This is a genomic window from Alkalihalobacillus sp. R86527, assembly GCF_042466185.1.
Classification (GTDB): domain Bacteria; phylum Bacillota; class Bacilli; order Bacillales; family Guptibacillaceae; genus Guptibacillus.
Genome location: NZ_JAXHBW010000001.1, coordinates 1438937 through 1669622 on the forward strand (window position 1 = coordinate 1438937; position 230686 = coordinate 1669622).

The 230686-nt window shown below is 39.5% G+C and carries 246 protein-coding genes, 8 tRNA genes, 5 riboswitches and 3 other annotated features (2 of these 262 cut by a window edge); of the genes, 210 read left to right on the top strand and 44 right to left on the bottom strand.

Annotated elements, in window-relative coordinates:
* The 11 genes from recO to SJY16_RS07330 all read left to right on the top strand — a co-directional run.
* Positions 1–665, top strand: partial view of a DNA repair protein RecO gene (gene recO, locus SJY16_RS07280; protein WP_377888444.1) — the 3' portion only. It extends 85 nt beyond the left edge of the window; only the last 665 of its 750 coding nucleotides appear in the window; the start codon falls outside the window, past its left edge; the stop codon is at positions 663–665.
* Between the two features lie 141 nt (positions 666–806).
* Positions 807–1448 (top strand): transcriptional regulator CcpN, encoded by a 642-nt coding sequence (gene ccpN / locus SJY16_RS07285; protein ID WP_377892106.1) that lies wholly within the window; start codon positions 807–809, stop codon positions 1446–1448.
* A 14-nt stretch (positions 1449–1462) separates the two neighbouring features.
* Positions 1463–2287, top strand: a complete 825-nt coding sequence (locus tag SJY16_RS07290) for a pyruvate, water dikinase regulatory protein (protein ID WP_377888446.1) — start codon at positions 1463–1465, stop codon at positions 2285–2287.
* A 236-nt stretch (positions 2288–2523) separates the two neighbouring features.
* Positions 2524–3015 carry a YaiI/YqxD family protein gene (locus SJY16_RS07295; protein WP_377888448.1) on the top strand — a complete coding sequence of 164 codons (492 nt, stop codon included), beginning with the start codon at positions 2524–2526 and terminating at the stop codon, positions 3013–3015.
* A 20-nt stretch (positions 3016–3035) separates the two neighbouring features.
* Positions 3036–4856, top strand: coding sequence for a DNA primase (dnaG, locus tag SJY16_RS07300; RefSeq protein ID WP_377888449.1), 1821 nt, complete (start codon positions 3036–3038; stop codon positions 4854–4856).
* 50 nt (positions 4857–4906) lie between these two features.
* A complete protein-coding gene (gene rpoD, locus SJY16_RS07305; RefSeq protein WP_377888450.1) occupies positions 4907–6022 on the top strand; it encodes an RNA polymerase sigma factor RpoD in 1116 nt (371 codons plus the stop codon).
* Positions 6023–6337: 315 nt separating this feature from the next.
* On the top strand, positions 6338–7477 hold the full coding sequence (locus tag SJY16_RS07310; protein WP_377888451.1) for an acyl-CoA dehydrogenase family protein: 1140 nt from the start codon (positions 6338–6340) through the stop codon (positions 7475–7477).
* A gap of 43 nt (positions 7478–7520) precedes the next feature.
* The gene (locus SJY16_RS07315; RefSeq protein WP_377888453.1) at positions 7521–9170 is read left to right on the top strand and encodes an AMP-binding protein; all 1650 of its coding nucleotides are present in this window, start codon (positions 7521–7523) and stop codon (positions 9168–9170) included.
* A 215-nt stretch (positions 9171–9385) separates the two neighbouring features.
* Positions 9386–9745: a cytochrome c550 gene (gene cccA / locus SJY16_RS07320; RefSeq protein WP_377888454.1), complete on the top strand. Its 360-nt coding sequence runs from the start codon at positions 9386–9388 to the stop codon at positions 9743–9745.
* A gap of 154 nt (positions 9746–9899) precedes the next feature.
* Positions 9900–10610, top strand: a complete 711-nt coding sequence (locus tag SJY16_RS07325) for a tRNA (adenine(22)-N(1))-methyltransferase (RefSeq protein ID WP_377888455.1) — start codon at positions 9900–9902, stop codon at positions 10608–10610.
* Complete coding sequence (locus SJY16_RS07330; protein WP_377888456.1) at positions 10607–11728, top strand: Nif3-like dinuclear metal center hexameric protein; 1122 nt, start codon at positions 10607–10609, stop codon at positions 11726–11728. Before SJY16_RS07325 ends, SJY16_RS07330 begins: the two co-directional genes overlap by 4 nt.
* A gap of 32 nt (positions 11729–11760) precedes the next feature.
* Here the strand turns inward: SJY16_RS07330 and SJY16_RS07335 are convergent, their stop codons facing one another.
* Positions 11761–12705: a 4-hydroxy-3-methylbut-2-enyl diphosphate reductase gene (locus SJY16_RS07335; RefSeq protein WP_377888457.1), complete on the bottom strand. Its 945-nt coding sequence runs from the start codon at positions 12703–12705 to the stop codon at positions 11761–11763.
* Between the two features lie 89 nt (positions 12706–12794).
* Positions 12795–13388: a VrrA/YqfQ family protein gene (vrrA, locus tag SJY16_RS07340; RefSeq protein ID WP_377888459.1), complete on the bottom strand. Its 594-nt coding sequence runs from the start codon at positions 13386–13388 to the stop codon at positions 12795–12797.
* 198 nt (positions 13389–13586) lie between these two features.
* Between vrrA and SJY16_RS07345 the strand changes: the two genes are divergently transcribed.
* Together SJY16_RS07345 and SJY16_RS07350 are read left to right on the top strand one after the other, a co-directional pair.
* A complete protein-coding gene (locus tag SJY16_RS07345) occupies positions 13587–14867 on the top strand; it encodes a DEAD/DEAH box helicase (protein WP_377888460.1) in 1281 nt (426 codons plus the stop codon).
* Positions 14868–14967: 100 nt separating this feature from the next.
* Complete coding sequence (locus SJY16_RS07350; RefSeq protein WP_377888461.1) at positions 14968–15861, top strand: deoxyribonuclease IV; 894 nt, start codon at positions 14968–14970, stop codon at positions 15859–15861.
* Positions 15862–15894: 33 nt separating this feature from the next.
* Here SJY16_RS07350 and SJY16_RS07355 read toward each other — a convergent pair whose 3' ends face one another.
* Complete coding sequence (locus SJY16_RS07355) at positions 15895–16155, bottom strand: DUF2624 family protein (protein ID WP_377888462.1); 261 nt, start codon at positions 16153–16155, stop codon at positions 15895–15897.
* A gap of 147 nt (positions 16156–16302) precedes the next feature.
* On the opposite strand from SJY16_RS07355, the gene SJY16_RS07360 reads away from it, so the two are divergent.
* The 5 genes from SJY16_RS07360 to SJY16_RS07380 all read left to right on the top strand — a co-directional run bounded on the left by SJY16_RS07360 (position 16303) and on the right by SJY16_RS07380 (position 20534).
* Positions 16303–17169 carry a YitT family protein gene (locus SJY16_RS07360; RefSeq protein WP_377888463.1) on the top strand — a complete coding sequence of 289 codons (867 nt, stop codon included), beginning with the start codon at positions 16303–16305 and terminating at the stop codon, positions 17167–17169.
* 366 nt (positions 17170–17535) lie between these two features.
* Complete coding sequence (locus SJY16_RS07365; RefSeq protein WP_377888464.1) at positions 17536–18045, top strand: transglycosylase SLT domain-containing protein; 510 nt, start codon at positions 17536–17538, stop codon at positions 18043–18045.
* Between the two features lie 444 nt (positions 18046–18489).
* On the top strand, positions 18490–19266 hold the full coding sequence (locus SJY16_RS07370; RefSeq protein ID WP_377888465.1) for a metal ABC transporter ATP-binding protein: 777 nt from the start codon (positions 18490–18492) through the stop codon (positions 19264–19266).
* Positions 19267–20106, top strand: a complete 840-nt coding sequence (locus SJY16_RS07375; protein ID WP_377888466.1) for a metal ABC transporter permease — start codon at positions 19267–19269, stop codon at positions 20104–20106.
* Positions 20107–20123: 17 nt separating this feature from the next.
* Positions 20124–20534, top strand: a complete 411-nt coding sequence (locus SJY16_RS07380; protein WP_377888468.1) for a Fur family transcriptional regulator — start codon at positions 20124–20126, stop codon at positions 20532–20534.
* Between the two features lie 27 nt (positions 20535–20561).
* Here SJY16_RS07380 and SJY16_RS07385 read toward each other — a convergent pair whose 3' ends face one another.
* Positions 20562–21134 (bottom strand): 5' nucleotidase, NT5C type, encoded by a 573-nt coding sequence (locus SJY16_RS07385; RefSeq protein ID WP_377888469.1) that lies wholly within the window; start codon positions 21132–21134, stop codon positions 20562–20564.
* A gap of 155 nt (positions 21135–21289) precedes the next feature.
* Between SJY16_RS07385 and SJY16_RS07390 the strand changes: the two genes are divergently transcribed.
* A complete protein-coding gene (locus tag SJY16_RS07390; protein ID WP_377888470.1) occupies positions 21290–21700 on the top strand; it encodes a hypothetical protein in 411 nt (136 codons plus the stop codon).
* A 51-nt stretch (positions 21701–21751) separates the two neighbouring features.
* Here SJY16_RS07390 and ispG read toward each other — a convergent pair whose 3' ends face one another.
* Entirely contained in the window at positions 21752–22870 is a 1119-nt protein-coding gene (ispG, locus tag SJY16_RS07395) for a flavodoxin-dependent (E)-4-hydroxy-3-methylbut-2-enyl-diphosphate synthase (RefSeq protein WP_377888471.1), read from the bottom strand.
* A 136-nt stretch (positions 22871–23006) separates the two neighbouring features.
* On the bottom strand, positions 23007–23333 hold the full coding sequence (locus SJY16_RS07400) for a hypothetical protein (RefSeq protein ID WP_377888472.1): 327 nt from the start codon (positions 23331–23333) through the stop codon (positions 23007–23009).
* A gap of 169 nt (positions 23334–23502) precedes the next feature.
* On the opposite strand from SJY16_RS07400, the gene SJY16_RS07405 reads away from it, so the two are divergent.
* Together SJY16_RS07405 and SJY16_RS07410 are read left to right on the top strand one after the other, a co-directional pair.
* Positions 23503–24375 (top strand): DUF1002 domain-containing protein, encoded by an 873-nt coding sequence (locus SJY16_RS07405; protein WP_377888473.1) that lies wholly within the window; start codon positions 23503–23505, stop codon positions 24373–24375.
* 68 nt (positions 24376–24443) lie between these two features.
* On the top strand, positions 24444–25097 hold the full coding sequence (locus SJY16_RS07410; protein WP_377888474.1) for an NfeD family protein: 654 nt from the start codon (positions 24444–24446) through the stop codon (positions 25095–25097).
* Positions 25098–25154: 57 nt separating this feature from the next.
* Here SJY16_RS07410 and SJY16_RS07415 read toward each other — a convergent pair whose 3' ends face one another.
* Entirely contained in the window at positions 25155–25937 is a 783-nt protein-coding gene (locus SJY16_RS07415; RefSeq protein ID WP_377888475.1) for a DUF1189 domain-containing protein, read from the bottom strand.
* Positions 25938–26158: 221 nt separating this feature from the next.
* On the opposite strand from SJY16_RS07415, the gene SJY16_RS07420 reads away from it, so the two are divergent.
* The 10 genes from SJY16_RS07420 (at position 26159) to SJY16_RS07465 (ending at position 30291) form a co-directional block, all read left to right on the top strand.
* Entirely contained in the window at positions 26159–27787 is a 1629-nt protein-coding gene (locus SJY16_RS07420; protein WP_377892108.1) for a Na/Pi cotransporter family protein, read from the top strand.
* Positions 27788–27857: 70 nt separating this feature from the next.
* The gene (locus SJY16_RS07425) at positions 27858–28340 is read left to right on the top strand and encodes a DUF456 domain-containing protein (RefSeq protein WP_377888477.1); all 483 of its coding nucleotides are present in this window, start codon (positions 27858–27860) and stop codon (positions 28338–28340) included.
* A 137-nt stretch (positions 28341–28477) separates the two neighbouring features.
* A tRNA-Asn gene (locus SJY16_RS07430) sits at positions 28478–28552 on the top strand.
* A gap of 3 nt (positions 28553–28555) precedes the next feature.
* Positions 28556–28632, top strand: a tRNA-Met gene (locus SJY16_RS07435).
* A 23-nt stretch (positions 28633–28655) separates the two neighbouring features.
* Positions 28656–28731 (top strand) — tRNA-His (locus tag SJY16_RS07440).
* A gap of 13 nt (positions 28732–28744) precedes the next feature.
* Positions 28745–28821: transfer RNA gene (locus tag SJY16_RS07445), tRNA-Ile, on the top strand.
* Positions 28822–28828: 7 nt separating this feature from the next.
* Positions 28829–28921, top strand: a tRNA-Ser gene (locus SJY16_RS07450).
* An 89-nt stretch (positions 28922–29010) separates the two neighbouring features.
* A tRNA-Met gene (locus SJY16_RS07455) sits at positions 29011–29087 on the top strand.
* A 302-nt stretch (positions 29088–29389) separates the two neighbouring features.
* A tRNA-Phe gene (locus SJY16_RS07460) sits at positions 29390–29465 on the top strand.
* Between the two features lie 214 nt (positions 29466–29679).
* On the top strand, positions 29680–30291 hold the full coding sequence (locus tag SJY16_RS07465) for a superoxide dismutase (RefSeq protein ID WP_377888478.1): 612 nt from the start codon (positions 29680–29682) through the stop codon (positions 30289–30291).
* 36 nt (positions 30292–30327) lie between these two features.
* Here the strand turns inward: SJY16_RS07465 and SJY16_RS07470 are convergent, their stop codons facing one another.
* On the bottom strand, positions 30328–30606 hold the full coding sequence (locus SJY16_RS07470) for a hypothetical protein (protein WP_377888479.1): 279 nt from the start codon (positions 30604–30606) through the stop codon (positions 30328–30330).
* A gap of 100 nt (positions 30607–30706) precedes the next feature.
* Between SJY16_RS07470 and SJY16_RS07475 the strand changes: the two genes are divergently transcribed.
* The 16 genes from SJY16_RS07475 to SJY16_RS07550 all read left to right on the top strand — a co-directional run bounded on the left by SJY16_RS07475 (position 30707) and on the right by SJY16_RS07550 (position 46876).
* On the top strand, positions 30707–31957 hold the full coding sequence (locus SJY16_RS07475; protein WP_377888480.1) for an MFS transporter: 1251 nt from the start codon (positions 30707–30709) through the stop codon (positions 31955–31957).
* Positions 31958–32065: 108 nt separating this feature from the next.
* Positions 32066–34096, top strand: a complete 2031-nt coding sequence (locus SJY16_RS07480; RefSeq protein WP_377888482.1) for a peptidoglycan D,D-transpeptidase FtsI family protein — start codon at positions 32066–32068, stop codon at positions 34094–34096.
* A gap of 248 nt (positions 34097–34344) precedes the next feature.
* Positions 34345–35292, top strand: a complete 948-nt coding sequence (locus SJY16_RS07485; protein WP_377888483.1) for a PstS family phosphate ABC transporter substrate-binding protein — start codon at positions 34345–34347, stop codon at positions 35290–35292.
* Positions 35293–35377: 85 nt separating this feature from the next.
* Entirely contained in the window at positions 35378–36310 is a 933-nt protein-coding gene (gene pstC, locus SJY16_RS07490; RefSeq protein WP_377888484.1) for a phosphate ABC transporter permease subunit PstC, read from the top strand.
* Positions 36310–37188 (top strand): phosphate ABC transporter permease PstA, encoded by an 879-nt coding sequence (gene pstA / locus SJY16_RS07495; RefSeq protein WP_377888485.1) that lies wholly within the window; start codon positions 36310–36312, stop codon positions 37186–37188. The genes pstC and pstA overlap by 1 nt, the downstream gene beginning before the upstream one ends.
* Positions 37189–37233: 45 nt before the next feature.
* Positions 37234–38058 (top strand): phosphate ABC transporter ATP-binding protein PstB, encoded by an 825-nt coding sequence (gene pstB / locus SJY16_RS07500; protein WP_377888486.1) that lies wholly within the window; start codon positions 37234–37236, stop codon positions 38056–38058.
* Positions 38059–38079: 21 nt separating this feature from the next.
* Positions 38080–38739, top strand: coding sequence for a phosphate signaling complex protein PhoU (gene phoU / locus SJY16_RS07505; RefSeq protein WP_377888488.1), 660 nt, complete (start codon positions 38080–38082; stop codon positions 38737–38739).
* Between the two features lie 126 nt (positions 38740–38865).
* Entirely contained in the window at positions 38866–40833 is a 1968-nt protein-coding gene (locus SJY16_RS07510; protein ID WP_377888489.1) for a glycoside hydrolase family 15 protein, read from the top strand.
* A gap of 93 nt (positions 40834–40926) precedes the next feature.
* Positions 40927–41076, top strand: a complete 150-nt coding sequence (gene rpmG, locus SJY16_RS07515; RefSeq protein ID WP_136947542.1) for a 50S ribosomal protein L33 — start codon at positions 40927–40929, stop codon at positions 41074–41076.
* Positions 41077–41156: 80 nt separating this feature from the next.
* On the top strand, positions 41157–41723 hold the full coding sequence (locus SJY16_RS07520) for a 5-formyltetrahydrofolate cyclo-ligase (RefSeq protein ID WP_377888490.1): 567 nt from the start codon (positions 41157–41159) through the stop codon (positions 41721–41723).
* Complete coding sequence (locus SJY16_RS07525) at positions 41720–42493, top strand: DUF92 domain-containing protein (protein WP_377888491.1); 774 nt, start codon at positions 41720–41722, stop codon at positions 42491–42493. The genes SJY16_RS07520 and SJY16_RS07525 overlap by 4 nt, the downstream gene beginning before the upstream one ends.
* Positions 42490–43083, top strand: coding sequence for a molybdenum cofactor guanylyltransferase (gene mobA / locus SJY16_RS07530; RefSeq protein ID WP_377888493.1), 594 nt, complete (start codon positions 42490–42492; stop codon positions 43081–43083). Before SJY16_RS07525 ends, mobA begins: the two co-directional genes overlap by 4 nt.
* On the top strand, positions 43080–44099 hold the full coding sequence (locus tag SJY16_RS07535) for a ThiF family adenylyltransferase (protein ID WP_377888494.1): 1020 nt from the start codon (positions 43080–43082) through the stop codon (positions 44097–44099). The genes mobA and SJY16_RS07535 overlap by 4 nt, the downstream gene beginning before the upstream one ends.
* A gap of 121 nt (positions 44100–44220) precedes the next feature.
* Positions 44221–44425: a binding site (T-box leader), on the top strand.
* Between the two features lie 81 nt (positions 44426–44506).
* Entirely contained in the window at positions 44507–45892 is a 1386-nt protein-coding gene (nhaC, locus tag SJY16_RS07540; protein ID WP_377888495.1) for a Na+/H+ antiporter NhaC, read from the top strand.
* A gap of 57 nt (positions 45893–45949) precedes the next feature.
* Positions 45950–46123 carry a hypothetical protein gene (locus SJY16_RS07545; protein ID WP_377888496.1) on the top strand — a complete coding sequence of 58 codons (174 nt, stop codon included), beginning with the start codon at positions 45950–45952 and terminating at the stop codon, positions 46121–46123.
* 42 nt (positions 46124–46165) lie between these two features.
* Positions 46166–46876 (top strand): HAD family hydrolase, encoded by a 711-nt coding sequence (locus tag SJY16_RS07550; protein WP_377888498.1) that lies wholly within the window; start codon positions 46166–46168, stop codon positions 46874–46876.
* Here SJY16_RS07550 and SJY16_RS07555 read toward each other — a convergent pair.
* A complete protein-coding gene (locus SJY16_RS07555; RefSeq protein WP_377888500.1) occupies positions 46873–47775 on the bottom strand; it encodes a hypothetical protein in 903 nt (300 codons plus the stop codon). The two genes, SJY16_RS07550 and SJY16_RS07555, sit on opposite strands and share 4 nt — an antisense overlap.
* Positions 47776–47883: 108 nt before the next feature.
* On the opposite strand from SJY16_RS07555, the gene SJY16_RS07560 reads away from it, so the two are divergent.
* The 15 genes from SJY16_RS07560 to SJY16_RS07630 all read left to right on the top strand — a co-directional run bounded on the left by SJY16_RS07560 (position 47884) and on the right by SJY16_RS07630 (position 61719).
* The gene (locus SJY16_RS07560) at positions 47884–48936 is read left to right on the top strand and encodes a M42 family metallopeptidase (RefSeq protein ID WP_377888501.1); all 1053 of its coding nucleotides are present in this window, start codon (positions 47884–47886) and stop codon (positions 48934–48936) included.
* A gap of 99 nt (positions 48937–49035) precedes the next feature.
* A complete protein-coding gene (locus tag SJY16_RS07565) occupies positions 49036–50499 on the top strand; it encodes a spore germination protein (protein WP_377888502.1) in 1464 nt (487 codons plus the stop codon).
* Between the two features lie 119 nt (positions 50500–50618).
* Entirely contained in the window at positions 50619–50834 is a 216-nt protein-coding gene (locus SJY16_RS07570; protein WP_377888503.1) for a YqgQ family protein, read from the top strand.
* Positions 50818–51567 (top strand): oxygen-insensitive NADPH nitroreductase, encoded by a 750-nt coding sequence (gene nfsA, locus SJY16_RS07575; RefSeq protein ID WP_377888504.1) that lies wholly within the window; start codon positions 50818–50820, stop codon positions 51565–51567. The genes SJY16_RS07570 and nfsA overlap by 17 nt, the downstream gene beginning before the upstream one ends.
* Before the next feature lie 18 nt (positions 51568–51585).
* Positions 51586–52557 (top strand): ROK family glucokinase, encoded by a 972-nt coding sequence (locus SJY16_RS07580; RefSeq protein WP_377888506.1) that lies wholly within the window; start codon positions 51586–51588, stop codon positions 52555–52557.
* 290 nt (positions 52558–52847) lie between these two features.
* On the top strand, positions 52848–54734 hold the full coding sequence (locus tag SJY16_RS07585; protein ID WP_377888508.1) for an LTA synthase family protein: 1887 nt from the start codon (positions 52848–52850) through the stop codon (positions 54732–54734).
* Between the two features lie 123 nt (positions 54735–54857).
* Complete coding sequence (locus SJY16_RS07590; protein WP_377888510.1) at positions 54858–56045, top strand: M14 family metallopeptidase; 1188 nt, start codon at positions 54858–54860, stop codon at positions 56043–56045.
* A gap of 49 nt (positions 56046–56094) precedes the next feature.
* A riboswitch (TPP riboswitch) is annotated at positions 56095–56210 on the top strand.
* A 74-nt stretch (positions 56211–56284) separates the two neighbouring features.
* Positions 56285–56935: a thiamine phosphate synthase gene (thiE, locus tag SJY16_RS07595; protein ID WP_377888511.1), complete on the top strand. Its 651-nt coding sequence runs from the start codon at positions 56285–56287 to the stop codon at positions 56933–56935.
* Positions 56919–57116: a sulfur carrier protein ThiS gene (thiS, locus tag SJY16_RS07600; RefSeq protein ID WP_377888512.1), complete on the top strand. Its 198-nt coding sequence runs from the start codon at positions 56919–56921 to the stop codon at positions 57114–57116. The genes thiE and thiS overlap by 17 nt, the downstream gene beginning before the upstream one ends.
* Complete coding sequence (locus tag SJY16_RS07605) at positions 57113–57892, top strand: thiazole synthase (RefSeq protein WP_377888513.1); 780 nt, start codon at positions 57113–57115, stop codon at positions 57890–57892. Before thiS ends, SJY16_RS07605 begins: the two co-directional genes overlap by 4 nt.
* 15 nt (positions 57893–57907) lie before the next feature.
* Complete coding sequence (thiO, locus tag SJY16_RS07610; RefSeq protein ID WP_377888514.1) at positions 57908–59008, top strand: glycine oxidase ThiO; 1101 nt, start codon at positions 57908–57910, stop codon at positions 59006–59008.
* A 6-nt stretch (positions 59009–59014) separates the two neighbouring features.
* The gene (thiD, locus tag SJY16_RS07615; protein WP_377888515.1) at positions 59015–59824 is read left to right on the top strand and encodes a bifunctional hydroxymethylpyrimidine kinase/phosphomethylpyrimidine kinase; all 810 of its coding nucleotides are present in this window, start codon (positions 59015–59017) and stop codon (positions 59822–59824) included.
* A 118-nt stretch (positions 59825–59942) separates the two neighbouring features.
* On the top strand, positions 59943–60638 hold the full coding sequence (locus SJY16_RS07620; protein ID WP_377888516.1) for an ABC transporter ATP-binding protein: 696 nt from the start codon (positions 59943–59945) through the stop codon (positions 60636–60638).
* A 3-nt stretch (positions 60639–60641) separates the two neighbouring features.
* Positions 60642–61412: an ABC transporter permease gene (locus SJY16_RS07625; protein WP_377888518.1), complete on the top strand. Its 771-nt coding sequence runs from the start codon at positions 60642–60644 to the stop codon at positions 61410–61412.
* 1 nt (position 61413) lies between these two features.
* Positions 61414–61719, top strand: coding sequence for an MTH1187 family thiamine-binding protein (locus tag SJY16_RS07630; RefSeq protein WP_377888519.1), 306 nt, complete (start codon positions 61414–61416; stop codon positions 61717–61719).
* Between the two features lie 25 nt (positions 61720–61744).
* Here SJY16_RS07630 and SJY16_RS07635 read toward each other — a convergent pair whose 3' ends face one another.
* Both SJY16_RS07635 and SJY16_RS07640 read right to left on the bottom strand, forming a co-directional pair.
* Positions 61745–61930 (bottom strand): DUF2759 family protein, encoded by a 186-nt coding sequence (locus SJY16_RS07635; protein ID WP_377888520.1) that lies wholly within the window; start codon positions 61928–61930, stop codon positions 61745–61747.
* Between the two features lie 151 nt (positions 61931–62081).
* Positions 62082–62558, bottom strand: a complete 477-nt coding sequence (locus SJY16_RS07640) for a hypothetical protein (RefSeq protein WP_377888521.1) — start codon at positions 62556–62558, stop codon at positions 62082–62084.
* A gap of 76 nt (positions 62559–62634) precedes the next feature.
* Between SJY16_RS07640 and SJY16_RS07645 the strand changes: the two genes are divergently transcribed.
* Entirely contained in the window at positions 62635–63276 is a 642-nt protein-coding gene (locus SJY16_RS07645; RefSeq protein ID WP_377888522.1) for an MBL fold metallo-hydrolase, read from the top strand.
* Between the two features lie 3 nt (positions 63277–63279).
* Positions 63280–64353, top strand: coding sequence for an SAM-dependent methyltransferase (locus tag SJY16_RS07650; protein ID WP_377888523.1), 1074 nt, complete (start codon positions 63280–63282; stop codon positions 64351–64353).
* 44 nt (positions 64354–64397) lie between these two features.
* On the opposite strand, the gene SJY16_RS07655 is transcribed toward SJY16_RS07650, so the two are convergent.
* Positions 64398–64643, bottom strand: a complete 246-nt coding sequence (locus SJY16_RS07655) for a DUF2626 domain-containing protein (protein WP_224878383.1) — start codon at positions 64641–64643, stop codon at positions 64398–64400.
* Positions 64644–64888: 245 nt separating this feature from the next.
* Between SJY16_RS07655 and SJY16_RS07660 the strand changes: the two genes are divergently transcribed.
* Positions 64889–65272, top strand: coding sequence for a Spx/MgsR family RNA polymerase-binding regulatory protein (locus SJY16_RS07660; protein WP_377888524.1), 384 nt, complete (start codon positions 64889–64891; stop codon positions 65270–65272).
* A 6-nt stretch (positions 65273–65278) separates the two neighbouring features.
* On the opposite strand, the gene SJY16_RS07665 is transcribed toward SJY16_RS07660, so the two are convergent.
* Positions 65279–65353 (bottom strand) — tRNA-Gln (locus SJY16_RS07665).
* A gap of 276 nt (positions 65354–65629) precedes the next feature.
* Between SJY16_RS07665 and SJY16_RS07670 the strand changes: the two genes are divergently transcribed.
* The 10 genes from SJY16_RS07670 to SJY16_RS07715 all read left to right on the top strand — a co-directional run bounded on the left by SJY16_RS07670 (position 65630) and on the right by SJY16_RS07715 (position 71262).
* The gene (locus SJY16_RS07670; protein ID WP_377892111.1) at positions 65630–66463 is read left to right on the top strand and encodes an alpha/beta fold hydrolase; all 834 of its coding nucleotides are present in this window, start codon (positions 65630–65632) and stop codon (positions 66461–66463) included.
* A gap of 138 nt (positions 66464–66601) precedes the next feature.
* On the top strand, positions 66602–67651 hold the full coding sequence (gene comGA, locus SJY16_RS07675) for a competence type IV pilus ATPase ComGA (protein ID WP_377892112.1): 1050 nt from the start codon (positions 66602–66604) through the stop codon (positions 67649–67651).
* Positions 67569–68654, top strand: a complete 1086-nt coding sequence (gene comGB / locus SJY16_RS07680) for a competence type IV pilus assembly protein ComGB (RefSeq protein WP_377892113.1) — start codon at positions 67569–67571, stop codon at positions 68652–68654. The genes comGA and comGB overlap by 83 nt, the downstream gene beginning before the upstream one ends.
* A gap of 28 nt (positions 68655–68682) precedes the next feature.
* Positions 68683–69003, top strand: a complete 321-nt coding sequence (gene comGC, locus SJY16_RS07685; RefSeq protein ID WP_377888525.1) for a competence type IV pilus major pilin ComGC — start codon at positions 68683–68685, stop codon at positions 69001–69003.
* A complete protein-coding gene (gene comGD / locus SJY16_RS07690) occupies positions 68984–69439 on the top strand; it encodes a competence type IV pilus minor pilin ComGD (protein WP_377888526.1) in 456 nt (151 codons plus the stop codon). Before comGC ends, comGD begins: the two co-directional genes overlap by 20 nt.
* Entirely contained in the window at positions 69423–69743 is a 321-nt protein-coding gene (locus SJY16_RS07695) for a hypothetical protein (protein ID WP_377888527.1), read from the top strand. The genes comGD and SJY16_RS07695 overlap by 17 nt, the downstream gene beginning before the upstream one ends.
* Positions 69733–70158: a competence type IV pilus minor pilin ComGF gene (comGF, locus tag SJY16_RS07700; protein ID WP_377888528.1), complete on the top strand. Its 426-nt coding sequence runs from the start codon at positions 69733–69735 to the stop codon at positions 70156–70158. The genes SJY16_RS07695 and comGF overlap by 11 nt, the downstream gene beginning before the upstream one ends.
* A 13-nt stretch (positions 70159–70171) precedes the next feature.
* Entirely contained in the window at positions 70172–70534 is a 363-nt protein-coding gene (gene comGG / locus SJY16_RS07705; protein WP_377888529.1) for a competence type IV pilus minor pilin ComGG, read from the top strand.
* Positions 70531–71028, top strand: coding sequence for a shikimate kinase (locus SJY16_RS07710; protein ID WP_377888530.1), 498 nt, complete (start codon positions 70531–70533; stop codon positions 71026–71028). Before comGG ends, SJY16_RS07710 begins: the two co-directional genes overlap by 4 nt.
* Positions 71029–71082: 54 nt before the next feature.
* Positions 71083–71262 carry a YqzE family protein gene (locus SJY16_RS07715; RefSeq protein WP_377888531.1) on the top strand — a complete coding sequence of 60 codons (180 nt, stop codon included), beginning with the start codon at positions 71083–71085 and terminating at the stop codon, positions 71260–71262.
* Between the two features lie 30 nt (positions 71263–71292).
* On the opposite strand, the gene SJY16_RS07720 is transcribed toward SJY16_RS07715, so the two are convergent.
* Positions 71293–72069, bottom strand: coding sequence for a YqhG family protein (locus SJY16_RS07720; protein WP_377888532.1), 777 nt, complete (start codon positions 72067–72069; stop codon positions 71293–71295).
* Positions 72047–73717 (bottom strand): DEAD/DEAH box helicase, encoded by a 1671-nt coding sequence (locus SJY16_RS07725; RefSeq protein ID WP_377892116.1) that lies wholly within the window; start codon positions 73715–73717, stop codon positions 72047–72049. The genes SJY16_RS07720 and SJY16_RS07725 overlap by 23 nt, the downstream gene beginning before the upstream one ends.
* Positions 73718–73926: 209 nt before the next feature.
* Positions 73927–74016, top strand: a riboswitch (glycine riboswitch).
* Positions 74017–74189: 173 nt separating this feature from the next.
* On the opposite strand from SJY16_RS07725, the gene gcvT reads away from it, so the two are divergent.
* From gcvT to gcvPB, 3 genes are read left to right on the top strand one after another with little or no spacing between them, the layout of a single operon-like run.
* Positions 74190–75290, top strand: a complete 1101-nt coding sequence (gene gcvT, locus SJY16_RS07730; RefSeq protein ID WP_377888533.1) for a glycine cleavage system aminomethyltransferase GcvT — start codon at positions 74190–74192, stop codon at positions 75288–75290.
* A gap of 25 nt (positions 75291–75315) precedes the next feature.
* The gene (gene gcvPA / locus SJY16_RS07735; protein ID WP_377888535.1) at positions 75316–76659 is read left to right on the top strand and encodes an aminomethyl-transferring glycine dehydrogenase subunit GcvPA; all 1344 of its coding nucleotides are present in this window, start codon (positions 75316–75318) and stop codon (positions 76657–76659) included.
* On the top strand, positions 76656–78119 hold the full coding sequence (gene gcvPB, locus SJY16_RS07740; RefSeq protein ID WP_377888536.1) for an aminomethyl-transferring glycine dehydrogenase subunit GcvPB: 1464 nt from the start codon (positions 76656–76658) through the stop codon (positions 78117–78119). Before gcvPA ends, gcvPB begins: the two co-directional genes overlap by 4 nt.
* 28 nt (positions 78120–78147) lie before the next feature.
* Here the strand turns inward: gcvPB and SJY16_RS07745 are convergent, their stop codons facing one another.
* The gene (locus SJY16_RS07745; RefSeq protein WP_377888537.1) at positions 78148–78522 is read right to left on the bottom strand and encodes a rhodanese-like domain-containing protein; all 375 of its coding nucleotides are present in this window, start codon (positions 78520–78522) and stop codon (positions 78148–78150) included.
* A 173-nt stretch (positions 78523–78695) separates the two neighbouring features.
* Between SJY16_RS07745 and SJY16_RS07750 the strand changes: the two genes are divergently transcribed.
* From SJY16_RS07750 to SJY16_RS07765, 4 genes are all read left to right on the top strand, one after another.
* Positions 78696–79526: a lipoate--protein ligase family protein gene (locus SJY16_RS07750; protein ID WP_377888538.1), complete on the top strand. Its 831-nt coding sequence runs from the start codon at positions 78696–78698 to the stop codon at positions 79524–79526.
* Positions 79527–79972: 446 nt separating this feature from the next.
* Positions 79973–82471 carry a vitamin B12-dependent ribonucleotide reductase gene (locus SJY16_RS07755; protein WP_377892118.1) on the top strand — a complete coding sequence of 833 codons (2499 nt, stop codon included), beginning with the start codon at positions 79973–79975 and terminating at the stop codon, positions 82469–82471.
* A gap of 202 nt (positions 82472–82673) precedes the next feature.
* Positions 82674–83114, top strand: coding sequence for a transcriptional regulator MntR (gene mntR / locus SJY16_RS07760; protein WP_377888540.1), 441 nt, complete (start codon positions 82674–82676; stop codon positions 83112–83114).
* Positions 83115–83188: 74 nt separating this feature from the next.
* Complete coding sequence (locus SJY16_RS07765; protein WP_377888541.1) at positions 83189–84097, top strand: patatin-like phospholipase family protein; 909 nt, start codon at positions 83189–83191, stop codon at positions 84095–84097.
* Between the two features lie 61 nt (positions 84098–84158).
* On the opposite strand, the gene SJY16_RS07770 is transcribed toward SJY16_RS07765, so the two are convergent.
* On the bottom strand, positions 84159–84548 hold the full coding sequence (locus SJY16_RS07770; protein ID WP_377888543.1) for an SA1362 family protein: 390 nt from the start codon (positions 84546–84548) through the stop codon (positions 84159–84161).
* A gap of 22 nt (positions 84549–84570) precedes the next feature.
* Positions 84571–85518 (bottom strand): DUF1385 domain-containing protein, encoded by a 948-nt coding sequence (locus SJY16_RS07775; protein ID WP_377888544.1) that lies wholly within the window; start codon positions 85516–85518, stop codon positions 84571–84573.
* A 221-nt stretch (positions 85519–85739) separates the two neighbouring features.
* On the opposite strand from SJY16_RS07775, the gene SJY16_RS07780 reads away from it, so the two are divergent.
* From SJY16_RS07780 to spo0A, 29 genes are all read left to right on the top strand, one after another.
* Positions 85740–86261: a YqhR family membrane protein gene (locus SJY16_RS07780; protein WP_377888546.1), complete on the top strand. Its 522-nt coding sequence runs from the start codon at positions 85740–85742 to the stop codon at positions 86259–86261.
* 109 nt (positions 86262–86370) lie between these two features.
* The gene (gene aroQ, locus SJY16_RS07785; protein WP_377888547.1) at positions 86371–86790 is read left to right on the top strand and encodes a type II 3-dehydroquinate dehydratase; all 420 of its coding nucleotides are present in this window, start codon (positions 86371–86373) and stop codon (positions 86788–86790) included.
* Positions 86791–86810: 20 nt separating this feature from the next.
* Positions 86811–87878: a M24 family metallopeptidase gene (locus tag SJY16_RS07790; protein WP_377888549.1), complete on the top strand. Its 1068-nt coding sequence runs from the start codon at positions 86811–86813 to the stop codon at positions 87876–87878.
* Positions 87879–87897: 19 nt separating this feature from the next.
* Positions 87898–88455, top strand: a complete 558-nt coding sequence (gene efp / locus SJY16_RS07795) for an elongation factor P (protein WP_377888551.1) — start codon at positions 87898–87900, stop codon at positions 88453–88455.
* A gap of 125 nt (positions 88456–88580) precedes the next feature.
* The gene (locus tag SJY16_RS07800) at positions 88581–89294 is read left to right on the top strand and encodes an ABC transporter ATP-binding protein (protein WP_377888552.1); all 714 of its coding nucleotides are present in this window, start codon (positions 88581–88583) and stop codon (positions 89292–89294) included.
* Positions 89295–89299: 5 nt separating this feature from the next.
* Positions 89300–90319 (top strand): ABC transporter permease, encoded by a 1020-nt coding sequence (locus SJY16_RS07805; protein WP_377888553.1) that lies wholly within the window; start codon positions 89300–89302, stop codon positions 90317–90319.
* Between the two features lie 12 nt (positions 90320–90331).
* Entirely contained in the window at positions 90332–90994 is a 663-nt protein-coding gene (locus tag SJY16_RS07810) for a TetR/AcrR family transcriptional regulator (protein WP_377888554.1), read from the top strand.
* A gap of 186 nt (positions 90995–91180) precedes the next feature.
* On the top strand, positions 91181–92116 hold the full coding sequence (spoIIIAA, locus tag SJY16_RS07815) for a stage III sporulation protein AA (RefSeq protein WP_377888555.1): 936 nt from the start codon (positions 91181–91183) through the stop codon (positions 92114–92116).
* A gap of 1 nt (position 92117) precedes the next feature.
* On the top strand, positions 92118–92630 hold the full coding sequence (gene spoIIIAB, locus SJY16_RS07820; RefSeq protein ID WP_377888556.1) for a stage III sporulation protein SpoIIIAB: 513 nt from the start codon (positions 92118–92120) through the stop codon (positions 92628–92630).
* Positions 92631–92649: 19 nt separating this feature from the next.
* Positions 92650–92856 (top strand): stage III sporulation protein AC, encoded by a 207-nt coding sequence (gene spoIIIAC, locus SJY16_RS07825; protein WP_224878330.1) that lies wholly within the window; start codon positions 92650–92652, stop codon positions 92854–92856.
* A 12-nt stretch (positions 92857–92868) separates the two neighbouring features.
* Complete coding sequence (gene spoIIIAD / locus SJY16_RS07830) at positions 92869–93258, top strand: stage III sporulation protein AD (RefSeq protein ID WP_377892121.1); 390 nt, start codon at positions 92869–92871, stop codon at positions 93256–93258.
* Between the two features lie 19 nt (positions 93259–93277).
* A complete protein-coding gene (gene spoIIIAE, locus SJY16_RS07835; RefSeq protein WP_377888557.1) occupies positions 93278–94474 on the top strand; it encodes a stage III sporulation protein AE in 1197 nt (398 codons plus the stop codon).
* 13 nt (positions 94475–94487) lie between these two features.
* Positions 94488–95087: a stage III sporulation protein AF gene (spoIIIAF, locus tag SJY16_RS07840; RefSeq protein ID WP_377888558.1), complete on the top strand. Its 600-nt coding sequence runs from the start codon at positions 94488–94490 to the stop codon at positions 95085–95087.
* A 5-nt stretch (positions 95088–95092) separates the two neighbouring features.
* Entirely contained in the window at positions 95093–95728 is a 636-nt protein-coding gene (gene spoIIIAG / locus SJY16_RS07845; protein ID WP_377888559.1) for a stage III sporulation protein AG, read from the top strand.
* 1 nt (position 95729) lies between these two features.
* Entirely contained in the window at positions 95730–96287 is a 558-nt protein-coding gene (locus SJY16_RS07850; protein ID WP_377888561.1) for a SpoIIIAH-like family protein, read from the top strand.
* A gap of 353 nt (positions 96288–96640) precedes the next feature.
* On the top strand, positions 96641–97126 hold the full coding sequence (accB, locus tag SJY16_RS07855) for an acetyl-CoA carboxylase biotin carboxyl carrier protein (RefSeq protein ID WP_377888562.1): 486 nt from the start codon (positions 96641–96643) through the stop codon (positions 97124–97126).
* Between the two features lie 12 nt (positions 97127–97138).
* Positions 97139–98506: an acetyl-CoA carboxylase biotin carboxylase subunit gene (gene accC / locus SJY16_RS07860; RefSeq protein WP_377888564.1), complete on the top strand. Its 1368-nt coding sequence runs from the start codon at positions 97139–97141 to the stop codon at positions 98504–98506.
* 11 nt (positions 98507–98517) lie between these two features.
* Positions 98518–98913 carry an Asp23/Gls24 family envelope stress response protein gene (locus tag SJY16_RS07865; protein ID WP_377888566.1) on the top strand — a complete coding sequence of 132 codons (396 nt, stop codon included), beginning with the start codon at positions 98518–98520 and terminating at the stop codon, positions 98911–98913.
* A gap of 129 nt (positions 98914–99042) precedes the next feature.
* The gene (nusB, locus tag SJY16_RS07870) at positions 99043–99426 is read left to right on the top strand and encodes a transcription antitermination factor NusB (RefSeq protein WP_377888568.1); all 384 of its coding nucleotides are present in this window, start codon (positions 99043–99045) and stop codon (positions 99424–99426) included.
* 29 nt (positions 99427–99455) lie between these two features.
* Positions 99456–100814: an exodeoxyribonuclease VII large subunit gene (gene xseA / locus SJY16_RS07875; RefSeq protein WP_377888569.1), complete on the top strand. Its 1359-nt coding sequence runs from the start codon at positions 99456–99458 to the stop codon at positions 100812–100814.
* Positions 100801–101052, top strand: a complete 252-nt coding sequence (locus SJY16_RS07880) for an exodeoxyribonuclease VII small subunit (RefSeq protein WP_377888571.1) — start codon at positions 100801–100803, stop codon at positions 101050–101052. Before xseA ends, SJY16_RS07880 begins: the two co-directional genes overlap by 14 nt.
* Entirely contained in the window at positions 101049–101930 is an 882-nt protein-coding gene (locus SJY16_RS07885; protein ID WP_377888572.1) for a polyprenyl synthetase family protein, read from the top strand. The genes SJY16_RS07880 and SJY16_RS07885 overlap by 4 nt, the downstream gene beginning before the upstream one ends.
* Before the next feature lie 757 nt (positions 101931–102687).
* A complete protein-coding gene (locus SJY16_RS07890; protein ID WP_377888573.1) occupies positions 102688–103278 on the top strand; it encodes a CNNM metal transporter family protein in 591 nt (196 codons plus the stop codon).
* A gap of 38 nt (positions 103279–103316) precedes the next feature.
* Entirely contained in the window at positions 103317–105209 is a 1893-nt protein-coding gene (dxs, locus tag SJY16_RS07895; protein ID WP_377888574.1) for a 1-deoxy-D-xylulose-5-phosphate synthase, read from the top strand.
* Between the two features lie 6 nt (positions 105210–105215).
* A complete protein-coding gene (locus SJY16_RS07900; RefSeq protein WP_377888576.1) occupies positions 105216–106022 on the top strand; it encodes a TlyA family RNA methyltransferase in 807 nt (268 codons plus the stop codon).
* A 159-nt stretch (positions 106023–106181) separates the two neighbouring features.
* Entirely contained in the window at positions 106182–106631 is a 450-nt protein-coding gene (gene ahrC / locus SJY16_RS07905; protein WP_377888578.1) for a transcriptional regulator AhrC/ArgR, read from the top strand.
* Between the two features lie 27 nt (positions 106632–106658).
* Complete coding sequence (recN, locus tag SJY16_RS07910; RefSeq protein WP_377888580.1) at positions 106659–108353, top strand: DNA repair protein RecN; 1695 nt, start codon at positions 106659–106661, stop codon at positions 108351–108353.
* 124 nt (positions 108354–108477) lie between these two features.
* Positions 108478–109773, top strand: coding sequence for a SpoIVB peptidase (gene spoIVB / locus SJY16_RS07915; protein ID WP_377888581.1), 1296 nt, complete (start codon positions 108478–108480; stop codon positions 109771–109773).
* A 241-nt stretch (positions 109774–110014) separates the two neighbouring features.
* Complete coding sequence (gene spo0A, locus SJY16_RS07920; protein ID WP_377888582.1) at positions 110015–110815, top strand: sporulation transcription factor Spo0A; 801 nt, start codon at positions 110015–110017, stop codon at positions 110813–110815.
* Between the two features lie 21 nt (positions 110816–110836).
* Here the strand turns inward: spo0A and SJY16_RS07925 are convergent, their stop codons facing one another.
* Positions 110837–111091 (bottom strand): DUF2627 domain-containing protein, encoded by a 255-nt coding sequence (locus SJY16_RS07925; RefSeq protein WP_377888583.1) that lies wholly within the window; start codon positions 111089–111091, stop codon positions 110837–110839.
* 186 nt (positions 111092–111277) lie between these two features.
* Here SJY16_RS07925 and SJY16_RS07930 point away from each other — a divergent pair, with 186 nt between their 5' ends.
* From SJY16_RS07930 to SJY16_RS07980, 11 genes are all read left to right on the top strand, one after another.
* Entirely contained in the window at positions 111278–113329 is a 2052-nt protein-coding gene (locus tag SJY16_RS07930; RefSeq protein WP_377888585.1) for a sigma 54-interacting transcriptional regulator, read from the top strand.
* A 133-nt stretch (positions 113330–113462) separates the two neighbouring features.
* On the top strand, positions 113463–114362 hold the full coding sequence (gene yqiS, locus SJY16_RS07935) for a phosphate butyryltransferase (protein ID WP_377888586.1): 900 nt from the start codon (positions 113463–113465) through the stop codon (positions 114360–114362).
* 24 nt (positions 114363–114386) lie between these two features.
* A complete protein-coding gene (bcd, locus tag SJY16_RS07940) occupies positions 114387–115484 on the top strand; it encodes a branched-chain amino acid dehydrogenase (RefSeq protein WP_377888588.1) in 1098 nt (365 codons plus the stop codon).
* 14 nt (positions 115485–115498) lie between these two features.
* Complete coding sequence (gene buk / locus SJY16_RS07945; RefSeq protein ID WP_377888590.1) at positions 115499–116608, top strand: butyrate kinase; 1110 nt, start codon at positions 115499–115501, stop codon at positions 116606–116608.
* Positions 116609–116632: 24 nt separating this feature from the next.
* Positions 116633–118054, top strand: a complete 1422-nt coding sequence (lpdA, locus tag SJY16_RS07950) for a dihydrolipoyl dehydrogenase (protein ID WP_377888591.1) — start codon at positions 116633–116635, stop codon at positions 118052–118054.
* A gap of 27 nt (positions 118055–118081) precedes the next feature.
* Entirely contained in the window at positions 118082–119083 is a 1002-nt protein-coding gene (locus SJY16_RS07955; RefSeq protein ID WP_377888593.1) for a thiamine pyrophosphate-dependent dehydrogenase E1 component subunit alpha, read from the top strand.
* A 12-nt stretch (positions 119084–119095) separates the two neighbouring features.
* A complete protein-coding gene (locus tag SJY16_RS07960) occupies positions 119096–120079 on the top strand; it encodes an alpha-ketoacid dehydrogenase subunit beta (protein WP_377888595.1) in 984 nt (327 codons plus the stop codon).
* A 28-nt stretch (positions 120080–120107) separates the two neighbouring features.
* The gene (locus SJY16_RS07965) at positions 120108–121412 is read left to right on the top strand and encodes a dihydrolipoamide acetyltransferase family protein (RefSeq protein WP_377888596.1); all 1305 of its coding nucleotides are present in this window, start codon (positions 120108–120110) and stop codon (positions 121410–121412) included.
* Positions 121413–121540: 128 nt separating this feature from the next.
* Positions 121541–121969, top strand: coding sequence for a BrxA/BrxB family bacilliredoxin (locus SJY16_RS07970; RefSeq protein ID WP_377888597.1), 429 nt, complete (start codon positions 121541–121543; stop codon positions 121967–121969).
* A gap of 139 nt (positions 121970–122108) precedes the next feature.
* The gene (locus tag SJY16_RS07975; protein ID WP_377888599.1) at positions 122109–123077 is read left to right on the top strand and encodes an aromatic acid exporter family protein; all 969 of its coding nucleotides are present in this window, start codon (positions 122109–122111) and stop codon (positions 123075–123077) included.
* Between the two features lie 48 nt (positions 123078–123125).
* Positions 123126–123638, top strand: a complete 513-nt coding sequence (locus SJY16_RS07980) for a L,D-transpeptidase (protein WP_377888600.1) — start codon at positions 123126–123128, stop codon at positions 123636–123638.
* A gap of 42 nt (positions 123639–123680) precedes the next feature.
* Here SJY16_RS07980 and prli42 read toward each other — a convergent pair whose 3' ends face one another.
* The gene (gene prli42 / locus SJY16_RS07985) at positions 123681–123773 is read right to left on the bottom strand and encodes a stressosome-associated protein Prli42 (protein WP_136947454.1); all 93 of its coding nucleotides are present in this window, start codon (positions 123771–123773) and stop codon (positions 123681–123683) included.
* 207 nt (positions 123774–123980) lie between these two features.
* On the opposite strand from prli42, the gene SJY16_RS07990 reads away from it, so the two are divergent.
* From SJY16_RS07990 to SJY16_RS08030, 9 genes are all read left to right on the top strand, one after another.
* On the top strand, positions 123981–125639 hold the full coding sequence (locus SJY16_RS07990) for an acyl-CoA mutase large subunit family protein (protein WP_377888601.1): 1659 nt from the start codon (positions 123981–123983) through the stop codon (positions 125637–125639).
* A gap of 17 nt (positions 125640–125656) precedes the next feature.
* Positions 125657–126493: a methylmalonyl-CoA epimerase gene (gene mce, locus SJY16_RS07995; RefSeq protein ID WP_377888602.1), complete on the top strand. Its 837-nt coding sequence runs from the start codon at positions 125657–125659 to the stop codon at positions 126491–126493.
* Complete coding sequence (locus SJY16_RS08000) at positions 126490–128040, top strand: acyl-CoA carboxylase subunit beta (RefSeq protein WP_377888604.1); 1551 nt, start codon at positions 126490–126492, stop codon at positions 128038–128040. Before mce ends, SJY16_RS08000 begins: the two co-directional genes overlap by 4 nt.
* A gap of 24 nt (positions 128041–128064) precedes the next feature.
* Positions 128065–129183 carry a M20/M25/M40 family metallo-hydrolase gene (locus SJY16_RS08005; protein WP_377888605.1) on the top strand — a complete coding sequence of 373 codons (1119 nt, stop codon included), beginning with the start codon at positions 128065–128067 and terminating at the stop codon, positions 129181–129183.
* Positions 129184–129342: 159 nt separating this feature from the next.
* Entirely contained in the window at positions 129343–129831 is a 489-nt protein-coding gene (locus SJY16_RS08010; protein ID WP_377888606.1) for a MarR family winged helix-turn-helix transcriptional regulator, read from the top strand.
* Between the two features lie 91 nt (positions 129832–129922).
* Positions 129923–131203 (top strand): DNA polymerase IV, encoded by a 1281-nt coding sequence (locus tag SJY16_RS08015; RefSeq protein WP_377888608.1) that lies wholly within the window; start codon positions 129923–129925, stop codon positions 131201–131203.
* Positions 131204–131228: 25 nt separating this feature from the next.
* Positions 131229–132185, top strand: a complete 957-nt coding sequence (locus tag SJY16_RS08020; RefSeq protein WP_377888609.1) for an AAA family ATPase — start codon at positions 131229–131231, stop codon at positions 132183–132185.
* Entirely contained in the window at positions 132185–133399 is a 1215-nt protein-coding gene (locus tag SJY16_RS08025) for a DUF58 domain-containing protein (RefSeq protein WP_377888610.1), read from the top strand. Before SJY16_RS08020 ends, SJY16_RS08025 begins: the two co-directional genes overlap by 1 nt.
* Positions 133396–134622 carry a hypothetical protein gene (locus SJY16_RS08030; RefSeq protein ID WP_377888611.1) on the top strand — a complete coding sequence of 409 codons (1227 nt, stop codon included), beginning with the start codon at positions 133396–133398 and terminating at the stop codon, positions 134620–134622. Before SJY16_RS08025 ends, SJY16_RS08030 begins: the two co-directional genes overlap by 4 nt.
* Here SJY16_RS08030 and SJY16_RS08035 read toward each other — a convergent pair.
* Positions 134590–135186, bottom strand: coding sequence for a CPBP family intramembrane glutamic endopeptidase (locus SJY16_RS08035; protein WP_377888613.1), 597 nt, complete (start codon positions 135184–135186; stop codon positions 134590–134592). The two genes, SJY16_RS08030 and SJY16_RS08035, sit on opposite strands and share 33 nt — an antisense overlap.
* Before the next feature lie 90 nt (positions 135187–135276).
* On the opposite strand from SJY16_RS08035, the gene rnz reads away from it, so the two are divergent.
* Positions 135277–136197: a ribonuclease Z gene (rnz, locus tag SJY16_RS08040; RefSeq protein WP_377888614.1), complete on the top strand. Its 921-nt coding sequence runs from the start codon at positions 135277–135279 to the stop codon at positions 136195–136197.
* A gap of 93 nt (positions 136198–136290) precedes the next feature.
* On the opposite strand, the gene namA is transcribed toward rnz, so the two are convergent.
* Positions 136291–137310 (bottom strand): NADPH dehydrogenase NamA, encoded by a 1020-nt coding sequence (namA, locus tag SJY16_RS08045; protein ID WP_377892124.1) that lies wholly within the window; start codon positions 137308–137310, stop codon positions 136291–136293.
* Between the two features lie 75 nt (positions 137311–137385).
* Positions 137386–138171, bottom strand: a complete 786-nt coding sequence (locus SJY16_RS08050; protein ID WP_377888615.1) for a glycerophosphodiester phosphodiesterase — start codon at positions 138169–138171, stop codon at positions 137386–137388.
* A gap of 152 nt (positions 138172–138323) precedes the next feature.
* Between SJY16_RS08050 and SJY16_RS08055 the strand changes: the two genes are divergently transcribed.
* The 4 genes from SJY16_RS08055 to SJY16_RS08070 all read left to right on the top strand — a co-directional run bounded on the left by SJY16_RS08055 (position 138324) and on the right by SJY16_RS08070 (position 144105).
* The gene (locus SJY16_RS08055; RefSeq protein WP_377888617.1) at positions 138324–139940 is read left to right on the top strand and encodes a M20/M25/M40 family metallo-hydrolase; all 1617 of its coding nucleotides are present in this window, start codon (positions 138324–138326) and stop codon (positions 139938–139940) included.
* A 97-nt stretch (positions 139941–140037) separates the two neighbouring features.
* Positions 140038–140247 carry a heavy-metal-associated domain-containing protein gene (locus SJY16_RS08060; RefSeq protein ID WP_377888618.1) on the top strand — a complete coding sequence of 70 codons (210 nt, stop codon included), beginning with the start codon at positions 140038–140040 and terminating at the stop codon, positions 140245–140247.
* 204 nt (positions 140248–140451) lie between these two features.
* Positions 140452–141897, top strand: a complete 1446-nt coding sequence (gene cls, locus SJY16_RS08065) for a cardiolipin synthase (RefSeq protein ID WP_377888619.1) — start codon at positions 140452–140454, stop codon at positions 141895–141897.
* 171 nt (positions 141898–142068) lie between these two features.
* Positions 142069–144105, top strand: coding sequence for a peptidoglycan D,D-transpeptidase FtsI family protein (locus SJY16_RS08070; protein ID WP_377888620.1), 2037 nt, complete (start codon positions 142069–142071; stop codon positions 144103–144105).
* Positions 144106–144138: 33 nt separating this feature from the next.
* On the opposite strand, the gene SJY16_RS08075 is transcribed toward SJY16_RS08070, so the two are convergent.
* Together SJY16_RS08075 and SJY16_RS08080 are read right to left on the bottom strand one after the other, a co-directional pair.
* Positions 144139–145482 (bottom strand): sodium-dependent transporter, encoded by a 1344-nt coding sequence (locus SJY16_RS08075; protein WP_377888622.1) that lies wholly within the window; start codon positions 145480–145482, stop codon positions 144139–144141.
* Between the two features lie 71 nt (positions 145483–145553).
* Positions 145554–145759, bottom strand: a binding site (T-box leader).
* An 81-nt stretch (positions 145760–145840) separates the two neighbouring features.
* Positions 145841–147505, bottom strand: a complete 1665-nt coding sequence (locus tag SJY16_RS08080; RefSeq protein ID WP_377888623.1) for a BCCT family transporter — start codon at positions 147503–147505, stop codon at positions 145841–145843.
* Positions 147506–147650: 145 nt separating this feature from the next.
* Between SJY16_RS08080 and SJY16_RS08085 the strand changes: the two genes are divergently transcribed.
* Positions 147651–147974: an MGMT family protein gene (locus SJY16_RS08085; protein WP_377888625.1), complete on the top strand. Its 324-nt coding sequence runs from the start codon at positions 147651–147653 to the stop codon at positions 147972–147974.
* A gap of 56 nt (positions 147975–148030) precedes the next feature.
* Here SJY16_RS08085 and SJY16_RS08090 read toward each other — a convergent pair whose 3' ends face one another.
* Entirely contained in the window at positions 148031–148417 is a 387-nt protein-coding gene (locus tag SJY16_RS08090; RefSeq protein ID WP_377888627.1) for a DUF302 domain-containing protein, read from the bottom strand.
* A gap of 121 nt (positions 148418–148538) precedes the next feature.
* A complete protein-coding gene (locus tag SJY16_RS08095) occupies positions 148539–148847 on the bottom strand; it encodes a MerR family transcriptional regulator (protein WP_377888628.1) in 309 nt (102 codons plus the stop codon).
* A 321-nt stretch (positions 148848–149168) separates the two neighbouring features.
* Between SJY16_RS08095 and SJY16_RS08100 the strand changes: the two genes are divergently transcribed.
* Positions 149169–149378 carry an HPr family phosphocarrier protein gene (locus SJY16_RS08100; protein ID WP_377888629.1) on the top strand — a complete coding sequence of 70 codons (210 nt, stop codon included), beginning with the start codon at positions 149169–149171 and terminating at the stop codon, positions 149376–149378.
* A 77-nt stretch (positions 149379–149455) separates the two neighbouring features.
* Here the strand turns inward: SJY16_RS08100 and proC are convergent, their stop codons facing one another.
* Positions 149456–150292, bottom strand: coding sequence for a pyrroline-5-carboxylate reductase (proC, locus tag SJY16_RS08105; RefSeq protein ID WP_377888631.1), 837 nt, complete (start codon positions 150290–150292; stop codon positions 149456–149458).
* 48 nt (positions 150293–150340) lie between these two features.
* Positions 150341–150553 (bottom strand) — a binding site (T-box leader).
* Positions 150554–150708: 155 nt separating this feature from the next.
* On the opposite strand from proC, the gene SJY16_RS08110 reads away from it, so the two are divergent.
* The gene (locus SJY16_RS08110; RefSeq protein WP_377888633.1) at positions 150709–151677 is read left to right on the top strand and encodes an MBL fold metallo-hydrolase; all 969 of its coding nucleotides are present in this window, start codon (positions 150709–150711) and stop codon (positions 151675–151677) included.
* 16 nt (positions 151678–151693) lie between these two features.
* Positions 151694–152485 (top strand): SDR family NAD(P)-dependent oxidoreductase, encoded by a 792-nt coding sequence (locus SJY16_RS08115; protein WP_377888635.1) that lies wholly within the window; start codon positions 151694–151696, stop codon positions 152483–152485.
* Between the two features lie 143 nt (positions 152486–152628).
* On the opposite strand, the gene SJY16_RS08120 is transcribed toward SJY16_RS08115, so the two are convergent.
* Together SJY16_RS08120 and SJY16_RS08125 are read right to left on the bottom strand one after the other, a co-directional pair.
* Complete coding sequence (locus tag SJY16_RS08120; RefSeq protein WP_377888636.1) at positions 152629–153432, bottom strand: SDR family NAD(P)-dependent oxidoreductase; 804 nt, start codon at positions 153430–153432, stop codon at positions 152629–152631.
* A gap of 110 nt (positions 153433–153542) precedes the next feature.
* Positions 153543–155195: a M4 family metallopeptidase gene (locus SJY16_RS08125; protein ID WP_377888637.1), complete on the bottom strand. Its 1653-nt coding sequence runs from the start codon at positions 155193–155195 to the stop codon at positions 153543–153545.
* A gap of 344 nt (positions 155196–155539) precedes the next feature.
* On the opposite strand from SJY16_RS08125, the gene SJY16_RS08130 reads away from it, so the two are divergent.
* From SJY16_RS08130 to SJY16_RS08145, 4 genes are all read left to right on the top strand, one after another.
* On the top strand, positions 155540–156796 hold the full coding sequence (locus SJY16_RS08130; RefSeq protein ID WP_377888638.1) for a Y-family DNA polymerase: 1257 nt from the start codon (positions 155540–155542) through the stop codon (positions 156794–156796).
* Between the two features lie 17 nt (positions 156797–156813).
* On the top strand, positions 156814–157143 hold the full coding sequence (locus SJY16_RS08135; RefSeq protein ID WP_377888639.1) for a YolD-like family protein: 330 nt from the start codon (positions 156814–156816) through the stop codon (positions 157141–157143).
* Positions 157144–157237: 94 nt separating this feature from the next.
* On the top strand, positions 157238–158077 hold the full coding sequence (locus SJY16_RS08140; RefSeq protein ID WP_377888640.1) for an alpha/beta fold hydrolase: 840 nt from the start codon (positions 157238–157240) through the stop codon (positions 158075–158077).
* A gap of 97 nt (positions 158078–158174) precedes the next feature.
* Positions 158175–158278: riboswitch (SAM riboswitch) on the top strand.
* Positions 158279–158345: 67 nt separating this feature from the next.
* Positions 158346–159653, top strand: a complete 1308-nt coding sequence (locus SJY16_RS08145; protein ID WP_377888642.1) for a Na+/H+ antiporter NhaC family protein — start codon at positions 158346–158348, stop codon at positions 159651–159653.
* A 38-nt stretch (positions 159654–159691) separates the two neighbouring features.
* Here SJY16_RS08145 and SJY16_RS08150 read toward each other — a convergent pair whose 3' ends face one another.
* The gene (locus SJY16_RS08150) at positions 159692–160369 is read right to left on the bottom strand and encodes a hypothetical protein (RefSeq protein ID WP_377888644.1); all 678 of its coding nucleotides are present in this window, start codon (positions 160367–160369) and stop codon (positions 159692–159694) included.
* A gap of 300 nt (positions 160370–160669) precedes the next feature.
* Between SJY16_RS08150 and SJY16_RS08155 the strand changes: the two genes are divergently transcribed.
* Positions 160670–162292: an SLC13 family permease gene (locus SJY16_RS08155; protein WP_377888645.1), complete on the top strand. Its 1623-nt coding sequence runs from the start codon at positions 160670–160672 to the stop codon at positions 162290–162292.
* A gap of 54 nt (positions 162293–162346) precedes the next feature.
* Here SJY16_RS08155 and SJY16_RS08160 read toward each other — a convergent pair whose 3' ends face one another.
* Positions 162347–162808, bottom strand: a complete 462-nt coding sequence (locus SJY16_RS08160) for a hypothetical protein (protein ID WP_377888647.1) — start codon at positions 162806–162808, stop codon at positions 162347–162349.
* Positions 162809–163401: 593 nt separating this feature from the next.
* Between SJY16_RS08160 and SJY16_RS08165 the strand changes: the two genes are divergently transcribed.
* Positions 163402–163686 (top strand): AbrB/MazE/SpoVT family DNA-binding domain-containing protein, encoded by a 285-nt coding sequence (locus tag SJY16_RS08165; protein WP_377888649.1) that lies wholly within the window; start codon positions 163402–163404, stop codon positions 163684–163686.
* A gap of 63 nt (positions 163687–163749) precedes the next feature.
* Here SJY16_RS08165 and SJY16_RS08170 read toward each other — a convergent pair whose 3' ends face one another.
* The gene (locus SJY16_RS08170; protein ID WP_377888650.1) at positions 163750–164508 is read right to left on the bottom strand and encodes a TrmB family transcriptional regulator; all 759 of its coding nucleotides are present in this window, start codon (positions 164506–164508) and stop codon (positions 163750–163752) included.
* A 138-nt stretch (positions 164509–164646) separates the two neighbouring features.
* Between SJY16_RS08170 and SJY16_RS08175 the strand changes: the two genes are divergently transcribed.
* The 3 genes from SJY16_RS08175 (at position 164647) to SJY16_RS08185 (ending at position 167628) form a co-directional block, all read left to right on the top strand.
* The gene (locus tag SJY16_RS08175) at positions 164647–165822 is read left to right on the top strand and encodes an MFS transporter (protein WP_377888652.1); all 1176 of its coding nucleotides are present in this window, start codon (positions 164647–164649) and stop codon (positions 165820–165822) included.
* Positions 165823–165857: 35 nt separating this feature from the next.
* A complete protein-coding gene (locus tag SJY16_RS08180) occupies positions 165858–166526 on the top strand; it encodes an SDR family oxidoreductase (RefSeq protein ID WP_377892125.1) in 669 nt (222 codons plus the stop codon).
* Positions 166527–166698: 172 nt separating this feature from the next.
* On the top strand, positions 166699–167628 hold the full coding sequence (locus SJY16_RS08185) for a manganese-dependent inorganic pyrophosphatase (RefSeq protein WP_377888653.1): 930 nt from the start codon (positions 166699–166701) through the stop codon (positions 167626–167628).
* Positions 167629–167729: 101 nt separating this feature from the next.
* Here the strand turns inward: SJY16_RS08185 and SJY16_RS08190 are convergent, their stop codons facing one another.
* On the bottom strand, positions 167730–168284 hold the full coding sequence (locus tag SJY16_RS08190) for a hypothetical protein (protein WP_377888655.1): 555 nt from the start codon (positions 168282–168284) through the stop codon (positions 167730–167732).
* Between the two features lie 58 nt (positions 168285–168342).
* Between SJY16_RS08190 and SJY16_RS08195 the strand changes: the two genes are divergently transcribed.
* Entirely contained in the window at positions 168343–169257 is a 915-nt protein-coding gene (locus SJY16_RS08195; protein ID WP_377892128.1) for a phosphatidate cytidylyltransferase, read from the top strand.
* A gap of 81 nt (positions 169258–169338) precedes the next feature.
* Here SJY16_RS08195 and fabL read toward each other — a convergent pair whose 3' ends face one another.
* Positions 169339–170094, bottom strand: coding sequence for an enoyl-[acyl-carrier-protein] reductase FabL (gene fabL / locus SJY16_RS08200; RefSeq protein ID WP_377888656.1), 756 nt, complete (start codon positions 170092–170094; stop codon positions 169339–169341).
* Positions 170095–170439: 345 nt separating this feature from the next.
* Here fabL and SJY16_RS08205 point away from each other — a divergent pair, with 345 nt between their 5' ends.
* The 4 genes from SJY16_RS08205 to SJY16_RS08220 all read left to right on the top strand — a co-directional run bounded on the left by SJY16_RS08205 (position 170440) and on the right by SJY16_RS08220 (position 175811).
* Positions 170440–171006 (top strand): RNA polymerase sigma factor, encoded by a 567-nt coding sequence (locus tag SJY16_RS08205; protein ID WP_377888658.1) that lies wholly within the window; start codon positions 170440–170442, stop codon positions 171004–171006.
* Positions 170996–171748, top strand: coding sequence for an anti-sigma factor (locus tag SJY16_RS08210; RefSeq protein ID WP_377888659.1), 753 nt, complete (start codon positions 170996–170998; stop codon positions 171746–171748). Before SJY16_RS08205 ends, SJY16_RS08210 begins: the two co-directional genes overlap by 11 nt.
* A 220-nt stretch (positions 171749–171968) precedes the next feature.
* Positions 171969–173501 carry a glycine betaine uptake BCCT transporter gene (locus tag SJY16_RS08215; protein WP_377888661.1) on the top strand — a complete coding sequence of 511 codons (1533 nt, stop codon included), beginning with the start codon at positions 171969–171971 and terminating at the stop codon, positions 173499–173501.
* A gap of 225 nt (positions 173502–173726) precedes the next feature.
* Positions 173727–175811, top strand: a complete 2085-nt coding sequence (locus tag SJY16_RS08220) for an FUSC family protein (RefSeq protein ID WP_377888662.1) — start codon at positions 173727–173729, stop codon at positions 175809–175811.
* A 21-nt stretch (positions 175812–175832) separates the two neighbouring features.
* Here the strand turns inward: SJY16_RS08220 and SJY16_RS08225 are convergent, their stop codons facing one another.
* From SJY16_RS08225 to SJY16_RS08245, 5 genes are all read right to left on the bottom strand, one after another.
* A complete protein-coding gene (locus tag SJY16_RS08225; RefSeq protein WP_377888663.1) occupies positions 175833–176111 on the bottom strand; it encodes a cytochrome C oxidase subunit IV family protein in 279 nt (92 codons plus the stop codon).
* 5 nt (positions 176112–176116) lie between these two features.
* Positions 176117–176710, bottom strand: a complete 594-nt coding sequence (locus tag SJY16_RS08230; RefSeq protein ID WP_377888664.1) for a cytochrome c oxidase subunit 3 — start codon at positions 176708–176710, stop codon at positions 176117–176119.
* Positions 176710–178659: a cytochrome c oxidase subunit I gene (ctaD, locus tag SJY16_RS08235; protein ID WP_377888665.1), complete on the bottom strand. Its 1950-nt coding sequence runs from the start codon at positions 178657–178659 to the stop codon at positions 176710–176712. Before ctaD ends, SJY16_RS08230 begins: the two co-directional genes overlap by 1 nt.
* On the bottom strand, positions 178656–179366 hold the full coding sequence (gene coxB, locus SJY16_RS08240) for a cytochrome c oxidase subunit II (RefSeq protein WP_377888667.1): 711 nt from the start codon (positions 179364–179366) through the stop codon (positions 178656–178658). The genes ctaD and coxB overlap by 4 nt, the downstream gene beginning before the upstream one ends.
* A gap of 150 nt (positions 179367–179516) precedes the next feature.
* Positions 179517–180140, bottom strand: coding sequence for a LysE family translocator (locus tag SJY16_RS08245; protein WP_377888668.1), 624 nt, complete (start codon positions 180138–180140; stop codon positions 179517–179519).
* Positions 180141–180532: 392 nt separating this feature from the next.
* Between SJY16_RS08245 and SJY16_RS08250 the strand changes: the two genes are divergently transcribed.
* The 13 genes from SJY16_RS08250 (at position 180533) to SJY16_RS08310 (ending at position 191973) form a co-directional block, all read left to right on the top strand.
* Positions 180533–181096: a GNAT family N-acetyltransferase gene (locus SJY16_RS08250; RefSeq protein WP_377888669.1), complete on the top strand. Its 564-nt coding sequence runs from the start codon at positions 180533–180535 to the stop codon at positions 181094–181096.
* 88 nt (positions 181097–181184) lie between these two features.
* Positions 181185–181616, top strand: a complete 432-nt coding sequence (locus SJY16_RS08255; RefSeq protein ID WP_224878171.1) for a GNAT family N-acetyltransferase — start codon at positions 181185–181187, stop codon at positions 181614–181616.
* Between the two features lie 269 nt (positions 181617–181885).
* Positions 181886–183232, top strand: a complete 1347-nt coding sequence (locus SJY16_RS08260) for a copper amine oxidase (protein ID WP_377892130.1) — start codon at positions 181886–181888, stop codon at positions 183230–183232.
* A gap of 201 nt (positions 183233–183433) precedes the next feature.
* On the top strand, positions 183434–184672 hold the full coding sequence (locus SJY16_RS08265) for an ABC transporter substrate-binding protein (protein WP_377888671.1): 1239 nt from the start codon (positions 183434–183436) through the stop codon (positions 184670–184672).
* Between the two features lie 76 nt (positions 184673–184748).
* Positions 184749–185525, top strand: coding sequence for an ABC transporter permease (locus SJY16_RS08270; protein ID WP_377888673.1), 777 nt, complete (start codon positions 184749–184751; stop codon positions 185523–185525).
* Positions 185522–186343 (top strand): ABC transporter permease, encoded by an 822-nt coding sequence (locus SJY16_RS08275; protein WP_377888675.1) that lies wholly within the window; start codon positions 185522–185524, stop codon positions 186341–186343. Before SJY16_RS08270 ends, SJY16_RS08275 begins: the two co-directional genes overlap by 4 nt.
* Before the next feature lie 16 nt (positions 186344–186359).
* Positions 186360–187355 carry an ABC transporter ATP-binding protein gene (locus SJY16_RS08280; protein ID WP_377888677.1) on the top strand — a complete coding sequence of 332 codons (996 nt, stop codon included), beginning with the start codon at positions 186360–186362 and terminating at the stop codon, positions 187353–187355.
* Positions 187352–188005: a TVP38/TMEM64 family protein gene (locus tag SJY16_RS08285; protein ID WP_377888679.1), complete on the top strand. Its 654-nt coding sequence runs from the start codon at positions 187352–187354 to the stop codon at positions 188003–188005. Before SJY16_RS08280 ends, SJY16_RS08285 begins: the two co-directional genes overlap by 4 nt.
* 17 nt (positions 188006–188022) lie before the next feature.
* Complete coding sequence (locus tag SJY16_RS08290) at positions 188023–188604, top strand: CDP-alcohol phosphatidyltransferase family protein (protein ID WP_377888680.1); 582 nt, start codon at positions 188023–188025, stop codon at positions 188602–188604.
* Positions 188605–188617: 13 nt separating this feature from the next.
* Positions 188618–190045, top strand: coding sequence for a dihydrolipoyl dehydrogenase family protein (locus SJY16_RS08295; protein ID WP_377888682.1), 1428 nt, complete (start codon positions 188618–188620; stop codon positions 190043–190045).
* A gap of 18 nt (positions 190046–190063) precedes the next feature.
* A complete protein-coding gene (locus tag SJY16_RS08300; RefSeq protein WP_377888684.1) occupies positions 190064–191143 on the top strand; it encodes an FAD-dependent oxidoreductase in 1080 nt (359 codons plus the stop codon).
* Between the two features lie 332 nt (positions 191144–191475).
* Positions 191476–191793, top strand: coding sequence for an iron-sulfur cluster biosynthesis family protein (locus SJY16_RS08305; protein WP_377888686.1), 318 nt, complete (start codon positions 191476–191478; stop codon positions 191791–191793).
* Positions 191794–191811: 18 nt separating this feature from the next.
* Complete coding sequence (locus tag SJY16_RS08310; protein WP_377888688.1) at positions 191812–191973, top strand: hypothetical protein; 162 nt, start codon at positions 191812–191814, stop codon at positions 191971–191973.
* Positions 191974–192027: 54 nt separating this feature from the next.
* On the opposite strand, the gene SJY16_RS08315 is transcribed toward SJY16_RS08310, so the two are convergent.
* Complete coding sequence (locus SJY16_RS08315) at positions 192028–192945, bottom strand: hydroxymethylglutaryl-CoA lyase (RefSeq protein WP_377892132.1); 918 nt, start codon at positions 192943–192945, stop codon at positions 192028–192030.
* A 156-nt stretch (positions 192946–193101) separates the two neighbouring features.
* Here SJY16_RS08315 and SJY16_RS08320 point away from each other — a divergent pair, with 156 nt between their 5' ends.
* The 3 genes from SJY16_RS08320 to SJY16_RS08330 are packed head-to-tail and all read left to right on the top strand — an operon-like array spanning position 193102 to position 195675.
* Positions 193102–194286, top strand: coding sequence for an acetyl-CoA C-acetyltransferase (locus SJY16_RS08320; RefSeq protein WP_377888689.1), 1185 nt, complete (start codon positions 193102–193104; stop codon positions 194284–194286).
* Positions 194287–194308: 22 nt separating this feature from the next.
* Positions 194309–194995 (top strand): CoA transferase subunit A, encoded by a 687-nt coding sequence (locus SJY16_RS08325; RefSeq protein WP_377888691.1) that lies wholly within the window; start codon positions 194309–194311, stop codon positions 194993–194995.
* A gap of 11 nt (positions 194996–195006) precedes the next feature.
* Positions 195007–195675: a CoA transferase subunit B gene (locus SJY16_RS08330; RefSeq protein WP_377888693.1), complete on the top strand. Its 669-nt coding sequence runs from the start codon at positions 195007–195009 to the stop codon at positions 195673–195675.
* A 485-nt stretch (positions 195676–196160) separates the two neighbouring features.
* Here SJY16_RS08330 and SJY16_RS08335 read toward each other — a convergent pair whose 3' ends face one another.
* Positions 196161–197072, bottom strand: a complete 912-nt coding sequence (locus SJY16_RS08335) for an aldo/keto reductase (RefSeq protein WP_377888695.1) — start codon at positions 197070–197072, stop codon at positions 196161–196163.
* A gap of 129 nt (positions 197073–197201) precedes the next feature.
* Between SJY16_RS08335 and SJY16_RS08340 the strand changes: the two genes are divergently transcribed.
* The gene (locus SJY16_RS08340) at positions 197202–197741 is read left to right on the top strand and encodes a cysteine hydrolase family protein (RefSeq protein WP_377888697.1); all 540 of its coding nucleotides are present in this window, start codon (positions 197202–197204) and stop codon (positions 197739–197741) included.
* A 160-nt stretch (positions 197742–197901) separates the two neighbouring features.
* Here SJY16_RS08340 and mciZ read toward each other — a convergent pair whose 3' ends face one another.
* On the bottom strand, positions 197902–198060 hold the full coding sequence (gene mciZ, locus SJY16_RS08345; RefSeq protein WP_377888698.1) for a Z-ring formation inhibitor MciZ: 159 nt from the start codon (positions 198058–198060) through the stop codon (positions 197902–197904).
* Between the two features lie 116 nt (positions 198061–198176).
* Between mciZ and SJY16_RS08350 the strand changes: the two genes are divergently transcribed.
* The 27 genes from SJY16_RS08350 to SJY16_RS08480 all read left to right on the top strand — a co-directional run bounded on the left by SJY16_RS08350 (position 198177) and on the right by SJY16_RS08480 (position 220803).
* Entirely contained in the window at positions 198177–198716 is a 540-nt protein-coding gene (locus tag SJY16_RS08350; RefSeq protein WP_377888700.1) for an NUDIX domain-containing protein, read from the top strand.
* 4 nt (positions 198717–198720) lie between these two features.
* Positions 198721–199884, top strand: a complete 1164-nt coding sequence (locus SJY16_RS08355; RefSeq protein WP_377888702.1) for an endonuclease Q family protein — start codon at positions 198721–198723, stop codon at positions 199882–199884.
* 72 nt (positions 199885–199956) lie between these two features.
* Positions 199957–200598 carry a stage II sporulation protein M gene (spoIIM, locus tag SJY16_RS08360; RefSeq protein ID WP_377888703.1) on the top strand — a complete coding sequence of 214 codons (642 nt, stop codon included), beginning with the start codon at positions 199957–199959 and terminating at the stop codon, positions 200596–200598.
* 111 nt (positions 200599–200709) lie between these two features.
* On the top strand, positions 200710–201192 hold the full coding sequence (fur, locus tag SJY16_RS08365; protein ID WP_377888705.1) for a ferric iron uptake transcriptional regulator: 483 nt from the start codon (positions 200710–200712) through the stop codon (positions 201190–201192).
* A 101-nt stretch (positions 201193–201293) separates the two neighbouring features.
* Complete coding sequence (locus SJY16_RS08370) at positions 201294–201521, top strand: YqzK family protein (protein WP_224878127.1); 228 nt, start codon at positions 201294–201296, stop codon at positions 201519–201521.
* Positions 201522–201535: 14 nt separating this feature from the next.
* Positions 201536–202426 carry a site-specific tyrosine recombinase XerD gene (gene xerD / locus SJY16_RS08375; protein WP_377888708.1) on the top strand — a complete coding sequence of 297 codons (891 nt, stop codon included), beginning with the start codon at positions 201536–201538 and terminating at the stop codon, positions 202424–202426.
* 138 nt (positions 202427–202564) lie between these two features.
* Complete coding sequence (gene deoB, locus SJY16_RS08380; RefSeq protein ID WP_377888710.1) at positions 202565–203743, top strand: phosphopentomutase; 1179 nt, start codon at positions 202565–202567, stop codon at positions 203741–203743.
* A 21-nt stretch (positions 203744–203764) separates the two neighbouring features.
* Positions 203765–204592: a purine-nucleoside phosphorylase gene (locus SJY16_RS08385; RefSeq protein WP_377888711.1), complete on the top strand. Its 828-nt coding sequence runs from the start codon at positions 203765–203767 to the stop codon at positions 204590–204592.
* A 17-nt stretch (positions 204593–204609) separates the two neighbouring features.
* On the top strand, positions 204610–205911 hold the full coding sequence (locus SJY16_RS08390; RefSeq protein ID WP_377888713.1) for a pyrimidine-nucleoside phosphorylase: 1302 nt from the start codon (positions 204610–204612) through the stop codon (positions 205909–205911).
* 160 nt (positions 205912–206071) lie between these two features.
* Entirely contained in the window at positions 206072–207223 is a 1152-nt protein-coding gene (locus tag SJY16_RS08395; protein WP_483860837.1) for a D-alanyl-D-alanine carboxypeptidase family protein, read from the top strand.
* Between the two features lie 101 nt (positions 207224–207324).
* Entirely contained in the window at positions 207325–207675 is a 351-nt protein-coding gene (gene spoIIAA / locus SJY16_RS08400; protein ID WP_377888717.1) for an anti-sigma F factor antagonist, read from the top strand.
* Positions 207675–208115, top strand: coding sequence for an anti-sigma F factor (gene spoIIAB, locus SJY16_RS08405; RefSeq protein ID WP_377888718.1), 441 nt, complete (start codon positions 207675–207677; stop codon positions 208113–208115). The genes spoIIAA and spoIIAB overlap by 1 nt, the downstream gene beginning before the upstream one ends.
* 12 nt (positions 208116–208127) lie before the next feature.
* Positions 208128–208883 carry an RNA polymerase sporulation sigma factor SigF gene (sigF, locus tag SJY16_RS08410; RefSeq protein ID WP_377888720.1) on the top strand — a complete coding sequence of 252 codons (756 nt, stop codon included), beginning with the start codon at positions 208128–208130 and terminating at the stop codon, positions 208881–208883.
* Positions 208884–209339: 456 nt separating this feature from the next.
* Positions 209340–209939 carry a stage V sporulation protein AA gene (locus SJY16_RS08415; protein WP_377892134.1) on the top strand — a complete coding sequence of 200 codons (600 nt, stop codon included), beginning with the start codon at positions 209340–209342 and terminating at the stop codon, positions 209937–209939.
* Complete coding sequence (locus SJY16_RS08420; protein ID WP_377892137.1) at positions 209939–210367, top strand: stage V sporulation protein AB; 429 nt, start codon at positions 209939–209941, stop codon at positions 210365–210367. Before SJY16_RS08415 ends, SJY16_RS08420 begins: the two co-directional genes overlap by 1 nt.
* Positions 210368–210820 carry a stage V sporulation protein AC gene (spoVAC, locus tag SJY16_RS08425; protein WP_377888722.1) on the top strand — a complete coding sequence of 151 codons (453 nt, stop codon included), beginning with the start codon at positions 210368–210370 and terminating at the stop codon, positions 210818–210820.
* Positions 210821–210832: 12 nt separating this feature from the next.
* Positions 210833–211846 carry a stage V sporulation protein AD gene (spoVAD, locus tag SJY16_RS08430; RefSeq protein ID WP_377888724.1) on the top strand — a complete coding sequence of 338 codons (1014 nt, stop codon included), beginning with the start codon at positions 210833–210835 and terminating at the stop codon, positions 211844–211846.
* Positions 211846–212196: a stage V sporulation protein AE gene (spoVAE, locus tag SJY16_RS08435; RefSeq protein WP_377888725.1), complete on the top strand. Its 351-nt coding sequence runs from the start codon at positions 211846–211848 to the stop codon at positions 212194–212196. The genes spoVAD and spoVAE overlap by 1 nt, the downstream gene beginning before the upstream one ends.
* Positions 212197–212200: 4 nt before the next feature.
* Complete coding sequence (gene spoVAEA, locus SJY16_RS08440; RefSeq protein WP_377892139.1) at positions 212201–212785, top strand: stage V sporulation protein SpoVABEA; 585 nt, start codon at positions 212201–212203, stop codon at positions 212783–212785.
* Complete coding sequence (locus SJY16_RS08445; RefSeq protein ID WP_377888727.1) at positions 212763–214256, top strand: spore germination protein; 1494 nt, start codon at positions 212763–212765, stop codon at positions 214254–214256. The genes spoVAEA and SJY16_RS08445 overlap by 23 nt, the downstream gene beginning before the upstream one ends.
* A 46-nt stretch (positions 214257–214302) precedes the next feature.
* Positions 214303–214487: riboswitch (Lysine riboswitch) on the top strand.
* Between the two features lie 105 nt (positions 214488–214592).
* Positions 214593–215915: a diaminopimelate decarboxylase gene (gene lysA / locus SJY16_RS08450; RefSeq protein ID WP_377888729.1), complete on the top strand. Its 1323-nt coding sequence runs from the start codon at positions 214593–214595 to the stop codon at positions 215913–215915.
* A gap of 92 nt (positions 215916–216007) precedes the next feature.
* A complete protein-coding gene (locus tag SJY16_RS08455; RefSeq protein WP_377888731.1) occupies positions 216008–216445 on the top strand; it encodes a peptidylprolyl isomerase in 438 nt (145 codons plus the stop codon).
* Between the two features lie 20 nt (positions 216446–216465).
* Positions 216466–216614: riboswitch (FMN riboswitch) on the top strand.
* Between the two features lie 124 nt (positions 216615–216738).
* Positions 216739–217833, top strand: coding sequence for a bifunctional diaminohydroxyphosphoribosylaminopyrimidine deaminase/5-amino-6-(5-phosphoribosylamino)uracil reductase RibD (ribD, locus tag SJY16_RS08460; protein WP_377888733.1), 1095 nt, complete (start codon positions 216739–216741; stop codon positions 217831–217833).
* Positions 217833–218489 (top strand): riboflavin synthase, encoded by a 657-nt coding sequence (gene ribE, locus SJY16_RS08465; RefSeq protein ID WP_377888734.1) that lies wholly within the window; start codon positions 217833–217835, stop codon positions 218487–218489. The genes ribD and ribE overlap by 1 nt, the downstream gene beginning before the upstream one ends.
* Before the next feature lie 21 nt (positions 218490–218510).
* A complete protein-coding gene (locus tag SJY16_RS08470) occupies positions 218511–219704 on the top strand; it encodes a bifunctional 3,4-dihydroxy-2-butanone-4-phosphate synthase/GTP cyclohydrolase II (RefSeq protein WP_377888735.1) in 1194 nt (397 codons plus the stop codon).
* Positions 219705–219735: 31 nt separating this feature from the next.
* On the top strand, positions 219736–220206 hold the full coding sequence (gene ribH / locus SJY16_RS08475; protein WP_377888736.1) for a 6,7-dimethyl-8-ribityllumazine synthase: 471 nt from the start codon (positions 219736–219738) through the stop codon (positions 220204–220206).
* Positions 220207–220431: 225 nt separating this feature from the next.
* Positions 220432–220803, top strand: a complete 372-nt coding sequence (locus tag SJY16_RS08480; protein WP_377892141.1) for a GNAT family N-acetyltransferase — start codon at positions 220432–220434, stop codon at positions 220801–220803.
* A 253-nt stretch (positions 220804–221056) separates the two neighbouring features.
* Here SJY16_RS08480 and SJY16_RS08485 read toward each other — a convergent pair whose 3' ends face one another.
* On the bottom strand, positions 221057–221584 hold the full coding sequence (locus SJY16_RS08485) for a DUF309 domain-containing protein (RefSeq protein ID WP_377888737.1): 528 nt from the start codon (positions 221582–221584) through the stop codon (positions 221057–221059).
* A 133-nt stretch (positions 221585–221717) separates the two neighbouring features.
* Here SJY16_RS08485 and SJY16_RS08490 point away from each other — a divergent pair, with 133 nt between their 5' ends.
* The 12 genes from SJY16_RS08490 to resB form a co-directional block, all read left to right on the top strand.
* Complete coding sequence (locus tag SJY16_RS08490; RefSeq protein WP_377888738.1) at positions 221718–221870, top strand: hypothetical protein; 153 nt, start codon at positions 221718–221720, stop codon at positions 221868–221870.
* A 110-nt stretch (positions 221871–221980) separates the two neighbouring features.
* Positions 221981–222727: a segregation/condensation protein A gene (locus SJY16_RS08495; RefSeq protein WP_377892143.1), complete on the top strand. Its 747-nt coding sequence runs from the start codon at positions 221981–221983 to the stop codon at positions 222725–222727.
* Positions 222724–223302, top strand: coding sequence for an SMC-Scp complex subunit ScpB (gene scpB, locus SJY16_RS08500; RefSeq protein ID WP_377888739.1), 579 nt, complete (start codon positions 222724–222726; stop codon positions 223300–223302). The genes SJY16_RS08495 and scpB overlap by 4 nt, the downstream gene beginning before the upstream one ends.
* Positions 223303–223328: 26 nt before the next feature.
* Entirely contained in the window at positions 223329–223670 is a 342-nt protein-coding gene (locus SJY16_RS08505) for a hypothetical protein (protein ID WP_377888740.1), read from the top strand.
* A gap of 58 nt (positions 223671–223728) precedes the next feature.
* Positions 223729–224859 carry a type III polyketide synthase gene (locus tag SJY16_RS08510; RefSeq protein ID WP_377892146.1) on the top strand — a complete coding sequence of 377 codons (1131 nt, stop codon included), beginning with the start codon at positions 223729–223731 and terminating at the stop codon, positions 224857–224859.
* A gap of 2 nt (positions 224860–224861) precedes the next feature.
* Positions 224862–225410, top strand: coding sequence for an isoprenylcysteine carboxyl methyltransferase family protein (locus SJY16_RS08515; protein WP_377888741.1), 549 nt, complete (start codon positions 224862–224864; stop codon positions 225408–225410).
* 65 nt (positions 225411–225475) lie between these two features.
* Positions 225476–226639: a D-alanyl-D-alanine carboxypeptidase family protein gene (locus tag SJY16_RS08520; protein WP_377888742.1), complete on the top strand. Its 1164-nt coding sequence runs from the start codon at positions 225476–225478 to the stop codon at positions 226637–226639.
* Positions 226632–227204, top strand: a complete 573-nt coding sequence (locus tag SJY16_RS08525) for a nucleoside recognition domain-containing protein (protein WP_377888743.1) — start codon at positions 226632–226634, stop codon at positions 227202–227204. The genes SJY16_RS08520 and SJY16_RS08525 overlap by 8 nt, the downstream gene beginning before the upstream one ends.
* A 12-nt stretch (positions 227205–227216) precedes the next feature.
* Positions 227217–227735 (top strand): spore maturation protein, encoded by a 519-nt coding sequence (locus tag SJY16_RS08530; RefSeq protein ID WP_377892148.1) that lies wholly within the window; start codon positions 227217–227219, stop codon positions 227733–227735.
* A 139-nt stretch (positions 227736–227874) separates the two neighbouring features.
* Positions 227875–228609 carry a pseudouridine synthase gene (locus tag SJY16_RS08535; protein WP_377888744.1) on the top strand — a complete coding sequence of 245 codons (735 nt, stop codon included), beginning with the start codon at positions 227875–227877 and terminating at the stop codon, positions 228607–228609.
* A 68-nt stretch (positions 228610–228677) separates the two neighbouring features.
* Positions 228678–229205 carry a thiol-disulfide oxidoreductase ResA gene (gene resA, locus SJY16_RS08540; protein WP_377888745.1) on the top strand — a complete coding sequence of 176 codons (528 nt, stop codon included), beginning with the start codon at positions 228678–228680 and terminating at the stop codon, positions 229203–229205.
* Positions 229206–229217: 12 nt separating this feature from the next.
* Positions 229218–230686, top strand: partial view of a cytochrome c biogenesis protein ResB gene (gene resB, locus SJY16_RS08545; protein ID WP_377888746.1) — the 5' portion only. 154 nt of this gene lie beyond the right edge of the window; the window shows 1469 of its 1623 coding nt (coding positions 1–1469); the start codon lies at positions 229218–229220; its stop codon lies off the right edge, out of view.

Consider the following 230686-nt stretch of genomic DNA (forward strand, 5'->3'; position numbering starts at 1 on the left):
CGGGTAAGGTTGGCGTCATGGCAAGAGGCGCGAAAAAACCAAAAAGCCGTCTTTCTGCCGTTTCTCAACTTTTTGTTTATGGTCACTATTTATACCAACATACATCAGGACTGGGCGGTTTAAACCAAGGTGAAGCGATCGACTCCTTTCGCTCTATTCGCAATGATTTATTTTTAACTTCATATGCGGCCTATGCGGTAGAGCTTGTCGATAAATTAACTGAAGATAAGAAGCCTAATCCTTATCTATTTGAAACTCTTTATCAAGTTATGCATGCCCTCGATGAAGAAAAGGATCCTGAGGTAGTATTATTCATTTTCGAACTAAAAATGCTGAGTGTCGCAGGAATCAATCCTCAGCTAAGGTGCTGCGTAAATTGTGGTCAAGATAACGGAAAATTCGAATTTTCAATTCGAGAGGGTGGTTTTTTGTGCCACCGTTGCTTATCGATCGACCCATATCATATCCCATTGAAGAAAAAAACAGCAGAACTCCTTCATTTGTTTGCACAGATGGACCTTGCAAGACTTGGAAACATCTCATTGAAGACAGAAACCAAGAAAGAAATCAGAGAGGTTTTGAATCAATACTTCGATGCGTACTCCGGTCTCTTTCTGAAATCAAAGCGGTTTCTTGAACAGTTAGACCGATTTAAGCTTGAATAGCAAAAACCCTGGAAAGCTTCCAGGGTTTTTGCTATTTATTGCTAGATTGATCAAGAATAAGGCGTATAAGATCGTACACTTTTACGAAATGACGTTAATAGTATATAATAATGAAAATAAAGTATAACATTTTTGAGTAAGGTGGTGAGTCAAATCGAACTGAACAATCGTCAGGAAACAATCCTTCAAATTGTAAAGAATGAAGGCCCTATAACTGGTGAACATATTGCAGATAAACTTAGTTTAACAAGAGCTACACTTCGACCAGACCTTGCAATTTTAACGATGGCGGGTTATCTCGATGCAAGACCTAGGGTAGGGTATTTTTACACTGGTAAGACTGGTTCTCAGTTGCTTACCGAAAAAATAAAGAAAATTAAGGTTGATGATTATAAATCGATTCCGGTTGTTGTACAGGAAAATACTAGTGTTTATGATGCGATTTGCTCTATGTTTCTAGAAGATGTCGGCACATTATTCGTTGTTAATAAAAAGGCTCACCTAGTAGGTGTTCTTTCAAGAAAAGACTTGCTAAGAGCTGCTCTTGGAAAGCAAGATTTACAGAGTATTCCTGTTACGATTATAATGACTAGAATGCCTAATATCACAGTTTGTCTTCAAGATGATATGCTTATTGAAGTAGCGAATCGATTGATCGAAAAACAAATTGATGCGTTACCGATCGTAAAAGAGGATTCTGAGGGGATGGAGGTTATCGGCCGAATAACCAAAACCAATATCACTAAGGCACTTGTTGACCTAGCAAAGAATGAAATTATTTAGTGTAGGAGGTACATATGACGAATACAACAAACCGTGCAGTCGTATATGTGATTTCTGACTCAGTGGGTGAAACTGCTGAGTTAGTCGTGAAGGCTGCAACAAGCCAATTTGATCCTACTGACTTCGATGTCAGAAGGGTCCCATATGTAGAAGATTCTGCTACGATTCAAGAAGTAATGACACTTGCAAAAGAAATGAATGCAATTGTTGCTTTTACTCTTGTGGTACCAGAACTTCGGGAGTTCTTATTAAATGTGGCATCTAAAGAACAAGTTCAAGTCGTAGATATCATTGGACCAATGATCGACCACATCCAGAAAGCAATCGGGAAAGAGCCTCGTAATGAGCCAGGCCTTGTACATAAACTTGATGAAGACTACTTTAGAAGAGTTGAGGCTATCGAGTTCGCTGTTAAATATGATGACGGAAGAGATCCAAGAGGTATCGGGCTAGCTGATATCGTACTTGTTGGGGTATCTAGAACATCGAAGACTCCATTGTCTCAATACCTAGCTCATAAGAGACTGAAAGTTGCTAATGTACCGATCGTGCCGGAAGTTGAGCCGCCAGAAGAGTTATTCAAAGCCCTTGAAGGTAAGTGCTACGCGCTCAAAATCAGCCCTGAAAAATTAAACGATATCCGGAAAGAACGTTTAAAAGCGTTAGGGCTGGATGCTGAAGCAAGCTATGCGAATATGTCCCGTATTAATGAAGAGCTAGAGTATTTCGACAAGGTTATTCATAAAATGAACTGCCAGGTAATCGATGTATCGAATCGAGCAGTAGAGGAAACGGCAAATTTAATTTTAAGCCTTTATAGGGGAAAACATTCTTCCTAACACAATTTATTAAGCATACTACCAAAAAAATAGTCTTGGTAGTATGTTTTTTGTTGCAAATATCTGTTCAATTTAATTAATTTAGTATATAATCAAATATTGTCAATAAAATTTGTCTATAATCATAATAATAACTTTATCGATTACCTAATAAATGCAGTAGTAGTTAAAATTCTGAAAGTTAAAACATAAATGCTAAAAGAAGGATAACTCAGGGAGATGTAGAATAGAGAATTATGACGAAAAAGAAACTGACGCTTTTTGTCGATGCAGACGCCTGTCCGGTTCCGATAAAAGAAGAAATCATGTCTTTTCAAAGGGCATTGGTAAATACTGAAATTGTATTTGTAGCTTCATATGCTCATATGAGCTCGACGTTCCAAAGTGCTAAATGGGTTATGGTAGACTCTGAAAAGGAAGAGGCAGACCTTTATATTCATCGCCACGTGACTAAAGGAGATATTGCCATAACTCAGGACTATGGACTAGCAAGCCTTTTATTACCAAAAGGCGTTTTCATCTTATCTCCTAGAGGGAAAAAGTACACTGAAGAGAACATCTCCACTCTCCTACATACACGATACCTCGCGTCTAAAAGTAGACGAGCTGGCAAGCATACAAAAGGTCCTAAAAAGTTCACTAACCAGGATCGTGAACAATTTCGTAAAGAATTTATTGATATTTTGTCGAAATATGAAGGAGATTATTTTTGTTTATCGAATCTATAAAAACCTGTTGGTGATAAATGATGAGTGCTAGAATCCCGGAAGAAAAGATTGAAGCGATTCGCCGTTCCACAGATATTGTGGATGTAGTAAGTGATTATGTCCAACTCAAGAAACAGGGGAGAAGCTTTTTTGGTCTTTGCCCTTTTCATGGGGAAAGCACTCCTTCTTTTTCAGTAGCACCTGATAAACAAATCTATCATTGCTTTGGATGTGGAACTGGTGGCAATGCATTTTCATTTTTAATGGAAATTGAAGGATATAACTTTATAGAAGCTGTTCAAACACTTGGACAACGAGCTGGTATCGAGCTACCCGAAATCGATAATGATCAGCAATCGAGTTCGAAAGCTTCATCTGATAAAGATGTAATGCTTAAAGCCCACGGTTTTCTAGGTAAATTATATAATTATTGCATGGTTAAGACGCCTGAAGGGAAACAGGCTAAGGAATACCTTGAAAAGCGTGGCTTTACTGAGGAAATGATTGAAAAATTCCAGCTTGGTTTTGCCCCTGACTCATGGGACTACGCTACAAATTATTTAACTAAAAGAAATTACCCTCTATCTAAAGTTGCAGATGCAGGACTGCTTTCAAGACGAGAGTTTGACGGGAAGTATTTTGATCGTTTTCGAAATCGAATCATGTTTCCAATCTGGGATGCAAAGGGAAGAACAGTTGCTTTCGGTGGAAGAATTGTTGGAAGCGGTGAACCTAAGTATCTTAACAGTCCCGAAACTGCCCTTTTTCAAAAGGGAAAAATGCTCTATGGATTCCACCTGTCAAGGTCTTCTATTCGGATGAAAGATCAGGCAATCCTTCTTGAAGGATATGTGGATGTGATTAGTGCTTACGGTAATGGGGTAGAAAACGTTGTAGCGAGTTTAGGAACTTCCTTAACAAAAGACCAAGCACGTTTAATTCGTAGACAAACTGATTCAGCGATCGTTTGCTACGACTCAGATAAAGCTGGTATTAATGCAGCACTGCGAGCAGCCGAAGAGCTTCAGGAAGCGGGTTGTTATGTAAGGATTGCGAAGATGCCTAATGGGCTAGATCCCGATGACTATATCCAAAAATACGGTGCAGATCGTTTCGAAAAGGATGTAATAGGGGCAGCGCCAACTGTGATGGCTTTTAAAATGGAGTTTTTCAGAACAGGAAAAAACCTATCAGATGAAGGAGAACGAATCCGTTATATCGAAGAAGTACTCAGAGAAATAAGCGGACTGACGAAAGCTGTTGAACGTGATCATTATCTTAGACAGCTTTCACAGGAATTCTCCATTTCACTTGATGCATTGAAGCAGCAAGCATCCCAATTTTATAAGGAGAGGAAGAATAAGAAGGATAAAGCCCCTCCGAAAAGGGATAATAATGCTAGGAAAAATTTCTATGTGAAGAAAAGACTTCTGCCCGCGTTTCATAATGCTGAACGCATCCTTCTCGCTTACATGATGCGTGATCTTGATGTCGCGGAAAAAGTTCAGGAAGAAGTTGGCGGTTCGTTTAATATTGATGAGCATAGTGCGATTGCAGCGTATTTGTACAGCTTCTATGCTGCAGGCCATGAAGCAGATATTAGTCACTTTATGGAACAGCTTTCTGACTCAAACCTTGTTAAAATCGCTTCTGAGCTGGCTATGATGGATTTGAATAACGACGTGTCGGACAAAGAGCTACAAGATTATATCCGACAGGTGTTAATTTATCCAGAATGGATAAAGATAGAAGAGAAAGAAAAAGAGAAGAAAGAAGCTGAATCAAAACAAGACTTTGTACAGGCAGCAAAAATCGCTATGGAAATTCTTGAGATGAAAAAGAACCTTAAAAACTCATCTTAAGCTTACGAATAATACTTGATGTGTTGAGATATATGGAAGGAGGGGATCGAATGGCTGAGAAACCTACACGCCAACCGGCGGAAGGTGAATTAACCATCGATCAAGTAAAAGAGCAGTTAGTAGAGCTTGGAAAGAAAACAAGCTTGATTACTTACTCTACGATCGTTGAGCGGTTATCGCCGTTTGAGCAAGATTCAGACCAAATGGATGAATTTTTCGAGTATTTGGAGGAACAGGGTGTTGAAGTTATCGAAGATAATACAGATAACCCTTCTCCGCAAGAAGTTCAAAAAGAAGAAGAGTTTGATTTAAACGACCTGAGTGTACCACCGGGTGTGAAAATAAATGATCCCGTAAGAATGTACCTTAAGGAAATCGGTCGTGTAGATTTGCTATCTGCAGACGAGGAGATTAGTCTCGCTCAGCGCATAGAAGAAGGTGACGAAGAAGCAAAACGCCGTCTTGCTGAAGCAAACCTTAGACTCGTTGTAAGTATTGCCAAACGTTATGTTGGTAGAGGTATGCTTTTCCTTGATCTAATTCAAGAAGGAAACATGGGTCTAATCAAAGCCGTTGAAAAGTTCGATTATCGTAAAGGTTACAAGTTTAGTACGTATGCAACTTGGTGGATTCGTCAAGCCATTACTCGTGCAATTGCCGATCAGGCTAGAACAATTCGTATTCCAGTGCATATGGTTGAGACGATAAACAAACTAATTCGAGTACAACGTCAGCTTCTCCAAGATCTTGGTCGAGAGCCATCCCCTGAGGAAATTGGTAAAGAAATGGAACTTTCACCTGACAAAGTTCGTGAGATCTTAAAGATCGCACAAGAGCCAGTCTCTCTCGAAACGCCAATTGGTGAAGAAGACGATTCTCATCTAGGTGATTTCATCGAAGACCAGGATGCGTTAGCGCCATCAGATGCTGCAGCTTATGAGCTTTTAAAAGAACAGCTTGAAGATGTGCTAGATACCCTTACTGACCGTGAAGAGAATGTGCTTCGACTTCGCTTTGGACTAGATGACGGCCGAACTAGGACCCTTGAAGAAGTAGGACGCGTGTTCGGAGTTACACGAGAAAGAATTCGTCAAATTGAAGCGAAAGCTCTTCGTAAACTTCGTCACCCGAGCAGAAGTAAGCGTCTAAAGGATTTTCTAGAATAGAATAATATGCAAAACTCTCTGTCTGGTTGCATTCCGGCAGGGAGTTTTTTTGTATAGTAAGCAAAATTTCTAATCTCTTTTAATAAGATACATTTCTTGTCATTTATTTTACTGATTTTTCTTTCGATTTGCAAATCCACAATTGGCATTATTTGTAGAAGGATTCCTTCTACCATAGATAAACCAAAAGAATAAGCGAAAAATTAACACAATAAAATTATTTTTATTTTCTAAAATGTTGAAAAAATCAATCTTAAACGAGATAATAAAATGAAAGCGTATACAAAAAGCGCGTAAAACAGGAGGTTCTTGAAAATGCATTTCGACTTAACAGAAGAGCAAAAAATGATTCAAAAAATGATTCGTGAATTTGCGGATGAAGTAGTTGCCCCAGACGCAGAGAAACGAGACAAAGAAAAAAAGTTTCCAGTAGAGATCTTTAAGCAGCTTGGCGATTTAGGTATCATGGGTTTACCATTTCCCGAAGAGTACGGTGGTGGAGGAGCTGATACGATAAGTTTTGCTACCGTTGTAGAAGAATTAAGCCGTGCATGTGGCTCAACAGGTATTACTTATTCCGCTCATGTATCACTTGGTGGAGCGCCATTGAACCTATTTGGAACAGAAGAACAAAAGCAAAAGTATCTTGCCCCTATCTGTTCAGGTGAATCTCTAGGAGCGTTTGGACTAACGGAGCCTAACGCAGGGTCTGATGCGGGAGGTACAGAAACCGAAGCATACCTCGAAAACGGAGAATGGGTGATCAATGGCAGCAAATGCTATATCACAAACGCCACGTATGCTAAGCATCTTGCTTTGACAGCAATCACTGATCGTAAAGATGGTCAGAAAGAGATTAGTGCCATTATATCTCCAACAGATGCTAATGGGTTCAAAGTGATTGATAACTATGAAAAGTTGGGCCTTCATTCTTCAAATACAACAGAATTGGTTATGGAAGATGTAAGGGTCCCTGAAGAAAACCTTCTAGGAAAGCGTGGAGACGGCTTTAGACAGTTTTTAATCACATTAGATGGTGGACGTATCGGAATCGGCGCAATGGCTGTAGGGATAGCTCAAGCGGCTTATGAGAAGGCGTTGCAGTATGCAAACGAAAGAAAACAGTTTGGACGTTCAATCTCGAAGTTCCAGGCTATTCAATTCAAGCTTGCTGATATGGCGATGAAAATTGAACTCGCTAGAAACATGGTATATAAAGCTGCGTGGCTAAAAGATCAAGGCAAGCGATTTACGAAAGAAGCTTCTATTTGCAAGCTTTACGCATCTGAAATTTGTATGGAAGTATGCAACCAGGCTGTACAAATTCATGGTGGTAATGGTTATATGCGAGATTACCACGTAGAAAGATATTTCAGAGACGCTAAGCTACTAGAAATTGGTGAAGGCACATCTGAGATTCAGCGTACAATTATTGCACGCGAAATTGGCTGTTAAACTGAACGAGCGCTCGGTTAGAATAAACGATAGGAGTGAGCTTATGTCGGAATTGCTTCACGAAACTATTGGTTCCATGCTTGAACGGCAAGTTGAACGTTATTACAGTAGGGAAGCTGTGGTTTATTCGAAAGAGAAAATACGCTACACGTTTAGAGAATTTAATCAGGAAGTAAACCGTACTGCTAAAGCCCTTATGAATCTTGGAGTAGAAAAAGGTGAGCATGTGGCTGTTTGGGCAACAAACGTCCCTGAATGGCTTTTACTTCAATTTGCCACTGCCAAGATAGGAGCGGTACTCGTAACAGTCAATACAAATTACCAAAGCACTGAGTTAGAGTATGTGTTAATGCAATCCGATGCAACAAGATTATTCTTGATCAACGGTTTTAAAGGCACATCTTATCCTGAAGCATTCTTAAGCCTATTAAAGGACAATGACAAGGTAGTGAACGGTAGTTGTGCAGTTTCTGCGTTACCGTATTTGAAGGACGTTGTATTTATAGGTTCGGAAAATCGTGAAGAATTCAAATCATGGCAAACCTTTATGGATGGAAATGTAAATGTTCTGGATGATGAATTTATCCAGCGTAAAGGGAGTCTGGACCCCGATGATGTGATAAACATGCAGTACACTTCAGGTACAACAGGTTTTCCGAAAGGTGTTATGCTGACTCACGCGAATATCCTCAATAATGGATATCATATTGGACAATGTATGGAGCTTTCAGAAAAAGACCGCTTATGCATACCGGTTCCATTCTTTCATTGCTTTGGGTGCGTGCTTGGAACATTAGCAGCATTTTCTTCTGGAGCTTCAATCTTTCCTATAGTTGAATTTGACCCTGAACTCGTACTTCAAACCGTGGAGAAAGAACAGTGTACCGCTCTCCATGGGGTACCGACTATGTTTATTTCTGAATTAAACCATCCTTCCTTCGAGACATTTAATTTAGAAACGTTACGAACAGGAATTATGGCCGGGAGTCCATGTCCGATCGAAGTAATGAAGAAGGTCATGGACCAAATGAATATGACTGAGATCACCATTGCATATGGACAGACCGAATCATCACCGGTTATTACTCAGACAAGAACCAATGATCCAGTAGAGTACCGCGTGAATTCAGTTGGTAAAGCTCTTCCTGAAGTTGAGGTCAAAATTGTGAATCCGATTTCTGGTGATAATGCTGGCGCAAATGTTACTGGTGAATTGTGTACAAGGGGATACCATGTGATGAAAGGGTATTACAAGATGCCTGACGCCACGTGTGATGCAATTGATGACGAAGGCTGGTTACATACTGGGGATCTAGCTGAAATGGACGAAGAAGGCTATGTGAAAATTACAGGCCGCCTAAAAGATATGATTATCAGAGGGGGAGAAAACGTCTACCCTCGTGAAATTGAAGAATTTCTTTATACTCATCCAGCAATACTTGATGTTCAAGTAATTGGAATTCCAGACGAAAAATATGGAGAAAAGGTAGTTGCGTGCATTCAGAAAAAAGAAGGACAAGAAATAACTGAGACTGATATACTGGAGTACTGCCAGAATAAAATAGCGAGGTATAAGATACCTGCTCATATTTTCTTCATCGATCATTATCCGATGACAGCATCTGGTAAAATACAAAAATATCGCCTGCGAGAAACGGCTTTAAAATGGGCGCAACAAAATTCTGGAGTTTAATCGTATTGATGCACCGGCTCAAACGCTGGTGCATTTTGTTTTATGAAGAATATTTGCTATGATAGAACAAGGTTAAACAAAAGTTGACAAATATGTGATTTGCCTCGGTTTCCCTTTTCATTCATAGCGTTTTCAAGTAAAATATATAATGATTTGTTTACTCTTACATATTTGGGGAAAACTACATCAGCGAATCGGTACAAGGAGGAAAAAAAATGAAAAAGAATCCGCTTATTCCATTTGCATGGACAGCAGTCATCGGATTTATTCTCATTATTGGCGTTTCTTTTTGGGCAATGCAACAGGGTGGCGAAGAAGAAGCTTCTGGTGGAAAAGAAGAACAGAAAGCTGAAGCTGCTGCTCCTGAAGAGATTTATTCCCAGAACTGTGCATCTTGTCACGGAGGAGACCTTGGAGGTCAAGTTGGCCCTGCTTTAAATGCAGTTGGTGGCAAATATTCCAAGGATGAGATCCTAGGAATTATTAAAAACGGTAAAGGCTCTGGTATGCCAGCCGGTGTCATTCAAGGTGAACAAGCAGAAGCCGTTGCCAAGTGGCTTTCTGAGAAGAAATAAGATGAGATTAGAAGCTTTCTGTGTAAACAGAAGGCTTTTCTATTTGTAATTGCTTTCAAGCAAACGTGTTTGATACAAAGATCCAATCGCCTTTTAATCGATAACTTTTAAGGGTAATTTAATAAATGAAAATCTAATGAGTAGTGGTGACATCATGAACGATAAACTATTGTCAGACCGATTAAAAATGGTGGCTAGTTATGTACCTGCTAATAGTTCTGTTGCAGATATTGGCTCAGACCATGCGTATTTACCGTGTTATTTAATGAATCAACAAAGAATTTCATATGCAATCGCAGGGGAAGTGAATGAAGGGCCCTTTCAATCTGCTGTTAATCAAGTGAATCGAAGTGGCTTTTCAGAAAGTATTTCAGTCAGAAAAGGAAATGGTTTACAAGTTGTAGAGCCTGGGGAAGTAGACGTTATAACGATTGCTGGTATGGGTGGACAACTCATTCGTACTATTCTTCTTGAGGGGATAGAAAAGTTAAATGGTGTTTCACGCCTTATTCTGCAACCAAATGTCGCTGCTCATCTGTTAAGACAACGCCTGGCTGAACTAGACTGGGAATTAGTCGATGAGCGCATCCTTGAAGAAGATAAAAAAATATATGAAGTGCTCGTGTTTGATGTTGGGAATGGAGATAATCCTTATCGATCTTTAAGTGAGAGAGAACGAGCGAAAGCCATTTTAGTTGGTCCAAAGCTCGCTAAGGAGAAAAATGAAGCATTTATCAAGAAATGGAAGCACGAACTTGAGAAGAGGGAGCGTATCCTTCGTTCGATGGAAAATGCTGAAGTACCATCAGAGAAAGAAGCGAAAGTTAACTATGAAATTGATATAATTAAGGAGGTCATATCTTGAGTAAGCAAGCTTCAGGACAAGCGATCATTCAAGAATTCGAATCATGGTCAAAGAAGAAGTATGCAGAAGATGGTGATCCGATAGGTCTGCAGGTTGGGAGCCTCAACAAAAAAATAAACAAAGTAATGACGACGCTAGATGTCTTGCCAACAGTAGTTGAGGAAGCTATTCGTGAAGAGGTAGACTTGATTATTGCTCATCATCCAATTCTCTATAAACCTCTTAAGAAAATTAATCTAGATACAGAACAAGGCAAGATGATAGCGCAATTAATTAAACATGATATAACAGTGTACGCTGCACATACAAATTTGGATGTTGCGCCTGGCGGTGTAAACGATATGTTAGCAGAAGCGCTCGGCTTAACGAATACAGAAGTACTAGTGAAAACATTTAAAGAATCATATAAGAAAATCGCAGTATTTGTTCCATCCACGCATGAGTCTGAAGTGCGAGAAGCTCTTGGTCAAGCTGGCGCCGGATTTATAGGAGGCTATAGTAATTGTACATTTAGCTCTGGAGGTACTGGAAGATTCAAACCAACTGAAGGGACAAACCCTTATTTAGGTGAGCAGGGTAAGGTAGAGGCTGTGGATGAAGTGAAAATCGAAAGTATCTTTCCAGCTGATGAACAGACAAAGATTCTGAGAGCTGTGCTTAAAGCACATCCATATGAAGAAGTAGCTTATGATATTTACCCACTTGAAAATGAAGCGAAATCTTACGGTCTTGGGCGTATTGGATATCTAAAAAATGAGATGAGCCTTGAAGAGTTTGCAAACTTGACGAAAGAAAAGCTTGGATCAAAAGGTGTACGAATAGTAGGGGACCTGTCATCTACTGTGAAGAAGGTTGCGGTGCTAGGTGGAGATGGTAATAAATTCATCAGTGTGGCACGATTTAGTGGTGCGGATGTATTTGTGTCTGGAGATATCTATTACCATGTAGCGCATGACGCAATGATTGAAGGGTTGCAAATTATCGATGCTGGTCATAATATCGAGAAGATCATGATCGAAGGAGTAAGAAAGAAGTTACAAACGGTTATGACTGAGAAGAAGTATTCAACTGAAGTGATCGGTTCAAAAGTAGACACAGATCCATTTCAATTTAAGTAAAAAAAGATGCCGTCCTTCGACGGCATCTTTTTTTATTTCTTAACTTTAACTTTTGGAAGAATTTTTGAAGAAGGTACGTTCCGTTCTCTTTCCCAAGTTTCTGGATTATTATCATCATACTGGTCAAGGAAACGAATAACTTCTTTTGTAATTGGGGTCGGAGTAGAAGCGCCAGCGGTAACCCCTACAGTTTCAACTCCTTTGAGCCATTCCAACTCAATTTCGGTTACATCTGCAATTCGGTATGCTGGTGTTCCGGCAACTTCAATAGAAACCTGTGCCAAACGATTAGAATTATTACTTTTCGGATCGCCAACAACAAGTAATAAATCTGTCTCCCCGGCTTGCTCTGCTACAGCTTCCTGGCGAACTTGTGTTGCATTACATATTTCATTATGAATCACGGCATGAGGATATTTCTCTGTAGCTTTTTCGATAATTTCTTGAACATCCCACTGACTCATTGTTGTCTGATTCGTGATAATAATTCGTTCAGAATCAATGTTGAGTTGTGCGACTTCTTCTGGCTTCTCAACTAGGTGTACAATGTCAGGAGCGATTCCCATAGCACCCTCTGGCTCTGGATGTCCCTTTTTACCTATATAAATTACATGATAGCCTTCTTTTTTCTTCTCACGAATGAGGTCGTGCGTAACAGTTACGTCAGGACATGTAGCATCAAGAACAGTTAGTCCTTTTTCTTCAGCAAGCTCCCTGACTTGAGGAGAAACACCATGTGCTGTGAAAATGACGGTTCCTTGATCAACTTGCTCTAGAATTTCCATACGGTTAGGACCGTCGAGTGTGATGATGCCCTCATCTTCAAATGCGTCTGTAACGTGTTTATTATGAACAATCATGCCAAGAATGAAAATTGGCCTTGGTAACGTCTTATCCATTGCTGCGTTGCGGGCGATGACCATCGCATCGACTACACCATAGCAGTAGCCTCTAGGTGAAATTTTCTTTACGTTCATCGAGTACCTCCTCAATCCACACGGATTGTCGTATAACTTATCTTTGATTTATTATAAAGCAGATTGAGGTATATCTCAATGAAATGACGTTAAACGTAAAGTTTTGGTTTGGATTTACTTGTCTGGATTATAGTAGGTTCTGGTCTCTTCTTTTTCTTAGGTTTTTGTACAGGAACCTTTTTACCGTTTTCTTTCTTATCCTTGGTGGATTCAGTTTCTTCTTCGCTAACATCAGTTTCTGCATCTTCTGAACTAGAAGAGTTTTTGTATTCTTTGAATAGAGCAATCATCTCGGGCAATTGTTTTACCATCGGCCCGTACTGTTGGACCATTGGTTTAATGGTATCTGCAGCTTGCATAACTTTTTGAACATTTTGTACCATGCCCATCATGTCCATGCCGCCGCCCTGTGAACTTCCCTGTATTAAGTTAGAAAGCATACCTCCAGCACGTTGTGCTCCACCTAAACCACCAGTTTGCATTCCTTGAAATGAGCCTGGAGGCATTGGAAGCGATTGAGTTGAACCTCCGCCTCCGCCTAATAGTTTAGATAAGAGTCCGCCCATTCCTGAAGGAGTGGGTGGAGTAACTCCAGGACCGGGTGCTCCGCCGAATCCACCGGAGAATGGAAATCCCATCCCCGAACCTAAACCACCTGGAGGGGAGGGAGGGGATTGATTCATATGTTGTCCTCCTTTCCATAAGGTGACCATTGTATATTCTTGTTAATAATAAGATATGCTGTGAAAAATTGAATGTGTGGAAACAAGTGATAATGGGCATGACAGAATAAAAGGTTCCTTTTCCCTTCTTAGTATGTATGGCGTATTTGTGTAATCTGGTCTATAATACAAGGTGGATTAATGGATGGAGGAAAGAAAATGAAACAACATTTCAATAGATTAGAACTTAAACCTTTTTTAATAAAGTCTCTAGAAGAACAAAAATTCACAAGGCCAACTGAGATTCAAGAACGCCTTATCCCTGCGATTCGAAATGGAGATAGTGCTATAGGACAATCTCAAACCGGATCTGGAAAGACGCTTGCTTTCTTATTGCCTTTAATTCATAGGGTAGATCAAACAAAGAGTGAATGTCAGGCTGTAATCACTGCGCCGACTCGTGAACTCGCAAATCAAATTTACGACGAAGCAGTGAAGCTTGTAGCTCACCTTCCTGAAGATGAAGCCATCTCCATCAAACAAGCAGTAGGTGGTACAGATCGTAAACGAATGATCACAAAAATGAAGAATACCCCTCATGTTGTTATCGGAACACCAGGAAGAATTAAAGACCTAGTTGAAGAACAGGCATTGAATGTTTATACTGCATCGATGCTAGTGGTAGACGAAGCAGATCAAATGCTAGACATGGGCTTTATTGAAGACGTGGATTTTATTGCTGCTAGAATGGCTCAAAAGCTACAGATGCTTGTATTTTCAGCTACAGTTCCACAGAGCTTACAGCCTTTCTTGAAGAAATATATGAACAATCCAAAGTTTGTTCAAGTTAACGCTGAAAGAGTAACAGCTGACAAAGTTGAGAATATTTTCGTGCCAGCTAAATACCGTGAAAAGAACGATGTTCTTCTTAACGTAACGAAGGCAATCAATCCGTATCTTGCGCTTGTATTTACGAATACGAAACAAACGGCGGATGAGGTTGCTGATTTCCTCATCGAAAGCGGATATAATGTTGAACGACTTCATGGAGATGTACAACCGCGGGCACGTAAGCAAATCATGAAGAAAATTCAGCGTGCAGAGTGTCAGTACGTCGTTGCAACAGATCTAGCTTCAAGAGGAATTGATATTAAGGGTGTTTCTCATGTTATCAACTATGAACTCCCTAAAGATTTAGATTTCTATATTCACAGAGTGGGAAGAACAGCTAGAGCAGGCTTAGATGGAATCGCTTATACGTTAGCTGAACCTTCTGACCAACAAGCGATTCAAAAGCTAGTTGACAAAGGGATCAGCGTTACTTATAAGGAAGTTAAGAACGGTGAATGGATCGAATCGAAACCATTAACACCTAGAAAAAAACCGACGTCATCTAAACCTGACGTATTTGTTCCTAAACCTAAAAAGGTGAAGCCAGGTTACAAGAAAAAAATGGAGCGCGAACGCGAACGTCTTCAGCATAAGCGTGGAAGAAAATAGAACCAAAAGCCCTCTCATTAAGTAGAGGGCTTTTGGTTGCTTTACCTTATAAAAGTCGCTGTGCTATCATAAAAGTTGTGTTAAGAAAGGATGAAGACAAATGCTTAAGATTGGTTCACACGTCTCCATGAGTGGTGACAAAATGTTGTTAGCTGCTAGTGAAGAGGCAGCATCTTATGGAGCTACAACGTTCATGATTTATACCGGTGCTCCACAAAACACGAGAAGAAAAGCGATTGAAAGACTTAACATTGAAAAAGGAACTGAACATATGAAAGAGCACGGCATCGATAATATCGTTGTCCATGCCCCTTATATTATTAATATTGGAAACACAACAAAGCCTGAAACATTTCAATTAGGTGTGGATTTTCTTAGGTCAGAGATTGAGCGAACACACGCACTTGGAGCTCGTCAAATTGTCCTTCACCCTGGTGCGCATGTTGGTGCAGGAGCAGAAAAGGGAATTGAGAAAATTATTGAAGGTCTTAATGAAGTGCTTACTGCAGACCAGGAAGTTCAAATCGCTCTTGAAACGATGGCTGGAAAAGGTTCTGAATGCGGAAGAACCTTTGATGAGCTCGCAAAAATTATTGATGGTGTCACACATAACGATAAGCTCTCTGTATGTTTTGATACGTGTCACACTCATGATGCTGGTTATGACATCGTTAATAATTTTGATGAAGTACTCGATGAGTTTGATAAAAAAGTTGGTATTGACCGCTTGAAAGTACTTCATATCAATGATAGCAAAAATGAGAGAGGCTCTCATAAAGATAGACATGAAAACATCGGGTTTGGCCACATCGGATTTGATGCACTAAATAAGATCATTCATCATGATCAGCTTAAAGATGTGCCGAAAATTCTAGAAACACCATATGTGGGAGAAGATAAGAAAAGCAAAAAACCTCCATATAAACTAGAAATCGAAATGCTTCGTGCACAAAAATTCGATGATAATCTTAAAGAGAAGCTCTTGGGGAAATAACAATCAAAAAACCGCTGAAAAAGCGGTTTTTTCTTACTCATTGAGGAACGATTTAATCAGCTTATTCACTTGTGATGCAACCCTAGGATTCACTTCGCGACTAATTTTCATCAATATTCTTTTTCGTTGTGCTTTATTAGAAATATCGATGTTCTCTTGTTTTAATATTTGAACAATCTGTTCAGCATCTGTTCTTGAGAGCGTTAAATTATATTGACCTGAGAGCTGCAATAATTCATCAGTGGTGATTCTGTTTAGTTTGAAATTAACAAGTTGAAGCTGAATTGGATTCATCACGATTCCTCCTTTGACTATCACATACTATGCATTTAGTCGTTTGAGGTGTTAACAAAATACAAAGGTATTCGATTGAATGTTATAATAATTTGTGTACGATTTTATATATAAGTATCTACATATTTACTTGCCTAGGAGGGCACAATGCAAAAAAAACAACATCGGAAAGAAAGTAAAACGCACCTGATCTATCGTTTGTTGATGATTATGATAGGAGCTTTTCTTGCTGCTGCATCGATTGAATTATTCCTAGTTCCAAACCAATTGATCGATGGTGGGATTATTGGTGTTTCGCTAATTTTAGATCATCTCACACCATTCAACTTCGCTGTGCTAGTCATCATTCTTAACCTTCCATTTATGTATTATGGTTACAAACAAATCGGAAAGACCTTTGCTTTTTCTACTTTGTTCGGCATTATTGGCCTTGCAGCATTTGAAACAATCCTTCATCACACTGAGCCTTTTACAAGTGAGCCTATTTTAGGAACGGTTTTTGGAGGGCTTACACTAGGTGTCGGGGTCGGACTTGTCATTCGTCATGGTGGTTCAATGGATGGCACGGAGATATTAGGTATTTTACTAACTAAAAAACTCCCTTTTTCTATTGGAGAATTCGTAATGTTTGTGAATATCTTCATCTTCACTTGGGCTGGGTTTGTTTTCAGTTGGGAAAATGCGATGTATTCCGTTATGGCTTACTATATTGCTTTTAAAACGATTGATACTGTTATTCAGGGGTTAGATGAGACGAAAGCTGTTTTGATTGTATCGGACGATTATGAAGAGATTTCTAATGCTATTTTAGATCGATTAGGTAGAGGAACCACTAAGCTTATTGGAAAAGGCGGATACACGGATGAAGAAAAAGAGGTTATCTACGTAGTTATTACACGTCTTGAAGTAACCAAATTAAAAGGTGTCATCTATGATATCGATGATCATGCATTTATTACTATCATGAACACGCAAGAAACAAGAGGGGCGAAATTCAAGTCTCCAATTCATTAGACTTCCTTAGCAAAGGAAGTCTTTTTATATGTTCTTGATCTACAAGCACTATAGTAGAAATGTTTGAGAATAACGTGATAGGGTATAACCTTAACTGGTGCTCTCCAGAATCAAATACCAGTTGTAAAGGAGTGCAAGACTATCAATTTTTATCAACAAAATTCCAGAACCAAATTATCAGTAATCACTGCAATTGTTCTCACAGTCATATTAGCTCTAGTCCTTATTAATACTCATCTACTAAATGAACAAGTTGCTGACGCTGAAACAAAAGTCGGGGTTTTAAATAAGAAGTCAACATCCCAAAGTGAGTCAAAGAAAGCTCAGACGGAGCTTCTGAAGCTAGAGAAGGAAACAGGATATTCCTTGGACGCTAGCTCGATTAGTATTGAAGAATGGAAACAAGCAAAAGAATACTCCAAGAACTTCTATGAAGACAGTGATGGGAGATTTAAAGAAAAGTGGGGTATGTTCCTGTCTTTTCAATCAATGAAGTCTGATATTGATCCAGCTATTGCATATGAGTTATTAAAAGTAGAAACAGGAAATAAGTTTGATCCAGAATTAACCGGACCTCAAACGAAATATGGACGAGCTTATGGAATGGCACAATTCATGAAGAATACAGCTCCTTGGATAGCGGATATGGCAGGTATCGAATACTCAGAAGACAAACTGTTTGATCCTTATTATTCCATGACATTGTCGGTCACATATTTAGAATACCTTTATCAAAAGTATGATAATTGGGATGAAGCCCTGACGGCTTATAACCGTGGCATTGCTGGTTTGGAGACTTACGTTTTAGAAAAAGGAACACCCAAGAGCGGTTATTCAGAAGAGATACAAGAAAAAGCAAGTCTCCATGAAAGTTAATACCAACATGGAATAGCACCTGCGTTTCATTTTGCATTGAAACGTGAAAAAGGACTCGCCAGAGAATGGCGGGTCTTTTTGTATGGAGGAGAATTAGAAAAGGCTATGAATTAAGATTTGGATATCCTCGATATGGCTAGTAGGTTGTATAGAGTTCGTCTCCTTCTTCATTTATTTGTTCGTTCCATATTCATATGATAAAATACCTTTTTTATTGTCTCGCTTTACTATATTGAACTTTCTTGCTTGATAAATGGTTGCAAGAGAACTGTAAGTTTATTCATACTTGATTTCTCCGAGCATCATACTGTTATAACTTTTAGCACCAGATTTTTTATCAAATCATTTATGAATCGAACTTATAAAATTTACAAAACCATTCATTAAAGATATACTACTAATGTAAATCGTAATCATTCTTAAAAAGATGGCAGGTTTTAATTTATGACAACTAATACAAACATGATTGACGTGAATAATATTTCCTTCCATTATGGTGACCGTTATGTTTTAGAAGACGTTTCTTTCTCTGTTCCAAAAGGAGCTTTCGTTGGACTAGTGGGCCCTAATGGTTCAGGTAAATCAACATTAATTAAGATTGTACTTGGTTTGCTGAAACCACAAAAGGGTCAAATCCATTTACTTGGTAAACAAGTCAGCAAATTTCAACAATGGAGCAAGATTGGATATGTATCCCAGAAAGCGAATAGTTTTAATTCGGGTTTTCCTGCTTCTGTTTTTGAGGTAGTCTCAATGGGGCTTACTAGCAAACTTGGGTTGTTTCGGTTCATGAAATCGACCCATAAGCAGGCGGTGACTGATGCTCTAACCCTTGTCGGTATGGAGGAATACTCCGAAAGCAATATAGGAGAACTCTCAGGAGGGCAACAGCAAAGAATTTTTATTGCACGAGCATTAGTTAGTGATCCAGATTTTCTCATTCTTGATGAACCTACAGTAGGTGTGGACGCTGGATCAACGAGTGAATTCTACAACTTACTCGGAAAGCTGAATAAGGAAAACGGAATAACCTTGTTATTAGTCACGCATGACATCGGTACAATTACGGACAAGGTCACTCATGTGGCTTGCCTAAATAGAACATTACATTTTCATGGTGAAACAGAAGAATTTGAACAGTTTAATGATAGTGATCTATCTGACTTTTATGGACACCATGTACATGTTTTAAATCACGACCATGGTCACGGAGGAGTCTAGATGATTGAAGCAATATGGAAATTCGAATTTTTGCAAAATGCTTTCTTGGCGGGAGCATTAATTGGTGTGATCGCTCCACTTCTTGGAGTTTTTCTAGTTGTTAGAAGACAAGCATTGATTGCTGACGCCTTATCTCACATTACGCTTGCTGGTATTGCAGCTAGCCTTCTAATGGGGAAATACATCACAAGTTGGCAATTCGTAAACCCAGTCTATATGGGAATGGGTTTTTCTGCAGTTGGCTCACTTTTTATCGAACAGCTTCGAAAGGTATATAAACATTTTGAAGAACTTGCGATACCGATTACCCTATCTGGTGGAATAGGGTTAGGCGTCGTTTTTATTTCTCTTGCTGATGGTTTTAATTCGGATTTATTTAATTATTTGTTCGGAAGTGTTATTGCAATAAGTAGGGGAGATCTGTTGGCCGTATCAGTGATTACGTTTGTGGTACTTGTAGTGGTAATCATGTTATACAAAGAGTTGTTCTTCCTTTCGTTTGATGAAGAACACGCCGTTGTTTCAGGGATAAGAGGAAAGTGGATTCATACCGTATTTATTCTTATCGTAGCTTTTGTCATCGCAGTATCGATGCAAATCGTCGGAGTCCTTTTAGTATCAGCATTAATGACCCTTCCGGTTGCAGCAAGTATAAGGGTTGCAAAAGGATTCAAACAAACGATATTTCTTTCCATAATTATTGGGGAGTGTTCAGTGATTGGTGGATTGGTACTCGCGTACTATCTTGATATTGCTCCTGGCGGGACGATAGTGTTGTTATCTGCAGTCATATTAGTGCTTATTCTTATCTTTAAGCGCTGGCAACAAGGGAAATCTTAACGCAAAGAGGTGGAAAGATGAATGTATCTATTGCTTTAGAGATTCTGAAGAATGAGGGCTTTAAATATACTGAAAAGAGGGAGAACCTAGTAGCTTTCTTTGCTGAAGAAAGTAGGTACCTTCCAGCTAAAGAAGTCCTAACGTATATGCAAAAAAGTTATCCAGGGATGAGTGTGGATACAATTTACAGGAATCTTACTCTATTTAGGGATTTAGGTATCCTTGAGGAAACAGAATGGAATGGTGAAAAGCGTTACCGACTAAGTTGCGCGACTAATTCTCATCACCACCATCTCATTTGCCTTGATTGTGGGCGAACTCGACAAATAGAAGCATGTCCAATGGATAATATTCCAGTATATGATGCAGATTTTGAAGTTGTTGGACATAAATTTGAAATTTATGGTAAATGCGGAGCGTGTCAATAATAATAGTAATGACAAAAGCGGAAGGAGCTACCTTCCGCTTTCATAGTGATAAAGCCATTCTTTTGCATCAATCCAGTTGTTCATTCTTATAACACCAGAGGGCGTGGGACCCTGATTATACGGTGTGTTAAAGAGAATAACGGGAATATTACATTCTTCAGCAATTGCACATGCATTATCGTGTTTGTCTTCAAAAAAGACTTCCACCTGATGGTGTTTAATGGATTCGATTTTATTGTGTTTGCCAATTAAATCAATGTGATGGTACGGAACATCGTTAACTGTGAACCATTCCTTTGTTGTTTCAAACAGGTGATTGCCTCTAGCACTAATGTAAACGAGCTCGTACTCATTTTTCCAACGATGTAGAGTAGGGTGAGCGTGATCAGCTATATAAGCATTAGAGTAGATATGTTCTTCATTTTCTTTTAACCAATTCAGAAATTCAGCTTTTGAAACATTTAATAACCCGGCAAGATCATATTGAGTAATATCTTCAAGCACTAATTTCTTGTTAAACGATGAATTTAAATATGGTAAAAATGTTTTTGGGCTCGTTACTGTACCATCAATATCTAACCCGAGTCTTTGTAGTGGCATAAAAAAACTCCTTTTCTTTCGCTCTTTTTCAATCATATCATATCCAGCACTGAACTTATGAAATTGGAAGTAACTTACTTCATATATGCAAATAAGCGATTGAGTTATTGCGAATACTAATCATGCTCCACTACACATTAAAGTGAGGGATGTAAATGACAGAAGACAGACACGATGAGGAATTGGATCTTCTTGAAGAAAGAAGATCCGCTATCACATCAGAAGAGGATTTCCTTGAGGAGTCAGCTGCAGAAGTAGCTCCGTCAGGAGTTCTTGATCGTCCTTATTTACAGTCGCCTGAAAATGAACGTCCAAGATCTGAGGAGCGGGAAGAGCATTTTGAAGCTAAAAGTCACGAGCAAGAAACGACTGGTGTAGGTGTGGGTGTGGCTGCACTAGCACTATCGGTAATCTCTCTATTCATATTACCCGTCATTTTTGGAGCAGCGGGTATCGTGGTAGGATTTATTGCGAGAAGGAGAGGACTTACAACTCTCGGGAGCTGGGCTATCGGTGTTGGAGTTGCCTCAATGATCATTTCGCTATTCTTTGCCCCATTCTTTTAGTGAATAAGTGTAAAAAAGCCTGTTCTCCATTGTGGAGAACAGGCTTTCTTTCTATTTGTTTGCTTCAGCTTTTGCTTTTTCTTCTTCCATCTTCTTATAATGTTCTTCCGCAATCTTATCGACTTCTTTTTTCAGCTCATCGACCATAATTTCTTCAGGTACTTTTCGGATGATTTCGCCGTGTCGGAAAAGTAGTCCTTCTCCTCGTGCACCTGCAATACCGATATCAGCTTCTCGTGCTTCTCCGGGGCCGTTTACAGCACAGCCTAAGACAGCGACTTTGATTGGAGCTTTTATCGTCGAGATATACTCCTCAACTTCATTTGCAATACTGATAAGATCAATTTCAATTCTTCCGCAAGTAGGACAAGAAATCAATGTTGCAGCATTAGCAGCTAGGCCGAATGATTTAAGAAGTTCGCGTGCAACTTTTACTTCTTCCACAGGATCAGCGCTTAATGAGATACGAGCTGTATTTCCAATTCCTTTAGAAAGAATAACACCTAGACCTGCAGCGCTTTTTACAGTTCCTGCGAAGAGCGTTCCAGATTCGGTAATTCCAAGGTGAAGTGGATAATCAAAAGATTTCGCAGCTAGTTCATATGCTTCAGTTGCAAGGTTTACATCTGAAGCTTTCATAGACACGATAATGTCGTAGAAATCAAGGTCCTCGAGAATCTTAATATGATGAAGTGCGCTTTCTAACATTCCTTGTGCGGTTGGATAACCGTACTTTTCAAGGATCTTTCTTTCCAGTGAACCAGCGTTTACTCCGATTCTAATTGGAATCCCTTTAGCTTTCGCAGCTTTTACAACTGCTTCAACTTTCTCTCTTCTTCCGATGTTCCCAGGGTTGATGCGGATTTTGTCCGCGCCACCTTCAATAGCCTTAAGTGCGAGCTTATAGTCAAAGTGAATGTCAACAACAAGTGGAATGTTAATGCGTTTCTTTATTTCTGGAATCGCATCTGCAGCGCGCTCATCAGGACAAGCTACACGAACGATCTGACATCCAGCTTCTTCTAAACGTTCAATTTCAGCCACAGTGGCTTCAACGTCGTGTGTTTTTGTCGTTGTCATACTTTGAATAACAACCTCATTGTTTCCGCCTATTGTTAAAGGACCTACTTTTACAGGTCTTGTTTTGGTACGGTGAGTAATTTCATTCATGCGAAAATCGCTCCTTTTACATGTAGGATCATACCTCATGATTAGATAGCTTAATGTATTTCCCGAATAAGGATTTGGACTCATTTGTAATACTATCTCATTGTAGCAACTTATGAATACGATTGACAAGAAATAATCACTGACTATCGACATCCTTGTATGAAGGTACTTTATATTGTTCACCGATTTGGATGCGAGTAGGAGCGATACCATTTAGTTCTTTGAAATCTTCTACGACTGTATCGATGGAAACGGGAATCGTACCATTTGTCTTTTCTACAATAGAAAGTACTGTATCACCCGCATTTACTTCATAAGTGATATAGGACTGTTTTGGATCGTTTTGGTTCGAATTAACTGGGATAGAGGCTTGTCGGTGAGTAGCTAATGTCCCTGTGGTTAAATCGTAATAAGTTGTATGAAGCACTAAGATTATGATAAAAGCAGTTATAAGTTTACGCATTGCAAACCCCGCTTTCTTAAACTATTTTATTTCTACCCTATGCTTGTCCAATGAGAGGTATGACATTGTTTTTCGAATTTTCTTTTCTTTCCAATGGGACTGCAGTAAAATAGCATGGAGATAGATTTATTTTTGTGTAATTCATACTACGGTATAAAGGAGAACTATTATGAAGAAATTCTTACCTTACCTTTTATCATTTTGTTTGATTGTTTTGGCTTTCCCTATATATGCTTTTGCTGATGCAAGTGAAGGGGACATGATAGTAACGCTAGGTGAAGATTTAACAGAGGGCCAGAAGCAGGAGATATTGAAAGAAATGGACGCTCCAGAGGACGCAATGACTGTTTCTGTATCAAACGAAGAAGAGCATAAATACCTAGGAGATTATATAAGTAAAGCGTTGATTGGCACTCGTGCACTTTCATCGTCTTCAATAACAATCGGAAAGAAGGATCAGGGACTAAGTGTTGAAACGAATAATATTAATTGGGTGACAGACGAAATGTACACTAATGCTCTCATTACCGCTGGAGTAAAGGATGCTGAAGTGTATATTACTGCACCAGTTGAAGTTTCAGGAACTGCAGCCTTAACAGGCTTGATCAAGGCATATGAAGTCAGTACTGACAAAGTGATTCCTGAAGAGCAAAAACAAGTCGCGAATGAAGAACTTGTTAAAACCGCTAAGCTTAGTGAGAGTATTGGAGCGGATAAGGCTACAGAACTCATGACAAAAATTAAAGATGAAATTTCAACGAATCCACCTGAGACAGAAAAAGAGCTTAAAGATCTTATTCAACAGAAAGCTAATGATTCTGGAATTGAATTAACAAGCGAGGAGTTAGACGGGCTGGTTGCATTATTCGAGCGGATGAAAAATCTAGATATAGATTGGGATCAAGTGAGAAGTCAATTAGAAAATGCGAAAGAAGATCTTAATGAATTTTTAAATAAAGAAGAAACAAAAAATTTCATTAGTAAGTTTATCGATTTTGTAAAATCAATTATCGATAGTATTGCTGGAGCGTTTCAATCTTAAAAACTGAGAAACTTTTTTGGATTTCATTCGTATATAGGAAAGAGGAATAAATAGGGAGGCGAATTTGGGTGGATATATTAGCTATACCTACGATTGGATTCATCGTCGTCTTGTTAGGAATCGTATTCTTATTCGGCGAAATTCTCGTTAGAACAAAGGGGATTTTTGGCCTGATTGGAATTTTGATTTTAACGTTATATTTCAATTTCCATCTTACTTCTACAGTATCGATCCTTTGGATGGCACTTGTTTTTGCAGTAGGTTTAGGATTAGTAGTCCTTGACGGAAAATTATTAAATGATGGTACGTTTGGTATAATTGGTCTTCTAATCATGGTTACTGCGGTTGCGTTACCATCTCCTACTTTCTTATATGGACTTCTTGTTTCAAGTGGCTTTCTTTTAGGAGCAGCTGCGTCATTTCTGTTCTTGAAAGTATTTACGCCTAGAAAGATGTGGACGAAGATGACCTTAAGAGATCAACTGAGCAGTGAATTAGGCTATAACTCGATGAATAGTGAATACAAGAGTCTTGTGGGTCATACCGCAAAAGCGATTACACCTTTCAGACCTAGTGGAACGATTGAAGTGAATAATAAGAAATACAGTGCAGTTTCAGTTGGAAGATGGATAAATGAAGGTACATGGGTAACGATTACTGACGTAGATGGCACGAGAATTCTTGTAGAAGAAAAAATAAGCGATGAAACTCAACCAGTATAATAAATAATCCCCTCGGAATCATCCGAGGGGATTATTTATATTGTGAGGTAGGTTAAATTAATTAGTTTCCGTAGAGCGCTTTTTTGGAAGCGGAATTTCTTTGAGTACCATAAATAATAGCATGATGGCAACTAGCCAATATAGTAAAAAGCCAAAAGGTACTTGTGTTCTTAACAATCCCATAATCGCAAAAAACATTGTAGGAATTGTAACCGAATACGCTGAAAGCACCCATAGTTGTTTATAGGAAACTTTTCTCTTCGTAATGTTTTTCAATAGCAATCCAATCGTGGCAAGGACAGTAACACCTATGAACTTAAGTCCTGTTTGAAGGAGGTAAACAACAAAAATAACTAAAGGAATAAAAATAGGCAATAAATCGTCGAGGTTTTCCGAAAGCTCTATAACTTCCTGTTTTGTAAAACTCATCGTACTGAAATTACTATAATTGAACTCTTGAACCGTACCAGCGTCTTTAATCATCAATCGATCACCTAAAAAGGCAGTAACAGATTGATATTTGTCTACGTCATCTGGTTTAGTCGCACCAGTAGTATCAAAAAGAAACGTATCGCCGTTTTCACTTTTAATAAATGGCTTGTTTTGGTCAGCAGATAACTTCCCATCTACTAGCTCGAAATTAGGAACATCCTTTATATGTGATTTAAGTTCATCGTACGCATTTGTGAATGTGACTGTGGTAAGTATTCCCACTGGTACTGATGCGAGTAACATTAAAAGAAATACATAGAGAATGGGTTTACCGAGCTTTTGGAACCGGAAACGAGCCATCATCTTTGGAGAATACAAGCTATAAAATAGTTGCTTAAATATGTTCAAAATCAAATCTCCTTCCATAAATTACACAAACCTCTAAACTAGTTTATCTTATAAACCTCTTGGGGAACAATAAACTCATTCAAACTTTTTATTTCCCTTCCTAAATTATTAATTACAAAATCTATATTTAGTCTTTACAAAAGAAAGGGTGATGTAGATAATAGACAAGGGACTTTGTTGAGTATTGTCGAAAAAATAAAATGGTGCAAGGGGTTGAAATGATGGAACTCAACGTTCAGGAGATGATCTTTCAATTTGTGGGAGGTCTAGGTATTTTCCTGTTTGGACTTAAGTATATGGGTGATGGCCTTCAAAGATCAGCGGGCGATCGGTTAAGAGATATATTAGACCGCTTCACAACGAACCCTTTCATGGGTGTACTTGCAGGGATTATAGTTACAATTTTAATTCAGAGTAGTTCAGGAACAACTGTTTTGACCGTAGGGCTTGTAAATGCAGGTTTTATGACGTTAAAACAAGCTATCGGTGTTGTAATGGGCGCCAACATTGGTACGACTGTTACAGCATTCATTATCGGTTTTCCGATTAAAGATTACGCATTGCCTATTATTGCTGTAGGTTCAATTCTGATTTTCTTCTTTAAGAAAAAGAAAGTGAACTACGCGGGTCAAATCGTATTCGGATTTGGTGCTCTATTCTTTGGTCTCGAATTGATGAGCTCAGGAATGAAGCCTTTAAGATCACTTGAATCATTTCAAGAACTTACAGTTAGCATGAGTTCAAACCCAATCCTTGGTGTAGTAATCGGGACAGTATTTACAGTAATCGTGCAGAGCTCAAGCGCGACTATTGGTGTGCTTCAGGGACTGTTTTCCCAAAATGCGCTTGATTTACAAGCTGCGTTACCTGTTTTGTTTGGAGATAATATCGGTACAACGATTACAGCGGTGTTAGCGTCGATCGGTGCATCAGTTGCGGCGAGACGAACAGCTCTTACACACGTAATCTTTAACCTAATAGGAACAGCGGTTTTCTTAATTTTCCTATTTGCTTATACGCCGTTAATTGAATACCTTCAAGCAAAATTAAACCTAACTCCAGAGATGACGATTGCATTTGGACATGGGATATTTAATATAACAAATACAGTTGTACAATTCCCGTTTATTGCAGGACTTGCTTTTCTTGTTACGAAGATTATTCCAGGGGATGATACAACAATTGAGTATAAACCAAAACATCTTGACCCAGTCTTTATAGAACGTTCTCCATCTGTTGCTCTTGGTCAGGCAAAAGAAGAAGTTATCCGAATGAGCGAGTTTGCTTATAAAGGTGTAAAAGAAGCTTCTAAATATGTAACTTCAAAAGAACAGAAGAGCGCCGAAAAGACTGCTCAGTATGAAGAAGCTATCAATAATCTAGATACAAAAATCACGGATTACTTAATTCAGCTTTCGGCAACATCTCTTTCAGGTGAAGAATCAACTCGTCACGGTATGTTGATGGATTCTGTACGTGATATTGAACGTGTTGGAGATCATATGGAAAACATCGTTGAGCTTGTTGATTATCAAATTAGCAACAAAGTGAAAATGACAGACGGTGCAATGAAAGATCTTGATCAAATGTTTGAACTGACCCTTACAACTCTTCAAGAAGCATTCGATGCATTAGATAAATGGGATGTTGAGAAAGCTCAGGAAGTTGTGAAGTTAGAAGATAAGATAGATAAAATGGAAAGATCTCTTCGTAAACAGCATATTTTAAGGCTGAACGAAGGCGAATGCACGGGTAGTGCAGGAATCGTTTTTGTCGATATGATCAGTAATCTTGAACGTATCGGGGATCATGCTGTGAATATTGCAGAAGCAGTTATTGGTGAAGATTAATAATGGGTCAGGGCTAATGTAGCCCTGGCTTTTTTCATACTATATAATAGAAGGAAAAGGGGGAGAGCTCATGGATATTTTATATTGGGCCATCATAACAGCACTATTCATAGTTGCTTTTATTGGACTCATTTATCCGATTATTCCATCAGTGCTTTTTATATACATAGGTTTTATTGTCTATGGTTTATCGTTTGAGTTTAGTTCGATGACTATTTCTTTCTGGATTTTTGAGATAATGTTGACATCTCTATTGTTCCTTGCTGACTATGCCAGCAATTTATTTGGGGTTAAAAAGTATGGCGGATCAAAAGCTGCAATTTGGGGTAGTACAATTGGTTTGCTTCTGGGCCCATTTGTTATTCCGTTTCTTGGAATCATACTTGGGCCATTTATTGGAGCAGTTGGAGCAGAGTTAGTTTTGCATCGCAAACCTTTAAAGGAATCTTTTAAAGTAGGAGTAGGATCTTTACTTGGTTTTCTTGGAGGAGCTTTAATGAAAGGACTTATTCAAGCGGCTATGATTGCAATCTTTTTGGTGTATATTCTATAGAAATCTTGATGGAGAACAGAAACCATGCTATAGTAATTTCATCGCTGATTTTTCAGCCAAGAAAATTATATTGCAAAAGTTATTGACTTTCTTTCGTTTCTCATGATATAGTTATTCTTGTCGTTAAGAGATATTATTCCACAGTAGCTCAGTGGTAGAGCTATCGGCTGTTAACCGATCGGTCGTAGGTTCGAATCCTACCTGTGGAGCCATATGGCGGTGTAGCTCAGCTGGCTAGAGCGTACGGTTCATACCCGTGAGGTCGGGGGTTCGATCCCCTCCGCCGCTACCATATATTCTAAACGATACAACATGGCGGTTGTGGCGAAGTGGTTAACGCACCGGATTGTGATTCCGGCACTCGTGGGTTCAATTCCCATCAGCCGCCCCATTTAATTACATAAGGACCCTTAGCTCAGCTGGTTAGAGCTGACGGCTCATAACCGTCCGGTCGCAGGTTCGAGTCCTGCAGGGTCCACCAAGTGCTCGGAGGAATACCCAAGTCTGGCTGAAGGGATCGGTCTTGAAAACCGACAGGGGCTTAACGGCCCGCGGGGGTTCGAATCCCTCTTCCTCCGCCATTTTATTTCTTTCGTAGCCAGAGAGTTAGAAGAGGAAGAAACAGCCCTCTTAATAAAGAAGCAAGTAAAGCACAATTACATTTTATCGTCGCGGGATGGAGCAGTTCGGTAGCTCGTCGGGCTCATAATCCGAAGGTCGCAGGTTCAAATCCTGCTCCCGCAACCAATTTTAAAAAATAACTACGTCGATTTATCTTCCTTGTTAATTTTTAATCGGAGTCCCTTTAGGGGCAAACTAAACTCATAACTTTGTATTATTTCTTTCAATCGGAAATGATCAACACTTTCACAATACATATTGTTATAAACAAAATCTCTTGGCTCTGTAGCTCAGTCGGTAGAGCAACGAGCAAAACATCATTGAATATCCGACGAGTTGTCCCGACTCAGCAAGCTTCGAAGCATTGCTAGAAGAGGAAGGGACAGTGGTTTTACACATTACAAACTGATGGACAAATTAACAAACTCGGCTCTGTAGCTCAGTCGGTAGAGCAGTGGACTGAAAATCCACGTGTCGGCGGTTCGATTCCGTCCGGAGCCACCATTAATAATTCGATTCACCACCTATTGGGTGGTTTTTTTATGTTTATGATTCTTTATATGTGGAAATATAAAAAGTGGCTAGGATATTGGATGTTAATCATTTGAAAACAGTTGATAAATCTGCTACTGTAAAAATGTGATACATCGTAATCACGCCTTGTGACAATGAAAGCCTAGTTACGGGGAGTTACATATTTTAAAGGAGGAGATTTACAATGGCTAAATTTGAACTACCACAACTACCTTACGATTTTAACGCACTAGAACCACATATTGACGAAGAAACAATGAAGATCCATCATGGTAAACACCATAATGCTTATGTTACAAAGCTTAACGGTGCTCTTGAGGGTCACGAAAATCTAGCAGACAAAAGCCTTGAAGATCTTCTAGGCAACCTTGACGCAGTACCTGAAGGTATTCGTACTGCAGTAAGAAATAATGGTGGCGGACATGCTAACCATACTCTTTTCTGGCAAGTACTTAGTCCAAATGGTGGCGGTGAACCATCAGGTAACCTAAGCGAAGCAATCAAAAAGAAATTCGGAAGCTTTGAAAGCTTCAAAGACGAATTTGCAAGTGCTGCTGCAGGACGTTTCGGTTCTGGTTGGGCATGGCTAATCGTTAAAGGTGGAGAGCTTGAAATTACTAGTACTCCAAACCAAGATACTCCTGTAATGGAAGGCATTACTCCAATTCTTGGATTAGATGTTTGGGAGCACGCATATTATCTTAAATATCAAAACAAGCGTCCAGATTACATTAGTGCATTCTGGAATGTAGTTAATTGGGATGAAGTAGCTAAACGTTACGAAGCTGCAAAATAATTTATCAAAACCCTCTGGCAACATTGCCAGGGGGTTTTATGGTTCTATTACCGTATATAAACTTCCTAGATTTCTTAAAATATAGTGAATAACGGTATCTGTTATCACGCAACCATCACAATAATCATAGGGGCTAGAAACGAAAATCTGGTTCGTTCTAATTGAGATGAATACTGAAGAAATCGCTATCGAATTTTTATCTTCAGTATATGTATAGGTATGGCCGACTTTTGTAGCTTCTAAAAACAACTCTGTTATAAGTTTATTCATTAAATGCTCGGGAATAACATCCCCCGTATAGATGAAATAATACATAAAACTCTCCTTTCAAAAACATCTTGCCCTTTTGGAATCTTTCGCATAAGGAAGAAGAATTAATACAAAATAAGGGTGGAGGAAAAAAGGGGAGTTCGCTATGAAAGTTCTTAAACATGTGATGGGTGATATAGAAGTTACAAAAGACCTATTGTTGCTTTTAACGATAGGTGGATTATATGCCTTGAGCATCGCACTATCCAATACATTCGTAAACGTTTATGTATGGAAGCAAACCGGTGAATTTGCAGACATTGGGATATACAACCTCTCTGTAGTCATCAGCCAACCGCTCACTTTTATTTTAGCTGGTAGATGGGCTAAAAAGATGGATCGAGTAATCGTTCTAAGAATCGGAGTTATTTTCTTGGCGCTGTTTTATATTACTGTTCTGTTCTTAGGACAAAATGCAGGGCACTTGCTTATTTTACTAGGAGCGTTGTTAGGAATTGGATTTGGTTTTTACTGGTTAGCATTCAATGTCTTAACATTTGAAATAACTGAGCCAGATACAAGAGATTTTTTTAATGGCTTTCTTGGATTACTCACTTCATTTGCAGGAATGATTGGCCCAATATTTGCGGGAGTTGTCATATCCAGTCTTGAATCTTACACAGGATATAAGATTATATTCGGCGTCTCGCTGGTTCTATTCTTTGCAGCTGTGATATTGAGTTTTTTCTTGAAACGACGATCTGCCAAAGGAAACTTCTCATTTATGAGAGTATTTAATGAAAGGAAAGCTAACAGTGATTGGTTAAATGTTCTCCATGCGCATTTTTTTCAAGGGTTACGAGAAGGTACTTTTATTTTTATCATAGCTGTTTTAGTATTTATTACTACGGGAAGTGAACTTGCGATTGGCACGTTTGGTCTAGTTAACTCAGCGGTATCGTTTCTAGTGTATTATTTAGCCACACGGTTAATAAAACCACGATTCCGAATTAAGGCGATCTTATATTCAGGAATTATGTTATATGTCTCAGTGTTTATCTTAACACTCGACTTAACTTTTCCTCGATTGCTTATATATGGTGTGTGTATTTCGATTGCTTACCCAGTATTTTTTGTTCCTTATGTTTCTCTAACGTATGATGTCATCGGTAAGGCATGGAACGCAGCTGAAATGAGAATAGAGTACATCGTGGTGAGAGAAGTTTATTTAAATTTAGGCAGAATCGTATCAATCACAATATTTCTAATTGCGATTTCTATTGCAAATGACACACAAATTGTTCCTGTTTTATTGTTAATATTAGGTATAGGACACTCCATCATTTACCTTTTTTATAGGAAACTTAAGATTGTTAAGGCTTTTAATGAAAAGTCAGCTTCAGAGCCTGTTCAATAGCTCGTTAGGCCCTTTACAATCTGGCCTACACTCAGTATAGTAAATAAATATGGGATAGGGCACCTGTACTCTACAGGTGTCTAATTGTGTTTTGAAAGGAAGAATAGTGTGAACCGTAATACAAAGAAGAAAAATCATGTGCCTATGAGGTTGAATATATTATTTTTATCCGTTTTTGTTTTATTCTCCTTGCTCGTCTTACGTTTGGGCGTTATTCAAATCGTTGAGGGTGAGGAATATGAACGAGTATCTGAACAAACTGAAAATGTAACTGCAGAATCTAGTGCACCGAGAGGGAAAATGTATGACCGGTATGGAAGAGTTCTTGTTGACAATAACCCTCAATTTGCTCTTACTTACATAAGAACACAAAATACGAATCAAAAAGAAAGATTAGATCTTGCTAGAAAGCTCGCCGAATATATAGACAAGAATCCTGAAGACGTAACGGATCGAGAATTAAAGGATTATTGGATCGTTACTCGCCCGGACAAAGCGAAAGAAAAGCTTTCTGATAAAGAGTGGGATGAATTAGATTCGTCAGATGCTTATAAGCTTCAAATCGAACGGATTAATGAAAAAGATATTGCTGAAATAAAAAATGATGCAACAGAATTAGAAGTGGCTTCAATTAAAAAGGCGATGGACACTGGGTACGCACTATCTTCTCAAACGATAAAAATGGATTTATCTGAAGATGAAATCGCTCGAGTGAGTGAAAATCTTGGGGAGTTACCAGGGGTTGATATTCAGGCAGATGCAACGAGGGAATATCCATATGGTGAGACCCTACAAACAATCTTTGGGAATGTTGGCCATATTCCACGCGAAAGTTTAAGTTATTACCAAATGAGAGACTATGATAGAAATGAGCAGGTTGGTATCAGTTATCTTGAAAAACAATATGAAGAATTCCTTAAAGGTCAAAAGGAAAAACAAAAGTTTGTAACTGATAAAACTGGTGAACCCATTGGAGAACCAGAAGTGATTGAAGGGCAGCGTGGGAATGATCTTGTTCTGTCGGTTGATATCGATTTGCAACAAAGAGTAGAAGGAATTCTTGAAGAAGAATTACGTTCTGCGAGAAAGTACGGAGCAACTAGAGGATACGTTGTAATGATGGACCCTGACACAGGTGAAGTTCTATCGATAGCAGGGAAAGCTTACAATAACGGAAAGTTCACTGGAAGAACGTTCGGTGTAATCGGAGATTCTTATGCAATGGGCTCAACGATAAAGGGAGCTACAGTGTTAACTGGTTATCAATATGATGTGATCGAACCAAATAGTACTCTTGTAGATGAGGTGCTTCGTTTTTCTGATGGTAAAACTAAATCTTCGTATACATCAAGAGCTATGGGTAGAATATCGGATCTAGTTGCACTACAAAAATCATCAAACGTCTATATGTTTAAGATTGCAATGATGATGGCAGGTTACGATTATGAACCTAAGAAGCGAAGTAGTTATGATCCGGATGCTTATAACAAAATGAGGGAGTCATTCTCTCAATTTGGTTTGGGAGTACCAACTGAAATCGACCTTCCAGGTGAAAGCGCAGGACTGAACGGAGGAATCGGTCCATTTGGTAAACTGCTTGACTTTTCGATTGGGCAATATGATACGTATACACCAATGCAAATGGCTCAATATATTTCAACGATTGCAAATGGCGGCTATCGTATTAAACCACATCTGTTAAAAGAAGTACATGAACCTTCTGAAAGTGAATCTTTATCTAACACGGTTCTGTATCAAAATACACCAGATGTATTAAATAAAGTAAAGATGACTAAAGAAGAAGTGGAACACATCCAAAAAGGAATGTGGATGGTTATGAATACAAAACAAGGTACAGCAGGTACGAATTTTAACTATTTCCAGAGTGATGAATATGTTGCAGCTGGGAAAACAGGGACGGCTCAGATAGGGGATGACTACAACTTAACACTTGTAGGATTTGCTCCTTATAATAATCCTGAAGTTGCTTTCTCAGTTGTTATACCTGAAGTGAATGACTCGAGTTCAGGTTATGTTAATAAGAAAATTGGTGGAAGAGTCTTAGATGCTTACTTTGAACTAAAGAACCAGGCGAAAACTCCTAGTGGAAGTAATGATGAAAAAGAAAATAAGGAATGATATAAAACCGCAGAGATGCGGTTTTTATTTTTTGTATTGGGAAAAGTGAGGGTTAATCTAGTCATTTTCGACAAGGTTTCTTAAAAACATGCACAGAAAACAGCTTTTCTACACACATTTACACTTTCTTTACAATCGGTTTATATGTCATTAATAAACAAGCTGTATTCTTGTAATTGTGGTTGAGAGGTCAGTAGGAGTCCTAATGACCCATACAAAAAAACACATCCATTAGGGGGAAAAAGCACATGAAGTTTAAAGGAATTTCATTAATGCTAATAATGTCATTCGTATTGGTATTCGCAACAGCTTGTGGAAACAACAATTCAGGAAGTGAATCTGGGAGCGAAGAATTATCAGGAGAAGTTATGGTAGACGGCTCTTCAACTGTATTTCCGATTTTTGAGGCACTAGCTGAAGAATACGCTTCTGTTCAACCTAAAGTAAAAGTAAGTGTTGGTGTTTCAGGATCAGGCGGAGGATTTGAGAAGTTCTCTAACGGTGAGACTGACATGAGTAATGCCTCTCGTCCAATTAAAGAAGAAGAAGTTACGGCGCTAGAAGAAGCAGGAATTGAATTTACTGAATTTCAAGTTGCTAAAGATGGTCTTTCAATCGTTGTTAACTCTGAGAATGATTGGGTGGATCAGCTAACAATCGATGAGCTTAAGCAAATTTGGACTGGCAAAGCTACTATGTGGAGCGATGTTAATTCTGAATGGCCAGAAGAAAAGATCAAACTATACAGCCCTGGTACTGATTCTGGTACTTATGATTATTTCAACGAAGTTGTTCTAGAAGAAGAACAAATGAATAAAGAAGCTACACTTTCTGAAGATGATAACGTTCTTGTAAACGGCGTTACAGGTTCGAAAAATGGTATGGCATTCTTCGGATATGCTTACTATCTTGAAAATAAAGACAGTCTTAATGTTGTTCCAATTGTAAATGGAGATGGTGAAGCAATCGAACCAAATGCTGAAACAATTCAAGATGGAACTTACGAGCCACTTTCTCGTCCATTATTCACCTATGTTAAGCATTCTGCTGTAAAAGACGACACTGCAGTTTATAACTTCAGTAAGTACGCAATTGAAAATGCTGGTGAAATGGCTGAAGCTGTAGGTTATGTAGCTCTACCAGAAGAGAAGTATACTGAAGCTACTGAAAAGCTTGAAAAGATAGCTGGGAAATAACGGATTAAAGAAGAGGGTTCTGGTGAGGAGTGAATAGCTCCTCACTTTGACCTGTTTTGCTCTGGTGTGAGAGGGGAGTATTAGCATGGAAAAATCAATTCGTCAGATGATAAAAGATAAAAAAGAAAAGCAAAAAGCACGTTTGAATTTTATGGAAAAATTGGTGCCGGGTTTATTACTTTTTTGTGCCTTTCTTTCAGTGCTAACAACGTTAGGAATTGTATTTACATTGATTGTTGAGACATTTACGTTCTTTAATCGTGTTTCTATTATTGAATTCTTTACAAATAAAGATTGGTATCCATTCTTTGAAGGAGACCCTGACTATGGAATTTGGCCACTTATTTCCGGCACACTTATGATAACCGGCATTGCTATGTTGGTTGCTATTCCGTTCGGGTTAGCTGCTGCCATTTATTTGAGTGAATATGCAAGTGATCGCGTAAGACGATTTATTAAACCGATTTTGGAAGTATTAGCAGGAATTCCAACGATCGTATATGGATTCTTTGCTTTAACTTTTGTGACACCTGTATTGCAAAACGTTATTCCGAGTCTCCCGGTATTCAATGCACTAAGCCCTGGATTAGTAATAGGAATCATGATTATTCCAATGGTGGCTTCGCTTTCTGAAGATGCTATGAGTTCAGTACCAAATGCAATTAGAGAAGGTGCTCTAGGACTTGGTGCAACTCGTTTTGAAGTTGCAGTCAAGGTAGTTCTACCAGCAGCACTCTCTGGCATCATCGCATCATTCGTGTTAGCTATTTCACGAGCAATCGGTGAAACAATGATTGTTACGGTAGCTGGTGGTGCTACACCGAAACTGACAATGGATGTAACTGAGTCAATACAAACGATGACTTCGTATATCGTTCAAGTTAGCCTTGGTGATGCAGGATTTGGTACAACGATCTACTATAGTATCTATGCAGTAGGGATGACGCTGTTCTTATTCACCCTAATCATGAACCTCATCGCTCAATATATTTCTCGTAGATTTAGGGAGGAATACTAATGCAATTAATCGATCAGGCAAAAGTTAAAAGTAAAATGCAAACGAGGTTAGCGAAAAACAACATACTAAAGGGAGTCTTTTTGGGGGCAACGCTGTTTGCGCTTGTTGTTCTCGTTATCCTGTTATATCGGATATTCACTCAAGGAATTGGTTATTTAGATTTAGAATTCTTTCAAAATTTCGCTTCACGATTTCCTGAAAAAGCAGGAATAAAAGCTGCCTTTTTCGGTTCTTTATGGGTGATGGGAGTAATTGCCCCCGTTTCATTAATCATCGGTGTGGGGACAGCGATTTATCTTGAAGAGTACGCAAAGAAGAATCGGTTTACTACCTTTATTCAACTGAACATATCAAACCTTGCAGGTGTTCCTTCCATTGTGTTTGGTTTGCTCGGTCTTACTGTTTTTGTGCGCATGCTTGAGATGGGACGAAGTGTGCTAGCTGGTGGTTTAACGATGAGTTTATTGATTTTACCTATTATCGTGGTAGCAGCTCAGGAAGCAATTCGTTCTGTTCCTAATGAGTTAAGAGAGGCTTCTTTTGCTATGGGAGCAACGAAATGGCAAACGATTCGAAGAGTCGTATTGCCTGCATCGATTCCTGGAATCTTGACAGGTGGAATATTAGCGCTATCGAGAGCAATTGGTGAAACTGCACCATTGCTTATGATCGGTGCGCTCACGTTCGTTGCTTATCTACCTGAAGACCTATTATCTGGTTTTACTGTCATGCCAATTCAAATCTTTAACTGGACAAGTCGTCCACAAACGGAGTTTCACGATGTAGCAGCTGCAGGGATTATTGTCCTTCTTGCGATGCTATTGATCATGAATTCGATCGCTGTGTTAATTCGCAATAAATTTTCAAAGCGACTTTAAGTAAAATCGTACTCTAATCATCAACGTGAAAAGGGGAATAGTATCATGAAAACGATTATGGATGAAAAAAAGGTCCAAAAAGCTCCTCGTAAGGAAGAAGAACTGAAGAAAGATGCTCAATCTGTATATAGTATAGAGAACTTTAATCTTTGGTATGGAAAAGATCAGGCGTTAACGGATATTAATTTCGATATACCAGAACACCAAGTTACTGCTATCATCGGACCATCAGGGTGCGGTAAATCAACGTTCATCAAAGCACTTAACCGAATGGTAGAGATGGTTCCAATCGTGAAAATGTCTGGTGACATCAAATACCGAGACAACAATATTTTTGATAATAAATATAAAGTAGAAGATCTCCGTACAAAAGTGGGAATGGTATTTCAAAAGCCAAACCCATTTCCAAAGTCCATATATGAAAATGTTGTTTATGGGCCGAAGATTCACGGAATTAAGAATAAAAAAGTCCTTGATGAAATCGTAGAGAAAAGTCTAAAAGGTGCAGCACTGTGGGAAGAAGTAAAAGACCGATTGAATGAGAATGCATACGGTCTTTCGGGTGGACAGCAGCAGCGTCTGTGCATCGCACGTTGTCTCGCAATCGAACCAGACGTCATCTTGATGGATGAACCAACTTCAGCTCTCGATCCAATTTCAACTTTAAAAGTTGAGGAACTCGTTCAAGAATTAAAGAAAGAATTTAGTATTATTATCGTTACGCATAATATGCAACAGGCCGCTCGAATTTCTGACAAAACAGCTTTCTTCCTTAATGGTGAAGTAGTTGAATTTTCTGATACAAGCAAGCTGTTTTCTAATCCTACAGATAAACGCACAGAAGACTACATTACTGGTCGTTTTGGTTAATTATATCGGGGGGTGACTGTTATGGTAGTTAGAGGAAACTTTCAAGAACAATTAGATGGAATTAAAGCTCAGCTTTTGGAACTTGGTTCTCTTGCGCAACTTGCTGTTGACGATGCGATTCATGCACTGGAGAATCAGGATGTGGAAAAGGCTCTTGAAATAATTGACAATGATTATAAGATCAATCGACTTGAAGAAGAGATAAATGAGAGAGCAATCTGGCTTATTGCAAAGGAACAACCGCTTGCGTCAGATTTGCGTCGCTTGATTTCTGCTTTGAAAATTTCAACTGATGTTGAACGAGTAGGCGATCTCGCTGTAAATATTGCTAAGTCGATCATCCGAATCGGTGATAAACCTTTTGTAAAGCCTATTGAGGAGATACCTGCTCTTGCTCAAAAAGCGAACACTATGCTAAGGGAAGTGTTGTCTTCTTTCTATGAAGAAGATGTGAATCAAGCGAAAGACGTAGCGGATGCTGATGATGAAATCGATGATATGTACGGACGTCTAGTTAAAGAGCTATTGGAGCTGATGACAAAATACCCTGATAGTATCAGTCAAATTCAGCAATTAGCATTCATTTGTCGCTACATTGAGAGAATTGGCGACCATTGTACGAACATTTCAGAAAGCGTGATTTACGTTGTAAAAGGTAAACGATACGACTTGAACACTTAAAAGATAATATCCATCTTCCTTACACAAGGAGGGTGGATTTTTTTATAATCCTTTCTTTACGCCTCTAGTAATCTCTAGACAGTTTGTGAAATAAACTAAACTAGATGGTGGACGAGGAGGGACAAGATGCCAAGACACTTAGTGATTGGTAATGGACAGCTCTTAATCAATATGGACCAATTCTTGCAGATAAGAGATATTTTCTACCCTTATGTCGGTCAGCAGAATCATGTTCAAGGTCATGCAAACAGAATCGGAGTTTGGGTTGATGGGAATTTTTCTTGGCTCCATTCATCCGAATGGGAAATTAATCCTAACTATGATGAAGATACGTTGGTAACGTATAGTACAGCTTATCATCCTCATCTCGGCTTAAAGCTTATTTTCGAAGAAGGTGTACACCAACGAGAAATGTTGATGATACGAAAAATCACCATTCAAAACCTAGAAGAGAAAAACAAAGAAGTGCGTTTGTTTTTTCATCAAGATTTGAATATTTATGAAACTGAAGTGGGGGATACAGCGTATTACTGTCCGGATACAAAATCCATAATTCATTATAAGAGATATAGATATTTTCTTTTTAATGGAGAGGTGGACGGTGTCGGTATCAAACAATATACAACGGGGATAAAACGCTTCCAGGCTGCAGAAGGGACATGGCGGGATGCGGAGGATGGTCACCTTCATGTAAATCCAATTGCACAGGGGTCTATCGATAGCACATTCTCACTCGAAACCGAAATTGCTGGGAAATCGGAGACAACTGCATATTATTGGATGACTGTCGGAAGAACAAAAGAAGAAGTTAGCAATCTTCACGCCTACGTTAGTGAGATTGGAACGCGTTTAACCGTAGAGAAAATACGCATGTATTGGAACAGGTGGGTAAACAAATCGATTATTCCTGAATCCGACTTGAGTCCAGAATTATTATCACTCTATAAACGTAGCCTCCTTATTGTTCGTACTCAAACGAATCAGAATGGAACAATCATTGCAGCCAACGATTCTGATATCCTTCATTATAATCGAGATCACTATAGTTATATGTGGCCAAGGGACGGAGCCCTTATTGCTGCTTCATTATCCAAAGCTGGCTATCATGGTATGGTATCGAACTTCTACCGCTGTTGCGCGGAACTATTGTCAGTTGATGGATACCTTCATCATAAATATAATCCTGATGGATCGGTTGGTTCAAGTTGGCACCCCTATATCGATCGTTCTGGCTCTCCGCAACTTCCTATTCAAGAAGATGAGACAGCTTTAGTCTTATGGGCGTTCTGGGAACACTATCAGTCGACGGGTGATATTGAATTTGCACAATCACTTTATAAATACCTAATTCGCCCTGGGGCAAGGTTTCTCCTCGAATATATGGATGAGACCCTTAGTTTGCCTCTCCCTTCGTATGATTTATGGGAAGAGCGGCTTGGTGTGTTTAGTTTCACGGCTGCTGCAACATATGGGGGATTGATGGCGGCGCACTCGTTTGCAACCCTTTTCGGTGAGGATGATCGTGCAGAAAGCTATTTTGCAGGTGCAGAGAAAATTAAGAAGGGTATTGAACAACACTTTTATGATCAAGACCGTTCGTGTTTTATAAGAGGAATTTATACCAATAGTGAAACTGGAGAAATTACAAAGGATTACACGATTGAAAGTAGCGTTTTTGGTTTATTTGCCTTTGGTGTTCTACCACCTGATGATCCGAGAATTGTGAGAACGATGGAATTAATAGAAGAGCGTCTCTCTATAAAAACATCTATTGGCGGAATTGCACGGTACGTTAGCGATTATTACTTTCAACAGTCACAAAATGTTGAAGAAGTTCCAGGAAACCCGTGGGTTATTTGCACGTTATGGATGGCAAAATGGAAAATCGCTAAAGCGAAATCCATCGAGGAGTTAGCAAAAGCCAAGATTCACATTGAATGGGCTCAACGTCATTCCTTATCAAGTGGAATCTTACCTGAACAAGTGAACCCATATACGGGAAAGGCACTTTCTGTTGCTCCGCTTACTTGGTCACACTCTACTTATGTTGATGTGGTCAAGGATTATATTGAAAAATACAAAGCTCTTTCTTAAGAATAAAAACAACTTGATAGAACGAGAATTGTTTGTTATCATAATAAAGTATGTTGTTAAATGAACAGTTTGATAGGATTTGGAGGGATATTCATGCGCGTACAAATTACATTGGCTTGCACTGAAACTGGCGATCGTAACTACATTACTACTAAGAACAAACGTACAAACCCAGATCGTCTTGAACTTAAAAAATATAGCCCAAGACTAAAGAAACACACGTTACATCGCGAAACAAAGTAAGCAGTAGGTTATCCTACTGCTTTTTTATTTGTCTTTTTTCCCTTAAACTGATAGTAATAACGTATAAGGGAGAGGGACCAATGCAAACAAAACATAGATTACGTACGGAAATGAAAAATCGATTGAAAGAGCTTTCCGATGGAGAGAAAAGGAAACGTGACGATCAGCTTCTTGAACAATTATTTACATATGAGCCTTATAAGAGAGCGAATACAATCGGCTTAACGATTGCAATGAAAAAAGAAGTGGATACGAGGAAAATTATCGAACATGCTTGGTCGGCTGGTAAAAAAGTAGCTGTACCGAAGTGCGAGCCAAAAGATAAAACGATGACCTTTCGTTATTTAAGAAGTTGGGATGAGCTAGAAACTGTGTATTTCGGTTTGCAGGAACCAAAACCAGAACTTACAGAAGAGTGTACTCCTGAACAAATTCAGTTGTTGATCGTACCAGGCCTGTTATTTGATGAAAGAGGTTACCGTATTGGGTTTGGTGGAGGCTATTATGACAGATTTCTTCAGAAATATAGCAATAAGACAGTTTCTTTAGCGTATGGTTTCCAATTGGTGAAAGAAATACCTGTTGAGCCATTCGATCTCCCGGTAGGAGCACTTATTACTGATGAAACGATTATGTCCTTCTCATGATGGTTCTTTATTTTGTCATTTGTTTAGCAACCGGATTAGTTGGGCTCGCAATGGGCGCTTTAAATAAAAAAGGTACCTTAGCTTCGATTATGGTAGGAACAGCTGTAGCATATGGCTTTGGATGGAAGGGATTAATTCTACTCGGAGTGTTTTTTGTTACTTCGACCGTTTGGAGCAAATACAAGAGCGGTCGGAAAAACGCTATTAAACAAATTGTGGTAAAAGGGGCGGCAAGAGACGAGTATCAGGTTTTAGCTAACGGGGGTGCTGCTGCTTTTGCAGGAATTATGATGGGAATTTCCCATTCTATATTTTGGTTAGCCTTTTTTGTTGCTGCCTTAGCAACATCCAACGCCGATACGTGGGCTTCAGAATTAGGCGTGCTTTCTAAAAAAAATCCATTTCACGTCCTGAAGCTTAAAATTGTACCTCCAGGGACATCAGGAGCAGTCAGCATGCTAGGGTTTTTAGCATCAATCATAGCTGCCTCACTAATTGCGGGAGTCGGTTATCCTATCTATGGATTTTCTTTGGAGCTATTCATTGTATCTACAGCGGCAGGAATTCTTGGCTGCATAATAGACACGATCATCGGTGCATCTATTCAGGAAGAGTTCTATTGTAAGTACTGCTCGATGAAAACCGAACACCTTGAACATTGTGGACATAGAACGATTAAATCTCGGGGAATAGCCGGTATAAATAATGATGTTGTCAACTTGATTTCTTCTATATTTGGAGGTTTAGCAGGAGGTGTTTGGTTTTTATGAAAGCATGTGGTGTGTTATTAGCAGGAGGAGCATCACGTAGGTTTGGTACTGATAAAGCGTTTATTGACTATCATGGTGAACCTTTCTATACAAAAATATTGAATGAACTAGATAGTCATGTCAATGAAAGCATCGTCGTAACAAAGCCAGATCTTATAAATAAGTTTCAACTTCCTGAGAAAGTAGAAGTAGTAATGGATGAAGAGAAGTTCTCTGGAAAGGGTCCACTAGCAGGGCTAATGACGGCGATGAATTCAAAGGAAGCAATCTATTACGTTGTCGTTGCTTGCGATATGCCGCTTGTAACTGAAGACCTTATTTCTACCCTCTTGGATGAAGCGGAGCGAAATCCAGAAGCTGATGCAATTATTCCAGTAGCACATGGTCGGATTCATCCACTATGTGCTGTGTACAGATATGCATGTAAAGAGATGATCCATCGTCAGTTACAACTTGGTAACAAACGAGTCATAGATGTTCTAGAAGAGTTGAACACACGATATGTAACGTTCAGTGTAGCAACACATTTGTTTGCAAATGTTAACACCAAAGAAGACTATATGAAGATTCAGAAGGGGAGAAATCAATGAGTCAGTACCAGCGTTATTCACGTCAGATGTTATTCTCTCAAATTGGAGAAGAAGGTCAAAAGAAATTTGGTGACACAAGTATTTTGATTGTTGGAATGGGAGCACTTGGCACCGCGATAGCCAACCATATGGTAAGAGCAGGTTTTGGGAAAATAAGAATCGTTGACCGTGATTATGTTGAGAAAAGCAATTTGCAAAGACAAATGTTATTTGATGAGAAAGATGTCGAGGCTGCTTTACCCAAAGCAGTTGCTGCTAAAAATAAGCTTGAGAAAATGAATTCAGAGATAAAGATCGAGGCTATAACTACAGACGTGGACGCTTCAAACATTATCGAGTTAGTAGAAGGTATCGATATGGTGATGGATGGTACCGATAACTTCTCAACTCGTTTTTTATTGAATGATGCTGCTTTTAAGACAGGGGTACCTTATGTTTATGGAGGCGCTGTTAGTTCAAGGGGTATGACTGCACTCTTCATTCCTGGTGAAACACCTTGTTTACGGTGCTTCATACAGAGCGATGGTTCTACTACTGGCGAGACGTGCGATACAATAGGTGTCATATCGCCCATTGTTGATATTATCGCGTCTTATCAAGTGACGGAAGCAATGAAATACTTCGTAGGTGCCCACGATAAACTAAATCGTTGCTTACTCACAGTTGATATATGGAATAACCACACATATTCAATGAAGTACTCATCCCCTAAAGTAGACTGCCCAGCTTGTCAAAAACAGGAGTATCCTGCTTTACAACATGGTGCAACAAGCGATGTGGCTTCACTATGTGGGAGAGAAACGATCCAGATCAAAATCGAAAAGACGTTTGATCTGAAAGAATGGTCTAACAAGTTAGAGAATATAGCCAAAGTAAAGAAAACTCCGTTTTTACTTAAAGCAGAACTAGAAGAAGGAGAGCGGATCGTAATGTTTCCAGATGGGCGAGTGCTCGTTCAAGGTACGAGTGATAGTGGTCGTGCAAAAGCTCTTTATTCTAGGTATATAGGCATGTAACAGAGCACCAGTGTTTACTGGTGCTTTTTTTCATTTTTTGTAGGACGTAATTTTGTCTTGACAGACTAAAGTATCAGGTATAAAATATCAGTATTACTTAAACGCACAAAAGCATAAAAGCATAAAAGTTATGAATCAGCCGAGTAGCTTTTGAGGAGCAGCAACAGAGACCCGGTGGAAGGTGTGAATCGGGGCATTCAGAAAGTGAACTTACAGCTGAGGAACTAGGTATAAATACACCCGGCAATCCAGTCGTTATTCTGGAACTTAAGAGGACAGCATTTGCTGTTAATTAGGGTGGTACCGCGATCACATTCGTCCCTTCTTTTTAGAAGGGATTTTTTTATGGGAAAAATAGTGTTAGGACACACTGATTAATAGTTATTAAAAAAAGGGAGAGTTAAGTTGTGAAAAAATTATCTTTTTCATCCGCGCTCATCGTTATTTCGCTTCTCATGGGCTGGATGCTTTTCAGTATTATTATTATGGGGGTTGAACCACACATGCCACTCTTTGTTGGTATTGTAGGGGTTAGTCTATTTGGTCTAGTGAGAGGGATCAAGTGGGAGAACATCGAAAAAGGCTTACTTGAAAGTATTACAACTGGGTTAAAGCCTGTGTTGATTCTATTCATTGTTGGAATGATGATTGCGATATGGATGCAAAGTGGGACAGTTCCTGCACTTCTGTTCGGAGGATTGAAGTTTATTCAACCTGAATGGTTTCTAATTAGTGCTTTAATCATTACGATTATCGTATCAAGTTTCACTGGTAGCTCATTCACTACCATTGGTACAATTGGTATAGCTATGATGGGGATAGGAACTGCGATGGGGGTTAATCCAGCTTTAGCTGCTGGAGCTGTTATCTCTGGGGCATGTTTCGGAGATAAGATGTCTCCATTATCTGATACGACAAACTTTGCTCCAGCTGTATCAGGAGTTAATCTCTTTACGCATATACGGCACATGATGAACACAACTATTCCTGCGATCATTATTACGATTATTTTCTTTTTTATCATGAGCAATCAATTTTCTTCTTCAGTAAATCCTGATGAATTATCAAAAGCTCTTTTTGTTTTATCAAATGAGTTTAACTTATCGTTTTGGACGCTACTACCACCGTTGGTTGTACTTATACTTGCTCTTATTCGGGTGCCTGTATTACTAACGTTAGTTTCTGGCTTGATTGCGGGGATCTTAGTTTCAATTGGGGCTCAGGGTGTTTTCTCTGCGACGGCGATTATAAATACGATGCAGAATGGGTTTATACTTGAAACATCAAGTGAGCTAGTTAATGGAATTATTAATCGAGGTGGCTTACAATCAATGATGTGGAGCGTTTCCTTAATTTTACTAGCTCTTGCACTAGGAGGAGTTCTGCAGGTTCTAGGCATCATCGAAGCATTGATGACAGGTCTAACAAAATTATTGAATCGAAAAGGCCATTTGATTTCAGCAACCGCAGGCTCTTCTATCGGGGTGAACTTATTAACTGGTGAGCAATATTTATCGATATTACTTCCCGGGCAAACGTTTGAGCCATTCTTCGATAAAGCCGGAATCGATAGGAAGTACTTATCAAGAACCCTTGAAGATGCTGGTACACTCGTTAATCCACTTATCCCATGGGGAGTATCAGGAGCGTTCTTCGCAGAAACGTTAGGCGTTTCAGTTCTTAGTTATTTGCCGTTTGCTTTATTCTTATGGCTTTCTCCGATCTTCACAATTGTACTAGGATACGTGAACGATATACGCTTCAAGAAGTCGAATACGATTCAAAATGGATAAAACATGATCCTCCTGTAAACAGTAGTACTAACATAACGTTTCAGGAGGAATAAATTCATGAGAATTTCTAGATTGATATTACTGCTTTCGTTAGTGATCGTCATTTATGAGTACCGTTATAGAATTTCAAACAGCTTACTTGGCATTGCGATGGTGAGGCGCTTTGTAGTAGGAAATACATTGAAGATCCCAGGTGTTCGCAAAAAGCTGTTCTCTTCGTTTTTATCTTAAACCTCTGCCATCAGGCGGAGGTTTTTTTAGGTGGTGTAGAACATGTATTGGACACATATTTATTTTGATTTAGATAATACTCTTTATGACCATGAGAGGGCTTTCCGTAAAACAATGCTATATTTTGCAGATGAAATGCTTGTAAGAAAGAACTCTTCCGTATCACCAGAGAAATGGTTTGAGGTTTTCAAAAGATATTGCGACGAATATTGGGAGTATTACGAATCCGGAAAATGGTCAAGAGAAGCATATCAAATTAATCGATTTCAATCGGCGAATGAGAATTTTAATATCAAGAGTAAGGATGAAGAAGCTCTAGAGTTTCAATCAAAATATGAAACCAATGTAGCAGCTTTCGCCGAGCTATTTCCAGGTGCTGAAGAATTGTTAACAAAACTTTCAAATCAACAAGTATTATTAGGGATCATTACAAACGGTGCGGACGAAGTTCAACGTTCAAAAATTAAAGAGTTACGTTTAGATCGATGGTTTAGTTTTGAAACCATCCATATTTCTCAGCATGTAGGGTTGTCTAAGCCCGATCCTCAAATTTTCTTTAATGCAAAAGAAAGAGAAGGAACCTATCTTTATGTTGGGGATTCATGGAATCAGGATGTTGAGCCTGCGGTAGAAGCGGGATTCGATGCTATCTATTTTAATTCTAGGGAAGAAAATGCGAAACCAAATGATTCTATTATTCCCGAAGTATCTACCTTTCAGGAGCTCTCACATGTGATTCTTACAAACCTTTAACTTTTATCCGGTTTTCTAATGATTGGTTTATTTAGGTATTGAATGAGTTGAACATTCTTACCGCTTTTTGTTTGGTACAAAACTAACAAATAGGGTGACTCTTTATGAAGTAAAATATAGGGGATAGTACTTCCAATCGGAGATTCAATTTCTCCGTCTTCAGGTTGAATTCCTAAAAAATAATATTTGTATAATCCCTCCCATATACCACCTATTGCATCTACGGATTGCTCCTTTGTTAAGCCAGGTAATGGCGCGGCATTATAGTAGTGTAATTTGGTTAATGGAATAATGTAATAATCTTCGGGTTTAATTTGGAACTGGTCGATTAATGATTTTAAAACGATATGTGATTGCTGGGATACGGCATGGTCAAGGAGCCTTTTCCACTCCACTTCCTCCTGACTGGTTGGATTTGTGAACGATTCAAGCGGTGTCATAGGAGAATCAATTACATATAGTTGAGCGTAGCTCATTTCTTGGGCACTTTTAATAATATCATTTGGATAGTGAATCTCACCATAATGATAGGATACTGCTTCATAATGACCGCTATCTTCACTCTTTATTTTCTTTCGGTTGGTAAGTGTTTTTACATTTTCTTCCCACTTGGACATCGTTTCAAGCAAACGACCTTCTTCATAAAGCATCGTAATGTCTTGTCTTAGATAAGCAGTTTCACTTAAGTTAGATTCTGTTTTCAAGCTAAGCGTGTATTCATCTTCATCTTCCTGCGTTAAGATGGAAAGAGAGGTTTTTGCTGATTCAAACGTTGTGTCTGGATCAGGAGGAAAATATGTAAAGGATTCCCTCACAGGATTGCTGTTTGTGTTTATGAGGATGAGTGCAAAAAAACCTATCACACTAAGCATGATGATATAATGTATTTTTTTAATCATCCTAAACCTCCAAAATTAATAAGCTTGTCATCATACTATGATAGGAATTTGATTTTTAGTAGAGGTAAAACGCGTAACTGTTGTTGGGAGAGGAAAGGGAGGAAATTGATGAACAATCATTTTAAAGCAGATGAGTTATTACAAACGACTAAAGAATTAGTTAGCATTCCTAGCCCTTCAGGATATACAGATGAAGTAATCAGTTGGGTTGAAGGAAGACTACAAGAATTAGGGATGACGAGTAGAAGAAATAATAAAGGTGGGCTTATTACAACGATTGAAGGTGAGGATACGACTAAGCATCGTATGCTAACAGCTCACGTTGATACGCTAGGTGCAATGGTGAAAGAAATTAAGAGCGATGGTCGACTTAAGCTATCACTGATCGGAGGGTTTCGATGGAATGCAATCGAAGGAGAGTATTGCGAAATCATTACTTCCTCAGGTAAAAGGTACACGGGAACCATCTTACTTCATCAAACGTCTGTTCATGTGTATCAAAATAATGGTGAAATAAAAAGAGACGAGAAGAACATGGAAGTTAGGTTAGATGAGCAAGTTCATTCAAAAGAAGACGTTATGCAACTGGGAATCAACATAGGAGATTTCACTGCGTTCGATCCACGTGTCCAATTAACAGATAGTGGCTTTATTAAATCGAGACACCTCGATGACAAAGCGAGTGTGGCTTTACTTCTCGCAAATATCAAGAAAATAAAAGAAGCAAATGTGACGTTGCCCTATACGACGCACTTCCTTATATCGAATAATGAAGAAATTGGTTATGGTGGTAATTCAAACATTCCAAACGAGACGATTGAATATTTAGCAGTGGATATGGGTGCACTCGGAGATGGACAAGCTTCAGATGAATTTACTGTTTCTATATGTGCGAAAGATTCAAGCGGACCTTATCATTATCGACTGAGGAATCAGTTAGTTAATCTTGCTGAAGAATGTAACATTGACTACAAAGTAGATATCTACCCATACTATGGTTCTGACGCTTCGGCGGCGATAAGAGCTGGTGCTGATATTCGCCATGCTCTTATCGGCCCAGGAATTGATGCTTCACACGCATATGAGCGCACTCACGCATCATCGATGCTCCATACTGCAGAATTAATTTATCAGTATATCCAGTCTTCTATGATCGATTAATCAAAAATCAGCCATTACGGCTGATTTTTTTGTGCCCAATTATTCTCCATGTATGTACGTCATGGAATTGGTTAATGATGGATATGAGGAGGGGCATGCATGTCTGAAAATAGAATTGAACATCCAGTTACGAAATCTTTTGCAAATAACGTGAATTATTTACATAATGAGCTCGGTGTTGGCAAAAGTTTCGATGTTATTCAGCTTGACCTTCAATACGCTGGTAGAAGTATGGCGATGTTTTTAATAGATGGCTTTGTTAAAGATGACATATTGCATTATCTGATGAAGTTATTGTCGCAACTAGAACCAGACCAACTAGAGCCAGATCCATTAGAGAAGTTAATGCAAGTGCATTTACCATATGTAGAAATTGAAAAACAAAATGATCTCGATACTGTCATCGATCTTGTTTTATCAGGTCCAACAGCGCTTGTCGTTGAAGGAATTGATGAAATTATCATGATCGATGCTAGAACCTATCCAGTAAGGGGTCCGCAAGAACCTGATTTAGAAAGGGTTACGAGAGGAGCTCGGGATGGTTTTGTTGAAACAATCGTTTTTAATACTTCACTAACGAGAAGAAGAGTTCGAGACAAAACGCTTCGAATGGAATATACGCAAATTGGACGACGCTCTAAAACAGATGTCTGTATAAGTTATATAGAAGATATCGCTGACCCGTCAATCGTGAATAGAATTAAAGAGTCTTTGAAGAAGATCGATACAGATGGGATTCCCATGGCAGAAAAGACAGTTGAAGAGTTTATCTGTGGTCGCCCTTTAAATCCATATCCGCTCGTAAGGTATACAGAACGACCAGATACTGCAGCAGTTCATCTTTATGAAGGACACGTATTGATCTTCGTGGATGGCTCACCAAGTGTATTAATTACTCCAACGACGTTTTGGCATCACCTTCAGCATTCTGAAGAATACAGGCAAAAACCACTTGTTGGAGCATACCTAAGACTAATTCGTTTTATTGCTGTGTGGATTGGTATCTTCATTCTTCCATTATGGTATTTGTTTGCATCAAACCCTGAATTACTTGGTGGGAACATGAGGTTCATTGGAGCAGATGATACAGGTACAATTCCAATATTCCTACAGTTTTTGTTGATAGAAGTAGGGTTAGATATTCTAAGAATGGCTACCATTCATACCCCCTCGTCCCTCGCTACGGCGCTTGGACTAGTAGCAGCAGTCTTAATTGGACAAGTAGCGGTTGAGGTCGGGTTGTTTGTTAATGAAGTTATCTTATATTTGGCATTAGCAGCCATGGGTACCTTTGCCACCCCTTCTTATGAACTTAGTTTAGCAAACCGTATTGTTCGAATAGGATTATTAGTTATGACGGCAGCATTTGGAGTGATAGGCTTTTCGATTGGAGTCACGTTGTGGATTCTTTTACTTATTCGTACGAAATCATTTCATATCCCTTATTTATGGCCATTTATACCGTTTTCCTATCGTGCATTCCGTGATGTTATCTTACGGTCGCCTATGCCGGTGAAGAACAGAAGGCCGACCGTACTTCACCCGAAAGACCCAGATCGATAATAGTAAGACATTCTTGAAATAGTAAACTAAGGCATTCTCCAATAAAGAGGATGTCTTTTATTTGTGCTGAATCATTTTACTTAAGAGTATGGATTGCTATAATAAATGTGGTGAGGAAAATGAAAAAAACAGTCTTTGAAGTACAACAACTCCTAAAGAAGTTCGGAATGATTGTCTATACTGGAAGCCGGTTAGGTGATCTCGAATTGATGGAGGAAGAGCTACACGAATTATATGAAATGAAAATGATCGAACAAGAATTATATCTTGAAGGAAGAATGATTCTAAAAGCAGAAATGCAAAAAGAGAGGGACAAAAATGAATCAAACAATTGAAACACTTTTAGAACACCGCTCGATAAGGGATTTTGAAAATAAACCTTTAACTGAGGAGCAGATTTATACAATTGTAAGGTCGGCTCAAGCTGCTTCAACTTCAAGTTATATTCAGGCATACTCGATTATTGGTGTTAAAGATAAGTCCAAAAAGAAAAAACTTGCTGAACTAGCTGGAAATCAAAGTTACGTTGAAGAAAATGGACATTTCTTCGTGTTCTGTGCTGATTATAACCGACATCATGAAGCGGCTAGTTTACATGATATCGATATAACTGAAGCGACAGAATCAACTGAAAAATTCATGGTTGGTTTGATCGATGCTTCATTAGCTGCTCAAAATGCGGCGATTGCAGCCGAATCTATGGGGCTTGGCATTTGTTATATAGGAGGACTTCGAAATTCACTAGCGGAAGTTAGTGATCTCTTAAACCTTCCTTCCAAAGTGATACCATTATTCGGTTTATGCGTTGGCTATCCAATTCAGACTCCGGATAAAAAACCTCGATTGCCAATTCGTAATATTTACCATGTTGACGAATATGAGCCGAATAAAGAAGAGTTTATTAAAGGATTAAAGGAATATGATGCCACCATCTCATCTTATTATCATGATAGGACGAAAGGGCAGCGTAATGCTGGATGGACTTCTCTCATGGCAAATAAATTAGGAAAACCTGTACGAACATATATGAAGCAATTTCTGCAAAACAAAGGCTTCCCATTAAAATAATATAGAGAAAAAAGGTGGATGATGATGGTCGAGAAGAAATGGTTTATTGGTGTGGATTTGGGTGGCACAACAATAAAGCTAGCATTTATTGATTATTATGGGGAAATTCAAAATAAATGGGAGATACCAACCGACAAAAGTGAAGAGGGACGGCACATCACTACACATATCGCAAGAGCTCTCGATGATAAGATGACTGAGTTAGACTTAACGAATGAGCGTTTTGTTGGGATCGGTATGGGGGCTCCTGGCTTTATCGAAATGGACTCTGGATTTATTTATCAAGCAGTCAACATCGGATGGAAAGATTTCCCTTTGAAAGACAATCTAGAGATGGAAACAGGCTTACCAGTTGTTATTGATAATGATGCTAACATTGCTGCTCTAGGAGAAATGTGGAGAGGAGCTGGAGACGGCGCACGAGATCTTCTTTGCATTACTCTTGGTACAGGGGTTGGAGGTGGATTAATTTCCAGTGGTGCGATCATCCATGGAACTAATGGGATGGCTGGAGAGATTGGCCATATTACTTCTATATCTGAAGGTGGAGTGCAGTGTAACTGTGGTAAGACTGGCTGCTTGGAAACAATCGCATCTGCTACAGGTATAGTCAGAACAGCAAAGGATACGATTGATGCTTATTCTGAAGGCTTGCTACATAAAATAAAAGAGATAACAGCTCGAGATGTTTTTGATGCGTATCGATCTGGTGATGCTCATGCAACAGAAGTGGTTAACATAACGACATTTCATTTAGGTTTAGCTATCGGAAATCTTGCTAACGCGATGAATCCCTCCAAAATTGTTATTGGAGGTGGGGTTTCTAAAGCAGGAGATGCGTTGCTAACGCCGCTTAAGAAAGAATTTGAGAAATTTGCGCTTCCAAGAGTGAAAGAAGGTGCCGATTTTGCAATTGCAACCTTAGGAAATGATGCAGGTGTCATTGGTGGAGCGTGGCTAGTCAAATCAAAATTAATGCAAAAGTCCTGATGCCTAGTGTTTAACTTATAAAGATTGAGGGAAATAAAGAGGTCAGAAGAGTTTGACCTCTTCTTTTTTTATGTAAATTACCCCATATTGAAACTTTTTTGTAACATAAATCGTTATTATTAGTAGGGAAAAGACAAGGTTTTAAATGAAACCACACATTTTGGAAGAAAATAAGGATAAAAGGCAGTTGAAATATTTTCAAAAACGTACTATCATATCGTTTATGTATGGTTGATAACGAAACAGATGGTAGCTCTTTCCTTATAGCCAACTAAGGAGGTACTAAGTAAATGATGAAAAAGCTACAAAACAAATATTTATTCTTCTTTATTGTAGCAATAATGCTTTGGATTAAAACGTATTTTGTATATGAATTTGCTTTTAACATTGAAACAGAGAATAAAATGGAAGGGATTATCCTCTTTCTGAATCCAATAAGTTCCATTCTATTGTTCCTAGGATTTGCTTTATTCGCATCACCTAAATATAGAAATAGGGTGCTACTAGTAATCAATTTCATTGGTTCATTCATATTGTTCGCCAACGTTGTCTATTATCGTGAGTTTACAGACTTCATCACGATTCCACTGTTGTTCCAAACAAACAACATGGGAGAGCTAGGTAACAGTATTACTGAGCTTGTAAGTGGATATGATTTCTTGCTTTTCCTAGATATCATTGTATTAGCTGTCTATTTATTTGTTCGTAAGACGAAAGCATTTGAAGTGAAGAAGAAAGAAATCGCTATTGTCTTTGCAAGTGCGATTGCTCTTTTCGCTATTAATGTAGGTCTTGCAGAAACAGAACGTCCGCAACTTTTAACACGTACATTTGACCGTGAAATGCTTATTAAATATATCGGAACATACAACTACCATGTTTATGATGCTGTTCTTCAATCAAAAGCTAAAGCGCAGCGCGCATTTGCAGATGGTAGTGAGATCGTAGATATTGAGAACTATGTAAAAGCTAATCATGTTGAGCCAAACCCTGAGATGTTCGGTAAAGCAAAAGGGAAAAATGTTATTCTTGTTTCACTTGAATCAACACAAAGCTTCGTCGTAAATGAAGAAGTGGATGGGAAAGAAATTACGCCATTCCTAAATGATTTGATTGAAGATAGCTATTACTTCCCTAACTTTTATCATCAAACAGCACAGGGGAAAACATCGGACTCAGAATTTATAGTGGAGAATTCACTATACGGACTACCGAGTGGAGCAGTTTTCTTTACTCACTCAGGGAATGAATACAATGCAAGCCCAGAGGTTTTAAGTGAAGAAGGTTATTATAGTTCAGTGTTCCATGCAAATAACAAAAGTTTCTGGAACCGTGATGTGATGTATGATGCTCTAAAGTATGACAAGTTTTATGACATTAACGACTTTTCTGTCACTCCAGAAAACTCAATCGGTTGGGGATTGAAGGACGAATACTTTTTTGATCAGTCGATCAAATATTTGAAGACGATGCCTGAGCCTTACTATGCGAAATACATTACACTAACAAATCATTTTCCTTTCACATTAGAAAAAGAAGATGAGTTTATTCCGGAATGGACTTCTGAAGATGGTACCGTGAATCGTTTCTTCACAACAGTAAGATACCAGGATGAAGCTTTGAAGAAGTTCTTCGAACGTATGAAAGAAGAAGGCTTATATGAAGACTCGATCTTTGTCATGTACGGAGATCACTATGGTATTTCTCAGAATCATAATAAAGCAATGGGAGAATTCCTTGGCAAAGAGATTACGCCATTTGAATCTACTCAGCTACAACGAGTACCTCTTGTCGTTCATATTCCTGGTCAAGAAGGTAAAGTGATGGATCAGGTTAGTGGTCAAATTGACTTGAAACCTACTTTGATGCACCTTCTTGGAATCGAGACGAAAGATATGATTAAGTTTGGTAACGACTTATTTGCAGAAAAACAAGATAACTTTACAATTCTTCGTGATGGAAGCTTTATCACTGAAAACTACCTTTATACAAACAATGTTTGTTATGATAAAGAAACTGGAGAGGAAACAGATAAAGCTGCCTGTGAACCATACATGGAGAAGGCTAAAACCGACCTTGCCTATTCCGATAAGATCGTTTATGGCGATCTGCTTCGTTTCTTTGGAAAAAACAAAGATCAACAACCAGCTGACGAGAATGATCAGTCGGAAGAATAAATAAATAATAACCATGCCCTTACTTTGTAGGGCATGGTTATTTTGTTTTCATAATGTAAGCATACTGCAAGGATCCCTCCACATAGCATAGTATGAAGGCTTCTTGTGTGGAGGGGATCGAATATGAAAGTAAGGGTGAAGAGCGGAGATACAATGTGGAAGTATAGCAGAGTGTTTCAAATTCCACTCCGGCTAATCATTGATAGCAATGATTTAGAGGATCCAAACCAGTTAGTCGTTGGTGATATGATTAATATACCAGGATACGTAACCAAAAGGTATACAATAAAAAATGGGGACACCCTATGGAAAATTGCAGGTTGGTATGACGCACCTCTAGATGGAATCTTATTAATAAACGACACGAATCCTTTTGCATTACAAGTTGGAGAGAAAGTGAATATACCAATTCGAATGATATGGCCACTTGTTAATCCAGAACAGAACTATACGTATGAAATCATGGTAAAGGATATAAAAAAGTTGTTAGCTGTTTATCCCTTTTTAAAACGTGCTGTTGTTGGTGAATCTGTTATGGGAAAACCAATTCCAGAATTACAAGTAGGGATCGGTTCAAAAAAAGTCCATATGAATGGCTCTTTCCATGCCAACGAATGGTTAACAACGCCATTGTTGATGAAGTTATTAAATGATTATTTAATGGCTCTCACGAATACTCAGGTGTTAAGTAGTGTGTACTTGCCTCCACTTTACGATTCCACGTCCCTGTCAATTGTACCTATGGTAAATCCAGATGGTGTTAACCTTGTTATTAATGGTTTACCTGAAGAAGAACCTTATCGCACGTTAGCTAACGACATAAATAACGGAAGTGACAACTTTGATCGTTGGAAAGCCAACATTCGCGGTGTTGATTTGAATAATCAATATCCAGCAAAGTGGGAAATAGAAGCGGAGAGGAAACCGAAGAAACCATCTCCCCGTAACTTTCCAGGCTATGAACCTTTGAGTGAACCAGAGGCAATCGCATTAGCAGATCTTTCAAAACGAAGAAATTTTGACAGAGCTCTCGCCTTTCATTCTCAAGGGGAAGTCATCTTTTGGGGGTATGAAGGACTTGAGCCGCCAGAATCTGAAGTTTTAGTTAGGGAATATTCAAGACTTAGTGGATATCGGCCAATTCGTTATGTTGATAGTTTTGCAGGATATAAGGACTGGTTTATTAAAGAGTTTAGAAAGCCAGGATTTACTGTTGAAATAGGTAAGGGCGAAAGCCCGCTTCCTTTAAGTCAGTTTGACAAGATCTATAACGATACGATTGGAATCTTTCTCTCCTCTTTATATATGTAAATGACTTGTCATCATCGCGGTTGTTTGCCATAATAAAAGAGAACTTAATAATTTTGACTAGGGGTGCCTACGTTTCGGGTAGGCTGAGAATAGGAAACCGATACTTCCTTTACCCTTGAACCTGATCTGGTTGATACCAGCGTAGGGAAGTCGGTAGCGGTATTTAATATGATAACTGCCCTCATTCCATACGCGGAATGAGGGCTTTTTTATATTGTCAGGGAAATGGAGGAGAAAAAATGAAAGATTTTAAACTATACGTGATTACTGGTGAAGAATATCATCCTGGTAGCAGTTTGGTAGAGGTGATGGAAGAATCCATTTTAGGTGGTGCGAAGATTATTCAACTACGAGATAAGAAAAGTAGTAAGAAGGTTATTTTAGAAAAAGCTAAAGTGCTTCGAGAATTAACGATTAAACACAACGTTACCTTTATTGTAAACGATCATATCGATATTGCCCTTGCTGTAGATGCGGATGGTATTCATTTGGGACAGGATGATTTACCAATATCCGTAGCGCGAAAGATCATTGGCTCAGATAAAATTATTGGAATATCGACTCATAAAATAGAAGAAGCTCGTCAGGCACAAAAAGAAGGTGCAGATTATATCGGCGCAGGTCCTGTTTATGCAACAAATAGTAAAAGTGATGTGGTCGATCCTGTTACAACCTCATACATTCGAGAAGTTGCCTCTGAAATTTCCATTCCATTTGTAGCGATTGGAGGCATTAAGCTTCATAATGTTGACGAAGTGCTTGCTGCAGGCGCATCCCGAATCTGCGTGATAAGTGAAGTTGTAGGAAGTTCTAATGTTCGTGGCACTAGTGATGCATTTATTCAAAGGATCACGAATTCAAGGGAGGTTAATCATGAAGCTGCATATTAACGGTGAGACGTATAATCTTGATGTTACGACTATGGAAGATGTGATTGAACATTTCCAATTGCAGAGCGGCTTAGTTGCAACAGAAGTAGATGGAACGATTATTGATCGCTCAAAATGGAGCGAGACGTATCTAAATGATGGTGTAAAGATTGAACTTGTTCAGTTTGTTGGAGGTGGATGAACATGAATGACGTTTTAACAATAGGAGATAAACAGTTTCATTCAAGGCTATTTCTAGGGACAGGTAGATACCCAAACCCATTCGTACAAAACCAGGCTATCGAGGCTTCTGAATCTGAGGTATTGACGTTTGCCATCAGGAGAGTGAATTTAAGCTCACCTGGTGAAGATGCAATTCTTCAGCACTTAGGAGACAAAACGTTTCAGTATCTGCCGAACACGTCCGGTGCAAAGTCCGCTGAAGAAGCTGTAAGAATCGCTAACTTAGCTAGAGCTTCTGGGTTGAGTAATTGGATCAAGGTAGAAGTGAGTAGAGATGATAAAACCCTTTTGCCAGATCCGATTGAAACAGTAAAAGCAACAGAAATCTTAGCTGAAGATGGATTTGTAGTCTTACCATATACATCTGATGATCCAGCATTATGTTATAGACTACAGGAAGCTGGTGCTGCTGCCGTTATGCCAGGTGGTTCACCTATAGGGACGGGATTAGGGATATTAAATCCTTATAATATAGAACTTATTTCAGAACAATTAACTGTGCCTGTCATAGTAGATGCTGGACTTGGTAGCGCAGCAGATGTAACGAAAGCCATGGAGCTTGGAGCTGATGGGGTGTTGTTGAACACTGCAATCGCAAAAGCAAGAAATCCAGTGAAGATGGCTGAAGCAGTAAAACATGCAATTCAGGCAGGTAGACTGTCTTATTTATCGGGTAGAATTCCTAAAAAGAAGTATGCCACTGCTAGTAGTACAATCGATTATATTTCTAAATAGAGAGGTGTTGTTAGCGTGGCTAGCGTTCTAGTTGTAGGTGGAGGTGTGATAGGACTTTCGATTGCATATGAGTGCAGGAAACGTGGTTTTGAAGTAACCGTAATTGAATCTGGTCAGTGTGGTGGACAAGCATCTGGAGCTGCAGCGGGGATGCTTGCACCTTATTCCGAAATCACAGAAGATCCAGATGATTTTTTTAGATTGTGTCAAAAAAGTTTGGAGCTGTACCCTGACTGGGTGAAAGAAATTATGCAATCATCAAATGAAACCTTTGAGTATAGCCGGTGTGGGAGTCTTTATGCTATTTATCATGAAGCAGACTTGCTTTCGTTAGAGTCAAAGCAAAGGTGGCAACGTGAATATGGCATAGAATCCTATTTATTATCAGGGGATGAGGCGAGGGAAAGAGAGCCGTTATTATCTGAGGATATATACGCCGCGCTTTGGTGTCCTGAAGAAAGTCATATATATGCTCCGGGATATGTCTTAGCATTGATCAAAGCATGCAGAAATTCCGGGGTGAACATACTAGACAATGCAGGAGAAGCAGAATTAGTTAATGGTGAAAACCATCAAATAAAAACAGATAAGGGCATAATTAAAGGAGAACATATTGTACTTGCAACTGGAGCTTGGTCAAGGAATTGGGAAAAAGAGTTGAATTGCTCAATACCTGTTTTTCCAATAAGAGGGCAGATCTGTGCGTACAAAGGTCCTGAATTACGTCATATTGTTTTTACGAGCCAAGGTTATCTCGTAGGAAAAGAAAATGGGACGCTAATTGCTGGAGCTTCTGAGGACATTGCAGGTTTTGATACGAGTGTAACCTCTCATGGAATCAATCGATTAGAATCTTGGAGTCAACATGTGTTACCAGAATTACAACAAGAACGACCGTTCCATAAATGGGCTGGTTTAAGACCGGCTACCCAGGATGGCTTTCCTCTTATCGGAAAGGTGGCTCAAAAACCAACGATCCTCATAGCGGCTGGACATTACCGGAATGGTATATTACTAAGTCCGGTAACAGCAGTAATTATCGCAAACGAAATTGAACAATTACCACAGGAGGTTCCTATCGAAAGCTTTCGGCCAGAACGGTTTCAATTCGTATAGAGGGAGATGAATGATGTGAGAAAAGTGTTAACGATCGCAGGGTCTGACAGCGGTGGTGGAGCTGGAATACAGGCCGATTTAAAAACATTTCAAGAACGCAATGTGTATGGTATGAGCGCGATAACTGCGTTAACAGCTCAAAACACTATGGGAGTTCATGGTATCTTCCCTCAATCTTTAGAATCTATAAACCAACAGCTCGATGCAATTTTATCAGATTTAGGTGCAGATGCAGTGAAAACAGGAATGCTTTTTTCAGGGGATATAATAAATACGGTTGCGATAAAATTGAGAGATTACCACGTGACGAATTTAGTGATTGATCCTGTCATGATTGCAAAAGGAGGGTCTACCCTTCTTGAAGAAGAGGCGATCGAGTCGCTAAAAACAGAATTATTTCCGCTAGCATCCTTGATTACTCCAAATATTCCCGAAGCATCAGTTTTGTTACATGGAATGATAATAGAAAAGATTGAGGATATGGAAGAAGCTGCAATGAAACTATCTCGGTATGGATGTAATGGGGTGTTGATTAAGGGCGGTCATATGGATGGTCTGGATTCTGTTGATGTACTTTACGCCAACGAAAAGCTATATTACTTCGAATCAAGACGGATTGATACGAAGCATACCCATGGAACTGGATGTACATTTTCCGCGTGTATTGCAGCAGAACTTGCAAAAGGGCATCCCATTCCGCAAGCGGTATCTTTAGCGAAGGACTTTATTACCACTGCGATTAAATATTCCCTTAATATCGGTCATGGAATCGGTCCTACTAATCATTCTGCCTATCGAATGCATAGTAAAGTATGAAAGCAATAACTCATTTCTAATGGAATGAGTTATTTTTTTTGAACCCTTTAAACTGGTGAATAGAAACCGGATATGTTATAAACGATAAAGATAACTCTTTTGAAGAAAGGCAAAATAGATGAAACCAATTATCGCAGTAAACAATGTGAAAAATGAACGTGTTAAAAATGTTGATTTCGAAATAATGGAAGGAACGTTAACGACGGTTATCGGTCCATCAGGGTCCGGGAAAAGTAGCTTGATCATGTTATTGAATCGACTTACTGATCCTGAAGAAGGTGAGATCTTCTACAAAGGAAAACAAATTGTTGATTATCCGATTAATGAGTTAAGAAGAAAAATAGGTGTGGTTTTTCAACAAGCTAACTTATTTGATGGAACAGTGGAAGAGAATTTGAAGTTTGGTCCAAATTTAATAAAAGAATGGAACTCTAAACTAGGAGTTTCTTTATTAGAAAAGGTGCAGCTTCCGAAGGATTTTCTTACGAAAGAAGTTGATCATCTTTCGGGGGGAGAACAACAAAGAGTAGCGTTTGCAAGGACGCTTGCTAATAACCCAGATGTGCTGTTACTTGATGAAGCGACAAGTGCTTTGGATATGAGAACGGTAGATTTAATGGAGGAGTTGTTAGAATTCCTCGTTAACGAAGAAGGGAAGACGATTGTTATGATTACCCACGATTTAAAACAAGCCGAAAGACTTGGAACGTACACGTTATTTATGAATGAGGGAAGTCTTGAAGAGAAAGGGTACACGAAAGAACTATTCGATAATCCTACTACTGAAGCTCTTATGAGATTTATAGAGGGGTAATGTATGACTGAAATCTCAAACTTATCCCTCCTCACTATGATTATCTTCGTAATGATTCCTGTATCGATGTCGTATTATTTCTCCCTCGGAATAAGTAAATCAGCTATTTGGTCATCCCTCCGGGGTGTAGTGCAATTATTTTTCATCGGTTATATACTCACTCTGTTGTTTTCAATGGAAGACTGGCAAGGTGTGGGGTTATGGGTAACGATAATGCTGATAATCGCTGCATTACAGGCAGCAAAACGCGGTAAAGGAATACCATTTGCATTTTGGCTATCTTTTGCTTCCCTTTTAATTATTGAAGTTTTCGTATTATCAATTTGGATCGTATTTGATATTATCCCGTTTAAATCCGAACAGGTTATTCCAATGAGTGGTATGATTATTGGAAATAGTATGGTGGCTTCAGGGCTTGCATTTGAGAGAATGAAAAATGAATTTAGAGACAGTAGAGGCAAAATCCTTGCTGCTTTATCATTAGGTGCGAAGCCAGCAGAAGCCTCTAAGATGATCATTCGAAAAACAATAAAAGCATCAATGATTCCGAATGTGGATTCTTTGAAAACGATTGGCTTAGTACAACTTCCAGGAATGATGACGGGCCTCATTCTTGGCGGAGCCTCTCCTATCGATGCGATTCGGTATCAAATCGTTGTATCGATCAGTATCTTTTCTTGTGTTTCAATTTGTGCAATGATAATATCTCTTGTTACATATAGGTTTTTCTTTAATAAGGAGATGCAGTTACTAACTATTGAAGGAGGAGATTAATATGGCAATTGTAGATGTAACAGTAATACCTGTCGGAACAGAAACACCGAGCGTGAGTAAGTATGTAGCGGAAGTACAGGAGATCCTCGAATCGTTTACCGATAGAATTTCTTATCGGCTCACGCCTATGAGTACGTTGATTGAAGGAGATTTACCAGATCTATTAGAGGTAATTCAGGCAATCCATGAATCACCCTTCCAACATGGAATCGAGAGAGTGGCCACAAATATTCGAATAGATGACCGGAGAGACAAAAAAGTTAGAATGGAAGATAAACTGGCATCAGTAAAAAAGCATAGAAACTAAAAAAAACAGCCAAATGGCTGTTTTTTTAGTGGCCTCCGCCGCCTCCAGATCCGAAAAGAACATCGATCATTGTAGCAACAGTAAAGGCGCCAAAAACCAGAACAGTTAAACCTGCAAAGGCAAGGCCCATAAAGTTTTTTTCACGAAAGGAACGAAATAAGCCCCAAGCGGAAAATAACGTGACGAATGCAAAAATAATTGCTAAACCCATCCGGAATACCTCCTTATCCATGCAATCATTATCAGTATACCCTTAAAGTACTATGATATGGCATGTTTAAATCTGAACAATTTTTAACTTTAATGGATATGTACATAAGTCCTTTATTATTTTAACCGTTTTCTTATCATTTGTCGAGGCGTCAATAGTTCGAAAATGATAGTTCAATTTGATAAGCCCTTGCGATGCCCTCCATCAACTCTTTTTGCATCATGTCGACAAACATGATGTTCTTATCAGTGGCAATGAGATGTTCCTCGATTTGAAGTAACGCCATCTCAATCTGCTCATCATCGCCTTTTGAGATTGAAAATGGTGTGACCATGTTTTCATACAAATAATCTCGGTTGTTTTGAGAAGTGAATCCGTAGTCAGTTAGGAATGGTGTTGGTTTACTTTGCTGAGATAAAAGGGTGAGCGTATACCGTTCTCCCATAGCGTTCTTAGAGGTATAATAATCAACAAGTGAGTCAGCTTCGTCTTTGTCAGCTACAATAACAAGTTTTCCATCACGGTCAATCGCATTTACAAGCTCACTTGTTTTTTTTACAAGTTGAGAAATGAGACCAGGTAAAGCACCTGGTGGGGGATCTAATTCAACTCCATACATGATAGACATTACATACCTCTCCTTTTAAAACGAGTTTTTTATAGTGTAGAATAAGAATCATAATCTTTCAATGGAGGCGATTTGAATGAATTGGAAACAGTTAGCTGTGGGACCTGTACAGGCCAATGCAGCCATCATATGGAATGGTGAAAGGGATGCCCTTATTATAGATCCAGGAGCTGAAGGTAACAAAATTTCAGGTGAGGTTGAGAGGCTTGGATTAAAACCCGTTGCAGTATTACTCACTCATGCGCATTTTGATCATATTGGAGCTGTTGACTTTATACGAAATCACTATGGAATTCCTGTTTACCTGCATAAAAAGGAAGCAGAATGGATGGAGGATCCAGCTTTAAATGGCTCATCCTTGTTTCCGATGGTAGAGGATATTGTAGCTAAACCAGCAGACGAACTGATCGAGCAAGAAAGAAAGTTAGCAATCGAATCATTTAGCATAGACGTGTATGAAACGCCAGGTCATTCACCGGGAAGTGTTTCTTTCTATTTCGAGGACCTTGATGTTGTATTCTCAGGAGATGCCCTTTTTCAAGGAAGTATAGGTCGAACAGATCTTCCACTTGGAAATCATGATCAATTGATCAGAAGTATACATAAACGTCTTCTGACATTGCCAGAAAATACAATTGTTGCTTCAGGTCATGGGCCTGTAACAACGATCGAGCAAGAAATGACGAGCAATCCCTTTTTGAATGGTTTTACTATATGAGATATGACAATTCTAACTAAATTAAAGTCAGAAATCGTTGATTCAAAAGATCATGCGATTACGTATGAGCGGTTTATGGAAATTAGTTTATACGATGAAGAACATGGTTATTACAGCTCGAATCATAAAAAAACCGGAAAAGCTGGAGACTTTTATACGTCACCGGGTGTTCATGAAGTCTTCAGCCGTGTGATGGCAAGGGTTTTTACAAGCGCAATCATAGCGGATGATCTCCATCCAGTGATTGTAGAGATGGGGGCAGGTGAAGGAGATTTTATCCTCTCAAACCTTGAAGAAATTCAAAGGTATGATAAATCTTTTTTTGAAAAGCTAACTTATTATGTTGTTGAGTCAAGTCCGTATCATAGAAAGATTATTGAAAACAAAACTAAGGACTATGAGAGTGTGCATATCTATCCATCTCTTGAAGAGCTAAAACGGCATATTGGAGTGTTTCAAGGGATCATCTTTTCAAACGAACTATTAGATGCATTTCCTGTTAGAGTGATTGAAGAGAAGCAGGGAGAGTTGTTCGAGGTTATGGTTGGTCTTACTCCGTCTGAAGAGTTAACAGAAGTATACAAACTTTGTACAGATCATGCTATTTTAGATTGGATTGAAAGTTACGGTTATCAAATAAATAAAGGCCAACGTATAGAAGTTCCCCTTCATATGACTAATTGGTTTGAGAATGTTGCGAACTGGATGGAAAAAGGACGAATCTATACGATTGATTATGGCTATACAGATGAAGAATGGTGCCACCCAGCCAGACGTACTGGGAGCCTAAGAGGTTATTATAAGCATCAGCTCATTCAAAACCCGCTTGAAAATCCGGGACGAATGGATTTGACGACTCATATCTCTCTGGATGCGTTAAGGAGAATAGGAGAAGATCATCAATTTAAATGGATTGAATGTGAGTTTCAAGGACGTTTTCTCGTGAATAATGGGTTGTTAGATTTTGTGCAGAATCATAACGAGCAAAATCCGTTTTCCCCAGCCCATAAAATAAATCGTGCTGTGAATTGGTTATCACAAATGAATCAATTTCAAGTAATTGTACAGCGAAAATGAACAAAAAAGACGATGCATCAGCATCGTCTTTTTCTTTGGTTTAATTAATGGCCGCCAGAGCCAGGTGTCATCATAAACACTGACCAGTAGGAAAAACCGACCATAAATAATGTTAAGTATACACCGAAAATATAAAGATAAGTACGCTCAGTTAAGTTCAAAAGACTTAACGCAAAAAACATGCCGGCCTGACCAAGGAAAAGCAGTCCGACTACAGGCATATCACCGATAAAGCCCATCAGTGAGAAGATACCTGTCCAGAAAGCCAATACTTTGTACATTCTAGGCATAAGAAGTTCCTCCCTTGCTCGTTCATTCCCATACATATCGTATTATATATGAGTTGTTGTTAAAAAGTAAATGCTATCGTCATGGCAAATTTGTGTCGATCACTTTAACACATTGTAAAGGGTTCCAATTTATTATCCCAAATCGTTATAAAAATTACAAATTATTTTCTTGTACAATGTTTGTTTAATAATTGTATAATTAGGGTAAAGTTATTTATCATGAAAAATGAAAAGGGGAAAATAATATGGATGATAAATTATTATTTTATACGTATCCAAGCTGCACGTCTTGTAGGAAAACAAAAGCTTGGTTAAAGGAAAACCACGTTGACTTTGAAGAGCGGCATTTATTTAAAGATACTCCATCGATTGAAGAGCTAAAACAAATCATAACAATGTCCACAGAAGGTATCGAAGAAATATTGGCAAAAAGAAGTAGCTCATTTAAGAAACTCGATATGAACATAGAAGATCTCACGGTAACAGAGATGCTCGAATTGATGCATAATGAACCAAAGTTACTGAGAAGGCCGATCGTAACAAATGGAAAAAAACTTATTGTTGGGTACAATAAATCTGAACTGCAGAATCTGAATCAGCGGAAGAAAGATCTTGCTGTCGTATCTTAATTATTTTGGCTGGGCTAGCTGGATTCGAACCAACGCATGACGGAGTCAAAGTCCGTTGCCTTACCGCTTGGCTATAGCCCAATACCTGTTTACAAATGTTAGTATAAGCATACTATAGAAACTTATACATTAATTTTGATGAATGCTTCTAATAAATTTGAAAATAAATCGAAATAGTGGAATGTCCAACGTGTTTTTTGAATACGATAAATCATAATCTATGTCACAGCGATATGCAGGAAATCTTTCCGCGTATCGCTTTTTTTGTGCTTTTCGATGATGTTACATTACTGTGAACGGAGAAGGATTGGCTATCTCTTTGAGGGAAATAAGCAGTAGAGGGAGGTAGTTACTATGATGTGGGAGAGAAAAAAGGTCGATACAAGTAGAGGAAGCTTTGAAGTTTTTGCGAAGGGTGAAGGGCCGCCCCTGTGTGTAGCGCACTTATATTCAGAATTTAACATGACTGGTGATTATTTTGGTGATTCTTTCACAGATCATCATCGGGTATACCTTGTTAACCTTAAAGGTACAGGTGATTCAGTTGACGCCGAAGATCCTCATGAATATTTTATGCTGGATACTGTGTTCGACCTTGAAGCGATTCGGACCGAACTTGGCTATAAGAGATGGTCTTTTGTTGGGCATTCGACAGGAGGTATGCTCGGGTGTGTATATGGAATACACGCTTCCGAAGGCCTCGACCACCTTATTATTGTAGGAGCAGCTGCGCGGGAGTATGCGTCATCATCTCGTTTTTGCATCTATCATTTTGAAAACCCGAAATTCGATGTAATGCAACAGTATATTGAACAATTAAAAAACCCCGCTCTATCTAGTGATGAAAGGCAAATGATCGCTAAGGAGCGAACAAAACTCTCGCTTTTTAATCCCGAGCTATACGAAGAGTATTTTTCGAAGAATATACATAAAACGTTATCTGCTGTCAGAATGAACTTCTTCGCTAGAGAAATTATGAATTTTGATGTAACTCGACAGCTTAACAAAATTACGTCTCCAACGTTGATTATTTGTGGAGAACACGATGTGCAATGTCCGCTATCTTTCTCAGAGGAAATGGATGTCTATATCCCTAACTCGAAATTAGTTGTTTTTCAGAATAGTAATCATTATCCATTCCTTGAAGAGCCACAGAAGTTCAATAGAGTAACGCGTGATTTCCTTAGTTAAATTTTTTTGATAAGAAGGATTAGGGAAATCCTTAACGAATACTTCTTCTTACGGTTTGAAAAGTGTCGTTTTCTGCCGTCACATTAAGAGGAAGAAGGTGTATTTTAGCTGAATATCGAAGCAAAAGGTCAAGAAATAATAAAACAGGCAGTGGAGGTGGGTGCTTCAGACGTTCATTTTCACCCAAAAGAAAAGGGAACGTTAATTCAATTTCGAGTCGATCATAAACTTTACGATGCGATGTGGCTCCCATCTTCAATTAGTCAGAAAGTGTTATCACATTTCAAATTCCTGAGTGGAATGGATATTGGAGAGAAACGTCGTCCACAAAACGGAGCGATGGACATGATTCTTTATCCCAATCGCTTTCACCTCCGGCTTTCTACAATTCCTACGCCATACCACGAAAGTTTGGTTTTACGCATTCTCCCTCAAGATGAAACGCATGCCTTCAAGGAACTATTTTTATTCCCATCAACAGCAAACCATCTCCTTCAAATTGTCAGCTACAATAGTGGGCTCTTTATGATAACTGGACCTACGGGGTGTGGCAAAACAACAACTCTCTATTCACTTCTCCAAACGCTTAGTGTTAAACGGCATCGCCGCGTATTAACAATTGAAGATCCCATTGAAAAACGGAATCCTGATTTTATCCAAATGGAGGTTAATGAAAAAGCAGGTCTGTCATTTTATGAGGGGTTTAAAGCAGGACTCCGTCATGACCCAGACATTTTGGTTGTTGGTGAAATCAGGGATGAGCAAACGGCCCAGCTTGCAATTAGAGCTAGTATGACAGGTCATTTAGTGGTCTCTACACTTCACACTGGTAGTACTCTCGAATGCATTCCACGCCTTCTTGAATTTGGAATCCCGCTCCAATACATTGCTCAAACACTTAGGGGTGTGGCAACTCAGAGGCTTGTTCCTATTAAATGCCCTTTCTGTAAAGTCTGTTCGCTTGAATGTTTAAAGCAAAGAAAGCATCGAAAGCTCGCAATTGTTGAAATCCTCGCTGGGTTACATCTTCAGAAAGCGATTCATGATTCCACGCTTCTTTCTATCCCTGGTCAAACCACGATAAAAGATTATGTACTTCGAGCATATGCTCTTGGATATATCGATAAAGAAACCGTTGAAAGAGAATTGGGGTTATGGAATCGTGAGACGATCCAAATGGAAGCTTAATCAAAAGGCGGACTTTCTTTGTCGTATAGGGAGGATGTTAGTAGAAGGGTATACGCTTGGTAGTGCTTTAGAAGTTTATTCAATCTATCAAAAGGATCACATACGAACAAATATACAATATATGATCATGCAATTAAAAGAGGGGAACCCTTTTCACGAGGTGCTTTCTGAATTTAAATTTCCAGATGACATACTTTCCTATCTGTGTATGTCTGAACAGCGTGATTTTGCCAATGGTATTGTTGCTTCAGGAGAATTAATGAAAAAAAGAAGCGAGTGGCAGAAACGTTTGAAAAGCACCCTTGCTTATCCGATTATATTATTCTGGATGACAGCAGTTATGTTATTTATCGTAGGAAAGTATCTATTACCGAAATTTAATACCCTCTATCAATCCCTCGATGTTCCACTCCCAATCGTTTCTCGACTCTTCATGACTTTTATCCAATTAACCCCCCTATTCTTGACACTGTTATTTCTTACCCTCTTATTAAGTTATACTTTCTTTGTGATGAAACATAGACAATCATCGGCCGTTACGAAAGTGCAATTGTATAGCAAGTTCCCTGTTGTGAAACTCTTCGTTCCAATTTATATCACTCATCATCTTACTCTCCATCTCGGTCTTCTATTGTATAGTGGGCTTTCGATCTCTGATGCATTCGAACTGATCAAGAAGCAATCCCATTTTGTGCTATTTCAAGAAGAAGCTCACCGTGTTTCTGTTTCACTTATGAAAGGTGAGAAACTTGAAGGCTTGTTTCAAAATAAGAGCCTTTATGTTCAAGAGTTAAGTGAAATTTTCATGCATGGACAAGCAAGTGGGAATTTGGGTAAAGAATTAATTCTTTATGGGGAGGTGATGGGGGAACGGTTTGAGGAACTAGTGAAAAAAGGATTTCTTGTTCTGCAGCCTATTAGTTTTGTTGGCGTAGGCTTAGTAGTTATGCTTATGTTCATGTCAATTTTGCTCCCAATGTTTTATTATTTACAATCTATATAGGAAAGGGTCTAATAAAATGAGGGAAATTATGAATTCTATCAAAACGGAAAAAGGTTTTACCTTAATTGAAATGATGATCGTTATTATGATTATTTCAATGCTTTTGTTAATAGCTGTGCCAAGTCTGACGAAGAACAATGAGGTGGTTGAAGAAAAAAGCTGTGATGCAACAGTTAAAGTGGTACAAGCACAAGCTGCAGCCTATAAAGCTGATACAGATAGCATGCCGGTCTCGGTAAACGATTTAGTATCTGAAGGTTATTTAGATGAAAATAACGCAAAATGTCCAGGTGGAGAAGCGTTAACCATTTCTAATGGAGTTGTGTCTGTTGTACAGAAAACATCGTAAAGAGATGTTCTCTTCTGGTTATACCTTAATCGAAATGATGATTGTCCTAACTATTTTTTCACTTATGCTCGGTTTGGTATTCATTCAAATCGCACCAACTCAATCAGCTTCATCCACACGGCAATTCCTCGAAAAACTACAATCGGACATCCGATACACACAAGAATTAGCATATAGCACTGGGAAGCCTCATCGATTGTCTTTCTCTCCATCAACACATACGTATACAGTTATAAGTAACGCTACAAATGTAATGAAATCGAATGAAATTCCAGAGAATATCACAATTAATAAAGGGACGTTAGGTCATCATATTGTGTATGTTGGTAATGGTAATATTCAAAAGCCAGGAACGATTTTGATAAATGATGGTAAGGATGAATACAAACTTGTCATACAGCTTGGGGCAGGACGCTTTTATGTTGAGAAAAAATAGTGGGTATACATTGATGGATGCGATGATCGGTTTGACCATTCTCATGACCCTCTCGATGAGCATACTGCCTATTTATGCTTCTCTTTACGAAAAACGTATAAGCATTGCAAACCGAACAGAAAGTGTGTCGGTTTTAGATGAAGTGTGGTCAAACTATATTCTTCTCGGTGTGATTCCGCCATTAGAAATTAAAAAAGGAATTGATGTTTATCGTGTTAATCTGAAATTAGAACAAATGTGTGTAGCTTTGGAAGGAAAAGAAAAGAAGACACATGTTTGTAGGAGTTTGCCTTATGGTCATTAACGAAGAGGGCTTTACATTGATCGAAGTGTTGATAACATTGTTGATCTTACTAGCTTTAACAGCAGTTCTCCCATCTTTAATGATCACATCTGTAAAAACCGCTGGTATAGATCATCAGCAAGAAGAAGAGCAACTGTTCTATGTCTTGGTAGCAAGGGAAATTAGAGGAGCTTCTTCCGTTTCAACAAACGGGAGAAACCTCAGTCTTACAAATCCTTCAGGAGAAACAATTGGTTTTGAAATGTATGGAAATGTAATTAGAAGACGTGTAAATGGAACAGGTCATGAGGTTGTTCTTCAGGGTGTGAAGTCGATGAACATCACGATTTCAGGTCAACGTGTAAAAATTGTGCTCGTACTTACAAACGGAACAACAAAGGAGGAAATCTGTTATCAACTGGCGGGTTCGTCTTAACGAGAAAGGTTACATGACGGCAACGATGATGTTAATAAGCACATTATTGATTGGGTATGTAGTTCATCTTTGTACAATCACAGCAAATGAGCGAGCTTTCTTAGAGCAAAAGGAGTTACACCTTAATAAAGTAGCCTTGCTAGTTCTAGGGATGAAAGATACAATTTCTTATATACAACAAAGTGAAATTATAAATGGTGAGAAAATCTTTGCTTATAAAGAGGGTACGTTGATTGCTAAAATTACGTTTATTTCTGAAAGTGATCACCAGATTGTGCTTTCAGGCACAACTGCCACAAATCAACAAATAACGGTTACGTTTCACTATGATCGAAGTACTAACAAAGTATTGAAATGGGGAGAAGAAGTAGGATGAAAGCAGTTTATTTAACAGGATTTATGGGTTCGGGTAAAACATCTGTAGCATCTGCATTGGCGAAAGAATTATCTATGCCTCTTTTTGATACGGATGAACAAATTGTTTCTACAACAGGTAAAGATATTCCGGCGATTTTTGAAGATGATGGTGAGGAAGCTTTTCGGTCGTATGAGACGGCGATTTTAGAAAAGCTGCCAGTAGAGGATGTTATTATTAGTACCGGCGGTGGCATCATACTTAAAGAAGATAACAGAAATCTTATGAAGCAATGTGGGACGGTGATCTATCTACACTGCGAGCCAGATGAAATTGCAAAAAGACTCGAAGGAGATTCATCTAGACCGCTGCTTGAAGGTAAGGACCGCAGTGAGCGAATTGAGAAAATTTTTTCTGAGCGCTTATCACTTTATAAAGACGCACATATAGAAATTAATACAACAAATCGGACGATAGAGGAGATCGTGAGAGAAATAAGAACATTGCTCGGTTAATTGAAGGGAGAAATGGACACCCTATAGCTAGAGACTGGGAAAAGGGTGATTCAATTGTCTTCTAATGATTTAGTTAAATTTATGACGCAACAAGTTGTTTCATATATGGACCAACCAAAGGAAGAGAGAGTTAACAATCGGGCAGAACGGAAGGCTACAAAACAGCCGTTTTTATTTCGTTGGTTTGGAGTTATTCCGATGGCGATCAGCATGTTTTTAAGAAAGAAAAAGTAGTGCTCGGACAGAGTGTCCGAGCATTTTTTGTTAGGGGGAAAGATAAAAAACTCCTCCATTGATGACTTCCGATATTATCACAGGCTCATATTGTTTTCTAAGTGCTTCTTTTTCTACTGCATAGCTTTCAGCCTCGTTATTATCTTCATAAAATTGGTCGAGTAGAATTTGATCTGCCGCCCATCTTTGCTTTGCCTCATCAGACCATGAGTGATCTTCTTTCGAAATTAACATTTCTACAATCTTTTCAAGGCGAGAGATCCCGCTTGCTGGTTTTATAATAGGACTGATGGTGAATGTATAGTCGGGGATTTTAGGTGTTAAGTTTTTTTCGGACAGATGGTCATGGAAATCATCCACTACTGCACCACTGACGAGATGGAGTCCTAGTGATAAGAAGCGATCTTTCTTACGATCACATTGATAAGAAATTTTGATATTCAAACAAAGCCATGGATGAAGTGGAGAGTGTTGATGAGACGATGATTCAATGTTTTCATATAGTCTAATAAACGATGCTAACTTTTTGGTGGAGGAGAAAATTTGATGAAGACGTGGCGCTCCAAAATGAACGAATTCACCTTTTTTCATTTCCTCGTCCTGGTTCGTTACTAACGTGAGGGTCATTGGATTAGGCGTTCCACCTGTTTTCTCTAAGTAATGCCAATAAAACGGACGATTCATTAACTCTTTGTCTAAATCGACCGTTAGTTGGACTGCAAGGACACCTTGTTTCTCTTCAAGGATCGGACAGTCGTTTGCAAGAAAGTATGAGCGCAGATAGTTATGAATATTTTCTTGTTTCATCACTTTCCTCCTTGTGGTAGTTTATCAGTTCTTTGATATTCTCCATCTTGATGCGAATCTCTCCTTCGCTTTCAGAATGAAGTAAGATATCAGAGATATGCTTTTCAATATCGCGCATCCCTAACCGAGTAAGAATTTCATCTAACTGTCCGATTACACTTTCGAAAAGTTGGATTTTCTCATAAAGAAGAGACAAAATATGTTCTTCAACTGTGTTTTTGGTAGCAAAATTGTAAATATGGACATCGCCTTCTTGTCCCAAACGATGGATGCGTCCAATTCGTTGCTCGATTCTCATCGGGTTCCAAGGAAGGTCATAGTTGATAATGTGTTGGCAGAACTGCAGGTTTATTCCTTCTCCGCCTGCTTCTGTAGCAATAAGTACTTTGGCGTGAGTTCTAAAAAGCTCTTTCATCCAGTCTTTCTTGCTCCTCTTAAACCCTCCTCGAAATGGAACGGAGGAAATACCGTGTTGCTGTAGAAACCACTGTAGAAATAATTGAGTGGCACGATATTCTGTGAAGATGATAACTTTACCCTCGATCGATTGTATAATTTCAAGCGTTTTTTCAGCTTTCGAGTTTGATGGAACCGATTCAATTTTCTTCATGAGATTCAATATGATCGATTCTGTATTCTCCTCTAATTCATCTTTTTCGAGCATCTTTTTAAGCGTCATGTATGCTGCTTCTCTGCTTGAGCAGATTTCTCTTAGTAACGTAATGATTGAGAATTGGCTTCTTGTTGCAACTGGGTGCTGTTTTAAATCTTCCACTGCTTTATAAAGAGATGCTTCTTCCTCACTTAAGTGGATAGGCACGGTCTGGACAATTCGTTCCGGCCAATCCATCTCTGTGTCTTGTCTCCTGTTTCGAACCATAACCTTTTGGATCAATGCACGCAGGCGCTCCTCGTCCTTAATGCTTCTCTCTTTACCTTTATAGTCCTTTTCAAAGTGTTCAAAGCTACCAAGGTGGCCAGGTTTTAATAGTGATACAAGATTGAATACTTCTTCTAAACGGTTTTGAACTGGTGTTGCAGTAAGAAGAAGACAGAATTTCTTTTGAAGGTGCTGAACAAATTCATAGTTTTTCGTACGACTGTTTTTGAGACGGTGTGCCTCATCAATAATTACCATATCGTAGTCTTGTTGATAAACGATAGAGCGGTGAGGCTCCCTTTTTGCAGTATCTATTGATGAAACGACCACATCGTATTGATCCCAGACGTAGCTTTTTCTTTGCACTACAGCAGGGATGTAGAACTTCTGGTTTAATTCCATAGCCCATTGTGAGACAAGCGAGGCAGGTACGAGAATCAGCACTTTTTTAACCAGGCCACGAATCATGTATTCTTTTATGATGAGTCCTGCTTCTATCGTTTTCCCGAGGCCTACCTCATCTGCAAGGATTGCTTTTCCGTTCATTTCTTCAACCACTCTTCTTGCAGCTTCGAGTTGATACGGATGTGGGGTTAGGTGAGGGAGGTGGGCTGGTGCTTGTAGTCCTGTAAATGAAGGAATCGTTGTATGTTTTTCAGCTTCTATTGCTAGTTTGAAAAGCTCCCAATTTGTCCAGGGGCCATCATCTTCTATATGCTTCAAAAATTCAGATTTCCATTCCTCGTTAAAGGTTAATTCCATCCTCATCATGAAAACCCTTTCCTTATAGTTGTTATTCACGAATTTTAATAGGTTAATCAGATTTAATGTTCGTGATTTGTATACTTGTGATAATACTCTTATTCTTAAAAATATTGTTGCCAATGCGTTAGTGGTAGTGGTAGGATTGAAATCGAAAGCCTTAATAGTATGAAACAAACAGGGTCATCCAATACCTCAAAACTGAAAATAGGCGAATGAAAGCATGAGGAGAGACTGTCTGATGACAGCGCCGAAGGAGCAAGCATTTATGTGAATCTCTCAGGCAAAAAGACTCTTGCTAGACGCACCTCTGGAGAGAGCTACTTTAGCCGCCAAAGATGTAATTCCCGTTTTGCTGGGAAGAAACTTTCAGGTCAACAGGACAGAGAAACTACGCTGAAATCAGCGGGTTTCTCTGTCTTTTTTGTGCTTGAAACTTTATGGATCAACCTAGTAGTGAAATTTAAGGAGGGTCAAGATGGAATCGTTATTGAAAACACCGTTATTTGATACGTATCAAGCTATGGGAGCAAAGACGATTGATTTTGGAGGTTGGGCGTTGCCCGTTCAGTTCTCCAGTATAAAAGAAGAGCATCATGCTGTAAGAAATCAAGCAGGCTTATTTGATGTTTCTCATATGGGTGAAATCGAAGTGAAGGGTGAAGATGCATTATCTTACCTTCAGAAAATGATGACCAATGATGTTAGTAAACTGAAGGTGAATGGTGCTCAATATACAGCGATGTGTTATGAAGATGGCGGTACAGTAGATGATTTACTTGTATATAAATTTTCTGACGCATATTATTTACTAGTTGTTAACGCGGCGAATATCGAAAAAGACTTTGGTTGGTTAAACGAGCATGTAGAAGGTAATGTTTCTCTTGAAAATAAATCAGACGAAGTAGCTCAACTGGCGATTCAGGGACCAGAAGCTGAGAAGATTTTGCAACGTTTGACTGATGTTGATTTGAGTGAAATCGGATTTTTTAAATTTAAGGATGAAGTAGATTTATCTGGAACGAAATCTCTTGTATCACGCACGGGATATACAGGAGAGGATGGGTTTGAAATTTATTGTGCTTCTAATCAAGCTCCTCACCTCTGGAACGCTATCTTGAACGAGGGAGAACCAGAAGGTATTTTACCTTGTGGTCTTGGCGCGAGGGATACGCTACGTTTTGAAGCGAAGCTCGCATTATATGGACAGGAGCTAACAAAGGACATTTCGCCACTAGAAGCAGGGATTGGCTTTGCTGTTAAAACGAAGAAAGAAGAAGATTTTATTGGTAAAGAAGCTCTTGCATCACAGCGCGAAAAGGGACTTGAACGAAAGCTCGTTGGGATCGAAATGATCGACCGTGGTATTCCTCGTACTCATTACGATGTCTATATCGGGGATGAATATATTGGAGAAGTAACTACCGGTACTCAATCACCAACTTTGAAGAAGAATGTAGGCCTCGCCCTACTGAAAAAGGAATATACAGAACTTGGAACTGTAGTTGAGGTTGAAGTGAGAAAGAAGAGATTGAAAGCTAAGGTAGTTTCTACGCCATTCTACAAAAGAGAGAAATAAAGGGAAACGACGAGGAGGAGAATACATGAAACATCGCTATCTGCCCACTACTGAACGCGATAAGAAAGAAATGCTCGAAACAATCGGTGTGAAATCAATAGAAGATTTATTTGCGGATATTCCTGATGCCGTTCGATTTAAAGGCGATTTAAAAGTTGAGAAGCAGCTTTTTGAGCCGGAGCTTATTCGCTATATGTCTAAACTAGCTGCAAAAAATGTAAATACGATCCAAAATGCCTCCTTTTTAGGAGCGGGTGTTTATGATCACTCGATTCCCTCAGTTGTAGACCATGTTATTAGAAGGTCTGAATTCTATACAGCCTATACTCCTTACCAGCCTGAGATTTCGCAGGGTGAACTTCAGGCGATTTTTGAGTTCCAAACAATGATCTGTGAGCTTACGGGAATGGATGTAGCAAATTCATCAATGTATGATGGTCCCACTGCGCTTGCTGAAGCTGGGTTATTAAGTGCTGGGCAAACAAAAAAGAAAAAGATTATTGTTTCAAAGTCCGTCCATCCAGAAGCGAGAGCAGTTATTGACACATATGCAAGAGGACAGCATTTAAATGTTGTTGAAGTGGACTCGATTAATGGTGTAACAGATTTAGATAAACTAAAAGAAGAGATGGATGATGAAACAGCGTGTGTAATGGTTCAATACCCTAACTTCTTTGGACAGCTAGAACCACTTCCAGAATTAGAAGAAATTGTTCATCAGCATAAATCGATGTTTGTCGTATCAAGTAATCCACTAGCTCTCGGTCGTTTAACTCCCCCGGGTGATATGGGAGCGGACATCGTGGTTGGAGATTGCCAGCCTTTCGGGATTCCTGCACAATATGGCGGCCCTCACTGTGGATATTTTGCCGTAACAAAGAAGCTGATGAGAAAAGTGCCAGGCCGTTTGGTAGGAGAGACGAAGGATGAAGTGGGACAACGTGGTTTTGTGCTTACGTTGCAAGCTCGCGAACAGCACATACGTCGAGACAAAGCTACATCTAATATCTGTTCAAACCAGGCTCTAAATGCCTTGGCTTCTTCTGTAGCGATGAGCGCTCTTGGTAAAGAGGGTGTTCGGAAAATGGCAGAACAAAATATCAAAAAAGCTTACTATGCAAAATCTCAATTAAAAAAGGCAGGGCTCACTACTGTTTTCGATGGCGTATATTTTAACGAATTTGTTATTAAGCTGAACGGTTCGGTCAAGGAAATGAACCAAAAATTAATTAGCAAAGGCATTATTGGTGGTTATGATTTAGGTCGTGATTACCCTGATCTTGAGAATCATATGTTGGTGGCAGTGACTGAGAATCGCACGAAAGAAGAAATTGATACCTTTGTAAAAGAAGTGGGGGGAGCGCAATGAATACGAATCAAGACCAATCCTTAATATTTGAGCTAAGTGAACCCGGAAGAATTTCCTATAGTCTTCCAGAGCTTGACGTACCGGACTTGGATCTAAACGAGTGGCTTCCAGAAGAATTTAACCGACAAAATGAGCCTGAGCTTCCAGAAGTTTCTGAGCTTCAGTTGATGCGTCATTATACTGCACTATCAAAGCGGAACCACGGGGTGGATTCAGGTTTTTATCCACTTGGTTCATGTACGATGAAGTATAACCCTAAAATTAACGAAGACGTCGCGCGATACCCTGGCTTTGCTTCTATCCATCCACTTCAGGAAGAAGAAACTGTACAGGGTGCCCTAGAAATGATGTATAACCTTCAACAAAACCTTATAGCAGTAACGGGTATGGACGAGGTGACGCTACAACCAGCTGCCGGAGCACATGGGGAATGGACAGGTTTAATGATGATTCGTGCCTTCCATGAAGCAAATGGTGACTTCAACCGTACAAAAGTAATCGTGCCTGACTCAGCTCATGGGACAAACCCTGCTTCAGCAACAGTTGCTGGATTCGAAGCCGTGACAGTGAAGTCGAATGAAAAAGGTATTGTCGATCTTGAAGACTTGAAGCGAGTAGTTGATAAAGATACTGCTGCTTTAATGCTTACAAATCCAAATACTCTTGGGTTGTTTGAAGAAGACATCACAGAAATGGCTGAGATTATTCACTCAGCAGGAGGAAAGTTATATTACGATGGAGCTAACATGAATGCAATCATGGGAGCGGCACGTCCTGGAGATATGGGCTTTGATGTGGTGCACTTAAACCTTCACAAAACGTTTACTGGTCCTCATGGAGGGGGAGGGCCTGGATCAGGTCCTGTCGGGGTCAAAGCGGATCTAGTTCCGTATTTACCGAAGCCAGTTCTAGTTAAAGAAGAAGATGCTTACCGATTTGATTATGACCGTCCAGATTCGATTGGACGCGTTAAGCCTTATTACGGAAATTTCGGAATCAATGTTCGAGCATATACGTATATCCGTACCATGGGGCCAGACGGTTTAAAGCAAGTATCTGAAAACGCAGTGCTGAATGCTAATTACATGATGAGACGTCTGCAGGATGCATTCGTCCTTCCTTATACTCAACATTGTAAGCATGAGTTTGTTATTTCTGGTAAGAAGCAGAAGAAACTTGGGGTTAGAACGCTTGATATGGCGAAGCGACTTCTAGACTTTGGGTATCATCCACCAACGATCTATTTCCCAATTAATGTGGAAGAATGTATGATGATTGAGCCGACTGAAACAGAATCTAAAGAAACCCTCGATGAGTTCTGTGATCGCCTTCTTCAGATTGCTAAGGAAGCAGAGGAGAATCCTGAAATCGTTCAAGAAGCTCCGCATACGACTGTTATTAAAAGACTTGATGAAACGACCGCTGCAAGAAAACCAATTTTACGCTATCAAAAGGCATAACAAAAAGCAGCTGCATCGCAGCTGCTTTTTATTTCTTCTTTTTAACTTTGCCGCCCCATTTTTTGAAGCCGCCCTTCAATTGATACAAATCTTTAATTCCGTTTTTACTTAGCATGCTTGCAGCACGAGAAGTAATGATTCCGTTATGATCATACATGTAGACAGGCTGATCTTTACGAATTTCTTTCATTCTCATCTTGAGCTGACTTACTGGAATATTTCTTGCACCAAGGATATGACCGTTATCGAAATCCTTTGGTTCACGAATATCAATTAACTGAGCTTTACGATAACCCGCTATGAATTCTTCTTCGGTTAGCGTTTTCAACTTCTTCTTTTGTAGAAATCTAGTAATGACTACATATACGATGATGGCAACTAGTAATGCGATGATCCATTCCATAAGTTCCAATACACCCTTTCAACTAAAATCGACAATGTTAAGTTTACACGTCTTTTACCTTTTCCGCAAAAAGAAAATGTGAAATTAGGAGGAAAGTTTATTGGTGATCTATTCCTAGCTTTGCTAAACTAAAAAAGGATAAAGGAAATCTGGAAGGATAAAGGAGTATTTGTATGAAGCAATGGGCATTTATTAGTTCTGGAGACCGTTCTCCTGCATACAATATGGCACTTGATGAAGCTTTGTTAAAATGGCATAGTGAAGGAGAAATCCCTCCAGTAATAAGGTTTTATGGATGGGATCCGGCTACTCTATCAGTTGGGTATTTTCAACAAGTCGATCGTGATATCGATCTGACATCAGTTGAGAAATACAATCTGGGTTTTGTCAGAAGGCCAACGGGAGGTCGTGCCGTTCTCCACGATAAAGAAGTTACATATAGCGTAATTGTTAATGAAGATTATCCGAATATGCCAAAGACCGTTACTGAAGCATATAGAGTTATCTCAGAAGGACTAAGGCTTGGATTTGTCGAGCTGGGGCTAGATGCCTACTTTGCCATTCCACAAACAGAGCAAGAAAAAGCAGAGCTTCGCTCGCCGAGGTCAGGCGTTTGTTTTGACTCTCCTTCTTATTATGAGCTGGTCGTTGAGGGTAGGAAGGTTGCTGGAAGTGCACAGACGAGACAAAAAGGTGTCATACTTCAACACGGTTCCATTCTGCTAGATATTGATGAAGATAAACTATTCGATTGTTTTAAATTTAAGAATGATCGCATTCGTGAACGCATGCAACGTGGATTTCGAAAAAAAGCCGTGGCGATTAATGCGTTGAGAAGTAAACCTGTAACTTTTGAAGAAGCAATCCAAGCATTTTATAATGGTTTTGAAGAAGGTTTAGGGATTGAACTTGTGCCATTTGAACTCTCTGAAGAGCAGGAAGCTTATGTTAATGAGCTTGCAGTAGAGCGTTATATGAGTGATGAATGGAACTATAAAAAGTAAGCATCCGATATGGGTGCTTTTTCATATTGACTTTAACAGAACAAATGTTCTAACCTGTATGAGTAGGAATACAAATATTTAAAACACCATATGGAAAAAAGCAATAAACAAATTTTCTCTTTATTAAGGATTATCAGGTGTCTGGCTATCAAAAGCGATTGTTTTCAATCGAATTCGCTGGATTTGAAAGTTGACAAATTAAGATGAATTATGACGAATTACTATATATAGTGTATGTGGAATATTTTCAAGTACTATATGTAGTCAAAAATGATTGTCTCCCGAATGGACATGTGCTACTATTAATCCAGACGATACATTACGAGTTTTCACATCGCTGTTGTAAGAGACAAATAAGATTTTGAAACGGAGGGGTTCAATTGACCATTAAGACAGGAGAAAGAAGAAGGTCAATCAACATTGAGCAGTTAAACAAAGATATCGAGATGTTTACCCAGGTTCATCCCATTACTGATGATATGCACGTTAGTCACGAAGGGGTAAGTCGACTGGTGATGTTGGATCGATATGCTTTTAAGGATACCGAGAAGAGAACCCTGAAAAAAGGAGATTTCGTTGTTCTTACCATTAAAGAAGATCCGAAATTCCCTGCCCGAGGCCTTGGTTTTATCGAGGAAGTCGATCATTCGACCAAAAAGGCTCACGTGATCGTACATGAAGATTATATAGGTGTTTTAGATTCTGAAGAAGAACGTGAGTCAGGAATGATTGTACGGTCTCTTGATGTAATAGAAAAGCCCCTGGAAGTTTTTTATGAGCAAATTGCCAGAAGAAATGCACGGGGTCTTGCAGAAGTAGAAACAACGAGTGGAGAAAAAGAGTACTGGGAAGACCGTTTTTATAAAGAGCTTTCTTCGATGAATTTCGTCCCTGCTGGTCGTGTCTTATATGGTGCGGGTGCAGAAACGGAAGTTACCTATTTTAACTGTTATGTTATGCCATATCCTCAAGATTCAAGAGAAGGAATCTCTGAACATCGTAAACAAGTCATGGAGATTATGAGTCGAGGGGGAGGAGTTGGTACGAATGGTTCCAGCTTACGTCCTCGGAATGCCCTTGCAAGAGGTGTGAACGGAAAATCCTCTGGCTCGGTTTCTTGGCTTGACGATATTGCGAAATTAACGCATTTAGTTGAGCAAGGGGGCTCAAGAAGAGGCGCACAAATGATTATGTTGGCGGATTGGCATCCAGATATTATCGAATTCATCATTTCGAAAATGCAAAATCCAAGAATCTTACGCTACCTTGTAGAAAATACACAAGATGAGCAGATCAAGAAGCTCGCAGAAGATAAGTTGAAGTTTACACCACTTACAGAAACTGAGCGGTCTATGTATCAAAGCATTCTTAACTATCGAAGCATCCAAGGGTATGGAGGCTTTGATGAAAAGGTTATCCAAAATGCAAACGAAAAGATCCGCACTGGTGGAACGTACTCTGTGCACAATCCAGATTTCCTTACGGGAGCGAATATTTCAGTATGTTTGACGAAAGACTTTATGGATGCTGTAGATAAAAATGAATACTATGAACTCAAGTTTCCAGATGTAGAAAACTACACAAAAGAACAAATGGAAATCTATAACCAAAAGTGGCATGAAAGTGGAGATGTTCGAGATTGGGAAGCGCAAGGGTTCCCTGTACGCACTTACCGTAAAGTGAAAGCAAAAGAACTTTGGGACCTTGTCAATATTTGTGCTACTTACTCTGCAGAACCTGGTATTTTCTTTATCGATAATGCGAATGAGAAAACAAATGCAACTTCTTATGGACAAAAGGTGGTAGCGACAAACCCTTGTGGTGAACAACCTCTAGCTCCATACAGCGTATGTAACCTGGCAGCAGTCAACCTCGCTGAAATGGCAGATAAAGATACAAAAACGGTTGACTTCGATAAGTTAAGAGAAACGGTTGAAGTTGGCGTCCGTATGCAGGACAACGTAATTAACGCAACTCCTTATTTTCTTAAAGATAATGAAACCCAAGCGCTTGGCGAGCGACGAGTAGGCCTTGGGGTAATGGGATTACATGATCTTCTTATCTATTGTGAAACAGTATATGGATCTGAAGAAGGAAACAAGCTAACAGATCAAATATTTGAGACGATCGCAACAACTGCTTACCGTGCATCTGTAGAACTTGCTAAGGAAAAAGGGAGCTTCCCGTTCCTTGAAGGTAAAACAGAAGTTGAAACGAATCGTTTGCGTGAGGCTTTTGTCAATACTGGGTACATGCAACAGATGCCAAATGATATCAGGGATAGCATTCTTGACTATGGAATACGTAACTCTCACTTACTAACTGTCGCTCCTACAGGAAGCACAGGGACGATGGTAGGCGTATCTACGGGACTTGAACCTTACTTTTCCTTCTCTTATTACAGAAGTGGACGTCTTGGGAAGTTTATCGAAGTAAAAGCTGATATTGTAGAAGAATACTATTCAAGAAATCCTGAAGCAGATGCTGAAACGCTACCTAATTGGTTTGTTTCGGCTATGGAACTTGCTCCTGAAGAACATGCTGATACACAGTGCGTGATTCAGAGATGGGTGGATAGCTCAATATCAAAAACGGTAAATGCTCCGAAAGGCTATGATGTAAAACAAGTAGAGAAAGTTTATGAACGTCTTTATAATGGCGGAGCCAAAGGCGGAACAGTTTATGTTGATGGTAGTCGTGACTCACAAGTACTAACATTGAAGGCTGAAGAAAATTCATTTGAACAACTTGAATTTGAAGATGGAATGGAAGAAAAGAAACAGGTTGTACTTGTCGATACGATTACAGATTTAAGATCAACAGATGTTACAATTGGTTCAGAAGTAGGTAATACGTGTCCTGTGTGTAGACAAGGACAAGTGAAAGAAATAGGTGGATGCAACACATGTGATAATTGTAATGCTCAATTGAAGTGTGGGCTTTAATCGAACATGATGGAATGCAAGGAATAAGCGAACTCGCTTATTCCTTGTCTTTTTTTGAAAAGAGCTATTAAAAGTATAGATCAGTAGTGGTAAGAAGGTTTCCCTGAAAGTAGAGAAGAGGAACCTTTCCTTGTCTCAGCCCATACTATGGTGTATGCTTTTATTGATTGGCTCAAATGGAATAAAAGATGGAGGGAATCCAATGGCCACTACTCCAAGTATGGAAGATTATATAGAACGTATTTATTCACTAATTGACGACAAAGGTTATGCACGCGTTTCTGATATTGCAGAAGCTTTAGAGGTACATCCCTCCTCAGTAACCAAAATGATTCAAAAATTAGATAAAGGTAAATATGTAGTTTATGAGAAATATCGTGGCTTTATGCTAACTCCAAAAGGCAAGAAACTAGGTAAGAGACTAGTTGACCGCCACGCGCTGCTTGAACAATTTCTTAGTGTTATTGGAGTTAATGAGGAAAATATATACGAAGATGTTGAAGGTATTGAACATCATCTTAGCTGGGATGCGATTGACAGAATTGGAGATCTTGTTCAATATTTTGAAGAAACAAAAGACCGTGTTGGCGATTTGCGTGAAGTCCAACGGAAAAATGAAGTAGATGAACAATCCGAAGTATAATTGGATTGTTCTTTTTTTGTACTAAATTGTCTCATATAAGATTACGATTTAATAAGGAGAAGGGGTGGTAGTGCGTGTATATCGATGGGGTCTTTTCTGGTGGAGGAGTAAAGGGAATCGCTCTAGTTGGAGCTTTACAGGCTGTTGAGGATAGAGGACTGCAATTTAAACGCACTGCAGGAACAAGTGCCGGTGCATTAATTGCCGCTCTTATCATAGCGGGTTACAAGGGTGATGAAATAGAAGAAATTCTTCTTGAGACAAATCTTAAAGCGTTACTTGATCGAAAACCTGGCTTTACTTTTCCGTTGATGAGATGGCTGATGCTTTATTGGAAACTTGGTCTTTACTCTGGGAAGGATTTAGAAAAGTGGGTACATGGATTGCTTAAGAAGAAAGGAATTGAAACATTTGGGGATATTGAGGAAGGATCACTTAAAATAATTGCCTCTGACATCACACGGGGGAGGCTAATTGTCATTCCTGATGACTTAGAGCAGTATGGGTTTGTACCTGAACAGTTTTCAATTGCCAAAGCGGTAAGAATGAGTGCGGGCCTCCCTTTCTTTTTTAAGCCTCATCCACTTTATACAATTGATGGGAAGAAACATCTAGTAGTAGATGGAGGGATATTAAGTAATTTTCCACTTTGGGTGTTTAAGCCTGAGGAATCAAATAAGCAACTTCGACCCGTATTAGGATTTCAATTGAGTGCGAGCTTTGAGAAGATCCCAGGACACAAAATAAAGAACGCTATTGAATTGTATCAAGCGTTATTTGAAACGATGAAAGAGGCGCATGATGCGCGTTATATCGAAAAACAAAAAGCAGAGAATATTGTGTTTATCCCCGTTAGACATGGGATAACTACAGATTTTTCATTAGAACGTCAAGAACAGAAAAAACTCATATCCTTTGGCAGGGAACGTACCGAGCAATTTCTAAGAAAATGGAGAAAGCTACCGGAATCAGTAAGGTTTTAACATCCTATACTTTTATACAGCAAAGGTGGCTGAGAGTACTCTCAGCCACCTTATTTATGTCTTAAAATAGCGCGCGATTTTTCTTTTTGCCTTTTCTACCTTCTATAACGGTAAATGGATTCGGCTTTTTATCATCATTTAATGGACGTTTTTTAGGTATTAAACGCTTTGATGGTATAACACGAAGGTGAGGGGCGCTTTTTCGTGATACGCCTCGTTTCTTCTGCAACTTAGAAGATTGCTTAGCAGCTTTCTGGTATGCAGAGTTAGGTTTACCCATTTTTTTAGCCATGAATTTACGTATGATCATAATCACAATGACTCCGATTGCAGCGGTGATTAGAAGTTGTTTTAGTAGACCTGTCGGATCGGAAAACAACTTCCAAATAAATCCAATGGCAGCAAGACCTATAATTGTATAAATAAGAGGTTGAACAACACGGCGTGACAAATGATTCACCTCCTGTTCGTCATTAAACAACTTGTGTGCTAGTTGATTCTTCTTCGTGTTTCTTATCACGTGCAAGTAATTCTTTAAAAGAACAAATCGCTACTTCAACTTGTTTATCATCAGGGTTCTTTGTGGTCAGAAGCTGGACCCAAAGTCCTGGATAACCTAATCCACGTAATATGGGAATGTTGCGGAATTTATTTGTTAACTGCAGTACTTCAAAAGAAACTCCAAGCACTACTGGAATAAGCAATACGCGATACAAGAGTCTTACTAAAAGTGGATCAGAGGGTACCATTAAGTATATGAAAACTCCGATCACAACTGTGAAGAGTATGAAGCTACTACCACATCGAAAGTGAAGTCGTGACTGGCTCTGAACATTTTCAACAGTGATTGGTAATCCTGCTTCATAGGCATTAATCACTTTATGTTCTGCTCCGTGATATTGAAAGACTCGTTTAACGATAGGAGTTAAGGATATGAAATAGATATATCCGAGTAGCAAAATGAGTTTGATAACACCTTCAATGATATTTTGGATGACGTGACCAGGAAATATAAATTCCAATGATGCTGCTGCAAGAGCAGGCAGTAATGTGAAAATAGTTTTGACAAAAGCAAATGAGATCACACCAAGAGCAGCAGCCCCAAGAAAAAACGTCATTTTTGAAGGTTCTTCCTTTTTAAGTGCTTCCTCATCTTCTGAAGGGTCTACATCATACCGCTCAGATGAAAAGTTAAGGTGCTTCGTACCATTCCCACTTGCATCAATAATGGCTACGACTCCTCTGATAAAAGGAATTTTCTTTAATTTAGATAGGATCGGTTTTGGCTTTTTTGGTATCTCAAGATAATCGATCGAATCATCTTTTCGTCTAATTGCAGTTACAGATGTGTGTTTTCCTTGAAACATAACACCTTCAACAACCGCTTGCCCACCATATGCGGGTTTGTTTGTGTCTGACAATATCTCTCACCAACCTATTTTGTTTAAGTAGAATGAAGTGTTTCATTCCAAAACCTTGTAAATGTCTTTCTTACATTCTACAAGAAACATTGAAAAACCTCTAGGTAAGCGATGTTAATATTCATTTTCCCCAACAAACTTTTTTTTAATCGCTTCAATAGGTGAATTATAGATAAATAATCACGTGTGTTCTGGGATAGACTAGTATCGGAGGTGTAGACATGGAAAACGAGAGTCAAAAGGATGGTCAAGAATTAGAACAAAATAAGAAAGAGCAACCTCTTAGTTTTACAACAAAAGTTCTTAATATAGGAATAGCTGGAGGTCTAATATGGGGATTGATCGGCTATGTGACTTACTTATTTAAATTTACAAAGGTCCCTCCCTCTCTCATTCTCTCACCTTGGGCGTTAGGAGAATGGAAAAATGACCATTTAGGACAGTGGATTGGGATTATAGCAATCGCAATTGTTTCGATTGGGGTAGCCTTTCTATACCGTGCAACGATGGTGAAAATAAATAATATGCTGGCTGGTTTGGGATATGGTATTGTACTCTGGTTTATTGTCTTCTACTTACTTAACCCAATGTTTCCTGATCTTCCTTCGATGATGAAACTTGATAAGAATACGATTATTACTACATTATGTCTCTATGTTTTATATGGTGTGTTTATAGGATATTCAATTTCATTTGAGTACCATGAAAACCAGCAAAATGGCGCGTCCTATTCAAACAAATGAAGCTATGGTAGAATGTTCATGGAACATTCTTCTTTTTTTGTTGTAATATCTGTAGTCTTTAACAGAGTATTGAATCTTCTAAATCTCATAGATCGTAAAGGGGCTTCTCATGAACAATTTCTACGTACTAAATGGGCCAAACTTAAATCGATTAGGCAAAAGAGAACCAGGGATTTATGGTAACGAGACATTGGAGACGCTAGAAGTGCGCTTAAATGACCTAGCTCAAAAGCATGGTGTTTCTCTCACTTTCAAGCAGTCAAATCACGAAGGTGATTTGATCGATTGGATTCACGAGGCAGAGAATGCCAAGGGTATCATTATTAACCCAGGTGCTTTTACGCATTATAGCTATGCAATTCGTGATGCGATTGCTAGCGTAGACGTACCCGTGGTTGAAGTGCATATGTCTAATGTACATAAACGAGAATCATTTCGTCACCAATCTGTTATTTCACCAGTATCAGAAGGTCAGATTGTAGGTTTTGGAATGAAGAGCTATGAGCTAGCTCTATTGTCATTTCTGTAATCAAAGAGGAGGGCTATTAGATGGAGCGTTTAGAAAAACTAAGAGAGTCATTTAAAGAATATGAAATTGATGCGATGTTGATTACTTCAGCAAGCAACCGAAGATATTTTTCTCATTTCACTGGAAGTTCTGGCGTTGTATTAGTCACGGCGAAAGATGCAAAGTTTGTAACGGATTTTCGCTATGTGGATCAGGCTAATGAACAAGCAAAGGGATACGATATTGTCCAGCACAAGGGACCTATCATTGATGAAGTGGCAAAAGTGGCAAATGAGCTTGGAGTCAAAAAGCTAGGATTTGAAGAAACACAACTTACATACAACGTTTTTAAAGCTTACGAAAAAAAGGTTGAGGGAACTCTTGTACCGATTAGTGGTCTTCTTGAAAAGCATCGTATGATTAAGGATGCAAACGAACTGCAAGTTTTAAAAGAAGCTACTGAAATTGCAGACGCAGCATTTCAACATATAACAGGTTATATACGCACTGGTATAACTGAGCTTGATGTTTCTAATGAGCTAGAATTCTTTATGAGAAAGAATGGCGCTACGTCTTCATCTTTTGATATTATTGTTGCGTCAGGTAAACGTTCTGCACTTCCACACGGCGTAGCATCAGATAAAGTAATTCAGAAGAACGAACTCATCACACTCGATTTCGGAGCATATTACAAGGGGTATTGCTCTGATATTACTCGTACAGTTGCAATTGGAGACCCAGGTGAAGAATTGAAAAAGGTGTACCATACTGTGCTTGAATCCCAGATGAAAGCTATGGAACAAATTAAACCAGGAATGACCGGGAAAGAAGCGGATGCTATTTCGCGTGACTATATTGCTTCAAAAGGATACGGTGAATTCTTCGGGCATTCGCTCGGCCATGGTGTTGGTCTTGAAGTACATGAAGGACCAGGACTTTCCTTTAAATCTGACACTGTTTTAGAGCCAGGAATGGTTGTGACAGTGGAGCCAGGTATTTACCTCTCAGGTAAAGGTGGCGTACGAATAGAAGACGATACGGTCATCACCGAATCTGGAAATGAAAAACTATCTCATTCTACTAAAGAATTATTAATTCTTGGTGAATAACATACGAGGAGGACAATAAATGATTTCTGTAAACGATTTTAAAACAGGTCTTACTATAGAAGTGGAAAATGGAATCTGGCAAGTTGTAGATTTCCAACACGTTAAACCAGGTAAAGGGGCTGCCTTCGTACGTTCTAAACTCCGTAACTTACGTAGTGGTGCAATCCAGGAAAAGACGTTTCGCGCTGGTGAAAAAGTAGCGAAAGCTCATATTGAAAACCGTAAGATGCAGTACTTATATGCTAGCGGAGACATGCATACGTTCATGGATACTAGTTCGTTTGAACAAGTAGAGCTTCCAGCTGATCAAATTAAGTATGAACTAAAGTTCTTGAAGGAAAATATGGAAATTTCCATTCGCATGTATGGTGATGAAACAATCGGTATTGAATTACCAAACACTGTAGAATTGCTCGTAACAGAAACAGAACCAGGTATCAAAGGTGATACAGCATCTGGTGGCACAAAGCCTGCAACGGTCGAAACAGGCCTTACTGTCCAAGTTCCTTTCTTTGTCAATCAGGGAGATGTACTTGTTATCGATACAGGAAAAGCAGAATATGTTTCACGTGGGTAGAAAAAATCGCTCTTTATGAGCGGTTTTTTTATTTGAATAAATAGTGAGTGATTACTCACTTTCAATATATAGCGTTTTGTATTATAATAAAAGTGAGTAATCACTCACTATTTAGGAGGGACTTCATGACGGCAAATTTAATTCATGCACATGTATCAAAGCGTTTTGGTAAAAAAAACGTTTTGAAAGACGTTGCACTATCGTTAAATAAAGGGGAAATCTATGGACTGCTCGGGCCATCTGGCTCTGGGAAGACTACGCTTGTTAAGTTACTCTGTGGAATTGATGAACCTTCAGAAGGTGAAGTAACCGTTTTTGATCAAAAAATGCCGGACCTTGCTTTAATTAAACGAATTGGATATATGGCGCAGGCTGATGCACTTTATCATGAGTTGACAGCTAAGGAGAATTTGGCTTTCTTCGCAAGTATTAATGGTGTGAAGCGTTCGAAAAGAGCTGATCGAATCCGACAAGTCATGAAACTAGTGGACTTAGAAAATGAGTTGGACAAAAGAGTAGAGACTTTTTCGGGAGGGATGAAGAGGCGACTTTCTCTTGCAATTGCCTTATTGCATGAACCTGAAATTCTTGTTCTCGATGAACCTACAGTAGGGATTGATCCTGCCTTGCGAAATAAGATTTGGGAAACGTTTGAGACATTACGGGAGAGCGGTGTACTAATTGTAGTTACTACCCATGTGATGGATGAAGCTGAACGATGTTCCAGGCTTGGGATGGTTCGCGACGGACAATTAATTGCAAACGGAACTCCTGATGAATTAAAGAAAGAAACTGGAGCATCAACAATCGAGCAGGCGTTTTTATCATATGGAGGGTGATTAACATGAGAGTTATAGCAGTCGTAATCCGTATCCTTAAGCAGTTTTTGCATGACAAACGTACAATGGCGTTAATGATAGTAGCACCGATCATCGTATTAACGATGTTAGCTCTAGTCTTTAATGGGGAAGAATTAGAGGTAGAAATCGGTTTAATCGATGCCCCGAGTTCAGTTTTTAATAATATGAACCAAAAAAATGTTTCCTTTGTGAATTTAGACGATGATATAAACCCCGAGACTGGCATAAAGGAAGAGAATTATGATGCAATTTTATCTTTTGAAAAAGGGGAGATAAGCATACTTCTCGAGGGTAGTGACCCTTCACTTAGTAAAGCAATAATTGATAATATTAAACAAAGTTTAAATACCGATGCAAAATCTATACCAGTTTCGGTAGAGTACTTATATGGTTCTAATGATATGACGACTTTTGATTATTTTGGACCGGTTTTAGTAGGTTTCTTTATTTTCTTTTTTGTGTTTTTAATCGCCGGAGTTTCCTTTTTACGGGAAAGAACGCAGGGGACCTTGGAAAGACTACTTGCAAGTCCGATCAAACGATGGGAACTCGTGATGGGTTATGTAATAGGGTTTGGATTGTTCACGACTATCCAGTCTTCGATCATCGCATTGTATAGCATTTATGTAATCGACTTAAAGATGGAAGGTAGCTTTGTATATGTGTTATTCATTACTGTAATGCTAGCACTAAGTGCACTAACACTTGGAATATTATTATCTGCTTTCGCAAAGAACGAACTGCAAATGATTCAATTCATCCCATTGGTTGTCGTACCACAGTTCTTTTTTGCTGGTTTATTTAATTTAGAAACAATCTCAGATTATTTAAGTTGGCTAGGACCGTTGACGCCTCTATATTATGGTGCAGATGCTCTTCGAGATGTAATGATCAGAGGGCAAGGATTTAGTGAAATATGGATTGATTTACTTGTGCTTGGAGGATTTTCGTTCGTATTTATCGTTATGAATATATTTGCACTAAAAAAACATAGGAGAATTTAAGAGGTGGTTTTTATGGGAGAGCAAGAAGGTTTGGAAGAATTGTTTCGTACTAGTGAGACCGATCTGTACGGTGAAGAGCTAACTCCAAAACAAAAGAGAATTGTTGAAGCAGCGATACAAATGTTTTCGGAAAAAGGCTATTCTTCATCGTCAACAAGTGAGATCGCTAAGCGAGCAAAAGTGGCTGAGGGTACGATTTTTCGACATTACAAAACAAAGAAAGAATTGCTTTTAGCAATAGTGACTCCTGTAATGAGCAATCTCCTAGCACCATTTATTATTAGGGACTTAGACAAAGTTCTGAGTCAAAACTATAAGTGCTATGAAGATTTTTTAACGGCGATAGTGAAAAATCGCCAGACATTCATAGAAAAACACATATCGATTGTGAAAATTTTACTTCAAGAAATCCCTTTTCATAATGAATTACGTAGCCAATTTATCGAGCGTATTGGGAAAGAGGTTTATAACCGACTAGAAGCAATCGTCACTCACTTTCAAGATAAAGGAGAGCTGATTGAAATGCCTACTCAAGCAGCGATTCGATTAACTGCAACTTCGATAGGCGGCTTTTTATTAACGAGATACATTCTACTTCCAGATAACGATTGGGACGATGAAGAAGAGTTGAAGAGAACCATTCATTTTATAATGAACGGAATGAAGGCGAGATAACACCCGCACATTTGTGTCGGGTGTTTTTCTTTTTATCCACTTCCTTTCAAGGCACAAGGTCATAGGTTACAAACATGTATTCTACCCCTTAATCTCGTTGGAAATTGTAGCTTGTCTGGTAAGACATAATTCATATTGTTCCGGAATACTAGTGTAAAGAGTACATGCTAGGAAAGGGGGACATTTATGGATGAAGTTTTACGTGTCCTACCCGAAGGAGTTAAAAATATTATAAAACGATATTCAAATGTGGAAAGAGGTGGGATTGAGGAAATTAGATTACGTATTAACAGACCGCTTGAAATTATCATCAACGGTAGCCCTCAGTTTCCTCAAGTAGACGGCAGAGAGTACTTTATTTCAAGAGACGATGCTTCGCAAATGACCAATAAACTGAGTCAATATTCTTTATATGCACTTGAGGAAGAGCTAAAAAAAGGGTTTGTCACTATACAGGGTGGCCATAGGGTTGGGCTAGCGGGGAAGGTGATTACATCGAATGGGAATGTGAAAGCAATTCGGGATATTGCCTCATTCAATGTAAGAATCGCAAAAGAAAAAATAGGAATTGCTACTCCGCTGTTATCTTACCTTTATTCAGGAGGGTGGATGAATACAGTGATCCTAGGTCCTCCCAATTCTGGTAAAACGACTTTGTTACGAGACCTTACGCGATTAATGGCTGAAGGAGATCCTAGAAGGCGAATTGCATCTTCAAAGGTAGGTATTATTGATGAAAGATCTGAAATTGCTGGGTGTGTTCATGGGGTACCTCAACATAATTTAGGAAAAAGGGTCGATATTCTTGATGCTTGCCCTAAAGCTGAAGGAATGATGATGATGATTCGCTCTATGAGCCCGGAAATTCTCATCGTTGATGAAATAGGAGGGTTAAAAGAGAGTGAAGCGATCATAGAAGCTGTAAACGCAGGTATACACCTTGTAGTTACCGTTCATGGCAATACAATTGAAGACCTATATAGGCGACCGAGCATACAGGAGCTTATTAAATCAGGTATGTTCAAGCGCATTGTTGAACTTTCTAGGTCCAAGGGACCTGGGACAGTTAAAGCAGTGAAAGATCATAAAGGAAACGAAATACGTCGTACGAAGGTGATCTAGCATGAAGCTACTCGGTGCAATATTAATTGTGTTAGCAAGTACCTGGGCTGGTGTGGAATGGTCCAGGACTGTAAGTGAACGGTCAAGGCAACTTAGAATGTTGAAGTCTGCTCTTCAGTCTTTAGAAGCAGAAATTGTATATGGAATGACCCCATTAAGCCTAGCTTGTGGTCATATTTGTAGACAAGTCGGTCATCCTGTCTCATGGTTTTTCGATTCCTTTCGAAAGAAACTCGAAGAAGGACATACAACGGCTTATGATGCGTGGATAAAGAGTATGGATGAAGTATGGAAGTATACAGCTTTCAAAACAGAAGAAAAAGAAATAATGAAGCAGCTTGGTGCAACGATTGGTCAACAAGATCGTGAGCATGAACAAAAGCAGCTTCAACTAGCTTTGATTCATCTAGAGAGAGAAGAACAAGAAGCGAGAAATAATCAAATGAAATATGAAAAGATGTTTAAGAGTTTGGGGTTTCTCGGAGGTGTTCTTCTCGTCATTCTATTGATTTAGTCACTGGGAGGATAAGCGGATGAATCATGATGTGAACAAAATATTTCAGATTGCTGGAATCGGCATTATAGTAGCGATGCTCCACACGATTTTAAAGCAGATGGGAAAAGAAGAATACGCGCAATGGGTAACATTAATAGGTTTTATTGTTGTTTTATATATGGTGATCACAATTATCGATGACCTATTTCAGAAAATCCGGGGAGTTTTTCTTTTCCAGGGGTAGGGGGTGTAGGCGATTGATATTGTACAAATAGTTGGAATAGGGTTGATCGCAACATTCCTCGCCATTGTTGTTAAAGAACAAAAGCCCGTTTTTGCTTTTACCATAACCGTTTTCACTGGTGCTATCATTTTTCTTTACCTTATAGGGGAAATTCAACATATTATTCAAATGTTAGAGGGGCTCGCTGCCAAGGCGAATATAGAGGTTATCTATGTTGAAACAGTCCTTAAGATTATAGGAATTGCTTATATTGCAGAATTTGGTGCGCAAATAACGCGAGATGCCGGTCAGGGAGCGATTGCCTCAAAAATCGAACTCGCTGGAAAATTGCTTATCATGGCAATGGCAATTCCTATTCTTAAGTTAATAATTGAAACAGTATTGCGGCTGTTACCGTCTTGAGTGGGAGGAGGAATAGGACATGCCTCATAAAAAAATGATGATGCTCTTGTTGTTTTTCCTCTGCTTTATTTTATATATCCCATCTGAATTGGCATCTGCTGATGAGGGTGAAAGTAAGCCAACGATGACTGACCAATTTGTAGACAAGCAGTTGAATTCTCTAGGCTTGCAAGAAATTCAAGCATACTGGAATGAAGTGCTTGACGAATACGGTGGTTTTCTCCCAGAAAGTCAAAAGGGTTCATTTTTAGAATTTGTGAAAGGAGAAAAACAACTTTCTCTTAAAGCTTACCTATTGGGTTTTGTTAAATTCCTGTTTCATGAATTATTAGTGCACGGTAAGTTGCTTGGCAGCTTAATATTACTAACGATATTCAGTATCTTACTTCAGAATATGCAAAATGCGTTTGAACATAAGGCAGTAAGTACTGTGGCATATTCGATCACGTATATGGTGCTAATCATTCTAGCATTGAATAGTTTTCATGTAGCGATTCAATATACCGAAACGGCCATAACGAATATGATGAGCTTCCTTCTAGCGCTCATTCCGCTCTTACTCGCTCTTATGGCATCAGTTGGTGGCGTAGCTTCTGTGGCTTTTTTTCATCCTATCGTGTTGTTTTTGGTGAATACTGGTGGATTATTAATCCAGAAATTTGTTCTCCCTCTGTTGTTTCTTTCAGCAGTGCTAGCGATCGTAAGCACAATTAGTGAACATTACAAAGTGACGCAGCTTTCTAATTTACTTAGAAATATAGCGATTGGTACGCTAGGTGTGTTTTTTGCCATATTCTTAGGGGTTATCTCTGTTCAAGGAGCAACGACAGCAGTAGCAGATGGTATAACGATTAGAACTGCCAAGTTTGTTACTGGTAACTTCATCCCAGTTGTGGGGAGGATGTTCACTGATGCAACCGATACGGTTTTGAGTGCATCAGTCTTATTGAAAAATACTGTTGGACTAGCCGGTGTAGTTATTCTTCTCATGCTTTGTGCGTTTCCGGCATTGAAAGTGCTTGCGCTAGCATTAATCTATAATATCGCAGCCGCAGTCATACAACCGTTAGGGGGAGGCCCTATGATCGAGGCTTTGAATGTCATTTCGAAGAGCGTTCTATTTATTTTCGCTGCTCTCTCAATCGTATCTCTCATGTTTTTCTTAGCTGTAACAATCATTATTGCTTCTGGAAACATCACTCTGATGGTTCGCTGAGGGGAGGGATTAGATGGATATTATTACAGGGTGGGTAACAAATATCATCTTGCTTATCCTGGTTGCAACTGTACTTGAATTGTTGTTGCCTAACTCCAGCATGCAAAGGTATGTCAAGATGGTGATCGGGCTTATGCTGATGGCGGTTATCCTCTCACCATTACTAACTATTTTCACGGAGGATTTTGACGCGATGCTGAGATCTGTTACGTTAAACGATTCGAGAACGGAAATTCAGATGGAAAATAGTATCGAAACAAAGAAAAGTGAAATACAAGCTTCTAACTCTGCATATATTGAAGAACAAATGGCTGTCCAATTGAAAAGTCAAGTTGAAAAGGAGTTGAGGGAACAGTTCAATTTAGAAATTAGCGGTTTATCGTTAGCTTTAGGTGAGGTAGAAGGTGAGAAAAATATTGATCAAATAGTAGTCAAAGTAAAAGAAGCGAATGGAGAAAATGTTGTAAGTGATATTGAAGCGGTATCTATATCGATATCGGATAGTGAGGAAATTGAGATCGATACAGATGCGAAAAAAGTGGCATATTTTCTAGCTGATGAATGGAAGCTTTATCCAAACCAGGTCGGAGTTGAGGTGGAGGGAGGGAAGTAGGATACATGGAAAGTAAATCAAACAGCTGGCTTGATCAGCTCAAAAAACCTAAAAAGAAAAAAGGAATGCCGCTTTTATATATTGTTATAGCAGTAGGGATAGGCGTACTCTTCATGTTTACTGAAAACTTCTTTGCATCTCCAGAACCTTCTAAAATGGTTTTATCGGATAAGGCAACTAGTGAAAGTGAAGCTGCATTCGCCCAAAAAGATTCAAACCCATCTACGATTTCAGAATATGAAAATCATTATGAAACTCAATTGAAGGAAGCGTTAGATGAGGTGAAAGGAGTATCGAACGCAACTGTTATCGTAAACCTGGATTCAACGGAAGAGAAAATAATAGAGAAAAACCGCACTTCTACAGATAAATATACTTATGAATCTCCAAATGAAGGTGGGTCTCGAAAGATTGAAGAACAATCAAGCGAAGAACAAGTTGTCGTGATTCAAGATGATAAGGGTCAAGGTCCTATAGTAGTATCAACTAGAAAACCAATCGTTCGTGGAGTGGTCGTAGTTGCTGAAGGAGCAGAAAGTGCCCAAACGAAGAAGATGATTGTGGACGCAGTAACAAGGTTGTTAGATGTGAAAAGCCATAGAGTTATGGTACTTCCGAAAAACCAAAAGGGGGATTCTTAATATGGTCTTAAAAAAGCAAACGGTCTGGTTGCTTACAATGCTAAGTTTGATTATTGTACTTTCTGCATATTATATCATGACACCAGGTTCAGAAAATGTAGCGTTTGTGGACGATCAAGAGCAAAGTGAAGCGTCTTCTGAAAAGGATAAAGCGAAAGAAACGAATGCAAATGAAGGCGATATGGTGACATCCAGCGTATCGAGTGAAGAAACTTTCGCGGCGCTAAGACTAGATATTCAGGAAGAACGTGACGCAGCAATAGAGGAATATACAGCAGTGATCGCAAGTGAAGCTTCAACAGATTTGAGGAATGAGGCACACGAAGAGCGTCAGGAGTTGCTCGCACTATCACAAAAGGAATCTGTATTAGAAAACTTGATAAAATCAGAAGGATACAATGATGCAATTGTCTATACACTCGCTGATAATAAAGTAAGAGTAATCGTTAAGGCAGATCAGCTTTCAAATGAAGAAGCTAATAACATCATGGTTTTGGCACAAGAACAATTAGGAAACCAACAACGAATTGCAGTTGAGTTCCAGCCAGTTGTAAAGTAAAGGGTACGAAAGGTGGAGGAGACTCCGCCTTTTTTTATTTGTAATGTTTTGACGCATTAATTTTTTTGGATTTTAGATAATGAAAACGATTACGTTATTTGTTACTCTTGTTAAGAGACTGTGTTAACTGGAGCAACTACCCACGCCGAGTTTGATATGTTATGATTAGTGGGCTTATGACCTGCTCATATAGAATGGTCTCAATTCATAGATTGTATTCTTTGCGATAAGTATAGGAAATACTAAAGGAAAGAATATCTATGGTATAATTAGTAGTAGACGGGGCGATATTCAAAGAGAATACCTCCTCATAATTAAAAACGATCGTAAATTAGAGATAGGGAGTGTAGAATTTGTTAAAAGTACAAGAAATTCGCGAATTAATTAAATTAATCGATGAATCAAGTATTGATGAATTCGAATATGAAAATGATGGTTCTAAAGTAGTCCTTAAGAAAAATGACGTCCAATACGCAGAAGCACCGCAAGTTCAGCAGCCTGTTGTTCAAGAAGCACCGGTTAAAGCTCCACAACCAGAAGCGAAGGCGCCAGTTAAGGAAGAATCAAAAGAAGAATCTGCCGAACCTCAGATTGATGAGTCATTACATAAAATTGAATCTCCTATGGTTGGAACTTTCTATGCTCGTCCTAATCCTGATACCGATGCATACGTGAACGTTGGAGAAAAAGTTTCTGAAGAAAGCATCGTATGCATTATTGAAGCTATGAAGCTCTTCAATGAAATCGAAGCAGAAGTTAAAGGGGAAATCGTTGAAGTACTCGTAGAGGACGGACAGCTGGTTGAGTATGGACAGCCTCTGTTCCTAGTAAAGGAATAAGGCGGTACCAATATGAAAATAAAAAAGATACTCGTTGCTAACCGAGGAGAAATTGCTGTTCGAATCATTCGTGCTTGTGAAGAGCTTGGTATCGAAACTGTAGCAGTTTACTCTCAGGCTGATAAGGAAGCATTACACGTTAGGCTCGCAGACGAAGCTTATTGCATAGGGCCAACTGCAGCTAAAGATAGCTATTTAAACTTTACAAATATTATGAGCATCGCCACTGTAACTGGTGTGGATGCGATCCATCCTGGTTATGGATTTCTTGCTGAAAATGCCGATTTTGCTGAACTTTGCCGTGAATGTAATATTACATTCGTGGGACCAAGTCCTGAAGCAATCAGTCAAATGGGTACCAAAGATGTAGCCCGAACAACTATGAAAGAAGCGGGAGTGCCTATTGTTCCGGGTTCTGAAGGTATCATTAAGGATGCAGATGAAGCCGTATCACTAGCTAATGAAATGGGATACCCCGTCATCATTAAAGCTACAGCAGGTGGTGGCGGTAAAGGGATTCGCATCGCGAAAGATGAAAAAGAACTAATAAAAGGCATCAATATCACTCAACAGGAAGCTTCAACTGCATTTGGTAACCCTGGTGTGTATATTGAAAAATTCATTGAGGATTTCCGTCATGTAGAGATTCAGGTATTAGCTGATAATCATGGAAATGCTGTTCACTTAGGTGAAAGAGACTGTTCTATTCAACGTCGTCTTCAGAAGCTTGTGGAAGAAACGCCTTCACCTGGACTAGATAGCCAGATCAGAGAAAAGATGGGGGATGCAGCTGTTAAAGCTGCAAAAGCAGTTGATTATTCCGGTGCAGGAACTGTTGAGTTTATTTTTGAGCCAACAGGGAATTTTTACTTTATGGAAATGAATACTAGAATTCAAGTTGAACATCCTGTTACAGAAATGGTGACTGGTGTTGATTTGATTAAAGAACAAATAAAAGTAGCTTCAAATGAAGAATTAGGGTTTGAACAAGAGGATGTTACGTTTAAAGGTTGGTCAATCGAATGTAGAATAAATGCAGAAGATCCCGATAAGAACTTCATGCCTTCTCCTGGTAATGTACACATGTATTTGCCACCAGGTGGATTTGGAGTCCGCGTTGATTCAGCCGTTTATCCTGGATACGATATCCTACCGTTTTATGACTCCATGGTTGCTAAACTCATAACGTACGGTGAAACGAGAGAAGAAGCGATCTCAAGAATGAAGCGTGCACTAGGTGAATTTGTGGTAGATGGTGTTAAAACAACCATTCCGTTCCATATGAGATTGATGAATCATGAGAAATTCGTTAGTGGCGATTTTAATACCAAGTTTCTTGAGAAGTATGACCTAACAGAAAAATCAACAAATTCTAAGTGAGGTGTTCGTAAATGAATGAAGTTCAATCTTTTGAAATGGAAGAGCACGATACAGGGCTTGGAAAAGTCGAAATTTCCCCGGAAGTCATTGAAGTCATCGGTAGTATCGCTGCATCTGAAGTGCATGGCGTGGCTGAGATGAGAGGCAATTTTGCTTCTGGTGTCGTGGAACGCTTTGGTAGAAAAGACCATCGCAAAGGAGTAAGGGTTGAGCTTGACGAGGATGGTATTATCCTTGATGCTTTTGTTGTCGTAAGCTATGGACTTTCTATTCCAGAAGTTTGTCAGCAAATTCAGGAGAATATTAGACAAGCTCTTCTTACGATGACTGCTCTCGAAATAAGCGCAGTTAATGTGAGTGTAGTCGGTATTACTTTTGATAAAAAAGAAACAGAAGATGAAGAATAAGCAGCGGGGAATTATTCCCCCTGCTTTTTTGTTTGTTAGATAGATTCACAATTGGAAAACCTGTATTTGTCTATTACAATATGCTATCATCTATTGGTATAGCAATATTAGCGTAAAAGGGGTATAGCAATGAAAAGAAGACACGCAAGAGAAAAGGCCATACAGGCATTGTTTCAAATAGATGTGACAGACACCGATCCTAAAGAGGCGCTGGAACACGTATTAAGCGATGGAGAAGGTGACGAGTTTTTATCTGAGCTTGTCTTTGGAACGCTTGAAAACCTAGAAGAAATCGATGAGAAAATCAAAAATAATCTAGTTAATTGGACTTTTAACAGAATTGGTAATGTCGACCGCTCCGTTTTAAGAATGGCTTGCTATGAAATGACTAGAGATGATATTCCAGTCAATGTAAGTCTGAATGAAGCTGTAGAACTTGCTAAGATGTTTGGCGGCGATGAGTCTGGCCGTTTTGTGAATGGCGTCTTATCTAAGATGATTCAAAAAGCCTAACAAGTTCCACGGTGGAAGGAGGGGGAATATTGGTAACCAATCGATATATTTCAGTCACGGCTCTTACTAGGCACGTCAAAAGAATGATTGACAATGAGCCAGCATTACAAGATGTCTGGCTACGAGGAGAACTTTCCAATGTGAAACTTCATAGTAGAGGGCATTTGTATTTTACTGTAAAAGACGACAAGTCTAGAGTGCAGTCAGTTATGTTTGCGGGCAATAATCGCCATATGAAATTCAAACCAGAGAATGGCATGAAAGTTCTGATAAGGGGAGAGGTTTCAGTTTTTGAACCTTATGGACAATATCAGTTATATGCTAGGGAGATGCAGCCTGATGGTATTGGGAATCTGTATCTGGCTTATGAAGAACTGAAGAAAAAATTAGAATTTGAAGGTTTGTTTTCAACTGAACGAAAGAAACAAATCCCTCGATACCCTAATGAAATAGGTGTCATTACTTCTCCCACTGGTGCTGCTATTCGAGATATTTTCACAACGATCAAACGCCGTTATCCTTCAGCAAGAATTACCGTTTTCCCAGTACTCGTTCAGGGCGTAAATGCAAAGGACTCTATTGTGAGAGCAATCGACATGGCGAATTCGATGAACATGATCGATGTTTTGATCGTAGGCCGCGGTGGAGGATCAATCGAAGAATTATGGGCTTTTAATGAGGAGGAAGTTGCGCGAAGTATTTCCGCTTCTGAAATCCCCATTATCTCTGCGGTAGGACATGAAACGGATTATACAATCTCTGACTTTGTGTCAGATTTAAGGGCCCCAACTCCCACTGGTGCTGCTGAATTAGCAGTTCCTAGTATGGTGGAATTAGAAGAACGTCTTAACCAAAGAATACATAGACTCGTTAGAGCAATAAAAGATAAGAAGCAAAATGAGCGAGAGCGTCTTTCGCGTCTACAAAAATCCTACGCATTTCGATATCCAAATCAGTTATTAGGTCAAAAAGAACAGGAACTTGATTTGCAGGTAGAACGGTTGCGTAAGACAATGAAAAGACAGATCGACTATACAAAAGAGCACGTGCAGCGAAATCATACCCAGCTTCTCAGAAAGCACCCTGAGCAATTGTTAAAGGACTCTGCAAAAGGCCTTGAAGATCTTCGGACATCTCTCTATAAAGAGATGAATCGTGTCGTTCAAGCAAAGCATAGAGATTTTGCTCATACTGCAAGTAAGTTAGATGCGCTTAGTCCGTTGAAAATTATGGAACGAGGCTACAGTCTTGCATATAGGGATGATGAGTTGGTGAAGTCCGTTAAACAGGTTCAACCTGGTGATGTCATCAAAGTTCAAATGACTGATGGAAAGATCGATGCTCACGTCTGGGGATTGGAGGAGAATGAATCATATGGAAAAGAATGAAGTAGAAAAATCTGAAAGCATAACGTTTGAAGAAGCGATGGAGAAACTAGAAAATATCGTTGGCTCTCTTGAAGAAGGAAACGTCCCACTTGAAAAGGCAATTTCGCTATTTCAAGAAGGCATGAACCTTTCAAACCTTTGTCATGATAAGCTGCAGTCTATTGAAGGAAAGATGGACCAGATTGTTGGCGAGAATGGAGAAATTAAACGGTTCTCGGTTCAGGAGGATGAGGCGTGACGGGAGACTTGAATACTTACATGAAAGAGAGTAAGAAATTAATCGATGATAAGTTGAAAGAATTCATCTCTCATTCAGAAATGCCTAAGGATTTGAAAGAAGCAATGCTCTACTCTGTAGATGCAGGTGGGAAGCGAATCCGCCCGATCCTTATGTTGGCAACAGCAGAAGCTTTTGGTGCTTCCAAAGAAAAGGCGTTTCATGCTGCGTGTGCCGTCGAAATGATCCATACATATTCATTAATTCATGATGATCTCCCTGCTATGGATGATGATGATTTAAGACGTGGAAAACCAACGAACCATAAAGTGTTTGGTGAAGCAACCGCAATATTGGCGGGGGATGCTTTGTTAACCCAGAGCTTTGAGGTTATTAGTAATTCTTCATTAAGAGATGATCAGAAAGTGACCTTAACAACCTTGATGGCGCGTGCAGCTGGTCCCAGTGGCATGGTTGGCGGTCAGATCGCTGATTTATCTGGAGAAGAACAAGCGTTAACTCTTGAAGAACTCGAATACATTCACCACCATAAAACAGGTAAACTTCTCGTCTTTTCTATACTTGCCGGTGCTGTTATAGGTGATGCTCATGAAGACCAACTAGCGCACTTGAGGCAGTTTGGGGAACATCTTGGTCTTGCTTTTCAGATAAGTGATGACATTTTAGATGTAGAGGGCGATCAAGAAAAGATTGGAAAACTGCCTGGCAGCGATGAAAGTAATAACAAGAGTACATATCCTAAGCTCCTCACTTTAACAGGTGCAAAAGAAAAGCTAGCAAGTCATTATGACGAGGCATTAATGCACTTAAATCAAGTTAGCGTGCATGATGAAAGATTACGTTCGCTTGCAACGTTCATCATCGAAAGAGATCATTAGAACAAAATTGAGAATATAGTGGTATTGTGATATAATAGAATTAGACTGAGTGGTGCAGTATTCTAGTCAGTCCGGCTATTCTGAAGGCGGGCCTAAAAATCCGCCATAGGGCACATCGATGAAGTTCCTGGTGTTGGCTTGAGTCGCCCAGACTTGGGTCGATGCTGGGAGTTAAGGTCGCAGGGCGATCCACAAAGGCATGTGGGCGTTGACCCTGCTTCCGCGGAGGCCTATTCTTGTAGCTTGTGCGGTTAACGTCGCCAGCTATGAAATGGGGTATGAACCTGTTTCAGTCGCCAGGGATGCGGCTGAACAGCGTAGCCTGCCTTGAGTGGAGCTAGAGGGGATTATGGTTTATTGATGAGGTATCGCTAGGCCAGCATACTTTATCTACCACCCATATGAAATCTGCTCTGCAAAAGAGGCTAGGAATTGACCAGGACTGTTGAGGAAAACTCCTAGACTGTTCCGAGTGACACTTAAAGGGGATTATAGTGCGGACTAAGTGGTAATCCAGTCTAGCGAATGGTGACACGCTAAGACGGATATAAAGGGAAACCGCCTGAACGGCGACGTTCGGGTATCCGTTTGGGAAAACCTACTGGACCTAAGCCGCAGTCTTTACTCTTTAAGTGACCACTCTGCGATACATAACGACAAGGTTGTTCACTTGACAGGAATGAGGGAGTCGGACTTCCTCGTTTATCACCTGTTATGTTGAACACCTCTTTTTATTTCATATACACAAGGAGTACAGATGAAAGCTTCGATATCAAAGTCCATAAACTGGAGTTTAGCGATTGCCGTTATCACACTTGTGTTAGCGGCTATTTTTTCAATTATATCAACAGCAGTTCTAAGTGGTCTTACTTGGGCACTTGGAATGGTTGTGGTTCTTCTAATCGTTCTTATAGGTATATTTTTTGATACAATAGGAGTAGCATCTACCGCTGCTAACGAAGTTCCGTTTCATGCAATGGCAGCAGAACGATTAACTGGAGCAAAGCATGCTATATTCGTGACTCGAAATGCTGACCGTGTTGCAAGTTTTTGTAATGATGTGATCGGGGACATTTCGGGTATCATAAGTGGTACCGCTGCAGCTTCCGTAGTGGTTCAGTTAACACTTCAACTTGGACACGATGAGGGATCTTTGTTTCAATATATAGTATCAGTGGTTTTCACGAGTGTAGTTGCTGCGTTGACAGTGGGAGGTAAAGCCCTCGGTAAAACGGTTGCTATTCATTTCTCTACTGAAATCATCTTTCAAGTAGGACGATTCTTATACTTTATTGAAAAAACCTTCAAAATTAAGATGGTTGGTAAACAAAAAAAGAAGAAAAAGTAGCAAGCGTAAATCGAAATATAGAAGGGGAGGACATTCCCATGGATTTAGAAAAAATTGAGAATCCGAAATTTTTAAAAAAATACAATGTTGAACAAATGACAGGGCTAGCTGAGGATGTTAGGGAATTCTTAATAAATAAGCTTTCAGTAACCGGCGGGCATTTAGGACCAAACCTAGGTGTTGTTGAGCTCACGATTGTTTTACACAAAGTATTTGACAGCCCGAAGGATAAATTTATTTGGGATGTTGGACACCAAGCGTATGTTCATAAAATATTAACAGGTAGAAGCACTCAGTTCGACACGCTGAGGAAGTATAAAGGACTATGTGGTTTCCCTAAACGTAATGAAAGTGAGCATGATGTTTGGGAAACTGGACATAGTTCTACTTCTCTTTCTGCTGCTATGGGAATGGCCGCTGCCCGTGATATAAAAGGAACAGACGAAAGCGTCGTGGCGATCATTGGTGACGGTGCGCTAACAGGTGGAATGGCACTTGAAGCACTTAATCATATTGGCCATGAGCAAAAAGACATGCTTGTCATCTTAAATGATAATGAAATGTCGATCGCACCAAACGTAGGGGCACTTCATAACGTTTTGGGAAGAATGAGAACTGCTGGTAAATATCATAAAGCAAAAGAAGAGTTAGAATACTTACTGAAAAGAATTCCAGCGTTTGGTGGAGCGTTGGCTTCCACTGCTGAACGTGTTAAAGATGCGATGAAATATTTATTGGTCTCAGGAATCTTCTTCGAAGAACTAGGATTTACGTATCTTGGACCAGTTGATGGGCACGATGTTGATGCATTAATGGAAAATATTAAATATGCAAAGAAGACAAAAGGGCCAGTAATTGTTCACGTTTTGACTAAGAAAGGGAAGGGGTATCACCCTGCAGAAAACGATCAAATCGGAACATGGCATGGTGTGAGTCCATATAAGATCGAAGCCGGTGAGCAAATTAAGCCAAAAGCAGCTGCACCAGGTTATAGCAAGGTAGTTAGTGAAACGGTTCGTAAATTAGCTGAAAAAGACGACCGCATATCTGTCATTACTCCTGCAATGACGGTTGGTTCTAAGTGGGAAGCATTTGAAAATCAATTCCCGGACCGTTTATTTGATGTGGGGATTGCGGAGCAACACGCTACTACGATGGCAGCTGGTCTTGCTACACAAGATTTAAAACCGGTACTTTCGATTTATTCCACGTTCTTGCAGCGAGCTTATGATCAATTAGTCCATGATGTGTGCCGCCAAAACTTAAATGTACTGATTGCAATTGACCGATCTGGACTCGTAGGAGCTGACGGTGAAACTCACCAAGGAGTATTCGATATTTCTTTCCTTCGTCACCTTCCAAACATGGTATTGATGATGGCGAAAGATGAGAATGAACTCCAGAATATGGTTTACACAGGCTATAAATACAATAGTGGTCCAATTGCGATTCGCTATCCCCGTGGAAACGGTATAGGGGTTACAATGGATAAGGAATTGAAAGAAATTCCGATAGGTTCATGGGAAGTTATACGTGATGGCTCAGATGTTGCGCTTCTTTCCTTTGGTCCTACGCTTCAAGAATTATTAAAAGCAGCAGAAAAATTAGAGCAAGAAGGCATTTCTGCAAGAGTGATCAATGCGCGTTTTATCAAACCACTTGATGAGAAAATGATGTCTGAACTGATTCAAGAGGGTATTCCTATGTTGACTGTTGAAGAAGCAATTTTGCAAGGTGGTTTCGGTAGTGCGGTCTTAGAATATTTGAACGATAGTGGTTTTCAACACGGTGCGATCCAACGGATGGGGATTCCTGATACGTATATTGAACACGGAAGTGTTGGAGAGTTGTTGAAAGAAATAGGTTTGACTGCAGAAGATATCGCAGAAAAAGCAAAAAAAATGCTACCAGCAAAGCAAAAGAGGGCATAGATTAACATGGCGAAAAAAGAAAGGCTAGATGTGCTCCTTGTAAATCGAGGACTAATCGACACGAGAGAGAAAGCGAAAAGAGCAATCATGGCGGGTTTAGTATATTCTGAATCCGAAAGGTTGGATAAGCCTGGAGTAAAAGTTAACGATGATATCGTTTTATATGTTAAAGGCGATACGCTACGGTATGTAGGCCGTGGTGGGCTTAAGCTAGAGAAAGCAATCGAGACTTTTGGGTTGGAGTTAGAGAACAAAGTGATCCTTGATATTGGCTCTTCAACAGGCGGTTTTACTGACTGCGCGCTTCAAAATGGCGCTTCAACTGTATATGCTCTTGACGTTGGTTACAATCAGCTGGCATGGAAGCTTCGTGTCGATGACAGAGTAATTGTTATGGAAAGAACGAATTTCCGTTATTGCACGAAAGATGATTTCAAAAATGGATTACCAGATCTTGCTACCATCGATGTCTCTTTCATTTCTTTAAAGATTATTCTCCCAGTCTTGAAGAGCATCTTCGAAACGAGTGGGGAAGTCATTGCACTTGTTAAACCTCAATTTGAGGCTGGAAGAGACGACGTAGGGAAAAAGGGCATTGTACGAGACAAGAAGGTTCACCAGAGAGTTCTGGATAACATGATAGAATTTGCTACTGAAATAGGCTATCAAGTAAAAGGCCTTTCCTTCTCTCCTATTACAGGTGGGGAAGGTAATATTGAATTTCTTCTACATCTTGGCTGGCAACAGGTCCAAGAAGGAGAGGAAACAATTAGTGTACTTGAAGTGGTCGATCAAGCTCACAGTCAACTTTGAAGGATACATACGTGTATCCTTTTTTTAATCTATGTAGGCAAACAATAGGTAAGAAAATACGTGCGTTTTGATTGAATATTTATGTATGCCTATACAAAAAGAGGATAGGGCTATATAATAAGGCTGTTATTACATATGTGTATTTTTGGAGGGTTTTAGATGAATAAAGGACAACGCCATATAAAAATACGAGAACTTATAGCCAATCAAGACGTCGAAACTCAGGATGAGTTAGTTTATTGTTTAAAGAGCGCGGGGTTTAATGTGACTCAGGCAACTGTATCAAGAGATATAAAAGAACTTCATCTTGTAAAGGTACCCACAATAGATGGAAGATATAAATACAGTCTCCCTGCAGACCAGCGCTTCAATCCTCTTCAGAAATTGAAAAGAACATTAACGGATGCTTTTATCAGTATTGATGATGCTGATCATCTAATCGTCATGAAAACTTTACCAGGCAATGCAAATGCTATCGGTGCATTGATTGATAACTTGGATTGGGAAGAGATAATGGGGAACATCAGTGGGGATGACACGATCTTGATCATTTGTAAGAAACCTGAACAAGCCTCAATGATTTCTCAGCGCTTTATTGATATGTTGTAATACGATGATCTTTGAAGGTGGGAGAATATGTTAGCCGAATTATCCATTCGCAATTTTGCGATTATTGAAGCGGTGACTGTATCGTTTGACCGTGGCCTAACTGTGCTTACTGGAGAAACTGGAGCAGGAAAATCAATCATAATTGATGCGATAGGCTTACTTGTTGGTGGTCGTGGCTCAGCCGAATTCGTGCGATATGGCACAAAGAAAGCAGAAATTGAAGGGCTGTTCCATATAGACGAAAACCATCCATCGATACAAAAGTTAGAAGACGTTGGAATTGAAGTGTTAGATGATATGGTTGTGTTACGGAGAGATATATCGAGTTCGGGGAAAAGTATTTGTCGAGTGAATGGCAAGCTTGTTACGCTTGGAATCTTAAGAGAGATTGGGCAATCATTGATTGATATTCATGGCCAGCATGAACATCAAGATCTTATGCAACCTGATAAATATCTTTCCTTACTCGATAACTTTGGAGAACGATCTATAGGTCCAGCTTTAGAGGAGTATCGAGATATTTACAGTCGATATAAGAAGCTTCGCGAACAGCTAAAACACTTAACTGAAAATGAGCAGCAGATGGCTCAAAGACTCGATTTAATCCAATATCAACTTGAAGAAATTTCTAAAGCGGAATTAATTCCTAATGAAGATGAAGATTTAATGGAGGAAAAGCTTCGACTTGGAAATTTCGAGAAATTGTTTGGGGCTCTTCAAGATGTTTATCATTCACTTCAAGGTGATAATAAGGGACTAGATTGGTTGGGATTAGCGATGTCTCAACTCGAATCAGTTTCTGACCTTGATGATGAATTAAAAGGTTATCATGAAGAAGTAGCGAATCAATTTTATTTGCTTGAAGAAACCCTAGGTAAAATTAACTCGTATCGAGATCAGCTTGAATTTGATCCAACAAGATTGGATTTCGTTGAAGAACGATTGAATGAAATTCAGGGGTTAAAAAGAAAGTATGGAGAATCAGTAGAAGAAATTCTTGAATACGCTGCTTCAATCGAAGATGAAGTTGATAAGTTGACGCATAGTGAAGACCGCATTGAAGAGCTAGAAAGTAATATAGCTGGTATTGCAGCAGATTTAAAAGTCGAAGCGGATAATTTAACAAAGTTAAGAAAGCAAATAGCAAAGAAACTTGTAGAGTCCATACATGAGGAGTTACAGGATCTTTACATGGAAAAAACAGAATTTGCTATTCATTTTAATCAGTCATCAAAAGTAAGGGAAGAATTCCATAAATCAGGTAAAGATGATATTGACTTTATGATATCTACAAACCCTGGAGAACCATTAAAACAACTTTCAAAGACCGCTTCTGGTGGTGAACTATCGAGAATTATGCTTGCTCTTAAATCCATTTTCTCAAAGCATCAAGGGATAACATCGATAATCTTTGATGAAGTTGATACCGGAGTAAGTGGAAGGGTTGCACAGGCAATGGCGGAAAAAATTCAACGGCTTTCCTCAGGTTCTCAAGTTTTAGTAATCACGCACCTTCCTCAAGTAGCCGCAATGGCTGATCATCATTTATATATATCCAAAGAAGAAAATGGAGAAGGAAGAACGAAGACGAGCGTTGGAAAATTAAGTACAGAAGAGAAAATTGAAGAACTTGGAAGAATGATTTCAGGTGCTGAAATGACTGAGTTAACAAAGAAACATGCACAAGAATTATTATTACAAGCAGATCAAATAAAAACATAAGATGAAATGCTATCCAACTTAGGATAGCATTTTCATTTTTCTCAGTTATAATAACCGCCATGAAAGGCAAAATTATAAGTACAGCCATGTTGGAGGTGTGGGCAAGAGCGAGGAGAGTGAAGGTTTGAAGAAACATATTATTAGAAAGATGATTGGTGCAGTTCTCCTTGGTATAATAATTGCTTTTGGATTTTCGAATCCAGTTCAATTATTTCTTTCGATTCCAGATGAGGTCGTTCTGTTTGAAGGAGATCAAACTGACATATCATCTGTTATAACCACCGCTTCAACTGTAAAAAAACCTGACGTCATTAGTGTTGACCAAAACTCAGATCAGATTACAGTTAATGGTGAAAGCAGTGGTTCAGATATACTTGATTTTACCGTAGGCACTTTTCCTATTAAGAAAGTAGACGTGAAAGTCCTTCCAGATTTCAAAGTAATTCCTGGTGGTCAATCAATTGGAGTGAAATTAAATACGCGTGGCGTACTAGTGGTAGGACATCACCTTATTCATACAACTCAAGGTGAACGCTCGCCAGGAGAAATAGCTGATATCCAAGTAGGAGATATTATAACGAAAATTAATGGTCAGTCAGTCAAAAAGATGAGTGATATAGGGACCATCGTGAAAAAAATTGGTCAAGAAGGTCACGCTTTAGAAGTAACGATTGTGCGTGAAAATAAGGAGCTTAACAAGAAGTTAGTGCCCGTTAAAGACAAAAGTGACTCTACGTACCGAATCGGACTTTATATTAGAGATTCTGCCGCAGGAGTTGGGACATTAACGTTTTTCCACCCAGACAGTAAAAAGTATGGTGCATTAGGACATGTTATTTCAGACATGGATACAAAAAAACCGATCGTTGTCCATCATGGAGAAATTTATAGTTCTTCTGTAACTTCCATCGAAAAAGGAAGCAATGGACATCCTGGTGAAAAGTTAGCGCGGTTTTCAAATACTGATCATAAGTTAGGAACAATAACACGAAACAGTCCTTTTGGAATATTTGGGGAGATGAACAACGAGGTCAGAAACGGTATGTATGATAAGCCGATGCCGATCGCACTATCTCATCAAGTGAAGGAAGGGCCTGCCAAAATCCTTACCGTTGTAAAAGGAAGCGAAGTTAAAGCGTACGACGTAGAAGTAGTAAGCTCTATTCCACAAAAATTTCCGGCTACAAAAGGAATGGTTATTAAGGTCACTGATCCTGAACTATTAAAAGAGACAGGTGGAATTGTTCAAGGTATGAGTGGTAGTCCTATCATTCAGGATGGAAAAGTCATTGGAGCAGTTACCCATGTTTTTGTGAATGACTCCACATCTGGATATGGAGTGCATATAGAATGGATGCTTGAAGAAGCGGGAATCAACATCTATAAAGAAGATCGGAATGGACAGCGAACGGCGAGCTAAAAAAAGCTCAAAGTTCGCTTTCTTTCGTTTTGCAACCATGATATACTTTGTATGAAGAAAATTCGACAAAAGTTAAAGAGTATTCAGAAAATGTAGAAAAATGGAGTTAGCTGAAGAATAATAGAGATAAATGCAGGATTTGTTTTAAATTTAAATGTTTTTAGAAATTTTAGAGGAAAATTACCTGGCCCGTTGAATTTCTATATAACGGTAACCAAACATGGGAAGGGGAGACGGAGCCGTGCAAAAAATTAAAGTTTGCCTTGCAGATGATAATCGGGAATTAGTTAACTTAATTGAGGAATACATGTCTCGGCAGGAGGATATTGAAGTTGTCGGAACTGCATTCAATGGTCAGGAATGTCTTGAGGTACTTGAGGAAGAAGAGCCTGATGTTTTAGTATTAGACATCATCATGCCACACCTCGATGGACTGGCAGTTCTCGAACGTTTAAGAGAAATGAATTATACGTGTAGCGTCATCATGCTAACAGCATTTGGGCAAGAGGATGTTACGAAGAAAGCTGTGGATCTTGGAGCATCCTATTTTATACTTAAGCCGTTCGATATGGATAACCTTGCAAGTCACGTAAGGCAAGTGAGCGGCAAGAAAACAACATTTACGAATAGTTCCCAATCCTATAAGCGTCCGCATAGGGAAAACAGGCCTAGAAATCTTGATGCAAGCATTACAAGCATTATTCATGAAATTGGAGTGCCAGCACATATTAAGGGTTATATGTACTTAAGAGAAGCAATTACGATGGTGTATAATGATATCGAATTGCTAGGATCGATTACGAAGGTACTTTATCCAGATATCGCTAAGAAGTTTAATACCACTTCTTCTCGAGTTGAGCGGGCGATACGTCATGCGATCGAGGTAGCTTGGAGTAGAGGGAATGTTGAATCTATATCCAACTTATTTGGGTACACAGTAAGTATGTCAAAGGCAAAACCTACGAATAGTGAGTTCATCGCAATGGTCGCGGATAAGCTCCGGATTGAACATAATTCAGATAACTACTCACACACAAGATAATTGAAAAAAAACAAAGTCGCTTTAGGACTTTGTTTTTTTTTGTTTATTTGATGAAAAACGTTTTTGAACTTTGTTTCGCTTGCGGTCACGATAGAAGATAAATCCTCCAACAAACGATAATCCTGCAATGAAAAACACTAATCCTAAAATAAACTGAAGAATGAGAGAAGTAAATGGAGGAATAGTGATTCCGAAGATAACATCCCTCATTAGTTTAATTCCATAAACCCCTAAGATTCCAGGGATTAGTACAATAAGGAGAGCCATTAATCGCATATGATGCGCATCCTTTCTACAAATACTAATGACATTGTAGCGAAGTAGGCAGTGTCTGTCTATGTCAGGCAAGAACGCTTTTTGACAAATTTCCGAAACGAACCATGCATGATTTGTCAAAAAGTGAAATTAGTTGTATGATAAGTATGAAATATATTGCATGTGAGAAATGCAGGTGATGAATAATTGCGCAAATGTATGATTGTGGGAGCGGGTAACGGTGGAAACGCGTTGCTAAATATACTTCGAGAGACAAAGATGATGAACGTGGTAGCCGTCGTTGATCTTAATGAAGAAGCTCCAGGGATTGTGACAGCTAAGAAAGCAGGCATTGATGTTTACAATGACTGGCAAGTTCCATTAGCTGATTATGAAATCGATGTCATTATAGAAGCAACCGGTGATGATAACGTTTTCAAAGAAATTCGAGAAAAACGAAGTAAGCAAACAGTTCTTATTCCTGGTTCCGTTGCAAACATTGTACTTCGTTTGATTGAAGAAAAAGAAACATTGATCGACACGTTGCGGCATCAATCTAAATTGCAGGAAATAATACTTGATTCAACACATGATGGAATGATTGCGATAGATAAAAATGAATTTGTCACGCTCTTCAATAGAAGTGCCGAAAAAGTAACTGGAATAAGTAAGGAGCAAGCTCAAGGTAGGCCTGTAGGCTCATTAATGGCAACAAGCCAGCTCCCGAGAGTTCTGTCTAGTGGACACTCTGAAGTAAACAAAGAGCAACTATTGCCGAACGGGAAAAAAATCATCACAACTAGAATTCCGTTGCTCGATAGCAATGGCGCCCGGGTTGGAGCTTTAGCAGTATTTCGAGATATGACTGCTATTGAAGAGATGGCTCAAGAAGTGACAAACTTGAAAAGTATACAGTCCATGTTAAAAGCAATTATCCAATCATCTGATGAAGCGATATCTGTTGTAGATGAAAACGGTAGAGGACTAATGATCAATCCCGCATACTCAAGGTTAACCGGGCTAGAACAAGACGAAGTAATAGGGAAACCAGCTACCACAGACATATCTGAAGGTGAAAGCATGCACATGCGTGTACTAAGCTCAAGAAAGCCAGTCCGTGGAGTTCAAATGAAAGTAGGACCCAAGAAACGTGATGTTGTCGTAAATGTTTCACCTGTACTGGTAGATGGAAGGTTAAAGGGAAGTGTCGGGGTTATTCATGATGTCTCTGAACTACACTCCTTAAACAACCAACTTCAGAGAGCCAGACAAATTATTAGGACACTTGAGGCAAAGTACTCCTTTGAAGACATAATCGGCAAATCAGAAGAAATGTCATTCTCAATTCAGCAGGCGAAACTCGCGGCATCAACTCCAGCGACTGTGTTGTTGAGAGGAGAGTCTGGGACAGGTAAGGAATTATTCGCTCATGCCATACATAATGCAAGCGATCGTAAGTTCAATAAGTTCATAAGGGTTAATTGTGCAGCAATCGCTGAATCGTTACTTGAAAGTGAGCTTTTTGGTTACGAAGACGGTGCGTTTTCAGGAGCGAAACAGGGTGGTAGAAGAGGACTTTTTGAAGAAGCGAACGGCGGAAGCATTTTCTTGGATGAAATCGGTGAGCTATCACAGAATACACAGGTGAAATTATTGCGTGTTCTTCAAGAAAAGGAAATCGTTCGTGTTGGTGGGACAAAACCGATATCGATTAACGTAAGAATAATTGCTGCTACCAATGCAAAACTTGAAAAGAGAATAATGGATGGTTCATTTAGGGAAGATTTATATTATCGATTGAATCGTATGCCGATACAAATTCCTCCACTTAGACAGCGAAAAGATGACATCGACCTCCTGTCGAATCATTTGATCGCTAAAATTAATCAAGACTATGGAAGAAATGTGGAAGGGATTACACCTGAGGCTTTAGAGTACCTCAAACAGTATGAATGGCCAGGTAACGTCAGAGAGCTTGAGAATGTATTAGGTAGAATCGTTATCCACATGGATCCCGCTGAATCTGTTATTCAGCTATCCCATATCCCGTCTTTATTAAGTGAGACAAAAAGTGCTGAATTGTTATCAGTAGAAAGAACACCTGAAAAGTCACTGTCTCAGCTAGTGGATGAATTTGAGAGAAAGACGATCCAACAAACGCTTCGTTATTATGAATGTAACAAAACTGCTACTGCTAAAGCGCTGGGTGTTTCTCTAAGGAACCTCTATTATAAAATGGAGAAACACGGAATTGAATAAAATGGCATGCAATAATTTGCGTGGTTTGAATGATCTTGCATGGTGCAAAGTCAATCAATTCGTATTTAGAGCCATTTTATAATTGGCATGGAAATTGCATTATATATTGTGGTGCATATGAAGGAGGGACATCATGAATCTAGACAACCTATTGAAAGAGGCATCTGAGCAAACAAATAAAGTTGTAGCATTAGCAGCCGCTGCTGATCGAGAAGTAATTGAAGCAGTGAGAATTGCGGTGAATCAAAAACTTGCTTCATTCATTCTTTATGGGGATGAGGAACAAATCGGTATCATTTTAGAAGAAAAAGAATTAAACCACTCGGAAGACATTCGTATTGTACACTCTACTGATGATAAGCAATCTTGCCAAGCGGCTGTAACCGCTGTCAGAAATGGTGAGGCGGATGTTCTAATGAAAGGAATGGTTTCTACTTCAATCATTCTAAAAGAAGTCCTTAACAAAGAGTATGGGCTCAGGAAAGGTAAAGGTCTTTCCCACCTCGCAGCATTTGATGTCCCAGGCTATGACAGAATGGTATTTGTAACTGATTCTGGCATGAATATAGAACCAGACTTACAAGCGAAAGTTGACATCGTAAACAATGCAGTGGAAGTAGCGATATCTATAGGCGTCAAAACACCGAAAGTGGCACCTCTTGCAGCTGTAGAAGTTATCAATCCAGCAATGCAAGCAACACTTGATGCAGCTGCCTTAACGCAAATGAATAGTAGAGGGCAGATAAAAAACTGTGTAATTGATGGTCCGTTAGCTTTAGACAATGCTATTTCTGCTAAGTCCGCAAGTCATAAAGGTATTAAAAGTGAAGTGGCTGGCTTTGCTGATATTTTGCTTGTACCTTCAATTGAAGTTGGAAATGCATTATATAAATCACTCGTGTACTTTGCTAATGCAAAAGTAGGGGGTATTATCGCTGGAGCCAAAGCTCCAATCGTGTTAACTTCACGATCTGATAATGCAGAAAGTAAAGTCTATAGTATTGCTTTAGCAGTAAGATCAACTAATAAATAAGAACAATCAGGGAGGAAGATTAACATGGAACTATTTAAATATATGGAAACTTATGATTACGAGCAGGTAGTAGTATGTCAGGATAAAGCATCTGGTCTTAAAGCGATTATTGCGATTCATGATACAACACTTGGACCAGCACTTGGTGGAACGAGAATGTGGACATATGATTCAGAAGGCGATGCTTTTGAAGATGCACTGCGCTTGGCGAAAGGTATGACTTACAAAAACGCTGCAGCAGGCTTGAACCTTGGTGGAGGTAAAACGGTTATTATCGGGGATCCTAGAAAAGATAAGAACGAAGCGATGTTTAGAGCATTCGGTCGTTACATTCAAGGTTTGAACGGTCGTTATATTACTGCAGAAGATGTTGGCACAACCGTTCAAGATATGGATACAATCCATGAAGAAACAGAATATGTGACTGGAATTTCACCTGCTTTTGGTTCTTCAGGTAATCCGTCACCAGTAACAGCATATGGCGTATATGTAGGGATGAAAGCTGCGGCGAAGGAAGCATTCGGTACAGACTCTCTTGAAGGCAAGACAATTGCAGTTCAAGGTGTAGGGAACGTGGCTTACAACCTATGTAAACATCTCCATGAAGAAGGAGCTAACTTAGTAGTAACAGACATTAACAAAGAGTCTGTCGATCGTGCGGTTTCTGACTTTGGAGCAAAAGCAGTTGATATTGACGATATTTACACTGTTGATTGTGATATTTTCGCACCGTGTGCTCTTGGGGCAGTTATTAACGATAATACAATCGGTAAAATTAAAGCAAAAGTCATTGCAGGAGCTGCAAATAATCAGCTTCGTGAAACAACTCATGGTGATCAGATCCATGAAATGGGCATTGTATATGCACCTGACTACGTGATCAACGCTGGTGGAGTGATTAACGTTGCTGATGAGTTATACGGTTACAACCGTGACCGAGCAATGAAACGTGTAGAAGGGATTTATGACAATATCGCAAAAGTCATTGAAATCTCTAAGCGAGATGGTATTCCTACCTATGCAGCTGCAGATCGTCTTGCAGAAGAAAGAATTGAAGCAATGAAACAATCAAGAAGCCAATTCTTGATGAACTCTCAGCACATTTTAAGTCATCGTAAGTAAACGGAGGGTCTCAAGTGAGTGATAAAGAATATAGACTACTGGTAATTAATCCAGGATCGACTTCAACGAAGATTGGTATTTTTGATAATGAGCGCGCTGTGTTTGAAAAGACGCTCCGTCATGACGCAGAAGAGATCAATCAATTCGATACCATTATTGATCAGTATGAATTTAGGAAAAGTACCATTTTAGAAGCTTTAGATGAAGAAGCAATCAATATTTCGCGACTTGCTGCTGTAGTTGGTCGCGGAGGTCTTCTTCGCCCAATCGAAGGCGGAACTTATTCTGTTAACGAACAGATGCTTGAAGATTTGAAGAATGGCTTTTCTGGAGAACATGCTTCCAATCTTGGAGGGATCATTGCTTTTGAAATTGCAGAGCAACTAAACATTCCTTCCTTTATCGTAGACCCTGTCGTCGTAGATGAACTTCAGGATGTTGCGCGACTTTCAGGTGTACCAGAAATAGAACGAAAAAGTATTTTTCATGCACTAAACCAAAAAGCTGTTGCTAGAAGAGTTGCAGCTCAGTTAAACAAAAAATATGAAAATCTTAACTTGATTGTTACTCATATGGGCGGAGGAATTACGGTCGGTGTCCACAAAAATGGAAAAGTCATCGATGTAAACAATGGCCTTCATGGCGAGGGACCGTTTTCGCCTGAGCGTGCGGGCACCGTTCCTGTCGGTGATTTGGTTTCCATGTGTTTTTCAGGTGAGTATTACGCAGAGGAAATTATGAAAAAGCTAGTAGGACAAGCAGGCTTTGTTGGCTACTTAGGTACCAATGATGCTGTGAAAGTAGAAAAGTTGATTGAATCTGGCGATGAAAAAGCAAAACTTGTCTATGATGCGATGGCTTATCAAATCGGTAAGGAAATAGGGGCTGCAAGCGCTGTTCTTTGTGGAGATGTTGATGCAATCGTATTAACCGGTGGCATGGCTTATGGAAAACAATTTGTGAAACAGATAACTGACCATGTTAAATGGATTGCTGACGTGGTGGTTCATCCTGGTGAAAATGAACTACAGGCTCTTGCAGAAGGTGGTTTACGCGTTCTAAGGAAAGAAGAGGATGCGAAAGAATATCCAAACACTACCGTTAATTCGATGGTTTTAAAATAATGTTTTTGCAAAAGGAGAATTTGAATGGCTGAAGAGTATGATCTCGTCATCATGGGTGGAGGCACAGGCGGTTATGTAGCGGCAATTCGTGCTTCTCAACTCGGGTTAAAAACGGCGATTGTAGAAAAGCGTGAACTTGGTGGTACATGCCTTCATCGTGGGTGTATCCCTAGTAAAGCATTACTTAGAAGTGCTGAAGTTTTTGCGACAGCAAAACATGGTGAGAAATTTGGTGTGATGGCAAAAGAAGTAGCACTTGATTTTAATAAAGTCCAAGAGCGTAAGCAAAGTATTGTAGATCAGCTTCATAATGGCGTAAAGCATCTAATGAAGCAAGGAAAGATCGATGTTTATGAAGGGTTTGGAAGAATTCTCGGACCATCAATCTTTTCACCTATGCCCGGAACAGTCTCAGTCGAGATGAATAACGGCGAGGAAAACCCTATGTTAATTCCAAAGAACGTCATTGTTGCAACGGGTTCTAAGCCGAGGACGTTACCAGGGCTTGAGGTTGACGAAAACTATGTGATGACTTCTGATGAAGCTCTTCGTATGGAGTCTCTTCCTTCGTCCATCATTATAGTAGGTGGCGGAGTTATTGGAATCGAATGGGCTTCTATGTTATCTGATTTCGGCGTTGATGTAACTGTTCTTGAATATTCTGATCGAATCGTTCCGACAGAAGATCACGAAGTATCGAAAGAAGCAGCTCGTTTGATTAAGAAAAAAGGCATTAAGCTCTTCACTGGAGCGAAAGTAATGGGCGATACGCTTGAAAAGGGCGATGGCGTTTCGGTTCAGGCAGAACACAAAGGTGAAATGAAAACGTTTCATGCAGACAAAATGCTCGTTTCAGTTGGTAGAGAAGCTAATGTGAAGAACATCGGGCTTGAGAATACAACGATCAAAGTCGAAAAAGGTGTTATTCAAACAAATGAATTTTATCAAACGGCAGAATCCCATATCTATGCGATTGGTGATGTAATTGGTGGAATGCAACTTGCACACGTAGCATCTCATGAAGGGATTACAGCAGTTGAACATATGGCGGATCAAGAGCCAGCACCAATGGACTATACGAAAGTACCAAGTTGTATTTATAGCAGCCCTGAAATGGCAAGTGTAGGATTGACTGAAGAAGCTGCAAAAGAACAAGGACATAATGTGAAAACAGGGAAGTTCTTATTCAAAGCTATCGGTAAAGCACTCGTATTTGGTGAATCAGATGGATTTGTGAAATTAGTTGCAGATGCAGATAATGATGATCTTTTAGGTGTACATATGATCGGTCCTCATGTGACAGACATGATCTCTGAAGCAGGACTTGCGAAAGTTCTAGATGCGACACCTTGGGAAGTAGGACACACGATTCATCCTCACCCAACCCTTTCTGAAGCGATAGGAGAAGCTGCACTTGCTGTTGATGGTAAGGCGATCCATTCTTAATATAACTCGAATGAGGAGGTAGAAATAATGGCTAACAAGACAGAAAAACGTCATGAAGCTCTAGGGCTTACAGATGAACGTGTACTCGAGATGTACGAAACAATGTTACTGGCTCGTAGAATTGATGAGCGGATGTGGCTTCTAAACCGAGCGGGAAAAATTCCATTCGTTATTTCATGTCAGGGGCAGGAAGCAGCTGAAGTAGGTACAGCATTCGCAATGGATCCAGAAAAGGACTTTGTAGCACCGTATTACCGTGATATGGGTGTTGTATTAACGTTTGGAATGACTGCAAGAGATTTGATGCTATCTGGCTTTGCAAAAGCAGAAGACCCTAACTCTGCTGGGAAACAAATGCCTGGCCACTTCGGACAAAAGAAGAACAATATCATTACTGGTTCATCACCTGTAACAACTCAGGTACCTCATGCAGTAGGGTTCGCTCTTGCAGGTCGTATGGAAGGAAAAGACTTAGTCACATTCTGTTCTTTCGGTGAAGGGTCTTCAAACCAGGGAGATTTCCATGAAGCTGCAAACTTCGCAGGTGTTCATAAGTTACCAGTACTATTTGTTTGTGAAAATAATAAATATGCTATTTCTATCCCTGTATCAAAACAGCTTGCTTGTGAAAAAGTATCTGATCGTGCGATTGGATATGGTATGCCAGGAGTAACTGTTGATGGTAACGATCCTCTAGCGGTATATGAAGCGGCAAAAGAAGCTGTAGAAAGAGGTCGTCGCGGAGAAGGTCCAACGTTAATTGAAACAGTCTCTTATCGATTGACTCCTCATTCAAGTGATGACGATGACCGCGCATACCGTACGCGTGAAGAAGTAGAAGAAGCTAAGAAAAAAGACGCAGTTATTACATTTGCGGAGTACTTAAAGGAATCCGGTGTATTGACTGAAGAGATTGAGAAAGAAATCAATGATCGAATTAAAAACGAAGTCGATGAAGCAACGGAATATGCAGAAAATGCCGAATATGCACCTGCTGAAGATGCTATGAAGCATGTATATGCGGAGTAAGGGGGAGTAACAATGCCAGTCATTTCATATATTCAGTCAATCACTCAAGCACTTAGAGAAGAAATGCAACGTGATGAAAAAGTATTCGTACTCGGTGAAGACGTTGGTGTCAGAGGTGGCGTTTTCAGAGCAACAGATGGCTTATATGATGAGTTTGGAGAGCAGCGTGTAATCGATACACCACTAGCGGAATCAGCAATTGCTGGGGTTGGAATCGGTGCGGCAATGTATGGTATGAGACCAGTTGCTGAAATGCAGTTCGCAGACTTTATTATGCCAGCTGTTAACCAAATCGTTTCTGAAGCAGCAAAAATCCGTTATCGTTCAAATAACGATTGGAGTTGTCCAATTACAATTAGAGCGCCTTATGGCGGTGGCGTTCATGGCGCGTTATATCATTCGCAATCTGTTGAAGCGTTATTTGCTAATGTTCCAGGGTTGAAGATTGTCATGCCGTCTACTCCATACGATGCCAAGGGATTGCTTAAGGCAGCTATTCGTGATGAAGATCCTGTTCTTTTCTTTGAGCATAAGCGTGCGTATCGCCTAATAAAAGGCCAAGTACCTGAAGAAGATTACACACTTCCTATCGGTAAAGCTGACGTGAAACGTGAAGGAGAAGACATTACAGTCATTACATATGGCTTATGTGTTCACTTTGCCCTGCAGGCTGCTGAGAAGCTTGAAAAGGACGGGATATCTGCTCACATTCTCGATCTACGCACAGTTTATCCGCTAGATCGTGAAGCGATCGTAGAAGCAGCTACGAAAACTGGAAAAGTACTTCTCGTTACAGAAGATAATAAAGAAGGTAGTATCATGAGTGAAGTTTCTGCCATTATTGCTGAAGAATGTTTGTTTGAATTGGATTCTCCAATTCAGCGCTTAGCTGGTCCTGATGTTCCGGCAATGCCTTATTCACCTCCAATGGAGAAATACTTCATGATTAACCCTGATAAAGTGGAAAAAGCAATGCGGGAGCTTGCTGAATACTAAACAAAGCGTATACCGAGGAGGTTATTGTATGGCTGTTGAGAAGATTTTAATGCCTCAGTTGGGAGAAAGTGTAACTGAAGGAACAATAGAAAAGTGGCTCGTAGAAGTTGGCGACACTGTCAACAAGTACGACCCGATTGCGGAAGTAAACACGGATAAAGTGAATGCAGAAGTTCCATCCTCCTATACAGGAAAAATTAAAGAATTAGTTGCCAGTGAAGGTGACACGTTAGAAGTAGGAGAGCTTGTTTGCTACATCGAAATCGAAGGTGGGGCTTCCCCTGAAGAAACACAAGAGGACTCTACTGGACAAAAAGCAATAGAAAATATCTCAGAAGATAAAAAAGAGCTGCAAGAAGAACAACCGATGAAGAAACGTTATTCACCTGCAGTTCTACGTATGTCTCAAGAGCACGACATTGATCTTGACCAGGTAGATGGTTCGGGTAAAGGTGGTCGTATTACTAGAAAAGATCTTCAAAAGATCATCGACTCAGGAGAAATACCTTCTCCTAAGACTGAACAAAAACAGGAGTCACAGCCGAAGCAAGAATCAGCAGTTGCTGAAGCGCCAAAGGAACCAAAAGCACCAAAAGCTACCCAGGAAAGCTCAGAAGTGCCTGTTGGTGAAGGTGATATCGAGATTCCTGTCACTGGCGTTCGTAAAGCTATTGCCAACAACATGCTTCGTAGTAAGCATGAAGCGCCCCATGCTTGGACGATGATTGAAGTCGATGTGACGAACCTAGTTGAATATAGAAATGGTGTCAAAGATGACTTCAAGAAAAAAGAGGGCTATAGCCTAACGTTCTTTGCTTTCTTCGTAAAAGCTGTTGTAGAAGCGCTAAAAGAATTCCCTCAAATGAATTCAATGTGGGCTGGAGACAAAATCATTCAAAAGAAAGACATCAATATTTCCATCGCAGTCGGTACGGACGAATCGCTATTTGTTCCCGTAATTAAGAATGCTGATGAAAAGTCTATTAAAGGTATTGCACGTGAAGTAACAGAGCTTGCGAAAAAAGCTAAGTCCGGCAAGCTTAAAGGTGACGAAATGCAAGGTGGAACCTTCACAGTAAACAACACTGGATCATTTGGATCAGTACAATCAATGGGGATCATTAACTATCCTCAAGCAGCTATCCTTCAAGTGGAAAGTATTGTACAACGCCCAGTAATTATGGATAACGGTATGTTTGGTGCGCGTCATATGGTAAATCTATGTTTATCTCTTGATCACCGAGTTCTTGACGGTATGATCTGTGGTAAATTCCTTGCGCGTGTGAAAGAAAACCTTGAGAACATTTCTAAAGAAAATACTTCTGTTTATTAAACAGAAAGGCCGTCTCATCAATGAGACGGTCATTTTCTTATTCATTTTAAAAAGCTTTCTTGGAATTTTATGCGTATTCGCGATACAATATATTGTAAGATGTACCGAGTTAAGGGAGGAATAAAGGAATGTCTATGGATTTTAATTTATTTATGAATGATGTGGTAGCTACAGCAAGAGAAGAGATTAAAGCTGCTGGTTATCAAGAACTTACAACTTCAGAAGAAGTTGACGAGGTTATGGGAAAGAAAGGGACTACGCTTGTAATGGTTAACTCCGTGTGTGGTTGTGCTGGTGGAGTTGCACGCCCAGCTGCAAAAGCTGCAATCTCTAACGAAAAAACCCCTGATCATCTCGTAACCGTTTTCGCAGGACAGGATAAAGACGCTACTGCAAAAGCACGTTCTTATTTTACAGGCTTTGCACCATCTTCACCTTCATTTGCCTTGCTTAAAGATGGGGAAATTATCAACATGGTAGAACGCCATGAAATTGAAGGAAGCGATCCTGAAGAAGTAGTAGGAATGCTACAATACCTATTCAATAAATATTGCTAATATAGGAAGGCGGCAGGCTTGGACCTGTTGCCTTTTTTCTATTTTTTTTAAAAGAATTTTAATTTGAATGGATTAGGTTTAGACTGGGTGAATTGAAGGATATTAAGGAAGTATAACAAGTTGGAAGGAAGAATATGAATTGAAACTGAAAATAGGCTATCGAACTTTAAAAACAGCCATAGGTACTGGGGTCGCCATCACTATTGCGCAACTTTTCTCGTTAGACAACTATGTTTCTGCAGGAATACTTACGATCCTATGTATCAAACCTACTACGAAACGATCATTCCATAGCTCTTGGCAACGGTTTCTTGCTTGTTTGCTTGGTATTGTGTTTAGTGCTGCTTTTTTTGAAGGAATCGGATATACTCCGCTTAGTATTTCACTGCTTTTGTTATTGTTTATTCCTGTAGTCGTTGGGATTAAAGCAACTGAAGGAGTCATAACAAGTTCTGTTATCATCCTACACATTTATAATTTTGGTACAGTAAGTTGGTCGATTGTTTTTAATGAAGTTGCAATCATTGTTATCGGTATTGGAGTCGCATTGCTGTTCAACCTTTACATGCCAAACCTTGAGAAAGACCTGTTGAAGTACAGAGTACAGATTGAGGAAAAGTTCTCAGTGATTTTAATGGAATATGCTGTTTACCTCCAACAAGGTGAAAGTTCGTGGGATGGGAAGGAAATGTTAGAAGTTGGTGATGCCCTGCAACAAGCGAAGAGCATCGCACTTAAGGATATCGAGAACCACATGTTACGAGATGACGATAAATACTATAAGTATTTTAAAATGCGTGAAAAGCAGTTCTTTATATTAGAGCGGTTACTTCCCATTATCTCATCCTTAGATCAAACTTACATACAAGGTCAGAAAATGGCTGAGTTCATGGAAAGGTTGAGTGACGCTGTAAAGCCACAAAATACAGCGGGGGTTTTTCTTGACGAGCTATACGAAATGAGAGAAGAGTTTAGAAATTCCCCCTTACCATCTGATCGATCAGAGTTTGAGACTCGCTCTGCTCTGCATCACTTCCTTAACGAAATTGAACAGTATTTACTTTTGAAACGATATTTAAAACCAGGAGCTTTTTCAGAGAGCGAATGATTTCGTTGGTGTGATGCATCCTAAGAAGAAAAAGGAGTTACCATAAAGATGGGACAATTCTTATTCTCAATGATGCTTGCAATTTCGGTCATTTTCCCTGTAGGTGATCCAATAGTTGGTGATCCACTTGTAATCGTAAATAAAAAGACAAACCAAGTTGCTTTCATTCAACAAAATAGGATTGATAAAGTCTTACCTGTCGCAACGGGTAAAGACAATAAGTTAACCCCAGAAGGTACGTTTACAATCGTTGTAAAGGCTGTAAATCCATATTATAGGAAGAAAAATATTGCAGGCGGGGACAAACAAAATCCGTTAGGGACTAGATGGATTGGATTTGATGCAGAAGATACCGATGGGAGAATTTATGGCCTTCATGGGACGAATCGTCCCTCGTCGATCGGGAAGTATGTTACGGCTGGCTGTGTCAGGCTTCAAAACAACGAAATTGAAAAGCTGTTCAATGAAATTCCTATAGGAACTAAAATAGTAATCACAACAAGTTCTGCTTCTTTCGAAGAATTAGGAAAAAGGGCCGGTGCTCTTTCAAACCAAAAATAGAAGGTGCTGTCTTTAACTAAGACAGCACCTTCTATTTTTATTTTAAAACAACATTGCCGTAGCTCCTGCAAATAAGCTTAATAGCATAGAGATGATCATGATATACACAACGATCTTAGTCGTTTTTCGGGGCATGAAAGTCCCTCCCTCAACTGAACATTCTATCGTTATTTTACACATATTTAGGTAGTGGTACAAGCTTTAAAAGTGGTCAAGTTATGAGCGGATTCAACAAATTTTTTATTTTGGGAAGGAAAACGCTTTCTTTATACAGAATAGTATATAAGTTAGACATCTTAATTTCGGCAGAATGCGACTATAGCTGGACAGGGAGGAATGGGGATGACGACAGATCAGAAAGATTTTAAAGAACAATTTGAAGAATGGAAGGCGTTAACTGAAAAGTTATTAGCGAAATTTCCTGAGAAGAAGGAAGAGTTTGTTACGAGCTCAGGAATCGAAATAGACCGTTTGGCTCATCCAAATGTGCTTGACGAGTCATATATAAAGAAGCTTGGTTTTCCAGGACAGTATCCTTATACACGGGGCATACAACCAACGATGTATAGAGGCAGAACGTGGACGATGAGGCAGTATGCAGGGTTTGGTTCTGCAGAAGAAACGAATCTTCGCTTTAGATACTTACTAGATCAAGGTCAAACGGGCTTATCTGTTGCGTTCGATTTACCAACACAAATAGGTTACGACTCAGATGACTTGATGGCAAAAGGAGAAGTCGGAAAAGTAGGAGTAGCGATCGATTCGCTAGATGATATGGAAGCGCTTTTGAAAGATATTCCACTAGACAAAGTAAGTACTTCTATGACTATCAATGCACCTGCTGCAGTATTACTAGCCATGTATATTGCTGTAGCTGAAAAGCAAGGTGTTTCTCAAAGTGAAATTTCTGGAACGATTCAAAACGATATCTTGAAGGAGTATATTGCGAGGGGTACTTACATCTTTCCACCTAAACCATCGATGAGATTAATTACTGATATATTTGCTTATTGTGCAGAGCAAGTACCACGGTGGAACACGATTAGTATATCTGGTTACCATATTCGTGAAGCGGGATCCACGGCTTCTCAAGAGCTTGCCTTTACAATTGCAAACGGAATCGCATACGTAGATGCTGCGATAGAAGCAGGACTTGCAGTTGATGATTTTGCTCCACGTCTCGCATTCTTCTTCAATGGGCATAATCAGTTCTTGGAAGAAGTTGCCAAGTTTAGAGCTGCGAGAAGAATTTGGTCAAAGATTATGAAAGAACGATACGGAGCGAAAAAAGCAAAAAGCTTGCAGCTTCGTTTTCATACTCAGGTGGCAGGATCAACACTTACTGCTCAGCAGCCTGACAACAATATCGTAAGAGTTACAATGCAAGCTTTGGCAGCGGTTCTAGGTGGTACGCAAAGCCTTCATACGAATGCGAAAGACGAAGCGCTGGCGCTTCCAACTGAAGATTCCGCTCGAATTGCTCTTAGAACGCAACAAATCATCGCGAATGAAAGTGGTGTAACAGATACGGTTGACCCACTGGGCGGATCTTATTATATAGAAAAATTAACGGACGAGCTAGAAGACTATGTGTTCAACTATATCGAGAAAATTGATGATATGGGTGGCGCAGTTTCAGCCGTGGAGCAGGGCTATATGCAACGTGAAATTCATCAAGCTGCATATGAAACACAGAAGAAGATTGAATCTGGAGAAGAGATTGTAGTAGGGATGAATAAGTACACCTTAGAGGATGAACCTAAGCCTGAACTACATCGCATAGATCCTGAGCTACAGCGAAAACAAATAGAAAAACTTCAAGCGTTAAGAACACGGAGAGACTCAAGTCGAGTGAGCGCTCGATTAGAAGCATTAAGACAAGGTGCGCAGGGCGATGATAATTTAATGCCACTTATTCTAGAATGTGTGAGAGATTACTGCACGGTCGGTGAAATCTGTGGAGTACTTAGAGAAGAGTTTGGAGAATATACAGGAGTTTAACCGGGGAGTGGGATGAGATGAAGAAAATTCGTGTATTGATTGCAAAACCAGGACTAGATGGACATGACAGAGGAGCTCTCGTGGTTGCCCAAGCTCTACGAGATTACGGTATGGAAGTAATCTATACAGGGTTACGTCAAACACCTCAACAAATCGTAGCTGCAGCGATTCAAGAAGATGTGGATGCGATCGGTCTTTCTTGCTTATCAGGAGCTCACAATGAACTTTTTCCTGAAATTGTATCGATGCTTAAGGATCGTGAAGCAGAAGATATTATCGTTGTGGGTGGAGGTGTCATTCCATGGGAAGACATTCCATACCTAGAATCAAAAGGAGTACAAAAAGTATTCACTCCTGGAACTCCTACAAAAGAAACGGCTGTATTTATTGAAAAAGCTGTTCGTGAACGAGATGGAGTCAGTGAAGAGGTGCTTTCTCCTCCCAAGAAGATCGATCATATAGGTATTGCTGTTTCATCACTAGAACAAGCACTACCATTTTACGTTGATTCACTTCATCTACAGCTTGAAGCGATTGAAGAAGTTGCTTCTGAGAAAGTGAAGGTTGCTTTCTTGAAGATAGGCGAATCAAAAATCGAACTTTTAGAACCTATGAATGATGAAAGTCCGATAACTTCATTTATCGAAAAAAGAGGTGAAGGAATCCACCATATCGCGTTAGCATCTGACAATATTGAAGAGCGACTTCAAGAGCTTTCAGAGCGTGGAATTAAACTTATTCACGATAAGCCAGTAATAGGCGCAGGCGGTGCGAACATTGCCTTTTTGCATCCAAAGTCAGCAGGAGGAGTATTATACGAACTATGTGAGAAGGATACAAAGGAGGCTGAATGATGGATATGTACGATAAAATCAATGAATTGTATGACCGTCGTAGAGAAGTCGAAATGGGTGGCGGTGATGAGAGGATAAGGAAGCAACATGATAAAGGAAAGCTCACAGCTAGAGAACGAATTGAGTTGCTCGTTGATAAAGGATCATTCGTTGAACTGAATTCTTTTATTGAACATCGATCGTTAGACTTTGGTATGTCTGATCAAAAAGCACCTGGCGAGGGAGTCGTTACTGGTTACGGAAAAGTTGAGGGTCGTCCGATCTACGTATTTGCACAGGACTTTACGGTATTCGGTGGAGCGTTGGGAGAAATGCATGCAATGAAAATTGCTAATGTAATGGACCTAGCAGCGAGGAATGGAGCACCTATCATAGGGTTGAATGACTCGGGTGGTGCGAGGATTCAAGAGGGTGTGGTATCATTAGACGGGTATGGACAAATCTTTTATCGAAATTCTATCTATTCGGGAGTCATACCACAAATCTCAGTTATTATGGGTCCTTGTGCCGGTGGTGCCGTATATTCTCCAGCCATAACAGATTTTGTTTTTATGGTTGAGGATACGAGTCAAATGTTTATTACGGGTCCTAAAGTTATTGAAACTGTGACGCGTGAGAAGATAAGTGCAGAAGATTTGGGTGGAGCAAAAGTCCACAGGTCCAAAAGTGGAAACGCACATTTCACAGGTAAAACAGAAGAAGAAGTTCTTTCTAGCGTGCGAAACTTAATAAGTTACTTACCTCTCAATAATGAAGAAAAAGCACCTGTGAAGAACGAATCAGATCGCGATGATTTCTGTGCGGATTTAGCAGATATAGTACCTTTCGATTCAACACGACCGTATGATGTTCGGACTGTTATTGAAGAAGTGGTGGATTCTGGTTCATTCCTTGAAGTTCAACAGCACTTCGCAAAAAATATCGTGATTGGTTTTGCTAGGCTGAAAGGCGAAACAGTTGGTATGATATGCAACCAACCAAAGGTGATGGCTGGAGGACTCGACATTGATTCTTCAGACAAACTGTCACGATTTATACGCTTTTGTGACTCATTTAATATTCCGCTTATTACGTTTGAAGACGTTACAGGGTTCTTCCCAGGAATTAAGCAAGAGCACGGTGGAATCATTAGACATGGTGCGAAGATTCTCTACTCTTATTCAGAAGCAACTGTACCCAAAATCACTGTGATTCTAAGAAAAGCTTATGGTGGAGCGTACGTTGCATTAAATTCTAAATCGATTGGTGCAGATTTAGTATATGCATGGCCGAACGCAGAGATTGCCGTTATGGGTCCTGAGGGAGCTGCAAACGTAATCTTCTCAAGAGAAATTAATGAGAGCGAGAATCCAGAAGAAACGAGAGCTGCAAAGATCGAAGAGTATCGAGAAAAATTCGCGAATCCATACATAGCTGCTTCACGTGGCATGGTAGATGACGTGATTGATCCAAGAGAAACTCGAATTAAGCTCCTTGAAGCATTGGAATTAATGCGCAACAAAAAAGAAGAGCGGCCGAAGAAAAAACATGGGAATATTCCATTATAATTAACATTCTAGGAGGCATGCAGCATGATTAATGAACAACGATTACTTGATGAGTTTTTAGAACTTGTACAAATCGATTCAGAAACTAAAAACGAGAAGCGCATTGCGGCAATTTTAAAAGAAAAATTCACTTCACTTGGTGTAGAAGTAGAAGAAGACGATGCTGCTGATAAAACAGAACACGAAGCTGGCAATCTTATTTGTACGTTGAAGGGTACTACTGATGTGGACTGTATCTATTTCACTTCTCATATGGATACTGTTGTACCAGGAAAAGGCGTCAAACCGACTGTAGAAGATGGTTATGTACGTACTGATGGTACGACAATTCTAGGAGCAGATGATAAAACAGGTCTTGCAGCTATGTTTGAGGCGATTCGCGTTTTAAAAGAGCAGAACATTGAGCACGGTACCATTCAATTTATTATTACGGTTGGAGAAGAATCTGGTTTACAGGGTGCTAAAGTACTTGATCCAGAAAAACTGATTGCGAAATTTGGATACGCGCTAGATAGTGATGGAGAAGTTGGTAAAATCATAACAGCTGCTCCAACACAGGCGAAGATTCTAGCTACTATTCACGGTAAAACAGCGCATGCTGGTGTTGCACCAGAAAAAGGTGTCTCTGCCATTACGATTGCAGCTAAGTCTATTGCAAAAATGCCACTTGGACGTCTTGATGATGAAACCACAGCAAACATTGGTCGATTTGAGGGTGGATCGCAAACAAATATCGTCTGTGATCATGTAGAAGTGTTAGCTGAAGCTCGTTCCCTTGTGCCAGAGAAGATGGAAGCGCAAGTCGAGAAAATGAAGGAAGCGTTCGAATCAACTGCTAAAGAAATGGGTGGATCAGTCGACCTAGATATTCAGGTAATGTACCCTGGATTTAAATTTGGTGAGGGAGATCACGTTGTTGAAATTGCAAGAAAAGCAATGAAGCAAATCGATCGCACACCAGAATTATTAACTAGCGGTGGCGGAAGCGATGCAAATATCATCGCTGGACATGGAATTCCTACAGTAAATCTTGCTGTTGGCTACGAAGAAATTCATACGACGAATGAGCGTATGCCTGTCCAAGAATTGATGAAAGTATCTGAAGCAGTCGTTGCAATTATTAAAGAAGTTGCAAAAGGATAACTAAGTTCAGATTGAAGTGACATATCCATTTCAGTAATTTTCTAGGTTGTCGAGCGAGTCTCGACAACCTTTTTTAATAGTAAGTTGGAAAATTTTAAGTAAAATTATGTTAAACTATATTCGTGCTAATTTAACAATATATTGGAAGCGGTGTTAATCATGGACTCTATTCGAACTCACAAACTATTAAACTACATGCGCGGGACCTACAAAGTACTTGAAAATGAATGGCAGAAAAACGCTAAGGAAATAGGTCTTACTCAGGCAGAACAGCATGTTATGTGGATTGTATATACCGAGACAGAGGTAACGATTACAAGAATATCTGAAGTTGGACTTTGGGATGTTTCCACAGTGATGCAAGTGTTAAAACGTTTGAAAGATAAAGGATATGTCGTGATAGACAAGAAAGCTAGCGATCGAAGAATTTCTTATGTTAGATTAACAGAAGCAGGTTTAACGAAAATTGATGCAAGTAGTAAATATTCCTATTCGGTTGGAGAATATATTGATGAATACCGAGAGCGTTCAGCAGATCATGCTGCATTTCTTGATGATTTATATCAATTTCAACTTGAATTCAACAAACACTTTCATGGTAGCGAGTTTGTCAATTGGATCGAAAAGCAGAAAGAGCGTGAGCTGTAAGACGGGAGCCTTTTCCTGTCTTTTTTTGCACGTGGAGAAGCTATGATAGCTGAAAAAGCTGTTGTGCTAAAGAGGAAGGGGGTTGGCGTCAGTGAGTCAAATCAACAGGCAGACTGGTGGTAGAATAATTTTTCATGTTGATATGAATAGCTTTTATGCTTCAGTTGAAGTGGCTCAAAACCCGGAGCTTCGGGGAAAGCCACTTGCGATTGCAGGCAATGTTGAAGAAAGAAGAGGCATCGTTGTTACAAGTAGTTATGAAGCTCGAAAAATGGGTGTGAAGACGACGATGCCCCTTTGGGAAGCAAAGAAGCACTGCCCTGGTCTCTTAGTGATGCCACCCAACTTCCCACTCTACCGAAAAACATCACTGCAAATTTTTGAACTTCTTGAATCGTATACGCCACTCGTACAACCAGTATCAATCGATGAAGGATATTTAGACGTCACTGATGACTGTCGCGAAAAGAACCCGGTTGCGATAGCAGAGGAAATTCAGAAGCGTATATACAAAGAAATTGGGATTCCATGTAGCATCGGCATTGCTCCTAATAAGTTTCTAGCAAAGATGGCATCTGACATGAAGAAACCACTAGGTATCACAATTCTTCGTAAAAGACAGATCGATGAGCTTCTTTGGCCACTTGATGTTGGAGAAATGCATGGTGTTGGAAAGAAAACAAAAGAGAAACTAAATGAGTTGAACATTAAGACTATAGGTGACCTTGCAAAAGCGAATCCCGTGCAACTTGAATTAAAGCTTGGTATTAATGGAAAAAGGTTGCACGCCCGTGCAAATGGAAGTGATGATCGCCCGGTCGACCCGGATGCAATCGATGATTTTAAGAGCGTTGGTAATTCTTCAACTTTTCCTGAAGACCTAGTCGATCGTCAAAGAGTATTTACAGCGCTCACGAATCTTTCTGACTCAGTTGCGAAACGAATGGAGCAAAAAGGTGTTCTGAGTTTCAATGTTCAGTTAACAATACGATATAGTGATCGAACGACGATTACGAGAAGTAGAAAATTAGAAAACCCAATTTCTAAATCCGCTGACATTTTAGAGGCTGCGAAATACTTATTTACGAAGAATTGGACTGGTCAACCGATCCGTTTACTTGGAATAACTGGTCAACAGCTTGTTGACCGTGACGAAGCTACAGTACAACTCGACTTGTTTTCATTTGAGAAAGATTCTAAGCGTGCAGACCTTCATGACACGATCGGTACGATTCGCAAGAAATTCGGCGAAGGTTCATTACTTAAGGGCAATCAATTACACAAAGATGGAAGTCATAAACTGCGTGATGAGAAACGGAGAGGAACAAGTCTGGATCGTGATTTTCTTTGGAACTATAAGAATAAGAAATAGAACTTGGTGAGAAGGAGCTATTCTAATGTCGATTTCCTTGAAAATGGAGCATGTACAAAACGAAATTAAGAAAGTCCTTGTTGGAAAAGAAGAGCTTGTCGAACTAGTGATGATTTCATTATTAAATAATGGAAATATTCTCCTTGAAGATGTACCTGGTACAGGAAAAACACTTCTGGCAAAGTCCATTGCAGTGCTGCTTGGTGGTGATTTTAGAAGGATACAATTTACGCCTGACGTCCTTCCGAGTGATGTAACCGGCATTGAATTCTTCAACCCTAGAGATCAAGAATTTGAAATGCGTCCTGGCCCAGTTATGACAAATGTGTTATTAGCTGATGAAATTAACCGTGCAACACCACGGACGCAATCAAGTTTGCTAGAAGTAATGGAAGAAAATCAAGTCACAATAGAAGGAAAGACTTTACAACTGCCTAAGCCTTTTATTGTTATTGCAACCCAAAACAATCTTGAATCTCAAGGGACATTTCGATTACCTGAAGCACAAATGGACCGTTTTTTTATGCAAATGAAGAGCGGATACCCTACATTTAATGAAGAAAAGAAAATGCTTTCTTTGATGAAGAAAGGTATTCCTATTGACGACCTTAGTGCTGTCTTTACTCCCGAAGAAATTATAGAATTACAACGACAAGTTAACGATGTGCATCTAGAAGATATCCTAGAAAACTATTTACTTTCAATCGTTCAAGCAACTCGAAATTCTGAAGTTATTGATGTAGGAGTGAGCCCTCGAGGGACGTTAGCATTTATGAACGCCGCAAAGGGAAAAGCATTTATAGAGGGAAGAAGTTTTGTTGTTCCTGAAGACCTACAATTCGTAGCTCCTTTTGTATTAAGTCACCGTCTTGTATTATCTTTAGAAAGTTCGATGAGAATGACGAAAATGGAAGCTTTAGAAGCTATTCTGAAAGAAATCGATGTCCCTGTTGAAGTGAATCAAAGTGGAATGAATATGTAATGAATAGAAATGACCGTATGACTTTATCCTATCTTTTGCAAACGACATCAGCTCTAAGTTGGATAGTAGTATTAATAGGGTTATATATGCAAAATATACCACTGTTGTTAATTTCTATTTCATTCATCTTAATTGATAAGTTTACCAAATTGTATTTGAAAAAAGTTTCAACTTCGGTACAGGTGCAAAATGAGCAAGCAACGCTTAAACTTTTTCAAGGCGAGAGCTCTAAACTAACTTTCAATATAGTAAATACAGGGAAGCTTCCCATATGGAATGCGGAATTTCGATTTTCGCTGAATTCAAATGCCGTAGCAGAAACGAACAATCGATTTGAAGAATCTTTTCATTTAATCACTTACAGCATTCCGCTCTCACTTTCATCAAGAGAAACCAAAACGCTCACTGTACCTATACATGCAAGACATAGAGGTGCGACGAAAGTGAGTCGTATTGAAATGGTGGTAGAAGATCTATTTGGTTTTGGATCAACAAATTGCAAGTTGAATGATTATAAAGCTAGTGAAGTTCTAATCTTTCCACAGTTGATCGAAGTGAAGGACAGAAAGCAGTCATCGATTATAAAATCTGGTATGGCAACGGCAGATTATTCGTTATATGAAAATTTATCTGCTCCTGCTGGAGCAAGAGAGTATGTCAGTTCTGATTCTTTTAACCGTATACATTGGAAAGCATCCGCTAAGACTTCAGAATTAAAAACGAAGCTGTATGAGCGTTCAATCGAGATGAAATGGATATTTATTTTAGATGTATCAGTAAAACGTTATAATATGCCAGCTCAAGTATCGCAACACCTCGAAACCTACATCAGCCAGTTAGCTTTCCTATGTGAAAAAGCAACCAAATTGGGCTATGCTTTTGAAATACATATTAATTTAGATCCGGGAGGTCCGTCTCCTTATATGATACTTCAATCTGGAGAGGGAAGAGTGCATCTTAGTAAAGCATTGGAGTTACTTTCTCGGATTGACAGTAGCATGCCTGTCGTTTCCCATTTCCGTATGGAAGCCATGCTTAAACAGAATTTGTATAAGAGAGAATCAGTTATCGTAAGAGTGGGTGAAAACAGTGTACATCAAGCTGAGTCCTCTTTATATAACGAGCTCGAAAAGAAAGGGAGCACATGTTTTGAAGTGGTAACTTCAGAAAATGGCGCATTTCTTAGAAAGCTAGTAAAGGGGGAAGGCATTTGAGAAAGCATATGATAGGATCTCAACTATTCAATTATTTATCAGAAATCATGTTGGTTTATCTTTTATTTATGTACGTGTATTTGTTTGATGATGCTTATCCGCCCATTATTCCTTTCACCGCGATGACACTCGCTGGGATAGGAATGCTGGCAATCCTTTGGTCTAGGTCAACTAAATTTAAAGAATTATCGGGTATGAAGCTATTAATGGGAATGATGCCCTTAATCATTGTCGGATGGATAAGTGGCTTACCATTATGGCAATCCCTTCTGGTAACATTCGCAATGAGTTGGACAATCTATTTAAATTTGAAAGAGCCTGATAGGGTGTCGAATATTTCCTCGGTTTTCCTATGTTTTATAGGAGCTGTGGCTTATTATTTGGTCGCTCCCGCTAGTGAGCTAAAGTCTTTCGTTTACATAATCCCCTCTATTCAATTTCTTTTCTTATTATGTAGTAGAACATCTAAGCAATTGAGAAATGAAGGACCAACGGGAAAAAGTGCTTTATGGGCCGTGAGTACAATCATGCTTTTATTCGTTTTCGTGGTAAGCGGCGGATTTATGTTCTTGACCTTAAGGCCATTCATACTCAAAGGAATCTCTACAGTTATTGGCGGTGTAAGCTATGTGATAGGTTTACCTGTTTATTGGCTAACGTTACTGCTTACGTTTAATTCAGGTGATGAAGACTTAGATTCCTTTCGAGATGCAACGAACGGAGAACCTATCAAAACCGATCTGATCGATCAGAATCATGCAACGTCAACTTTCAATTATGAACCTTTTCTTTATTTGTTAGTAACTGTGATAATCGTTATTCTAGCCATTGTTATCGTGAGAAAAAGGTTGGTTTTTTCAGACTTTAACCCAAGGGGAGTCACTTATACAATCAGTGAGGCGTCTACAAATGGTGTTGAAACGAACACCAGAATAAAAAGCAAACCACCAGCGAATGTGATCAGAAAATTAACCTATCAGTTGGAGATTAAAGCTATAAAGTATGGCTACCAACGAGAAAAAAGTGAAACATTGTCTGAATGGTATGTGCGGCTACCAGGATATTCTGACGAGAAAAACCACATGGTTAGCGTGTATGAAAAAATACGGTATGCAAACAAAAGTATCACTGAAGAGGAGGTCCTTCAGTATAAAGCTTGCGTGAAGATCTTTTTGCAAGAGATGAAACGATCAAAGAAGAGGAAAGAAAACCAACAGCATTAAGTCGAATACAAGGTGAGATAAAATCGGAACCGTCATTGTATTTGTACGTCTATAGATGTAGCCCCATGTGAAACCTGCAAGTAGTGCAGCGACTAATAACAGTATGGCACCAGCATATATATGTACACTCGTATAAAGAACTGTAGCCAAAAGGACTGCGTTAGAAATATTTGCTTTTTCCAAACGTCCTTGGATGAACCCTCGCCAAAATAACTCTTCGCCTGGGATAATAATAAGAATCAGGCTAACATAATGCCATTTTTCTTTTGGAGAGATTAATTCATATAAAGTTTGTAAGCTTGTTATCATCTCAGGAAATAGGAGAAGCATAAGTTGCTTCCCACTAAAAAATAACAAGTATAGAAGCAGTCCACTCCCAACACCTATCAATAATTGAATGAAGGTGATTTTTTTCCATGACGCCGATTGGTAAGATAACATGATTAAAAGAAGTAAAGACATTGTAAAGAGTGGCCAGAAGACGTTTGAGAATAGATAGAAACTTAAGAATAGCAAGAGATGAGCAATGAAAATTGTGGTAATAAACCGTTTGTTTGTATGCATGAGAGTAGCTCCTAAGAAAGTTGTATACTATCTAGTTTAAAGGATGTGGACGTTATTTGCGACAAACGGTATCTGAAAGGAGGGAATGCAGTGGATCTTACGTTTTTAGGGACCGGTGCAGGAGTACCATCAACAAAGAGGAACGTTAGCTCATCCGCATTACGCCTTGATAGCGGTGAAATCTGGCTTTTCGATTGTGGTGAAGCTACACAGCACCAAATTCTATCGTCAACCATCACTTTAAGCAAAATAACAAAGATTTTTATTACCCATTTACATGGTGATCACATTTTTGGTTTACCGGGGTTGCTTGGTAGCCGTTCTTTTCAAAGTGGGGAATCTGATTTAACCATCTATGGCCCCGTTGGTTTAAAAGAGTTTATTGAATCCTCCTTGAAAGTAAGCGGAACGTCCTTGCGTTATTCTCTTCATATCGTTGAAATTAATAAAGACAAGGTTATTCATCTTGGTGACTATAAGGTTGAGGTCGCTTTACTTGAGCATGGGATAATGAGTTTTGGATATAGAATTAAGGAAGAGAATAAGCCGGGGCGTCTTGATGCTAATAAGCTTAAGAAACTCGGTGTGAAACCAGGTCCGTTATATAGAATACTAAAAACAGGCGGGGAAATAGAGCATAATGGAAAAATCATAGCAGCTGACGAGGTTACGGGACCAGTGATACGTGGGCGTTGTCTCGTAATATGCGGAGATACTCGGTACAGTAAGAAAACCGTCTCGTTAGCACAAGGAGCAGATTTACTCGTCCATGAAGCGACGTTTTCAAAAGACAAAGAAACACTAGCTTATGAATATTTTCATTCAACAACAGTAGAAGCAGCAAGCATTGCACGTGATGCTGATGTAAAAGTGCTCGCGCTTACCCACATTAGTTCACGTTATCAAGAAGAAGATCTTGATCGTATGTTAGAAGAAGCGAAGGGGGTCTTTCCTAACACTCAGATTGTTAGCGATCATATTACAGTATACATCCCCCAGCACTCTAGCTGAGGTGAATTAATTAATTGGGTATTAAATAGAAAAACCTACTGCCTAGTGACGCTATAGGAGTAGGTTTTTTATGAATGATACTGATATAAAGGTTTAATTCCAACCGCGTTCATATTGCTTAGGAGCTTTAAGTTCAGCTCCAAGCTCTACAGCAGCAGTTCTTGGCCAGTATGGATTACGGAGTAGCTCTCTTGCTAGGAAAACAAGATCTGCACGTTCGTTCTGAATGATTTCTTCAGCTTGAAGAGGATGAGTAATTAATCCTACTGCGCCAGTGGCAATGTTAGCCTCGCCACGGATTCGTTCTGCGTGGGTAACCTGATAGCCCGGATAAGCATCGATTTTCGCTGGAATAACTCCACCAGTACTACAGTCGATAAGATTAACACCTTGATTCTTCATTTCCGAAGCGAAATAAATAAAATCGTCGATTGTGTTACCTTCTTCGTGATACTCATCTGCAGAAACTCTAACAAACAACGGACCATCCCACACTTCTTTCACTGACTCGATTGTTTCCTTTAGGAAATTATACCGGTTCTCTCGCGAACCTCCGTACTTATCATCACGTTTATTGGTAAGCGGTGATAAGAATTCATTAATTAAATAGCCGTGAGCGGCGTGTAGTTCAATTACATCGAATCCTGCTTCTTTTGCTCGTCTAGCTCCCTCTCGAAATGCGGTGATCGTATCATGAATGTGGTCTTTTGTCATTTCTTCAGGTGTTTTCATCTTATCGTCGAATGGTAGGGGTGATGGAGCAAGGATAGGTCCATCCACCTTCGCTTTTCTACCTGCATGGGCAAGCTGGATGCCTACCTTGGCTCCTTGCTCTTGTGAAAGGTTAACAATATTGCTTAACCCTTCGATATGATCATCGCTCCAAATCCCTAAATCTTCTGGTGATATACGTCCCTGCATTGTAATTGCAGCTGCTTCAGTGAAGATGAGGCCCACCTTTCCAACAGCTCGTGACGTATAATGTGTGTAATGAAAACGAGTAGCTTTCCCATCCCTTGCTTCACAGGAATACATACACATAGGACTCATTACAATTCTATTAGGGAATGTGACATTCTTAATCGTATGGGGGGTGAAAAGTGCTGCTGTCATCTTCATCTTCTCTCCTTATGTTTTTATAGTATTTTCAAGCATAACGTGTATCTATCTTAAAGACAGGTTTGAAGCTTACTTTTTGATAAATTGCCAAATCTTCTTTAACCATGAGCGCTTTTCTTGAGGAATGTGCTCATTTTTCATAATTTTGAGAGCTAAGTCGGGTACATCCGTTATGATTCCGTCTGCATTCCATTCTATAAACTGTTTGATGAGACGCTCATCATTTACTGTGTAAGGTCTAACATTTATTCCATGTAACTGGGCAGTTTTCGTGAGTGAGCGATTAACCGTTTTATACTGTGGATGAATCGCTTTTGCTTTAAAATTTTTCGCATAATCCCACGGTTCGTGTAAAGATGCCTTATAGATTGGAGCCGTTTCTACTTTTGACCAAAGCTTATGAACATCTACGAGTCTGTTGTGTTCAAAACTTGAAATGACTGTGTTTTTTTCTGAACGATGTTTCTTTATAAGTGGAATACTTTTCTCGACTAATATTTTATTTGTGTCACTATAATATTTCAGTTCTATGTTTAACCATAGGTTAGAATATTGATTCGCCCAGGTTAGCACTTCTTCAAGTGAAGGAATCATTTCTCCTTTGAAAGATGGGGAAAACCAGCTTCCTGCATCATGCTTTCTCAAGTCAGAGAAAGTTGTTTCTGTAACAATTCCTCTCCCGGAAGCTGTACGCTTCAATGTTCGATCATGAATGACAACTGGTATCTGGTCACTCGATAGCTGAATATCCAATTCAATTCCTTCAGCACCAAGTTCTACAGCCCGTTTGAAAGCACTCATTGTATTTTCTGGACATTGTTTGCTTGCGCCTCGGTGTGCAAAGATAATAGTCATGTTTTCCTCCATTCTTGCTGGTCTTTTCAGGATCAGTATGTATAAAATATTATATACAGTTAAAATGTTTTAAAAAGTCTTTCGATTCTCATTTAACCTACCAAAAACGGGTTTCATTTGCAAAAGCTAGAGAGAAGAAGGAGGGCATTCTAATGGGGAAATGGCAGACAAAAGAGACGCTATTGTATTTATTAACGAGACTAGTCGACCATCAAAGCGTCACCGGATCTTATCCTGAAATCGCTCTTGCAGAGTATATTCATTTGCAGCTACAGGATCTAACGTACTTCAAAAAACATCCCGATCAGCTTGCTCTTCACCCTACAAGTGATGGTCGTTTTTTTGTTACAGGCCTCGTGAAGAATGGCACATCGAAGAAGACAGTCATCTTGATCAGTCATTTCGATGTTGTTGACGTAGAAGACTACGGACAATGGAAAAACCTTGCCTTCAGCCCTTATGATTTAACAGAAGAGTTTTATAAGAATAGCGATAAATTGCCACTGGATGTCCAAACCGATTTAGACCATGGTGAATGGCTGTTTGGACGAGGCGTTATGGATATGAAATCAGGTCTTGCTCTTCAAATGAGTATGCTTGAGAAAGCCGCTCTTTCGGAATTTGATGGGAATGTTCTTTTCCTTACTGTTCCAGATGAAGAGGCAAATTCAATCGGAATGATTGAGGCTGTTCCTATCCTTGTGGAACTTGCAAAACAATATGATTTAGAATATACGGCATGCTTAAATTCAGAACCGGTGTTTACTAAGTATCCGGGCGATCAAAATATGTACGTCTATTCAGGTTCGATAGGAAAATTGCTACCTGGGTTCTTCTGCTATGGTCGAGAAACTCATGTTGGTGAACCTTTCTCTGGTTTGAATGCAAACTACATGGCAGCAGAAGTCACAAGAGAGTTAGAACTTAACCAGGACTTTTGTGAGATTGTGGAGGGTGAGGTGACGCCACCTCCAACGAATTTAATGCAGAAAGATTTGAAAGAAGAATACTCTGTACAAATCCCCCATGTTGGTGTCACTCTTTTTAACGTGCTTGGAATGGAAAGCAGTATAGAAGAGATGACAAATAAACTATTTAAATCTGTTGAAAAAGCGGCTAAGCGAATCGAAGAACACTATATTGAACGTGCGAAAGCATTCTCAAAACTTCAGTCGTTTAAACCTGAACCCTTTCATGTGCGGGTTCTTTCTTATCATCAATTGTTGAAGAGGGCAGTAGAATTGTTTGGAGAGCCGGAGATTAAGAGGCGACAAGACTATATTATGGCAAATTACAAAGATCTTGGTGATCGAGATTTATCAACGAGGATGGTGTTTGACCTCGCATCTCTTTGTAAGGAAGACGGTCCGATGATCGTTCTTTTCTATAATCCACCGTTCTATCCTGCTGTTTCTTCGCGGAAGGATACGTTTATACAGGAAACGATCAAAGAGGTTATCTCATATAGTCAAAAGCAACACGGGGTGACGTTAAAGCACCAACACTATTTCCCGGGACTATCTGATCTTAGTTTCGTTGGTCTTGAACGAACAAAAGAGACGATTAAACCACTCAGTGACAATATGCCGTTGTTTGGACAATCATACAACCTCCCTTTGGAAGCACTTGAACAATTAAAAGTGCCAGTAATGAACCTCGGCCCAAAAGGAAAAGATGCTCATAAATGGACAGAGAGACTAGAATTAACGTATTCGTTTGGCACATTACTTGATATGCTGCCATTTACGATCAAGCAATTACTGAGGTAGGCGTACCTTTTTCTTGAGGGCGTTGAAGAACTGTTCTTTTGATAGACACATGGGCATACTGATTGAAAGAATGTGTGGCGCTGAAGAGAGGTGTGAAATGGTGGAGGAAACGAGGATTGCCATTAAAGGGATGACGAGCTACCAGTGTCATTCTACATTTCGGAGTGCACTGCTCGAGCTTACAGGAGTGTTTGCAGTTGAGATATACCTTGCTGAAGAGAAAGCCGTTATTACGTATGATGAAAATAAGGTGTCGCTCAACGAGCTAACTTCTTTGATACAGAGAAAGGGATATGAGGTTGAATAAGGTTTCTGAAGGGAATACGTTTCTATACCAGCTGTTGTTTGGCTGGTTTTTTTGAGAGATAACATAAGTGTTCTTCCTTATATCTGCCTTTTTATTTTAGTAATCATTTTATGTCTTAAAATACGCAGGGAATTCATGTAAACTTAAAAGATGATGTTTCCAATTGTTACACTCGTCTAGTGGTTGTTTAAAGGAGATACCGGTATGGATATTATGTCTATTTTACTTGGAATTTTGTTTGTTCTTAACTTAATGTTAGCAGCCGTCGTCATTTTTCTCGAACGAAAAGATGCAGGCGCAACGTGGGCTTGGTTAATGGTGCTGCTTTTTATTCCTCTTCTTGGATTTATTATGTACTTGATTTTCGGTCAAAACCTAAGTAGAAGGAGGCTCTTTGATTGGGAGAACATTAAAAAAGTAGGAATCGAGGACCTTATTCAAGAGCAGGTTAGCGAGATTAAAGAGGGCATCTACCCTTTTCGAAACGAAGAAATTGCTAGACATAAGGATATTATTTATATGCATCTTGTGAACGATGATGCTGTTCTTACACAAGATAACGATATTACGATATATACAGACGGCAAGGAAAAGTTTGAAGCTGTCTTACAAGATATTGAGAATGCGAAAGATCATATTCATTTTCAATATTATATTTTCCAAAAAGATAATCTTGGTAGAAAGATTGTTCAAAAACTATCTGAAAAAGCACGTGAAGGAGTTGAGGTGAGAGTCCTTTATGATGAAATGGGCTCGCGAAAAACCAGAAAGCGCTTTTTCAGAGAATTGATTGAAGCTGGTGGAGAGGTTGTAGTGTTCTTTCCATCTCGGATTCCGTACGTGAATACACGATTAAATTATCGCAATCATAGAAAACTCGTTATTATTGATGGTCGTGTCGGTTATGTAGGTGGATTTAACGTTGGGGATGAATATCTCGGTCTCAATAAGAAGTTTGGGTATTGGAGGGATACTCATCTCAGGATGGAAGGTAGTGCAACACTTGCGATGCAAACAAGGTTTCTGCTCGATTGGAATCATGCTGCTCGAAATAAGATCGGGTACGAGGCACATTACTTTCCAGTTCTTCCGACGGTGGGTCACGCTGGGGTTCAAATTGTTAGCTGTGGACCTGACTCAGAATGGGAGCAAATCAAAAACGGTTATATTAAGCTAATCTCATCAGCCAAACGAACGGTGTATATACAAACTCCATACTTTATTCCAGATGAGAGTTTGCTCGATGCGCTTCGGATTGCTTCCTTAAGCGGTGTTGATGTAAGGCTGATGATCCCGAACAAACCTGATCATATGTTTGTTTACTGGGCTACATACTCTTATGTAGGTGAACTGTTAAAAGCAGGAGCACGCATCTATATTTATCAAAACGGTTTTATTCATGCAAAAACGATTTCAGTAGATGGTGAGATTTCATCCGTTGGCACAGCGAACATCGATGTAAGAAGTTTCAAGCTGAATTTTGAAGTTAATGCATTTATATATAACGAAGATATTGCAAAAAAACTTGAAAAAACGTTTGTAGACGATATGGAAAAAAGTGATGAGTTAACACAAGCGGGGTATCACAATCGCTCAACTTGGATTAGATTCAAGGAATCTATATCGAGGTTACTTTCACCAATTTTATAGGATGAGCTTCTTATGAGAGGTCCGGTTTTCTCGGTGCCTCTCATTTTATTTTCAGATCAATTTAATCGTCATAAAAAAATTATATAATTCAAACTTAATAAAACATTGTCCGATCATGATATGTTAAAATGATTGGGAAGATAAGGAAAAAATAGAAGGGAGAGGCACGAATTGATAAAAAAGAACATAAAGAAGTCTCATGTGCCTTTTCGATTAAATATACTTTTCCTCTGTGTTTTTTTATTGTTTTCTGCGCTAGTCCTACGACTCGGCGTGATCCAAATTGTTCAAGGTGAGGATTTTGAACGACTGACGGAACAAACTGAAAACGTGACGGCAAAGTCATCTGCACCGAGAGGAAAGATGTTTGATCGCTACGGAAGAGTTCTGGTGGATAATGAGCCAACGTTTACCCTTACATATATAAGAACTCAAAACACGAAATCCAAGGAAAGACTTGAGGTAGCGAGAAAATTAGCGACCTTCATCGATGTCGACACAGACAAAGTGACTGAACGAGATCTGAAAGATTACTGGATCTTGACGAAGCCTGAGAAAGCAAAGGCAAAGCTTTCTGACAAAGAATGGAGTGAACTTAAGCCTAAAGCTGCTTACCAGCTACAGATTGACCGCATTAAAGAAGATGATTTGAAGGAGATCTCTGATGATGCTGAAGAAATGAAGGTAGCAGCGATCAAGCGACAAATGGACACGGGTTACGCGCTATCGTCTCAATCCATTAAAAAAGGTCTTACAAGAGAAGAGATTGCGAAGGTAAGTGAACATTTAGATATTCTACCTGGAGTTGACATTCAGGCAGACGCTGAACGGGTTTATCCATATGGAAATACGCTTGAAACAATGTTTGGAAATCTCGGTCAAATCCCAGAAGAGCAAATCGATAAATACAAAATGAGAGGCTATGACCATAACGACCTTGTAGGAGTCAGTTATCTTGAGAAGGAATATGAAGAACTTCTGAAAGGTCAAAAAGCAAAGAAGAAATATATTACCGATAAATCAGGTAAACCGATGGGAGAACCAATTGTAACACCTGGGAAACGAGGAAATGACCTTGTACTCACGGTTGATATCGATTTGCAGAAAAAGCTAGATTCTATCCTTGCAAATCAGCTAAGGGATGCAAGAGCGAGAGGTAATCCTCACGCAGATCGTGCGTATGCGATTGCGATGGATCCAATGACGGGTGACATATTAGCATTCGGTGGAACGAAATACGATTCGAGTGAAAATGAGTATATCGAGTACTCATATGGTACTCTCTCAGAAGCTTACGAGATGGGTTCGGCTGTCAAAGGGGCATCGGTTTTAACAGGTTATGAGACCGGGGTTATCGGTCATGGAACTGTTTTGTACGATACCCCGATTCTTATTCCGCAAACCGAGCCTAAAGCTTCATATACGAAAATGTTTTCGATCAATGACTTAACCGCTTTGGAACGTTCTTCCAACGTGTACATGTTCCGCATTGCGATGATGATAGCGGGTTACGATTATCAGCCGAATACAAGAGGGATTCCATGGAATCGAAATGCTTATGACACGATTAGGTACAACTTTAATCAATTTGGACTTGGAAAGAAAACTGGAATCGATATGCCGATCGAAACAGCTGGAATTAATGGTGGATATGATGTTCTTGGTAAACTGATGGATTTGATGATCGGCCAGTTTGATACTTACACGCCACTGCAGATGGCTCAATACGTTTCAACCATTGCGAATGGAGGAAAGCGACTTCAGCCACACTTCTTAAAAGAAGTGCATGAACCTTCAAACGTGAATGGACTCTCAAATATCTTAGTCGAGCAATTTGATACGAATGTGTTGAATACGCTCCAGATGAGTAATAGTGATATCGATCGTGTGCGAAATGGACTCTGGCGTGTAACAAATGGTAGCAGAGGAACTGCAGAGGATGAATTTATTGGAGCGGATTATTCACATGCTGGGAAGACTGGAACAGCACAGGTGAAAGATGACCGGTATAACTTATCTTTCGTAGGTTTTGCGCCTTACGATAATCCAGAAATAGCGATTTCAGTAATCGTTCCAAATATGAACGATGATGGAAACCATGTTAACCAGCGAATTGGAAGACAACTTTTAGATGCGTATTTCGATTTGAAAGATAAACCTAAGCCTTCATCACCAGCTGAAAGTGACGCTGATGAGGATGCTAACTAAACAAAAACCTCACCATTTCTGGTGAGGTTTTTGTTAAATTACGCCTAATGCATCTAGCATGACGGCAATGATTAAAAGTGGTGCTCCAAAGCGGATAAGGAAATACCATGTTTCAAACAAGCCTTTTTTCAGTCCGCCGCCGCGCTGTAATTCTTCGTACAAAGCGGTCTTCTTCATTTTAAGTGGAACAAAAATCGCAATTAATAACGAGCCAAGTGGAAGCAAAATGTTACTGACTGTATAATCTGCAAGATCGAAGATGGTCTTCTCAAATAAGGTGATATCTGCTAAAACACCATAGGAGAGAGCGGAAGGAACACCTGCTACAAAGATGGCAAGTCCAATGATCCACGCCCATTTCTTGCGTCTTTCTAAATCTCCTTTAGAAATGACGGATACGATAATTTCAAGCATCGAAAAGGCAGAGGTGAGTGCTGCAAATAAGAATAGTACTAGAAATGCAATGAAAAACAGCATGCCGAATGGTAGCTGGCTGAAGACCGTTGGTAAAACATTAAACAACAGAACAGGACCTGCGCCTGGTTCAAGACCGAATGAAAAGACGGCTGGGAAAATAGCTAGACCTGCTAGTAGGACTATCAAAATATTTAGGGAGACGATCGATATTGCTGAACGTGGTAAACTTTGCGTTTTCGGTAAATACGAGCTGTACGTTACCATGACAGAAACACCTACGCTAAGGGTAAAGAACGACTGCCCCATTGCTTCTAAAATCGTTTGTGATGTAACTTTTGAAAAATCTGGCTGCAGTAGAAATGTGATGCCTTCCATTGCTCCGTCGAGTGTAATAGCTCTGATTACTAAAATAATGAACAGGATGAAAAGGGCAGGCATCATTATCTTACTCGCCTTTTCAATCCCTTTTTCAACCCCTCTGGATACAACAAGAATCGTCATCAATATAAAGAGAAGTTGTACACCAACACTGATGAATGGATTTGCAATCGTTGATCCAAACACGCCCATATATTCATCTGAGGAAAGTCCGTACATTTGACCAGTAACTGCCTTGTAGAGGTAAACAATAATCCAGCCACCTACGACACTATAAAAAGATAGAAGTATAAAGGACGTAACCATCCCTAGAATACCAACGCGATACCATTTTGATTTTGGTGCAATGGTCTTATAGGAATCTACGGCGTTATTTTGAGCTGTACGACCGATCGAAAACTCTGCGAGTAGAAGCGGTAAACCAAGTATTAAAGTGAATAATATAAAAATAAGAAAGAATGCGCCACCCCCATTTTGTCCTGCTGTGTAAGGGAATTTCCAAATTGCGCCTAGCCCGATTGCAGAACCTGCAGCGGCTAATATAAAGCCTAATCTTGAGGACCATTGTTCCTTTTGACTCATACTATTTCTCCTTTCATCCATGACCGTTGAAGTTTACTTACATACTAATAAAAAATCGTCCCTACGGAATCCGTAGGGACGATTGCATCGCGGTACCACCCTGGTTGTGAGAATTCACTCACCACTTTGTATGTGTAACGATCTTCACCGTCTTTTGCACTAGCAAAAGAAGCTCCAGAAATGAAATTCACCAGTCCTTTTTGCACCGATTCTCACCAGCCATCGGCTCTCTTTAACAGGGAAAGGGAGGCTACTTAGTTTCCTTCAAAGCAGTTTCATGTGTAGTTAGTTATACAATTTTTATCATGAACAAGATAGAGTGTCAATAAGCTTTTTCTTATGTTGCGCTGAAATAACGTTACTCTGTTTTGTTGTCGTTATTATCTTTCTCTTCAAGATGCGCGTCTACAGGCCCTTTTTGTTTACGATCATTCTTTTTTCTTCTCTTAATTGTCTGCAAAATCTTTTTGTAATTTAATGAATACACTTTAGGCTCGTAGTGTTCAGACGCTCTAATATCTTCAGAAGATGCTCTCATAAAGGACCAGGCGAGCATAATCATGATGAAGAGTAGCGGGAAGCCTCCAACTATACTTGCAGTTTGAAGGGTGCCTAGGCCTCCTATGAACATGAGCGTTAGCGGCATTAAGCATAAAGCAAATGCCCAAAAAAGTCTGTTCCAACGAATTGGTTCGTCTTTCACTTCTTTCTGAACAACTGATGCGAGAATATAAGAGCTCGAATCAAATGTTGTTGCAAGAAAGATTATTGCTAGCACTGTGAAAACGAAAATCATCAACCATGATAAAGGAAGTTGTGCAATGGTTTCGACGATTGCTCTTGGAGCCCCTTTATCATTCAATACGCCTATAACATCAAACTTACCCGTTAGTTGCATATGAAGTCCGTAGTTACCGAGAATACCGAAGAACAACAAACTTCCGAATGAGCCATAAGAAATGGTTCCAAGAATCATTTGTTTAATTGAGCGTCCTCTTGAAATCTTCGCTACAAAGAGACCAACGAACGGCGCGTATACGAGCCACCATGCCCAATAGAAGACCGTCCAACTCTCAGGGAAACCGGTTTTTTCGTATGGACCGAGAGTATTATATGGTTCTGTCCACGTGCTCATGTGGAAGAAATTATCCATCAAAAGGCCGATACTATTTGTAGTCGTTTCGACAAGAAATCTGGTAGGTCCAAAGATGAGGACAAAGAGAAGGAGAAATATAGCCAGGATTAAATTTAAGTCTGAAAGGACCTTAATCCCTTTTCTAAGTCCTGAATATGCGCTCACTGCAAAGATCGCCGTAACTAGAACGAGGATCATTGTTTTCAAGATCATGTTAACAGGTAACCCTGTTAACATGTTGATTCCTTCAGCGATCATCGGCGTACCAAGCGCGAGCGTTGTACCGGCACCACCTAATAATCCAAACATAAACAGAACATCAATGATTGTGCCTAGCGGTCCGTCAGCAAGTTTTCCGATCAGTGGCCTCGTTGCTTCACTAATCTTCAAAACCGGTTTTTTCCTTACATAGTAAAAATAGGCGATCGGTAGAGCTGGTAATGTATAAATTGCCCAAGCGATTGGTCCCCAGTGAAAGATGCCGTATGTACTAGCCCATAGAATCGCATCTTTTGTCCCGGGCTCTAGTCCGAATGGGGGCCCTTGGAAATAATAAGCCCATTCAATGGTTCCCCAATAAAGAATACTTGATCCAATACCGGCGCAAAATAGCATTCCGGCCCATGAGAAGTTATTAAATTCTGGGCGTTCATCTTCGTCACCGAGTCTCACACGCCCATTCTCACTGAAAGCCACATAAATCAGAAATAAAAATATTCCCAGTCCAACAAGCAAATAGAGAACACCGAATCTTGTGGTGATAAATGTATTTGCTTTATCAACAACCTCTTTCCCTGCTTCAGGGAATAGAACGAGTGGAACGGTTACTAATAACAGTAAGAATAAAGCTCCGATAAACGTAGACCAATCGATTAACCGTTTATTCATTAAACTTAACTCCTTTACGATTACTTGTGAGTCCTTAGTTTTAGTCAACTCGAACTTTTTATTCAAAGTTGAGAATAGGACAAGTGAAGAAAGTGGAAATAATCTGATATGATGAAGGAAAGATTGTTGGGATAAGGGTGAGACAATGGAGAGATTTACTGAAAATGCGGTTAGTATTATAAAAAAAATACCATGCGGAAGAGTGATGACATATGGCCAAATTGCTAGGTTAGCAGGGAGTCCACGGGGGGCAAGACAAGTGGTTCGAATCCTCCATTCCATGAGTAAGAAACATCGATTGCCGTGGCATCGGGTTATTAATAGTAAGGGTGAGATTGGTTTGCGTGAAGAAGAAGGAGTGTTCATCCAAAAAATGGCGTTAGAAGAAGAAGGAGTAAGGTTTTATAAGGATAACAAGGTGAGCCTAAAGGAATATCAGTTTCATCCGGATGAAGATAGTTCTTACTAAAAAATGACTAGCCTTTCTAATAAAAGAAAGGCTAGTCATTGGTGTGATTAAATCGTTTATCTGCTGTTTTCAATGCAAGAAATCAATCGATCTTCGATGTCTAGGCCTATGCCTTTAAGGCGATCATCACCAGTTAGTTCTAAAAGGGTGGTTGGTTTCGGCATGCCTATTTTCGTTACGCCGTTGTCTTCATATACGACGATTTTGCATGGGAGAAAATAACCTACAATTTTATTTTCTTGTAGAACGCGGTCTGCCTCTTCTGGGTTACAAACTTCCAATACCCGATACGGCGTATTGAAATCCATTCCTTTTTCCTGGAGTTTTGAAGTTAAATCAAAGTCCCATAACACTCCAAAACTTTCTTCCTGTAGTGATTTACTCAAATCCTCAACTGTTTTATCAATTGTCTTACTCGTTTCAATTGTGTAGTGAAAGCTCACGGTGAAATCTCCTTTCCTGAACGTTTGATGTCTATTATTTCTATACCCTGTAGTGTATAGATTAAACTGACTTTCTACTAAAAAAAAGCAGACAGATAACCGTCTGCTTTCTAATATAGAGCTATTTTGACATTTTGAACGCAGCGTTAAGCTGTCCACGAATCATTTCATCTCTAATTTTCCCTTTATCTTTTTGCTTTTCTTTCTTGTACATTTTCTTAATTTCAAACGTCTGCATTCCATCTTCAATCTGATTTGCAATATCCATCAACTTTTCTACATCGTTAAATGAAAACTTTCTAGTGCCTCCACCAGATCGTTCAGGTAGGATTAGTCCTCGCTCTTCGTAATAACGTATTTTGCGGAGTGACAATCCAGTTAGTTCACTTACCGATCCAATCGGAAGAACCTTTTTTTCTTTGTATGACAAATTCACTCACTCCTACGATCATTTTCATAGTGTAGTTGACGCATCATAACTTATTAAAAATTGCATATACTAACCTCTTAATCTGCTAATAGTATAGCACAAACAAGGATGATTGATTAGAAGGTTGGTAGAATATCTGACATATAGTATGCACTTCAGAAAAGAATGTGTCAGGAAAAGTGTCAAATGTCTTGAGGAACTGATATGAAGGTGGGAAAATAAGAATGGTGAAGCGGTTGTACTAATTTCTTAGGAAGTGGTGATTAATTGAAGTTTGAAAAATCGTTTCTGTTAACTGAAAAAATGACTACGGATTTTCTAATGGAAATTGTAAGAACTGCAAACTTGTTTTCGAGCTATATATTGGTAGAAGTTAGTGGTACTCAACGAAATGCAAAAAGTTTACTAAGTATGAGTGCTTTGAAAGGATTTAGAGGGCCAGTAGTGGTCATGGTGGTTGGTGCAGATAGTAGAGAAGCATTAGGGACTTTAAGTAACAACTTTATAGAAATGCAAAAAAGAACAACGTAACCTAATTTTTTTTGAGGACTTTTGGTACCGCTTACATAATGATTTAGACCCTCACTGTTCAGGTGAGGATGCTGTAGTTATATTCTTTTTGTTTTCATGTGAGAGTGACCGAGTTCTGCTGAACGGTTCCTTGCACCAGTTATACTTTGAAGCACTGCTTCGTCAAATTGATAGTTTTGTAAAATCGATATTCCCGTATGAGTGGTTCCTCCTGGACTAGTCACTTTCTCCCTAAGAAAAGAAGGGGAGTGGTTCGTTTGACTCAGCATCATCGCAGCACCTGCCATTGTTTGGATGATCAAGTTGCGAGCGGTTTCTTTATCTAATCCATTAAGATTGGCAGCCCTTTCCATACATTCCACCATGTAATAAAAATATGCAGGTCCACTACCGGATAAACCTGTGACTGTATCTAATTGATTTTCTGGAACATGAACGACTGTACCAATGGTTTCGAATAGATCTACAGCAAAACTCAACTGGTCGTTACGACTGTATCGGCCGGAAGAAATCGCGGTAGCAGAATGGCCGATCGCTGCGGACGTATTAGGCATCGCCCTTATGACTGGTGTTTCAAAATCGATACATTCTTCAATATCCTTTGTGGTGATACCGGCGACTACAGATAAGATAAGGTGTTTTTCTGTAATATATGGTGCCAAACTCTGAAGCGCTTTTTCGACATCTTTTGGTTTCATAGCTAGAATGATAACGGTAGCTTTAGTTAATACTCTCTCATAGTCCTGGGTGACCTCTACGTTATATTTTAATTGTAAATCTTCAAGTCTTTCTTTGTTGATGCGGTTTAAAAGGGTAACTTGCTTAGGTAAGACAAATGATTTTGCGATCATACCTTCCACCATCGATTCTGCCATTGATCCGGCTCCGAGAAAACCAACATGCAGTGTGTTCATGATACCGCTCCCTCTCTTTTCAATATAAAACGCCCAATCATCCTTCATGTAAAGGACGAATGGGCGTGATCCGTGGTACCACCTTTATTTAATATCTAACTGAGATATCCTCAAAAGCCCTATAACGCGGGAAGCGGCCATGTTTCCACAGCTAGCTCAAGGGTAGGTTCGAAGCTTGCAATAGTAAGGAATCTTTCAGCCCATGAATTCCTCTCTCTGAAACATGTCTTAGCTTCTACTAATCCCATTCATAGCTATAATCGATCTCAAATATAGTTTTACATAGTATGCAACGAAATAGAAAAATTGTCAATTAGTTTTTATAATTTTCTGAATATACTATTTTGATATAATGACAAAAGGTGGAATGAGGAGTAGAATGGAATCAGGATAGCAAAGGATAGGTGGTTGGTTTGATGAACATTACGATGGAAAATGAAATATTCTCAATTACAGTGCCAACGCCATTTCAAGTTGGACCTGTAAATTGTTTTTTGATTAAAAGTGATGTGATTACACTTGTTGATACGGGTCCTCGTACATCTGAAGCTGAAGAGGCACTTATATCTCAATTGAAAGAACATGGGTTTACCCTTGAAGATGTTGATCAAGTGGTGTTGACGCATCATCATCCTGATCATATCGGCCTAGCAGGCTTAATGAGAAAGAAAGGAAAGAGGGTGCTGGGTCATTGGAAGAATGATCGGTGGCTTGAAATGAATGACACGTTTCTAAAACAGCATGAATCTTTTATGAGAGGAATCTATAAGGAAGCAGGAGTCCATGAAATGTATTTTCAACATGTTCATGATGTAGAGGGATATCTCTTGTATACGGATCGAGCAAAGTGTGATGTTCATCTGGCTGAGGGAGATGAAGTCCCCGGCTGCCCGGGATGGAGAGTAATGGAAACACCGGGGCATGCTCAGAGTCATATTTCTCTTCTTCATGAACGTTCTGGAACAATGATAGCGGGGGACCACCTTATTAAGAACATTTCTTCAAACCCTATTTTAGAGCCACCATATGACAATTGTACAGAGCGACCAAAGCCGCTCCTGCAACAGCGAGATTCTTATAAGAAAACAGTAAAGGTAAAGCCTGCGTTTGTATATACAGGGCATGGTGAGCCAATCGATGATGCTGAGCAGTTAATCAAAGACCGTTTACACCAACAGGAAGAACGATCTAAGAAGGTAGCTGCGTTTTTAAAACAAGAATCTTTAACCGCTTTTCAAGTTTGTCAGAAGCTGTTTCCAGGTATTTATAAGAAACAGATCGGTTTAACCCTTTCTGAGACGATCGGTCAACTGGACTATTTACACTCAGAGGGAATCATTACAAAAGTTAAAAGTGGAGAGAACGTTCTCTATAGACACAACTAATCGTTAGGAGAGATTTATGAAGAATATAAAAGAGAAAGTCATACTCATAACTGGTGCCTCAAGTGGAATCGGTCGTCAGTTAGCTCTTGATTTAGCCGAGAAGGGTGCAAGGCTTATCCTCGTTTCGCGGACAGAGGACAATTTACTTCTATTGAAGGAACAAATTGTATCGAGTGGAGGCTATCCTCCAGCCGTATGGCCAATGGATGTAGGAGATGGAACTAGGATTGATCATCTTCTACCTAGGTTATTGGAAGAGATGCCAGCAATCGATATCCTTATAAACAACGCAGGATTCGGTAAGTTCGATCATTTTGTAGATGCTGATATGAAAGAAATTGAAGCGATGTTCGACGTGAATGTGATTGGATTGATGCGTTTTTGCTCTCATGTGCTACCAAGCATGGTGAAAGCGAGAAGTGGCCTTATTATAAATGTTGCTTCACAAGCGGGCAAAATCGCGACACCGAAGTCTGCCGCATACTCAGCTACAAAGCATGCTGTACTCGGATTTTCAAATAGTCTTCGTCTTGAGATGAAACCTCATGGTATCAATGTCATGACTGTTAACCCCGGACCGATTAAGACGAATTTCTTCGAGGTAGCAGACAGTAGTGGAACCTATGCAAAAAATGTGGAAAAAATGATGCTCTCGCCTGAAAAGGTCTTGAGAGAAATTATCTCAGCTATTGAGAAGGGGAAACGAGAAGTTAACCTGCCTGCGTGGATGAATGCCGGCGCAAAGGTATATCACGCAGCACCTGGTCTAATTGAAAAAGTGGGTGGACGTTTCTTTAATCAAAAATAAATATTATTTTTGAAGAGCAACCGAGTAGGTGCTCTTTTTTTTGCTAGCTGAAAGAAAATGATCTGTATTTTTTCAAACAACCATCTTAATTGCACACGGAGCACCCTGCGAGTGCTCCGCCGCGTCTAGTCAGATGTATCCTTTTACCTCATCACACTTCCACCTGATATCTTCAATGATTCTCCAATAATGTTTTCAGATGCGTTTGAAAGAAGGTAGATGATACTGTTCGCTACTTCTTCTGGTTGAGTGATACGACCAGATGGCAGTCCTTTTTCGACCGCTTGCAATTCTTCTTTGTAACTTTTGTTCTCACGCTTTCCTTTGGCTTCAATGGCGTTTCTACCCATCTCTGTATCTACGAAGCCTGGACAAACGGCGTTAACACGAATTCCATGCTTGATTGCTTCATGTGCGAACGACTGAGTGAAGCCTATTATTGCGAATTTTGATGCGCTGTATGCTGTCCCTCCATACGTTCCGCGAAGCCCAGAAAGAGAAGAGAGGTTAACGATACCGCCTTTTTGATCTTTGTTACGCATATGGTTATATACGAGCTGAGTGAGTAGCACTGTCGCAGTGTAGTTAAGCTCCATCACCTTTCGTAAATCGTCCTCTGTTAAGCGATCAATAATATCTCCGCCTCCAATACCAGCTGAATTTATGAGACCGGTGATCGGACCATTTTCTTTAACTGCTTTCTGCACTAGGTTTGAGCGATCATCTTCATTTGTTAAGTCAGCTACAATAGTAGTGACCTCTGCACCCTCCACTAAGGTCTCACATTCTTTTTGAAGTTGTGCTAGCTTTTCTTCGTTACGCCCTGTAATCGATATTATTGCCCCTGCTTGCACAGCTACCTTTGCTGTTGCATACCCGATGCCACCGGTAGCGCCAGTTATGATGATATGCTGCTGTTTTAATGCATCTTCTTTGAATAGTTGCATAAGAAACCTCCTAGCATTTCCTAACGTCATCATTCATTCCCGCTTTCCTGGTGATGAAACATGAAAACAGGTAGCTTTAGAAAAAAGCTACCTGTACATCATACATCAAACTATTGAACGCCAACTGCCTCAAATGCTTTGTTAACCGATTGTACTTCCGGACTACTTGCACCATATAGGTCTGTAGCAGCTTGTACAGCAGAAGAGCGCATATGGCTGAAATCTGAAGAAGATGTTAGATATTGAGTCAACGTACGATAGTAGATAGCGCCGAGCTTGTCTTTTCCAATACCTGAAACTGTCACACCATAAAATGTTCCGCCTTCGCTTAACAGATAAGCAGCCTTGTTCATGATGCCGCTATTGATATGAACACCACCATTATCCTGTGTCCCGGTATAGCGTTCAGAATAATGAGCTGGATCTCCAAACTGAGTTGGGTCTGACATTGAGCGAAGAGCATCTCCAGATGTTCCTGGTGTATAAATATCTTCCCCAATTAGCCAATCTGGATTGTTGTTATCATGGTATTCAACCAGCGTTCCGAATACATCAGACATCGATTCATTTAGTGCACCAGATTCGTTCTGATAAATGAGGTCCGCTGTTGTGTTCGTTACCGCGTGTGTAAGTTCATGAGCAACAACATCTTCTCCTCCTGATAGTGCAACGAATGTAGAACCATCACCGTCTCCGTAAACCATTTGACTTCCATTCCAAAATGCATTGTTATAGTCTCGTCCGTAGTGTACTGTCGACTCTAATGGTGCTCCGTTGCCATCATAACTATCTCTGTTGAATACTTCTTTATAATAATCATAAGTAGCGCTCGCATAGTAATGTGCATCTACAGCTGCGCCATCGTAACTAGCATGAAATTCATTATCCGAGTCTGACCACAGCGACCCAGGCAACTTTTGGCGGTTTGATGCATCATAAGTGAAGACGCCGCCACCTCTTGTTGTATCTTTCAAATAGTAAGTAGAAGAGGAGAGGAGTGTATTAAATGATTTAGTGTCTCCAAGCACACCAGTACCCGTTCCGGTTGTAATCGTTCCAGTAACGTCAGAGCCACCACCACCACCTGGCTTACCTACTCCTTCTTTTTTCGCTTCGTGAAGCGCGTTAAAACTCGTTAGGATCTCCCCAGTTACTGCATCTACAACATAATTCCAGTTTCCTGGCTCAGGTGATAAGAAATTCAGTGTTACGTGATAGGCGTAGCTAGCAGAATTCCCTTGTGGATACACGACAAGAGTCGATTCTGGTTTTTGCTCATAGTCTGGGGTGAAACCAAGTGCCGCTTCTGCTTTCTTTATAGCATCCTGCTTTTTAAACTTAGTTTCCTTCTTTAGTTGTTCTTTCTTCGACCCAAGATCTGAAATCACTTTCCCTGATACAGCTGTTAATACGCCATCTTTATTAACATGAACTGTTTGAGTAGATCCGTAAACTGGTGTTCCTTTATGTAACTGTTGAAGACGAAATACAGTATATCCAAGTTGATCTTTCTCGGTTGATAAAATCTTAAATGATTGCTCTGCTGTAGCACCACTGAATTTGTAGTAGCTTTTGTTTTCGTTTAAGTAATCAAACAACACTTCGTTAGGATTTTTTGAAGATGCCTTTGTTAATTGTCCTGATACAAATGAGGGGGTCCCTTTATCATTATGTAAGTTTGTTGCAAGTGACCCCGACGGAGCTAACATACTTCCTACCAGACCTGCTGATAGTCCTAGTGCTAATAATTTTTTCTTCTTCATGTAAATCCTCCTTTTATCAGATGAGAAAAGATTAACACAATATGAAAAATATTCAAACAATTTAGATAATTATGGTGTTTATGACCTATCATAAGTTAAGGTGAAATAGGCTATCAGCACTAAAGAAAAGGAGCGTCTGGGTTTTAAGATCTAGTTGCTCTTTTTTTATTGAGAGCCACTTTTTCTTTTGAAAAATGTGGAAATGACTTCTCAACATAATTTCTAGCGAATTTTACGCGTTGGAAGAAAGTACTTATTGATATACGAACGTATATTCGGGTAAAATACGGGTATAGATATATAGAACTAGTGTTCTTATTCAGGACTTGAAAGGAGTGGTGGGGATGGATTATTCAACGTTTCAAAAGAAAACCATTTTGTGTGTCGATATGAAAAGCTTTTATGCGAGCTGCTCGGCAGTTGAGATGGGGTTAGATCCATTAACATGCTATCTTGCTGTAGTGGGTGATACAGAACGTCAAGGTAGTGTGGTTTTAGCGGCTTCACCCGCATTGAAAAGAGACTTTAATATACGAACAGGAAATAGGCTTTTTGAAATTCCGAATGATTCTCGGATTCATATCGTAAATGCAAGGATGTCCTCCTATTTAAAGCAATCGATGGAGATTACAAGGCTCTTTCATCGCTACGTTCCAAAAGAATGTATTCACACGTATAGCGTGGACGAATCTTTTCTGCAAATTGATGGAACGGAACGTCTCTGGGGAGGGCGTTTTGAGGCAGCTAATAAGATTAGGGCAGAGATCAGTGAAACATTTGGTCTACCTTGTGCGATTGGAATTGGGCCCAACATGTTGCTGGCAAAGCTCTGTCTTGATTTAGAGGCGAAGAAGTATGGAGTTGCTGAGTGGACGTATGCGGATATTCCTGAGAAGGTTTGGTCCATCTCTCCCCTTAGTAAAATGTGGGGAATTGGACCGCGCCTTGAGCGCACGCTAAATCGAATGGGCATTATGAATGTCGAGCAACTGGCAAAATACCCTTTGCATCTTCTTGAACAGAAATTCGGGGTGATGGGCAACCAGCTTTATCATCACGCCTGGGGAGTGGATCTTTCTGAAATTGGGGCTCCGATTATGCAAGGGCAAATCAGCTTTGGTAAAAGTCAGATTCTACTTAGAGATTATCATGAACAAAAAGAAGTCAAACACGTGATCTTAGAAATGAGTGAAGAGGTAGCGAGGCGCGCGAGAAGAGCTGGAAAAGCGGGGCGTACGATTAGTCTTGGGATTGGCTATAGTAAAGACGAAGGAGGTGGAGGCTTTCATAGGTCGAGAAGTATCGACAGTCCAACTTCGATCACACTTGAAATTTACGACGTCTGTTTGCAGCTCTTTCAGGAGTTTTATGGAGGGAAAACGGTGCGGAAAATATCAATTGCCCTTTCAAATATTTGTGAAGATGAAGAAGTGCAGCTTGACCTTTTCAATATGAAACGACCAAAGCAACGAGACCTTGGCTATGTCATGGATTCTATAAGAGAGAAGTATGGTTCTGATGCTTTGCTTCGAGCTGTTTCCTACACAAAGGCTGGTACAGCATTGCATCGAAGTAAACTTGTCGGAGGTCACAAAGCATAGGAAGGGGTTGAGCTTAGGTGATTCGTGATCGAGGAAATATCAAGTGGACATCAATGATGTTGCCAGAGCATGTTAAAGAGCTGAGAGAATGGAAGGAAGAAGACCGAAAAAGCCAAAAACCTGAGCTCGATGAACAGAAAATCGAGGAAATGAACGATATTATATGTGAAGCGATGGAGTTTCATCGGTCTCTTACTTTTCACTACTTCCAAAAAGGTATGACAAACGTAGTGAAAGGATATGTTCATTATATAGACCAGCTTAATATGGAATTACGAATTGTTGATATGAGTGAGAAGAGACAAACCATCTCTTTCGAAAATCTCGTGCATGTAGGAGAAGAGTAGCGGTGGCTGGTAACACTCTCCAAAATAGAAAACGTTTTTCCTTAGCGAAAAGGGGTAAAATACGTACAAACTATTATACGGAGTGAAGTGTGAGATGCTAGCTGCTCAGAACCTCAAACATTATAAAGAAAATATTAAAGGGATCGATATTCATTATGAGTATCATAAGAATGAAGTTACTTCCGATCGTCCTGTATTAACGTTATTGCATGGGTTTTTGTCCTCAACGTTCAGTTATCGAAAGCTTATCCCCTTGCTTTCAAAGTACTACACTGTTGTAGCCATTGATCTTCCGCCATTTGGAAGAAGTGAAAAATCCAGTCGTTTTGTTCATTCTTATCAAAACTTCGCAGAAGTAGTAATCGAACTACTTGAACGGTTAAGTGTTGAAGAAACGATTATGATCGGTCATTCGATGGGGGGGCAAGTGGCACTGAGAGCATCAGGCTTAAATGAGAACCTTATTAAGAAAAATATACTACTTTGTAGTTCAGGCTATCTTGAAAAGGCCAAACAGAGTCTCGTATATTCATCTTATTTGCCTTTTTTCTCAATGTATTTAAAACGATGGCTTTCGCGTAAAGGAGCGAAGGGAAATCTCATGAATTGTGTGTACGATCCTGATTTAATCGATGAAGAAATGGTAGACGGGTATGTTCAGCCTTTCTTTAATGAGGGTATTTTCCGCTCGCTTGTACGCATGATTCGAGATAGAGAAGGAGACCTTTCTCAAGAAGAGTTAAGAAACATCAAAACCCCGAGTTTATTGATATGGGGGGAACACGATAGAGTTGTACCGTTGCAAATTGGCAAACGATTAGCGGAGGATCTTCCGAATTCTGAGTTGATCGTGTATGAAAAGACAGGTCATTTACTTCCTGAAGAGCAACCGCATTCCATTTTAAGCGACATCCATACCTTTATTCAAAGGTAGCTCACTTGTAGCGAGTCGATAAATGACACGATTCGACTTTATTATTGACGAAGAAGAATAATGCGTGATAAACTTCATAACACTAATAATCGAATAGTTCTTATCAAGAGAAGCGGAGGGAACTGGCCCTGAGAAGCTTCAGCAACCTCTGACAATCAGAAAGGTGCTGCTTCCAGCAAGAGAAATCTTGAGAGATAAGAGTAGAGCCCTCTTCTCTTGAAGTGGGCTTTTTTGATTGCTACAAATTAACTAATAAGGAGTAAGTGTAATGGAAAAAGAAATAAAAGGGAATGGCTTCGCGCTGATCCCGCTTGGTATATTTATTTTGCTTTTTATTGGGACAGCAGTTGTAACGAAAGATTTTTATAGCATGCCAGTTGTGCTTGCCTCATTGATTGCTGCAGGAGTTGCGCTCTCAATGAATCGAAAAGAAAGCTTTATGAAGAAAGTAGAAGTTTTTTGTCGAGGAGCAGGAAACTCTAATATCATCTTAATGATCCTTGTCTTTCTATTAGCAGGAGCCTTTGCTGAAACAGCGAAAAAAATAGGGGCTGTAGATTCGATTGTAAATCTGGGTATCTCTCTATTACCTGCAAGTCTTCTCGTTGTTGGCTTGTTTTTGATCGGGTGTTTTATATCGATATCAATGGGGACCTCGATGGGGACAATTGTAGCGTTAGCGCCAATTGGAATCGGGATTGCAGAGCAAACGGGTATTTCGGTAGCTCTTACTTTATCTGCCGTTATCGGTGGTGCAATGTTTGGAGATAACCTTTCCATGATATCGGATACGACAATTGCAGCTGTCCGAACACAAAATACAAAGATGAAAGATAAATTTAAAGTGAACTTTTTCATCGTCCTGCCGGCTGCCATTATTACTGCTATCATTTATGGATTTTTAACAATGGGAGAAAAGGCATCACTAGACGGCGGGAAATCATTTGATTTAATCACCGTGTTACCTTACATTGGGGTATTAATAGCAGCCATTGTAGGAATCAATGTGCTTATTGTACTCGTTAGTGGAACGTTGTTTGCAGGGGCGGTAGGCTTATTTAACGGTACTTTTGGTCTGAACGGCCTAGTATCTACCGTTACTGATGGGATTAAAGGAATGGAAGACCTTGCTATGATTGCGCTGATTATTGGGGGAATGATTGAAGTAATCCGATACAATGGAGGCGTTCAGTACGTTCTTGATAAAATCCTTAATCGAGTGAAATCACGAAAAGGAGCAGAGTTCGGTATTGCTGGACTTGCAACGATTCTTGATTTATCAACGGCAAATAACACGATATCTATCATTATGGGGGGACCACTTGCAAAGAATATATCAGAGAAATATCATGTTGATGCTAGGAAGTCTGCAAGTATACTTGATATCTTTTCTGGAAGTGTTCAAGGAATGTTGCCATATGGAGCACAGTTGCTAGCAGCAGCCGGCTTAGCCTCGATTTCGCCATTAGCACTCATCCCTTATTCGATTTATCCAATCCTAACGGCAGTAGCGGGTATCATTGCGATTGGTATAAATTATCCTTCATTTCGAAAAGAGTCCACAGTAGAACATTAAAAGAAACCAGGCCGTCGTCTATGACAGGCCTGGTTTCTTTATTCTTCAATTTGCTTTTGAAGATGAACGATTTTTTGAGGGAGTATATATAGAAATTCAATCAATGAGTCCAATAAATCGATGATAAGGTTAGCGGTTTCTTCACTTGTGGAATTTTCCAGGCAAAGTAGATTGTGCAAATTGCTTCCTTTCCCCATCAATTGTCCGAGTCGTACAATTGGCTCTTCAAGATCAACTTGTTTTGCAAGGGCTTCTAGCTGCTTGGATAGCGGTTGAGTAAGTTCATTGTCAGCTAAAAAACTCCGTGTGATGCTTTCTAAGACGCGGTTCGCCATGACGGCAGTAGCAGTCCAGTCTTTCATATTATGTACATTAACAGCTGAGCGATAAACGCGCTCGAGATCATCTGGAAGCCTCGCAGTGCCCACCAAACGGCCTAGAGGCTCTCTAGTGAACGAAGTTTGGTGAACAAATAATTCTACTTCTTCACCTTGCTCGCTGGTGGAAGTTTTGATTAATACAAAGAGAATGGACTCCTTGCAGACTGAGCACCTCGAAAATGTGGAAAACACTGTTTGGTTGATTTGGTAATCAAATTTTAAGTGAAAAGAAGCGGTGTTCCCGCACTCAGGACATTCTGTGTTAGCGGATTTTGGTAATTTGGTTTGTCCGTATTTAACAACAGAATTAATTGTAGTTTGTTGTATTTTTCTCATCTAATACCCCCTGGATCGATTTTGAGCCTTGTTTTTAGCGCTTGCTGAAACGGGTTTTGAGAATAAGGTAAGCATAGTAGTAAGAATATTATAACATTTAATCCTATCAACTTACATTATTCGCCCCTTATGGAAATTTGAGGGGGTTTTAATGAAAGGGGTGCAAGGCTGTTCATAATTCGAGACTAAAGTCCTTATATAAAATGAGACCATCATCCTGTCCTTATGAATGAAATTGACAGCGTTCAATCACTACTTCTACACTAATAAGATATAAAAAGATAGGAGGGCAATAAAGAAATGCTAGTAAGCTTATGGAACAAGTTATGGTTAGAACATGGACGAGCAAAAGAACTCTTAACATTCGCTTCTTCAAATACAACTGGAATCCCTTCTACATCAAAAGAAAAAAACATTGAGGGTTACACGTCAGGCAAAAAGCCGGAGTTTGACAAGCGAAAGACCATCGGGTTATTACTTGGTCCAGCGCTATTTAGTTGTATTTTACTTTTTTTTCACCCCTCAGGTTTAACAGGGGAAGCACTCGCCATTCTCGCAAGCACAGCCTGGATTGCAACCTGGTGGATAACAGAGGCGATCCCAATTCCTGCTACTTCGCTTTTGCCGCTCATATTATTTCCGCTTACAGGAGGACTAGAAGGCGGGATGACAGCTTCGGCATATGGGGATAATACTATATTTTTATTTATGGGAGGATTTTTGATAGCGCTTTCTATGCAGAAATGGAATTTACATAAGAGGGTAGCGCTAATTATTATTTCTGCAATTGGTACGAGTACAGAGAAGATCGTACTTGGATTTATGGCAGCGACAGGATTTCTATCGATGTGGATTTCGAATACAGCCACATCCATGATGATGGTACCGATTGGAATGGCGGTGATCTATCAAGTTTCTGACCAGTTGAATCTAGGTGATGAACAAATCAAAACGTTTCCCTTTGGAAAAGCAGTGATGTTGGGCATTGCTTATAGTGCATCTATTGGAGGGTTAGCTACATTAATCGGAACGCCACCGAACACCTTTTTTGCAGCAATCGTAAATGAGTTGTATGGAATTGAGATATCGTTCGCTCGATGGATGCTGTTTGGCGTACCGATCGTGTTGGTCTTATTAGTCGGTTGTTGGTACTACCTTGTTAAGCTAGCGTTCCCTATGCAGCTGAAGGAGCTCCCAGGAGGGAAACAGGTTATTACGAAACAAAGAAAAGAGCTTGGGACAATGTCTTCAGAGGAAAAAATTGTGATGGCGGTGTTTACCTTAACCGCATTTGCTTGGATTAGCCGATCGTTTATTTTAAGCGATCTTAATCCAAACATTAACGACACTGTTATAGCGATGTCGGCTGCTATCCTACTATTTATCCTACCTTCGCCAACGAAGAAGGGTTCTTATTTGCTTGATTGGGAGACAGCTAAAGGCCTCCCTTGGGGTATTCTCCTATTATTTGGAGCAGGGTTAGCGATTGCAGCAGGGTTTCAGGAGTCAGGACTGGCCAAATGGATAGGAGAACAATTAACAGTTCTTGAAGGGGTACATCTATTTGTCATTTTACTAGCAGTCACTGCACTCGTTATTTTTCTTACAGAAATTACGTCGAATACAGCTACAGCAACCATGATGTTTCCGATTATGGCATCTTTGTCTGCTGCAATTTCAGTACATCCGTACGCTCTGATGATTGGTGCTGGTGTGGCAGCGAGCTGTGCATTTATGCTTCCGGTTGCAACACCTCCAAACGCGGTAGTATTTGGATCTGGCTATTTGAAAATCCCTGATATGGCAAAAGCGGGTTTTTGGCTTAACATCACATCTATCATTATCATTTCAATAGCCGTTTATTTCTACATGCCACTAGTATGGGGAATCAATCTTACGGAGTTTCCAAGTCAATTGAAATAGTCTTAGTAGAAATTTAAAACCCCGCTGCATTCATGGAATGCAGCGGGGTTAAAATTATTGACGAATGAATCCTTCCTCGTCAAGATATTGGATCGCTTCATTATAAGATGGGAAAGTTCCGTCAAGCATGTCACCTGCATAAACATTCCATAGCTCAAGCTCAGGCTCATATTCGAGGTGGAGCGTTTGGTTTTCTTCGTTCATCCAAACTTCTTCCTCGATATCTTCCCCAGGTAACACAGAGAGAGTGTGAATCGCCTCGCCAACGATTTTTCGTAGGTCATTACTTGAGAAGTCACGAATGTTGACCATTCCTCTATCATCTACGGGGTATTCTTCGAGTAGTTCTCCATATACAAAGCCGTTCCCATTAGGATGAAGATGGTACACAACGTTCTTCTTATCCATAACACTTTCTTCATAATGAAAGTTGACCCTTCCCATCGAAACATCTTTACGTGTTAATTCAGGGAACGTTGATTCTATAATGTGTAGCTTTTCTTCAAAAGTTAGCATAGTGCCTCCTGTTAATATCATTCATTTGTATTGTAAGTCTGAACAATTAATCATTTATTATACGTTAAGGATAGGAGTATATAGCCCCCTCTGTTCCTTGATCAAGTACTATAAAAGTGTATCAGAATGTTCATCAATAAGGAAGATGTGATTATAAGGCTTTTCAATGTAAAAAGATGAGGGAACGGTGGATCGATTAGAAATGGCCAAAAAAGATGCAAAAAGGTGAATTGATCCGTTTGTAAGAAGAGTTAAACTTTATGGGGGGCTATTATTTGAAAGATTCTCGATCGTAAAAAATAATTTATAAAAAAGAGGTTTAGTTTGATTGCAGTCGGGGTATCTTCATACTACCTTAAAAAATTCCCCCTTTTATCCGCCCGGTATATCCGGGCGGTTTTTTTTTGACTATTAATCTAGATAGTTGCTTCTTTATCTACTTCTAACAGTAATCTTTCATTCGATCACTTGCGTTCAATAGAATAATTTTGGAAAATTATAAAATAATTAGCATTTTACTTGCTAGTTTCCATATAAACGATTAAAATTAAATAAAGAACGTATTCGTTCGTTAAAAAGAAGGGGTGATAAGGTTGAAGAGCACAGGTGTCGTTAGAAAAATTGATGAACTGGGCCGTATCGTCATTCCAAAAGAACTGCGACGTACACTCGATATCCAGGTGAAAGACCCTATGGAAATATTCACTAGTGAAGATCGTATTGTATTAAAGAAGTATCAACCAGAAATGGCTTGTATGATAACGGGTGAAGTATTAAATGAAAATAAGTATTTTGGTAATGGAACTATCATACTTAGTCCTGAGGGGATGGCAATCCTACGGGAGGAAATAGAAAAGAATCTAGAAGTAAAAACGTGAATTGAGATAAAGTATCTAATAGTGAAAGCATGCCAAGTGGCATGCTTTTTTCTCGTTAATGGATCAGTATCTTAGTTTCATTAGAATGTCTCTAATGTCTTCGTCCTCCATCATTATATTTCCGAACTTACGAGTGATTTCAGTAAGAGCGACATCATGGTAAAAGAATTCAGTAAAGAATGTCACAAGCGGTCGGGAGCTTGTATGGATCGCTTGCCACCCTGCTTCTTCAAAACCAGCAAAGAGAAGTTCTTTATTATCAATAATCAGGATGCGGCTTCTTTGTAAGGCTACATGCTGAACATCCGGAATCAATGTCGTAACATTATCGATTTTCGTTTCAAGTTCTCCAATTGAATGAAGTTCAACGGAGATTCCCTTCGATTGTTTCTCTTCAATAGTTAAAAGGTGTTGTGAAAGGTCATCTGACCAACCAGAAAAAACGATCGAAGAGGTAGCATTTTGAACAAGATCTGAAACAAGAGAGTTGATAGATTGGTTATCTTTCAAGCCCCAGACGCGATCATCTAATGGTTTTCTCCTTGCCTCAAACGATTTTAACTGATCTAAATTGCGATTAAAATCACGACGTAATTTTTCGATGGCGGAGTTTAGAGGGAGTGGCCTGTATAATCTTTTTTTCTCTACTGTAGATTCCAACACCATTCCTTTTTCTCCCATTTTGTATAGGACTTCGTATACTTTGGAGCGAGGAACTCCGGATTGTTTCACAATCGCAGAAGCGTCTAGCGCTTCATCTGTTGTGATTAAAGCTTCATAGATCTGACTTTCGTATTGTGTAAATCCAAACTGCTGCAACATGGTTTTTGCTCTCCTTGTAAACATCGTTCTTTTCTTCATATTAGCATACCAGAACAATATCCTTAAATTCACTATTGCCTTTTCGCTTCCGGGGAGTTACCCTTTTAGTGGTAACCTAATAAGAAAAGGCGGAATAGAATGAATAAAAGAGTGTATTTATTAACGATTGTTTCCTTTGTTGTCGGAATGGTAGAGCTAATCATCGGAGGTATTCTTGACCTTGTTGCGGAAGATTTAAATACGAGTCTCGGAAAAACGGGCCTATTAATTAGCATATTTTCAATCGTATTCGCTCTAGCGGCACCGATTCTACTAACCTTAACAGCCAAAATAGAACGAAAAAAACTTACGATTTTCTCATTAGTCGTATTTTTTCTTGGAAATTTGTTAGCTTTTTTCAGTAGCACATTCACTGTCCTAATGATAGCGAGAATTATATCAGCAGCGAGTGGCTCCTTACTTGTCGTATTGTGTGTGACGATTGCATCTAACATCGTAGAAAGTAAATATAGAGCCCGTGCGATAGGCGTTGTCTTCATGGGTATAAGTGCTTCTTTAGTACTTGGCGTTCCTATTGGTCTGATGCTAGGAAATGCATATGGCTGGAAAGCTCCTTTTGTTTTGATCATGATATTAACGTTATTATCGATTTTAGGCGTTCACTTTTTTATGGAAAGTATTCAACCCAAACCTGCTATTCCAATGAAAAAGCAATTATTGACGCTAAAGAATAGAAGAGTGTTCACAGCCCAGTTGACTTCTTTCTTATTTTTGACAGGCCACCTTACGCTTTATGGATATTTAACACCGTTCTTGAAGACGTCTCTAGGATTAACTGGAACGTGGGTAAGCATTGTATATTTAATTTTCGGAATCGCTGCTGTTGCAGGGGGAGGATTAGGTGGCGTCGCTTCAGACAGGTTTGGGACAAAACCTACAATACTCACTGCTATCGTGATATTTGGGATTTCAATGTTTCTCATACCATGTACAACGTTTGCGTTTCCATTATTTCTAATAGTAATGGTGGTCTGGAGCATGCTTAGTTGGGGAATTACACCAGCGCAACAAAGCTATCTAATTGAGATTGCGCCGGAATCGTCTGATATCCAGCAAAGTTTGAACAACTCGGCACTTCATCTAGGTATTGCCCTTGGCTCATCAGTAGGAGCGCTTGTGATAGAAAAAAGTAACGTTGAGATGAATGCAACAGTGGGGGGAGTTTTCATTATTTTGGCTCTTGTAACTTCTCTTCTCTCAATGAAAGGAAAAGATTCGAGTGCTCCGTCACTTTCTGATCAACAAGCAGGTTAATTGATGCTGATTCAGTAGTATGGAATAATGACCATATTAAATTTGAAAGGAGCATCACAATGAACGTACTGGTTATCGGAGCTAATGGTCAAATAGGTCAAAAAGTTGTTAATCTCCTGCAAGAGAGTGAAGAACATACGGTGAAAGCGATGGTTAGGAAAGAAGAACAGGCTTCTGCACTTGCAAAGCAAGGGGTAGAATCAGTTGTTGCAAGCTTAGAAGATTCCGTTGATGAGCTTGCAAACGCGATAACTGGAAGCGATGCAGTCATTTTCACTGCTGGATCTGGTGGGAAAACTGGGTCTGATAAGACACTATTAGTAGATCTTGATGGAGCTGTTAAGACAGTTGAAGCTTCAGAAAAATTAGGGATAAATAGGTACGTTATGGTGAGTGCATTCCAAGCAAATAATCGCAAAAACTGGAACGACTCCCTTCTCCCTTACTATGCTGCAAAGCACTATGCAGATAAAGCATTAGAAGCAAGTTCCCTATCTTATACAATCGTAAGACCAGGTGGACTTTTGAATGAAGAAGGAACAGGAAAAGTAGCGATCGGTGAACAACTTGATCGAGGTTCTGTACCTCGTGAAGATGTAGCTCAAGTAGTCGTCGACTCGTTAACGACTCAAAATGTGAATAACCGTGCTTTTGACTTAACTTCAGGAGATACTCCTATAAAAGAGGCATTACAGCGTTTATAAGTCTATCACCGATTCTCTATGTAAAAGAGGATCGGTTTTCTTTTTGTACCCTTGATGTTTAATGCGAGAGAATTCAAGGTATTCTATTTATGAAAATGATGTTGAGTTTAGGAGTCTACATCTTTACAATATGTAATGAGTACATAAATTCTTTCACTAAAGGAGTCTAACAATGGAAAAGATATTGATTTTCGGACATAAAAATCCTGACACAGACACAATTACGTCTGCTCTCGTTTATGCAGATCTAAAAAGAAAGCTAGGACAGGACGTTGAACCGGTTCGTCTTGGAGCAGTTAATGCTGAAACCCAATATGCACTAGATAAATTTAATGTTGAAGCACCACGTATGGTTCAAACTGTCGCGAATGAAACAAAAAGTGTCATTCTAGTAGATCATAATGAACGCCAACAAAGTGTTGAGGATATTGATAAAGTTCGCGTGTTAGAAGTAATTGACCATCATAGAATCGCTAATTTTGAAACAGCTGATCCTGTCTACTACAGAGCAGAGCCTGTTGGTTGTACAGCTACGATTCTAAAGAAACTCTATAAAGAGAATAATGTACAGATTGATAAAGACATAGCTGGATTGATGCTTTCAGCAATTATTTCAGATTCTCTTCTCTTTAAATCCCCAACATGCACAGAGGAAGATGTTGCAGCAGCGCAAGAGTTGGCTGAAATTGCAGGAGTTCAGGCAGAAGCTTATGGACTTGAAATGCTAAAGGCTGGGGCAGACATGAGCAGCAAAAGCCCTTCTGAGTTAATCGGACTAGACGCAAAAGAATTTGGTATGGGTCAAGCGAAGGTTGAAGTAGCGCAGGTTAACGTAGTAGACCCTCTTGATGTTCTTTCGCGTCAGGATACGGTTGAAGAAGAAATCAATAAGACGATCGAAGAGAAAGATCTTGATTTGTTCTTGCTTGTTGTAACTGATATCCTGAATAACAATTCAATCGTATTAGCGTTAGGTAAGCGTGCTGAGAATGTTGAAAAAGCATTCGATGTGGAGCTGATCAATAGGCTAGCGGTTCTCGAAGGCGTTGTTTCAAGAAAGAAACAAATCGTTCCAGCTTTAACAGAAACGTTTCAATCATAAACTAACAGAAAAACCCGAACCGAACTCTTAACAGAAATCGCGTTCGGGTTTTTTGTGGCTAATATTGTAAATAGTGTACCATCTAACAGAGGCGAGTGATATTATAGGTTTGTGTTACGTTCCTTGATTGGTGGATATTCAATAAGTTGACCTTCATATACGAGTTCTAATTTATCACTTTTTCTGAAGTCTTCTGGGGTGATCAGAGCAGGTAGTTTATCCCATGAAGATATTCCAGAACGTTCTAGCACTTCAGCAACAAATTGAGAACAGAAGTAAGAGTTACTAAATTCTACTGGTTCATTAATCGAAACGCCTAATACACCGAGGATGTTATAGAGAAACTTTTGTTTGTTTTTAATAAAAATCTCTAAAACTCGTTTCATTTTTGTTACTTCTCTTTCAGTTACACGAAGTCCATAGATGACGCATGTTGTTTGAGGGTACTTGCTGTAAGTACCGTTCAACACATCTTCTTTCACAAAACCTCCATAAAGGGGGTTGTTGGGGTTTTTACGACCGAAGCTATACATATCTCTAAGCTCACTATCAAACGCTAGAGAAGCATGGTTATAGGGAGCTTTCGTGTATTTTTTTATCGATTTCGTAAATAGAGTGCCAGTATCAGATAATAGGATATAGACTGTTTGATCCATAACGTCCTCCCAAACTATCAAAAAATCATTCCAGTGTTCACAGAAAGGGTGGTTCTCCCTGCAAAGTACAATTTGGACATTATCAATTATACTAGTGATTCTTTCCATAGCACACTCGCTATTCCTATTTATAAAAAGAAAATATCCGAATAAAGATTATTCCGTGTTGTCAGTCAGGATTAAAACATGGTGGGGAATGTTTGGTGTATTTTGTTTAGCGTCCTTATTTAACCCAATCGTGTCTTCGTTGTCACTAATGGCTTTATGTTTTTTTGCATTAAAAGAGTATTTTTCCATGATGCGAACGAGAAAAGCAGATCGGAGAATTTTTTTATGGGCTTACATTGTAATCCCAATACAATTCTACTGGATCTTAATCGAGTGGTATGGCATGTTTATTGTGTTCATTCCAGTTTATGTATTTCTGCTTCTGCCATTACCTCGGATCATAGGGAAGGGCACGGTAGGGTTTTTAAGGTCGGTAAGCTCAACGCAGTGGGGGTTGATGCTAATGGTCTTCGGTTTGAGCCACCTAGCTTACTTCCAAGTTGCGAGTCCGGAATTCGGTGCGAATTTAGTGATCTTTCTCGTTTTACTTACTCAAGTGAATGATGTAGCTCAATATTTGATTTCTGTTTATGTAGGTAAAAGAAAAATCGTCCCATCATCTAACCCATTCATTACGATTGAGGGAGTAATAGGATCACTAGTCATCACATCAGCAACAGCTTACTTCACGTTTTCTTACTTAACTCCATTCGATTCTATGTTTGGCTTATTATCTGGGGTATTGATCAGTATTTCAGGTGGATTGGGTAGTTTGACTATTTCGGTATTAAAGAGGGATCTACTCATTGGAGATGGCGTGAAAAACTATGATCTTAAAGAAAGTTATCTTAGTCGAGTGGATAGTTTAGCCTACACCTCACCGGTTTATCTCCACGTCGTGAGATACTTTTTTGATTTTATGTAAGAGAACAAAGACAGCAAAGCTGCTGTCTTTGTTTCGTGAATCCTTATGGTATCACTTATGAAAAGGTCAGTTAAGAGATTGTTATTCTCCTAATAGTGAAAGACCGCCATCGACGATAATAGTTTGACCACGAATCATTTTTGCTGCTGGTGTCGTCAAGAAGAATGCAGTATCTGCCATATCTGTTGGTTCCACTAGTCGTCCTGCAGGATTACGCTTCTTAGCAGATTCGAGTAGTTCTTCCCGGTTTGGGAAGTGCTTAAGAGCGTCTGTATCAACAGCACCACCAGAAACAGCATTAACAACGATGCCCTTCGGTGAAAGTTCGACAGCTAAGTATCGTGTGATCGCTTCAACAGATGCTTTTGATACTCCTACAGCTACGTAGTTTGGAAGTGCTCGAATCGAGCCTAGGCTAGAGAGTGCAACGATGGAACCTCCGCCATTCTTCTCCATTATTTTGGCAGCTTCCTGTGCAGCAAATAAATATGCTTTCGCATTGATGTTTTGTGTCCAATCCCAGTGGCTCTCTTCAATTTCCATTAGAGGTCGTAAAACGCCAGATGCAGCGTTGTTAACGAAAACATCGAGTCGACCGAATTTGCTTTCTGCTTCTTGAAAAAGGGAAGTGATTTGCTCCACCTCACCTACGTTTGCTTTAACGATATGTACAGAGATACCATATTCTTGTTCAAGTTCATTTTTTGTTTCTTCAGCATCGCGCTTTTTACGCATGAAATTAAGGACAAGGTTATATCCTTCTGAAGCGAATTTTGTAGCGATTGCTTTTCCGATTCCTCTTGTACCGCCAGTAATTAATGCTACCTTTTGAGTCATTGATGTCACCTCTTCTTTTCTAATCACTATCAATCATACATGAACAAAAGGTGTGTGAAAAGTTACTTCACCATCCCTCCAACTCTAAAGGGGCTGAGGGATGCTTGGATATTAAGTTTTCAAGTAACCTTGTGATATACTAGAGGATAGGAATGAACGAAATGATAATACAAAACGTTTTATTCACGTTAGAAAGTGCGAGTCCTTAAGACAAAGGGCTTTTTTTAGTTGAAATCGAAATTTGTCAGAGAAAAACACATCCAAAAGGTAGAGGTGGACGTTAGCTATATGTAGACATTCTACCTCTTCCGGTGGAGATCACTTGTGAGAATAAAGGAGAATGGTATGAGAGAATTGAACGATGCTGCCCTTTATGAAAGGGTTCAAGCAAAGGACAAGGAAGCTCTTGAAATACTTTATGATCGATATGAAAAGTTACTGTATTCGTTTTCTTATCGGATTGTAAAAAACGGGGGGCTTTCAGAAGAAGTAATACAAGAAGTGTTCATTAAACTCTGGAAAGGTCGTGCGACATATAACGAAGAAAAAGGGAAGTTCTCTTCCTGGATCTTAACAATGACACGTCATACCGCAATCGATCTACTTCGAAAACATTCAAGAGAGCCAGATTTTGAATTAGATGAGAGAGACGCTCTTCATAGTGATGAAGCTTCTGTAGAAGACCAAGTTGAGTGGAGAGAAAGAGGCATCGTACTAAGAGCGGCAGTTTCCAAGTTGAAAGAGGAGCAAAAAAGGATCATAGAGATGTTTTATTTTAAAGGAATGACACACAAAAAGATTTCTCAAGAAATAGACCTCCCACTCGGTACTGTTAAGGGCCGGATCCGACTTGCACTTAAGCATCTAAAAACCAATCTGGCTGAGAAAGGAGGGGTCTCTGATGAAAAGTAATTGTGATCAGCTACTTGACTATTTCAATGGAACGTTAACGGAAGCAGAGAAGAAAATGTTCGAGACTCATCTTGAATCTTGCTCAGACTGTAGAGAGGAGTTACAAGAGTTAGAAGACTTAACAAGTGACCTTCCTTATCTCTCGACACCAGAAGAGCCGCCTTCAGGAATGAAAGAGCGCGTACTACAAAATGTATTTGAAGATGAATCTGAAATAGAATCTAAAGACCAGGTTGTGTCTCACGACAATAAATCCAACACGACTGATATGGATCGATTCAAAACAAAGCGATCTCCTAAATGGATCGCACCAGCACTAGCTGCAGCTCTATTTCTATCGCTTGCTGGAAATGCGTATACGTATATATCGAATGAAGGGGCTACCACTGAAACTGAAGAAGTATCTTCATTGCTGAAAGCCGTTCAACTAGCACCTTCCGAAGGTACAGCCTCCAATGGAGCAGCTGCTCTAGTTTCTGACAATGGTAAAATGAATCTTGTTGTTCAAGCAGATGATCTTGAAGGCGTGCAAGATGACCAGGTGTATCAGGTGTGGCTGCTAGAAGGCGAGAAGCCGTTTAGAGCGGGATCCTTTGTTCCAGGTGAGAATGGACAGGGCGCAGTTTCATACGAAATTAATTACGAAGGGGACCACGATTGGACTGCTGTAGCAATCACCCTTGAACCTAACGCAAAAAGCAAGACGCCTAAGGGTGAGGTCGTAATGAGTTCTGGATTGTAATCCAAGAGAGAGTGAAGCAGGGATTCAAAAAATTCCCTGCTTCTTTATTGTTTCATCATAAATATCAGAGTGGTTTCTAGTAGGTAAGAACGGGGTATATTGTACTAAACGCTCGTAGCGATTTGAATAATTGCTGAAAATTTATTATGATTAGTAACTATGTGGTTAGTATTTACTAGAAAACTTATATAGCTACATAATAAAAAGAGGAGTGGATGGAATGGATAAAGTAACAAAAGTATTTTGGATAGGCATCGCAATTGCGATCGTCTTCGTCGGATGGGGCGTGATGATGCCTGGAAATCTCGACCAGGTAATGACCACATCTAAAAGTTTCTTTTTAAATCAATTTGGATGGTTTTATCAGTTAGCAGCAACATTTTTCCTTATTTTTGCAATTTATTTAATATTTAGTAGATTCGGAAATATTAAGTTAGGTAAAGATACAGACAAACCTGAATATAACAGGCTAACTTGGTTCGCAATGTTATTTAGCGCAGGGATGGGAATTGGCCTTTTATTCTTTGGAGTTTCAGAACCAATGTCTCATTTCACTACCCCCCCATTAGGTGGAGAAGGTGGAACAGTTGACGCAGCACACCAATCCTTGAGATATACATATTTACACTGGGGTTTTCATGCGTGGGCAATCTACGCTACTATTGCTCTTGCTCTTGCTTACTATAAATTTAGAAAAGGGGCACCTGGTCTCATAAGCGCAACGTTGTATCCGTTGCTTGGAGACCGTGTGAAAGGACCAATTGGAATAACAGTGGATGTTATTGCAGTATTTGCGACAGTCTTCGGTGTTGCAGCATCCCTTGGTCTAGGTGCTCAGCAGATTAATGGTGGCTTAGCTTACCTCACGGATATTCCGAATAACTTCACTGTTCAGCTGATTATTATTGCGATTATCACTGTCCTTTTCACTGTATCAGCTGGTACAGGAATCAAGAAAGGAATCAAATATTTAAGTAATACGAATATGATTTTGGCAGTTCTATTACTTACACTCTTTATTTTCCTTGGACCAACTAAATTTATTTTGGATATATTTGTTACAACATTTGGTGAATATGTACAAAATATTTTTGGAATGGGAATGCGACTTGCTCCTATGAATGCAGAAAAAGAATCATGGGTTCAAGGTTGGACGATTTTCTACTGGGCTTGGTGGATTGCTTGGTCTCCTTTTGTTGGAACATTTATCGCACGAGTTTCTAAAGGTAGAACAATAAGAGAATTTATGATAGCTGTTACAGTCGTACCAACAGTCGTTTGTGCTTTCTGGTTCGGAGTGTTTGGCGGCTCTGCAATCTTCTTTGATTTCAGTCAAGGCACAGATATTGCAGGACAGGGACTTGAAACAGCATTATTTTACTTATATGAACAGGTTCCTCTTGGTGGTGTACTAACGGTTGTGACGCTATTGCTCATCTCGACTTTCTTCATTACATCAGCCGACTCTGCAACTTTCGTGTTAGGTATGCAAACGACGAATGGTAGCCTGAACCCACCGAACTTTGTTAAGTTTAGTTGGGGCTTTGTATTAGCGGCATCAGCTGTTGTTCTAATGATCACGGGTGGTCTACAAAGTATGCAAACGGCCATCATCGTAAGTGCCTTTCCACTAACAATTATACTTCTGTTCACATGTTGGGGAATGATAAAGTCCTTTAGTGAAGAAGTACCTAGGAAACAACGAGGTGTAGAGCGTAAAACGAAATCACCGAAAGATCCGAAAACTGTTTAATTGTTATGTAGCCTTTGAAGATCATACTCTTCAAAGGCTTTTTATTGCAAAAGACGAAAAACAACAATTCGATTTTATAGAAGGGGAGCGTATAGAAATGTGGAACAATCAAGAAAACTTAGCTAAAATAGTACTATGGAAAAAATATTAACTAGGCATTCGCTTCTCCATTCTATTATTCGTCTAACACCAGCAGATCCAGGAAAGACAAGGTTTCACTTGGCTTTGAGGATAACGATAAGTGTACTCTCTTCATCTCTTACCATGCTCGTTGTTGCATCTACGCTAGGTGGTTCATTTCCTGCTTCTATATTAGCTGGAGTAGTCAGCTTGCTGACATTGTTTTTAGTGAATGATGAAACGGAAAAGCAAATGAAAATATCTACATTGATTCTCGTTGCTTCAAGTTCAGTTGCTTTAACAATAAGTTCATACTTAAGCGCGATTCCATTCGCGATAGAAAGTTTGTTTTTGATTGTCATTTTTCTAGCATATTACTTACAACAATACGGATTCCGTTATTTTGCAGTGTTCACAGTTTCGTTTTTGTCAATTTACTTTTCGACGTTATTACAATTAACGGTAGACGACCTGCCGTGGTATCTCCTTGGGATTGTAGTAGGTGGAGGATACTCCTATGTGTACAGGTTTTACATCATCATAAACCGACCGAAAATTGAACTAATCAAAAGCGTTCGCTCGTTTCATACACAAACAAATATGACCCTTGATCTTATATTAGAGGCGATTGCGAATCCTGCTGCAAGTCATTCTGTAACTTCACACCTACGTAAAGATATAAAAAAAATCAACGCTTATTCTCAAGAGATTTCAAGAACGCTAAACAACACAGAACCTAAGGATATATGGCCTGGAATCGATGCGGAGCAATTAAGATTTTATATTTTCGATGCGGAAATGCTAATTCAGTCGCTTTATTATGTGATCGATCGGTTAAAAGATTTACATGTTCTAGAGCACTCGACGATAAGGGTCCTTTTATACAAAGTTGTAGAATCGATTAGGGATGCAGAAGTGCTTCGAACTCACGATGTTGTTGGTAATTTGAAGAAAACTGAATCAGTTATTAGCGAACTTAGTTCGATGATAAAAACGATGCGACGAAACCATGAAGTTGATAAAGACTGGCTATGGTTAATTAGAAGGATCGAAGCGATATCAAATCATTTAGTTGAAAGTTCGAGACAGCTAGGGGTGCGAAGAGATACTAACCTCGATATGAATGAAGAAATAACAACAGAAATGAGTCAAGAAAAACCAATTAAGGATGATAAAATTGCAACAAACAAGGCGTTTCAAGCAATTGCAGCTGGGTTCGCTGCGATAGTTGTCGGCTACTTCTTGTCTCCTACTCATCAATACTGGGTCTTGCTATCAACATTTATCGTATTGTTAGGCACGGATACAGTGGGAATGACGTTCCTAAAAGCAACTGAGAGATCGATTGGAACAATATTCGGTGCAATAGCGGGTTTCGGTGTTGCTCTTACTTTATCAGGACAACCTATTATTGAGTTAATCACATTATTTTGCTGTGTTTTCCTTGCGTTTTATTTAATGCCAATCTCATATGGCATCATGATGTTCTGGATGACTATGCTAATTGCAATCATGTATGATTTCATCATGGGTGGAATAACGAGTGAAATTATACTTTCACGTGTAGTTGATACGTTAGTAGGGGCAGCGATTGGCTCTCTAGCTGCTGCATTAATTTATCCGAGAAAAACTAAAGAAAAAGTGGCAATAACCGCAAGTGAATTCCTTGAACAATTGAGAATATATGTATCGGATTACATCCAATCTTATACAGATTCGAAGTCCCATTTTCAATTTGTTAATAAGGCATTTGTGTTGGATGAGAAATTTCAAAGTGTGCTGGTGGATGCGAAACCTTTGAGAAATAGGGTGTCTATCGCACAGAAATCAAATATTGAGCAGTGGATTACTGTGATCACAGCTATTAATTACTACGCTAAGCATCTTCTTGCTTCTTCAAATCGAAATAGCACCGTTCATTCTGAACCAGAATTGGAAGCAGAACTCAATAAAACCTACCATATCATTAATTACAATATCGAAGCGTTATCTAAAGGATTAAGAGGAAATAAGAAAATGATTATGTATAGCTTAGATTCAATTCGTGAGAAAATAGAAAAGATGGATGCCGGTAAACTTAAAGAAAACAGTGAACTCAAAGGACGAATTAACGATCTATATTATGTTTGGAAAATCAACGAATCCTTACTATTACTAAGTAAGAGTTTCGGAATACAAGAAGCAAAGTAAAATGTAACCAGGTCCCCCTGGTTACATTTTTAATAGTGCTAGAAAAAAGATAGCGAGAAGGGCGATGAAGCCCCCGCCAACAACAGAAGTAATCCGATACCTGCCTTCTCTTTCCTTAATATCCATGAACAAGACCATCTGGATGAGCACTTGAATCACTGCAAAGAAAAGAAGTAGATAAGGGAGAACTTTGTTTGAAATCCAATCACTGTTCACAAGATAGAAAGCAATAATAGTCAATACGATCATCGTGACGAACATAACAGAAAGTTTAGTAAGGTGATCGTTCTCTTTCTTCATGCGACTCACACCTTTCCAAGTAGGTAGACTACTGTAAAGATAAAGACCCAGACGACATCTATAAAGTGCCAGTATAAGCTTGCGATAAATAGTTTTGGTGCGGTGTCTTTAGTGATGCCATGAAGCACTAGTTGAATGAGAAGCATTGATATCCATACGATTCCAAAGACCACATGAGCCCCATGGGTGCCAAGAAGCATGTAAAATGCACCAAGAAATGCACTGCTACTAATGGTTGCACCTTCCCCCACATACGCCATGAATTCAATGGCTTCTAGGACCACAAACCCAATCCCCAAACTGATTGTAAGAAGGAACCATATCAGAGTCATACGTTTTTTTTCGTGTTTTAATGTAAATACACCCAATGCGCATGTAAAGCTACTAGACAGTAATACAATTGTACTTATAATGATTTCTGAAAGGTTGAAAAGTTCTTTAGCTCCTGGACCATTAGTAGTTAACTCCTGAACAGATACATAAATACCAAATAAACATCCAAATACCACTACCTCAGCACCAATCAGGAACCAAAAAGCAAGGATATTCATTTGGGCATGTGGATTACTAAATAAGTTTTTTTCAGTAAGAGCTGGCATTAATAATCCACTCCCTTATCGTTATAGATAACTTTCTCTTTCGATATAGAGTAGCCGTTCTTATTTTGGAAAGACCGAATGGCCAAAGTAGTGAAAACGCCAATCATACCGAGAATAGCAATGGACCAGACCTCGAAAACAAAACCAAAGGAAGCAATTAGAAATGCCATCCCCATAATAAAGGGCAATGAACTAGAGGAAGGCATATGGATGTCTTCATAACCACCTTCAAAATCGATGTTTTCCTTTCTATTTTCATAAGCATTCCATAATGGCTCACTGGATGTAACGACGGGAGTCCGGGCAAAATTATATGGGGGTGGGGGACTTGGAATTGTCCATTCTAACGTTCGTCCTCTCTTCTTCCATGGATCGTTGAGATCAACTGTTTTTCCATGGCGAGTAGTGATATAGATGTTCACAATAAAAATAAGTACGCCTATCCCCATCAAAAAAGCGCCACATGTACTAACGAAATTCAGCCATCCAAGTCCTTCTCCTTCTGGATATGTAAAGACTCTTCTTGGCATTCCCATCAATCCCATTATGTGCATCGGAAAGAAAGTGAAATGAAATCCGATTACGAACGTCCAGAAGTTCCACTTTCCAAGCTTCTCGTTTAACATTTTACCGAACATCTTTGGCCACCAATAATAAACGCCTGAAAGGACCCCGAAGATCGTTGCGCCAATAATGACATAGTGAAGGTGAGCTACAACAAAATAACTATCATGGTATTGATAATCAGCTGGTACTGATCCAAGCATCACCCCTGTAACACCACCCATAACGAACGTTACGATGAAACCAAGGGCGTAAAGCATAGGGGTGTCAAATCGAATTCTTCCTCCGCGCATCGTAAATAACCAGTTAAAGATTTTTATGCCGGTAGGGATTGCAATCAACATGGTGGTCAAGGCAAAGAAAACGTTGATATTCGCATTGAGACCAACTGTAAACATGTGATGCACCCATACCATAAATCCTAAGAATCCAATTAAAATAATTGCAAATACCATTGATGTATAGCCAAATAGCTTCTTTTTTGAAAAAGTACTTATAACATCAGAGAAGATTCCGAAAGCAGGTAGCGCAATGATATACACTTCAGGGTGACCAAAAATCCAGAATAGATGTTGCCATATCAATGGGTTCCCTGCCGAACTAGATAAAATGACTGTTCCAAAGAGGCGTTCAAACGTTAAGAGTAGCAACGCTACCGCAAGAGCGGAAAAGGCATAAACGATGAGAACTGATGTAATGAGCATCGACCAGGTAGATAGAGGCATTCTCATAAACTTCATACCTGGAGCCCTCATTTTTAATATCGTAACGATAAAATTGATCGCTCCCATAATGGTCCCAAGACCTGCAACTTGTAGGCCAATCGGATAATAGCTGTTGGAAGGACCAGGAGTAAACTCCTTCAGTGAAAGTGGGGCGTATGTAGTCCATCCAGCATTCGGAGAACCTCCTGCTATGAAGCTTACGTTAATTAAGATTCCACCTGAAATGAATAGCCAAAGGCTTAAAGAATTCATGAAAGGAAAAGCAACGTCTCTAGCCCCGATTTGTAGCGGAACGATCACATTCATCAATCCGATTAGAAGCGGTGTAGCCACAAGAAAAATCATAACCGTACCATGCGTACTTGTTAGTTGATTGAACCGTTCACTCTGAAACACCCAGAACTCATTTTCGGGGAAAGCAAGTTGCATCCTGATTAAAAGAGCTTCTAGTCCTGCTCTAAGGAAAAACAAGAATGAGACAAACAAATACATGATTCCAATCTTCTTATGATCAGTTGAAGTAATCCAATTCCAGAGCCAATCCCACTTATTATATTTTGTAAGTAAGGTGATGGATGCAATCATAATGATCACAAACGATATGTCAGCTAAAATAATATCAGAAGGTAATGTACTAAAATAATGAAAGATGCTATTCATCCGTTTTTCTCACCGTCCTTGGTTTTCTCTATCCATGAGCTGAAGTTGGTTCTGTCTTCGACAACCGTGTCAAACGTCATCAATGCGTGCTTCGCTCCACATAGTTCAGCACACTTCCCGTCATATGTACCTGTTTCAAGGGCAGTGAGCCGTAATGTGTTTTCCTTGCCAGGAAGAGCATCCTTTTTCCCTCCGAGTTGTGGAATCCAAAATGAGTGAATAACATCCTTTGATGATAGCTTGAACGTAATGGGCCTATCTACAGGAAGTCGTAATTCATCAGTAGAAGTAATGCCGTATTCAGGGTAGTAAAATGACCATTGAAACTGTTCCCCAGTCACTTCAATTATCAAGGGCTCTTTGGTGTTGTTATAGGGCACATCAAGCTGATAGGTAGTTGCGAAAGTAGGAACAGCAAGAACGATGATAATAATAAACGGAATGACGATCCAGCTAATTTCAAGCTTTTTATTACCGGCAGTCTGATCTGGAAAATCATCTTCTTCACCTGGTTTTTCACGGTATTTTATTAGAAATCTCACAAAAAGCGTGAAAACGACCACAAGTACGATACTCATCAACAAAAGACTTAACAGGAGAAGGTCCAATTGCTTTTCGCCCGCTGTCCCTTTTGGATTTAAAACCGCGATTGAAGAACAACCTGATAGAAAGAAAGCGATAACAACAGTGGTTAGTACTCGTTTCATGAAGACTCTGCTCTCCTCTCTATATAGAAGACTAACAATTTCCATTACCCAATACCCATTTATTTGAAACAGTGCGTAAACAAAAAGCCACACGAAGAAATAAGTTCGTGTAGCTTTGATTCTTAATGCACTGATTTTCGATACAAATTGTTACTTGCTACTAAAGGCAATTTGGATACCGATTATTCCTATTAAAACGCCTTTGACCATGTTTATTTTTCCAACAATCGCTGAATTTTTTAGGAGAAGACCTTTGATGCTACTAGCGAACAGACTTATCGCTGTGAATATAAGGAAAGCTTGAATGATAAATATTACCCCTAATGTGACCATCTGCAGTGAAGCGTATCCTACATGTTGATTTACAAACTGAGGTAGTAGAGCTAGAAAAAATAAGGACACTTTAGGGTTGAGTATATTCATGATAATGCCTTTTCGATAGAGTGCAATATAAGGTTGGTTGTGTTGGTTTTTCACTAGCGTAGATTGCTTTCTTTCACGAAATGCTTGAAAAGCAAGATAAAGTAAATACGCTGCACCTAAATATTTCACGATTGAAAAAGCAAGTGATGATTGATATAGGAGTGCTGAAATTCCAACAGCTGCTGCAGTGATATGTACAACTAGCCCTGAACATAAGCCTAGAGAAGTGGCTATTCCAGCACGTTTATCCTGAGATATACTTTGAGCAAGGACGAAAAGGTTGTCTGGTCCTGGCATAATCGTTAAAACAACTGCAGCAAACAGAAACGATACTATTACTGATATGTCCATTACATTCTTTCCTTTCTGTTATGGTATTGTTTAAGTATATAAGAGAAAAGTTCTTTCCAAAAGGAGATTCAGGGGAGAGATTTAAATTTATAAAGACCTTTTCAAAGTTGCAGCACCATCTTTAAAAGCAGTAGAATGTAAGTCTTAGCATGATCAATGGTCGCTTGAAGAGTTGTTAGGCCATTATTATTCAACTTCATATGGATTGAAGAGGTATTTAGAAGACAATGTTGATGAATTTGAAGGTGGTATATGGCATGAGTTGTTGAGTCAACATTCAGATGGTCTATTTAAGGAAGAGATAAAAGTGTAAGTACCACTTGGCTATAAATGACAAACCATTTCGTTTAGTGATATAATTCTGACATTTAAAACAATGTGGAGGCTGCTAAATGAAACCGATCTTATTTGATATTCCTCACGAAATCCATACAGACCGTTTGTATATTCGCTGTCCTCTTCCTGGAGATGGTCCTGCTGTTCATAAATCGATTCAAGTGTCGAGGAGAGATTTGAAGCTATGGATGCCTTTTGCAAAAAACGAACAATCCGTTGAAGAAGTAGAAGGAAATATCAGAGAAGCTCATGCTGCATTTCTTAAACGAGAAGACCTCAGGCTACATATTTTCCATAAAGGAACAGGAGATTTCATTGGATCCTCAGGGCTACACAGAATCAATTGGGACGTTAGGAAATTTGAAATAGGTTATTGGATAGACTCGCGGTATTCTGGATTTGGGTATATAACCGAAGCTGTTCGGGGAATTACGGATTATGCGTGTAGAGAATTATATGCGAAGAGAGTAGAGATAAGGTGTGACTCGAAAAATGCCAAGAGCAAGAGAGTCATAGAACGATTAGGTTTTCGGCTTGAAGGTATTTTACGAAATGAGGATGTTTCGATAGATGGCAATGAATTAAGAGATACATGTGTCTATGCAAAGATAAGTGATTGAGGTAAAGTTACCCAATTCATTAAAATAGCAGGAACAAAGCTTTATAATAAAGAAATACCATAAAAGAACTGCAAGGAGGGGACCATTGGTGATTGAACGTGCAAGTGCTGAAGAAAAAGAATACATTCTATCGAATTCTATTCAATCGGTAAATGAAGGGACCACAAACCCTGGAATAATAAAAGAAGATAAAGCAATAGAGATTGTATCTTCTATCCTCGATCGAGGAGGATACCACCTTGTTTATCGTGATGGTGATCAAATAGCGGGATGGGTGCTTATTGGTGAGAATACAGATTATTTCACTGGCATTAAGCATGGTTTTATCTACGATGTATTTGTTTTTCCGGAGTTTCGTGGAAAGGGATATTCGAAGAAACTAGTGCAAGCAAGTATACATGATCTAAAAGAACAAGGATTTGAAGAAATACGTTTAAATGTTTACTCATCGAATTTCGCGAAATATATCTACAAAGATATTGGATTTAAAGAAATGCAGACAATCATGGTCTACAAATAATAGACAGGCTTTAGATCGTAAGCCCCTATGCGAAAGCTAGCATAGGGCTTTTCTAATTTAAATAATTACAAAAATGGTTTTTATCTAGGGGACGAAATCCCTTAGATATCAAGGTTTCTAGCGCTTATCAAACAAGTACTATTAAAAATGCGGAAAAAAGTTTTGAAAAAAGTGATCCATTCTCGCATCCACTCCGTTAGCTAGATGTATAAAAAATTAAGGGGAGTGGATGAAAGATGAAAACGGAAAATAATATGAAGAAAAAAGTAATCGACTGGAAAAAAGGACTATTGATTGTCCCACTAAGTTTTTCACTATTAATGCCGACTGGTGCATTTGCAGATGATCACGGTAGTCATTCGGACAAGCCTTCAGTTGAAACGCCAGCAGCTGACCTTAGAGCTACGCTAGGTCATTTACTTAGTGAACACGCATACCTTGCAGTTGAAACGATGAGAAAAGGAGCTCAAGGCGCTAAAGATTTTGAAGCATCAGCAGGAGCACTTAGCGAAAATACAGAAGCTTTAACAGGTGCTATTTCTTCAGTATACGGTGAAGAAGCAGGAGCACAATTTAACCAAATCTGGAGTGACCACATCGGTTTCTTCGTAGATTATGTTAAAGCAACAGGAAGTGAAAATGAAGAAGCAAAACAGGAAGCACTTGAAAACCTTGAAGGATATAAAGAGGAGTTTTCAAAGTTCCTTGAAACGGCGACTGGTGAACGTCTTGAAGCAGAATCTCTAACAAAAGGTTTACAAATGCATATCAACCAGTTAGTAGGGTCTTTCGATAGTTATGTTGAAGGAGATTATGAGAAAGCTTATGAACAAGAACGTGAAGCGATCGCTCATATGCATGGTGTAGCAAAAGGGTTCTCAAGTGCAATAACTGATCAATTCCCTGAGAAGTTCGATGAAACCAAAGCGGTAACACCTGCTTCAGACCTTCGTGCGACTCTAGGTCACTTGCTTTCAGAGCATGCAGGCTTAGCGATGATGACGATGCAGAATGGTATCGACGGTTCAGAAGACTTTGAAGCGTCAGCAGCTGCTCTAAACAAAAATACAGAAGCTCTTACTGCAGCGATTGCATCTGTTTATGGTGAAGAAGCAGGAATGAAATTTAATGAAATGTGGTCTGGCCATATTGGCAACTTCGTAGAATATGTTCAAGCAACGGGTGCTGAAGATGAAGCAGCTAAGGAAAAAGCATTAGAAGCACTTGATAACTACCGCGCAGACTTCTCAAGCTTTTTAGAAACAGCTACAGAAGGACGTCTTAAATCAGATGCATTAGCTGAAGGTCTACAAATGCACGTGACCCAGTTAATCGGTGCATTCGATAGCTACACAAACGAAGATTACGATGCAGCTTATAATTCAGTGAGAGAAGCATACGCTCATATGTATAAGCCAGCTAAAGGACTTTCAGGAGCATTTGCTGATCAGTTCCCAGACAAATTCGCTATGAGTATGCCAACGGATATGCCTAAAACAGGTATGGGTGGTACTGCAGAACAGCAGCTGCCGATCGAATGGATCTTAGCAGCAGTTCTTGCAACGATGGCAGCTACAGGCGTAGTGGTTAGAAGGAAATTGCAAAAAGATAGCTAATGCCATTTGGCACATATACTTCATTAAACAGCAATAGCCGAAGTGCTATTGCTGTTTTTTAATTTGAAAACCTACTATGTAAGTTGTATTACAACAAAAATTTATTGAACAAGATATAATTATAATAGAAACAGTATTTTGTAAAACATAATTATATTATTGTAAACTAAAAGATTTTATGTACACAGCGGAGGTTTTGGAATGAAATGGAAATTTATAATCGTTATAACTGCTTTAGGAATTCTTACAGCTTGTGGTAATAGTGATGAAAGCGCACCTGAGTCCGAAGAAGTACTTTCAAAAGATTGGACGGAGATTGAGAAAGATGCTGAAGGAACTGAAGTGAATTTATTTATGTGGGGAGGAGATGAAGGGGTCAATCGTTACATCGATGATTGGGCTACCCCTATGCTTAAAGAAACGCATAACATCACATTAAACAGGCAACCGATGAATACAGAGGAGTTTATGCAAAAGCTATTAACAGAGAAAAGAGCAGGAAAGAATAAAGGAACGATCGATATTATTTGGATTAACGGTGCGAATTTCAAGAATGCAAAGAATGCGAATCTTTTATTAGGATCTTTTTCAAATAAATTGCCTAACTTCAAGAAGTATATCGGGAGTGATAATCCTTCGGAAGCGTTTGATCAGGGAACGAAAATAGATGGCATGGAAGCCCCGTGGGGAAGCGTGCAATTTGTGTTTAATTATGACTCAAAAAAGATAGATACCCCGCCTAAAACGTTTGATGAATTGAAATCTTGGATTGCTAAAAATCCAGGTAAATTTACTTATCCTAATGTATCGGACTTCACAGGAAACACATTCGTCAAGCACCTCCTCGTAGCGAGTGCTTCAGATCGTGTCGATGTGATGGCAAAAGAGTTTAATCAAGACTTAGTTGATAAGAGTGGTGAGTATGTGTGGTCGTACTTAAATGAAATAAAACCAAATCTCTGGAGAAGTGGCAAAACGTATCCAGAGTCACTAACAAAGTTGGATACGTTGTATAGCCAGGGGGAAGTATGGATGACGATGGGATTCAACGAGGCTAGAGCGGAAAGCTTAATAAAAGATGGAACATTTCCAGAAAGCACAAAGTCATTCGTTCTTGAAGTTCCTGGCTCAATATCTAATAACCATTATTTAAGCATCCCATTTAATAGCCCTAATCCTGCTGGAGCGATGACAGTTATTAACTTCTTAGAATCTCCTGAAGCACAGATTGCTAAGCTAGACCCAGAAATGTGGGGGGAAGGTATGGTCTTAGACTATGATAAGCTCAAGAAAGAAGATATAAAAAAAATTGAAGCACTAAATCGTGGCGAAAGCGTTCTACCTTCAGAAAAATTAAATGATTCCAAGCTTCCAGATTTAGATACAGGGTATACGGAGTGGATTAATAATGATTGGGCAGACAAGGTTTTTGAGGAATAAGCAGAAAACATGGTTATACTTAGCACCGGCAGTTATCGTTATTTTTTTTCTAGTGGGTTATGGGATGTGGTCGGCCGTGATTCAAAGTATACAAACTGTAGATGGCAAATGGACGATTGGGTTTTATGAGGACCTTTTTAGAAGCGAATCTTTTTTGAGGTCTGTACAGTTTACTTTCTGGATTACGGTTATCTCAACCGCTCTTTCTCTTCTTATCGGTCTTATATTGACCAGAATACTTTATCGCTTATTTCAAAAATCTTCAGTGAAGATTTTGGTGTGGATTCCAATGTTGATTCCTCACTTTGTAGCAGGATATCTTGTCTTCTTGTTTCTATCTCAGAGTGGGTTACTATCTTCATTTCTCTTTCAGTCGGGATTAATAAGTGATCGATCCATGTTTCCTGTACTTGTTCAAGATAATAGGGGGGGAGGGATTGTCTTAACGTATATATGGAAGGAAGTCCCATTTGTCATTCTGATGCTTCTCCCGGTTTACTATGAAATCGATCATCGCTATTCAGAGGTAGTAAGAACGTTAGGTGGTAGTAAATGGGATGAATTTAAAACTGTGGAATGGCCATGGCTTCTCCCAATAGTCTTGGAAGTTGCGATCATCTTATTCGCCTTTGTTTCTACTGCTTTTGAGGTACCATATTTACTAGGTGTTACAAGACCTGAAATGCTTCCTGTTCATGCCTATGATTGGTTTTATAATGGAGATTGGAGTAAGCGACCACTAGCCTTTGCTGCGATGATCATTCCTGGTATCGTGTCACTTTTGCTGGCAGGGATCTCCTTCAAGCTCATTCAAAAACACAGGTTACGCCTAATTAAAGGGAGAGTACGATGAGGTTAAAAGAAATTATTTGGGGGAAGAAAAGAAAGGTGATCGTTCTTATCACCTTGTTCATTTTTGTGTTATTGTTTATCCTCCCTCTCTTTGCAATCGTTGTAAAGAGTTTTGCTGCTGATTGGAAATGGCCGATTCTATTTCCTAACGAATTAGGTTTAGATGGATGGAAGGTTATCTTTTCAGATCCAGCACTAGTTGAATCTCTCATTACAACGGTAAGACTGGGAATAATGGTAGTACTGCTAAACTTGATATTAGCTATGCCGGCAGCAAAAGCATTATCGATATATTCTTTTAAAGGGAAGTTTCTAATCGAGGCATTTTTACTATCACCTATCTTGATACCAGGCATTTTACTCGCTATGGGTTTGCAGTATACGTTGATTCAGTTTGGATTAGCAGATCGACTAAGTGGCGTGTTATTGGTTCATATGATCCCTACTTTGCCTTATTCGATACGCATAATGAGAGCAGGGTATGAACGACTTGGTAAAGGGTTGAGTGAACAAGCGGCAGTGCTAGGCTCAGGTCCAGTAGTCAGTTTTTTTACAGTATCTCTTCCACTCCTGCTCCCAAGCATTAGAAGTTTAATGCTTTTAACATTTGTGATTTCGCTTGGGCAATATGCATTAACAGCAATTATTGGTGGAGGAATTGTAACAACCCTGCCATTATTATACTATCCTTATTTTTCAAGCTCCAATGAAGCAGTTATCGCTGGGTTTTCATTATTATTTGCTTTACTTCCACTCCTATTTGTGGGAGTTGCAGAAATAGCATTAAGAGCGGTCATTCGGGTAGTTAATCGAATTTGAAAGGAAGATTACAGGTATGAATGACCTTATCCAATGTAACAAATTAACGAAAAGCTATTCAGGACAATCCATTTTAAACGATGTTTCATTTTCTCTAAAAAAAGGAGAACATCTAACGATCGTTGGACCTTCCGGTTGTGGAAAATCCACTTTGCTTCGGTGCCTTGCAGGTCTTGAGTTCATCGACAGTGGTGACGTAAAGCACAATGGACAATTGATTACGTCAACAAGACCTGAAAAACGCTCAATCGTTTTGATGTTTCAAGATTCCTTATTATTTCCTCATCTCACAGTTATCGAAAATATAACATATGGGTTGAAAAGGACAAAAACTCCCAAAAAAGAGCGGGTAACACAAGCCCTACAAATGTTAGAAAAGGTGAAGCTTACACCTTGGAAAAACGTATATCCACATGAGCTTTCTGGTGGTCAGAAGCAGCGTGTCTCTCTTGCGAGGGCACTTGTTTTAAAACCAGACCTTCTGTTACTAGATGAACCATTCAGCTCATTAGACGCATCACTTCGAGAATCTCTAAGGGGCGAAGTGAAGGAGATATTACGGGAAGAAAATATTACATCATTATTTATTACTCATGACCGCGATGAAGCAATTGAGTTAGCAGATCGTTTAGCGGTTATGAATGATGGCCGATTGATTCAACAAGGAACACCGTATGATGTTGTAACATATCCTTCTTCAATAGAAAGTGCCAGAATAATAGGAGAAGGTCTCCCTTTAGAAGAAGGGTTTGTACCTCTTCACCATGTTACAGCCGTAGGTAAGAATGACGTCGTGCTGAATAATAAAGAATCGATATCAATCCCTGGAAAAGTAACCGCGCATACAGTGAAAAACAATTCAGTTTGTTATCGTGTTTCTTGGAAGGATGGAACGGTACTTGTTTCTTCTGAAGATGTATTAGTACCAGGACAGGATGTGCTTCTGAAGGCAGCAAGAATGCACGTTCATCCGTATGAACAAAATCTAAGTTCATGGAGCAATACTCCATGACGATTAGAGCAGTAATAAAAGGAATCATGATGGTTTGTCTGGTGATTGGAGTTTACCTGCTTAATGAGAATGTGTTTAACCTCCGACCTTCTCAACTTCGTTTGTGGATTTCATCATTTGGTCTTTATGCTCCGTTGATTTTCCTAATCGCTACGATAGGAAGACCGTTTATTTTGTTTCCAACATCGGTACTTTCGATAGCAGGTGGCCTGGTTTTTGGTCCGTATATTGGGACCATTTTAGCTGTAGTAGGTGGCTCCACTGGGGCATTGTTGTTCTTTCTAGCGGCACGAAAGCTTGGCTTGAAAGCATTGCCAGCATTCTTGCGGAAAAGAGGGGAAAGGTTAGAAAAAGGTCTTGCCGAGCAAGGGTTTGCCTATGTGTTGCTATTAAGGTTGGTCCCATTTTTGCACTTCGATCTTGTTAGTTATGTATGCGGTGTTTCTAACGTAGATAAAAAGAAATATTATCTTGCAACGTTAGTAGGCATGCTTCCTGGAGCATTAGCACTGAATTTTCTAGGTGCCAGTTTTCTATCAAACAATATTAAATCAGTTGGAATCGCAGCTATCGTCTTATTAGCTCTCCTATTAATCACATTGTATATTCGCAAAAAAGCGTTTGGAACAGAATTAGAAAAAGAAATTTAATTGAAGGATGGTGTGCTGTGCTCGATACACATGGAAGGAAGTATGTACAGCCTATCATGGACAAAACTGCAGACTGGTTTCTTAAGCTAGGTCTTAGTGCCAATCAGGTAACGATTATATCGTTTATAATTGGGGTCTCCTCAGGGGTTTTTATTTATATAGATCAACCGGTTTTAGCTGTTGTAGTTCTATGGGTTTCTGGATACCTCGATGCGGTGGATGGAACGATGGCAAGGAAAACAAAGCCATCCGCGTTTGGAACAGTTTTGGATGTGAGTTTCGATCGTGTTGTAGAAATTAGTGTCATTTTAGGACTTGCTTTCGCATTTCCTGAATCGATGTGGGCATTGTTGTTACTCAGTACTTCGATCATATTTGCAATGACCATCTTTCTAACTGTCGGAGCTGTTTCAGAGAAACAAGGAATAAAATCATTTTATTATCAAGCAGGTGCAGCTGAACGGACAGAAGGGTTTCTATTGTTTACCGCTATGATCCTCTTCCCTAGCTACTTAACAATACTTACATTAATATTTCTAGCAGTTGAACTATTTACAAGCTTACAAAGACTAATCGAAGCAAAAAGAATACTGTCGTAGAGGGGTGTTTCATATGGAGAAATATGACTTGATCGTGATAGGTGGAGGGTCGGGAGGATTAACAGCTGCAGCTGGAGCTGCTAACATGGGAGCGAGCGTTGCATTGATCGATGATCAACCCGGTCTTGGTGGCGATTGTTTGCACTTTGGATGTGTGCCTTCTAAGGCTTTTATTTCGGCAGCAAGGGAAGTTCATGCCGTTTACAAAGGGGCAAAAGAATTTGGATTATCTGTTAGCGGAGAAGTTCGATTTCAAAGAGCCATTGATCGAGTTCATGAAGCTATTGAGGACATCCAAGAAATCGATAGCGATCAGCGATTTGAAGACCTTGGTATAACGATTTACCGTGGGAAAGGTTCCTTCGTGGACGAACACACTGTATCGATTGATGGTGAAAATACAATTAAAGGAAAAAGAGTAATCATTTCTACAGGTTCTAGTCCTAGTGTTCCTCCTATACAAGGTGTTGATCAAGTACCTTTTCTTACAAATGAAACGATATTTAATTTAGATCATCTACCTGAAAGTATTGTGTTTATTGGTGGAGGAGTTGTAGGGCTCGAGCTTGCTCAATCATTAGCAAGGTTCGGAGCGAATGTGACGGTCATCGAAACATCTCAGACAATCTTAAAAAAAGAAGATGGCGATATTATTCCTGTAGCAAGAGAAATCTTAGAAAAAGAACTTACCTTTATTTACAAAGCGGAGGTAACTGGGATTTCTACACGTGATGGGAAAAAGGCTGTAATGTATAAGGTTGATGGAAATGAAGAAGAGTTACTCGTTAACGAGATCATGATGTCAACAGGGAGAAAGCCCAATACAGATAAGCTAAACCTTGAAGCTGCAGGCATAGAAAGCAATAAAGGATATATTACTGTGAATGATCAGTTACAAACTTCTAAATCACATATCTACGCTATAGGAGACGTTAACGGAGCTTTTCCATTCACACATGGAGCTGGAATGGAAGGGAAATTGATTATACAAAATGCGGTATTTGGATTAAGAAGAAAAGTGAACTATGATAATGTACCATGGGTAACGTATACTGACCCGGAAATCTTCCATCTTGGCTTAACTGAGGAAGAAGCAAAAGAAAAACATGGTCAGAATATTCGTATATTCAAAGTTGATGTAGCTGACGTCGATCGCTTTATTGCAGAGCGGAAAAAAGATGGTCTTGTGAAAGTGATTACAGATTCAAAAGGGAAAATATTAGGAGCACATGCTGTTGGAGAAGATGCATCGAGTTGGATGCAGGAAATTGTTTTTGCAAAAGAACATGGGCATAAGCTAGGTGATTTATCTACCGTCATTCACCCATATCCTACTAAGGGAGCGATCCTGAATCAAGCATCAGATCTGTACTGGCGTGAAAAACTTTTTGATGGGATCTTTCCAAAGGTTGCTGAAAAATACATTAAATGGGTCAGGTAAGAGAAAAGGATGATTTGATTGAAAAAGTTGTTGTTAATCGGGGGAGGACACGCTCACCTCTATTTAATTAAGAAATTACAAGATGAAGAACTGGAAGTTGAAGTAACAGTCATGTCTCCTTCTGAATACCAGTATTATTCAGGTATGTTTTCTGGCTATATGGAGGGGATCTATAGTTTTGAGAATATCCGAATTCATCTCCCTACTCTTGCAGATAAAGCAAAGGTTTCGTTCATAAGAGGAGCAGCATTATCGATCGATGCAGAAGCGAAAGTGGTATTAACTGAGAAGGGAGATATTGTTTCATATGATATGCTATCGATTGATATTGGATCTTATACTGGTGGGATCGATGTGCCAGGAGTAAGGCAGCATGCTCTTCGAATCAAACCTACGTACCGAATTGAAGAAGTTGCAAACAAAATGTGGGAAGCTAATAATCCTGTAGTTGTAGGTGGGGGTGCCGCGGGGATAGAGATGGCGCTTTCCTTGAATGCAAAGAGACAGGCTGAAGGCAAAGCAGCCGTAACGTTAATAACGCAGTCAACGCTATTAACAGGAGAGCACGAAAAAACACAAACTAAAATTCAAGAAATAGCAACGGAAAAAGGCTTGAATGTTCATCAGAACGAAAGAGTTTCAAATGTTACTTCCTCAAGCATCATAACCTCTGAAGGAAATCAGATCTCTTATGATCAACTTCTCTGGTTGACTGGTCCAAAAGCACCAGGGATTTTCCAAACCTCTAAATTACCCGTTGATCATAATGGCTATTTGTTAGTTGAAGATACGCTACAAGTGAAGGAATATCCTGCTATATTTGCAGCTGGAGATTGTGCATCGCTTAGAGATTACCCAAACCTTCCAAAATCAGGTGTTATTGCAGTAAGGCAGTCAGAAGTCTTGTGGAATAATATTAAAGGCTTTATTAAAGGAGAAGATGGTATCCGTTTTCAACCAAAAGAGAGATATTTATCAATTCTCTCAACTGGAAATAAAGATGGACTATTATTATATGGAAACGTAAGTCTTCATCACCATTTCTCATGGAAGCTAAAAAATAAAATTGATCGAAGGTTTATAGAGAACTACCAATAGTAAAAGGCAGGCTTTCACTGACAGCCTGCCTTTTATGATGCATTTCGTTCTTTTCTCGCAGTTTTGAAGAATAATAGTTCATATATGATTGGAACGATTAGTAAGGAGAAGTGTTGGCGTTAGCAATGCATCTAGAGGTATGAAGGTTTCGGAATGTGTCATTTCTTGCCGATCACGTTTATAATGGGAATAGAGGTAATAGCTGAAAAGCAAATGACACTATAGCTCTACGAAGTGCTCGACCAGAGATACTCATAAAAAAACTTTCTACTGAGGATAAGGAAACAGTTTATGAACCGTTTCTATAGATGAAAAGGAAGAGGAGTGAAAAGATGAAGTTACAGTTTACAGATAGAGCGATTGAAAAACTAGAGTCAGAGCAAAAAGGTTACTTTAAGCTGAATTATGATATTGAGGATTGTGGATGTGTCGTCAACGGAGTTACGCAGCTTGTATTGGATTCAGAGGTTGGTGACTACGACTTAGAGTTAGAAACTAATTTTCGACCGGTTAGAGTACAGAAACAATATGCAGTGTTTTTTGATGAGGATATGAAGGTAGACTTTCTACCAAAATATCATTGTTTTATGTTGAAAAGTGATAATGAGATATTGAACCCAAGAATGCGTTATATCAATCGTATTTCGTAGTGTAGGAGGCTTTTAATCGTGTCGTTTATTACTTATTTTCTTTTGTTTTTTCTCGTTTATCTTATTGTAAAAGGAATCTCTAATTTTCTAAAGGAAAAGAAAATGGATCGCATTTCATTTATTGGTGGAATAATATTAGCCTTGATTTATAGCACGATTTTAACAATATTCAAAGGATAAAAGGAGCACGGTGATGTGCTCCTTTTATTTTTAGTTAACCATAATTAAAATATGTTAGTTAGTTTTTGCTGAGACTTCTTTTTGATAAAGGGTACGATAGGGTGTACTAATAGATCGTGAAAGGTGTGGCTCTATCTCATCGATTGCCATCATGAGTTTATTTAAGTTAATCCCAGTAGCGACGCCCATCCGTTCTAACATGTAAACAACGCTTTCTGTTGCAACGTTGCCTGTTGCTCCTTTGGCAAAAGGACAACCGCCAAGTCCACCTGCAGACGTGTCAAACCTTGAAATACCTGCTGTGAGACAGGCGTAAATATTAGCAAGTGCCATACCCCTAGTATCATGAAAATGAGCAGTCAGTAGGGTGGTTGGAAATTCCTTTTTTAGTGTATGGAAGAGGTGATAGGATTCTTCTGGGGTGGCCATGCCGATTGTATCAGCAACACTAAGCTCATCTACTCCGGCGTTAACGAACTTCCTGCACACATCTAGCGTATCTTGTAATGCTATCTGCCCTTCATAGGGACAGTAGAAAGCAGTTGAAATGCATGCGCGAACAAAGTAACCGTCCCGTTTCAACTCATCTACTAAAACGGTCAGTTCTTCTAATAATTGTTCGGTTTCTTTATTGCTGTTCTTTTGATTAAACGTATTACTTACACCTGCAAATAAAGCAACGGCTGAAACATTTGTTTCCTTTATTCGTTCGATGCCTTTTCTGTTAGGTGCAAGTACGAAATTTCTAGATTCATCTAGACATGAGTCGGTAATTCCTTTGGCGTCTTTCATCTGTGGAACCCACTTCGGAGAAACGAAAGAAGTAATTTCCATCTCTTTAATACCTGAATCTTTAAGTGCACTTATAAAGTTAATCTTATTTTCAGTAGGCACATAATTTGCTTCGTTTTGGAGACCATCTCTTGGGCCCACTTCGATTATTGTCGCTTGTTCTGGTATCATGATTATCAGCCTCTCATTTGTAAGCGTTATCTTTTTTATTAAAACAAAGCTAAGGTATTGTTGCAAGAAAATCGTTAGAATAATGGGAATTCTATTTCTTTGAAGGATTTTTCTTATCAAAGTAAGAATTATGTAGAAGAGAGTCACTTTAAGGAGGAAAATGCGATGAATCAAGATGTAGTAATTGTAAGCGCTGTCAGAACCCCTATAGGGTCTTTTAGTGGTGCTTTGAAGAATATTTCAGCACCAGACCTTGGTGCGTTAGCTATTAAAGAATCAATCCGAAGAGCTGGCATTACGCCTGATCAAATAGAAGAAGTCATTATGGGTAATGTACTTCAAGCTGGGCTAGGTCAAAACCCAGCAAGGCAGGCAGCTATAAAAGCAGAAATTCCAGTAACTACGCCTGCGATGACCATTAATAAAGTATGTGGGTCTGGATTGAAAACAGTTCATCTAGGTGCACAATCAATCATGCTTGGTGATCAAGATATTGTGGTAGCTGGAGGAATGGAAAATATGAGCCAAGCTCCATATCTTCTTCAAGGAGCGAGAGATGGACTTAGAATGGGCGATCAAAAGATTGTCGATAGTATGGTCCACGACGGACTTTGGTGTGCATTTAATGATTATCATATGGGAGTAACTGCAGAAAACCTTTGCGAGCATTACAATTTGTCGCGAGAAGAGATGGATGAATTTGCAGCTTCAAGTCAACAAAAAGCTCAAGTCGCGATTGAAGAAGGACGTTTTAAAGATGAAATTGTCCCTGTCTCGATCCCCCAACGTAAAGGTGACCCTGTAATCTTTGATACAGATGAATATGTGAAACCAGGTACGACATCTGACAAGCTTGGTAAGCTTCGACCTGCTTTCAAGAAAGATGGTCGTGTAACTGCAGGGAATGCTTCAGGAATTAATGATGGAGCAGCAGCTGTTGTGTTGATGAGTCGTAAGAAAGCAGAGGAACTAGGAGTTGAATATCTAGCCGTTATTAAGGCTAACGCAAGCGGTGGCGTAGACCCAAGTGTTATGGGGCTCGGACCAGTTCCTGCAACTAAAAAGGTACTAGAGAGAGCAAGTCTATCGATGAGTGACATGGACTTAGTGGAAGCTAACGAAGCATTCGCTGCACAGTCTCTCGCTGTAGGAAGGGATTTAGATTTTGATCGTGAGATTCTTAATGTTAATGGAGGAGCAATTGCGTTAGGACATCCAATTGGGGCGAGTGGAACGAGAGTCTTAGTTACACTTATTCATGAGATGAAACGAAGAAATAATCGATATGGACTTGCCACACTCTGTATTGGTGGTGGACAAGGGGTAGCGACAATAATAGAAAGACCTTAATAATAGAGGAGGCATATAGCATATGAAACCTATTCTAAATTCATTTGATGAAGCAGTAAAAGATATACAGGATGGTGCGACCCTTTTGGTAGGTGGGTTCGGCCTTGTAGGTATTCCAGAGAATTTAATTATAGCTATTCGAGACAAAGGTGTTAAAGACCTAACCGTTATTTCTAACAATTGTGGAGTAGACGATTGGGGTCTTGGTCTTCTCTTGAAAAATAAACAGATTAAAAAGATGGTAGGTTCTTACGTAGGTGAAAACAAAGAGTTTGAGCGTCAAGTACTGTCAGGAGAGTTAGAAGTAGAGTTAATCCCTCAAGGAACATTAGCTGAGCGAATTCGTGCTGGTGGTGCAGGGATTCCAGCTTTCTACACGCCTGCTGGAGTAGGAACTCCAATTGCAGAAGGTAAGGAAGTTCGGAGCTTTGATGGGAAAGAGTATTTGCTTGAGCCTGCAATAAAAGCTGACTTTTCACTCGTTCGAGCTGCTAAAGCTGATTTGATGGGAAATCTTGTTTATAACAAAACTGCTCGTAATTTCAATCCTATGATTGCGGCAGCAGGTGAAGTGACCATCGCTGAAGTGGAAGAGGTTGTCGAAAACGGAGCGCTTGAACCAGATCACATTCATACTCCAAGTATTTATGTGCAAAAAGTAATCGTTGGTGAACAAGAAAAGAGAATCGAAAGACTAACGACTAAGTAAGGAGGCTAACCATGACAAAAGTAGATAAAGCAACAGTTAGGGAAAAGATTGCAAGAAGAGCCGAGAAAGAAATTAACGATGGTTTTTATGTGAATCTTGGTATAGGGATGCCTACGATGGTTGCTAACTATATACCTGAAGGGAAAAAGATCGTTCTTCAATCTGAAAATGGCCTTCTCGGTATAGGACCATATCCAACTGAAAGTGAAGTCGATCCTGACTTAATCAATGCGGGGAAAGAAACGGTTACAGCGATGCAAGGAGCTGCGTATTTTGATAGTGCAGAATCTTTTGCCATGATTCGAGGTGGACATATCGATGTTGCGATCCTCGGTGGTATGGAGGTATCGGAGAACGGTGACCTTGCGAACTGGATGATCCCAGGTAAGATGATCAAGGGAATGGGTGGAGCGATGGATTTAGTGCATGGAGCTAAACGAATCGTAGTCATCATGGACCACGTTAATAAGAATGGGGATCCAAAAATATTGAAAGATTGTTCATTACCTTTGACAGGAAAAGGTGTAGTCAATCGAATCATTACTGACCGTGCTGTTTTCGATGTGGCAGATGAAGGATTGGTACTAAGGGAAGTTGCAAAAGGATTTACTGTCGATGAGATCAAGCAATCAACAGAGCCTGAAATTATTGTAAAAGACGTGCTCATGGACGCATTTTAATATAAAAAAACGCAGTCTCACTAGAGACTGCGTTTTTTCACAGAGTGTCGAGAAAGTCTCAAGGAGCCTCTGCCCCGGATATAGTGGTGATTTCCGCTCCAGGATGCTCGCATTCCGCGGGGCGGGCGGTGAGCCTTCTCAGCGCACAAAACCATTGTGCCTCCGGGGTCTCACCTGTCCCGCTCATCCCGCAGGAGCATCCTTCCGCTCCAATCTACATTTTAGTGTATGAATAAGGAAAAAAACAAAGCTTTTAAAAAACGGATGAAGAATGAAAGCACATGCCTACTTAATCATAATCAGTCGGAAAGTTTGCTGTGATTGATGCCAACCCAATAGGAGTGAATACCTCTTGATTCTCGTGGGAAACGGGCGTTCGTCCACAGGAAAGCAAGCGTTGTTCTCCTTCGGCAGAAAGAACAACGAATCAAGAATTCCCAACAAGCTGAGAAAAAACGCAGTCTCACTAGACTGCGTTTTTGCATTTATCGATGTTTATCATATGTGATCGCTTTTGAAATCGATTGAATATCGTTGATTTCATTTTGAGTTAATTCAGGAGAATTTTGCGCCGTAAGGTTCGAAAGCAGTTGTTCGCTCTTACTTGCTCCAGGTATTGCTGTTGCTACTGCAGGATGGGCGAGGGTGTAACGAAGTGCAGTTTGTGTCATATTACGGTCGTTCCCCTGGATGTCTGATAGTTTTCTAGCCATTTCGAGTACTTCATCTTTAGAATGGGTTAGAAAACCTTGGTCTTTCACTTTATCTTCGAATCGATCTGTTAGCATTCCTTTTGCGAGTGGACCTCTGGCAATGACACTAATATTATGCTTGTGTAGCAAATCAAGCATCTCTTCTTCAGGTCGTCGATCAAGAATACTATATTGCATCATGACAGATGCGATTGAGGATCGTTGTACATATTCTCGAATAACGTTTGGCCGGATACTCGATATTCCGTATTCACGTATAAGACCTTCCTGTTTCAGTTCTTCGAAAGCTTGAATCGTTTCATCGATAGGATCTTCAATCGTACCACCGTGTAATTGATATAAGTCGAGATAATCAGTCTTCAACCGTTTTAAACTTTGTTTACATGCATCCTTAATGTGTTTTTTGGATGGATCCCAGAACCACCCTTCTTTTCCGTTCTCCCAGTGATTCCCTCCTTTTGATGAGAGAATAACTGAATCTCGTCTGTCCTGTAGGGCTTTACCAACGATTTCTTCATTTAAACCAAATTCATAAAGGTCTGCTGTATCAATGAAATTGACTCCGTTGTCTATCGCTTCGTGTATGAGAGAGATTCCCATTTCTTGATCAGTGCCAATCGACATCGTACCAAAGCCGATTTCACTAACGTGAAGATTAGATTGACCGAGTTGATTTTTCTTCATAGATTCTTTACCTCCCCTAAAATAGCTATCTCTAGTGTATCGTGAAATGTAGAGGCAACGCTAATAATACGGGTGTCTTGTCACATGTAACATCACCTGGTATAGTTAGTGAGTAGAGGAGGCGGTTTGATGGGGAAGGAAGCATTATTAATCATAGATATGAGTAATGATTTTATTCACGATCGAGGGAGTTTAACGGTTGGATTGAAAGGCCAGGCGATTGTTCCTGAAATAAGGTCACTTGCAGATTCTTTTCTTGAAGAGGGTAATGAAGTGATTGTTTGTATGGACGCTCATCAAGAACAAGATTCCCACTTTGAACAATGGCCTATACATAATGTAATAGGGTCCTGGGGCCAAGAGCTGTTTGGGGAGCTAAACGCATGGTATGAGGATCATCGATTGCACTCAAATGTGGAGTATGTACCTAAACCAGAATATGATGCATTTTATCAAACGAACCTTGAAGAAATTCTTCGTTCTAAAGGTGTTGAAACTGTTCACTTAGCAGGGGTGTGTACAGATATCTGTGATTTCCTTACCGCATATGGAGCTTATGCGAGAGGCTTCAAAACCGTCGCACATAAACGTGCAATGGCCACGTTCTCCAACCATCATGATGTTTTTCTAGATCAGATGAAAACCATTTTCCAGACGGAGATACGTTAATAAGCTATAAGGACTGAGTAGGCAATGGTATTTTAAAATTTGAAATCGCGTGATCTCTTATATTGAAAAAGCTGCCCCTATTTTTAACTGTACCCTGTGCAGTAGACTTTTTTAATGTGTCTACTACACAGGGTACAGTTTATTTTTCGGGCAGCTTTTATTATTGAATTAACTTCAAATGAGACTTTGACTTAGTCGGAGATGCTTGGATCCACTCTTCAATTGTTTCATAGTGATTCATATAGTGCTTGATCATTAATTGGATCTGCTTAGGTTTCCCTACCATCGTCACTCCATTTGATTGTATATAAATTTTCACTAGTATGCCCTCCTACTTTATCGATCCATAAGTCAGCTGATGTTCCCCTATTATCTGTCTGTTGTGATAGACTTTATGTATCGAATTGAAATTTTAGAACCAGGAGATGAGCGGACATGGATCATTTATATGAAAAGACACTTCGTTCAGAAACACTATATGAAGGTCGAATAATTAATCTAAGAGTGGAAGATGTGGAACTACCGAATGGGAAGCAAAGTAAACGTGAACTGATTGATCACCCGGGAGCAGTTGCAGTTATCGCAATAACACCAGATAATAAGATTCTTGCTGTAAGACAATATCGGAAAGCGCTCGGAAAATCGATTGTCGAGATTCCAGCAGGCAAGCTGGAGATTGGAGAAGAACCTGAAATTACTGCAATTAGGGAGCTTGAAGAAGAGACAGGGTATTCGTGTCAATCCTTAACAGAAGTGATCTCGTTTTATACTTCTCCAGGATTTGCAAATGAATTAGTACATCTTTACGTTGCTGAAGGACTTGTGAAAAAGGGAGAACAATCTGCTGATGAAGATGAGTTCCTAGATGTTTTATATTTATCATTAGAAGAATTAGAAGAAATGGTTAATACGAAAGAAGTGCATGACGCAAAAACAGCTTATGCATTACTCTATCTCAAAATGAATCAAAGGTGATAAAATGATTGATTGCTTCGCTGATTTTCACATACATATTGGGAGAACTGCTTCACATAAACCGGTGAAAATTACTGCATCTGACTCCTTGACACTTACATCTATTCTTGGTGAAGCTTCTAGTCGTAAAGGGTTAGACATGATTGGGATCATCGATTGTCATGTTCCTGAAGTGATCGATGAAATAGAAAACGAAATTAAGAATGGTAATGGCTGCGAACTTGACGATGGTGGAATAAGGTTTGGAAATATTACTCTTATTCCAGGTAGTGAAATCGAAGTCTATGATCATAGATGTAATGGTCCAATTCACGTATTAGTTTATTTGCCTGATTTAACCCTTATGAAACATTTTTCAGACTGGTTATTAGGCCGAATGACGAATATCACTTTGAGTTCGCAACGTATTTATGAAGATGTTTACACGCTGCAACATAAAGTGAAAGAACTAGATGGTCTCTTCATACCTGCACATATCTTCACTCCGTTTAAAAGTTTGTATGGAAGAGGAGTTTTAACTTCTCTTACAGAAGTATTCGATATTACCTTAATCGATGCGGTTGAGCTAGGCTTGTCATCAAACACTACGATGGCTGATGAAATAGAAGAACTCCAATCCTTACCATTTCTTACAAATTCGGATGCTCATTCCACGCCGAAAATCGCAAGGGAGTACCAACATCTTAAGGTAGAAGCTTCGACTTTTAAGGAATGGAAGAAAGCCCTTAGAAACGAAGGGTCTAGACGAATTGTAAGGAATTATGGGTTAGATCCGGAGCTCGGAAAATATTACGAAACAGTTTGCAGAAAGTGTGAAACAAGAGTTAGTGGCTGCGAATGTTTAAGCTGTGGGAGTAGACAAGTGATCAAGGGCGTCTCAAACCGTATTCAAGAGTTGAGTACGGCTACAAGTAAGCCAAAAAGACCTGAGTATATTCATCATGTTCCACTCGATTATATACCTGGTATTGGCCCAAAAACACTTGAGCGTTTGTTGGATTTCTTTGGCACTGAGATGAATATTTTGCACCGAGCGAAGGAAGATGAGTTGTCATCTGTAGTTACACCATCTATCGCGAAGTACATTTGCCTTGCTCGGGAAGGGAAGCTCACGATAGACAAAGGTGGCGGAGGAAAATACGGCAAAGTAAGAACGAAAAACCGATAATCTAGCAACTGTCATATGCCTAGTATTCGATTCATAGACTTTACCAAGAGCAAGTATGGAGGGGGAGTTCTCATGAATCGGAGTCGACAGTTGAAGCAAGTTATTTCGTCACATATAGCTGATCATCTATCGCTATATACATTCATTGCGGTGTTATTTCTAATGGGAATCGTATTCGGTGCAGTAATAGTTAATAGCCTGAGTCTTACGCAAAAAGAAGACCTCGCTCTATATTTAAGCCGATTCTTTGGACAAGTTTCAGATGGTCAATTTGCAACATCCTCTGAAATGTTTCAACAAAGCTTTACACATTACGTGAAATATATCGGATTGATGTGGTTACTTGGACTAACTGTAATCGGACTCCCAATTATTTTGGTTATGTTGTTCTTAAAAGGTATAGTGGTCGGTTTCACAGTTGGCTTCCTGGTGAATCAAATGAGCTGGAAAGGATTCTTGTTGGCTTTTGTATCTGTTTTTCCCCAGAATATATTAGCTGTTCCTGTATTTATTGTAATCGGTACAGCTTCGTTAACGTTCTCACTAAAACTAATAAGACAACTATTTATGAAACGTAAAACTGAATTGATTTTTCCTCCGTTTATTAGATTTTCGTTATTAGTACTTTGTTCGCTATGCGTACTATTTTTAGCCTCTTGGTTTGAGGCATACTTGTCACCTTCATTAATAAAAGCAGTAGTTGATATTCGGTAATTCTAATATAATAATTATTATAAAATACTATTGATAATTATTTTAGTTTGACACCCTTTTTTCTACTGCTTATAATGAAATTGGCATCGATCGAGGGAGGGAATTAGGGATATGGAAAGCAGAATCGATCGAATTAAGAAACAGCTTCATTCTCAAAGCTATAAGTTAACTCCACAACGTGAAGCAACCGTAAGAGTTCTCCTTGAGAATGAAGAAGATCATTTGAGTGCTGAAGATGTTTACCTTCTCGTTAAAGAAAAATCACCAGAAATTGGTCTGGCTACTGTATACAGAACACTAGAATTGCTAGCGGAATTGAAAATCGTCGATAAGATTAACTTTGGAGACGGCGTCTCAAGGTTTGATCTTAGACAAGAAGGTGCTGCACATTTCCATCACCATCTTGTTTGCATTGAGTGCGGAGCAGTGGACGAAATTCAAGAAGATTTACTTGGAGACGTAGAAGAAGTCGTTGAAACGAATTGGAACTTTAAAATCAAAGATCATCGCTTAACATTCCACGGGATTTGCTACCGCTGTCAAAAGCAAGACCAAGCGGAGCAGCCTGAGCAAGAAGCAGCAAATCATTCCTAACCGAAATTATTAATTTATGCAAGAGAGCCCCTTATCAAACATGCTATGTATAAAAATCTCCTTATCTGGCATATCTTTTACTAGAGATGGAGGTGCATAATATGGTTAGGGGTCTATTGCTTGTTTTAGATACAATGAAGGTGTTCTTGCTATTTACAGGCTGTACACTGCTGTTTTACTTTGGAATTCTCTGGGTAAATCAAGAGTATCAAAATTACCACCGGTATGATGAGCCACAGGGAAAGGCAGTCAAAGTGGTGCAGATGGAGTCAGTGCCTCAGCAAATTTTCCTTGAGAGGCTCGGTTTGTTTTACCAAACTGGTGAATAAGGGAGTTTTTGCTTATGGATGACCAGGTACAGGATTTTTTACACTATTTAATAGTTGAGCGCAGCCTATCAAAAAATACTCTCGATGCTTATAGGCGAGATTTAGCTCAATATACGAAGCATTTAATTGAAAAAGAATCTCTAGCTTCCTTAAAGGATGTTCGACGTGTTCATATCGTCAACTACCTTTATGAATTAAAAGATAACGGAAGAGCCTCAACAACCATTGCGCGTAATATTGCTTCGATACGTTCCTTTCATCAATTTCTACTAAGAGAAAAAGAAGCGGATCAAGATCCTTCTGTACATATAGAAACGCCAAAAGCTGAACGGAAATTACCCAAGATTCTTTCCACATCTGAAGTTGAACAGTTGCTAGAAGCACCAGATTATTCAACACCGTTTGGAAAGCGCGACCGCGCGATGCTAGAAGTCCTGTATGCTACGGGTCTTCGAGTTTCAGAGCTTGTGGACTTGAATATGGAAGATATTCACTTAACGATGGGCTTTATCAGAACGATTGGTAAGGGCAATAAAGAAAGAATTGTACCTTTAGGGAGAATGGCGCGAGATGCTCTACAACTCTATCTAGATGAAGGAAGAAGTGCTCTTTTGAAACGTAAAAAGTCAGAAGCTCTATTCTTAAATCATCACGGTGAAAGGCTTTCAAGGCAAGGATTTTGGAAAATCCTCAAAAAACTAGCACTGCATTCGAATATTGTGAAGCCTCTTACTCCGCATACGTTAAGACATTCATTCGCAACTCATTTGCTTGAAAACGGAGCGGATTTACGAGCGGTTCAAGAGTTGTTAGGTCATGCAGATATATCGACTACACAGATTTACACACACGTAACGAAGGCCAGGTTGAAAGATATTTACTCAACTTATCACCCAAGAGCTTAAGTTAGCTCTCCAGAAAACAATCTGGTCGTCGACCAGGTTTCTTTTTTGTTTTAAGAGATGGTTTTACATAAGTGTGTTTTTATATTTTCAAAGGGAATAGTAAAAATATGAGTGTTATTCATACAAGGAGGACTAGTAATGGCTAATAAGTTTAAACGAGTATTTTTAGTAGTGATGGACTCAGTAGGTATCGGTGAAGCTCCTGATGCTGAACAATTTAATGATAAAGGTGCAGATACGTTAGGGCATATAGCTGATCATATGGATGGTCTCAAAATGCCGAACATGCAAAAGCTTGGTCTTGGAAATATTCGAGAAGTTAAAGGTGTTACTAAAGCTGAGAAGCCAATGGCGCATTTCACAAAAATGCAAGAAGCATCTAACGGAAAAGATACGATGACAGGTCATTGGGAAATTATGGGCCTTCATATTGAGCAACCTTTCCGTACCTTCCCGGATGGTTTCCCTGATAAGTTACTAAATGAATTAGAAAAACGAACAGGTCGAAAGAGCATCGGCAACAAACCAGCTTCAGGTACGGAAATCCTTGAAGAACTCGGGAAAGAGCATGTGGAATCGGGTGCATTGATCGTATACACATCTGCAGATTCTGTTTTACAAATCGCTGCTCATGAAGAAGTTGTCCCTCTCGATGAGCTTTATCATATTTGTGAAATTGCAAGAGAGATGACGAAAGCAGAAGAATATATGGTAGGAAGAGTGATCGCTCGTCCGTTTACTGGAGAAGTTGGAGAGTTTAAGCGTACTTCTAATCGTCATGACTATGCCTTAAAGCCGTTTGGTCATACTGTGATGAACGAGCTAAAGGATAATGGGAAAGACGTTATTGCAATCGGGAAAATATCTGATATTTATGATGAAGAAGGCGTTACAGAGTCACTTAGAACGAAATCAAATATGGATGGTATGGACAAGCTTGTGCAAACACAGAATATGCAATTTGAAGGTTTAAGCTTTTTGAATCTTGTTGATTTCGATGCTCTATTTGGACATAGAAGAGATCCTCAAGGGTATGGCGAAGCCTTGGAAGAATATGATGCTCGTCTAAGTGAATTCTTAGAAAACATGCAGGAAGATGACCTTCTTCTAATTACTGCTGACCATGGTAATGATCCGGTTCATCATGGAACAGATCATACTCGTGAATATGTGCCTTTGCTGGCTTATCATAAAGGAATCGAAATTGGTGAAGACCTTGGGATCCGCAAAACATTTGCAGATATTGGTGCTACAGTAGCTGATAATTTTGAGGTAAACTTGCCTAAGTACGGAACGAGCTTTCTAGAGAAGCTTTAAAGACAAGAGGAGGAACTGATTATGACAGTAATCAAACAAGAAATACAAGATGCAGCATCTTATATAACAGAAAACGCTGGAGAGGTAAAACCTGAAATAGGCCTTATTCTCGGATCGGGCCTTGGTGTACTAGCAGAGGAAATCGAAAATCCAGTGAAAATTGCTTATAGCGATATTCCTAACTTTCCTGTTTCAACTGTGGCAGGACACGCTGGGCAATTCGTCTTCGGTAAACTTAACGGGAAGAACGTAGCAGCAATGCAAGGACGTTTTCATTATTATGAAGGTTATGAGATGGATAAAGTAACTTTCCCAGTAAGAGTAATGAGAGAATTGGGTATTGAAAAAATCATCGTAACCAATGCTGCTGGAGGAGTTAATGAAGAGTTTGAACCGGGGGATTTGATGGTGCTTTCAGATCACATCAATAACTTTGGTACTAACCCATTGATCGGACCTAATAGCGAAGAGTTTGGTCCTCGTTTCCCAGATATGTCTACGGCTTATAGTAAGGATCTTCAAAAGCTTGCTCATGAAACAGCAACTGATCTTGGCATGAAGCTTCAGTCTGGTGTTTATGTAGGTAACACTGGTCCAACTTATGAGACGCCTGCAGAAGTGCGTATGCTTAGAACACTTGGTGGCGATGCTGTCGGAATGTCGACGGTTCCAGAAGTAATCGTAGCAAGGCATGCAGGCATGGAGGTTCTAGGAATTTCATGTATCTCGAATATGGCTGCAGGAATCTTAGATCAGCCGCTTCATCATGGTGAAGTAATTGAAACAACTGAAAAAGTTAAAGCGAATTTCTTATTATTGGTTAAAAATATTATAGAGAAGATGGCGTAGGAAGGGAGATTCATCACATGAGAATGGTCGATGTTATTCAAAAGAAAAGAAACGGTAAGACGCTAACAAAAGAAGAAATAGAATTTTTCATTAATGGTTACACAGCAGGTGATATCCCTGACTACCAAGCTTCCGCACTTATGATGGCTGTTTATTTTAACGGTATGGAGTCAAATGAAACAGCTATGTTAACTCAAGCGATGGTTGATTCCGGAGAAACAATTGACCTTTCTGCTATTGAAGGGCATAAAGTAGACAAGCATTCTACAGGAGGCGTTGGCGATAAAACGACATTCATCGTTGGACCTCTTGTTGCTTCAGTAGGAGTACCTGTTGCAAAGATGTCTGGTCGCGGACTTGGACATACTGGCGGTACATTAGACAAGCTCGAATCAATCAAAGGTTTTAATATTGAAATGACGAAAGATAAGTTCATTAACAATGTGAACACACATAAGCTAGCAGTTGCAGGTCAAACTGGAAACCTTGCTCCGGCTGATAAAAAGCTATATGCACTTAGAGACGTTACCGCTACAGTTGATTCAATTCCATTGATCGCTGGCTCAATCATGAGTAAGAAGTTGGCGTCTGGTGCTGATAGCATTGTTCTAGATGTGAAAACGGGGTCTGGAGCATTTATGAAGGAATTAGAAGATTCCAAGGCTTTAGCTAGAGAAATGGTGAACATCGGTAACAACCTTGGAAGAAATACGGTTGCGGTTATTAGTGATATGAATCAACCTCTTGGATTCGAAGTTGGTAATGCGAATGAAGTTCGTGAAGCTTGTGAAGTTCTTCAAGGTAAGAAGGTTGAAGACCTACGTCTTTTATCACTTGAGTTAGCTTCACATATGACTGTCCTTGCAGGTGTGTTTAGTGACTTTGATTCAGCATATAAAACGCTAGAACAAAATCTAGAAAACGGAAAAGCATTTGAAGCGTTCCGTTCTCTTGTTTCTGCTCAAGGTGGAGACGTAGGCGTAATTGATGATCTTTCTAAGCTTCCTCAATCGAAGTATCATGTTGAAGTCGCTGCAGAAAAAGATGGGTATGTTACTGCGATTGATGCTGAATCAGTTGGCGTTGCTGCTATGTATCTAGGAGCAGGTAGAGCAACGAAAGATGATCAGATTAATCATGGAGTTGGCATTACACTCAATAAAAAAGTAGGCGACCCAGTCAAGAAAGGCGAAGCGTTGGTTACACTTCATAGTGATGATGAGAGCCCTCAAGATTCAATCAAGAAAATCAATGAAGCGTACACACTTTCTGAAGAGTCTCCAGGGAAGCACAAGCTTATTTATGATGTGATCAACTAAATATTTTCAACGAAGTCCCCTTTTCGGGGGCTTTTTTTTTGTTGAACGAGTTTCATAATCGATTCTAACTATGAAAGGTATAACTTACCAATAAGGTGGGCATCCTTCTATTACTAAGAATGGAGGGATCCAGATGAAAGTTTCGGCAGCATTACTCGCCATGCTACTCGGTGTAGCGACATTCGTTCCATCATTTGCAAGCGCTAGTGAAATCAAATCGGATATTGTAGAAGAATCATCATCTGCAATATTAATTGAGCGGGATACTGGGGCGGTTTTATACGAGAAGGATAGTAATAAGAAGCTTCCTCCAGCAAGTATGACGAAGATCATGACGATGGTTTTAATTATGGAAGCGATCGAAAGTGGCAAAATACATCTTGATGAGAAAATCAGAACAAGTGAATATGCTGCTTCGATGGGTGGATCGCAGATTTTTCTAGAAGCAGGAGAAGAAATGACAGTGGATGATATGTTGAAGGGTATTGCGATTGCATCAGGAAACGATGCTTCAGTTGCAATGGCTGAAGCGATTGCTGGTTCAGAAAAAGACTTTGTGAAAATGATGAATGATAAAGCAAAGGCAATGGGTCTGAAAGATACAAATTTTGTTAATCCTACAGGACTTCCAGCTAAGGACCACTATTCTACTTCACATGATATGGCATTGATGGCGAGAGAATTATTAAAATATGACTTAATCACGAAATATACAGGAAAGTACGAAGATTACTTAAGAGAAGATACAGACAAGAAATTTTGGTTAGTTAATACGAATAAACTAGTGAAATTTTATCAAGGAGTCGATGGTCTGAAAACCGGTTTCACGAATGAAGCGAAATACTGTCTTACTGCAACAGCAAAGAGGGATGATATGCGAGTTGTTGCGGTCGTAATGGGGGCACCATCACCTAAAAAACGTAACTCTGAAGTAACGAAACTATTTGATTATGCTTTTTCACAATATACGACTAATAAGTTATTTGATCGAAATCATGTTGTAAAGAAGGTAGAAGTGAACAAAGGTGATCAAGCCACAATGAAAGTTGTAACATCTCAACAAGTTTCGGTTCTGATGAAGAAAGGCAATGAAGATGAAAAGATAACAACTTCGATAAAGATGAACGATCGTATCGAAACCCCAATAAAAAAAGGTGATTCTGTTGGTGTTCTTACAGTAAAGGTGGATGGGAAAGTCACAGCGACTTCGCCAGTGCTCTCTTCACAAAATATTGATGAAGCCTCATGGTGGCAGCTCATGAAACGAACTGTGGCGCAATTCGCCAAAGCATCTGAAGATGATGTCAAGTAAACGTCTGTTTCCTCGAACATACACTAGTTTTGTCATGAAGAAGGAATTAAGCATGTAAACAGAGAAAAAACTCACAAGCAAACCATGAGGAGGAGTGCGTTGTGAGTCTTACGATTAATCTAGAAGTTAAACATCCAGTCTTATTAATAAGATTAGAGGGAGAACTGGATCATCATACTGCTGAAGAGTTACGAGAGAGAGTCGATCAACTTCTTGAAGAGAGAAAAATCGAGCATATTGTTCTAAGTTTAGAAGGTCTGTCTTTCATGGATAGTTCTGGGCTTGGAGTGATCCTCGGACGCTATAACAAGGTGAAAAGTTTTGGTGGAGAAATGGTAGTATGCTCGATATCTCCTGCAGTGAAGCGCCTTTTTGAAATGTCAGGTCTATTTAAGATCGTTCGGCTTGAAAATGACGAACAGCATGCTCTTGCGACTCTGGGGGTGGCTTAATGAGAAACCGTATGGATATTGAGTTTTCAGCACTTAGCCAAAATGAATCCTTTGCTCGAGTAACTGTTGCTGCGTTTATTGCTCAATTAGATCCTACTGTAGATGAGTTGACAGAGATCAAGACGGTTGTTTCTGAAGCAGTAACGAATGCGATCATTCATGGCTATGAACAAAATGCTGATGAAAAAGTATATATTTCGGTTGAACTCAACGATGATACTGTACATTTAACTATTCGAGATAACGGTATCGGAATCGATGATTTGGATGAAGCTAGACAGCCATTGTTTACTACGAAGCCAGAACTGGAACGCTCAGGTATGGGATTTACAATCATGGAGAATTTCATGGATGAAGTGAAAATAGAATCTGCAAAGAATCAAGGTACTTCGATTCAAGTAGTGAAGTACTTATCAAAAAATAAAGCGTTATGTAATTAAGGGGACCTGCGTATGGACGTGGAGGTAAAAAAAGGAAAACATACCCAGCTTAAGCATGAAGAAGTCAAGGAGTTAATTAAACAGAGCCAGAAGGGCGATCAACAGGCAAGAGATCAAATTGTGCAAAAGAATATGAGACTCGTTTGGTCTGTGGTACAGCGCTTTCTTAACAGAGGTTATGAAGCGGATGATCTTTTTCAAATAGGATGTATTGGTCTGTTAAAATCCGTTGACAAGTTCGATTTAAGTTATGATGTGAAATTCTCCACTTATGCAGTCCCTATGATTATTGGAGAAATCCAACGTTTTATTAGAGATGATGGTACAGTAAAGGTAAGTAGGTCTCTCAAAGAAACAGGTAACAAGGTACGTAAGGCGAGGGATGAATTGTCCAAGACGTTAGGTCGTACGCCAACGATTAATGAAATTGCCGAGCTTATCGAAGTAACTCCTGAAGAAGTCGTGATGGCTCAGGAAGCAGTTCGGGCACCAAGTTCGATTCACGAGACTGTTTATGAGAATGATGGAGACCCCATTACCCTGTTAGATCAAATAGCTGACCATTCGGATACGTCTTGGTTCGATAAGATCGCTTTGCAGGATGCTCTCCAGAAGCTAGATTCAAGAGAGAGGTTGATCGTGTATCTGAGGTACTATAAAGATCAGACTCAGTCTGAAGTAGCAGAGCGGCTTGGCATTTCTCAAGTACAAGTATCACGACTTGAAAAGAAAATATTAAAAGAAGTTAAAGAACAGCTGAACAAATAGTTCAGCTTAGTGCGTAAAGAAATCCTGGTTATTGTGCTCCTTATTCCGGAGGAGAACACTGCTTGCTTTCATGTGGGCGAGCGCCTGAGCCGCCTTGCGGACAAAAAAATGTAGTGACCCCCAATTGTTGGACACCATTCTAACATTGGGGGTTGTTTATTAGTTTTTTTTCTCCTAATCATACACTAAATGCAGGTTGGAGCGGAAAGCGAGCATCCTGGAGAGGAAATCACCACCTTACCGTGGCAGATGGTCCTTAGGACTTTCTCCACAGTCTGAGAACAGCTGATCTAAGCTGTTCTTTTTTTGGTAACTTTCTATACGACAACCATGTTTTTCTATGAGGGAATTAATGGAACATCATTGCAGTTAGAATGAGAGCGATATACCAGAAACATACTATTACTTATATAAGGTGCCTCTCGAATAAGGAGGTGGAGAGCTGTGCCAGTTGATATGGTTTATCTTCGATTGAAACAAAAAATCAGAGTTAGCCCAGGTGCACGACTTACGATAGGTGATATCGCTCAGCTGATTGGTGAAGATGAGTTATGTAAGAAAATAGAAAGAATTATTATTCATCGCATTAACAAAGAGGATAAGAATCTTGTGGTGATCGATGTGATGAAGGTGATTAAAGCGATCCAAAATGTGACCAGTGTAGAAGTACAAATCATCGGGCCAGCCCAAACCATAATCGAAGTGCAAATCTCAAAGAAGAAATTAGCACCTGTCTATTTTGTGTTTATTTGGCTTCTCTTATTTATAGGAGCAGCGCTTGCTATTATGAATTTCCATGAAGATGTAAGTATGAGACAGGTACATCAGCAAATATATAAAATCGTTACAGGAATAGATAATCCAAAACCTCTTCTTCTTCAGATCCCTTATTCATTTGGACTTGGAATTGGTATGATTCTTTTCTTTAACCACCTATTTAAAAAACGATTTAATGAAGAACCAAGTCCGTTAGAAGTAGAAATGTTTAATTATCAGCAAGACCTCGACCAGTATGTGATCATCCATGAAAATCAAGACAAAGGAAATAACGAATGATGAATGCACAAATCATTTTAGTTATGATCATAGGTTTTGCTGAAGGGATTGCAGTAGGTGCTGGTTTTGTCGCATTTTTATCTGTATTAGGTATCATTCCACGATTAACACAGATAACGAAAACAAGACACCTTATAAGATTTTACGAGTGGGCGATCATTGTTGGAGCTGTTGTAGCGAGCTGGTTGTCATTAAGAAATCCCGTACTCGGACTACCAAGGATACTGATGGTACCAATCGGACTTGGGGCGGGAGTTTTTATTGGAATGCTTGCAGCAGCTTTAACAGAAGTCCTGAATGTCCTTCCTATTTTAACGAAACGAATTGGGTTTATCGATAAAATCTTACTTTTGTTGATGGCCATCGTATTAGGTAAAGTTTTCGGTTCGCTTTTTCATTGGACGATCTTTGTGGATGGAGGTTTTTAGATGTCGTTACACGATAAAGAACAGTATTCAAAAAATATAAAGAATTATCATCCTAAAACACCTTATGTATGGAATTCAATAAAGGCATTTGTAGTTGGAGGGGCCATATGTATGTTTGGACAAGGGCTACAGAATTTCTATATGAACGTCTTTGATTTCTCAGAAAAGACAGCTGGAAACCCAACGGTGGCAACTCTGATACTAATTGCTGCATTGCTTACAGGATTTGGGGTTTACGATAAGCTTGGACAATTTGCCGGGGCTGGTTCAGCTGTACCTGTAACTGGATTTGCAAATTCAATTACAAGCGCTGCGCTAGAGCATAAGAGTGAGGGAATCGTCCTAGGCGTTGCGACTAATATGTTTAAGCTTGCGGGTTCTGTCATAGTTTTTGGGGTTGTTGCAGCTTATATAGTAGGAATTGTTCGTTTGCTGTTTAGAGCGTTGTTGTAAGGAGAGAGTCTAATGAAAACTGGAAAACAAACGTGGGAATTTGCAAATGTATATTTACAGTCCGTAGGAACTGCTGTTGGACCGAAGGAAGCTGAAGGACCATTAGGAGACTATTTTGATGTAACTTATGACAACCTTCATTGTGATGAAGCTAATTGGGAATTAGCAGAACGAAAGCTTCTAGAAGATTCGATCTCTAACTGCTTGAGCAAAAAAGGTATCTCAAAGGAAGATGTAGATATCTATGTATCTGGAGATTTGTTAAACCAAATCGTAAGCGCAACTTATTCTGCTAGAACGTTACAAATTCCGTTTCTAGGTGTATTCGGAGCATGTTCAACTTCCATGGAATCACTGGCTGTAGCATCATCCTTAGTGGAGGGTGGATTTGCACGATATGCTGTTGCGGGAGTAAGCAGCCATAATGCAACAGCGGAGAGGCAATTTCGATACCCTACAGAATATGGTGGACAAAAACCTGGAACTGCTACCTCTACTGTTACAGGTGCTGGAGCAGCACTGATTGGAACTGAAGTTTCTGATATTAGAATTACATCAGCTACTGTAGGAAAAGTAGTCGATTGGGGAGTGAAAGATCCTTTTGATATGGGATCTGCGATGGCTCCCGCTGCGGCGGATACAATCGCCAGGCATTTTAAGGATTTAAATGTAACGCCTGATGAATACGATTTGATTGTTACTGGTGATTTATCTGCAGTGGGAGCCCCGATTGTTCGAGACTTGTTGTCAGAAGAGGGGTTTGACATAACAAATAACCACAACGATTGCGGATTGATGGTCTATCGTCCTGATCAAGAGGAAGTATTTGCAGGTGGCAGTGGGTGCGCATGTTCAGCGGTGGTCACATACGGCCATCTAGTCAATTTATTAGAAAAAGGACGATATAACAAAATTCTTGTTGTAGCAACTGGATGTCTTCACAGTCCGGTAATGGTGCAACAGAAGGAAAGTATGCCGGCCATTGCGCATGCTGTAGTGTTTGAAAGAACAGGAAGTGATCGATAATGGAGTATTTCATTGCATTTGCGGTAGGTGGCGCAATTTGTGTAGTAGGTCAGTTGTTGTTAGACATATTTAAGTTAACACCTGCTCATGTCATGTCCTCCTTCGTTGTTACTGGGGCAATATTAGATGGATTCGGAATTTATGACAAGCTAATCGAATTTGCTGGCGCAGGTGCTACTGTTCCAATCACAAGTTTTGGACATTCCTTACTTCATGGAGCGATGCAAAAAGGTGAAGAACACGGATTGATCGGTATAGGAATGGGGATTTTCCAACTAACATCAGCTGGTATTTCTTCTGCGATTGTATTCGGTTTTATTATTGCGATAATTTTCAAACCAAAGGGGTGAAATGATGAATAGAAAGCGGCGGGTTATATTTGTAACAGATGGCGATCTATATGCAAAACAGGCTATTGAAGCAGTAGCTTCAGAATTAGGCGGAAGGTGTATCAGTCAATCAGCTGGTAACCCTACCCCGCTTGCTGGATATGAAATTGTTTCACTTATATCAAAAACACCCCATGATCCTGTGTTTGTTATGTTTGATGACAGTGGATATCAAGGTGAGGGTTATGGGGAGCTCGCGATGCAATATGTAGCAGCTGATAAGAATATTGATGTGCTTGGAGCCATCGCAGTGGCTTCTAGAACACACTTTTCTGAATGGACGAAAGTAGATGTTTCGATTGATCGTTTTGGAGAGCTTACCCATTATGGTGTAGACAAAAATGGCCTCCCTGATATGGAAGTTGGAAGAATAGATGGTGATACGGTTTCCATTCTTGATCAATTGAACCTCCCGATCGTGGTAGGGGTTGGTGATATTGGTAAAATGTCTGGATATGATGATCCAACAAAAGGATCACCTATAACAAGAAAAGCGGTTCAAATTCTTCTAGAAAGGAGTGGAGCAGATGCCATCAAAGACGAAAGATAAACAAAAAATCTTCAAAAAGTTAAAAGAAAACGAGAAATTTATGGAGAAGTCAATCGGTATTGGTGAAAGTTTTGACGTCGGTGTTCGCAAAATTAAGATCCTAAATAAAGACGTTAACTTTTACTACTGTACAGGACTTTGTGATACGTCCATCATTGTAGAAATTATGCGTGAGTTGATGTATACCGATGAACATCATAGGCTAACTGCTCAGTTTGAGAAAGTCATCCATAATCACTTGCCACATCAACAAGTTACAACAGTAGAGAACTTTGACGAAGTTGTAGATCAAGTGCTGTCAGGGTTAATAGCTGTGTTTATGGAAGGTGAAGAACAAGCCTATATTATCGATGTTCGAAAATATCCGGGTAGAACGCCACAAGAGCCAGATACTGAGAAGGTAATACGAGGCTCGAGAGATGGGTATACCGAAAACATTATTGAAAATACAGCGCTAACCCGTAGAAGAATTCGAGATGGTAAGCTACGTAATGTGATTTTACAAGTTGGCGAGCGATCAAAAACGGATATTTGCCTTACATATATAGAAGATGTAGCAAATCCTAATCTAGTTGAAATCGTAATGAAGAAGTTGAAGGAAATAAATATAGATGGATTACCGATGGCTGATAAAGCAGTAGAGGAATTCTTAGTACACCAAGCTGGTAATCCATTCCCATTGGTGAGGTATACAGAAAGGCCAGACGTAGCAGCTGCACATTTGTTAGAAGGACACGTGTTAATTATTGTTGATACTTCTCCAAGTGTTATCATTACACCTACTACATTTTTTCACCATGTACAGCATGCGGAGGAATATAGGGAGGCTCCAATAGCAGGCGCTTTTCTACGGTGGATACGGTTTGGTGGAATGCTTGCTGCATTATTACTATTGCCTCTATGGCTTCTGTTTGTTTACGAACCACAGCTTCTACCGAAAACAATTGATTTCATAGGACCAACTGATAAAACCAATGTGCCAATCTTTGTGCAAATTATACTAGCTGAGCTGGGTATCGAAACCTTAAGGATGGCCGCAATCCATACGCCTACTCCACTATCTACGGCTATGGGACTAATAGCTGCTGTCTTGATTGGACAAATTGCGATCGATGTAGGTCTATTTGTGCCAGAAGTGATCCTCTATGTTTCGATAGCGGCGATTGGGTCATATGCTACTCCAAGTTATGAACTTGCTATAGCGAATAAATTGATCCGGCTACTTTTACTATTCCTGGTTTTCTTCTTCCGAGTCCCTGGCTATATGATGGGCGTAACGTTAACGATATTATTTTTAATTAGCTTACGACCATTGAATACTCCATATTTGTGGCCGTTTGTTCCATTTAATGCGAAAGCGTTCGTGCAGATCTTAATAAGGGTTTCTGTGCCGTTAACGAAACTTAGACCAAGCATTACTCAGCCTCAAAATAAGAAAAAGCAAGAGGACGGACCACTTGCCGAATCTTAAAAAGTGTGATAATTTATTTTTTAATAGAATAGACCTCATTGAACGTAATGGGGATAGAGGCGCAATGCGAATGAGTACGATATCTGAGCATATAATGGATTTGCGAAGACGGTATCTGAAAGGTCAAATTGCCGAAGTGGGGGAAGGACCATCCTTTTACTGCTGGGCTGTAGTTGAATAAGCTGCAGACTGTCACTGTTAACGATACTGCAGTGGTGAGCTAATCCAACTCGTGGGGATACGGAGCAAAACAGCCAATGTATCTATAAGTTGGCTGTTTGTTTTTTTTATGTAGTGGGAGCTCGCTTACTGAATAAAGCGAGAGGGGAGAATTACGTGCACTTATTCGGCACAGCAGCAATTTCAGAGAATGGACATTATACAATCGGAGGAGTCGACACGTTTCAACTAGCGAAAACATACGGAACAGCGTTATACGTGTACGATGTGGCGCTGATTCGGGAGAAAGCGAGAGCATTTAAAGAGGCTTTTGAGAAAAAACAATTAAAGTATCAGGTTGCATACGCGAGTAAAGCATTTTCATGTATTGCCATCATCCAGCTTGCTGAAGAAGAAGGGTTAAGTCTCGATGTAGTCTCAGGAGGCGAACTCTATACTGCACTACAAGCAGGATTTCCGGTAGAGCGCATCCATTTTCACGGTAACAACAAAAGTGAATCAGAAATAAGAATGGCTCTAAAAGCGGGAATTGGATGTTTTGTAGTTGATAACTTTTACGAACTCTCTTTACTCGAGCAGTTGGCGTTTGAAGAGGGTGTTTCAACAAATGTATTGCTTCGAATCACTCCAGGTATCGAGGCTCACACGCATGACTATATATTAACTGGTCAGGAAGATTCAAAGTTCGGCTTCGACTTACAAAGTGGTCAGGTAGAACAGGCGATCGAGACCACTTTGAAAATGGGAAATATTCATCTTCTAGGCCTTCATTGTCATATAGGTTCACAAATTTTTGAAACCACTGGGTTTGTAATGGCGATCGAAAAAATTTATAGTTATCTTCATAAATGGTATGAAGATTTTGGATATGAGCCACAGGTACTTAATTTAGGTGGTGGATTTGGAATTCGCTATAATAGTTCGGATCAACCTATCCCTCCTTCTGAATATATCGATGCTATGACGAGTGCCGTTAGTAAGCAGCTTGAACATAGTACAATGGCGATGCCGGAAATTTGGATCGAACCAGGCCGATCTCTAGTAGGTGAAGCTGGGTCGACGTTATATACCGTAGGTTCTCATAAAAATGTTCCTGAATTACGAAATTACCTTGCTGTAGATGGAGGGATGAATGATAACCTTCGCCCAGCACTTTATAAAGCGAAATATGAAGCGTCTATTGTCAATCGGATGAATGAACCTAAAGATACTCTTTACTCAATTGCAGGGAAATGCTGTGAATCAGGAGATATGTTGATTTGGGATTGTGAGCTTCAACGTGCAATCGCAGGTGATGTAATGGTTGTTTTTTCTACAGGGGCATACGGGTATTCTATGTCTAATAATTATAATCGCCTTCCAAAACCAGCAGTTGTATTTGTTGAAGACGGTGAAGCAAGTCTTGTTGTTCAAAGGGAATCATATGAAGATTTAATCCAACATGATCGCCCCTTAAACAAAATGGTTATTTCGAAATAGTTTCTATGTGGTAAATAATACGGTAAATACGTTACTGTATGCTATAATGAAAGAGCTTTTAAGCAAATTGTTTACGCAGGAGGATATTTTTTATGAAAAAAGGTTCAATCGCATTTGAAAATGGCGAAGTAATTCAAATTAAATTTTTCCCAGAGGAAGCACCTAACACGGTAGCTAACTTTGAAAAACTAGCTAACGAAGGATTCTATAACGGTGTTAATTTCCACCGTGTCATTCCAGGTTTTGTTGCACAAGGTGGAGATCCAACAGGAACTGGTATGGGTGGCCCTGGTTACACAATTGACTGTGAAACAGAAGGTAATCCAAACAAACACGTAGCAGGATCACTTTCTATGGCTCATGCTGGTAAGAATACTGGTGGAAGTCAGTTCTTCCTTGTACATGAACCACAACCTCATCTTGATGGTGTTCATACAGTTTTCGGCCAAGTAACGGAAGGAATGGAAACTGTTCTTCGAGTTAAACAAGGAGATGTAATGAAAGAAGTTAAGGTTTGGGACGAAGAATAATTTAGCTTAAACTAAATAAAACTTTCCTTCGGGGTAGGGTGCAATTCCCAACCGGCGGTAATGATTGATTATCTAATCAACTAAGTCCGTGACCCGTGTGCATATTGCATACGGTGGATCTGGTGAAAGACCAGAACCGACAGTATAGTCTGGATGGGAGAAGGAGTAAAAGTTTACCAGCCCTTTTGAAGAATGACCTTCAAAAGGTTTATTTGGTATACTCTTTTCAAAAGCCTCCCTCATCAATCGGGAGGCTTTTTTATATCTCTTAACCCCAATTGATTTGTTAGGAGATGGTCAATGTGAATAATAAAGATTATATGAAGATGGCAATTGATCTTGCAAGAAATACAATAGGGCAAACTGCGCCAAACCCAGCTGTTGGTGCTGTTCTAGTAAACGAGGGCAGAATTGTTGGTATGGGAGCTCATTTGCAAGCGGGTGATGCTCATGCTGAGATTAACGCACTTCGAATGGCAGGCGAAAAAGCAAAGGGAGCAACTGCATATGTGACTCTTGAACCTTGTAGCCACCACGGAAAAACACCGCCTTGTAGTAGTGCCTTAATAGAGGCTGGAGTTTCTGAAGTCTTTGTTGCGATGAAAGACACCAATCCCCTTGTAGGAGGGAGAGGATTAGAAAGACTGAGAGAAGCGGGTATAATCGTTCATTTAGGATTGCTAGAAGAAGAAGCATATTCGATTAATGAAGTGTTTTTCCACTACATAAATACGAATAAACCTTTTGTCACATTGAAATCTGCAATTTCAATGGATGGGAAAGTGGCGACAAAAACGGGTGACAGTAAATGGGTTACTGGACCTGAGGCGAGGCAAGATGTTCACGCTCTACGTCATCAACATGATGCAATACTAGTAGGTGTTGGAACTGTAGAAAAGGATAACCCTTCACTAACGACGAGGTATGGAGAAGGTTTGAGTCCAGTAAGAGTTATTCTTGATCGTTTGCTAAGGCTTCCTTCAAGTGCAAAGCTGTTGCATGACGATTCAGTTGAAACATGGATCATCACGACTGAGAAAGCAAAGAATGAAACAAATAGAACATTCGCTTCACATGTGAAAGTGTTAGCTCTGCAAGGTGAATCGCTTGAGATCGAAGAGATATTGAGACTTCTTGGAGACCGCGGAATTACCTCAGTATTAGTAGAAGGCGGTCCTACTGTAAACGGTAGTTTTCTTGAATCAGGGGCTTTTCAAAAAGTTGTTACTTACATTGCACCCAAGTTGATCGGAGGAAAAGAAGCTCCTACTTCTTTTGAAGGCTTTGGGGTTTCACATATGAAAGAGACGGTAGAACTGAAAATTGAGAATGTAGAACGTGTTGGCGACGATATTAAAATTATTTCCACACGAAAAGAGGTGCAATAATGTTTACAGGAATCGTTGAAGAAATCGGAAAAGTCCAGAGTGTCCATCAATCAGGTGAATCAATCGTAATGGATATTCGTGCATCAAAAATACTTCAAGATGTCCACTTGGGTGATAGCATTTCGATTAATGGGGTATGTTTGACAGTTACCACTTATACGGACTCTGCTTTTTCTGTGGATATTATGCCGGAAACATTTCGTGCAACGGGCTTACGAGAACTAAGACCGAATGATCACGTGAACTTAGAACGGGCAATGGCTGCGAATGGAAGGTTTGGAGGTCATTTTGTCTCTGGTCATGTAGATGGAATAGGTGAAATTGTTAAGATTGAACAAGTTGATAATGCACAGTACTTTGATATTAAGCTTTCGGCAAGCCTCATGGATTATTTTGTTGAAAAGGGTTCTATTTCAGTTGATGGAACAAGCTTAACGGTGTTTAAACTTACAGAAGATACGGTAACGATTTCGCTCATTCCTCACACCGTAGATGCAACAGTGCTCGGAAGTAAGCGAGTAGGGGATACTGTTAACATTGAATGCGATATGCTAGGAAAATATATACTTAAGTACCTTAAGAAAGATAATGTTCAGACTTCAACGGAACAATCTACACTCAATCGTGATTTTTTCGAAGATAACGGATTTAAGTAAAGTAGAGAAGGAGGGATTAGCATGTTTCACACGATAGAAGAAGCCATCTATGATCTTATGCAAGGGAAAATGGTAATTGTTTGTGATGATGAAGATCGTGAGAATGAAGGAGACTTTATTGCTTTAGCCGACAAGGTAACTCCTGAAACGATTAATTTTATGATTACGGTTGGACGAGGTTTGGTTTGTACACCAATAACGGAAGAACGAGCGAAGAAATTACAGCTTAATCCAATGGTTGACCATAATACAGATTCTCATGGAACAGCTTTTACAGTTAGCGTGGATCATATTAGTACAACCACTGGTATATCCGCTTCTGAAAGAGCTGCAACAATTAAAGCTCTTATCGACGACAAAGCCAATCCGGGAGATTTTAACCGTCCAGGCCACATCTTCCCGTTAATCGCAAAGAACGGTGGGGTGTTAAGGCGTGCAGGGCATACAGAAGCTGCCATCGATCTTGCTAAGTTATCAGGATCAGAACCTGCAGGGGTGATCTGTGAGATTATTAAAGAGAATGGTGAAATGGCACGCGTTCCTGACTTAGCAAAAATATCCGAGGAACACGATATGAAGATGATTACAATCAAGGATTTGATTCACTATCGGAACCGGAAAGATAATCTAATACAGCGAGAAGTTGAAATCGAAATGCCTACAGAATATGGCGCATTTCGGGCGATTGGCTATTCGAATATATTAGACCAAAAGGAACATGTTGCTTTAGTAAAAGGCGAAGTCCTTCCAGATGAACCTACTCTAGTTAGAGTGCACTCTGAATGCTTAACTGGAGATGTGTTCGGATCATTCCGATGTGACTGCGGTCCTCAGCTTCATGCTGCTCTTGCTCAGATTGAAAAAGAAGGGCATGGAGTCCTCCTTTATATGAGACAGGAAGGCCGAGGAATAGGTCTGCTGAATAAGATGAAGGCTTACAAATTGCAAGAGCAGGGCTATGACACTGTTGAAGCGAACGAGAAACTTGGATTTAAACCAGATTTAAGGGATTATGGAATTGGCGCTCAAATTCTTCGTGATTTAGGAATCTCTAAGATGAAGTTACTGACGAACAATCCAAGAAAAATCGCAGGACTAAAGGGCTATGGACTTGAGGTTGATGCCCGAGTACCATTACAGATGGCTTCTAGGATGGAGAATGAAAGATATCTTAAAACAAAGCATAGTAAGCTAGGGCATATGCTTCACTTCTAATTTGAAAACAATTAAAGGGAGGAAATAAATAATGAGTCATATATATGAAGGAAATTTAGTCGGATCAGGGTTAAAGGTAGGAATAGTGGTAGGACGGTTCAATGAATTTATTACTAGTAAGCTTTTAGGCGGTGCTGAGGACGCACTTAGAAGACACGGAATGTCTGAAAACGATATCGATATCGCGTGGGTTCCAGGTGCTTTTGAAATTCCATTCGCTGCTAAAAAAATGGTTGATTCTGGTCGTTATGATGCAGTTATTACCCTTGGTACAGTTATTAGAGGGGCGACACCACACTTCGATTATGTGTGTAATGAAGTTGCGAAAGGAGTTTCTAATCTATCCCTACAAAGCGGAGTACCAGTCATTTTTGGTGTTTTAACTACGAATACGATCGAACAAGCTGTTGAGCGTGCTGGTACCAAAGCTGGTAACAAAGGATGGGAAGCTGCAGCTGCTGCAATTGAAATGGCGAATTTATCAAAATCATTTGAAGGTTGATTAATAGGAGATTTTTGGCTATGATTGTGATGATGTTTAACAATGTGGCAAGGGAGTCATTCAAGTGAAGGGTAAAAATCAAGAAAAATGGCTGATTCGTATGTGTATCGTGATCGCCGTAATTATGCTCGTTGCACTTGTAAGAAGACTTGTATGAACACTTCAACTTATGTTTGAATAAGGTATTGAACAGAAAGCCAAGAATTTCTTTAATGAGGGATAATGATGTTAATTCGATATAAAAAAGCTCACGAAAAAATCGCAATGGGTTTATTGAGCTTTATGCCAAATGAAAAAGAAATAAAGAAGCTTCAGCAGTCTATTAGGGATTATGAAGATATGGACTCAAGACAGCTCTACCTTTGGAAAGAAGAAGATATCATCGGGTTGTTAGGGATAGAATGGATAAGTGAGACAGAAGTCGAACTTAAAGATATAAGCGTTAACCCTTCCCATCGCCACCAAGGGATAGGAAAACAAATGGTGGAAGCTCTATGCGAAATACTGAATGGTGAAGTTGATATCAAAGGAAATGAATTTACAGGTACTTTCTTTGAAAGATGTCACCTAGAAGGAAATATTAATATTTCTAATTAGAAAAAAACTGTCGAGATTCTCTCGACAGTTTTTTTGATCAACATAATGTGATGCTTCATCAAACAAATTCTAGTATAAAGCTATCAAAGTGTTAGGAAAACTCAAGGACCATCTTTTCACACCAATTTACATTTTAGTATAGGATTACGAGAAAAAACGAAGTTACTAAAACAACGGATAGAGTGTGAAATAAGATGCCTACTTAATCATTATAGGTCGGAAAATGCTTGCAACTCAGACTGAAAGGAACGGCTCAGCCGTTCCTTTGTTCTTTTCTTATCTGATATTGTTGGTCACGTTCCTCAATTACTTCTGTACGGTCTCTTTTTGTATGTTTGTGGACGAGATACTCGTGAGTTAAATCACTTGGTGATCCATACACACAGCCAACTTCTGTACAACGTCCTTCACAAAGTTTAAGAAGTTTTGGACTAGTTATAGGAAGGTCGATACTAATGTAAGGAGCGTTTCGTTCGATGCGCTGAATTTGTTTCGTTAGCTCGTCAATAAGCGTATCCACTTCTAGCGAAAGCTGTTTGAGCGGTTCTTTCTCTTGTATAACAATTTTTTTTGCATTTGTAAGCATACGTTTAGCTCCAGCAAAGTTTCCTCTTCGATGATGATAAAGACCAACTGCAATTTGTATGAGTCCTACCCAATGGGGTTTACGGCTTCCTCTGGGGTCTTCTTTCCAATGTTCTTCTAATATTTCGTGGCATTCAAAATAATCACGAAGGCCATGGAAGTGAACTAAATAGTCGATGTAAGCTTTTGGATACATGTGTTTTGACCTCCAATTCACTTGTAGTTTAGCACATGTGTGAATAGGTTTTAAAGTGAATGGTACGTGAAGAGCTGTAGCATAATAAGAATGTTCACGTTGTTGAACAAAACGAAGTCGGGAGTGGCAATTTATGGGCAAAAAAAGTAGCATGATGCCTTTATTAACAGCGGTTAGTGTAGGGGCTGCATTGTACAGTGTGTACCAAAATCGCCAGCCCAAAAAGGGAACAACAGAAGACATTTCGAACATGATCGGATCAGTGATCGGTCAGCAAAAGCAGTAGTAGATCGGGCGTATGCCCGGTCTTTATTTGTATTTTCCAAAACCGATACACGTTATCAGTGTGATATAATCGTTTTATTAGATGGTATATAAAAGGAAGATGAATTCATGATGCACTATAATGTTAAGGTGGATGCTTTTGAAGGTCCATTAGATTTATTGCTACATTTAATCAATAAGTATGAAGTAGACATATATGATATCCCGGTTTCGCAAATCACAGATCAATATTTGACATATATACATACGATGCAAGAACTAGAACTTGATATTGCTAGCGAATATCTTGTCATGGCAGCAACTCTTCTCGCAATTAAGAGTAAAATGCTTTTACCACAAAGAGAAGAAGAGCTCTTTGAAGAAGAACATGATCTAGAAGATGATCCACGTGAAGAGCTTGTGCAACGACTAGTTGAATATCGTAAATACAAGGAAGCTGCAGATGAACTAAAGAAGAAAGAAAGTAGTCGAAGCTTACTGTATACTCGTCCTCCTGCAGATGTAACGGAGTATAGTCGTGAAGATTCTAACACATCGATCGGTGACGTCACTCTTTATGATATGCTAGCTGCGTTTCAAAAGATGTCCAGAAGAGTGAAAGAAAAGAAACCTAAGCGTACAACGATTAAAACAGAGGAAATTCCAATAGAAGGTCGAATGAATGAAATCAAACAGCAGTTGAGAGGTGGAGGACGCAAGCGATTCACTGACCTGTTTACTGACCATGAGAAAGGTTCAATGATCGTGACGTTTTTAGCGATTTTGGAACTTATGAAAACAAGTGAACTAAGTTGTGAACAAGAAGGCAACTTTGGAGAAATAATGATTTTTGAAAGTGAAAGGAAGGCAATGGAGTGACGAACGAAGAAGTGAAAAGCATCATTGAAAGTCTTCTTTTTGTTGTAGGAGACGAAGGCATCGATTTGAAAAGTTTGGTGGAAACGATAGCAGTTGAGGAAAAGCAAATATTAGAAGCAATAAACGAATTGCAAACTGAATACGCTGATAAAGAGCGTGGTTTTCAAATCGTTTTTCTAGGTGGAAGTTATCAGTTTACGACGAACTCAAGGAATGCTCCGTATATTGAAAAGATGATTGAAGACCCGAAAAACCATTCTATCTCTCAAGCAGCACTTGAAACACTAGCGATCATTGCATATAAACAGCCGATCACTAGAGTAGAAGTTGAGGAAATACGTGGAGTGAAGACTGACAAGCCTCTCCAAACCTTAATGAGTAAACTTCTTATCAAGGAAGTCGGTCGTGCCGAAAAGACCGGAAGAGCGATTCTTTATGGTACGACAAGAGAGTTCTTATTCCATTTTGGCTTAAGTACAATCGAAGACCTTCCACCATTACCGGATGGTCAAGATACAGGTGAAGATGATGAAGCAGATTTGTTTTTTGAGAAATTCCAAGAAATTCCCGAATAAAAGAACTTTGTATCGGAGGGGTATTAGTGCGAATTACAAGCGTCGTAGGAGGACAGTTGGAGAAGGATCGTTCCAATTCACCTGAAGATTCTTTTTCGCGTTCTACTGTTACATATGTGATAAAGGGAGATGAAAAAACTTTCTCGGTCCTATATCCGCTCTTTTTTGAAGATCGAGCTGTAGGTGAAGGACTTGTAAATGCAGATGAGAGTATTCAGGAGATGATTGGACTTTGTTTTTTTGAGCTATTTCCAGAACGAAAGCGACTATATGTGAGTGATGAAGCTGAATTCTTAGAAGCCCTTAAGAAAATGGACAACGTACGAATTCAAGAAAAACTGAATGAAATAAATACAAAGTCGCAATAAAATTAAGATGCTCTCATAGGAGCGTCTTTTTTTTGGAAACGTTGGAATAATAACTACCATTAAATCTCAAAATAAACGAAAAGAGAGTTTAAGGAGTAGTTTTATGATTCTATCAATAGGGAAACACCTTCCTCCCAATCGTCTTGACCAAAGTGAGGCTGTTGATTTTGCTAGAAAACAATTCGGGAAGCATTTTCGAGATATAGACAGACTTTTACCTGTTTTCCAAAGTGCAGATATCGATACGAGATATTTTGCGATGCCTGTTGAATGGTATATAGCAGGTCCAACGTTTGAAGAGAAGAATGCGAAGTATGTATCGCTAGCAGTAGAGTATGCAACGAAAGCTATACTAGAATGTTTAGAAAGTACATACTACCTTAATAATAAGGTGGATTGTAGTGAAGTAGATGCTATTTTTTTTGTATCTACAACCGGTATTTCGACTCCAAGCATTGAAGCAAGAATCATGAATGTTCTTCCATTTTCTACGCACACAAAACGTATCCCGATTTGGGGACTGGGTTGTGCTGGGGGTGCTGCGGGCTTATCACGCGCCCATGAGTACTGTCTCGCTCACCCGAAAGAAAATGTAATCGTTATCAATGTGGAACTATGTAGCTTAACGTTTCAGCATGGTGATTTTTCGAAAAGTAACCTAATTGGGACCGCGCTCTTTGCTGATGGTACGTCTTGCGTGCTGTTGTGTGGAAAAGATTCTTCACTTCTTAAGCGTTCGCAGTTAAGTTGTCTTCCAGAAGTTCAATCTACTTGCTCAACGTTAATGAAACATTCCGAAGATGTAATGGGATGGGATGTGAGTAACCAGGGCTTACATGTCGTTTTTTCAAAATCGATTCCGTCGATTGTTTCTACTTGGCTTGAGCCTAATGTTAGAGAGTTTTTAACTTCACAAAATATTGAAGATATCGATTATTTTATTGCGCATCCTGGCGGTACAAAGGTTTTGTCATCTTATGAAGAGGCTTTGGGGCTAGATCAGTCTCAAACAGCTATTTCTAGATCGATTCTCCGGCAGTTTGGAAATATGAGTTCAGTAACAATCATATTTGTACTAGATCAGTTTTTACGAGAAGGATGCAAGACCGGAGCTACAGGATTGATGGCAGCACTTGGACCAGGATTTTGTTCGGAATTACTACTATTAGTTTGGAAGGAAGTGCGGTAATAATGGTAATCATATTTACTGCTTTTTTTCTATTAATTGTTTTTCAGCGACTTACAGAATTAGTTGTTGCCAAAAGGAATGAGAAGTGGATGAAGGATAAAGGTGCTTTTGAAGCAGGGCAAGAGCATTATAAGTTCATTGTTTTTCTGCATATTGCCTTTCTTGCCGCGGTTTTTTTTGAAGGAGCATTAAGGGGATTTAAGCTTTCATCCATTTGGGTCGTTATGCTCACTATATTCTTAGTCACTCAGGTCTTACGAGTTTGGACGATGAAAAGTTTAGGGAAATTCTGGAACACCAAAATCATTGTATTGCCTAAAGCTAATGTTGTTTCAAATGGGCCATACCGATTTATTCGTCATCCGAATTATGTCATTGTAGCAGTAGAAATAATTGCATTGCCTCTCATCTTCTCCTCCTATCTTACGGCTTTGTTATTTACTTTGTTAAACGCATTTCTAATTCTAAAAGTCAGGATTCCAGCTGAAGAATCTGCGCTGAGTCAAGCAACAAACTATACAGAATCATTTTCCAAAGACAATACCAATTGATAATCATATCCACGGCCCGTGATTCATAGACTTGTACAAATACGGAGCCAGGGGACGTGGAAGGCATGATCAATTTATTACGTTCAAAAGTTAGCATCATTATATTAATCGTTACCTTATTGTTCCTATTGATCCCTGAGAATGTTCTTGCAGGTGGGGTGAGTGTTTCTGCAAGGAGCGCGATCTTAATGGAGCAAGAAACAGGACGGGTGTTATATGAAAAGGAAGCATATACACAGCGAAGAATAGCAAGCATTACAAAAATTATGACAGCTATTTTGGCTATAGAGTCTGGAAAAATGAACAATAAGGTTGAAGTAAGCTCGCGTGCCGCTGGTACAGAAGGGTCTTCTCTCTATTTAAAGTCAGGTGAGGAAATAACGCTTGAAAATCTTGTGTATGGCTTGATGCTCAGGTCTGGGAACGATGCTGCTGTAGCAATTGCAGAAGAGGTGGGAGGAAGCCTTGAGGGTTTCGTCAGTTTGATGAATAGCAAAGCTGAGGAGATCGGGATGAATCGAACCGTGTTTGCAAATCCTCATGGGCTCGATGACCACGAAAAGCATTATTCGACAGCTTATGATATGGCTCTATTAACTAAGTACGCAATGGATAACGAAGTATATCGAATCATATCCAGTACGGAAGTTCATAAGGCCCCAAATGAAAATGAAAAATGGGATTACGTTTGGAGAAATAAAAACAAGCTCGTAACTGGTTTATATAGCGATTCAACCGGTGGAAAAACAGGCTATACAAAGCGTGCTAAACGTACATTAGTCTCAACTGCGGAACGAGACGGGATGTCACTTATCGCTGTTACGCTCAACGCCCCCTCTGATTGGAATGATCATATAGCGATGTTTAACTGGGGTTATGAAAATTATGAACTAACAAAGCTCGCTCAAAAAGGATTTCTTGATGAAGTGAAAAAGGCCCCCTACAAAGGAAGAATTAAGTTACATCGTGATCTTGTGTATCCATTAACAGAAAGTGAGAAAAAAGAGGTGAAGTCGAGCATCCGTTTAGCCACCCCACCAGAGGGAAGCAAGTGGGATGACCCGAATGCATTTGAAGATCCAATTGGTATTTATAAAGTAAGCCTCGATGATAAAATAGTAGTAAAAGCTCCTTTAACATACGAAAGTGAGGCAGAAGAAAGTCGTGGGTTATGGAGGTTTTTAAAAAACCTTTTCTCATTCGATTCAAAGCGTGATCTATATGGTTAACTTAATATGGGTCGGTCTTTTTGTACTTAGTATTCTTTATGCAATGTTTAATGGAACGATGGAAGAAGTAAATAAAGCGATTTTTAGTGGAGCTGAGGAAGCTGTTGCTGTTTGTATAGGCTTGTTAAGTGTGTTGGTTTTTTGGTTAGGATTAATGAGAATAGCACAAAATGCTGGATTGTTAATGACTATTTCGAAAGCTTTTAAGCCGATTGCTGCAAAACTATTCCCAGAAGTGCCCCCAGACCATCCAGCTATGGGCTATATATTGTCAAATATGATCGCCAACATGTTCGGACTTGGAAATGCAGCTACACCGATGGGCATTAAAGCGATGGAAGAGTTAAAGCGGTTGAACAATATGAGGGACAATGCCTCTAGATCGATGGTAACTTTACTAGCTCTGAATACTTCTAGCCTTACATTGATTCCTACTAGTGTTATAGCGATTCGTATGAAATATGGGTCAGTATCACCTGCAGAAATAATCGGAACAACAATCGCAGCTACGGTCTGTTCAACGATAGGTGCTATTATAATCGATCGCATGTTCAATAGGAGATAAGGGGGAGATGATCTGAATGTGTCAATCTGGATTATCCCTATTTTAATAGCTTTTGTCCTTGTTTATGGTACTTGGAAAAGAGTCCCTACTTACGAATCATTTGTAGAAGGCGGGAAAGAAGGATTGTCTATCGCAATTTCGATCGTTCCTTACTTGATTGGTATGATGGTTGCGATCTCTGTGTTTAGAGCTTCAGGAGCAATGGCATTTGTGAGTGATCTATTAAAAGCTCCGCTGGATATGATTGGAGTTCCGACAGAAATTGTTCCACTGGCGCTCATTCGTCCGATTTCTGGGACTGGTGCACTTGCGATGACAACTGATATTATTCGAACCTATGGACCTGATTCGTTTCTCGGTCGATTGGCATCCACTATGCAAGGAAGTACAGATACAACTCTTTATATCCTTACTGTTTACTTTGGCGCAGTAGGTATTAAACGAATGGGAAATGCGCTAAAGGTAGGATTGCTTGCAGACTTGGTCGGGATTATTGCGGCGATTATATTTGTAACGATCGTATTTGGTTAAGGGCCTCTTTTTGAAGAGGCTCTTTTTTAAATTTGCTATGATTGCTTAAGATGCTTCTTGCCTATAATAGATGATAGAATGAATCTGTACTTGAGGTTTCTTTAACACAAGAGTATGATGTTTTAGTGAGGTGAATTATATGGAACGTTTACAGAAGGTAATAGCACAAGCTGGAGTTACTTCTAGACGAAAAGCAGAAACATTGATCGAAGAAGGCAGAGTGAAAGTGAACGGAAAGCTTGTGACAGAGCTAGGAACAAAAGTAAAAGACAATGATAAAATAGAAGTGGACGGAATTCCGGTGTATCGTGAAGAACCGGTTTATTTTTTGTTCTATAAACCAACGGGAGTTATTTCTACAGTAGAAGATGACAAGGGAAGAAAAGCTGTAGCAGATTATTTCCACCATATCGAACAGCGCGTTTTCCCAGTAGGTAGACTAGATTACGATACTTCTGGCGTACTTTTGTTAACGAATGATGGAGACTTTGCAAACAAGCTTATGCACCCAAGTTACAAAATCGATAAAGTCTACGTAGTTAAGGTCAAAGGAATCGTAACGAAAGAAGTTATTCAAAAGCTACAAAGAGGTGTCCATCTTGAAGATGGGAAAACAGCAAAATCCAACGCGCGGATTCTATCGATTGATAAACAGAAGGAAAAATCCATCGTAGAAATCACCATTCATGAAGGTAAAAACCGTCAAGTAAGAAGAATGTTTGAAGCGCTAGGATACCCAGTACAAAAACTAAAACGAGAGCGATATGGCTTCTTGGAATTAACTGGTCTTAATTCTGGAGAATATCGTGAGCTGAAACCTTATGAAGTGAAGCAGCTTCGAAACGAGGCTGTCACACAAAAGTCAAAAAAATAGTAATGCGTGTTCCTGTCAGCACGTTATAGTAAATGTAGTATTGTTTTGTTTGATTGGAGTTGGTGGAAATGAAGAAGAAAAACCGGCTCGTTGTCCGAACGTTGATTCTGGCTGCTGTTTTAATAGCGGTCGGATATACGTTCTATACTAATTTCTTCGCAAATGATAGCGGTATCGTTCAAGCGGGCGACCAAGCTCCTAACTTTATTCTTTCTGATCTAGAAGGAAATGAAGTGGAGTTGAAGGATTATAGAGGAAAAGGGGTCTTCCTGAATTTCTGGGCAACTTATTGTGAGCCATGTAAAGAAGAAATGCCAGCGATGGACAAGAAGTACAAGGAATACAAAGAAAAAGGAGTAGAAATTCTCGCTGTTAACGTTTCAGAACCGAAATTGACAGCAAAGAGTTTTGCTGATCGATACAATCTTAGTTTTCCAGTCCTTCTTGATAAGGGGAACGACGTAACAAATCATTATGGGGTTGGACCAATTCCAGTTACTTTTTTAATCGATAAAGACGGTAAAGTCATACAAAAGACTGAAGCCAGCTTATCTGAAGAAGTAATTGATGAATATATGAAGCGAATCCAACCGTAACGGGGTGTTCGAATGAGCAACAAAACTATCACCTGTGAATGCGGGCATGTAAACCCTTATGGAACTGAAATATGTGAGGCATGTGGTAAACCGCTTCAAGGAGATTTAGAATCAAAGAAACTTTTGAACATGAGGTACGAAGGGAGTGCGAGGAGATCCCAAACCTATAAAACAACTATTATCGATAAGGTTTGGAATTTCTTTTCTTCTGTAAAAGTAGGGATATGGATTATCGTATTGCTGTTAGTGTCTTCAGCAATCGGAACGATATTCCCACAGGAGATGTACATACCTCCACTTTCTGATCCATCTGAGTATTATAGAGAGCAATATGGCATCCCTGGTCAACTCTATTATGATCTCGGTTTTCATAACTTATACGGCTCCTGGTGGTATATGCTACTTATTGCGGCTCTAGGCCTTTCGTTAATCGTAGCAAGCCTAGATCGTTTTGTTCCATTGTATCGTTCATTAAAGAAGCAACGGACAATTCGACACGAGAGCTTTATGAAACGTCAGAAGTATTTTGGGATCACCAAAGTAGAGGGTGAAAAACCAACTCTTTCTAAATTGAAAGAAGTTCTTCAAAAGAAAAATTACAACGTAAGAGAAGAAGATGGGCATCTTTTTGCAGAGAAGAATCGATTCTCACGGTGGGGGCCGTATGTAAATCACATAGGCTTAATCCTTTTTCTTATTGGAGGAATGCTTCGCTTCTTTCCAGGCATGTACGTTGATGAAGTACTCTGGATTAAAGAGGGCGAAACCAAAAAGATCGAAGGTACAGAAGAAGCTTATTATCTAAAAAGCGATGGCTTTATTCTCGAAACCTACGATAATAACGATGCGAAATTCAAAGATGCAATTGAACAATCTGGTCAAGAAGTTGTGGCTAAAAACTATCAAACAGATGCTGTACTCTATAAACAAGTTGGAGATAGAATCGCAGGAACGGATCCAGAGCTCGAAAAGGTAAAGGACCATCCGATTCAGGTAAACAAACCGCTAAAGTTTGAAGACTATGCAATCTATCAAGTTGATTATAAATTGAACGAGTTGCAGAGCATGACGTTCACGTTGGATAATAAAGAATCTGGCGAATCATTTGGTGAACTAACAGTAGATCTCTATAACCCGAAGGACGAATACAAACTTGATGAAGGTTATCGAATCGAAGTGATGGACTATTTCCCTGATTTTGAGTTCAACGGTAAAGGGGAACCAACTACGAAATCAAAGGTTCCGAATAACCCAGCATTTATCTTTCGTATGATATCTCCTGATCACCCAGATGGAGAAGTGGCATTTGTAGCCATCCGTCAAAACCTAGAGCCACTCGGTGAAAATGAATATAAGATGTCATTCCAGAACGTTGATACGAAAAATGTATCCGGTCTAGTTGTACGAAAAGACAACACGCTCTGGATACTTGGTATTGGGGGCGCAATATTCATGATTGGTGTGATCCAGGGCATGTACTG

Excerpts from the sequence above, each read along its gene's own strand:
- SJY16_RS07290 (WP_377888446.1), top strand. The coding sequence starts at position 1,463 with ATGACGAATACAACAAACCGTGCAGTCGTATATGTGATTTCTGACTCA.
- SJY16_RS07295 (WP_377888448.1), top strand. The coding sequence starts at position 2,524 with ATGACGAAAAAGAAACTGACGCTTTTTGTCGATGCAGACGCCTGTCCG.
- dnaG (WP_377888449.1), top strand. The coding sequence starts at position 3,036 with ATGAGTGCTAGAATCCCGGAAGAAAAGATTGAAGCGATTCGCCGTTCC.
- rpoD (WP_377888450.1), top strand. The coding sequence starts at position 4,907 with ATGGCTGAGAAACCTACACGCCAACCGGCGGAAGGTGAATTAACCATC.
- SJY16_RS07310 (WP_377888451.1), top strand. The coding sequence starts at position 6,338 with ATGCATTTCGACTTAACAGAAGAGCAAAAAATGATTCAAAAAATGATT.
- SJY16_RS07315 (WP_377888453.1), top strand. The coding sequence starts at position 7,521 with ATGTCGGAATTGCTTCACGAAACTATTGGTTCCATGCTTGAACGGCAA.
- cccA (WP_377888454.1), top strand. The coding sequence starts at position 9,386 with ATGAAAAAGAATCCGCTTATTCCATTTGCATGGACAGCAGTCATCGGA.
- SJY16_RS07325 (WP_377888455.1), top strand. The coding sequence starts at position 9,900 with ATGAACGATAAACTATTGTCAGACCGATTAAAAATGGTGGCTAGTTAT.
- SJY16_RS07335 (WP_377888457.1), bottom strand. The coding sequence starts at position 12,705 with ATGAACGTAAAGAAAATTTCACCTAGAGGCTACTGCTATGGTGTAGTC.
- vrrA (WP_377888459.1), bottom strand. The coding sequence starts at position 13,388 with ATGAATCAATCCCCTCCCTCCCCTCCAGGTGGTTTAGGTTCGGGGATG.
- SJY16_RS07345 (WP_377888460.1), top strand. The coding sequence starts at position 13,587 with ATGAAACAACATTTCAATAGATTAGAACTTAAACCTTTTTTAATAAAG.
- SJY16_RS07350 (WP_377888461.1), top strand. The coding sequence starts at position 14,968 with ATGCTTAAGATTGGTTCACACGTCTCCATGAGTGGTGACAAAATGTTG.
- SJY16_RS07355 (WP_377888462.1), bottom strand. The coding sequence starts at position 16,155 with ATGAATCCAATTCAGCTTCAACTTGTTAATTTCAAACTAAACAGAATC.
- SJY16_RS07360 (WP_377888463.1), top strand. The coding sequence starts at position 16,303 with ATGCAAAAAAAACAACATCGGAAAGAAAGTAAAACGCACCTGATCTAT.
- SJY16_RS07370 (WP_377888465.1), top strand. The coding sequence starts at position 18,490 with ATGACAACTAATACAAACATGATTGACGTGAATAATATTTCCTTCCAT.
- SJY16_RS07375 (WP_377888466.1), top strand. The coding sequence starts at position 19,267 with ATGATTGAAGCAATATGGAAATTCGAATTTTTGCAAAATGCTTTCTTG.
- SJY16_RS07380 (WP_377888468.1), top strand. The coding sequence starts at position 20,124 with ATGAATGTATCTATTGCTTTAGAGATTCTGAAGAATGAGGGCTTTAAA.
- SJY16_RS07385 (WP_377888469.1), bottom strand. The coding sequence starts at position 21,134 with ATGCCACTACAAAGACTCGGGTTAGATATTGATGGTACAGTAACGAGC.
- SJY16_RS07390 (WP_377888470.1), top strand. The coding sequence starts at position 21,290 with ATGACAGAAGACAGACACGATGAGGAATTGGATCTTCTTGAAGAAAGA.
- ispG (WP_377888471.1), bottom strand. The coding sequence starts at position 22,870 with ATGAATGAAATTACTCACCGTACCAAAACAAGACCTGTAAAAGTAGGT.
- SJY16_RS07400 (WP_377888472.1), bottom strand. The coding sequence starts at position 23,333 with ATGCGTAAACTTATAACTGCTTTTATCATAATCTTAGTGCTTCATACA.
- SJY16_RS07405 (WP_377888473.1), top strand. The coding sequence starts at position 23,503 with ATGAAGAAATTCTTACCTTACCTTTTATCATTTTGTTTGATTGTTTTG.
- SJY16_RS07420 (WP_377892108.1), top strand. The coding sequence starts at position 26,159 with ATGGAACTCAACGTTCAGGAGATGATCTTTCAATTTGTGGGAGGTCTA.
- SJY16_RS07425 (WP_377888477.1), top strand. The coding sequence starts at position 27,858 with ATGGATATTTTATATTGGGCCATCATAACAGCACTATTCATAGTTGCT.
- SJY16_RS07465 (WP_377888478.1), top strand. The coding sequence starts at position 29,680 with ATGGCTAAATTTGAACTACCACAACTACCTTACGATTTTAACGCACTA.
- SJY16_RS07470 (WP_377888479.1), bottom strand. The coding sequence starts at position 30,606 with ATGTATTATTTCATCTATACGGGGGATGTTATTCCCGAGCATTTAATG.
- SJY16_RS07475 (WP_377888480.1), top strand. The coding sequence starts at position 30,707 with ATGAAAGTTCTTAAACATGTGATGGGTGATATAGAAGTTACAAAAGAC.
- SJY16_RS07485 (WP_377888483.1), top strand. The coding sequence starts at position 34,345 with ATGAAGTTTAAAGGAATTTCATTAATGCTAATAATGTCATTCGTATTG.
- pstC (WP_377888484.1), top strand. The coding sequence starts at position 35,378 with ATGGAAAAATCAATTCGTCAGATGATAAAAGATAAAAAAGAAAAGCAA.
- pstA (WP_377888485.1), top strand. The coding sequence starts at position 36,310 with ATGCAATTAATCGATCAGGCAAAAGTTAAAAGTAAAATGCAAACGAGG.
- pstB (WP_377888486.1), top strand. The coding sequence starts at position 37,234 with ATGAAAACGATTATGGATGAAAAAAAGGTCCAAAAAGCTCCTCGTAAG.
- phoU (WP_377888488.1), top strand. The coding sequence starts at position 38,080 with ATGGTAGTTAGAGGAAACTTTCAAGAACAATTAGATGGAATTAAAGCT.
- SJY16_RS07510 (WP_377888489.1), top strand. The coding sequence starts at position 38,866 with ATGCCAAGACACTTAGTGATTGGTAATGGACAGCTCTTAATCAATATG.
- rpmG (WP_136947542.1), top strand. The coding sequence starts at position 40,927 with ATGCGCGTACAAATTACATTGGCTTGCACTGAAACTGGCGATCGTAAC.
- SJY16_RS07520 (WP_377888490.1), top strand. The coding sequence starts at position 41,157 with ATGCAAACAAAACATAGATTACGTACGGAAATGAAAAATCGATTGAAA.
- SJY16_RS07525 (WP_377888491.1), top strand. The coding sequence starts at position 41,720 with ATGATGGTTCTTTATTTTGTCATTTGTTTAGCAACCGGATTAGTTGGG.
- mobA (WP_377888493.1), top strand. The coding sequence starts at position 42,490 with ATGAAAGCATGTGGTGTGTTATTAGCAGGAGGAGCATCACGTAGGTTT.
- SJY16_RS07535 (WP_377888494.1), top strand. The coding sequence starts at position 43,080 with ATGAGTCAGTACCAGCGTTATTCACGTCAGATGTTATTCTCTCAAATT.
- SJY16_RS07545 (WP_377888496.1), top strand. The coding sequence starts at position 45,950 with ATGAGAATTTCTAGATTGATATTACTGCTTTCGTTAGTGATCGTCATT.
- SJY16_RS07550 (WP_377888498.1), top strand. The coding sequence starts at position 46,166 with ATGTATTGGACACATATTTATTTTGATTTAGATAATACTCTTTATGAC.
- SJY16_RS07555 (WP_377888500.1), bottom strand. The coding sequence starts at position 47,775 with ATGATTAAAAAAATACATTATATCATCATGCTTAGTGTGATAGGTTTT.
- SJY16_RS07560 (WP_377888501.1), top strand. The coding sequence starts at position 47,884 with ATGAACAATCATTTTAAAGCAGATGAGTTATTACAAACGACTAAAGAA.
- SJY16_RS07565 (WP_377888502.1), top strand. The coding sequence starts at position 49,036 with ATGTCTGAAAATAGAATTGAACATCCAGTTACGAAATCTTTTGCAAAT.
- SJY16_RS07570 (WP_377888503.1), top strand. The coding sequence starts at position 50,619 with ATGAAAAAAACAGTCTTTGAAGTACAACAACTCCTAAAGAAGTTCGGA.
- nfsA (WP_377888504.1), top strand. The coding sequence starts at position 50,818 with ATGAATCAAACAATTGAAACACTTTTAGAACACCGCTCGATAAGGGAT.
- SJY16_RS07580 (WP_377888506.1), top strand. The coding sequence starts at position 51,586 with ATGATGATGGTCGAGAAGAAATGGTTTATTGGTGTGGATTTGGGTGGC.
- SJY16_RS07585 (WP_377888508.1), top strand. The coding sequence starts at position 52,848 with ATGATGAAAAAGCTACAAAACAAATATTTATTCTTCTTTATTGTAGCA.
- SJY16_RS07590 (WP_377888510.1), top strand. The coding sequence starts at position 54,858 with ATGAAAGTAAGGGTGAAGAGCGGAGATACAATGTGGAAGTATAGCAGA.
- thiE (WP_377888511.1), top strand. The coding sequence starts at position 56,285 with ATGAAAGATTTTAAACTATACGTGATTACTGGTGAAGAATATCATCCT.
- thiS (WP_377888512.1), top strand. The coding sequence starts at position 56,919 with ATGAAGCTGCATATTAACGGTGAGACGTATAATCTTGATGTTACGACT.
- SJY16_RS07605 (WP_377888513.1), top strand. The coding sequence starts at position 57,113 with ATGAACATGAATGACGTTTTAACAATAGGAGATAAACAGTTTCATTCA.
- thiD (WP_377888515.1), top strand. The coding sequence starts at position 59,015 with ATGAATGATGTGAGAAAAGTGTTAACGATCGCAGGGTCTGACAGCGGT.
- SJY16_RS07620 (WP_377888516.1), top strand. The coding sequence starts at position 59,943 with ATGAAACCAATTATCGCAGTAAACAATGTGAAAAATGAACGTGTTAAA.
- SJY16_RS07625 (WP_377888518.1), top strand. The coding sequence starts at position 60,642 with ATGACTGAAATCTCAAACTTATCCCTCCTCACTATGATTATCTTCGTA.
- SJY16_RS07630 (WP_377888519.1), top strand. The coding sequence starts at position 61,414 with ATGGCAATTGTAGATGTAACAGTAATACCTGTCGGAACAGAAACACCG.
- SJY16_RS07635 (WP_377888520.1), bottom strand. The coding sequence starts at position 61,930 with ATGGGTTTAGCAATTATTTTTGCATTCGTCACGTTATTTTCCGCTTGG.
- SJY16_RS07640 (WP_377888521.1), bottom strand. The coding sequence starts at position 62,558 with ATGTCTATCATGTATGGAGTTGAATTAGATCCCCCACCAGGTGCTTTA.
- SJY16_RS07645 (WP_377888522.1), top strand. The coding sequence starts at position 62,635 with ATGAATTGGAAACAGTTAGCTGTGGGACCTGTACAGGCCAATGCAGCC.
- SJY16_RS07650 (WP_377888523.1), top strand. The coding sequence starts at position 63,280 with ATGACAATTCTAACTAAATTAAAGTCAGAAATCGTTGATTCAAAAGAT.
- SJY16_RS07655 (WP_224878383.1), bottom strand. The coding sequence starts at position 64,643 with ATGCCTAGAATGTACAAAGTATTGGCTTTCTGGACAGGTATCTTCTCA.
- SJY16_RS07660 (WP_377888524.1), top strand. The coding sequence starts at position 64,889 with ATGGATGATAAATTATTATTTTATACGTATCCAAGCTGCACGTCTTGT.
- SJY16_RS07670 (WP_377892111.1), top strand. The coding sequence starts at position 65,630 with ATGTGGGAGAGAAAAAAGGTCGATACAAGTAGAGGAAGCTTTGAAGTT.
- comGB (WP_377892113.1), top strand. The coding sequence starts at position 67,569 with ATGCTCTTGGATATATCGATAAAGAAACCGTTGAAAGAGAATTGGGGT.
- comGC (WP_377888525.1), top strand. The coding sequence starts at position 68,683 with ATGAATTCTATCAAAACGGAAAAAGGTTTTACCTTAATTGAAATGATG.
- SJY16_RS07695 (WP_377888527.1), top strand. The coding sequence starts at position 69,423 with ATGTTGAGAAAAAATAGTGGGTATACATTGATGGATGCGATGATCGGT.
- comGF (WP_377888528.1), top strand. The coding sequence starts at position 69,733 with ATGGTCATTAACGAAGAGGGCTTTACATTGATCGAAGTGTTGATAACA.
- comGG (WP_377888529.1), top strand. The coding sequence starts at position 70,172 with ATGACGGCAACGATGATGTTAATAAGCACATTATTGATTGGGTATGTA.
- SJY16_RS07710 (WP_377888530.1), top strand. The coding sequence starts at position 70,531 with ATGAAAGCAGTTTATTTAACAGGATTTATGGGTTCGGGTAAAACATCT.
- SJY16_RS07720 (WP_377888532.1), bottom strand. The coding sequence starts at position 72,069 with ATGAAACAAGAAAATATTCATAACTATCTGCGCTCATACTTTCTTGCA.
- SJY16_RS07725 (WP_377892116.1), bottom strand. The coding sequence starts at position 73,717 with ATGAGGATGGAATTAACCTTTAACGAGGAATGGAAATCTGAATTTTTG.
- gcvT (WP_377888533.1), top strand. The coding sequence starts at position 74,190 with ATGGAATCGTTATTGAAAACACCGTTATTTGATACGTATCAAGCTATG.
- gcvPA (WP_377888535.1), top strand. The coding sequence starts at position 75,316 with ATGAAACATCGCTATCTGCCCACTACTGAACGCGATAAGAAAGAAATG.
- gcvPB (WP_377888536.1), top strand. The coding sequence starts at position 76,656 with ATGAATACGAATCAAGACCAATCCTTAATATTTGAGCTAAGTGAACCC.
- SJY16_RS07745 (WP_377888537.1), bottom strand. The coding sequence starts at position 78,522 with ATGGAATGGATCATCGCATTACTAGTTGCCATCATCGTATATGTAGTC.
- SJY16_RS07750 (WP_377888538.1), top strand. The coding sequence starts at position 78,696 with ATGAAGCAATGGGCATTTATTAGTTCTGGAGACCGTTCTCCTGCATAC.
- SJY16_RS07755 (WP_377892118.1), top strand. The coding sequence starts at position 79,973 with ATGTTTACCCAGGTTCATCCCATTACTGATGATATGCACGTTAGTCAC.
- mntR (WP_377888540.1), top strand. The coding sequence starts at position 82,674 with ATGGCCACTACTCCAAGTATGGAAGATTATATAGAACGTATTTATTCA.
- SJY16_RS07780 (WP_377888546.1), top strand. The coding sequence starts at position 85,740 with ATGGAAAACGAGAGTCAAAAGGATGGTCAAGAATTAGAACAAAATAAG.
- aroQ (WP_377888547.1), top strand. The coding sequence starts at position 86,371 with ATGAACAATTTCTACGTACTAAATGGGCCAAACTTAAATCGATTAGGC.
- SJY16_RS07790 (WP_377888549.1), top strand. The coding sequence starts at position 86,811 with ATGGAGCGTTTAGAAAAACTAAGAGAGTCATTTAAAGAATATGAAATT.
- efp (WP_377888551.1), top strand. The coding sequence starts at position 87,898 with ATGATTTCTGTAAACGATTTTAAAACAGGTCTTACTATAGAAGTGGAA.
- SJY16_RS07800 (WP_377888552.1), top strand. The coding sequence starts at position 88,581 with ATGACGGCAAATTTAATTCATGCACATGTATCAAAGCGTTTTGGTAAA.
- SJY16_RS07805 (WP_377888553.1), top strand. The coding sequence starts at position 89,300 with ATGAGAGTTATAGCAGTCGTAATCCGTATCCTTAAGCAGTTTTTGCAT.
- SJY16_RS07810 (WP_377888554.1), top strand. The coding sequence starts at position 90,332 with ATGGGAGAGCAAGAAGGTTTGGAAGAATTGTTTCGTACTAGTGAGACC.
- spoIIIAA (WP_377888555.1), top strand. The coding sequence starts at position 91,181 with ATGGATGAAGTTTTACGTGTCCTACCCGAAGGAGTTAAAAATATTATA.
- spoIIIAB (WP_377888556.1), top strand. The coding sequence starts at position 92,118 with ATGAAGCTACTCGGTGCAATATTAATTGTGTTAGCAAGTACCTGGGCT.
- spoIIIAC (WP_224878330.1), top strand. The coding sequence starts at position 92,650 with ATGAATCATGATGTGAACAAAATATTTCAGATTGCTGGAATCGGCATT.
- spoIIIAE (WP_377888557.1), top strand. The coding sequence starts at position 93,278 with ATGCCTCATAAAAAAATGATGATGCTCTTGTTGTTTTTCCTCTGCTTT.
- spoIIIAF (WP_377888558.1), top strand. The coding sequence starts at position 94,488 with ATGGATATTATTACAGGGTGGGTAACAAATATCATCTTGCTTATCCTG.
- spoIIIAG (WP_377888559.1), top strand. The coding sequence starts at position 95,093 with ATGGAAAGTAAATCAAACAGCTGGCTTGATCAGCTCAAAAAACCTAAA.
- SJY16_RS07850 (WP_377888561.1), top strand. The coding sequence starts at position 95,730 with ATGGTCTTAAAAAAGCAAACGGTCTGGTTGCTTACAATGCTAAGTTTG.
- accC (WP_377888564.1), top strand. The coding sequence starts at position 97,139 with ATGAAAATAAAAAAGATACTCGTTGCTAACCGAGGAGAAATTGCTGTT.
- SJY16_RS07865 (WP_377888566.1), top strand. The coding sequence starts at position 98,518 with ATGAATGAAGTTCAATCTTTTGAAATGGAAGAGCACGATACAGGGCTT.
- nusB (WP_377888568.1), top strand. The coding sequence starts at position 99,043 with ATGAAAAGAAGACACGCAAGAGAAAAGGCCATACAGGCATTGTTTCAA.
- SJY16_RS07880 (WP_377888571.1), top strand. The coding sequence starts at position 100,801 with ATGGAAAAGAATGAAGTAGAAAAATCTGAAAGCATAACGTTTGAAGAA.
- SJY16_RS07890 (WP_377888573.1), top strand. The coding sequence starts at position 102,688 with ATGAAAGCTTCGATATCAAAGTCCATAAACTGGAGTTTAGCGATTGCC.
- dxs (WP_377888574.1), top strand. The coding sequence starts at position 103,317 with ATGGATTTAGAAAAAATTGAGAATCCGAAATTTTTAAAAAAATACAAT.
- SJY16_RS07900 (WP_377888576.1), top strand. The coding sequence starts at position 105,216 with ATGGCGAAAAAAGAAAGGCTAGATGTGCTCCTTGTAAATCGAGGACTA.
- ahrC (WP_377888578.1), top strand. The coding sequence starts at position 106,182 with ATGAATAAAGGACAACGCCATATAAAAATACGAGAACTTATAGCCAAT.
- recN (WP_377888580.1), top strand. The coding sequence starts at position 106,659 with ATGTTAGCCGAATTATCCATTCGCAATTTTGCGATTATTGAAGCGGTG.
- SJY16_RS07925 (WP_377888583.1), bottom strand. The coding sequence starts at position 111,091 with ATGCGATTAATGGCTCTCCTTATTGTACTAATCCCTGGAATCTTAGGG.
- yqiS (WP_377888586.1), top strand. The coding sequence starts at position 113,463 with ATGAATCTAGACAACCTATTGAAAGAGGCATCTGAGCAAACAAATAAA.
- bcd (WP_377888588.1), top strand. The coding sequence starts at position 114,387 with ATGGAACTATTTAAATATATGGAAACTTATGATTACGAGCAGGTAGTA.
- lpdA (WP_377888591.1), top strand. The coding sequence starts at position 116,633 with ATGGCTGAAGAGTATGATCTCGTCATCATGGGTGGAGGCACAGGCGGT.
- SJY16_RS07955 (WP_377888593.1), top strand. The coding sequence starts at position 118,082 with ATGGCTAACAAGACAGAAAAACGTCATGAAGCTCTAGGGCTTACAGAT.
- SJY16_RS07960 (WP_377888595.1), top strand. The coding sequence starts at position 119,096 with ATGCCAGTCATTTCATATATTCAGTCAATCACTCAAGCACTTAGAGAA.
- SJY16_RS07965 (WP_377888596.1), top strand. The coding sequence starts at position 120,108 with ATGGCTGTTGAGAAGATTTTAATGCCTCAGTTGGGAGAAAGTGTAACT.
- SJY16_RS07970 (WP_377888597.1), top strand. The coding sequence starts at position 121,541 with ATGTCTATGGATTTTAATTTATTTATGAATGATGTGGTAGCTACAGCA.
- SJY16_RS07980 (WP_377888600.1), top strand. The coding sequence starts at position 123,126 with ATGGGACAATTCTTATTCTCAATGATGCTTGCAATTTCGGTCATTTTC.
- prli42 (WP_136947454.1), bottom strand. The coding sequence starts at position 123,773 with ATGCCCCGAAAAACGACTAAGATCGTTGTGTATATCATGATCATCTCT.
- SJY16_RS07990 (WP_377888601.1), top strand. The coding sequence starts at position 123,981 with ATGACGACAGATCAGAAAGATTTTAAAGAACAATTTGAAGAATGGAAG.
- mce (WP_377888602.1), top strand. The coding sequence starts at position 125,657 with ATGAAGAAAATTCGTGTATTGATTGCAAAACCAGGACTAGATGGACAT.
- SJY16_RS08000 (WP_377888604.1), top strand. The coding sequence starts at position 126,490 with ATGATGGATATGTACGATAAAATCAATGAATTGTATGACCGTCGTAGA.
- SJY16_RS08005 (WP_377888605.1), top strand. The coding sequence starts at position 128,065 with ATGATTAATGAACAACGATTACTTGATGAGTTTTTAGAACTTGTACAA.
- SJY16_RS08010 (WP_377888606.1), top strand. The coding sequence starts at position 129,343 with ATGGACTCTATTCGAACTCACAAACTATTAAACTACATGCGCGGGACC.
- SJY16_RS08020 (WP_377888609.1), top strand. The coding sequence starts at position 131,229 with ATGTCGATTTCCTTGAAAATGGAGCATGTACAAAACGAAATTAAGAAA.
- SJY16_RS08025 (WP_377888610.1), top strand. The coding sequence starts at position 132,185 with ATGAATAGAAATGACCGTATGACTTTATCCTATCTTTTGCAAACGACA.
- SJY16_RS08035 (WP_377888613.1), bottom strand. The coding sequence starts at position 135,186 with ATGCATACAAACAAACGGTTTATTACCACAATTTTCATTGCTCATCTC.
- namA (WP_377892124.1), bottom strand. The coding sequence starts at position 137,310 with ATGACAGCAGCACTTTTCACCCCCCATACGATTAAGAATGTCACATTC.
- SJY16_RS08050 (WP_377888615.1), bottom strand. The coding sequence starts at position 138,171 with ATGACTATTATCTTTGCACACCGAGGCGCAAGCAAACAATGTCCAGAA.
- SJY16_RS08055 (WP_377888617.1), top strand. The coding sequence starts at position 138,324 with ATGGGGAAATGGCAGACAAAAGAGACGCTATTGTATTTATTAACGAGA.
- SJY16_RS08060 (WP_377888618.1), top strand. The coding sequence starts at position 140,038 with ATGGTGGAGGAAACGAGGATTGCCATTAAAGGGATGACGAGCTACCAG.
- cls (WP_377888619.1), top strand. The coding sequence starts at position 140,452 with ATGGATATTATGTCTATTTTACTTGGAATTTTGTTTGTTCTTAACTTA.
- SJY16_RS08075 (WP_377888622.1), bottom strand. The coding sequence starts at position 145,482 with ATGAGTCAAAAGGAACAATGGTCCTCAAGATTAGGCTTTATATTAGCC.
- SJY16_RS08080 (WP_377888623.1), bottom strand. The coding sequence starts at position 147,505 with ATGAATAAACGGTTAATCGATTGGTCTACGTTTATCGGAGCTTTATTC.
- SJY16_RS08085 (WP_377888625.1), top strand. The coding sequence starts at position 147,651 with ATGGAGAGATTTACTGAAAATGCGGTTAGTATTATAAAAAAAATACCA.
- SJY16_RS08100 (WP_377888629.1), top strand. The coding sequence starts at position 149,169 with ATGGAAATTGTAAGAACTGCAAACTTGTTTTCGAGCTATATATTGGTA.
- proC (WP_377888631.1), bottom strand. The coding sequence starts at position 150,292 with ATGAACACACTGCATGTTGGTTTTCTCGGAGCCGGATCAATGGCAGAA.
- SJY16_RS08110 (WP_377888633.1), top strand. The coding sequence starts at position 150,709 with ATGAACATTACGATGGAAAATGAAATATTCTCAATTACAGTGCCAACG.
- SJY16_RS08115 (WP_377888635.1), top strand. The coding sequence starts at position 151,694 with ATGAAGAATATAAAAGAGAAAGTCATACTCATAACTGGTGCCTCAAGT.
- SJY16_RS08120 (WP_377888636.1), bottom strand. The coding sequence starts at position 153,432 with ATGCAACTATTCAAAGAAGATGCATTAAAACAGCAGCATATCATCATA.
- SJY16_RS08125 (WP_377888637.1), bottom strand. The coding sequence starts at position 155,195 with ATGAAGAAGAAAAAATTATTAGCACTAGGACTATCAGCAGGTCTGGTA.
- SJY16_RS08130 (WP_377888638.1), top strand. The coding sequence starts at position 155,540 with ATGGATTATTCAACGTTTCAAAAGAAAACCATTTTGTGTGTCGATATG.
- SJY16_RS08140 (WP_377888640.1), top strand. The coding sequence starts at position 157,238 with ATGCTAGCTGCTCAGAACCTCAAACATTATAAAGAAAATATTAAAGGG.
- SJY16_RS08145 (WP_377888642.1), top strand. The coding sequence starts at position 158,346 with ATGGAAAAAGAAATAAAAGGGAATGGCTTCGCGCTGATCCCGCTTGGT.
- SJY16_RS08150 (WP_377888644.1), bottom strand. The coding sequence starts at position 160,369 with ATGAGAAAAATACAACAAACTACAATTAATTCTGTTGTTAAATACGGA.
- SJY16_RS08155 (WP_377888645.1), top strand. The coding sequence starts at position 160,670 with ATGCTAGTAAGCTTATGGAACAAGTTATGGTTAGAACATGGACGAGCA.
- SJY16_RS08160 (WP_377888647.1), bottom strand. The coding sequence starts at position 162,808 with ATGCTAACTTTTGAAGAAAAGCTACACATTATAGAATCAACGTTCCCT.
- SJY16_RS08170 (WP_377888650.1), bottom strand. The coding sequence starts at position 164,508 with ATGTTGCAGCAGTTTGGATTTACACAATACGAAAGTCAGATCTATGAA.
- SJY16_RS08175 (WP_377888652.1), top strand. The coding sequence starts at position 164,647 with ATGAATAAAAGAGTGTATTTATTAACGATTGTTTCCTTTGTTGTCGGA.
- SJY16_RS08185 (WP_377888653.1), top strand. The coding sequence starts at position 166,699 with ATGGAAAAGATATTGATTTTCGGACATAAAAATCCTGACACAGACACA.
- SJY16_RS08190 (WP_377888655.1), bottom strand. The coding sequence starts at position 168,284 with ATGGATCAAACAGTCTATATCCTATTATCTGATACTGGCACTCTATTT.
- fabL (WP_377888656.1), bottom strand. The coding sequence starts at position 170,094 with ATGACTCAAAAGGTAGCATTAATTACTGGCGGTACAAGAGGAATCGGA.
- SJY16_RS08205 (WP_377888658.1), top strand. The coding sequence starts at position 170,440 with ATGAGAGAATTGAACGATGCTGCCCTTTATGAAAGGGTTCAAGCAAAG.
- SJY16_RS08210 (WP_377888659.1), top strand. The coding sequence starts at position 170,996 with ATGAAAAGTAATTGTGATCAGCTACTTGACTATTTCAATGGAACGTTA.
- SJY16_RS08215 (WP_377888661.1), top strand. The coding sequence starts at position 171,969 with ATGGATAAAGTAACAAAAGTATTTTGGATAGGCATCGCAATTGCGATC.
- SJY16_RS08225 (WP_377888663.1), bottom strand. The coding sequence starts at position 176,111 with ATGAAGAAAGAGAACGATCACCTTACTAAACTTTCTGTTATGTTCGTC.
- SJY16_RS08230 (WP_377888664.1), bottom strand. The coding sequence starts at position 176,710 with ATGCCAGCTCTTACTGAAAAAAACTTATTTAGTAATCCACATGCCCAA.
- ctaD (WP_377888665.1), bottom strand. The coding sequence starts at position 178,659 with ATGAATAGCATCTTTCATTATTTTAGTACATTACCTTCTGATATTATT.
- coxB (WP_377888667.1), bottom strand. The coding sequence starts at position 179,366 with ATGAAACGAGTACTAACCACTGTTGTTATCGCTTTCTTTCTATCAGGT.
- SJY16_RS08245 (WP_377888668.1), bottom strand. The coding sequence starts at position 180,140 with ATGGACATATCAGTAATAGTATCGTTTCTGTTTGCTGCAGTTGTTTTA.
- SJY16_RS08250 (WP_377888669.1), top strand. The coding sequence starts at position 180,533 with ATGAAACCGATCTTATTTGATATTCCTCACGAAATCCATACAGACCGT.
- SJY16_RS08265 (WP_377888671.1), top strand. The coding sequence starts at position 183,434 with ATGAAATGGAAATTTATAATCGTTATAACTGCTTTAGGAATTCTTACA.
- SJY16_RS08275 (WP_377888675.1), top strand. The coding sequence starts at position 185,522 with ATGAGGTTAAAAGAAATTATTTGGGGGAAGAAAAGAAAGGTGATCGTT.
- SJY16_RS08280 (WP_377888677.1), top strand. The coding sequence starts at position 186,360 with ATGAATGACCTTATCCAATGTAACAAATTAACGAAAAGCTATTCAGGA.
- SJY16_RS08285 (WP_377888679.1), top strand. The coding sequence starts at position 187,352 with ATGACGATTAGAGCAGTAATAAAAGGAATCATGATGGTTTGTCTGGTG.
- SJY16_RS08295 (WP_377888682.1), top strand. The coding sequence starts at position 188,618 with ATGGAGAAATATGACTTGATCGTGATAGGTGGAGGGTCGGGAGGATTA.
- SJY16_RS08305 (WP_377888686.1), top strand. The coding sequence starts at position 191,476 with ATGAAGTTACAGTTTACAGATAGAGCGATTGAAAAACTAGAGTCAGAG.
- SJY16_RS08320 (WP_377888689.1), top strand. The coding sequence starts at position 193,102 with ATGAATCAAGATGTAGTAATTGTAAGCGCTGTCAGAACCCCTATAGGG.
- SJY16_RS08325 (WP_377888691.1), top strand. The coding sequence starts at position 194,309 with ATGAAACCTATTCTAAATTCATTTGATGAAGCAGTAAAAGATATACAG.
- SJY16_RS08330 (WP_377888693.1), top strand. The coding sequence starts at position 195,007 with ATGACAAAAGTAGATAAAGCAACAGTTAGGGAAAAGATTGCAAGAAGA.
- SJY16_RS08335 (WP_377888695.1), bottom strand. The coding sequence starts at position 197,072 with ATGAAGAAAAATCAACTCGGTCAATCTAATCTTCACGTTAGTGAAATC.
- SJY16_RS08340 (WP_377888697.1), top strand. The coding sequence starts at position 197,202 with ATGGGGAAGGAAGCATTATTAATCATAGATATGAGTAATGATTTTATT.
- SJY16_RS08350 (WP_377888700.1), top strand. The coding sequence starts at position 198,177 with ATGGATCATTTATATGAAAAGACACTTCGTTCAGAAACACTATATGAA.
- SJY16_RS08355 (WP_377888702.1), top strand. The coding sequence starts at position 198,721 with ATGATTGATTGCTTCGCTGATTTTCACATACATATTGGGAGAACTGCT.
- spoIIM (WP_377888703.1), top strand. The coding sequence starts at position 199,957 with ATGAATCGGAGTCGACAGTTGAAGCAAGTTATTTCGTCACATATAGCT.
- fur (WP_377888705.1), top strand. The coding sequence starts at position 200,710 with ATGGAAAGCAGAATCGATCGAATTAAGAAACAGCTTCATTCTCAAAGC.
- SJY16_RS08370 (WP_224878127.1), top strand. The coding sequence starts at position 201,294 with ATGGTTAGGGGTCTATTGCTTGTTTTAGATACAATGAAGGTGTTCTTG.
- xerD (WP_377888708.1), top strand. The coding sequence starts at position 201,536 with ATGGATGACCAGGTACAGGATTTTTTACACTATTTAATAGTTGAGCGC.
- deoB (WP_377888710.1), top strand. The coding sequence starts at position 202,565 with ATGGCTAATAAGTTTAAACGAGTATTTTTAGTAGTGATGGACTCAGTA.
- SJY16_RS08385 (WP_377888711.1), top strand. The coding sequence starts at position 203,765 with ATGACAGTAATCAAACAAGAAATACAAGATGCAGCATCTTATATAACA.
- SJY16_RS08390 (WP_377888713.1), top strand. The coding sequence starts at position 204,610 with ATGAGAATGGTCGATGTTATTCAAAAGAAAAGAAACGGTAAGACGCTA.
- SJY16_RS08395 (WP_483860837.1), top strand. The coding sequence starts at position 206,072 with ATGCTACTCGGTGTAGCGACATTCGTTCCATCATTTGCAAGCGCTAGT.
- spoIIAB (WP_377888718.1), top strand. The coding sequence starts at position 207,675 with ATGAGAAACCGTATGGATATTGAGTTTTCAGCACTTAGCCAAAATGAA.
- sigF (WP_377888720.1), top strand. The coding sequence starts at position 208,128 with ATGGACGTGGAGGTAAAAAAAGGAAAACATACCCAGCTTAAGCATGAA.
- SJY16_RS08415 (WP_377892134.1), top strand. The coding sequence starts at position 209,340 with ATGGTTTATCTTCGATTGAAACAAAAAATCAGAGTTAGCCCAGGTGCA.
- SJY16_RS08420 (WP_377892137.1), top strand. The coding sequence starts at position 209,939 with ATGAATGCACAAATCATTTTAGTTATGATCATAGGTTTTGCTGAAGGG.
- spoVAC (WP_377888722.1), top strand. The coding sequence starts at position 210,368 with ATGTCGTTACACGATAAAGAACAGTATTCAAAAAATATAAAGAATTAT.
- spoVAD (WP_377888724.1), top strand. The coding sequence starts at position 210,833 with ATGAAAACTGGAAAACAAACGTGGGAATTTGCAAATGTATATTTACAG.
- spoVAE (WP_377888725.1), top strand. The coding sequence starts at position 211,846 with ATGGAGTATTTCATTGCATTTGCGGTAGGTGGCGCAATTTGTGTAGTA.
- spoVAEA (WP_377892139.1), top strand. The coding sequence starts at position 212,201 with ATGAATAGAAAGCGGCGGGTTATATTTGTAACAGATGGCGATCTATAT.
- SJY16_RS08445 (WP_377888727.1), top strand. The coding sequence starts at position 212,763 with ATGCCATCAAAGACGAAAGATAAACAAAAAATCTTCAAAAAGTTAAAA.
- SJY16_RS08455 (WP_377888731.1), top strand. The coding sequence starts at position 216,008 with ATGAAAAAAGGTTCAATCGCATTTGAAAATGGCGAAGTAATTCAAATT.
- ribD (WP_377888733.1), top strand. The coding sequence starts at position 216,739 with ATGGTCAATGTGAATAATAAAGATTATATGAAGATGGCAATTGATCTT.
- ribE (WP_377888734.1), top strand. The coding sequence starts at position 217,833 with ATGTTTACAGGAATCGTTGAAGAAATCGGAAAAGTCCAGAGTGTCCAT.
- SJY16_RS08470 (WP_377888735.1), top strand. The coding sequence starts at position 218,511 with ATGTTTCACACGATAGAAGAAGCCATCTATGATCTTATGCAAGGGAAA.
- ribH (WP_377888736.1), top strand. The coding sequence starts at position 219,736 with ATGAGTCATATATATGAAGGAAATTTAGTCGGATCAGGGTTAAAGGTA.
- SJY16_RS08480 (WP_377892141.1), top strand. The coding sequence starts at position 220,432 with ATGTTAATTCGATATAAAAAAGCTCACGAAAAAATCGCAATGGGTTTA.
- SJY16_RS08485 (WP_377888737.1), bottom strand. The coding sequence starts at position 221,584 with ATGTATCCAAAAGCTTACATCGACTATTTAGTTCACTTCCATGGCCTT.
- SJY16_RS08490 (WP_377888738.1), top strand. The coding sequence starts at position 221,718 with ATGGGCAAAAAAAGTAGCATGATGCCTTTATTAACAGCGGTTAGTGTA.
- SJY16_RS08495 (WP_377892143.1), top strand. The coding sequence starts at position 221,981 with ATGCACTATAATGTTAAGGTGGATGCTTTTGAAGGTCCATTAGATTTA.
- SJY16_RS08515 (WP_377888741.1), top strand. The coding sequence starts at position 224,862 with ATGGTAATCATATTTACTGCTTTTTTTCTATTAATTGTTTTTCAGCGA.
- SJY16_RS08520 (WP_377888742.1), top strand. The coding sequence starts at position 225,476 with ATGATCAATTTATTACGTTCAAAAGTTAGCATCATTATATTAATCGTT.
- SJY16_RS08525 (WP_377888743.1), top strand. The coding sequence starts at position 226,632 with ATGGTTAACTTAATATGGGTCGGTCTTTTTGTACTTAGTATTCTTTAT.
- SJY16_RS08535 (WP_377888744.1), top strand. The coding sequence starts at position 227,875 with ATGGAACGTTTACAGAAGGTAATAGCACAAGCTGGAGTTACTTCTAGA.
- resA (WP_377888745.1), top strand. The coding sequence starts at position 228,678 with ATGAAGAAGAAAAACCGGCTCGTTGTCCGAACGTTGATTCTGGCTGCT.